General features: G+C 44.3%; 224 protein-coding genes and 3 pseudogenes (1 of these 227 only partly in view). 119 read left to right on the top strand and 108 right to left on the bottom strand.

The features are described 5' to 3' along the window. The 8 genes from ACHZA2_RS11990 to scmF form a co-directional block, all read left to right on the top strand. Nucleotides 1-1,058 carry the 3' portion of a 4Fe-4S binding protein gene (locus tag ACHZA2_RS11990; protein WP_319538592.1) on the top strand. It extends 109 nt beyond the left edge of the window, so only the last 1,058 of its 1,167 coding nucleotides appear in the window; its start codon lies off the left edge, out of view; it ends in the stop codon at nucleotides 1,056-1,058. Nucleotides 1,059-1,070: 12 nt separating this feature from the next. Continuing rightward, nucleotides 1,071-1,646, top strand: coding sequence for a CoB--CoM heterodisulfide reductase subunit C (hdrC, locus tag ACHZA2_RS11985; RefSeq protein ID WP_319538593.1), 576 nt, complete (start codon nucleotides 1,071-1,073; stop codon nucleotides 1,644-1,646). Between the two features lie 2 nt (nucleotides 1,647-1,648). Continuing rightward, nucleotides 1,649-2,539, top strand: a complete 891-nt coding sequence (hdrB, locus tag ACHZA2_RS11980) for a CoB--CoM heterodisulfide reductase subunit B (protein ID WP_319579907.1) — start codon at nucleotides 1,649-1,651, stop codon at nucleotides 2,537-2,539. A gap of 12 nt (nucleotides 2,540-2,551) precedes the next feature. Continuing rightward, on the top strand, nucleotides 2,552-4,567 hold the full coding sequence (locus ACHZA2_RS11975; RefSeq protein WP_319579906.1) for a CoB--CoM heterodisulfide reductase iron-sulfur subunit A family protein: 2,016 nt from the start codon (nucleotides 2,552-2,554) through the stop codon (nucleotides 4,565-4,567). Between the two features lie 2 nt (nucleotides 4,568-4,569). Further along, entirely contained in the window at nucleotides 4,570-4,992 is a 423-nt protein-coding gene (locus ACHZA2_RS11970) for a hydrogenase iron-sulfur subunit (RefSeq protein WP_319579905.1), read from the top strand. Nucleotides 4,993-5,297: 305 nt separating this feature from the next. Next, nucleotides 5,298-5,573 (top strand): PqqD family peptide modification chaperone, encoded by a 276-nt coding sequence (locus ACHZA2_RS11965; RefSeq protein WP_319579904.1) that lies wholly within the window; start codon nucleotides 5,298-5,300, stop codon nucleotides 5,571-5,573. An 8-nt stretch (nucleotides 5,574-5,581) separates the two neighbouring features. Further along, a complete protein-coding gene (gene scmE, locus ACHZA2_RS11960) occupies nucleotides 5,582-6,709 on the top strand; it encodes a SynChlorMet cassette radical SAM/SPASM protein ScmE (RefSeq protein ID WP_319579903.1) in 1,128 nt (375 codons plus the stop codon). Between the two features lie 98 nt (nucleotides 6,710-6,807). Next, nucleotides 6,808-7,926, top strand: a complete 1,119-nt coding sequence (scmF, locus tag ACHZA2_RS11955; protein ID WP_319579902.1) for a SynChlorMet cassette radical SAM/SPASM protein ScmF — start codon at nucleotides 6,808-6,810, stop codon at nucleotides 7,924-7,926. Between the two features lie 166 nt (nucleotides 7,927-8,092). Here the strand turns inward: scmF and ACHZA2_RS11950 are convergent, their stop codons facing one another. Both ACHZA2_RS11950 and ACHZA2_RS11945 read right to left on the bottom strand, forming a co-directional pair. Continuing rightward, on the bottom strand, nucleotides 8,093-8,305 hold the full coding sequence (locus ACHZA2_RS11950; protein WP_319579901.1) for a hypothetical protein: 213 nt from the start codon (nucleotides 8,303-8,305) through the stop codon (nucleotides 8,093-8,095). A 119-nt stretch (nucleotides 8,306-8,424) separates the two neighbouring features. Then, the gene (locus ACHZA2_RS11945) at nucleotides 8,425-9,966 is read right to left on the bottom strand and encodes a hypothetical protein (RefSeq protein ID WP_319579900.1); all 1,542 of its coding nucleotides are present in this window, start codon (nucleotides 9,964-9,966) and stop codon (nucleotides 8,425-8,427) included. Nucleotides 9,967-10,127: 161 nt separating this feature from the next. Between ACHZA2_RS11945 and ACHZA2_RS11940 the strand changes: the two genes are divergently transcribed. The 6 genes from ACHZA2_RS11940 to ACHZA2_RS11915 all read left to right on the top strand — a co-directional run bounded on the left by ACHZA2_RS11940 (nucleotide 10,128) and on the right by ACHZA2_RS11915 (nucleotide 13,912). Further along, nucleotides 10,128-10,649: an OsmC family protein gene (locus tag ACHZA2_RS11940; protein WP_319579899.1), complete on the top strand. Its 522-nt coding sequence runs from the start codon at nucleotides 10,128-10,130 to the stop codon at nucleotides 10,647-10,649. Nucleotides 10,650-10,656: 7 nt separating this feature from the next. Next, entirely contained in the window at nucleotides 10,657-11,166 is a 510-nt protein-coding gene (locus ACHZA2_RS11935) for a YeeE/YedE thiosulfate transporter family protein (protein WP_319579898.1), read from the top strand. Next, nucleotides 11,167-11,682, top strand: coding sequence for a YeeE/YedE thiosulfate transporter family protein (locus ACHZA2_RS11930; RefSeq protein ID WP_319579897.1), 516 nt, complete (start codon nucleotides 11,167-11,169; stop codon nucleotides 11,680-11,682). 1 nt (nucleotide 11,683) lies between these two features. After that, on the top strand, nucleotides 11,684-11,908 hold the full coding sequence (locus tag ACHZA2_RS11925) for a sulfurtransferase TusA family protein (protein WP_319538605.1): 225 nt from the start codon (nucleotides 11,684-11,686) through the stop codon (nucleotides 11,906-11,908). A 132-nt stretch (nucleotides 11,909-12,040) separates the two neighbouring features. After that, nucleotides 12,041-13,660 carry an IS1634 family transposase gene (locus ACHZA2_RS11920; protein WP_319578050.1) on the top strand — a complete coding sequence of 540 codons (1,620 nt, stop codon included), beginning with the start codon at nucleotides 12,041-12,043 and terminating at the stop codon, nucleotides 13,658-13,660. Nucleotides 13,661-13,693: 33 nt separating this feature from the next. Further along, the gene (locus ACHZA2_RS11915; protein WP_319579896.1) at nucleotides 13,694-13,912 is read left to right on the top strand and encodes a hypothetical protein; all 219 of its coding nucleotides are present in this window, start codon (nucleotides 13,694-13,696) and stop codon (nucleotides 13,910-13,912) included. 23 nt (nucleotides 13,913-13,935) lie between these two features. On the opposite strand, the gene ACHZA2_RS11910 is transcribed toward ACHZA2_RS11915, so the two are convergent. Then, on the bottom strand, nucleotides 13,936-14,496 hold the full coding sequence (locus tag ACHZA2_RS11910) for a hypothetical protein (protein ID WP_319579895.1): 561 nt from the start codon (nucleotides 14,494-14,496) through the stop codon (nucleotides 13,936-13,938). Between the two features lie 86 nt (nucleotides 14,497-14,582). Between ACHZA2_RS11910 and ACHZA2_RS11905 the strand changes: the two genes are divergently transcribed. The 7 genes from ACHZA2_RS11905 to ACHZA2_RS11875 all read left to right on the top strand — a co-directional run bounded on the left by ACHZA2_RS11905 (nucleotide 14,583) and on the right by ACHZA2_RS11875 (nucleotide 20,873). Beyond that, nucleotides 14,583-15,542, top strand: a complete 960-nt coding sequence (locus tag ACHZA2_RS11905) for a 4Fe-4S binding protein (RefSeq protein ID WP_319579894.1) — start codon at nucleotides 14,583-14,585, stop codon at nucleotides 15,540-15,542. A 38-nt stretch (nucleotides 15,543-15,580) separates the two neighbouring features. After that, nucleotides 15,581-15,748 carry a rubredoxin gene (locus tag ACHZA2_RS11900; RefSeq protein ID WP_319538609.1) on the top strand — a complete coding sequence of 56 codons (168 nt, stop codon included), beginning with the start codon at nucleotides 15,581-15,583 and terminating at the stop codon, nucleotides 15,746-15,748. 152 nt (nucleotides 15,749-15,900) lie between these two features. Further along, complete coding sequence (locus ACHZA2_RS11895) at nucleotides 15,901-16,029, top strand: hypothetical protein (RefSeq protein WP_319538610.1); 129 nt, start codon at nucleotides 15,901-15,903, stop codon at nucleotides 16,027-16,029. A 548-nt stretch (nucleotides 16,030-16,577) separates the two neighbouring features. Then, nucleotides 16,578-17,003: a molybdopterin dinucleotide binding domain-containing protein gene (locus tag ACHZA2_RS11890; RefSeq protein ID WP_319538611.1), complete on the top strand. Its 426-nt coding sequence runs from the start codon at nucleotides 16,578-16,580 to the stop codon at nucleotides 17,001-17,003. A 2-nt stretch (nucleotides 17,004-17,005) separates the two neighbouring features. Further along, nucleotides 17,006-18,334 carry a formylmethanofuran dehydrogenase subunit B gene (locus tag ACHZA2_RS11885; protein ID WP_319538612.1) on the top strand — a complete coding sequence of 443 codons (1,329 nt, stop codon included), beginning with the start codon at nucleotides 17,006-17,008 and terminating at the stop codon, nucleotides 18,332-18,334. Beyond that, nucleotides 18,335-20,056 carry a formylmethanofuran dehydrogenase subunit A gene (locus ACHZA2_RS11880; protein WP_319579893.1) on the top strand — a complete coding sequence of 574 codons (1,722 nt, stop codon included), beginning with the start codon at nucleotides 18,335-18,337 and terminating at the stop codon, nucleotides 20,054-20,056. A 10-nt stretch (nucleotides 20,057-20,066) separates the two neighbouring features. Beyond that, on the top strand, nucleotides 20,067-20,873 hold the full coding sequence (locus ACHZA2_RS11875) for a formylmethanofuran dehydrogenase subunit C (RefSeq protein ID WP_319538614.1): 807 nt from the start codon (nucleotides 20,067-20,069) through the stop codon (nucleotides 20,871-20,873). 54 nt (nucleotides 20,874-20,927) lie between these two features. Here the strand turns inward: ACHZA2_RS11875 and ACHZA2_RS11870 are convergent, their stop codons facing one another. The 5 genes from ACHZA2_RS11870 to ACHZA2_RS11850 all read right to left on the bottom strand — a co-directional run bounded on the left by ACHZA2_RS11870 (nucleotide 20,928) and on the right by ACHZA2_RS11850 (nucleotide 25,306). Beyond that, a complete protein-coding gene (locus ACHZA2_RS11870; protein WP_319579892.1) occupies nucleotides 20,928-22,076 on the bottom strand; it encodes a double-cubane-cluster-containing anaerobic reductase in 1,149 nt (382 codons plus the stop codon). Between the two features lie 248 nt (nucleotides 22,077-22,324). After that, a complete protein-coding gene (locus ACHZA2_RS11865) occupies nucleotides 22,325-23,155 on the bottom strand; it encodes an acyl-CoA dehydratase activase (protein ID WP_319538616.1) in 831 nt (276 codons plus the stop codon). 58 nt (nucleotides 23,156-23,213) lie between these two features. Further along, nucleotides 23,214-23,810: a methyltransferase domain-containing protein gene (locus tag ACHZA2_RS11860; RefSeq protein WP_319538617.1), complete on the bottom strand. Its 597-nt coding sequence runs from the start codon at nucleotides 23,808-23,810 to the stop codon at nucleotides 23,214-23,216. Then, complete coding sequence (locus ACHZA2_RS11855) at nucleotides 23,791-24,168, bottom strand: hypothetical protein (RefSeq protein WP_319538618.1); 378 nt, start codon at nucleotides 24,166-24,168, stop codon at nucleotides 23,791-23,793. Before ACHZA2_RS11855 ends, ACHZA2_RS11860 begins: the two co-directional genes overlap by 20 nt. Next, the gene (locus tag ACHZA2_RS11850) at nucleotides 24,140-25,306 is read right to left on the bottom strand and encodes an aminotransferase class V-fold PLP-dependent enzyme (protein ID WP_319579891.1); all 1,167 of its coding nucleotides are present in this window, start codon (nucleotides 25,304-25,306) and stop codon (nucleotides 24,140-24,142) included. Before ACHZA2_RS11850 ends, ACHZA2_RS11855 begins: the two co-directional genes overlap by 29 nt. 401 nt (nucleotides 25,307-25,707) lie before the next feature. Here ACHZA2_RS11850 and ACHZA2_RS11845 point away from each other — a divergent pair, with 401 nt between their 5' ends. From ACHZA2_RS11845 to ACHZA2_RS11815, 7 genes are all read left to right on the top strand, one after another. Then, entirely contained in the window at nucleotides 25,708-25,908 is a 201-nt protein-coding gene (locus ACHZA2_RS11845) for a hypothetical protein (protein WP_319579890.1), read from the top strand. A 32-nt stretch (nucleotides 25,909-25,940) separates the two neighbouring features. Then, nucleotides 25,941-26,354, top strand: coding sequence for a molybdopterin dinucleotide binding domain-containing protein (locus ACHZA2_RS11840; RefSeq protein WP_319538621.1), 414 nt, complete (start codon nucleotides 25,941-25,943; stop codon nucleotides 26,352-26,354). Then, entirely contained in the window at nucleotides 26,354-27,679 is a 1,326-nt protein-coding gene (locus tag ACHZA2_RS11835; protein WP_319538622.1) for a formylmethanofuran dehydrogenase subunit B, read from the top strand. The genes ACHZA2_RS11840 and ACHZA2_RS11835 overlap by 1 nt, the downstream gene beginning before the upstream one ends. Nucleotides 27,680-27,681: 2 nt before the next feature. After that, on the top strand, nucleotides 27,682-29,397 hold the full coding sequence (locus ACHZA2_RS11830) for a formylmethanofuran dehydrogenase subunit A (RefSeq protein ID WP_319579889.1): 1,716 nt from the start codon (nucleotides 27,682-27,684) through the stop codon (nucleotides 29,395-29,397). 10 nt (nucleotides 29,398-29,407) lie between these two features. Then, on the top strand, nucleotides 29,408-30,211 hold the full coding sequence (locus tag ACHZA2_RS11825) for a formylmethanofuran dehydrogenase subunit C (RefSeq protein ID WP_319579888.1): 804 nt from the start codon (nucleotides 29,408-29,410) through the stop codon (nucleotides 30,209-30,211). A 227-nt stretch (nucleotides 30,212-30,438) separates the two neighbouring features. Continuing rightward, on the top strand, nucleotides 30,439-31,467 hold the full coding sequence (locus ACHZA2_RS11820) for a class I SAM-dependent methyltransferase (protein WP_319579887.1): 1,029 nt from the start codon (nucleotides 30,439-30,441) through the stop codon (nucleotides 31,465-31,467). Next, nucleotides 31,467-31,745, top strand: coding sequence for a hypothetical protein (locus ACHZA2_RS11815; protein ID WP_319579886.1), 279 nt, complete (start codon nucleotides 31,467-31,469; stop codon nucleotides 31,743-31,745). Before ACHZA2_RS11820 ends, ACHZA2_RS11815 begins: the two co-directional genes overlap by 1 nt. A gap of 17 nt (nucleotides 31,746-31,762) precedes the next feature. Here the strand turns inward: ACHZA2_RS11815 and ACHZA2_RS11810 are convergent, their stop codons facing one another. Together ACHZA2_RS11810 and ACHZA2_RS11805 are read right to left on the bottom strand one after the other, a co-directional pair. Beyond that, entirely contained in the window at nucleotides 31,763-32,428 is a 666-nt protein-coding gene (locus ACHZA2_RS11810) for a DUF6398 domain-containing protein (protein WP_319579885.1), read from the bottom strand. Next, nucleotides 32,398-33,303, bottom strand: a complete 906-nt coding sequence (locus ACHZA2_RS11805) for a hypothetical protein (RefSeq protein WP_319579884.1) — start codon at nucleotides 33,301-33,303, stop codon at nucleotides 32,398-32,400. Before ACHZA2_RS11805 ends, ACHZA2_RS11810 begins: the two co-directional genes overlap by 31 nt. A 224-nt stretch (nucleotides 33,304-33,527) precedes the next feature. Here ACHZA2_RS11805 and fdhD point away from each other — a divergent pair, with 224 nt between their 5' ends. Then, nucleotides 33,528-34,310, top strand: coding sequence for a formate dehydrogenase accessory sulfurtransferase FdhD (gene fdhD, locus ACHZA2_RS11800; protein WP_319579883.1), 783 nt, complete (start codon nucleotides 33,528-33,530; stop codon nucleotides 34,308-34,310). Nucleotides 34,311-34,399: 89 nt separating this feature from the next. On the opposite strand, the gene modA (ACHZA2_RS11795) is transcribed toward fdhD, so the two are convergent. Further along, nucleotides 34,400-35,206, bottom strand: a complete 807-nt coding sequence (gene modA / locus ACHZA2_RS11795) for a molybdate ABC transporter substrate-binding protein (protein ID WP_319579882.1) — start codon at nucleotides 35,204-35,206, stop codon at nucleotides 34,400-34,402. A 205-nt stretch (nucleotides 35,207-35,411) separates the two neighbouring features. On the opposite strand from modA (ACHZA2_RS11795), the gene ACHZA2_RS11790 reads away from it, so the two are divergent. After that, the gene (locus ACHZA2_RS11790) at nucleotides 35,412-36,266 is read left to right on the top strand and encodes a DUF6159 family protein (protein WP_319579881.1); all 855 of its coding nucleotides are present in this window, start codon (nucleotides 35,412-35,414) and stop codon (nucleotides 36,264-36,266) included. Nucleotides 36,267-36,296: 30 nt separating this feature from the next. Here the strand turns inward: ACHZA2_RS11790 and ACHZA2_RS11785 are convergent, their stop codons facing one another. Then, nucleotides 36,297-37,166, bottom strand: a complete 870-nt coding sequence (locus ACHZA2_RS11785; protein WP_319579880.1) for a class I SAM-dependent methyltransferase — start codon at nucleotides 37,164-37,166, stop codon at nucleotides 36,297-36,299. Between the two features lie 161 nt (nucleotides 37,167-37,327). Between ACHZA2_RS11785 and ACHZA2_RS11780 the strand changes: the two genes are divergently transcribed. Together ACHZA2_RS11780 and ACHZA2_RS11775 are read left to right on the top strand one after the other, a co-directional pair. Beyond that, a complete protein-coding gene (locus ACHZA2_RS11780; RefSeq protein WP_319579879.1) occupies nucleotides 37,328-37,690 on the top strand; it encodes a hypothetical protein in 363 nt (120 codons plus the stop codon). Between the two features lie 117 nt (nucleotides 37,691-37,807). After that, nucleotides 37,808-38,848, top strand: a complete 1,041-nt coding sequence (locus tag ACHZA2_RS11775; RefSeq protein WP_319579878.1) for an ABC transporter substrate-binding protein — start codon at nucleotides 37,808-37,810, stop codon at nucleotides 38,846-38,848. Between the two features lie 67 nt (nucleotides 38,849-38,915). On the opposite strand, the gene ACHZA2_RS11770 is transcribed toward ACHZA2_RS11775, so the two are convergent. Next, nucleotides 38,916-39,125 carry a molybdopterin-binding protein gene (locus ACHZA2_RS11770; RefSeq protein ID WP_319579877.1) on the bottom strand — a complete coding sequence of 70 codons (210 nt, stop codon included), beginning with the start codon at nucleotides 39,123-39,125 and terminating at the stop codon, nucleotides 38,916-38,918. Between the two features lie 231 nt (nucleotides 39,126-39,356). Beyond that, nucleotides 39,357-39,593 (bottom strand): hypothetical protein, encoded by a 237-nt coding sequence (locus tag ACHZA2_RS11765; RefSeq protein ID WP_319538634.1) that lies wholly within the window; start codon nucleotides 39,591-39,593, stop codon nucleotides 39,357-39,359. Nucleotides 39,594-39,908: 315 nt separating this feature from the next. Here ACHZA2_RS11765 and ACHZA2_RS11760 point away from each other — a divergent pair, with 315 nt between their 5' ends. Then, a complete protein-coding gene (locus ACHZA2_RS11760) occupies nucleotides 39,909-40,217 on the top strand; it encodes a YkgJ family cysteine cluster protein (RefSeq protein ID WP_319579876.1) in 309 nt (102 codons plus the stop codon). A 61-nt stretch (nucleotides 40,218-40,278) separates the two neighbouring features. On the opposite strand, the gene ACHZA2_RS11755 is transcribed toward ACHZA2_RS11760, so the two are convergent. Further along, a complete protein-coding gene (locus ACHZA2_RS11755; RefSeq protein ID WP_319579875.1) occupies nucleotides 40,279-41,097 on the bottom strand; it encodes a class I SAM-dependent methyltransferase in 819 nt (272 codons plus the stop codon). Nucleotides 41,098-41,265: 168 nt separating this feature from the next. Between ACHZA2_RS11755 and ACHZA2_RS11750 the strand changes: the two genes are divergently transcribed. Next, nucleotides 41,266-42,207, top strand: coding sequence for an aminoglycoside phosphotransferase family protein (locus ACHZA2_RS11750; RefSeq protein ID WP_319579874.1), 942 nt, complete (start codon nucleotides 41,266-41,268; stop codon nucleotides 42,205-42,207). Nucleotides 42,208-42,932: 725 nt separating this feature from the next. Further along, a complete protein-coding gene (locus tag ACHZA2_RS11745; RefSeq protein ID WP_319538638.1) occupies nucleotides 42,933-43,142 on the top strand; it encodes a molybdopterin-binding protein in 210 nt (69 codons plus the stop codon). A gap of 62 nt (nucleotides 43,143-43,204) precedes the next feature. On the opposite strand, the gene ACHZA2_RS11740 is transcribed toward ACHZA2_RS11745, so the two are convergent. Further along, nucleotides 43,205-45,046, bottom strand: coding sequence for a PKD domain-containing protein (locus ACHZA2_RS11740; protein WP_319579873.1), 1,842 nt, complete (start codon nucleotides 45,044-45,046; stop codon nucleotides 43,205-43,207). A gap of 91 nt (nucleotides 45,047-45,137) precedes the next feature. Then, the gene (locus ACHZA2_RS11735) at nucleotides 45,138-45,485 is read right to left on the bottom strand and encodes a hypothetical protein (protein ID WP_319579872.1); all 348 of its coding nucleotides are present in this window, start codon (nucleotides 45,483-45,485) and stop codon (nucleotides 45,138-45,140) included. A 194-nt stretch (nucleotides 45,486-45,679) separates the two neighbouring features. Between ACHZA2_RS11735 and ACHZA2_RS11730 the strand changes: the two genes are divergently transcribed. Beyond that, on the top strand, nucleotides 45,680-46,885 hold the full coding sequence (locus tag ACHZA2_RS11730; RefSeq protein ID WP_319579871.1) for a class I SAM-dependent methyltransferase: 1,206 nt from the start codon (nucleotides 45,680-45,682) through the stop codon (nucleotides 46,883-46,885). 20 nt (nucleotides 46,886-46,905) lie between these two features. Here the strand turns inward: ACHZA2_RS11730 and ACHZA2_RS11725 are convergent, their stop codons facing one another. After that, a complete protein-coding gene (locus ACHZA2_RS11725; protein ID WP_319579870.1) occupies nucleotides 46,906-48,105 on the bottom strand; it encodes an aminotransferase class V-fold PLP-dependent enzyme in 1,200 nt (399 codons plus the stop codon). Between the two features lie 257 nt (nucleotides 48,106-48,362). On the opposite strand from ACHZA2_RS11725, the gene ACHZA2_RS11720 reads away from it, so the two are divergent. The 3 genes from ACHZA2_RS11720 to ACHZA2_RS11710 all read left to right on the top strand — a co-directional run bounded on the left by ACHZA2_RS11720 (nucleotide 48,363) and on the right by ACHZA2_RS11710 (nucleotide 50,532). Next, nucleotides 48,363-48,569 (top strand): hypothetical protein, encoded by a 207-nt coding sequence (locus tag ACHZA2_RS11720; protein WP_319579869.1) that lies wholly within the window; start codon nucleotides 48,363-48,365, stop codon nucleotides 48,567-48,569. 2 nt (nucleotides 48,570-48,571) lie between these two features. Then, nucleotides 48,572-49,675, top strand: coding sequence for an FIST N-terminal domain-containing protein (locus ACHZA2_RS11715; protein WP_319579868.1), 1,104 nt, complete (start codon nucleotides 48,572-48,574; stop codon nucleotides 49,673-49,675). A 233-nt stretch (nucleotides 49,676-49,908) separates the two neighbouring features. Beyond that, on the top strand, nucleotides 49,909-50,532 hold the full coding sequence (locus tag ACHZA2_RS11710) for a class I SAM-dependent methyltransferase (RefSeq protein ID WP_319579867.1): 624 nt from the start codon (nucleotides 49,909-49,911) through the stop codon (nucleotides 50,530-50,532). Nucleotides 50,533-50,540: 8 nt separating this feature from the next. On the opposite strand, the gene ACHZA2_RS11705 is transcribed toward ACHZA2_RS11710, so the two are convergent. After that, nucleotides 50,541-51,404: a Rossmann-like domain-containing protein gene (locus ACHZA2_RS11705; protein ID WP_319579866.1), complete on the bottom strand. Its 864-nt coding sequence runs from the start codon at nucleotides 51,402-51,404 to the stop codon at nucleotides 50,541-50,543. 284 nt (nucleotides 51,405-51,688) lie between these two features. Here ACHZA2_RS11705 and ACHZA2_RS11700 point away from each other — a divergent pair, with 284 nt between their 5' ends. Both ACHZA2_RS11700 and ACHZA2_RS11695 read left to right on the top strand, forming a co-directional pair. After that, on the top strand, nucleotides 51,689-52,504 hold the full coding sequence (locus ACHZA2_RS11700) for an ABC transporter permease (RefSeq protein WP_319579865.1): 816 nt from the start codon (nucleotides 51,689-51,691) through the stop codon (nucleotides 52,502-52,504). After that, entirely contained in the window at nucleotides 52,504-53,256 is a 753-nt protein-coding gene (locus ACHZA2_RS11695; RefSeq protein WP_394698565.1) for an ABC transporter ATP-binding protein, read from the top strand. Before ACHZA2_RS11700 ends, ACHZA2_RS11695 begins: the two co-directional genes overlap by 1 nt. A gap of 33 nt (nucleotides 53,257-53,289) precedes the next feature. Here the strand turns inward: ACHZA2_RS11695 and ACHZA2_RS11690 are convergent, their stop codons facing one another. From ACHZA2_RS11690 to ACHZA2_RS11665, 6 genes are all read right to left on the bottom strand, one after another. Then, a complete protein-coding gene (locus ACHZA2_RS11690) occupies nucleotides 53,290-53,772 on the bottom strand; it encodes a type IV pilin N-terminal domain-containing protein (RefSeq protein WP_394698564.1) in 483 nt (160 codons plus the stop codon). A gap of 43 nt (nucleotides 53,773-53,815) precedes the next feature. Continuing rightward, nucleotides 53,816-54,388 carry a type IV pilin N-terminal domain-containing protein gene (locus ACHZA2_RS11685; protein WP_319579863.1) on the bottom strand — a complete coding sequence of 191 codons (573 nt, stop codon included), beginning with the start codon at nucleotides 54,386-54,388 and terminating at the stop codon, nucleotides 53,816-53,818. A gap of 490 nt (nucleotides 54,389-54,878) precedes the next feature. Beyond that, on the bottom strand, nucleotides 54,879-55,427 hold the full coding sequence (locus ACHZA2_RS11680) for a hypothetical protein (protein ID WP_319579862.1): 549 nt from the start codon (nucleotides 55,425-55,427) through the stop codon (nucleotides 54,879-54,881). Next, nucleotides 55,424-55,798, bottom strand: a complete 375-nt coding sequence (locus ACHZA2_RS11675; protein WP_319579861.1) for a type IV pilin — start codon at nucleotides 55,796-55,798, stop codon at nucleotides 55,424-55,426. The genes ACHZA2_RS11680 and ACHZA2_RS11675 overlap by 4 nt, the downstream gene beginning before the upstream one ends. Continuing rightward, entirely contained in the window at nucleotides 55,798-57,684 is a 1,887-nt protein-coding gene (locus ACHZA2_RS11670; protein WP_319579860.1) for a type II secretion system F family protein, read from the bottom strand. The genes ACHZA2_RS11675 and ACHZA2_RS11670 overlap by 1 nt, the downstream gene beginning before the upstream one ends. Continuing rightward, nucleotides 57,681-60,209: a type II/IV secretion system ATPase subunit gene (locus tag ACHZA2_RS11665; protein WP_319579859.1), complete on the bottom strand. Its 2,529-nt coding sequence runs from the start codon at nucleotides 60,207-60,209 to the stop codon at nucleotides 57,681-57,683. The genes ACHZA2_RS11670 and ACHZA2_RS11665 overlap by 4 nt, the downstream gene beginning before the upstream one ends. A 212-nt stretch (nucleotides 60,210-60,421) precedes the next feature. On the opposite strand from ACHZA2_RS11665, the gene ACHZA2_RS11660 reads away from it, so the two are divergent. Beyond that, nucleotides 60,422-60,793 (top strand): response regulator, encoded by a 372-nt coding sequence (locus ACHZA2_RS11660; RefSeq protein ID WP_319579858.1) that lies wholly within the window; start codon nucleotides 60,422-60,424, stop codon nucleotides 60,791-60,793. Between the two features lie 30 nt (nucleotides 60,794-60,823). Here ACHZA2_RS11660 and ACHZA2_RS11655 read toward each other — a convergent pair whose 3' ends face one another. Both ACHZA2_RS11655 and ACHZA2_RS11650 read right to left on the bottom strand, forming a co-directional pair. Next, nucleotides 60,824-61,402 carry a hypothetical protein gene (locus ACHZA2_RS11655; protein ID WP_319579857.1) on the bottom strand — a complete coding sequence of 193 codons (579 nt, stop codon included), beginning with the start codon at nucleotides 61,400-61,402 and terminating at the stop codon, nucleotides 60,824-60,826. Nucleotides 61,403-61,789: 387 nt separating this feature from the next. Continuing rightward, nucleotides 61,790-62,281, bottom strand: a pseudogene (locus ACHZA2_RS11650) (RDD family protein); the annotation flags it as partial. A gap of 218 nt (nucleotides 62,282-62,499) precedes the next feature. Here ACHZA2_RS11650 and ACHZA2_RS11645 point away from each other — a divergent pair. Next, nucleotides 62,500-62,811 carry a hypothetical protein gene (locus ACHZA2_RS11645; RefSeq protein ID WP_319579856.1) on the top strand — a complete coding sequence of 104 codons (312 nt, stop codon included), beginning with the start codon at nucleotides 62,500-62,502 and terminating at the stop codon, nucleotides 62,809-62,811. 154 nt (nucleotides 62,812-62,965) lie between these two features. Beyond that, nucleotides 62,966-64,165 (top strand): molybdopterin molybdotransferase MoeA, encoded by a 1,200-nt coding sequence (locus ACHZA2_RS11640; RefSeq protein ID WP_319579855.1) that lies wholly within the window; start codon nucleotides 62,966-62,968, stop codon nucleotides 64,163-64,165. A gap of 4 nt (nucleotides 64,166-64,169) precedes the next feature. Here ACHZA2_RS11640 and ACHZA2_RS11635 read toward each other — a convergent pair whose 3' ends face one another. Then, nucleotides 64,170-64,778, bottom strand: a complete 609-nt coding sequence (locus ACHZA2_RS11635; RefSeq protein ID WP_319579854.1) for a ribbon-helix-helix domain-containing protein — start codon at nucleotides 64,776-64,778, stop codon at nucleotides 64,170-64,172. 201 nt (nucleotides 64,779-64,979) lie between these two features. On the opposite strand from ACHZA2_RS11635, the gene ACHZA2_RS11630 reads away from it, so the two are divergent. From ACHZA2_RS11630 to ACHZA2_RS11620, 3 genes are all read left to right on the top strand, one after another. Next, entirely contained in the window at nucleotides 64,980-65,189 is a 210-nt protein-coding gene (locus ACHZA2_RS11630; RefSeq protein ID WP_319579853.1) for a TOBE domain-containing protein, read from the top strand. 432 nt (nucleotides 65,190-65,621) lie between these two features. Next, the gene (locus tag ACHZA2_RS11625) at nucleotides 65,622-67,337 is read left to right on the top strand and encodes a histidine kinase N-terminal 7TM domain-containing protein (RefSeq protein WP_319579852.1); all 1,716 of its coding nucleotides are present in this window, start codon (nucleotides 65,622-65,624) and stop codon (nucleotides 67,335-67,337) included. Between the two features lie 181 nt (nucleotides 67,338-67,518). Then, on the top strand, nucleotides 67,519-67,917 hold the full coding sequence (locus ACHZA2_RS11620) for a hypothetical protein (RefSeq protein WP_319579851.1): 399 nt from the start codon (nucleotides 67,519-67,521) through the stop codon (nucleotides 67,915-67,917). A 265-nt stretch (nucleotides 67,918-68,182) separates the two neighbouring features. Here the strand turns inward: ACHZA2_RS11620 and ACHZA2_RS11615 are convergent, their stop codons facing one another. After that, nucleotides 68,183-68,392: a molybdopterin-binding protein gene (locus ACHZA2_RS11615; RefSeq protein ID WP_319579850.1), complete on the bottom strand. Its 210-nt coding sequence runs from the start codon at nucleotides 68,390-68,392 to the stop codon at nucleotides 68,183-68,185. Nucleotides 68,393-69,314: 922 nt separating this feature from the next. Here ACHZA2_RS11615 and ACHZA2_RS11610 point away from each other — a divergent pair. Continuing rightward, entirely contained in the window at nucleotides 69,315-69,569 is a 255-nt protein-coding gene (locus ACHZA2_RS11610; protein WP_319579849.1) for a hypothetical protein, read from the top strand. Here the strand turns inward: ACHZA2_RS11610 and ACHZA2_RS11605 are convergent. Continuing rightward, nucleotides 69,556-70,494, bottom strand: a complete 939-nt coding sequence (locus tag ACHZA2_RS11605; protein WP_394698563.1) for a DUF4013 domain-containing protein — start codon at nucleotides 70,492-70,494, stop codon at nucleotides 69,556-69,558. The two genes, ACHZA2_RS11610 and ACHZA2_RS11605, sit on opposite strands and share 14 nt — an antisense overlap. Nucleotides 70,495-70,943: 449 nt before the next feature. On the opposite strand from ACHZA2_RS11605, the gene ACHZA2_RS11600 reads away from it, so the two are divergent. Further along, nucleotides 70,944-72,764 carry an SPFH domain-containing protein gene (locus tag ACHZA2_RS11600; RefSeq protein WP_319579846.1) on the top strand — a complete coding sequence of 607 codons (1,821 nt, stop codon included), beginning with the start codon at nucleotides 70,944-70,946 and terminating at the stop codon, nucleotides 72,762-72,764. A gap of 182 nt (nucleotides 72,765-72,946) precedes the next feature. Here the strand turns inward: ACHZA2_RS11600 and ACHZA2_RS11595 are convergent, their stop codons facing one another. Continuing rightward, nucleotides 72,947-73,780, bottom strand: a complete 834-nt coding sequence (locus ACHZA2_RS11595) for an RDD family protein (RefSeq protein ID WP_394698562.1) — start codon at nucleotides 73,778-73,780, stop codon at nucleotides 72,947-72,949. Between the two features lie 570 nt (nucleotides 73,781-74,350). Between ACHZA2_RS11595 and ACHZA2_RS11590 the strand changes: the two genes are divergently transcribed. Beyond that, nucleotides 74,351-74,497 (top strand): hypothetical protein, encoded by a 147-nt coding sequence (locus ACHZA2_RS11590; protein ID WP_319579845.1) that lies wholly within the window; start codon nucleotides 74,351-74,353, stop codon nucleotides 74,495-74,497. A 1,112-nt stretch (nucleotides 74,498-75,609) separates the two neighbouring features. Further along, complete coding sequence (locus tag ACHZA2_RS11585; RefSeq protein WP_319579844.1) at nucleotides 75,610-76,434, top strand: hypothetical protein; 825 nt, start codon at nucleotides 75,610-75,612, stop codon at nucleotides 76,432-76,434. 111 nt (nucleotides 76,435-76,545) lie between these two features. Here ACHZA2_RS11585 and ACHZA2_RS11580 read toward each other — a convergent pair whose 3' ends face one another. Together ACHZA2_RS11580 and ACHZA2_RS11575 are read right to left on the bottom strand one after the other, a co-directional pair. Continuing rightward, complete coding sequence (locus ACHZA2_RS11580) at nucleotides 76,546-77,547, bottom strand: hypothetical protein (RefSeq protein ID WP_319579843.1); 1,002 nt, start codon at nucleotides 77,545-77,547, stop codon at nucleotides 76,546-76,548. Then, nucleotides 77,548-78,639 (bottom strand): hypothetical protein, encoded by a 1,092-nt coding sequence (locus ACHZA2_RS11575; protein WP_319579840.1) that lies wholly within the window; start codon nucleotides 78,637-78,639, stop codon nucleotides 77,548-77,550. A 1,053-nt stretch (nucleotides 78,640-79,692) separates the two neighbouring features. Here ACHZA2_RS11575 and ACHZA2_RS11570 point away from each other — a divergent pair. Further along, the gene (locus tag ACHZA2_RS11570) at nucleotides 79,693-80,964 is read left to right on the top strand and encodes a PQQ-binding-like beta-propeller repeat protein (protein ID WP_319579842.1); all 1,272 of its coding nucleotides are present in this window, start codon (nucleotides 79,693-79,695) and stop codon (nucleotides 80,962-80,964) included. An 89-nt stretch (nucleotides 80,965-81,053) separates the two neighbouring features. Here ACHZA2_RS11570 and ACHZA2_RS11565 read toward each other — a convergent pair whose 3' ends face one another. Together ACHZA2_RS11565 and ACHZA2_RS11560 are read right to left on the bottom strand one after the other, a co-directional pair. Further along, on the bottom strand, nucleotides 81,054-81,884 hold the full coding sequence (locus ACHZA2_RS11565; protein ID WP_319579841.1) for a hypothetical protein: 831 nt from the start codon (nucleotides 81,882-81,884) through the stop codon (nucleotides 81,054-81,056). Beyond that, nucleotides 81,885-82,976, bottom strand: a complete 1,092-nt coding sequence (locus ACHZA2_RS11560) for a hypothetical protein (protein WP_319579840.1) — start codon at nucleotides 82,974-82,976, stop codon at nucleotides 81,885-81,887. It lies immediately after the preceding gene. Nucleotides 82,977-84,021: 1,045 nt separating this feature from the next. Here ACHZA2_RS11560 and ACHZA2_RS11555 point away from each other — a divergent pair. Beyond that, complete coding sequence (locus tag ACHZA2_RS11555) at nucleotides 84,022-85,299, top strand: PQQ-binding-like beta-propeller repeat protein (protein ID WP_319579839.1); 1,278 nt, start codon at nucleotides 84,022-84,024, stop codon at nucleotides 85,297-85,299. Between the two features lie 110 nt (nucleotides 85,300-85,409). Here ACHZA2_RS11555 and ACHZA2_RS11550 read toward each other — a convergent pair whose 3' ends face one another. Next, complete coding sequence (locus ACHZA2_RS11550) at nucleotides 85,410-86,258, bottom strand: hypothetical protein (protein WP_319579838.1); 849 nt, start codon at nucleotides 86,256-86,258, stop codon at nucleotides 85,410-85,412. Then, complete coding sequence (locus ACHZA2_RS11545) at nucleotides 86,259-87,350, bottom strand: hypothetical protein (RefSeq protein ID WP_319579837.1); 1,092 nt, start codon at nucleotides 87,348-87,350, stop codon at nucleotides 86,259-86,261. A 1,375-nt stretch (nucleotides 87,351-88,725) separates the two neighbouring features. On the opposite strand from ACHZA2_RS11545, the gene ACHZA2_RS11540 reads away from it, so the two are divergent. The 4 genes from ACHZA2_RS11540 (at nucleotide 88,726) to ACHZA2_RS11525 (ending at nucleotide 93,762) form a co-directional block, all read left to right on the top strand. Beyond that, complete coding sequence (locus tag ACHZA2_RS11540) at nucleotides 88,726-89,913, top strand: ISH3 family transposase (RefSeq protein WP_319579836.1); 1,188 nt, start codon at nucleotides 88,726-88,728, stop codon at nucleotides 89,911-89,913. Between the two features lie 541 nt (nucleotides 89,914-90,454). Next, nucleotides 90,455-91,015 (top strand): hypothetical protein, encoded by a 561-nt coding sequence (locus tag ACHZA2_RS11535; RefSeq protein ID WP_319579835.1) that lies wholly within the window; start codon nucleotides 90,455-90,457, stop codon nucleotides 91,013-91,015. A 982-nt stretch (nucleotides 91,016-91,997) separates the two neighbouring features. After that, the gene (locus ACHZA2_RS11530) at nucleotides 91,998-93,059 is read left to right on the top strand and encodes a hypothetical protein (RefSeq protein WP_319579834.1); all 1,062 of its coding nucleotides are present in this window, start codon (nucleotides 91,998-92,000) and stop codon (nucleotides 93,057-93,059) included. 1 nt (nucleotide 93,060) lies between these two features. Continuing rightward, nucleotides 93,061-93,762, top strand: a complete 702-nt coding sequence (locus ACHZA2_RS11525) for a hypothetical protein (protein WP_394698561.1) — start codon at nucleotides 93,061-93,063, stop codon at nucleotides 93,760-93,762. 767 nt (nucleotides 93,763-94,529) lie between these two features. Here ACHZA2_RS11525 and ACHZA2_RS11520 read toward each other — a convergent pair. The 8 genes from ACHZA2_RS11520 to ACHZA2_RS11485 all read right to left on the bottom strand — a co-directional run bounded on the left by ACHZA2_RS11520 (nucleotide 94,530) and on the right by ACHZA2_RS11485 (nucleotide 100,539). Further along, on the bottom strand, nucleotides 94,530-94,754 hold the full coding sequence (locus ACHZA2_RS11520) for a transposase (protein ID WP_394698560.1): 225 nt from the start codon (nucleotides 94,752-94,754) through the stop codon (nucleotides 94,530-94,532). Between the two features lie 348 nt (nucleotides 94,755-95,102). Beyond that, nucleotides 95,103-95,387, bottom strand: a complete 285-nt coding sequence (locus tag ACHZA2_RS11515; RefSeq protein WP_394698559.1) for a transposase — start codon at nucleotides 95,385-95,387, stop codon at nucleotides 95,103-95,105. Between the two features lie 276 nt (nucleotides 95,388-95,663). Further along, on the bottom strand, nucleotides 95,664-95,789 hold the full coding sequence (locus tag ACHZA2_RS11510; protein ID WP_319579832.1) for a hypothetical protein: 126 nt from the start codon (nucleotides 95,787-95,789) through the stop codon (nucleotides 95,664-95,666). 343 nt (nucleotides 95,790-96,132) lie between these two features. After that, nucleotides 96,133-96,456 (bottom strand): hypothetical protein, encoded by a 324-nt coding sequence (locus ACHZA2_RS11505; protein ID WP_319579831.1) that lies wholly within the window; start codon nucleotides 96,454-96,456, stop codon nucleotides 96,133-96,135. A 245-nt stretch (nucleotides 96,457-96,701) separates the two neighbouring features. Beyond that, nucleotides 96,702-99,737 (bottom strand): hypothetical protein, encoded by a 3,036-nt coding sequence (locus tag ACHZA2_RS11500; RefSeq protein WP_319579830.1) that lies wholly within the window; start codon nucleotides 99,735-99,737, stop codon nucleotides 96,702-96,704. Between the two features lie 94 nt (nucleotides 99,738-99,831). Further along, on the bottom strand, nucleotides 99,832-100,173 hold the full coding sequence (locus ACHZA2_RS11495) for a hypothetical protein (protein WP_319579829.1): 342 nt from the start codon (nucleotides 100,171-100,173) through the stop codon (nucleotides 99,832-99,834). After that, nucleotides 100,166-100,348 carry a hypothetical protein gene (locus ACHZA2_RS11490; protein ID WP_319579828.1) on the bottom strand — a complete coding sequence of 61 codons (183 nt, stop codon included), beginning with the start codon at nucleotides 100,346-100,348 and terminating at the stop codon, nucleotides 100,166-100,168. The genes ACHZA2_RS11495 and ACHZA2_RS11490 overlap by 8 nt, the downstream gene beginning before the upstream one ends. After that, nucleotides 100,345-100,539, bottom strand: coding sequence for a hypothetical protein (locus tag ACHZA2_RS11485; protein WP_319538675.1), 195 nt, complete (start codon nucleotides 100,537-100,539; stop codon nucleotides 100,345-100,347). Before ACHZA2_RS11485 ends, ACHZA2_RS11490 begins: the two co-directional genes overlap by 4 nt. Before the next feature lie 175 nt (nucleotides 100,540-100,714). On the opposite strand from ACHZA2_RS11485, the gene ACHZA2_RS11480 reads away from it, so the two are divergent. Genes ACHZA2_RS11480 through ACHZA2_RS11470 form a run of 3 tightly spaced genes read left to right on the top strand, consistent with a single transcriptional unit; the run spans nucleotide 100,715 to nucleotide 102,040 of the window. Further along, a complete protein-coding gene (locus tag ACHZA2_RS11480) occupies nucleotides 100,715-101,224 on the top strand; it encodes a hypothetical protein (protein WP_319579827.1) in 510 nt (169 codons plus the stop codon). 28 nt (nucleotides 101,225-101,252) lie between these two features. Next, the gene (locus tag ACHZA2_RS11475; RefSeq protein ID WP_319579826.1) at nucleotides 101,253-101,801 is read left to right on the top strand and encodes a hypothetical protein; all 549 of its coding nucleotides are present in this window, start codon (nucleotides 101,253-101,255) and stop codon (nucleotides 101,799-101,801) included. Then, nucleotides 101,798-102,040: a hypothetical protein gene (locus ACHZA2_RS11470; RefSeq protein WP_319579825.1), complete on the top strand. Its 243-nt coding sequence runs from the start codon at nucleotides 101,798-101,800 to the stop codon at nucleotides 102,038-102,040. Before ACHZA2_RS11475 ends, ACHZA2_RS11470 begins: the two co-directional genes overlap by 4 nt. A gap of 271 nt (nucleotides 102,041-102,311) precedes the next feature. On the opposite strand, the pseudogene ACHZA2_RS11465 reads toward ACHZA2_RS11470, so the two are convergent. Beyond that, nucleotides 102,312-102,521: pseudogene (locus tag ACHZA2_RS11465) on the bottom strand (hypothetical protein); the annotation flags it as partial. A gap of 348 nt (nucleotides 102,522-102,869) precedes the next feature. Beyond that, nucleotides 102,870-103,859: a hypothetical protein gene (locus ACHZA2_RS11460; RefSeq protein WP_319579824.1), complete on the bottom strand. Its 990-nt coding sequence runs from the start codon at nucleotides 103,857-103,859 to the stop codon at nucleotides 102,870-102,872. 287 nt (nucleotides 103,860-104,146) lie between these two features. Here ACHZA2_RS11460 and ACHZA2_RS11455 point away from each other — a divergent pair, with 287 nt between their 5' ends. Then, nucleotides 104,147-104,572, top strand: a complete 426-nt coding sequence (locus tag ACHZA2_RS11455) for a GNAT family N-acetyltransferase (RefSeq protein WP_319579823.1) — start codon at nucleotides 104,147-104,149, stop codon at nucleotides 104,570-104,572. Between the two features lie 168 nt (nucleotides 104,573-104,740). On the opposite strand, the gene ACHZA2_RS11450 is transcribed toward ACHZA2_RS11455, so the two are convergent. Both ACHZA2_RS11450 and ACHZA2_RS11445 read right to left on the bottom strand, forming a co-directional pair. Beyond that, nucleotides 104,741-104,983: an MTH865 family protein gene (locus ACHZA2_RS11450; protein WP_319579822.1), complete on the bottom strand. Its 243-nt coding sequence runs from the start codon at nucleotides 104,981-104,983 to the stop codon at nucleotides 104,741-104,743. A gap of 7 nt (nucleotides 104,984-104,990) precedes the next feature. Beyond that, nucleotides 104,991-105,149 carry a hypothetical protein gene (locus ACHZA2_RS11445; RefSeq protein ID WP_319579821.1) on the bottom strand — a complete coding sequence of 53 codons (159 nt, stop codon included), beginning with the start codon at nucleotides 105,147-105,149 and terminating at the stop codon, nucleotides 104,991-104,993. Nucleotides 105,150-105,286: 137 nt separating this feature from the next. Here ACHZA2_RS11445 and ACHZA2_RS11440 point away from each other — a divergent pair, with 137 nt between their 5' ends. The 5 genes from ACHZA2_RS11440 (at nucleotide 105,287) to ACHZA2_RS11420 (ending at nucleotide 110,756) form a co-directional block, all read left to right on the top strand. Then, the gene (locus tag ACHZA2_RS11440; RefSeq protein WP_319579820.1) at nucleotides 105,287-105,907 is read left to right on the top strand and encodes an ArsR family transcriptional regulator; all 621 of its coding nucleotides are present in this window, start codon (nucleotides 105,287-105,289) and stop codon (nucleotides 105,905-105,907) included. A gap of 615 nt (nucleotides 105,908-106,522) precedes the next feature. Further along, nucleotides 106,523-107,977, top strand: coding sequence for an MFS transporter (locus ACHZA2_RS11435; RefSeq protein WP_319579819.1), 1,455 nt, complete (start codon nucleotides 106,523-106,525; stop codon nucleotides 107,975-107,977). Nucleotides 107,978-108,292: 315 nt separating this feature from the next. Continuing rightward, nucleotides 108,293-108,931 (top strand): GNAT family N-acetyltransferase, encoded by a 639-nt coding sequence (locus ACHZA2_RS11430; RefSeq protein ID WP_319579818.1) that lies wholly within the window; start codon nucleotides 108,293-108,295, stop codon nucleotides 108,929-108,931. 193 nt (nucleotides 108,932-109,124) lie between these two features. Further along, nucleotides 109,125-109,922, top strand: coding sequence for a DUF364 domain-containing protein (locus ACHZA2_RS11425; protein WP_319579817.1), 798 nt, complete (start codon nucleotides 109,125-109,127; stop codon nucleotides 109,920-109,922). An 18-nt stretch (nucleotides 109,923-109,940) separates the two neighbouring features. After that, entirely contained in the window at nucleotides 109,941-110,756 is an 816-nt protein-coding gene (locus ACHZA2_RS11420; protein ID WP_319579816.1) for an XdhC family protein, read from the top strand. On the opposite strand, the gene ACHZA2_RS11415 is transcribed toward ACHZA2_RS11420, so the two are convergent. Further along, nucleotides 110,751-111,344, bottom strand: coding sequence for a nucleoside-triphosphatase (locus ACHZA2_RS11415; RefSeq protein ID WP_319579815.1), 594 nt, complete (start codon nucleotides 111,342-111,344; stop codon nucleotides 110,751-110,753). The two genes, ACHZA2_RS11420 and ACHZA2_RS11415, sit on opposite strands and share 6 nt — an antisense overlap. A gap of 292 nt (nucleotides 111,345-111,636) precedes the next feature. On the opposite strand from ACHZA2_RS11415, the gene ACHZA2_RS11410 reads away from it, so the two are divergent. The 4 genes from ACHZA2_RS11410 to ACHZA2_RS11395 all read left to right on the top strand — a co-directional run bounded on the left by ACHZA2_RS11410 (nucleotide 111,637) and on the right by ACHZA2_RS11395 (nucleotide 115,689). Next, nucleotides 111,637-113,262, top strand: a complete 1,626-nt coding sequence (locus ACHZA2_RS11410) for a radical SAM protein (RefSeq protein ID WP_319579814.1) — start codon at nucleotides 111,637-111,639, stop codon at nucleotides 113,260-113,262. Nucleotides 113,263-113,302: 40 nt separating this feature from the next. Beyond that, on the top strand, nucleotides 113,303-114,046 hold the full coding sequence (locus ACHZA2_RS11405; RefSeq protein WP_319579813.1) for a class I SAM-dependent methyltransferase: 744 nt from the start codon (nucleotides 113,303-113,305) through the stop codon (nucleotides 114,044-114,046). 21 nt (nucleotides 114,047-114,067) lie between these two features. Then, nucleotides 114,068-114,799 (top strand): class I SAM-dependent methyltransferase, encoded by a 732-nt coding sequence (locus ACHZA2_RS11400; RefSeq protein ID WP_319579812.1) that lies wholly within the window; start codon nucleotides 114,068-114,070, stop codon nucleotides 114,797-114,799. Nucleotides 114,800-114,921: 122 nt separating this feature from the next. After that, nucleotides 114,922-115,689, top strand: a complete 768-nt coding sequence (locus ACHZA2_RS11395; protein ID WP_319579811.1) for a methyltransferase domain-containing protein — start codon at nucleotides 114,922-114,924, stop codon at nucleotides 115,687-115,689. Nucleotides 115,690-115,699: 10 nt separating this feature from the next. Here the strand turns inward: ACHZA2_RS11395 and ACHZA2_RS11390 are convergent, their stop codons facing one another. From ACHZA2_RS11390 to ACHZA2_RS11375, 4 genes are all read right to left on the bottom strand, one after another. Next, the gene (locus tag ACHZA2_RS11390; protein ID WP_319579810.1) at nucleotides 115,700-116,497 is read right to left on the bottom strand and encodes a class I SAM-dependent methyltransferase; all 798 of its coding nucleotides are present in this window, start codon (nucleotides 116,495-116,497) and stop codon (nucleotides 115,700-115,702) included. A 160-nt stretch (nucleotides 116,498-116,657) separates the two neighbouring features. Continuing rightward, on the bottom strand, nucleotides 116,658-117,536 hold the full coding sequence (locus ACHZA2_RS11385; RefSeq protein ID WP_319579809.1) for a methyltransferase domain-containing protein: 879 nt from the start codon (nucleotides 117,534-117,536) through the stop codon (nucleotides 116,658-116,660). A gap of 227 nt (nucleotides 117,537-117,763) precedes the next feature. Further along, nucleotides 117,764-118,141 (bottom strand): hypothetical protein, encoded by a 378-nt coding sequence (locus ACHZA2_RS11380; RefSeq protein ID WP_394698558.1) that lies wholly within the window; start codon nucleotides 118,139-118,141, stop codon nucleotides 117,764-117,766. A 71-nt stretch (nucleotides 118,142-118,212) separates the two neighbouring features. Then, complete coding sequence (locus ACHZA2_RS11375; RefSeq protein ID WP_319579807.1) at nucleotides 118,213-118,590, bottom strand: hypothetical protein; 378 nt, start codon at nucleotides 118,588-118,590, stop codon at nucleotides 118,213-118,215. Between the two features lie 300 nt (nucleotides 118,591-118,890). Here ACHZA2_RS11375 and ACHZA2_RS11370 point away from each other — a divergent pair, with 300 nt between their 5' ends. The 5 genes from ACHZA2_RS11370 to ACHZA2_RS11350 are packed head-to-tail and all read left to right on the top strand — an operon-like array spanning nucleotide 118,891 to nucleotide 124,055. After that, nucleotides 118,891-120,474: an ABC transporter substrate-binding protein gene (locus tag ACHZA2_RS11370; RefSeq protein ID WP_319579806.1), complete on the top strand. Its 1,584-nt coding sequence runs from the start codon at nucleotides 118,891-118,893 to the stop codon at nucleotides 120,472-120,474. 40 nt (nucleotides 120,475-120,514) lie between these two features. Continuing rightward, entirely contained in the window at nucleotides 120,515-121,495 is a 981-nt protein-coding gene (locus ACHZA2_RS11365; RefSeq protein ID WP_319579805.1) for an ABC transporter permease, read from the top strand. Beyond that, a complete protein-coding gene (locus tag ACHZA2_RS11360; protein WP_319579804.1) occupies nucleotides 121,488-122,306 on the top strand; it encodes an ABC transporter permease in 819 nt (272 codons plus the stop codon). Before ACHZA2_RS11365 ends, ACHZA2_RS11360 begins: the two co-directional genes overlap by 8 nt. Before the next feature lie 38 nt (nucleotides 122,307-122,344). Then, on the top strand, nucleotides 122,345-123,286 hold the full coding sequence (locus ACHZA2_RS11355) for an ABC transporter ATP-binding protein (RefSeq protein WP_319579803.1): 942 nt from the start codon (nucleotides 122,345-122,347) through the stop codon (nucleotides 123,284-123,286). Continuing rightward, nucleotides 123,273-124,055, top strand: a complete 783-nt coding sequence (locus ACHZA2_RS11350) for an ABC transporter ATP-binding protein (RefSeq protein ID WP_319579802.1) — start codon at nucleotides 123,273-123,275, stop codon at nucleotides 124,053-124,055. The genes ACHZA2_RS11355 and ACHZA2_RS11350 overlap by 14 nt, the downstream gene beginning before the upstream one ends. A 104-nt stretch (nucleotides 124,056-124,159) precedes the next feature. Here ACHZA2_RS11350 and ACHZA2_RS11345 read toward each other — a convergent pair whose 3' ends face one another. From ACHZA2_RS11345 to ACHZA2_RS11330, 4 genes are all read right to left on the bottom strand, one after another. Continuing rightward, complete coding sequence (locus tag ACHZA2_RS11345) at nucleotides 124,160-124,780, bottom strand: type IV pilin N-terminal domain-containing protein (RefSeq protein ID WP_319579801.1); 621 nt, start codon at nucleotides 124,778-124,780, stop codon at nucleotides 124,160-124,162. Continuing rightward, the gene (locus ACHZA2_RS11340) at nucleotides 124,777-125,523 is read right to left on the bottom strand and encodes a type IV pilin N-terminal domain-containing protein (protein ID WP_319579800.1); all 747 of its coding nucleotides are present in this window, start codon (nucleotides 125,521-125,523) and stop codon (nucleotides 124,777-124,779) included. The genes ACHZA2_RS11345 and ACHZA2_RS11340 overlap by 4 nt, the downstream gene beginning before the upstream one ends. Before the next feature lie 308 nt (nucleotides 125,524-125,831). Further along, entirely contained in the window at nucleotides 125,832-126,806 is a 975-nt protein-coding gene (locus ACHZA2_RS11335) for an ABC transporter substrate-binding protein (protein ID WP_319579799.1), read from the bottom strand. A 332-nt stretch (nucleotides 126,807-127,138) separates the two neighbouring features. Further along, complete coding sequence (locus tag ACHZA2_RS11330) at nucleotides 127,139-128,122, bottom strand: ABC transporter substrate-binding protein (protein WP_319579798.1); 984 nt, start codon at nucleotides 128,120-128,122, stop codon at nucleotides 127,139-127,141. Nucleotides 128,123-128,433: 311 nt separating this feature from the next. Between ACHZA2_RS11330 and ACHZA2_RS11325 the strand changes: the two genes are divergently transcribed. Both ACHZA2_RS11325 and ACHZA2_RS11320 read left to right on the top strand, forming a co-directional pair. Further along, complete coding sequence (locus tag ACHZA2_RS11325) at nucleotides 128,434-129,534, top strand: iron ABC transporter permease (protein WP_319579797.1); 1,101 nt, start codon at nucleotides 128,434-128,436, stop codon at nucleotides 129,532-129,534. Next, nucleotides 129,525-130,430: an ABC transporter ATP-binding protein gene (locus ACHZA2_RS11320; protein ID WP_319579796.1), complete on the top strand. Its 906-nt coding sequence runs from the start codon at nucleotides 129,525-129,527 to the stop codon at nucleotides 130,428-130,430. Before ACHZA2_RS11325 ends, ACHZA2_RS11320 begins: the two co-directional genes overlap by 10 nt. Nucleotides 130,431-130,512: 82 nt before the next feature. Here ACHZA2_RS11320 and ACHZA2_RS11315 read toward each other — a convergent pair whose 3' ends face one another. Next, nucleotides 130,513-131,589, bottom strand: coding sequence for an ABC transporter substrate-binding protein (locus ACHZA2_RS11315; protein WP_319579795.1), 1,077 nt, complete (start codon nucleotides 131,587-131,589; stop codon nucleotides 130,513-130,515). Nucleotides 131,590-131,789: 200 nt separating this feature from the next. Between ACHZA2_RS11315 and ACHZA2_RS11310 the strand changes: the two genes are divergently transcribed. Together ACHZA2_RS11310 and ACHZA2_RS11305 are read left to right on the top strand one after the other, a co-directional pair. Beyond that, nucleotides 131,790-132,656 (top strand): methyltransferase domain-containing protein, encoded by an 867-nt coding sequence (locus tag ACHZA2_RS11310; RefSeq protein WP_319579794.1) that lies wholly within the window; start codon nucleotides 131,790-131,792, stop codon nucleotides 132,654-132,656. Nucleotides 132,657-132,991: 335 nt separating this feature from the next. Then, nucleotides 132,992-135,817: a methyl-accepting chemotaxis protein gene (locus ACHZA2_RS11305; protein WP_319579793.1), complete on the top strand. Its 2,826-nt coding sequence runs from the start codon at nucleotides 132,992-132,994 to the stop codon at nucleotides 135,815-135,817. 8 nt (nucleotides 135,818-135,825) lie between these two features. On the opposite strand, the gene ACHZA2_RS11300 is transcribed toward ACHZA2_RS11305, so the two are convergent. Both ACHZA2_RS11300 and ACHZA2_RS11295 read right to left on the bottom strand, forming a co-directional pair. Beyond that, nucleotides 135,826-136,602 carry an HD domain-containing protein gene (locus tag ACHZA2_RS11300; RefSeq protein ID WP_319579792.1) on the bottom strand — a complete coding sequence of 259 codons (777 nt, stop codon included), beginning with the start codon at nucleotides 136,600-136,602 and terminating at the stop codon, nucleotides 135,826-135,828. Between the two features lie 28 nt (nucleotides 136,603-136,630). Then, entirely contained in the window at nucleotides 136,631-137,476 is an 846-nt protein-coding gene (locus ACHZA2_RS11295; RefSeq protein WP_319579791.1) for a DUF364 domain-containing protein, read from the bottom strand. Between the two features lie 112 nt (nucleotides 137,477-137,588). Between ACHZA2_RS11295 and ACHZA2_RS11290 the strand changes: the two genes are divergently transcribed. Beyond that, nucleotides 137,589-138,434 carry a class I SAM-dependent methyltransferase gene (locus ACHZA2_RS11290; RefSeq protein ID WP_319579790.1) on the top strand — a complete coding sequence of 282 codons (846 nt, stop codon included), beginning with the start codon at nucleotides 137,589-137,591 and terminating at the stop codon, nucleotides 138,432-138,434. A gap of 13 nt (nucleotides 138,435-138,447) precedes the next feature. On the opposite strand, the gene ACHZA2_RS11285 is transcribed toward ACHZA2_RS11290, so the two are convergent. The 3 genes from ACHZA2_RS11285 to ACHZA2_RS11275 all read right to left on the bottom strand — a co-directional run bounded on the left by ACHZA2_RS11285 (nucleotide 138,448) and on the right by ACHZA2_RS11275 (nucleotide 141,382). Next, on the bottom strand, nucleotides 138,448-138,999 hold the full coding sequence (locus ACHZA2_RS11285; RefSeq protein WP_319579789.1) for an FmdE family protein: 552 nt from the start codon (nucleotides 138,997-138,999) through the stop codon (nucleotides 138,448-138,450). 400 nt (nucleotides 139,000-139,399) lie between these two features. After that, nucleotides 139,400-139,600 (bottom strand): hypothetical protein, encoded by a 201-nt coding sequence (locus ACHZA2_RS11280; RefSeq protein ID WP_319579788.1) that lies wholly within the window; start codon nucleotides 139,598-139,600, stop codon nucleotides 139,400-139,402. Between the two features lie 81 nt (nucleotides 139,601-139,681). Further along, the gene (locus ACHZA2_RS11275) at nucleotides 139,682-141,382 is read right to left on the bottom strand and encodes a S8 family serine peptidase (protein WP_319579787.1); all 1,701 of its coding nucleotides are present in this window, start codon (nucleotides 141,380-141,382) and stop codon (nucleotides 139,682-139,684) included. A 259-nt stretch (nucleotides 141,383-141,641) separates the two neighbouring features. Here ACHZA2_RS11275 and ACHZA2_RS11270 point away from each other — a divergent pair, with 259 nt between their 5' ends. Next, nucleotides 141,642-142,517 (top strand): 4Fe-4S dicluster domain-containing protein, encoded by an 876-nt coding sequence (locus ACHZA2_RS11270; protein WP_319579786.1) that lies wholly within the window; start codon nucleotides 141,642-141,644, stop codon nucleotides 142,515-142,517. A 26-nt stretch (nucleotides 142,518-142,543) separates the two neighbouring features. Here ACHZA2_RS11270 and ACHZA2_RS11265 read toward each other — a convergent pair whose 3' ends face one another. The 5 genes from ACHZA2_RS11265 to ACHZA2_RS11245 all read right to left on the bottom strand — a co-directional run bounded on the left by ACHZA2_RS11265 (nucleotide 142,544) and on the right by ACHZA2_RS11245 (nucleotide 148,003). Then, a complete protein-coding gene (locus ACHZA2_RS11265) occupies nucleotides 142,544-143,317 on the bottom strand; it encodes a SagB/ThcOx family dehydrogenase (RefSeq protein ID WP_319579785.1) in 774 nt (257 codons plus the stop codon). Further along, entirely contained in the window at nucleotides 143,314-144,951 is a 1,638-nt protein-coding gene (locus ACHZA2_RS11260; protein ID WP_319579784.1) for a molybdopterin-binding protein, read from the bottom strand. The genes ACHZA2_RS11265 and ACHZA2_RS11260 overlap by 4 nt, the downstream gene beginning before the upstream one ends. Further along, complete coding sequence (gene glp / locus ACHZA2_RS11255; protein WP_319579783.1) at nucleotides 144,948-146,189, bottom strand: gephyrin-like molybdotransferase Glp; 1,242 nt, start codon at nucleotides 146,187-146,189, stop codon at nucleotides 144,948-144,950. Before glp (ACHZA2_RS11255) ends, ACHZA2_RS11260 begins: the two co-directional genes overlap by 4 nt. 152 nt (nucleotides 146,190-146,341) lie before the next feature. Beyond that, the gene (gene glp / locus ACHZA2_RS11250; protein WP_394698557.1) at nucleotides 146,342-147,634 is read right to left on the bottom strand and encodes a gephyrin-like molybdotransferase Glp; all 1,293 of its coding nucleotides are present in this window, start codon (nucleotides 147,632-147,634) and stop codon (nucleotides 146,342-146,344) included. Nucleotides 147,635-147,766: 132 nt separating this feature from the next. Beyond that, nucleotides 147,767-148,003, bottom strand: coding sequence for a rubredoxin (locus ACHZA2_RS11245; protein ID WP_319579781.1), 237 nt, complete (start codon nucleotides 148,001-148,003; stop codon nucleotides 147,767-147,769). 66 nt (nucleotides 148,004-148,069) lie between these two features. Here ACHZA2_RS11245 and ACHZA2_RS11240 point away from each other — a divergent pair, with 66 nt between their 5' ends. The 4 genes from ACHZA2_RS11240 (at nucleotide 148,070) to ACHZA2_RS11225 (ending at nucleotide 150,186) form a co-directional block, all read left to right on the top strand. After that, complete coding sequence (locus ACHZA2_RS11240; protein WP_319579780.1) at nucleotides 148,070-148,654, top strand: cation transporter; 585 nt, start codon at nucleotides 148,070-148,072, stop codon at nucleotides 148,652-148,654. Between the two features lie 202 nt (nucleotides 148,655-148,856). Continuing rightward, a complete protein-coding gene (locus ACHZA2_RS11235) occupies nucleotides 148,857-149,087 on the top strand; it encodes a cation transporter dimerization domain-containing protein (RefSeq protein ID WP_319579779.1) in 231 nt (76 codons plus the stop codon). Nucleotides 149,088-149,278: 191 nt separating this feature from the next. Continuing rightward, nucleotides 149,279-149,437, top strand: a complete 159-nt coding sequence (locus ACHZA2_RS11230; protein ID WP_319538739.1) for a rubredoxin — start codon at nucleotides 149,279-149,281, stop codon at nucleotides 149,435-149,437. A gap of 113 nt (nucleotides 149,438-149,550) precedes the next feature. After that, nucleotides 149,551-150,186 (top strand): FmdE family protein, encoded by a 636-nt coding sequence (locus ACHZA2_RS11225; protein WP_319579778.1) that lies wholly within the window; start codon nucleotides 149,551-149,553, stop codon nucleotides 150,184-150,186. 194 nt (nucleotides 150,187-150,380) lie between these two features. Here ACHZA2_RS11225 and ACHZA2_RS11220 read toward each other — a convergent pair whose 3' ends face one another. The 3 genes from ACHZA2_RS11220 to ACHZA2_RS11210 all read right to left on the bottom strand — a co-directional run bounded on the left by ACHZA2_RS11220 (nucleotide 150,381) and on the right by ACHZA2_RS11210 (nucleotide 154,530). After that, nucleotides 150,381-151,625 (bottom strand): Coenzyme F420 hydrogenase/dehydrogenase, beta subunit C-terminal domain, encoded by a 1,245-nt coding sequence (locus tag ACHZA2_RS11220; protein ID WP_319579777.1) that lies wholly within the window; start codon nucleotides 151,623-151,625, stop codon nucleotides 150,381-150,383. 1 nt (nucleotide 151,626) lies between these two features. Beyond that, complete coding sequence (fdhF, locus tag ACHZA2_RS11215) at nucleotides 151,627-153,684, bottom strand: formate dehydrogenase subunit alpha (RefSeq protein WP_319579776.1); 2,058 nt, start codon at nucleotides 153,682-153,684, stop codon at nucleotides 151,627-151,629. A 522-nt stretch (nucleotides 153,685-154,206) separates the two neighbouring features. After that, nucleotides 154,207-154,530, bottom strand: coding sequence for a hypothetical protein (locus ACHZA2_RS11210; RefSeq protein ID WP_319538743.1), 324 nt, complete (start codon nucleotides 154,528-154,530; stop codon nucleotides 154,207-154,209). A 385-nt stretch (nucleotides 154,531-154,915) separates the two neighbouring features. Between ACHZA2_RS11210 and ACHZA2_RS11205 the strand changes: the two genes are divergently transcribed. The 3 genes from ACHZA2_RS11205 (at nucleotide 154,916) to ACHZA2_RS11195 (ending at nucleotide 157,347) form a co-directional block, all read left to right on the top strand. Continuing rightward, a complete protein-coding gene (locus tag ACHZA2_RS11205) occupies nucleotides 154,916-155,509 on the top strand; it encodes a tetratricopeptide repeat protein (RefSeq protein WP_319579775.1) in 594 nt (197 codons plus the stop codon). Nucleotides 155,510-155,713: 204 nt separating this feature from the next. Continuing rightward, the gene (gene mobB / locus ACHZA2_RS11200) at nucleotides 155,714-156,388 is read left to right on the top strand and encodes a molybdopterin-guanine dinucleotide biosynthesis protein B (protein ID WP_319538745.1); all 675 of its coding nucleotides are present in this window, start codon (nucleotides 155,714-155,716) and stop codon (nucleotides 156,386-156,388) included. Continuing rightward, complete coding sequence (locus ACHZA2_RS11195) at nucleotides 156,385-157,347, top strand: hypothetical protein (protein ID WP_319579774.1); 963 nt, start codon at nucleotides 156,385-156,387, stop codon at nucleotides 157,345-157,347. The genes mobB and ACHZA2_RS11195 overlap by 4 nt, the downstream gene beginning before the upstream one ends. A 399-nt stretch (nucleotides 157,348-157,746) precedes the next feature. On the opposite strand, the gene ACHZA2_RS11190 is transcribed toward ACHZA2_RS11195, so the two are convergent. Together ACHZA2_RS11190 and ACHZA2_RS11185 are read right to left on the bottom strand one after the other, a co-directional pair. Beyond that, complete coding sequence (locus ACHZA2_RS11190; protein ID WP_324292170.1) at nucleotides 157,747-158,136, bottom strand: class III extradiol ring-cleavage dioxygenase; 390 nt, start codon at nucleotides 158,134-158,136, stop codon at nucleotides 157,747-157,749. Nucleotides 158,137-158,157: 21 nt separating this feature from the next. After that, entirely contained in the window at nucleotides 158,158-158,661 is a 504-nt protein-coding gene (locus ACHZA2_RS11185; protein ID WP_319579773.1) for a Holliday junction resolvase-like protein, read from the bottom strand. 883 nt (nucleotides 158,662-159,544) lie between these two features. Between ACHZA2_RS11185 and ACHZA2_RS11180 the strand changes: the two genes are divergently transcribed. Then, complete coding sequence (locus ACHZA2_RS11180; protein ID WP_319579772.1) at nucleotides 159,545-160,726, top strand: glycosyltransferase; 1,182 nt, start codon at nucleotides 159,545-159,547, stop codon at nucleotides 160,724-160,726. A 683-nt stretch (nucleotides 160,727-161,409) separates the two neighbouring features. Here the strand turns inward: ACHZA2_RS11180 and ACHZA2_RS11175 are convergent. Both ACHZA2_RS11175 and ACHZA2_RS11170 read right to left on the bottom strand, forming a co-directional pair. Next, nucleotides 161,410-161,657 (bottom strand): annotated as a pseudogene (locus tag ACHZA2_RS11175) (IS1634 family transposase); the annotation flags it as partial. Between the two features lie 6 nt (nucleotides 161,658-161,663). Then, nucleotides 161,664-161,843 (bottom strand): DUF4277 domain-containing protein, encoded by a 180-nt coding sequence (locus tag ACHZA2_RS11170; RefSeq protein ID WP_394698556.1) that lies wholly within the window; start codon nucleotides 161,841-161,843, stop codon nucleotides 161,664-161,666. A gap of 641 nt (nucleotides 161,844-162,484) precedes the next feature. On the opposite strand from ACHZA2_RS11170, the gene rfbF reads away from it, so the two are divergent. From rfbF to ACHZA2_RS11140, 6 genes are all read left to right on the top strand, one after another. Next, on the top strand, nucleotides 162,485-163,258 hold the full coding sequence (rfbF, locus tag ACHZA2_RS11165) for a glucose-1-phosphate cytidylyltransferase (protein WP_319579771.1): 774 nt from the start codon (nucleotides 162,485-162,487) through the stop codon (nucleotides 163,256-163,258). Then, on the top strand, nucleotides 163,197-164,360 hold the full coding sequence (rfbG, locus tag ACHZA2_RS11160) for a CDP-glucose 4,6-dehydratase (protein WP_319579770.1): 1,164 nt from the start codon (nucleotides 163,197-163,199) through the stop codon (nucleotides 164,358-164,360). The genes rfbF and rfbG overlap by 62 nt, the downstream gene beginning before the upstream one ends. Beyond that, the gene (gene rfbC, locus ACHZA2_RS11155) at nucleotides 164,350-164,904 is read left to right on the top strand and encodes a dTDP-4-dehydrorhamnose 3,5-epimerase (protein ID WP_319579769.1); all 555 of its coding nucleotides are present in this window, start codon (nucleotides 164,350-164,352) and stop codon (nucleotides 164,902-164,904) included. The genes rfbG and rfbC overlap by 11 nt, the downstream gene beginning before the upstream one ends. A gap of 33 nt (nucleotides 164,905-164,937) precedes the next feature. Continuing rightward, nucleotides 164,938-166,278: a lipopolysaccharide biosynthesis protein RfbH gene (gene rfbH / locus ACHZA2_RS11150; RefSeq protein WP_319579768.1), complete on the top strand. Its 1,341-nt coding sequence runs from the start codon at nucleotides 164,938-164,940 to the stop codon at nucleotides 166,276-166,278. A 28-nt stretch (nucleotides 166,279-166,306) separates the two neighbouring features. Beyond that, nucleotides 166,307-167,152: an NAD(P)-dependent oxidoreductase gene (locus ACHZA2_RS11145; protein WP_319579767.1), complete on the top strand. Its 846-nt coding sequence runs from the start codon at nucleotides 166,307-166,309 to the stop codon at nucleotides 167,150-167,152. A gap of 82 nt (nucleotides 167,153-167,234) precedes the next feature. Further along, entirely contained in the window at nucleotides 167,235-168,506 is a 1,272-nt protein-coding gene (locus tag ACHZA2_RS11140; protein ID WP_319579766.1) for a glycosyltransferase family 2 protein, read from the top strand. 33 nt (nucleotides 168,507-168,539) lie between these two features. On the opposite strand, the gene ACHZA2_RS11135 is transcribed toward ACHZA2_RS11140, so the two are convergent. The 4 genes from ACHZA2_RS11135 to ACHZA2_RS11120 form a co-directional block, all read right to left on the bottom strand. After that, the gene (locus tag ACHZA2_RS11135) at nucleotides 168,540-169,322 is read right to left on the bottom strand and encodes a glycosyltransferase (RefSeq protein WP_319579765.1); all 783 of its coding nucleotides are present in this window, start codon (nucleotides 169,320-169,322) and stop codon (nucleotides 168,540-168,542) included. Nucleotides 169,323-169,561: 239 nt separating this feature from the next. After that, nucleotides 169,562-171,340 (bottom strand): ABC transporter ATP-binding protein/permease, encoded by a 1,779-nt coding sequence (locus ACHZA2_RS11130; protein ID WP_319579764.1) that lies wholly within the window; start codon nucleotides 171,338-171,340, stop codon nucleotides 169,562-169,564. Nucleotides 171,341-171,969: 629 nt separating this feature from the next. Then, nucleotides 171,970-173,055: a glycosyltransferase gene (locus ACHZA2_RS11125; RefSeq protein ID WP_319579763.1), complete on the bottom strand. Its 1,086-nt coding sequence runs from the start codon at nucleotides 173,053-173,055 to the stop codon at nucleotides 171,970-171,972. A gap of 61 nt (nucleotides 173,056-173,116) precedes the next feature. Then, a complete protein-coding gene (locus ACHZA2_RS11120; protein WP_319579762.1) occupies nucleotides 173,117-173,893 on the bottom strand; it encodes a glycosyltransferase in 777 nt (258 codons plus the stop codon). Nucleotides 173,894-174,177: 284 nt separating this feature from the next. Here ACHZA2_RS11120 and ACHZA2_RS11115 point away from each other — a divergent pair, with 284 nt between their 5' ends. The 9 genes from ACHZA2_RS11115 to mcrA all read left to right on the top strand — a co-directional run bounded on the left by ACHZA2_RS11115 (nucleotide 174,178) and on the right by mcrA (nucleotide 184,788). Further along, a complete protein-coding gene (locus ACHZA2_RS11115; protein WP_319579761.1) occupies nucleotides 174,178-175,299 on the top strand; it encodes a glycosyltransferase family 1 protein in 1,122 nt (373 codons plus the stop codon). Between the two features lie 6 nt (nucleotides 175,300-175,305). Continuing rightward, a complete protein-coding gene (locus ACHZA2_RS11110) occupies nucleotides 175,306-176,409 on the top strand; it encodes a glycosyltransferase family 1 protein (RefSeq protein ID WP_319579760.1) in 1,104 nt (367 codons plus the stop codon). Between the two features lie 193 nt (nucleotides 176,410-176,602). After that, nucleotides 176,603-177,700 (top strand): transposase, encoded by a 1,098-nt coding sequence (locus ACHZA2_RS11105; protein WP_319578208.1) that lies wholly within the window; start codon nucleotides 176,603-176,605, stop codon nucleotides 177,698-177,700. A gap of 261 nt (nucleotides 177,701-177,961) precedes the next feature. Beyond that, the gene (gene gmd, locus ACHZA2_RS11100) at nucleotides 177,962-179,011 is read left to right on the top strand and encodes a GDP-mannose 4,6-dehydratase (RefSeq protein ID WP_319579759.1); all 1,050 of its coding nucleotides are present in this window, start codon (nucleotides 177,962-177,964) and stop codon (nucleotides 179,009-179,011) included. An 861-nt stretch (nucleotides 179,012-179,872) separates the two neighbouring features. Next, nucleotides 179,873-181,183, top strand: coding sequence for a coenzyme-B sulfoethylthiotransferase subunit beta (gene mcrB / locus ACHZA2_RS11095; RefSeq protein WP_319579758.1), 1,311 nt, complete (start codon nucleotides 179,873-179,875; stop codon nucleotides 181,181-181,183). 20 nt (nucleotides 181,184-181,203) lie between these two features. Next, nucleotides 181,204-181,674: a methyl-coenzyme M reductase operon protein D gene (gene mcrD, locus ACHZA2_RS11090; RefSeq protein WP_319538766.1), complete on the top strand. Its 471-nt coding sequence runs from the start codon at nucleotides 181,204-181,206 to the stop codon at nucleotides 181,672-181,674. Further along, nucleotides 181,674-182,309, top strand: coding sequence for a methyl-coenzyme M reductase I operon protein C (gene mcrC / locus ACHZA2_RS11085; protein ID WP_319538767.1), 636 nt, complete (start codon nucleotides 181,674-181,676; stop codon nucleotides 182,307-182,309). The genes mcrD and mcrC overlap by 1 nt, the downstream gene beginning before the upstream one ends. Before the next feature lie 3 nt (nucleotides 182,310-182,312). Continuing rightward, complete coding sequence (gene mcrG, locus ACHZA2_RS11080; protein ID WP_319538768.1) at nucleotides 182,313-183,071, top strand: coenzyme-B sulfoethylthiotransferase subunit gamma; 759 nt, start codon at nucleotides 182,313-182,315, stop codon at nucleotides 183,069-183,071. 13 nt (nucleotides 183,072-183,084) lie between these two features. Next, complete coding sequence (mcrA, locus tag ACHZA2_RS11075; RefSeq protein ID WP_319538769.1) at nucleotides 183,085-184,788, top strand: coenzyme-B sulfoethylthiotransferase subunit alpha; 1,704 nt, start codon at nucleotides 183,085-183,087, stop codon at nucleotides 184,786-184,788. Nucleotides 184,789-184,915: 127 nt separating this feature from the next. Here mcrA and ACHZA2_RS11070 read toward each other — a convergent pair whose 3' ends face one another. Together ACHZA2_RS11070 and ACHZA2_RS11065 are read right to left on the bottom strand one after the other, a co-directional pair. Then, complete coding sequence (locus ACHZA2_RS11070) at nucleotides 184,916-186,598, bottom strand: radical SAM protein (RefSeq protein WP_319579757.1); 1,683 nt, start codon at nucleotides 186,596-186,598, stop codon at nucleotides 184,916-184,918. Between the two features lie 62 nt (nucleotides 186,599-186,660). After that, nucleotides 186,661-187,305, bottom strand: a complete 645-nt coding sequence (locus ACHZA2_RS11065; RefSeq protein ID WP_319579756.1) for a class I SAM-dependent methyltransferase — start codon at nucleotides 187,303-187,305, stop codon at nucleotides 186,661-186,663. A gap of 211 nt (nucleotides 187,306-187,516) precedes the next feature. On the opposite strand from ACHZA2_RS11065, the gene modA (ACHZA2_RS11060) reads away from it, so the two are divergent. The 4 genes from modA (ACHZA2_RS11060) (at nucleotide 187,517) to tsaA (ending at nucleotide 190,973) form a co-directional block, all read left to right on the top strand. Then, nucleotides 187,517-188,377 carry a molybdate ABC transporter substrate-binding protein gene (gene modA, locus ACHZA2_RS11060; protein WP_394698555.1) on the top strand — a complete coding sequence of 287 codons (861 nt, stop codon included), beginning with the start codon at nucleotides 187,517-187,519 and terminating at the stop codon, nucleotides 188,375-188,377. Nucleotides 188,378-188,483: 106 nt separating this feature from the next. Continuing rightward, nucleotides 188,484-189,287, top strand: coding sequence for an ABC transporter permease (locus ACHZA2_RS11055; protein WP_319579754.1), 804 nt, complete (start codon nucleotides 188,484-188,486; stop codon nucleotides 189,285-189,287). After that, nucleotides 189,287-190,378, top strand: coding sequence for an ATP-binding cassette domain-containing protein (locus ACHZA2_RS11050; RefSeq protein WP_319579753.1), 1,092 nt, complete (start codon nucleotides 189,287-189,289; stop codon nucleotides 190,376-190,378). The genes ACHZA2_RS11055 and ACHZA2_RS11050 overlap by 1 nt, the downstream gene beginning before the upstream one ends. Before the next feature lie 49 nt (nucleotides 190,379-190,427). After that, nucleotides 190,428-190,973 (top strand): tRNA (N6-threonylcarbamoyladenosine(37)-N6)-methyltransferase TrmO, encoded by a 546-nt coding sequence (gene tsaA / locus ACHZA2_RS11045; protein WP_319579752.1) that lies wholly within the window; start codon nucleotides 190,428-190,430, stop codon nucleotides 190,971-190,973. Between the two features lie 46 nt (nucleotides 190,974-191,019). Here the strand turns inward: tsaA and ACHZA2_RS11040 are convergent, their stop codons facing one another. The 6 genes from ACHZA2_RS11040 to ACHZA2_RS11015 form a co-directional block, all read right to left on the bottom strand. Continuing rightward, nucleotides 191,020-191,766 (bottom strand): dipeptide/oligopeptide/nickel ABC transporter ATP-binding protein, encoded by a 747-nt coding sequence (locus ACHZA2_RS11040; protein ID WP_319579751.1) that lies wholly within the window; start codon nucleotides 191,764-191,766, stop codon nucleotides 191,020-191,022. Next, a complete protein-coding gene (locus ACHZA2_RS11035; protein ID WP_319579750.1) occupies nucleotides 191,742-192,686 on the bottom strand; it encodes an ABC transporter ATP-binding protein in 945 nt (314 codons plus the stop codon). The genes ACHZA2_RS11040 and ACHZA2_RS11035 overlap by 25 nt, the downstream gene beginning before the upstream one ends. After that, nucleotides 192,683-193,594: an ABC transporter permease gene (locus ACHZA2_RS11030; RefSeq protein ID WP_319579749.1), complete on the bottom strand. Its 912-nt coding sequence runs from the start codon at nucleotides 193,592-193,594 to the stop codon at nucleotides 192,683-192,685. Before ACHZA2_RS11030 ends, ACHZA2_RS11035 begins: the two co-directional genes overlap by 4 nt. Next, on the bottom strand, nucleotides 193,587-194,534 hold the full coding sequence (locus tag ACHZA2_RS11025; protein WP_319579748.1) for an ABC transporter permease: 948 nt from the start codon (nucleotides 194,532-194,534) through the stop codon (nucleotides 193,587-193,589). Before ACHZA2_RS11025 ends, ACHZA2_RS11030 begins: the two co-directional genes overlap by 8 nt. Before the next feature lie 54 nt (nucleotides 194,535-194,588). Next, a complete protein-coding gene (locus tag ACHZA2_RS11020; RefSeq protein ID WP_319579747.1) occupies nucleotides 194,589-196,040 on the bottom strand; it encodes an ABC transporter substrate-binding protein in 1,452 nt (483 codons plus the stop codon). A 158-nt stretch (nucleotides 196,041-196,198) separates the two neighbouring features. After that, on the bottom strand, nucleotides 196,199-196,954 hold the full coding sequence (locus ACHZA2_RS11015; protein WP_319579746.1) for a class I SAM-dependent methyltransferase: 756 nt from the start codon (nucleotides 196,952-196,954) through the stop codon (nucleotides 196,199-196,201). Between the two features lie 704 nt (nucleotides 196,955-197,658). On the opposite strand from ACHZA2_RS11015, the gene ACHZA2_RS11010 reads away from it, so the two are divergent. The 4 genes from ACHZA2_RS11010 (at nucleotide 197,659) to ACHZA2_RS10995 (ending at nucleotide 200,986) form a co-directional block, all read left to right on the top strand. Continuing rightward, the gene (locus ACHZA2_RS11010; protein WP_319538776.1) at nucleotides 197,659-198,375 is read left to right on the top strand and encodes an energy-coupling factor ABC transporter permease; all 717 of its coding nucleotides are present in this window, start codon (nucleotides 197,659-197,661) and stop codon (nucleotides 198,373-198,375) included. A gap of 2 nt (nucleotides 198,376-198,377) precedes the next feature. Beyond that, nucleotides 198,378-198,686: a cobalt transport protein CbiN gene (locus ACHZA2_RS11005; RefSeq protein ID WP_319579745.1), complete on the top strand. Its 309-nt coding sequence runs from the start codon at nucleotides 198,378-198,380 to the stop codon at nucleotides 198,684-198,686. A gap of 292 nt (nucleotides 198,687-198,978) precedes the next feature. Then, a complete protein-coding gene (locus ACHZA2_RS11000) occupies nucleotides 198,979-200,064 on the top strand; it encodes a HAMP domain-containing sensor histidine kinase (RefSeq protein WP_319579744.1) in 1,086 nt (361 codons plus the stop codon). 79 nt (nucleotides 200,065-200,143) lie between these two features. Continuing rightward, entirely contained in the window at nucleotides 200,144-200,986 is an 843-nt protein-coding gene (locus ACHZA2_RS10995) for a 4Fe-4S binding protein (RefSeq protein WP_319579743.1), read from the top strand. A gap of 103 nt (nucleotides 200,987-201,089) precedes the next feature. On the opposite strand, the gene ACHZA2_RS10990 is transcribed toward ACHZA2_RS10995, so the two are convergent. The 4 genes from ACHZA2_RS10990 to ACHZA2_RS10975 form a co-directional block, all read right to left on the bottom strand. Then, nucleotides 201,090-201,311, bottom strand: a complete 222-nt coding sequence (locus tag ACHZA2_RS10990; RefSeq protein WP_319579742.1) for a hypothetical protein — start codon at nucleotides 201,309-201,311, stop codon at nucleotides 201,090-201,092. Nucleotides 201,312-201,410: 99 nt separating this feature from the next. Further along, nucleotides 201,411-203,171 (bottom strand): PAS domain S-box protein, encoded by a 1,761-nt coding sequence (locus ACHZA2_RS10985; RefSeq protein ID WP_319579741.1) that lies wholly within the window; start codon nucleotides 203,169-203,171, stop codon nucleotides 201,411-201,413. 78 nt (nucleotides 203,172-203,249) lie between these two features. After that, the gene (locus ACHZA2_RS10980; protein WP_319579740.1) at nucleotides 203,250-204,506 is read right to left on the bottom strand and encodes a serine/threonine-protein kinase; all 1,257 of its coding nucleotides are present in this window, start codon (nucleotides 204,504-204,506) and stop codon (nucleotides 203,250-203,252) included. Between the two features lie 13 nt (nucleotides 204,507-204,519). Continuing rightward, nucleotides 204,520-205,305 (bottom strand): FHA domain-containing protein, encoded by a 786-nt coding sequence (locus ACHZA2_RS10975; protein WP_319538782.1) that lies wholly within the window; start codon nucleotides 205,303-205,305, stop codon nucleotides 204,520-204,522. A 144-nt stretch (nucleotides 205,306-205,449) separates the two neighbouring features. Between ACHZA2_RS10975 and ACHZA2_RS10970 the strand changes: the two genes are divergently transcribed. Next, complete coding sequence (locus tag ACHZA2_RS10970; protein WP_319538783.1) at nucleotides 205,450-205,680, top strand: hypothetical protein; 231 nt, start codon at nucleotides 205,450-205,452, stop codon at nucleotides 205,678-205,680. A 10-nt stretch (nucleotides 205,681-205,690) separates the two neighbouring features. Beyond that, nucleotides 205,691-206,014 carry a hypothetical protein gene (locus ACHZA2_RS10965; RefSeq protein ID WP_319579739.1) on the top strand — a complete coding sequence of 108 codons (324 nt, stop codon included), beginning with the start codon at nucleotides 205,691-205,693 and terminating at the stop codon, nucleotides 206,012-206,014. Nucleotides 206,015-206,289: 275 nt separating this feature from the next. Here ACHZA2_RS10965 and ACHZA2_RS10960 read toward each other — a convergent pair whose 3' ends face one another. Beyond that, the gene (locus ACHZA2_RS10960; RefSeq protein WP_319579738.1) at nucleotides 206,290-206,874 is read right to left on the bottom strand and encodes a tetratricopeptide repeat protein; all 585 of its coding nucleotides are present in this window, start codon (nucleotides 206,872-206,874) and stop codon (nucleotides 206,290-206,292) included. Between the two features lie 220 nt (nucleotides 206,875-207,094). Between ACHZA2_RS10960 and ACHZA2_RS10955 the strand changes: the two genes are divergently transcribed. After that, nucleotides 207,095-207,709, top strand: coding sequence for a hypothetical protein (locus ACHZA2_RS10955; protein WP_319579737.1), 615 nt, complete (start codon nucleotides 207,095-207,097; stop codon nucleotides 207,707-207,709). A 72-nt stretch (nucleotides 207,710-207,781) separates the two neighbouring features. Here ACHZA2_RS10955 and ACHZA2_RS10950 read toward each other — a convergent pair whose 3' ends face one another. The 9 genes from ACHZA2_RS10950 to ACHZA2_RS10910 all read right to left on the bottom strand — a co-directional run bounded on the left by ACHZA2_RS10950 (nucleotide 207,782) and on the right by ACHZA2_RS10910 (nucleotide 218,298). Further along, nucleotides 207,782-208,663 (bottom strand): Mrp/NBP35 family ATP-binding protein, encoded by an 882-nt coding sequence (locus ACHZA2_RS10950; RefSeq protein ID WP_319579736.1) that lies wholly within the window; start codon nucleotides 208,661-208,663, stop codon nucleotides 207,782-207,784. Nucleotides 208,664-208,844: 181 nt separating this feature from the next. Continuing rightward, the gene (modD, locus tag ACHZA2_RS10945) at nucleotides 208,845-209,699 is read right to left on the bottom strand and encodes a ModD protein (RefSeq protein WP_319579735.1); all 855 of its coding nucleotides are present in this window, start codon (nucleotides 209,697-209,699) and stop codon (nucleotides 208,845-208,847) included. 57 nt (nucleotides 209,700-209,756) lie between these two features. Then, nucleotides 209,757-210,689, bottom strand: a complete 933-nt coding sequence (locus ACHZA2_RS10940; RefSeq protein WP_319579734.1) for an MBL fold metallo-hydrolase — start codon at nucleotides 210,687-210,689, stop codon at nucleotides 209,757-209,759. After that, nucleotides 210,686-212,290 carry a methyl coenzyme M reductase system, component A2 gene (gene atwA / locus ACHZA2_RS10935; RefSeq protein WP_319579733.1) on the bottom strand — a complete coding sequence of 535 codons (1,605 nt, stop codon included), beginning with the start codon at nucleotides 212,288-212,290 and terminating at the stop codon, nucleotides 210,686-210,688. The genes ACHZA2_RS10940 and atwA overlap by 4 nt, the downstream gene beginning before the upstream one ends. A gap of 25 nt (nucleotides 212,291-212,315) precedes the next feature. Then, nucleotides 212,316-212,828: a DUF2124 family protein gene (locus ACHZA2_RS10930; RefSeq protein ID WP_319579732.1), complete on the bottom strand. Its 513-nt coding sequence runs from the start codon at nucleotides 212,826-212,828 to the stop codon at nucleotides 212,316-212,318. Between the two features lie 300 nt (nucleotides 212,829-213,128). Next, nucleotides 213,129-213,521: a NifB/NifX family molybdenum-iron cluster-binding protein gene (locus ACHZA2_RS10925; protein WP_319538792.1), complete on the bottom strand. Its 393-nt coding sequence runs from the start codon at nucleotides 213,519-213,521 to the stop codon at nucleotides 213,129-213,131. A 63-nt stretch (nucleotides 213,522-213,584) separates the two neighbouring features. Next, the gene (locus tag ACHZA2_RS10920; protein ID WP_319538793.1) at nucleotides 213,585-214,019 is read right to left on the bottom strand and encodes a DUF134 domain-containing protein; all 435 of its coding nucleotides are present in this window, start codon (nucleotides 214,017-214,019) and stop codon (nucleotides 213,585-213,587) included. Nucleotides 214,020-214,052: 33 nt separating this feature from the next. After that, nucleotides 214,053-214,196, bottom strand: a complete 144-nt coding sequence (locus ACHZA2_RS10915) for a hypothetical protein (protein ID WP_319579731.1) — start codon at nucleotides 214,194-214,196, stop codon at nucleotides 214,053-214,055. A 493-nt stretch (nucleotides 214,197-214,689) separates the two neighbouring features. Beyond that, nucleotides 214,690-218,298, bottom strand: a complete 3,609-nt coding sequence (locus ACHZA2_RS10910) for a PAS domain S-box protein (protein WP_319579730.1) — start codon at nucleotides 218,296-218,298, stop codon at nucleotides 214,690-214,692. A 497-nt stretch (nucleotides 218,299-218,795) separates the two neighbouring features. Here ACHZA2_RS10910 and ACHZA2_RS10905 point away from each other — a divergent pair, with 497 nt between their 5' ends. Beyond that, nucleotides 218,796-221,183 (top strand): right-handed parallel beta-helix repeat-containing protein, encoded by a 2,388-nt coding sequence (locus tag ACHZA2_RS10905; RefSeq protein WP_319579729.1) that lies wholly within the window; start codon nucleotides 218,796-218,798, stop codon nucleotides 221,181-221,183. A gap of 599 nt (nucleotides 221,184-221,782) precedes the next feature. On the opposite strand, the gene ACHZA2_RS10900 is transcribed toward ACHZA2_RS10905, so the two are convergent. The 6 genes from ACHZA2_RS10900 to ACHZA2_RS10875 all read right to left on the bottom strand — a co-directional run bounded on the left by ACHZA2_RS10900 (nucleotide 221,783) and on the right by ACHZA2_RS10875 (nucleotide 228,692). Then, nucleotides 221,783-222,613, bottom strand: coding sequence for an ABC transporter ATP-binding protein (locus ACHZA2_RS10900; RefSeq protein WP_319579728.1), 831 nt, complete (start codon nucleotides 222,611-222,613; stop codon nucleotides 221,783-221,785). 2 nt (nucleotides 222,614-222,615) lie between these two features. Continuing rightward, nucleotides 222,616-223,680, bottom strand: coding sequence for an iron ABC transporter permease (locus ACHZA2_RS10895; protein ID WP_319579727.1), 1,065 nt, complete (start codon nucleotides 223,678-223,680; stop codon nucleotides 222,616-222,618). Nucleotides 223,681-223,694: 14 nt separating this feature from the next. After that, complete coding sequence (locus ACHZA2_RS10890; RefSeq protein ID WP_394698639.1) at nucleotides 223,695-224,591, bottom strand: ABC transporter substrate-binding protein; 897 nt, start codon at nucleotides 224,589-224,591, stop codon at nucleotides 223,695-223,697. 327 nt (nucleotides 224,592-224,918) lie between these two features. Next, on the bottom strand, nucleotides 224,919-225,251 hold the full coding sequence (locus ACHZA2_RS10885) for a hypothetical protein (protein ID WP_319579725.1): 333 nt from the start codon (nucleotides 225,249-225,251) through the stop codon (nucleotides 224,919-224,921). Continuing rightward, nucleotides 225,252-228,272 carry a hypothetical protein gene (locus tag ACHZA2_RS10880; protein WP_319579724.1) on the bottom strand — a complete coding sequence of 1,007 codons (3,021 nt, stop codon included), beginning with the start codon at nucleotides 228,270-228,272 and terminating at the stop codon, nucleotides 225,252-225,254. A 69-nt stretch (nucleotides 228,273-228,341) separates the two neighbouring features. After that, the gene (locus ACHZA2_RS10875) at nucleotides 228,342-228,692 is read right to left on the bottom strand and encodes a hypothetical protein (RefSeq protein WP_319579723.1); all 351 of its coding nucleotides are present in this window, start codon (nucleotides 228,690-228,692) and stop codon (nucleotides 228,342-228,344) included. 555 nt (nucleotides 228,693-229,247) lie between these two features. Between ACHZA2_RS10875 and ACHZA2_RS10870 the strand changes: the two genes are divergently transcribed. Genes ACHZA2_RS10870 through ACHZA2_RS10860 form a run of 3 tightly spaced genes read left to right on the top strand, consistent with a single transcriptional unit; the run spans nucleotide 229,248 to nucleotide 230,589 of the window. Then, complete coding sequence (locus tag ACHZA2_RS10870; RefSeq protein ID WP_319579722.1) at nucleotides 229,248-229,757, top strand: hypothetical protein; 510 nt, start codon at nucleotides 229,248-229,250, stop codon at nucleotides 229,755-229,757. Between the two features lie 29 nt (nucleotides 229,758-229,786). Further along, on the top strand, nucleotides 229,787-230,350 hold the full coding sequence (locus tag ACHZA2_RS10865; RefSeq protein ID WP_319579721.1) for a hypothetical protein: 564 nt from the start codon (nucleotides 229,787-229,789) through the stop codon (nucleotides 230,348-230,350). Beyond that, on the top strand, nucleotides 230,347-230,589 hold the full coding sequence (locus tag ACHZA2_RS10860; protein WP_319538805.1) for a hypothetical protein: 243 nt from the start codon (nucleotides 230,347-230,349) through the stop codon (nucleotides 230,587-230,589). The genes ACHZA2_RS10865 and ACHZA2_RS10860 overlap by 4 nt, the downstream gene beginning before the upstream one ends. Nucleotides 230,590-230,686: the final 97 nt, after the last annotated feature.

The following is a 230,686-nucleotide window of genomic DNA, read 5'->3' as shown; positions in this document are numbered from 1 at the left end:
GCACGGGTTGCGGAATCTGTCGTGAAGTTTGTCCTGAAGAAGCAATAGCTGTTGGAGCTGTGGGAGGGGTCCAGCGTGGTCTGGTCTGTGATGCAGCAAGCGTCCACATTGATGAGACAAAATGCTCATACTGTGGTGTCTGTGTCATCATGTGCCCCTTCACATCGCTCACCCTGAAGATCAATGGAGAAGAGCGACTCCCAATTCTTGAGAAAGAGGGATTCCCAACCTATGATAAGGGCACATCCATCGATGATGAGAAGTGTGTCCGATGCAACATCTGTCAGGATGTCTGCCCACGTGATGCAATCGACCGCGATGTCCCACTCTTTGAAGGTCAGGACTGTGAAGGTCTTGCCAAGGGTCAGGGAGTCAATTTAAAGATTGACTTTGTGGTGGACACTGAGAAGTGTACCAAGTGTGGTATCTGCGGTAACCTCTGTCAGGCATTAACCGTTGAGCACAAACCCTACACTCCTGAAGTTGGAAAGGTTGAAGGCCAGGTTCTCTGGGACAATGACTACTGTGACGGATGTAATGTCTGTGCAGAAGCATGTCCAAACGATGCCATCAAAGTAACCCGGGAGATGTCAGGCAAGGTAAACCTTGGAAAGGTCAGCATCATCGATGATGACTGTTGCACCTGCCGCTGGTGTGCCATCAACTGCCCGACCGAAGCCATCACCGTCAATAAGATCTTTGAGGGAGAGATCACGTTCCATCCCGAAAAGTGTCCGGGTGGCTGCTCAACCTGTGTCGATGTCTGCCCAGCAAATGCTATTTATATGCCTACCCCGCTTCCTGCAAAGGAGATGCATGGTAAGATCGAGGCAAACATCGCAGTCAACAAGGACTTTTGTATCCTCTGTGGTGCCTGTGTAAACGCCTGTCCAGGTGAGGATATCATCTACCTCAGACGTGACTCAGTCAGAATCAAGGGCAAAGAAACTGACCTGTTCCAGAAGATCAAGGCCAAACTCTGCACTGCCAGAACCTCCATGGTCCGGGAGAAGGCATCTGGTGCAGGCTCGGTCGAACTGAAGGCGGTCGGCCAGTAAAAGAGGATAGATATGGCTGCAAAAAGTTACGACAACCCTGAACTGAACAAAAAACTTGCTGACACACGATATCATAACAGTCAGTCAAATCCTGAGTTCACAAAGGACGTTCTAAAAACAAGCCGCACCATCGCTAACATGTGTTACCAGTGCGGTACCTGTACCGGGTCATGTCCGTCTGCACCCCGCAGCACATACAGGATTCGCCTGTTCATGCGTCGGAATGTGCTCGGGCTTGAGAACGAAGCATTAATGGACCCGGATCTCTGGCTCTGTACCACCTGTTATTCATGCACCGACCGGTGCCCACGTGACATTGCTCCAACCGATGTCATCATGGCAATGCGGAACCTTGCATTCAAGAAGGACATTGTTCCACGCAACTTCCTCCAGACCGTCCAGTTGATCTACAACTCCGGTCATGGTGTTCCGAATAACGATGTCAACCGGGCAGCCAGAAAGAGGCTTGGCCTGACCGCTGACCCACCAACAACCCACATGTACCCCGAATATATCAAGGGTATCCAGAAGATCCTGGACCACTACGGACTGAAAGAGAACGCTGACCGTATCCTCAAGGGGGACTAAACGTGCACGAATACGCTTTGTTCCTTGGATGTATTGCACCAAACCGGTACCCCGGCTGTGAAGCATCCGCAATAAAGACCAGTGAAAAGGTCGGCATCAAACTTCTGCCCCTTGAGGGAGCAAGCTGCTGTCCGGCACCGGGTGCATTCGGTTCCATCGATATGACTGTCTGGTACGCCATGGCAGCCAGGAACCTTGTCCTTGCCGAGCAGATGAAGAAGGACATTGCACTTGTGTGCAACGGATGTTATAAGTCCATCTGGGAAGTCAACCACATCCTCAAGCACGACGAGGAACTCAGAAACAAGGTCAACGAGGTTCTGAAAGAGATCGACATGGAATACAAGGGAACCATCGATGTATTCCACCTTGCCGAACTCTACTACGACCCCAAGATCTGTGGTATCCAGAAGATTCGTGACTCAGTCACAACGCCGATGACCGGAACCAAGGTTGCCTGTCACTACGGCTGCCACTTAATGAAGCCACAGAAGGATCGTCACTTTGGTGACACCGAAAACCCAATGTGGTTCGAAGAACTCGTAGCAGCAGTAGGTGCAGAGCCGGTCCAGTACCGCAATAAGATGCAGTGCTGTGGTGCAGGTGGCGGTGTCCGTGGATACGACATTGTCCATGCACTCGATATCACCAACGAGAAGTTGATCAACATCTCCGAGGTCGGTGCCGATGCAATCACAGAACTCTGTCCATTCTGTCAGCTCCAGTTTGACCGTGGTCAGATCGAGATCAAAGAGAAGTTCGGCGATGTGTACAACATTCCAGTTCTCCACTTCAATGAACTGCTCGGACTTGCACAGGGTATGAGCCCACAGGACCTTGCCCTTGATCTGCACGCAATCGACTGTGCTCCATTCCTGGAGAAGGTGCTGTAAGGAGGCAATGACATGGCAGAAAATACAGAAGCAAAAATAGGTGTCTTCGTATGTCACTGTGGAACCAACATTGCCGGTTCCCTTGATGTCAAGGATGTGGCAGAATACGCCAAGACACTCCCCAATGTCGCCTATGCAGCAGACTACCAGTATATGTGCTCCACTCCAGGTCAGACAATGATTAAGGAGGCCATTGAGAAGCACAATCTTACCGGTATTGTTGTAGCAGCGTGTTCTCCGCGTCTTCACGAACCAACGTTCAGGATTGCAACCAAAGAAGGTGGCCTGAACATGTTCCGCTTCGAGATGGCAAACATCCGTGAGCAGAACTCCTGGGTTCACATGCACGGTATGCATGATGATGCAACTGCAAAGGCAAAGGATCAGGTCAGAATGGCAGTTGCCAAGGCAATGTACCTTGAAGACCTCGTTCCAAAGGCAGTTCCTGTTGAGAAAGCAGCAATGGTCGTTGGTGGTGGTGTCGGTGGTATTCAGGCAGCACTGGATCTCGCAAGTGCCGGTATCACCACATACCTGGTAGAGAAGGCTCCGAGCATTGGTGGCCGCATGTCCCAGCTCGACAAGACCTTCCCGACCCTCGACTGTTCACAGTGCATTCTCGCACCAAAGATGGTGGACGCAGGACGTCACCCGAACATCGTTCTCCTCTCCTACCACGAAGTCGAAGATGTGGAAGGGTACATCGGTAACTTCGAAGTAACCCTCCGCAAGAAGGCCCGTGGTGTTATGAACCCTGTTGAGGCAGCAGCCAAGGGTATCGTTGGAGGCGGCTGCAATGGTTGTGGAGACTGTACAGGTGTCTGTCCGGTCATCAAGCCAAATGCATTCGAGTTCGGTATGGCTCCCCGCAAAGCCATCTACATCAACCACGCCCAGGTAGTGCCATTGATCTACACCGTAGACTTTGAGTCATGTGTCAAGTGTGGTCTGTGTGTTGAGGCCTGCGGTACCAAGAAAGCCATCGACCTTGAGATGGTTGACGAGTTCCCCAAGTATAAGGTTGGAACTGTTATCCTTGCAACCGGATACGACTACATCCCAATCGAAGAGAAGAGAGAATGGGGATACAAACGGCATGAAAATGTTATCCATTCCCTTGAATTCGAGCGGCTTATCTGTGCATCAGGTCCAACCGGTGGTCATCTTGTCCGCCCAAGCGATGGAGTAACCCCGAAAGCAGTCGGGTTTGTTCTTTGTGCAGGGTCACGTGACAACACCGGTGGCGTCAGCAAAGCATACTGTTCACGGTTCTGTTGTATGTACTCGCTCAAGCACGCCCACCAGATCATGGAAAAGATCGAGGGCTGCAAGGCATACATCTTCTACATGGACATCAGATCCTTCGGTAAGGCATACGAGGAGTTTTACTATCGTATCCAGAACGAAGGAGCCAAGTTCATCCGTGGCCGTGTTGCAAACATTCTCGAGGATCCTGACACCAAGAATCTGCACGTCTTTGCAGAAGACACGCTCCTTGGCCGTCCGGTTGACATTGAATGTGACCTCGTTGTTCTTGCAGCAGCAGTCCAGCCAATCGACGGTGCAAATGTCCTCAGAAAGAAGTTCGGTGTATCAGCCTCTGCAGATGGCTGGATGCTTGAAGCTCACCCGAAACTGAACCCCTGTGGAACTACTACTGCCGGTGTATTCCTCGCTGGTGTCTGTCAGGGACCAAAGGATATTCCAGACACAGTAGCACAGGCAGAAGGTGCAGCATCAGCAGCATCTATTCCGATCCACATCGGACATGTAGAGCTTGAACCATACTTTGCCCAGTGTATGCAGGATATCTGCGCTGGCTGTGGTATGTGCATTAAGCTCTGTCCGTACAGTGCACTTGATCTGGTAGAGAAGGACGGACGGACCGTCATGCAGGTTACCGAAGCAAAGTGTAAAGGCTGCGGTACCTGTGGTGGTTTCTGTCCAGGTGGTGCAATCAAGATGCAACACTTTACTACCCCGCAGATCGTTGCACAGATTGATGCCTACCTCCTTGGAGGGGAGTAACTATGTCTGACGAGTGGAACCCAAAAATCCAGGCAATCATCTGTAACTGGTGTTCGTATGCTGGAGCAGACCTTGCTGGTGGTGCCCGTATCCAGTACCCGCCAGATGTTCGTGGTGTTCGTGTCATGTGCACGGGCCGTGTTGATATGCTCTTCATCCTGAAGGCTTTCGTTGACGGTGCAGACGGAGTTCTTGTCTCCGGATGCCACTTCGGTGACTGCCACTACCTTGAAGGAAACTTCAAGGCAGCAAAGAGGATGTTCATGATCAAGTCCCTGATGAAGAACATCGGTCTTGACGACAAGAGATTCCGTATGACCTTCGTCTCTGCATCTGAGGGTGCAAAATGGGGTAAGGTCATGGAAGATGTCAGCGCCAAGATCCGGGAACTCGGACCAAGTCCGATCAAAGAGTTCCAGAAATAAACCCATACATCATCCTTTTTTTAAGGTATGATAGTCCGGGTTTCATGGTCTGAAATGCCTTAATAATAGCCTATTACCACCAGTTCTTTGATCAAACAATGATTACTGGAGAGTATCGAGCGATGCCAGACTCTCCAGATTTACTTTTTATTACTGATTGCAGATCAGAAGATCACAGTCAGAACTTTAACTATTCTTTCATAAACATAGTTGCAACGAGTCAATAGATTTGAGAATATTCTTCTATAATACACTGAACTGAAGATATTTTGCAGATCTGTTGGAAAAATATCTCCCAAGATATCATGTCAAACAACGATTCATTACCTGAAATCCTTCCCCAGATCTCACTTCGGGAAGAGTATGATGACTGGGCGTTTCTCTATAATCCAGATACCAGGGCAACTGTGGGACTGACTCCCACCGGAGTCACAGTCTGGAAATGCCTCATCGAAAAAAAAGACCTGGCTGGCATCAAAAAGGCATTATCAGAAGAGTTCGGAGATCTGCCAGATGATCTGGAGACAGATATCAGGGCATTTCTGGATCAGGTCGTTGATCTAGGATTTGCAAAGAGATAAGTCAGACAATGACTTCAGAGATACCTGAAAACCGCCGTCTGATGAAGACACCAAAGAGTCTGGACATAGATATTACCTCCCGGTGCAATCTTCACTGTAAATACTGTTTTCACCGGACAAGCCCGGCTGATACCGGGAGTGAACTATCAACTGCCGAATGGCTCTCGTTTTTTGATGAACTTGGGACATGTGCCGTTATGGATGTCACTATCGGAGGAGGTGAGCCATTCATCAGAACCGATCTGAGAGAACTGATTGGAGGTATAATAAAAAACCGGATGCGATTCTCTATCCTCTCGAATGGGTCATTGATCACACCCGACATGGCGGAGTTCATCGCCTCAACAGGGAGATGTAACTCGGTTCAGATCTCGATTGACGGGTCCCGACCTGAAATTCATGATCGCCTTCGTGGTACTGGTTCGTTTGAGGGTGCAATCAGGGGAATAAAATATCTCCAGTCATCAGGGGTCAGCGTGACTTCACGGATCACAGTAAACCCGTATAATATTGATGATCTTGACAATATTGCCAGACTTCTTCTCGATGACATGGGAATGAATTTTATCTCTACGAACAGTGTATGCCATCTCGGGCTGGCACGTTCGCACGAAGATGAGGTGAATCTTAACCCAGAAGAGCAGTGTCGTGCAATGGATAAACTCATGACTCTTGCCCGGATTTATGAAAACCGGATTATATCAACAGCAGGCCCGCTCTCCCAGGTGAGGAGTTACCACCAGATGGAGTCTGCACGCCGAGATGGGAGGACTCTTCCAGGAAGGGGATATCTCACAGGGTGTGGATGTATGTGGAGCAAAATGACAGTCAGGCCGGATGGCATGATGGTTCCATGCGGAATGCTTTCACATATCGAGCTTGGCAGAATCAATGAAATCCCGTTGCGTGAAGTCTGGCAGTCTCATCCCGAGTTTACCAGGCTCCGTGACAGGTATAAAATTCAGCTCTCAACCTTTGATGAATGCAGGGGTTGTGAGTACAGAATGACCTGCACCGGAAACTGTCCTGCAAGTAGTTACACCAGGGTTCATGATGTCTATACACCGAGTCCGGATGGATGCTTAAAGAGGTTTCTTCGGGAGGGCGGTCGCATTATCGGGATGGATGGGTCATGATCTCATCCTGCCCGGCAATGGATCTGCTCTTTCGCACACAAATCTCATCTGATCTCTCGTAATTGTAAAATATTGCTGATTCTCCGGGATATACTATTATGGAACAACATGAATCTATCAAAACTGAAGACCGAAAGACAATACCTCCGTTAAAGACACTGTACTTTTACCTTACCGGTGACTGCAATATGGCATGCCGTCACTGCTGGATAGCTCCGACGTTTGAAAATTCAGACCGATCGCAGATGTATCTGCCATTCGACCTCTTTACAAAGGTTGTTCGTGAAGGAAAGGAGATGGGAATATCAGGAATTAAACTGACAGGTGGCGAGCCCTTCATACACCCTGATATCATCAACATCCTCCGGTTTATCCGGGATAATGAACTAACCCTAACGATCGAGTCCAACGGGGTTGCACTGACACCACATCTTGCTGATCTGATCCGTTCATGCAGACGCCCATTCATCTCAATCAGCATCGATGGTTCACGGGAGAGTCATGAATGGATGAGGGGAGTAAAAGGCTCGTTCGAACGGGTCTCACAGGGTGTCCGCTGCCTTGTTGAAACGGGTGTTCATCCCCAGGTGATAATGGCTGTTTCCAAACGAAATCAGCACGAGATCGCAGAACTTGCAAGATATGCCCAGGATCTCGGAGCCAGTTCAGTAAAGTACAACTTCGTCACCCCCACATCACGAGGAGAGACAATGGGGGAGGAGGACGGTGTTATCCCTGTCTTTGAGCAGGTATCACTTGCCCGGTGGATCAGAGATGATCTTCAGAAAGAGATGAAAATTGAACTCATGACCAATCTTCCGATGGCATTTAGTGGCCTGTCATCAATCCTTGGTCCACAGGGAAATTGCGGCCGATGTGGTATCTTCTCGATTGTCGGTATCCTTTCAGACGGGAGGTATGCCCTTTGTGGTATCGGGACAAGTATCTCTGAACTCTGCTTTGGTCATGCATCAACAGATTCCCTGAAAACTATATGGGAGGAGACCGGTGTACTGAATACAATCCGGAACAGTCTTCCTAAAGATCTGAAAGGTATCTGCTCACACTGTCTTGTCAAAAAAATCTGTCTCGGCCACTGTATAGCAAATAATTACTACGCATACAGGGATCTGATGGCCGGACATAAATTCTGTGAAGAAGCATTCAAAGAAGGTTTTTTCCCGATGACACGGTATTGTGAGGGCGGAGTACAGTAACCCAGTCTCATGAGGGTGATTGACGCGGGGGATACAGATAACCGGGTTAGTTACTCTGTCCATTATCCACCAACCAGCGGTTTCATTCTTAACCCTGAAGAAATTCGTGATTACCTAAAAAAGAAGGTAATGAGACAGAATACTGTCACATACCTTTGTATCAATGTTAATTTGAGTCGCGGTATGGGCGGGAGACCTGCGCAGAAGCCCCGTTTGTTACACAGTCATATGCAGCGCTCAGGCCAGTGCCACATCCGATATCTCCTGCACCACTTACACAGGTATCGATGTAGGTATCATTTCCAGTGAGTGAGATCGCCTTTGGTGGCATATATTTTTTGTAGTGGGGATTGATGTCTGAAACCTGTTCAAGTACCATGGTAATACCTTTGACTTGACAATATATTTAAAAATATTTATTTGAGAACCACGACCATCTGGTTTCATCACCGATGGGAAAATTCTCACAAGAGACGAAATTGATTAAACTATTTACTTTCAGTCGCCTTTCATCGGTGGAATGCCACCCAAAAAGCTGACTATGGACTTCTGTCTTCTTGAAAGCCTTGCTGGTGAGACAGATGGCTGGTATGACTTTACAATGTGTATCGGCCGGAGTTCGGTGATAAGGGATTCAAAGGTAGAAATTTCTGGAGTCTGAATCTTCTGAATCCGGTTTAAGATAAGATATTTTATAAGCATAGCCAGAAAGCAGATAAAGAAGACTCCCTTTCGTATCCGTTCTAATCTGTACCCCTTAAAGTCTCGTTCTAATTCAGAGATAAACTGGCTCATCTCTTTCTCGAACTCTCCTCGAAGATCTACGAGAGTAAAACAGTCTTCCCAGGTGAAGTTCCCCTGATATAGAACGCAACTTCGACCTAGCTTTTTTAAGGCAAGGTTCATCTCGTCCTGATCTATCCTGATCTGATACGAGCCGTTATTTTCTACAATTACGAAAAAGCGTCTGAATGGGCCTGATGCCTCATTTACTAACTCCTGAATAGTACCCGGGTAATCCCGTGTCTCCTGGATCAGATCACGGACACCCTGAAGATTCTTATGGAACGCGAGGCGATCTGCCTGTTCTTTCTTGATATCATGCAGAATGTATCCGGGGACGCTGATCTTTCCAAATTTTACTGAAAATGGGCGGATGTAACATGCTTCTCCATGGTAATACCTGATATTTGCCGGGTGATCCATCTGTTCACCCCAGGTGAGCACATGTGACGCAACCGGTCCATAGGAGGCATCAGTCCGGGTGATAAACTGGCAACTGGCATGAATCAGTCTCATCATCAGGGATGGAGAGAGATAATCCCAGTGGGGAACAATCACTCCTCCGGGAATGTTACCATAGCAGACCCGATCGATGCTATCCTCGATCACAGCACGCTGGACCTGAAAAGCCTCAAACCCGGCAAGGGTTTTTTTGATGGGATCATACTGAATCCGAACTCCAAGTTCACGCTCAAGCATCTCCTCACAATAGAGTCCGCTCCCTTTCTCCCTCATAAGTTCAGGAATGTCGTGAAGTCGCAGGGTGAAGAGAACCCGCTGATCAGAGAGGTCATTTACAGAAGAGAACATCTGCGAGAAGAGTTCTGCAACCGGGCGGTCGGATATCTTCTGCAGTAATAACATCAGGTTCTCTTCATCAAAGTCTGCTTCGGGAATAAGTTTGGATAGATATGTGCTCTCAAGCCATGTGTTGAGGTTCGCTGGCGGAGATGGATAATATAACCGGTTGATAGCAAGCAGAACAACCGACGATGCTTCATCAGGAGAACAGATAGAGAGCAGTGACTCAAGGATCTTATATTCTTTTACGGCCCAGTATGCGGGTAGATACTCACCGAAATCATAAATCTGCCCTGATTTTCCCCCCCGTTCTTTTTTAACCGGCTCCCCATCGATATTTTTACCTAGGTATTTTGTCTTCTGTCGCCATTTGCCGGTTTCTGGATCATAGTAGGGAGTAACCTCATAGAGGTATTCTTTTCCTTTTATGACCTTGGTCCTGACAAATGGCTTCATGATATGGAGATTTGGGTCATCAAGTTAGGCAGTGTATTGTTGAGATAGCCGATATTATTTGAAATTTTTTCAATTGAGGATTAATTTTTCGTGGATATGGTGACTAATATTTTTACTGAAAATATTTATCCCCCATCTTATTTATAGGTGATACGGCTATCATGACCTTGAATAATATTGATCTATCACAGATTGATGCCTATGAGGCAGAAATCAAAATAAATCGCGATGAAGCTAAGTTTACAACAAAATTGGAAGGGGCATGGTGCTTTGAAGAGGGTGGCCCTCAGTTCACAGCAAATGCAAAGGTAAAAGATGGCGTAGTATCCTTCTCTCTTTCACATCCTAATTTTGCCGGGCCCGGACCATGCCCAAGTCCGATGTCATTCGGGCTATTCTGGATTGCCGGTTGCGCAAGTGCGACATTCATGTCTTCTGCTGAGAAGAAGAATATCAAAATCTCTTCCCTGAAGACAACGATAGAGGCTGATCTCAACTATCTGCAGCAGTTCAACCTTTCTGATGAACCACTGGTGTCGGCTTATCGTATTGTATTCTCTGTACGTTCTGATGCATCAGAAGAAGAGATTGAAGAGTTACGTCTCGCAGCTCTGAATGGATGTATGGCGATGTATACCGTTCGAAATGCAGTTCCTCTCGATCTTTCTGTGAAAAAGGAGTAAGGTACCGATGAAATTATCTGGTAGTTGCCTTGAAGGCAAGAATGGCCCATTTATCCTGGGAGTTATTATCGGAGTCCTTGCAGCAGTTGTTCAGGGATTGACAATTTCTGCAGGAGGTCCAGAGGCGTATGGGTTTTGTGCTCTCTGCCACACCCGTGATCTCGTGAACGGGTTGCTCAACATCGGGTTAGGCACTAACCTTGGTCTTGCTGCGGTATCAAAAGCTGCTGTCCTTCCGGTGATGAGCATGGTAGGAGTACTTATCGGTGGATTTATCGCAGCAAAGCTGAGTAGGGAATACCGGGTCAAGTCTGCATCGATAAAGGATATTATCATCTACTTCATTGGTGGCGTTCTCCTGATGCAGTTCGGGCTTCTCCTTGGAGCATGTCCATACCGGGCAGCAATCAGATTCGCGTATGGTGATCTTGTCGCCCTGGTTGGGATTATTGGTATTGTCATAGGAGTGTGGATATCCCTGTATCTCATTCAGCGATCTTCGAGGGGAGGTATGTAAATGGCAGGATGGATCTCCAAGGAACTTGCGGTGATACTTGTTCCGATCATAACTCTCATTGCAGGGGCTATCATAGGATATCTCGCGCAAAGAACCGGGTTTTGTGCAGTCGGAGGATTCAGGGATTATATTCTCTTCAGACATACGCGGCTTCTGAAAGGATTTTTCTCAATAATTATCAGTGCATTTGTCGCGTACCTGCTCCTGCATGCTATTACTGCAGGTGCTTTTGAACACTTTCCCTGGGCATTAACGAGTGGCATCCTCTCACCAGTCCCGGGAGCCCCAGCTGATCTTTCAGCAGCTGCATATCTGATCCTTGCCCTGATTGGTGGAATTGGAATGGGAGTTATTGGAGTATATCTTGGTGGTTGCCCGCTTCGTCAGTTTGTGATGACAACCGAAGGAAATATGAAGTCACTCTGGTTTGTTGTGGGCATGGCCGTAGGGAGTGTGCTTTTTTATCTCATCACTATGGGACTTGTGAAAGGAATTCTCAAAATAGCAGGACTTTAACATGGCTGATAAAAAACTTGATATTACCGGGGTCGTGTGCCCGTTCTGTGTCTTGAAGGTGAAAAACGCCATGGAACAGATTGTATCTGGTGATACACTCACAATACTGAGTGATCATCCGCCGGCAGCAAAGGACTCAATTCCTGCTTTTGCTGAGATGAATGGATGGAAATGTTCAGTTCATGAGTCTGCTCCAGGGCTATGGGAATTGACAATAAGAAAATAGAAAATATTCTCAATCTTTTTTTATCCCGATTCCTCACACGTATGTACCCGACATTCCGCAGATCTTCGCAACTTCTTTAATTATATAAAAAGGTAAATTATTTATCTAAGTACGTCGATCACTGTATATTCAATGAATTTTGATGATATCTTCGTTTCAGGTTCAGATAGAACAATCGGTCATTTAGGATTGGTTGCTGGATGTTATGATTCTTTAAAAATCAGTGAGATCGTAGACAATCTCATCCCTAAAAATGGACAACATAAACTCACTCATGGTGATGCCCTTAAAGGAATGGTAATCAATGGCCTCGGATATATTGAACGCCGTCTTTATCTTTTTCCAGGTTTTTTTACAGACATTGCCGTTGAACGATTGTTTCACCAAGATGTGTGTGAAACCAACTTCAATGATGATGTAATTGGTCGAACTCTTGACGCAATACATGCATACGGTGAAACAGAACTCTTCAATCAGATCATTCTCCCTTCGCTGGAAAATGAAGAGTTCTCAATCCATCTTGTTAATGCCGATACAACAAATTTCAGTGTGTATGGCGAGTATGATGGAGAAAGCCAAAGTCAGGAGATCTCAATAACTCATGGTCATCCCAAGGATGGCCGTTGGGATCTGAAACGGTTTTCTCTGGGAATGGCAACAAATCAATATGGCATCCCCCTCATGCTTCAAACCTTTTCAGGGAACGAATCTGACAAGAAAGCATTACTTGAGATAATCAATAAGGTCCGTATGAATCTAAATACCGGTGACAAAGTGATTCACGTGGCGGATGCTGCATTTTATACTGAAGACAATATCCAGACATTAGGTCTTCACACATTCTGGGTAAGCAGAGTTCCAATGACGATATCTGAAGCGATAGTTCTGAGGAATACGTCGGAACTCTTCATCCCATGTAAGGATGAGCGATACTCATGGTTTACTGCAAAATCTGAATATGCAGGAATACCCCAGAACTGGACCGTATTTCATTCAAATGAACAACAAAAGAAGAAAGAACCTGATTTCGAGAAGAGAATCCTGATTGAATTTGAGAAGACAAAAAAATCGCTCAAACACTTATGTTCTCAAAGATTTGCTTGTGAACCAGATGCAAAAATGGTTGCAGAAGAATGGATACAGAACCATCCTAAAGTAATTTTCAGTTCATTCACGATTGACCAGGTCAGAGAGCGATTAGAGAAAAAACGGGGAAGACCTAAGAAAGATGAACAGCTTGTGACAAAGTTCATTGTTAACGCAGAAATATCTCTCAACCAGGTACTTATCGAACAAGAACGATCAATCCTTGGAAGGTTTATTCTTGCGACGAATGATCTGGATTTGGATCCTGATACAACTTTGAGTTATTATAAGGGACAATCACAGGTGGAGAAGGGATTCAGGTTCCTGAAAGATAAAACATTCAGGGTTTCAGACGTGTTTTTGAAGAATATTGGAAGAATTCAGGCGTTGGCAATGGTAATGGTTCTCTGCCTTTATGTCTACGCTGTTGCTGAATACAGACTGAGGAAAGGGCTGAGAGAAGCAAACGAAAGCATACCTGATCAGACGGGAAAGCCAACACAAAAACCAACGATGAGATGGATATTTTTCCTTTTCAGAAGGGTAAAAGAAATATCACTTCGAATCGAGGGAATGATAGTAACGAAAGTTTTGAATCTTAATGACATCCTCATAAAAATTATTAGGTTCTTGGGGTTGCATTGTGAAAAATATTATTCGTTATGAGATCTCTGCGGAATGTCGGATGTACGCCCTTTCATGACTAAACCCACTGATATCAGGGATGAGACCTGCACAAACCTGTCTCTCCTCCTCAACCTGCTGATCAGGAATATCAAACCAGGAGAGGAATTTCAGGTAATTACTACCCGGAGGCAGTTGGTACAGATAGAAGAGGTATTACGTCAGAATAACATTGATGTCGAGCATGAATCCCTGCCAGAGGATCTGCTTGTCACAATCTCAAGATCAGAATAGATTTTTGGAAAAAGTTTCTGGGTTTAAAGCCCCATCTCTTCCCGGACTTCATCTTTGTGGATAACTACATCCCAGGTTTTTCCAGTAAGGCAGAACCCATGTTTATCGAGAACTAAGACCGGGTAACTTGCAATATCTTCAGGAATTGGCTGAGTGTCTATCCGTTTGAAGTTTATGAGGTCTTCAGCACGTAGTCCGATAATAGCACATAACTCTTTGAGCTCTATCAGCCATCTGCGGAGATCACGAACATCAATAGTGTCCCATTTCATGATCTGGAAGAGTTTCATGTAAACATCACGTTCCTGCGCAATGTGTCGGACGCCGTCGTCCTTTTTAAAATAAAACTCAAATAAATTTTTAATATCTTTGATATCTTGTGCTAATTCGAAGAGACTATTTTGGCTGGTATTAATCGCAATTCGTAATTCACTGTCTGAAACTTTTTTGGCAACTTCCCGAAGGTTAATGCATTCCTCTTTTATTTCATCAGCATTTTCATCAAGTTCCTTCAGGCAATCTACAAACTTTTCTTCGATATTTACTCCAAAGAAAGCCTCCATATGCTCTGAAAAATCGGCCATACATATACTCAGTTCTTAGGAGATAAAAAACCTACATTTAAATAAAAAATCATGTGTTGTGCAATGAAATTTACCAAGCAAAACTGATGTTTTACCTTCTGGAAAGTATTTACCTGACAACCAGAGTACGTACTTACATCATGGACGTCGATCCCCGATTATACTCCCGAGGGGGTATCATTACTGAGCGAGATCCTGAAAAATGTATTATCCGCCTCAGAATTGCCGCTGGAATGACTACTCCAGAACAGCTCATAGGAATCGGAAAGATCGCCCGCACCTATGGTGATGGCAGGGTTCATCTGACGGTTCGCCAGACTATTGAGATCCCTGGTGTTGATCCCAAACGGATCGTCCCGATGCTGACCGCACTCAAGGATATCGGCACTCCACTCGGTTCAGAGCGGCAGGAGATCGTCAACGTAACAGCCTGCATGGGGACTGATCATTGTAAATATGCGAATATTGACTCCCTGGCCCTCGCAAAAGAGATCGATACCAAATTTTTTGGTAAGGAGATGCCTGTTAAGGTGAGGATTGCCATTTCTGCATGCCCGAACGGATGTGCAAGTGAGCGATTAAACGAGATCGGTATAACCGGAGTCAGGGAGCCATACCGGGATCACGATGCATGTACAGGCTGTGGAACCTGCGAAAAGTACTGCAGAGAGAAAGCGATCATCATCAAAAGAGGCATTGTTGATCTCGATAAAGCACGGTGCATGGAGTGTGGTATCTGTGTTCTGCCCTGTCCGTTTGAAGTATTGAAAGCGAGTGAACCGAGGTACCGGATCACCATTGGGGGAAGACGGGGTCGTCATCCAAAGATAGGGAGAGAGTTGATCACCGTATCGAGCCCGGAAAAAGTAATGGAGATCGTAGGAAAGATCATCAGGTGGATATATGAACTGGCCTCTAGCGATCAGATGCTCCCTGAACAACTTGATGAGATCGGATTTGATGAATTTAAGAGGACTATTCGGGAAGAGTACGCAGAAAAGAGGGTATGGCCTCCGGAAAATGAAGTTGAATCCGACCTCCTCTGACGAATGGGTTAATTAAATAATAGTGGAGTAATTCATTCATGCAAAAGTACCAATGCCTGGAATGTGCTTACATTTACGATCCGGAAAAAGGGGATAAGACTCAGAATATTCCTCCGGGAACATCCTTTGAAAAACTCCCAAAAACCTGGGTATGTCCTGAGTGTAAAATTTCCATCCTTAAAAAAGGTATCTGGGCTCCAAGATGACCAGTTCCTGAACCCCTTTTTTTCACAACACAATCTTTTGATACGCTTCTTTCTTAGAGAATATTCAGGCGCTTGCAAAAAAAACCTGTTCCGGTTGTCTGAATGACTCTCGTGTTCGTGTATTGACACCCTCTGCAGGGCATTCATGTTGCATGAGATCAGTAACTCTTGTGAAGAAGTTTAATGCATCTATGGATGAACCGGCTATCATCAGGGGTAAATATCAGGGAGAGATCTTCACTCCAAACAATGCCATGTATACACCTCTTTTTGCGCTTTAGGTAATTATCAATGAATTTACGATTTTTCATATTGTGCCTATTCCTCTGGGCATCATGAGGGAGGGAGGAGTTTGAGATAGCAATGGTTAGGCATAGATATTATTGAATTAATTCCATTAATTTTAGAAAAAACGGATTATTTCAATTAAAACAGATTGCGATAGGAAATTGTGCCCAATATCTTGGTTAAACAATTTCAGTATATTACTCCCACCAAAAAAAGACTGTGTGCCCAATTCAAAACTCAAACCATAACGCTTATAAGGTATATCTGAGGCATTTTCTAAAATCTCCACGGAAAAAATCCAAATCCTTTATATTACCCGAGTAGACCGTTATTCAATCGGGATAGATCTGCGTATGTACTCGTCTCCTTGATCCTGGGAACTCCGGTGATAATGCTGGGCCAGGGGTCGCAGATGAGTACATAGTTCAGAACTATACCGGCAAAACGGGATACAATTCGGGATAGTATTCCGTGTCTCTATGAATTCCCCTTCAGGAAATAGCAGTATCAGGAAGGGACACTCCCAGAATGGAGCTTCGAGATGACGAACAAGATTACCCTTAACATGATCACCTGCCGGACAATCCAGCAGGGGGTTGCAATGGAGACAGGAAAGACTTCTCAGAAGTACTTTGATGCTGCCTCTATCATCCACATGCACGAGGATGACATGAAAAAACTGGGGATCATGGCAAACACCAATGTCAAAGTCACCAGTAAGGATGGAAGTGTAGTGGTCAAGGCAGTCAGAACCCGTGAAGATCTGGTTCCAGGTCTTGCACACATTCCAATGGGACCCTGGGCAAACGCCATCGTCTCAGCATATACATACTCAACCGGAGAACCATGCTTCAAGGGATTCCCGGTCGATATTGAACCAGCACCAGAGGAGCGGATTATGGGAGCTGTCGAGATAGTTCAGACCCTCTGTTATGGACCTGATAGAAAACCACCGGTGAGGAGTTAAATATGCCAAAAGTTGTTACCGATGTTGTATGTCCATTTTGTGGGACATTATGCGATGATCTTGTAATAACGGTTACTGATGATGAAACCGATATCATTGACTGCCAGAATGCCTGTGCAATCGGTGCTGAAAAGTTCCTTCACCTCTCAAAGGCTGCAGGTCATCACAGAGTAACCCGCCCACGCAAACGCCAGCCTGACGGAACCTACAAAGAGATCACCTACGACGAGGCCATCGAATATACCGCCCAGATGCTGGCAAAGTCCAAGAAGACACTCTGGTACGGATGGGCATCGACAAGCTGCGAAGCAATGTCTATCGGACACAAGGTTGCAGAAAAGGCCGGAACAATGGTCGACAACTGTGCAACAGTCTGTCACGGCTCCTCACTTCTGGCAATTCAGGACGTCGGAGTTCCCTCCTGTACTCTCGGAGAAGTCAAGAACCGTGCAGACCGTGTCGTCTTCTGGGGTTGCAACCCGGCACACGCTCACCCACGCCACATGTCCAGGTACTCAATCTTCCCCCGTGGATTCTTCACAACCAAGGGTCACAAGGGTAGGAAGATCATCTGTGTTGACTGCCGGTACACTGACACAGCAAAGTGCGCTGATGAATTCATTCAGGTTGAGCAGTCATACGACTACGAACTTCTCGATGCATTCAGAACCGCTCTGCGTGGAGAACCAATCCCTGATGTAGTCGGTGGTGTTCCGAAAGAGAAGATCATATCAGCTGTCGAGACCCTGAAGGAAGGAAGGTTCGGCGTTATCTTCTTCGGAATGGGTATGACCCACACCCTGGGCAGAAACCACAACATCGATATCGCAATCAACTTCACCCGCGACATGAACGACTACACCAAGTTCGCCATCGTCGCTATGAGAGGACACTGGAATGTTACCGGTTCAGGACAGGTACTCTCCTGGCAGTACGGATTTCCATACTGTGTGGACCTTACCCGTCGGACCCATGCACGATACCAGCCTGGTGACACATCTTCTGTCGATCTCCTCCGCAGAAAAGAGGTTGATGCCTGTATCTGTATCGCTTCAGATATCGGAGCACACTTCCCGATTGAAGCAACCCGTCATATGGCACAGATTCCATCAGTCTGTATCGACCCGCACATCAACCTGACCACCGAGATCTCTGATGTTCACATCCCGGTCGCCCTGGTCGGTGTTGAGGTTGAAGGCTGTGCATACCGGATGGATAATGTCCCAATGGCATGCCGGAAAGTCATCAACCCACCAGAGGGGATGCTTACCGACGAAGAACTCCTTGAAAAGATCTATGTACGTCTCTGTGAAATCATGGGGGATTCATAAATGACTGAGTATCTGATTAAGAACGGTCATGTCTTTGATGTCGTCAGCGGTGTAAAGGGAGACAAGAAAGACATCGCAATAAAAGACGGAAAGATCGTCGAGAAGGTCTCTTCAAAGGCCAAGACAGTCGATGCATCCGGCAAGACCGTCATGGCCGGAGCACTTGACATTCACTCCCACGTGGCTGGTCCGAAAGTAAACCTCGGTCGCTGGTTCAGACCAGAAGACAAATGGTTCAGGGGACAGATGCGTGGCGGTATTGTCAAGGAGACCTCCCGTATGGAGCAGGGATTCTCGATTCCGTCCGTCTTCAGGACCGGATACTGCTACGGCAGAATGGGATACACCTTTGTCATGGAAGCAGCAATGCCTCCAATGTATGCACGGCACGTCCACCATGAGATCCATGAGACTCCGATCATCGATGAAGCAGCACTGCCGGTATTCGGTAACAACTGGTTTGTCATGGAGTACCTCAAGGAGAAAGAGGTAGAGAAGACTGCAGCATATATTGCCTGGCTCATGAGGGTGACCAAGGGATACGGTATCAAGGTCGTCAACCCAGGTGGCACTGAAGCATGGGGATGGGGTCTGAATTGTCTCGGCATCAACGATGAAGTTCCGTACTTCGATATTACTCCGGGAGAGATTGTATCCGGTCTGATTGAGTGCAACGAATACCTCGGCCTTCCGCACTCTGTTCACCTTCACCCGAACAGCCTTGGTGACCCGGGTAACAATCCGGTAACCCTCGACACCATGAAGCTTGCCTCAAAATACAAGGCAAACAACAAGTTCGGCCGTGAGCAGGTTCTGCATATGACTCACCTCCAGTTCCACTCCTACGGTGGTTCAGGCTGGGGAGACTTCTGCTCTGCATCCAAGGAGATCATGGATTACGTCAACAAACACCCGGAGATCACCTTTGATACCGGTAACGTAACCCTTGATGAGACCACCACGATGACTGCCGACGGTCCGTTCGAACACCACCTCTGTGCACTCAACCACCTAAAGTGGTGTAACGTGGATGTCGAACTCGAGACTGGATCAGGTGTCGTGCCGTTCATCTACAGCCCGAACGTCTTCCCCTGTGCAGTGCAGTGGGCAACCGGTCTTGAACTTGCCCTCCTCTCAAAGGATCCAATGCGGACCATGATCACCACTGATCACCCGAACGCAGGTCCGTTCACCCGGTACCCACGTGTCTTCAAGTGGCTCCTCAGCAAGAAGACCCGTGATGAGCAGATGGCAGCCTTCAAGAACAGTGGAAAGGTAGCCGACGCAACCATCCTGAACGAACTGGATCGTGAGATCACCCTCTACGAACTCTCACAGATGACCCGTGCTGCTCCGGCAAAGGCTCTTGGTCTCTCAAGTTCCCGTGGTGGTCTTGCAGTTGGTATGGATGCAGAAGTTGCAATCTATGACATAGATCCGACAAAGCTCCCAACTGATCCGGAAGAGTACGAGAGAGTATTCTCAAATGTCTCATATCTGTTCAAGAATGGGGACATGGTCATCAAAGAGGGAAGCATCATTCTTGAGAACCCAACCAAGATGACATTCTGGGTTAATGCACAGGTTCCTGATAACAAGCAGGTTACCCGTGACGTCAGGGAGAAGTTCCTCAGGTATTACACCGTTACCCAGCCAAACTACGAAGTTCCTGACTCATATGCACCCCACCCGCATGTGATTGAAACAACCGCAAATGTGTGAGGTACCAGGAATGAAGACAGTAACAATAAAGATGGTAAAGGTCCCCGAACTTTATCTCGAAGGAGATATGATCACTCCGGATCAGTTTGCGGGAAAGACAAACGAAGAGATTGCTGCCCTCCGTTGCTACGAAGGAAGAGAGACCTACAAACTTGGGGATTTCTTTGAGATCCATGGGGATGCAGTTGGTGCAACTCCGGAAGAGACCAAGGTCATTGTAACCGGTGACTGTAAGAAAGTCAAGTACATCGGCATGAACATGACAGCCGGAGAGGTTGTTGTGGAAAGCAGCTGCGATATGTACACCGGTGGATGGATGAAAGGAGGAAAACTCCACGTGAAAGGAAACGTGGACTCCTTCTCCGGTCTCGGTATGGAAGGCGGAGAATTTGTTGTCGACGGAAACGGCGGCAACTTCATCGGTGCCTCATACCGTGGCGACTGGCGTGGCATGCAGGGTGGTGTTCTCCGTGTCAAGGGCAATGTTGGTAGTGATATCGGTACCTTCATGAACGGTGGAACACTCATCGTTGAAGGGGACGCCGATGTGCACATTGGAACCCACCAGGAAGGCGGGACCATCATCGTCAAGGGTAATGTCAACCGCCGTGTCGGTGGACAGATGGTGAAAGGGACGATCTATGTCTACGGAACCATCAACTACATGATGCCCGGGTACAAGTACAACCAGGATGTTGAACTTGAGGTTGACGGGGACAAGGCTGTCTTTGCCGAGTACCTCGGTGACCTTGGAGAGCGTCACTCTAAGTCCAAGGGACAGGTTGTCTACGGTAAGATCTACCTGAAGAAGAACTAATCCTCTCTTTTTTTAGCCGGATTCTTCGGCCTTTAATCCCGAAAAATAGTATGATCAGTTCCTGATCATATCGATGAATGCTTCAATTCGGGTTCGTATCTGCTCTGTGTCAGCAGGTGAGTAATCAGTCTCGATCTGAATAACAGGAAGATCCTTCTCTTTCATAGCCTTTGAAAGAATACGTGACTCGACATTGTACGTATGACAACCGATCCAGGTTATGTCCACAATGCCATCTGCGTTGTATTCTTCTGCAACTTTAGCCAGAATGTTCATCCGTTCGGTATTCGGGCTCATACAGGAGCAGGGAATCTGGAGATATTTCTTTGCAACAGCATGGACAAGATCGGAATCAGAGGTATCAACATCATGGAGATACTGTTTCATTCCTGCACAGTTCTCGATGTAGATTACGGCTGCACCTGACTCCTCGATGATCTTCAGAACTTTTTCAGATCCTAGTCCAGTTGGAACACCGGTTACGATGATCCGTGGTGTGCCTTTTGGAAATGCTCCGGTACCGTTTGCCTTCATCTTCTTCCCTTCTTCAATAAGGGCCTTCAGATGAGTGTTGAACTCTTCAGGATCATAAGTGAAGTTACGTGCCCAGGTCACTTTCAGCATGTCCTGTCCGGACAGCACAGGCGGGTCAGCTCTGTTGAGTTCGGCAACCTCTCTGATAAGTCGGCGCTGCTCATTCATCCGGTTGATGGCTGCTTTTAGAGAATCGGTTGTTATCGTAACTCCGAGACGCTGTTCAATCTCGGTCTTGCAGCGTTGAACTTCCGAGTACCAGTAATCATCCTGTGCCTTGCCAGTAGCTCCCTGGGGAACCTGTAGAACAACGGTCGGTTTGAAGGTGTTCATCAATTCAAACATCTTCTTCTTGCCATCACAGGTTGTTTCACCTATGATAAACTCAGCATTGACAAAGAACGGACATTTGTCTGTTATGGCAAATCCATAACTGGATTTAATCAAAGGACAGAAGTTTCGTGGAAGGTCCTTCTCACCATCTGCGATCGGCTCTTCTTTTGTGGCACAAAGGGCTACCGGGAATCCACCTGCTGCAAGAACAAGTTCCTGAGGGGCAAACACACAGTAAAATCCGACGATTGGAACTTTCTTCTCTTTTATTGCGGTAATTTCTGCTGATGCTCGGGGCATCGCCTGATCAAACCATGTTAATGATTCTGCTCTCATAGTAACTCCGGTCATTGGAATTGAATCAAAAGACAGAACAGTGATAAGAGATCCTCTCCCATCGCTCTGGCAACTGGTTGAAAGATTTCAATCAGGCAGAATATTCAGTCTCCTTAGTATTCACCATTGTGAAGGATATGAACCCATATTCATCTGTTGATTAGGCAGTATTAATCGAAGAAGTTTCACAGGATTCGTAAAACTATCCCTGCAGACCTTGAAAAATGCGATAAAAGAACTCATAAGGGTTATATCATAACCCTTACCGGGACCAGCGGCCATGGATCAACTGTGCTTACAGACAGAACTGCCCCGATCGCACCGGAGAACTCGGCATGTTCAGGAACACGGATCTCCTGCTGTATCAGGACCGACATTCTTGATACGATGTCCGCATTTGCAGATACCCCACCGGTAAAGATAACCGGTGGAGCCAGAGTCATTCGTGATGCGAGAGAGAGCGTACGTCTGGCAATTGCGTCATTGATACCGGCAACTATCTCATGTACCGGACATCCGCGTGATAAGAGCCCGATGATTTCAGATTCCGCAAAGACTGTGCACATCGATGAGAGCCGGAGCGGTTCTGATTCTCTTCCAATGGAACCCATATCGCTCAGAGAGACAGATAAGGCATCTGCCATGATTGAAAGGAATCTGCCAGTACCTGCTGCACATTTATCATTCATTGCAAAATCTGATACTTTACCGGTATCTCCAAGGCTGATAACCTTCGCATCCTGACCACCGATGTCGATCACGGTCCTGCATCCGGGAACGAGGTACACTGCTCCCTTCCCATGACATCCGATCTCATTGAGAACCTTCGAGGATCCGGGAACCATCTTGCGGCCATACCCGGTTGCAACGATGGTGACAGGAGGAGAACCCATTTGGCTGCTCATGGTGTCTATCAGTCCGGTAACACCCTGTTCATACGAGACTCCTGATGAGATCTCATGCAGGATCCAGGACGAACCAGTCCAGAGTGCCCCTTTTATCCTTGTTGAACCGGCATCTATCCCGAGGATCGGCATTCCTGGCACTCCACCCGTCTCATTGGTGATTTGTTCTGTCATACAGAGGCTCCATAATTACAGTGATAATGCAGACCGAGAATACATCGCCAGAGATCGATCAGGTAACACTTCCATGAATCAGAACAAGCCCGGCTGACCGCCTGATATCAGATACATAAAATCCACTCTGTTCAAGAAGGGAACTGATCTTAGGGCATGAACGAAGAAGTGCACGGGAGAGGAACGTCGATGAAGAGTGTTTCTGTTTATACGATCTGCCAATTTCACTCTCGATATCAATCTCAACAACGATGAGTGATCCGTGAGGGTGCATACACCGCTTGACCTCATTCAATATCATCACCGGATCTGTTGTAAAGCCGATGACGGTGATGAGAAATGCCTGAATGATTGATCCGTTCCGGATCGGGATATACTCGCCGCATCCCTGAATCACTCTGACGCCCCGCTGATATGCCATCCTGACCAGAGCATGGGATGGTTCGATCCCTACAAAAATACCAAGTGCTGAAGAAAACCTGCCTGATCCACACCCGATATCCAGGGTCGCACCTTCTCCGGTTCTGACAAAAGGTCTGATCAACTCCTGCTGTTCAGAGAAGAGATCATGATTGTCATCAAACCAGTGATCATATTCTAAAGCACGTACCTCAAACGGATTTTCAGGATCTCTATCAGGAACCAGAAACACCATTCTTCCTCACATCTATGTTGTTTTTTAATGATTTTGCCATCCGGAGAAGTTTGGGTAGATCGGGTCTTCCGTCATGGTAATAATAAAAAAGGACAGACACAAAGTCCTCACAGAGATCCATCACATCCTGGCGGAACCTTATCTCCATGATATCATCCCCGACCCATCCCTTCATTGAAAAGCCATCTGGTATCTCGAACTTGAAAAAACCGGGACCCATCTCAGACAGGGTCATCACAGGTCCGAAGTTTTTCAGAAAACTGATAAAGTCTTCAGTGACCGGTGCACTCAGGACAACCTCACGCATGAATGCCCCATCCACACAGACCTTATGCCTGACTGACCTGATTATCCGCACAGCGGGCTACCTCCAGAATGGCTTCTGCTGCCTGTAAACACTCTGCATCGGTTGTAAACCAGGAGAGACTCAGTCGTACCGAACCGGTGCCTCCGTCCATCTCCTTATGAACAAGCGGAGCACAGTGGAGTCCTGATCTGGTTATGATCTGATATTTACGTGTCAGGATAAACCCAAGATCATCGTTATCGAGCCCGTCGATATTCAACGAGATGATCGGCAGATCAGGGAATTCATTCTGAATAATAATGTTGGGTGCTCCTTTAAGTCTCTGAATCATCATCCTTGTCTGTCTGATCCCCTTCTCCTCAATAGCAGACAGACCGATTGATTGTATGAACCCGACTCCGGCCTCAAGTGCTGCAAGACCCGGGAAGTTGTGGGTACCTGCTTCAAACCGTTCGGGCATTCCCCTGGGATGGGTCAGAACTGAAGAGTATGACCCGGTCCCACCGAACCTGACCGGATTTATCTCTTCTGGATTCTTGATGACAAACCCTCCGGTTCCGGGAATCCCGAACAGTGCTTTATGTCCGGTAAAAACATACGCATCGGTGTGCATGTCATTGACAGAAATGGGGATATGGCCTGCTGTCTGTGATCCATCTGTGATGAGGAATATCCCGTGTTCATGGAGATGTCTGCCGATATCATTTATCTTCTGAACAGAACCAAGCACATTACTTCCATGGGTCAGAACTGCCAGCCTGGTTTCAGGCGTTATTGACTCTTCAATTGCATCGCTATCGATATCTGATCCATCCAGGGGAAGGATAGTAAGATGTATTCTTCCTGCCTGTTGTAGTTCAGACAGGGGTCTGAGCACTGAGTTGTGCTCAAGAGCAGACGTTATCACATGAATCTTCCCCTTGTGAGCCGAACAGAAGCCCTGAATAAGGGTGTTCAGGGCATCAGTGGCGTTATGGGAGAAGATAACCCGTTCATTGTCACGAACACTGAGGAGATCTGCAATCGCACTTCTTGCAGACCAGATATAATCTTTTGAATCCCTGGTGGCACTTCTCCCCCCGCCGGTGAAAGGGGAGAGGAGAGACTGCTGAATTGCGGCGAGTACTTCCGGAGGTTTCGGCCAGCTCGTTGCTGCATTATTCAGATAGATGAAATCAGTCCCGGTCATTTGTGACATTTATCCTGAATTGTTCAGTATGTCTGTCTCTTCTTGTTCTCATAGATGATGTTTGTAGGGTTTCGCATGAGAGATACAACGTATTTCCTGTTTCACATTATGGGCACTAAAAACTTGCACACACTTTCAATTAACTCGGTGCATTCATTAAATATGTATCTCTTGCGAACATTCGTACCTGGTGCCCAAAAAAAATCGCAGAGTCAAATTATTATATTTTATTAAGTACAATAATAAAAATAAAAAAGTGTTTTTAAATAAAACGCATCACCCTATTAATTTTTGCAATGAGGCCCCAATTGGCGTTTTTTATTGCAAAAACCATTACAAAATTTATGCCTAATTTTGCAATTCGGATGTGATATATACCTACGAACTATGAATGTGATTTGTTGATCGGGGTTCCGGATATTGTGCCTAACAACGCTCTGCCATCGGGTGGCAGAGATACCTGGGTACTGATCATCCTCTGGAATAGCGATGACAGAACCGGAATCACACTAGGTGTCAGCTTTCAGTGCTCTATAAACCTGGTGTGTATCCTCAGGGTGACACCCTGGGATGCCAGAACCGGATTGCCTGATCAGAACTGAACGTGATAAGATAGGATTTTTCGGGAGATCCTATGGCCGAAAATAACACCTTAAACATGATAACCCAGCGTGCCGTCGAAGAAGGCATTGCAATGGAAATCGGGAAGACATCTCCGGAATACTTCGATGCCTGTAATCTCATCGAGATGAATGAACAGGACATGAAGAGACTGAAGATATTAAAGAACACCAACGTTCGCGTTACAAGCGAAAGTGGCCAGGTCATTGTCAAAGCAGTGGTTGCTCGCCAGACTGTATATCCGGGTCTCTGCCACATCAGGCAGGGTGTCTGGGCAAACCAGGTCGTTCCTCCCCGCACCCAGTCCACCGGTACACCCCAGTACAGCGGGTTCCCTGTAACCGTGGAGCCTGCACCGGAAGAGAAACTGAAGACTGCCCTCCAATTAGTACAGGGAGCAGTCGGCATGTGGAAGGGTGAAGAATAATGCCAAAGGTATATGAGAATGTGGGATGCCCATACTGTGGCTGCTCCTGCGATGATGTCAGAGTAACAGTCTCTGATGACGGAAAGAAGGTGCTTGAGGTCGAGAATGTCTGTGCAATCGGAACTGAGATCTTCAAGCACGGCAGCTCAGAACACCGGCATAGATTACCCCGGCTTCGCCAGCCAGATGGCTCCATGAAAGAGATCTCCTACGAGGAGGCTATTGAGTGGACCGCACAGCATCTGTACAAAGCAAAAAAGCCACTCATGTACGGGTTTGGTTCAACAAACTGTGAAGGACAGGCAGCAGCAGCCCGTGTTATGGAAACAGCAGGTGGCTGTCTTGACAACTGTGCAACCATCTGCCACGGCCCATCATTCCTCGCAATATTTGATAACGGATACCCAACCTGCACCCTTGGAGAGGTCAAGAACCGTGCAGACGTGATTGTGTACTGGGGATCTAACCCGGCACACGCACACCCACGTCACATGTCCCGGTACTCTATCTTCCCACGTGGATTTTTCACAGGAAAGGGACAGAAGAAGCGTACTGTCATCGTCATTGACCCCCGGTACACCGATACTGCAAACGTTGCAGACATGCACCTCCGTGTAAAACAGGGGCACGACTACGAACTCTTTGATGCATTCCGGATGGTCATGCACGGGCATGCAGATGATATCCCTGATGTCGTTGCAGATGTTCCAAAAGAGCAGATCCTTGAGGCTGCCGAGATCATGGGGAATGCCCGGTTCGGAACCGTCTTTTACGGAATGGGTCTGACACACTCTGATGGTCGTAACCACAACATCGACATTGCAATCTCCCTCATGCGTGACCTGAACAAGGTTGCCAAGTGGACGATCATGGCAATGCGTGGACACTACAACATCGCAGGTCCCGGTGTCGTATGGTCATGGACATTCGGATTCCCGTACTGCCTTGACCTCACCAAGAAGAACTATGCACACATGAACCCGGGTGAGACCAGTTCAGTGGACATGGCAATGCGTGATGAAACGGATATGTTCATCAACATCGGAACTGATGCAGGTGCACACTTCCCGATTCCGGCAGTCCAGCATCTGAAGAAACACCCCTGGGTCACCATCGATCCAAGCGTCTGTATGGCATCAGAGATCTCTGACCTGCACATTCCGGTCTGTATCTGTGGTGTTGACACCGGTGGAATTGTATACCGGATGGACAACGTGCCAATCCAGTTCAGACAGGTTCTCGATCCACAGGGTCTCCTCACCGATGAGGAACTGCTGAACAAGATCGCTGACCGTCTTGATGAACTCAATGCACAGGGGGCCTGAATATGTCTGAACTGATTATCAAGAACGGATACGTCTTTGATCCAATCTCCGGAATTAAGGGAGACAAGGCAGATATCGCCATCAAGGACGGCAAGATCGTAGAGAAGGTCTCTTCAAAGGCAAAGACCATCGACGCCAGCGGTAAGACCGTTATGGCCGGTGGTGTTGACATTCACACCCACGTGGTTGGACCGAAAGTCAACCTTGGTCGTGAGATGCGGCCTGAAGACAAACTCTTCCGTGGTGATTACCGTGGCGGGATTCTCAAACAGGGCAAACGGATGGAGATGGGATTCTCGATTCCAACCACCTGGAAGACCGGGTATGCATACTCCCGTCTGGGATACACCTACGTTAATGAGGCAGCAATGCCCCCGCTCATGGCACCCCACGTTCATGAAGAGATCAGGGACACGCCAATCCTCGATATCAGTGCCATGCCGGTCTTCGGGAACAACTGGTTCTGTCTTGAGTACCTCAAGAACAAGGAGATCGAGAACAACGCTGCTTACGTTGCATGGCTCCTGAAGGCAACATACGGTGTCGGTATCAAGGTCGTCAACCCAGGTGGCACAGAAGCATGGGCATGGGGAGAGAACTGCAACACCATTCACGACCCGGTTCCATACTTCGATATCACCCCTGCCGAGATCGTCAAGGGCCTTATCGAGACCAACGAGTACCTTGGTCTGCCCCACTCAATCCATCTGCACCCCAACAACCTCGGAAACCCGGGCAACTACACAGATACTTTAGACACCCTGAAGCTCGCAGAGGGATACAAGGCAAAGAACAAGTTCGGCAGAACCCAGGTCCTGCACAACACTCACCTCCAGTTCCACTCCTACAAAGGAGACAGCTGGGCAACCTTTGGATCTGCAGCAAAGGAAGTCATGGACTACGTCAACAAGACTGACAACATCACCATTGATCTCGGATGTGTCACCCTTGATGAGACGACCACCATGACAGCCGACGGACCATTCGAGCACCACCTCATGGAACTCAACCACCGCAAGTGGGCAAACTGTGATATCGAACTCGAGACTGGTTCTGGTATTGTGCCGTTTGTGTATGATAAGGACGTCGCTGTCATTGGTATCCAGTGGGCAGTCGGTCTTGAGATCGGACTCTATGCAAAGGACCTGATGCGGACCTTTATCACCACTGACCACCCGAACGGAGGACCATTCAGCCGGTACCCACGTATCATCAAGTGGCTCATGTCTAAGAAGGCCCGTGACGCAACCCTTGACTCCATGAAGCGTAAGGACAAGGTTATCGCAGCAACCGATCTCGCCTCCATGGACCGCGAACTCAACCTCTACGATATCGCTATGATGACCCGTGCAGGTCCGGCCAGGGCACTCGGTATGTCAGGCATGTATGGCAGCCTCGCTCCAGGTGCTGATGGAAACGTAGCGATCTACAACCTTGATGCTAAGAAGATCCCAACTGATCCAGAGCTGATTGAAGAGGCATTCACCAAGACTGCCTACACCATCAAGGAAGGAGTTGTTGTTGTCCAGAATGGTGAGATTGTTGCTGAGCCGAAGGGACACACCATCTGGACCAAGGTCACCATGCCTGAGAACTCCCAGGTTATGCGTGATATCAAAGAGAAGTTCACCAAGAGTTACACCGTTAACCTTGAGAACTACGCAGTGTTCGACGACCATGTGTACCGCCCACGGGCACTTGAAGTAGAAGTAGCCTGAGGTGCAAAAGATGGAAACCGTAACAATGACCCTGGTACAGCAGCCTGAGCTGTACCTCGAATGCTACAGTGTAACCCCTGACAAGTTTGCAGGGAAATCTCTGGCCGAGATCGCTGATCTTCCGGCTCATGAGGGAAAAGTTGTCTGGAAACTTGGAGACTTCTTCTCGTTTTCCGGAAAGGCTGGAGAGACCGCAGCCGACACCAAGATCATCGTCAACGGAAATGTCCGTAAGATGAAGCGGTTCGGCCAGCAGATGACCGATGGTGAGATCCTCATCAACAGCGACGCAGACATGTATGTCGGCTGCTGGATGAGAGGCGGCAAAATCACCGTCAAGGGAAATGCTGATGCATTCCTTGGAATCGGTATGGAAGGCGGAGATATCCTGATTGAAGGAGACGCTGATAACCATGTTGGCAGTGCGTACCGTGGTGACTGGCGTGGTATGAGCGGCGGTCTGATCCGGGTAAAAGGAAAAGCCGGAAATGATATTGGTACCGCTATGACCGGCGGGACCATCATCATCGAGGGCGATGTCTTTATCCATGTCCTGACCCACGCTGAAGGTGGAACCGTCATCATCAAGGGTGATGTCGAGGGCCGTGTCGGTGGTCAGTTGGTCAAGGGAGATGCATACATACTTGGAAAACTCCTCTACCCGATGCCAGGATACAAGAAGATCGGAACCGTCGAGAAGGAATGCGACGGTCAGACCTACACCTTTGATGAGTACATTGGTGACCTAGGAGAGCGGAAAGAGAAGAAGAAGGGAGAGATTGTCTGGGGTCACATATACCTCAAGGCAAACTAACTTTTTTCTTCGTGAATTAGTACATACAGATCCGGTTTTACCCCGTATTTTCATACCGGAGTTACGCAACACTAACTTCTGATTCGATTAGAAACGTTCCTAAACCCCCAACGGGGACCCGTTGGGGGCCCCAGGTAGGACCGGTGAAAAGGGCTTTTTCAAGCAAAATAAGGTATTGTAACCTGTGAGAAACGGAAAGGGAATAACCACAGTACCGAGGAATTACGATGGAAGATATAGATTTAATTAAACTGCCAGAACTACCAGTCATCGAGGTGGTCGATGATCTTATCCAGGTGTACAAGGAGTTCATGGTAATCAGGGCTGCTCTGCAGCTTAAACTCTTTGACTGGATGGCTGCACATGGACCGGCTACAATTGAAGAGGTGAGCAAGGGAACGAAGATCCCCATGGAGTACATGGCACCCCTGATCGGGATGCTTTTTTACCTGGACATTGTCCGACGATCTGGTGAGAAATACCTGGTTTCCCCATCAGCAAACCTCCACTTCGTGAGCAGCAGCAGATATTACCAGGGAGATATCATCCTGGCACTCGCCGAGCCGGAATCCCCATGGAACGATCTGCAGACCTACCTGACAAGTCCTGAAGTAAAATCCACATTCGAGCAGGAGAGCCCGCTGATGAGTATGTCCCGGGCAGAACAGGAGATCAGGGGTATGCTCAAGAACATAACGACAGTTGCAAGCCGGTGGGCAGGATTTAAGGATGCAAAGTCGTTCCTTGAGATTAGCAGCGGCCATGGTCTGTATGCCATGGCTGCCTGTCAGATTCATCCAGATCTGAAAGCTTCAGTCCTTGTGCAACCTGTCAGTTCAGAACTACTCAAGCAGAATATTGCCAGGCACGAGATGAAGGACCGGGTTACACCGGTCAGCGGAAACCTGGGAGCCCTCCCGGAAGGGAAATTTGATATCATCCTGATCTCCCATGCCCTGTACGCAGACCAGAACCAATGTGATGCAATCCTGAAGGACGTCAGTGCCCATCTGAATGATGGTGGTCTTTTCATCTCGAACCACTGGTTCATAAGAGATTCCGAAGGGACCGGAATGCAGGGGCTGTACGAACTTGAACTTGGCATCCACAACACGTATCATGCTATCAAAGACCGGGAAGGATATGAGAAGCTCTGTAATGATAACGGCCTTGTAATCTTCCAGACCGGTGTACTACGGAGTGCATATGGCGAATCTACGATTCATGTGGCAACAAAGACCGGGAGTGGAGCATAATGGCAACAGCTCCTGATAGGTTCGTCTCCACATCGTTTGACCAGTTGTCTGATGAAGAACTGAAAACAGCGATGCTGATGCATGTGAGAATGGGATTTCTGATGAAGAATCCGGGAAAGAGCAAAGAAGCTGAAGTGATTGCACAGGATATCATAGACAGACTCTCTCTTGATCAACTCAGAAAGATTCATCCTGATACCTTCTTTTCCAATAAAAAAATGGGGGAACTTCCGAAGAATCCCTATGAGGTAGCCCTCGAATTGCTGGGCGAGGGATAATCAGGCAGCCCGGTATCTTATCGGGTTACTAACCCGTTTTCATTGATACGAAGATTTTTAAAAGGATCTGAACCCATCATCCTTGAAGTTGAGAATTCTGGATCCCAATAGTTATTCATATCGATACTGTCCCTGATTAATTTCGCTTTCTGAGAAGTCGTACTCTTACTGGTGCCAAAAAAACCACAGATATCATCAGCAGACTGGTAAGGCTCAAATGAAGAGTCGAACAGGAAATTCATCTGTCCAACTGCGTATACAATACCGGCAGCCCAGATGTCACTCTTCCCCCTGCTGAATTTTGAATCTTTCTTTCGTGCTAATTTGCCCGTAACAGTCCGGCAGATAGTGGCATATTCTTCATCAAGCCGCTCTTTGCAGAAGTCATCTGTAAGAGTAGTGACAGCATCATACTTCTCCTGTTGTTCTTCTGGTATCCGCGGAGGTTTATTAGAATTATTGGCAGTAATTGATTCTTTCTTTCCTTTAGATGTAATTTTTTGAGCAAGTTGTTTTATCAGGTCTGGTTCTCCAGATTGGAGCACTTCCATGAAGATCTCTTCTGCATGCATTTCAAGATACGATGTAATTTTTGTGTCATCATCAATATCTATCCCGGAACGCAGCAGATGTTTAGCAAGTATCCCAGCCATCACTCCATCGATATCAGATGATGATGACATGACCCGTTCCTGTAACGGAAGGATGGCCTCAGCAATCTCCAATGCATTGGGTTGCAAATTTTCTTTTCCAAGAAATGTAAAAAAGGCATGAGCAATTGGGATAATGAGTTTTTAGTTTTTGGGTCCATCGGACAGGGAATTAAAGTATTCTCAATAGATTTACAGACGTCTGATACATTCCACTCATTGGGATTAGAGATCTCTTGAACCAACAATCCCACCATGGTCGAAAGAACATCAATGACATCTGTCCCAGAAACCTGATTGAGATCAGATACATAACGTGAATCAGAAAAGGGGAGTACCCATGTGGAGAGAATGGAATACAATGTATTAGTAACGTTAGGGTCAACCCCTTCCATCATACGCTCTCCGACTTTTTGAAAATATTTCAATACCTCTTCGAAATCATCGGTATCTACGCCTTCATCTTCAGCGCCGATTAATAGTGATTTACGCATACTATACAGATCAGGGTTATCCATGACCTCATAGAAATCGTTCTTCAGGGTCTCAATGCCCTTTGCAATTGCATTTGCTTTGGAAAGACGTTTTAATCGATGTAGATACCTGAAGAACTGGGTAAGTACCCCAGGAACAGAGTATATGTATTCTCCATCACGATAGAGACTTCTTGGAAAATCGACCATCAGGCAGCGTTCAACCGTATTCTTTGTCCACTCTGATGGCAGGCAATCCTGATAGTATAAGAGAAAAACGGCCAGATCAGTAACAACCTCATGGGCATACTCATTGTCTTCCTCGTCGAGTTGTTGATACTCCAGGCTTTTGGTAAAATCATCATACCATTCATCAATTAGATCAAATGCCAGCCTGGAATCCCGGGGGAATGCCGTAGGAAACTGATCATGCATAATATGTACCTCATCTCCAGGAAAGAAATTCTTTTGTTAATGTAGATACCATTCCTTGATCCCCAAAACACGAGAATCAGGCATTACATTCGAAAAAATAGAGATTCAGCAGTTTAAATTTTTTTATACATCTTACAATATTGTAATTTGCCTCATTCCCAAGCGAAATATGTATTCCCGGCAATACTCAGATACCATGGGCTGGCTGCACCTTCGGAGTTGTGATGACTGACCAATTATCGATTACCGTTCCCTGCGTAAAAGAGATAGATCACGTGTTCTCACCATCTGATCACGAGGTGGTCATCGAGTCACCGTATGCACTGTGGGTAAACGGTCGTCAGATCCTGAATGTGATGACAAGCCCCAGCCGGCTTGAGGACTTTGTTGTTGGATATCTCTATACTGAAGGTCTGATTAAGCAGGTTGATGACATTGAGTCATTGCAGATAGAAAAACAGACAATTCGTGTTCTGACATCCGGTAAAGTGGCTATCAGGGGAGGGAAGAAGACCATCCTCTCAGGATGCGGAGGCGATTCATCCTTTCTTGATATCAAAAAACTTCCCACCGTAACCTCTGGCCTTGTGATGGATCCGGCATGGCTCCATCAGGCATTGAAACTCGTCCTTGACTCTGATCTTCATGTCAGAACCGGGGGAATTCATGTTGTGGGCCTGGTCAGCAGTGATGCCATGATAACAAAGACCGAAGACATCGGACGCCACAATGCACTGGACCGGGTGATCGGATATGCTCTGCGGACAGGATGGGATCTTTCCCGGACCTGCGTATTGATTTCAGGCAGAATATCTTCTGAAATGTCAAGAAAGTGCATACTTGCAGGTATTCCAATAATTGCATCACGGGGAGCGACCACATCGCTTGCAATCGAGATGGCAGAGGCAACAGGGCTCACCATCATCGGATTCATCAGAGGTGGCAAAATGAATATCTATGCCTCACCTCACCGGGTTGCAGGTGCACAGGCTTTCCACTCAGGATAATCGTCTATAGGTCAAAAATCCTAAAAGAGAATATATTGGTTGATGAAGGAGGAGGATCTCCCCTCACGTCATCTGATTCTGAATGAACCTTATACCGGGCTGAACTTGTACTCTTTCAGTGCGGTCTTTCCGTCATCAGAGGTCAGCAGGGAAACGTACTCTTTTGCAAGGTCCTTCTCCTTTGATTCAGTAAGGACACCTGCATTGTACTTTGCAACTACGTTGAGGTTTTCAGGGATCTCGATGATCGTGATCTTATCTGCAAGTTCTTTACTCACATCAGAGTAGTAGGTGATTCCTGCATCTGCTTCGCCCAGGGAGACCTTGGTGGTTGCACCAGCAACGTTCGTCTCTTCTGATACGATGTTCTTCTTGAATGCATCAACAAATGACTGACCATAGGCGGTGTCATTGACGGTCTTGTTTAGCATCTGTTCGGTGTACTTGCGTACCGGAACATCCTTGGTCTCACTTACAATCTTTACGCCAGGCTTTGCAAGGTCTGCAAGACTGGTGATGCCGGCCGGGTTGTCAACAGGAACAATAAGTGCGAGTTTGTTTGTTGCGTAGGGTGTGACATCATCCTTGCTGATTAGTTCAGCCTTGATCAGGTTATTGATGTTTGACTCACTTGCCGGAAGGAAGAGGTCTGCAGAGGCACCCTCCTTGATCTGTGTCTCAAGGGTTGCAGAACTGTCAAAGTTCGGGGTAATTTTTACACCCGGGTGTGCAGTCTCGAATGCCTTGTCGAGATCTCCGACAACACCGGTAAGTGATGCGGCTGCAAAGATGGTAAGTTCTGTCTGATTTGTGTCAGCAGCTGATACACAACCGATCTGCACTGCCAGCAGAAGCAGTACAAGCCCGATTGTAAGATACTGTATGTTCATCTTCATAATAGCACTCCTGAATACAGGTTAGTTTTTGTTTTTATCCTAGATAAATGCGAATCATTAAATACATTCATTGTACTTTCCTGAACCTACCGTGATGCGTGCTCTGATCGTACATTTATTCCCCATTTTACGGGTTTTGGTTTCTCTGCATAATCGAGACAAAACATATAGAGGATATATATAGAAATTTGATGACATCTATTGTATGTTCGAATCGATCGGTAGAAGCATCGCTCTGATCAAAGCGAGCTGGGAAGTGCTGCGGAATGACAAAGAACTCCTGTTGTTCCCTGTTCTTTCTGGTATCGTCTGCATCATCATTACTGCCTCGTTTCTCATCCCTGCTGTCCTTATGGGAGTAGGGCTTACCGCAGAGCATCAGAATTCACCGCTGGTATACGTCGGTATCTTCCTCTTTTATCTGGTCACGTACTTCGTGGTTATCTTCTTCAACGCTGGACTTGTAGCCTGCGCCAACATCCGGCTGACTGGAGGCGATCCCACGTTCTCTGACGGTATATCAGCAGCAAAGCAGAATATCGTACAGATATTTATATGGGCGCTGATATCTGCAACTATCGGACTTGTTCTCCAGGCAATCAGGGACAATAATAACTTCGTGGCCCAGATCATCTCGTCCATGATAGGTGTTGCATGGAGCCTTTTGACCTTCTTTGTCATCCCGGTGATGATCATCGAAAAACGGGGCACCCTTGAGTCGATCAAGGAGTCTGCATCACTATTTAAACGAACATGGGGAGAGACGGTTATCGGTCAGGGCGGTGTAGCACTTATCTTTCTTCTTATTGCAATTGTTGCCCTGATCCCCGTTACTCTTCTGATGATGACCGGAGTTGGTGAGATCATGATAGCCGCTGTAAGCCTGTACGTGCTTCTTCTGATCATCCTCTTCGTAATAGCCAATGCAATGCAGGGGATCTACAATACAGCTCTCTACCTGTATGCAAAGAACGGCACAGTTCCGTCTGTGTTCTCAAAAGATCTTATCGAACATGCATTCAGGCAGAAAAATTCAACCCGCCAGGGCGGCAACATCTGACAGTTCCTGGTATCACTTTTTTTATCACCGCTATGACCGGTGATTGTCCCACCAGATTGTTGCACTGCGGTGACCTCCACCAGCCAGGATCCGTCCGTCCGGTGTCAGGCTGGCGTGTCTGGTGAAGTATGTCTGAACAATTCTGTGCTGCCACTCTTCAGTGCATTCAAGACGCTTTGCAGCACTTTTGACAGCCTGCTCGATGGATTCATAGGTAGCAGGAGGAGCAGGTTCCATCACCTCAAGGTTTGCAAAAATCCCCATCTCGTACAGAACATTCCAGAGACAGTCGGCAAGCGGGGTAGGGTAATACTCCCTCTTGTGTAGTGACGGCCAAAGATCCTGCATCATATCAGCCCAGGATGGCGGTGTGAGGAACCAGAACAGAAAGACTTTTCCTGAAGATACTCGCTGAATCATCCTGATGGCACCGGCAATATCGGTCATGGTGAGAGAGAACGAGGCTATAATCAGATCAAACGGGCCATCGAGTTCCTCACCGGTGATATCCTCCCATCGCCGGGTAATGATCCTGATTGGTGGAGCCTCTTCCAAAATTCTGTACTCTTCGAGAGCCTTGCACATGAGGGGAGCCTGTTCTACAACAGTTACCCTGCAGCCTTGTTTTGCCAGGGGAACTGCAAGGGTGCCCGGTCCAGATCCGATGTCCAGCACTGTTGCTCCCGGTGGTGTATGTATTATTCTGATCTGTTCTGCCACCACCTTTGAGTATTCTCCCCTGGTGTTCTCCAGGTACCTTCTGACATTATCCGGATCCAGCCAGAAATCACCCTCATTGTTGATTTGTACCGAACGAAGGTGTCTCTCTTTCAGGGCTGACCATCGTTCTGCCCAGGTTTCAACCGGGATGCCAGAGGCATTTTGTTGCTTGAGACACATGTAATCCACCCGAAACGCTGCAGAATTGTACAGGTATATCAGGTATATATGCCGGTTGGACGACGCATGCAGTTCTGAACTGATCTGCCGGGTTCAGGATTCAGAAAGCAAAGTCATCTGCTCCCGTAGTTTGAAGAACCCACAGGACATATGACCTATGTATGGAGATTATGTCGGTAAGAACCAGGACAGTTCTTTCTGACGGACGGATCAGACGAGAGTACCTCCTGTCGAGTCCGGTTACGAAGGAGGTATTACAGGTACTCTCACAAGGGAACTATGAATGGACTGGCTGGCAGTACCTCTCGCCAACATATCTGATCTCCAATCATGAAGGTCTCTGGATACGAGGTATCCTGAAAAGTCCGGTCATCGTTGTTGAATGTCTGCCAGAACTCTCCATTGGAATCGAGGACTATCTTCATAATTTTCTTTCTATTATACAGGATTCTGAAAAACCTGATATGTATATGGTTGTTCTTTTCCAGAGGGCGGTTCAGTTTCTGAAACAGAATCTTAAATGATATATTCTTTTTGTTAAGTTGATTAAATTTATCTAATAATTCCAAAGATCATTTTTACCATACATAAGTCCCACTAGTATGGTCAGTATGTGACCATAGGGAGTGCGATGCATGGGTATGAAATGTAATTATACAGTATTTATAGTGCTGCTGGGGCTTTTAGCAATTCCTGCAGTGTCTTTTGCTGAAAATCTGACGATAACAGATATTGCGGGAAATACGATCGAACTTCCGCAGCATGCCTCAAGAATTGTGACAATTGATCCGTTTACAAGCCAGTTCTTTTACATCATCGGGGCTGATGATAAACTGGTAGGAACCTGCATTGGACCAGCAAACAGGGATTTAGTAAACGCTACAGAGAAATCCCTGGGGGCTCTTCCATCAGCAGGATGCAAAACCAACATAAACCTTGAGCAGTTACTGTCTCTCAAGCCTGACCTCGTGATATCGGACAAGTCATACACTAAAGTTAACGAAGATATTGCCAGAGCCAATATCCCGGTAGCAGTTGTAGATATGGAAATTCCTGATAACCTCATTAAAAGTTATGAGATGATCGGCACGATCACAGGAAAGGAGAAAGAGACCTCAGAATTCATCTCATATTATAATGAAAAGGTGAATGAACTCAGGAAGAATGCAGCAGGTATTGCTGATGCTAATAAGAAGAAGGTCTACTTCGGACAGCGTGACCCATTGTCAACCCTGGGTGACGATTATTATGAGGCACAGGCTCTGACCATCGCTGGAGGAAAGAATGTGGCGGACAGTATATCAGGTGGTGATAAGCCGGTAACCATTGATCAGGTCTATACCTGGAACCCTGATGTTGTCATTCTCCTGCCATACAACTCAAAGAGTGTGAGTGATATCCTTTCAGACTCAACATGGAAGTCCCTTCCGGCAGTTGAAAATAAACAGGTCTACCGTATGCCCAAGTACCTGATGTCATGGGAGCTTCCGGTTCCTGAGACGATCCTCGGGATGATGTGGCTTCAGAACACGCTCTATCCTGACAAGGTATCCTTCAACATGACCGACGAGATCAAAGAGTTTTATGAGATGTTCTACCGGCTTACTCTCACTGATGAGGATGCGGCAGCCATTCTCCAGGATCAGACCCCGGTGATTCTGAATAAACCTTCATCTTCATAACTTTTTTATCAGACTATGGAATGCCAGATATCCAGGTATAACCGAAATAAAAGAAATTTGCAGGATTTTAATCTACAGCGATCATCACTTCGCTTGACTTGATGACAGCATACGCCTGGTTTCCTTCTTTCAGTCCCAGACTCTCAACCGCATGGGCCGTGATTACGGAGGTTACCAGGACACCATTGCCGATATCAAGAACAACTTCTGCATTGACGGGGCCCTTAATGATCGATGTAATTGTTCCTTTCATTGTGTTTCGTGCACTAATTCGCATACCTTTTCTCCTTCTTCCACTCGAATACGGAGTGAAGTAGTCTCTCTGATATGGGTTATACCTATTGTCACCTTACAGCACAGCCATATTTGTAAAAGAGTAAACAAGAATTTCGGGATAAATCGGATGGATTTCGGGAGTATCCTGATCCGATCACGACGTTTCTGGTGCGTAAGAAATGACGTGGAATTAAGGCAGAACTGCGATGTGGATATATGGATTCGCAGGTATCTACGCTTCTTTGATGTCAGTAATCTGAACGGTTATCTTCTGCTTCTGGGGAGCATTAGGCTTTTTTGACTCTCTCCAGGTATACCCGGCCACAATACACTGAACAGACTGCCCGGCAATATTCCGCTCAATCACGGTATCGCGACCAGCTTTCCGGTTGGAATTATACTGGGACACGATATCATGCCAGTCGGAAGGGAAGACCTCAATCTCATATAGTTCATTTACTTTTACCATATGTTAACCTCAAATCTCGGCACATAGATATTACTCATGAGCAAACATAAACCTTTTGAATTGACGTAATTAATTTCAAAGTATAAATAACTAAATTTAGCATTATAAATTGAAAGATATATTTTATCAAGGTCATTCTGACTAATATCCTTGATAATAGGAAAAATGAATCGGTTCCATTCTGGATACAATTACCCTGATACCTGGATTTTGTTTCAGATCTATCACTCCAAGCATTTTCAGACATACCAGTTCTATCAGAAGAAAGAAACCATACTACACTCAATATTCAGAAGGGATTAGTTCAGGAGACGAATGGCACCAGGTCAATGCAGACAATGTGGGTATTGTTGCAGTTGTATGGGAGAGGTTGTGGGTATTGTCAAACAACTGGATCAGGCAAGATTCAGGATCCAGTTCCTGATCACCGGAGTTGAACAGATAGTTACGATCGATCCTGACAAGCTGGACCTGTTTCTGAATCAGACAATACCAGGCAAAAAGTCTCTCTCATGCCCATTCCTGCGGAAGAAAGAGGATGGGTTTGTAATCTGTACAGTTTATGCCACGAGACCCGAACTCTGCAGGATGTATCTCTGTCCGAAATGCAGACCTGTATCGTAATACCTGTGAGACAGGTGACCATACCTCTGAAAAATCATGTTCAGAAGACCCGTTTCCGGCACTACTTCTTCCACCAGAAAAGGGACCACCGGACCTTCGTTTCCGGAGTCTCGTATCTGCCATCCCGTCTTCGTGTCAGATGGGTTTTTAGAAAATCCCTGGCCAAATCTGTCTCTTCAGGGGTAAGATTCAGGAGCATCTGATAACTCTGAAGGGCATGCTCATGATCGGTATAGAGTATCGGATTCCGGCACTCCAGTTGCTCAACATTGGGATGGATCTCCATCTGATGCAGAATATTGAAGACAAATACGTCGTCCGGAGTGTTGGTATACCTCCTGCCGATTGCCTCAAGGAATTCCCGGGAAAAATCCCCCTGCTCTCCGCCCCATGCAGTCACATATGCAAACTGCCTGGCTGCCTGGTTGATCTTCCTGAGTGACTCCCTGAGATCACCTGTCCGTGCAATGGCCCGGGAAGCAACAACAATATCATGGGCCTTGATGTCAGCACCTATCGCAATACTCTCCCATGTCCGGTGAAGATACCTGATGTTTCCAAGATGTCTTCTCTCGGCATCGATCTTGAGAATGTCAAGCATCTGCGCAGATATATCGAGGGCTGTGACCCGTTTAGCCCTCATCGCTGCAGCAATACTGAGGGTCCCGATCCCGCACCCGATATCAAGAACAGACCATTCCCGATCCATCTGAACACGCTGTAGGAGTTTTGATGGATATTCGTCATGCTCTGACCAGAACCGGTACCAGGATGCCATCTGATCCCACCGGCGCTGCTGTGAATCGGGGTCTGAAGAGAAACTGTGTGTCTGTTGCTTCTCTCTCCACATTCCGTCCCAGTCAATATCACCTACCTCCATCTTTTCAGACTCCGATAGACAGATGTTGGGAGGAAGAATGTATAATTATTTGGCAATGTCATTAACTGCATATCTTGTACTAAGAGTATTATTTTAATATTTCATCTCCAATATTTCTGAAATGAATATCTGTGATGGAACCTTCGAATACCTCCATATTCACTACGTATGAACCCTGATACCCGGGTATTAAACCAAATTCGTGACCTTGTTGACTTTGTAGATATCAGCCCGGTCTGTAAAGGTTATTCTTCTGATCTGAAGTACCTCCTGACCACAAAGAACGGGAGAAAGTACCTGGCACGGATCACTATGTCTGATGAGAGCAGGGTTCTCAAGTCAGGAGAGAATCAGTACAATCGTATGAAAGAACTCAGGCAGTACTCGTTGCTTGTCCCTGAACCTCATCACTTCAAGATCGCCGATGACGGCCGATCATACCTGATGATCCTTGACTACATTGACGGAGAAGATGGTGAAAAAGCACTCTGTCGGATGAGCAGTGAAGATCAGTACAGAGTCGGATACCAGGCAGGGGAAGAGCTAAAGAAACTTCATCAGCTTCCAGCTCCACCTGAAATCGCCTCTTGGAACATGCTGAAAAAACGAAAGTACGAGTGGTATTGTGCTGAATTTCTACATGACCCGGTCAAAGTAGCAGGCATTAACCTGGAAGCGATTCAACTGTATGTCAGAGAACATCTGAACCTCATGGAAGGGATCAGGCAGACTTTTCAGCATGACGATTATCACCCAGCCAACCTGATCTTCCAGAACAGGGAGTTGAAGGGGATTATTGACTTTAACAGGTCTGACTGGGGTGATCCAATCCATGATTTTTACAAAGTTGCCCTGTTCACCCGCCATGTCAGTGTCCCGTTTGCACGTGGGCAGGTTGACGGATACTGGAGCGGCTCTATCCCTTCTGATTTCTGGAGCAGGTATGCCCTCTACTGTGCCATGAGTATCGTTCCGGACCTTGTCTGGTCAGTAAGACATTCCAGACAGGCCGGATCAGATGAGCTCGATCGCTCAATCAGACGTATACAGGCCATGGTCAAGGATCATGAGGGCTTCTCCAGGATTATCCCCCGATGGTACAGCACATAACAGGAGACATACAGACGTTTGGTAAAGAGACAGGAATCGTCAATCAGGCCAGTCATCTCGAAGTTTTTCATATACTGATATGATTCTCATGCATGTCATCGATCTCTATTTCAGGCCGTCAGCCTGATAACCAGTATTGATCAACATTCACCCTGATGATCGATATATATCTATATCCGCCATCATTTGTTGTTTTTACTGCATGGCAAATTTTTAAATAAGCATCTACGCAACGAAACAATGCCATTGAAGGATGGCACCGCAGGAGGTGGGGTTGTATGAAACCAGTGGACGGGATTCTACTTCAACTCCATCGGACAATCAGGTACTGATCAATACAGGCGTTACGATTTCAATCGGAAACAGTGTGCTGATGTATTGATCCAAATTCACGGCTGAGAACACTCTGGATTTTGGAAGGGATTAACGGTATTACCGTGCTGGAGGAAGGTAGGAGGTAACTCCTATTTTCCCTTTCGTGTCCTGTCACTGATGTCATCTCTGTTTTGTTGATACCCCTGTGCTATACAGATATCCTATTCTGACTCATCATCGCAGATCAGGGATTCAGAATTCTACATGAACTACTTATGAGCGCGAAAACGTGATCAATACTGTTGTATTTCTATGACAGATATATTCAAACTGATATACGAAACGGCAAGATTATATGGTCTAAGGTTCCTCACTCTATCACTCACCCCCGGGTGATGGAGGAATCAACCATGAAAATTAGCGCAAGAAATACACTGAAGGGAACAATCAAGTCGATCACCAAGGGTCCGGTCAACGCTGAAGTGGTCATTGATATCGGCAACGGTGTTCTGGTAACCTCCATGATCACTGCTCATGCGGTTGAGAACCTTGGGCTGAAGGAAGGAAAAGAGGCATATGCAGTGGTAAAGGCAAGCGAAGTAATGGTAGCGGTTGATTAACCGCCACTTTTTTCAGTTAGAACCGGATGTATTCCGGACTCCCATGAATCCGTCCATCAGTCTTATTTGGTTTCGGGATTCCGAGTCAGGTTGATGATGCCATAACTCTTCATCTCCGGCCATTGAAGTGAGTATCGGGCAGACCAGGGCCTGTATCCATCCCTAACGATCCTGATGGTATGGGTTCCGGGAGGGACCTGGAAGAACTTCTCATTCCCGTTTGTACGCCCATAAAACGTGTTATCAATGAACAAAAATCCATTATCTGGATTTGTTCCAAAAGAGATGAAGGGTTTGTCAGATATCAGCCCGCCCGGGATCCGTATCACTCTCATCTCGGTCTGTTCTTCATCGCCTGCCTTTATGGTGAGATTTATCGGATATTTTCCGTACATATCAAAGGTGTGGGTTGCATTCTTTGTCTCGTACTCAGGGATCGTATCGTTGTTTACATCCCACTTCCATGCAGTAACCTGACCTTTGCTTGTATCAACCAGTTGTATAGAAAACGCATTGCGTCCAAACCGGGTTGAATAATCAGCAACCACCAGATTCCCTGATTTCCCAAGGAAGTAGGAGTCTGCAGCCGCATCAGGATACAGATTACTCATCATCCTGGTCCGGTTTGATAACGAATAGAGCGTGCCGGGAATCGAAATACTCTTGTCATGGTTGTCCCAATCTCCATCAGGGATCAGGAAGTTTTTTGCAACCATTGTTCCATCAGATCCGCTCTTCGCTTCTCCTTTAATAACATCAAACCAGATGATCCCTTTGATATTGGGGAATGCCGAGAGCGTTGTAGCGTTATAGAGATAGGTTACCTGATTCTCTTTGTACTGCTTTTCCTTCTCTGCAGACCCCTGCCCATCAGCCGAGGTCTCCATGAAAATGAACGGATGCTTCTTTTCTACCGAATAATAGTCATAGAATCCTTTCAGTTGAGTGAGGGATGTCGGGCCTCCCGGCCAGGGATACCAGGTCATGCCCACCCAGTCTACCGAATCTTTACTGAGTTGCTCACCGTTATCACCGGTTCCTGGCCAGTAATATAAGCGATCCTCTTTTTTCTGGGCGATGTTGCCTGCCCAGATCATCTGAACGCTTGGGTTTGCTTGTGCATAAAAAACCGAGTAAGCCGTACGAAACGCCTTTCTCCAGGCCTTTTTATTGGCATCGTCAATACTATCATTCCCACTCGGATTGACAACCCACTGGGCGTTGTACTCAAGACCAAAGCAGATCAGGATTGTTGCCGCCTTTCCAGATTTATCAGGGTATTTTTTACTCAATGCATCGCACAGACCTGCGATATCACTAAGTTTCTGGGTTCCGCTCTTTGATCCTCCGGCAGTTACTGATAGATCAAGGGTACCGTCAGATGCGGTATATGACCAGGGATACAGGACGATAACCGGAATACCGCCCTGCTGGAGGACATGTTCAGCCCAGGCAATACAGGAGGAGGAAGGCGTATATTTGATCTTGCCGTAGTCAGAATCAGGATAACTGGCGAGGTTATAGTATCGTGAGAAGAGCAGTTGTTTGTTCCCGCTTCCAGGGTGAATACTCTCTACACTTGTTCTGAAGGTGTCGATACCGGTATCAACTGCTGCAACACCATCAGATGCACGTTCTCCATATGTTCCCGGATGATCCCAGATCTGCGTCTCCCACGGGTTTGGCTGTGCTTTTTGATAGTAATTTACACATGCGACATTGTTTGAACCCTGGTTTCCACCAAGATATGCCCCGATGTAACATCCCCTGTCTGAAAGCAGTCCTTCATCAACAGTCGGGATATGATATGCAGAGACCAGGCTCCCTGACCCTGCCAGACAGATCAGCAGTATGCATGCTACCTTGAGATACCAAATTGAGTATGCCAGTCCCCCCGTGTCCATTGGTATAAATCCCCGTTCAGTAGTAGAGGATCACTTTCTGTGCTGATAAATTGATGTGATTCTTCAAGGGACTTTCAGATCGTCAAATCAGTCACGTTTCGTCAGGTTCACCTGAAAGGACTGATACGAACATGGAAAGGAGAAGCTTCTCTGAACGCTCCAGTTCATCTGCAGCATACCATACCTCGATCTTCTTCTTTCCTACAACCCCTCTCATGTTGAAGGTTGAGTTATGGATGATCGTGTATACCGGATCTGCAAGATAATCCATGATATAGACATCCCCTGCGGGTTTCATGGCGTTGACCATCTCCCGTGTTACCGGTCCCGGCAGAAGATACTCCTTTTTTATCTTGCCATCCCCGCACTGTTTGACCTTTACTTCCTGAATGGTATCAAGCATGATTGTCCTGTCTGTATTTGAATCGCTGGTATTCATTGAACGTCCGGCCAGATCTATACCTTCGTGTGCATTAGAATTTATTAAATATTAGTTTAAAGAAGTTAGCTTCCATCGAGATAATATAGGATTGCAGATTATGTATAGTGATCGTAATGACCCAATCATTTTGTTCACACCACATTTCATCTGCCCCATCCTCATATCGTCTGACCGAAGAGAGAAGTCATCGGATGAGACAGCGGGTATTCATCACAAATCCACCAACAGAACCAGATCTCCTTTTTACCACAATCAACCGGATGGCTGCAGAGGCACAGCAGTTCTACTCTCTCATTGCTGCACTGAATATCAGACTGTTTGATCATCTTGATGTACCGGTCTCACTCGATGATCTCCGCCAATTAGTTCCTCATTCTGATATGATCCCCCCGCTTCTGGGAATCCTGGTGGATTGTGGATTTATCAGTGAAGATGAGGCCATGTACCAGAATACTCAGGTGGCATCCACATACTTCACGACGCAATCACCGTATTATCAAGGGGCATACCTGGAGAAGATCAGAAAGAAGATATCAGAACTCTGGGTCAATCTCCCAGACGTCATCAGGAACGGCCCGGTTGTGTACGACAAGAAGGAGTTCTTCTGCGATATGTGTCTTCCACCGATGGCAGAGAATGCCATGACCGGCAGGCTACAGCATGTTGTCAGATCGATCGTTGCCATGCCTGAATTTTTGTCTGCCCATAAGATGCTTGACCTTGGTGGAGGACACGGGCTGTACTCGATTGCACTCGCTTCACTGAAGCGGGATCTCATCAGTATCGTGTTTGACCTGCCAGAGGTGACTGATACAACATGCGATTACATTATTGCTCATGATATGGACGAGCAGGTGAAGGTATTTCCAGGTAACTTTTTCACTGACGAACTCGGTACCGGGTATGATCTCATCCTGTCATCCTCAAATCCGAGCGGGAAGAAGACCGCCATGATATCGAAGATCTATAATGCTCTGGCCCCGGGAGGTATATTTGTCAACATTCAATCCAGTGATACAGATATCGTGGATAATCCCATCTCCCAGCTGGAACGCAAGATGTGGATGGTAGACGGAGAACCAGAGTGGAAGTCACACAAAGGGAAGCAGCCATTCCTCTCTGATTCGTATGTCTATGCCCTCCGGGAGTGTGGATTTGAGATAAAACAGGTTGAACAGATCCCTGATCTCTGTAAGGATGACTTTATGGTGACCATGATCATCTGCAAGAAGAAAGAACAGATGAGACCAGCCCCATCTCTCCGGATCACGCTCCTCTCAAGAAAACAACGGGAACAGACGGTCACCCTCACGGTTGACACACAGGATCCTGACTGGCTGAAGACACTGTCACTCATGGGCCTCTCTTCTTCAGCCGAAGAGCGGCAGAAATCCTAGGCTCACAGATGAGTCTGGTTTTACATTCCTGATGCCCGAACCTGCTTCCCCAGAGTTGCCAGGACCTCTCCTGCGTACTGGCAATCTGCCGGGTCGGTGAGGAGCGACGGGCTGAGCCTCACACATCCTTTTCCTGCAGTAATCTGGTTATGGATCAGGGGGGCGCAATGGAGTCCGGTTCTGGTGATGATACCATATGTAGTTCTGAGCACAAATCCTGCTGTGTCGGGATCCATTCCTTTAATGTTTACCGCAAAGACGGGGATATCAGGCGATGGGTGGTACCTGATCATCGAATCAGAATCCTTCAACGGTTCATAAAAAGCGTTAATGCACCTCTTCTGATGATCAACAATCCTATCGAACCCGGTTTCCTGAATATACGTGACCCCTGCTTCAAGCGAGATAATACCAGGATAGTTGGGCGTTCCTGCTTCGTACCGCTCCGGAAGCATCGCCGGTTGCCTGAGGTCGGCTGAGTTTGTGCCTGTGCCTCCCTGCATGATCGGCTGTACTGCTTCGGGATCGCGGATCCAGAACCCTCCGGTTCCCGGCATGCCAAAGAGGTACTTATGTCCGGTGAAGACAAAGGCATCAGCACCAAGTCGTGAGAGATCGATTGGGATCTGTCCGGCAGTCTGCGATCCATCAACAAGCAGGAATATACCGGTTCCTTTGAGTACTGCATGTATCTCCTGTATCTTCTGGACGGTCCCGATGACATTGCTCCCCTGGTTTATGACAAGAAGCCGGGTGTCATCCTTTATTTCATCCCGGACATCAGCAGGATGAACATATCCATCACGTGATGGGATGATCGAGAGGGTTATTCTTCGTTGATCTGCAAGAGTCGTGAGTGGACGCAGGACAGAGTTATGATCAAGGTCCGTGGTGATGGCATGAAACTGCGATCCTTGTCCAGCAGCAAACCCATGGATCAGCATATTCAGCGACTGGGTTGCCCCGGATGTAAAGATCAGGTTATCAGGGTTCTCGCAGCCGAAAAACTCCCCTACCGTCTCCCGAGCCTTCTGAACCGGATCGAGAGTGAGTTCATCGGTCGAACGCCCTGATTCTCCAGGCATGGCAAGAAGGTGATCACGCACCGCCCTGATGACTGATTCCGGCTTTGGCCATGAGGTTGCAGCATTATTGAGATAGATATCACGCGGTGGTGGATAGGATTTGTTCACAAAATAATATTGATATGTCAGTGACATTGAGGTTTTCTATTGGGGTAAAATCCATGAAGGATCTAGGTCATATCGGTAAAAAATCGGAGGCAAGAGTTCGATAACAGCGAGCGAGATCTATCTGGCGGGAAAATTTCTCCTCCGCAAAGTTTCATCCAAACATCCGGATAAACCAGATTGAGAACCAAGGAAAGTAGATGGATGATGTTCCCACCACATTCAAAGAACAATGCAGATAAGTACCTAAATTCATATACTATTTAGGCACCTTGCGAGTATGACCTATGGCCGGTAAGATAAAACTCCTCATTGATAGCCTCGTTGAGCAGCGGGCACAGGGTAATCCCAGCCTTGAGTCCACAACGAGAACAAAGCTCCTTCTCAAGGGCATCGACGGAACAAAATATAATGCCTCATCTGACGATGATCCAGCAGTCATCCAAAAGATCAGAGAGATCGCAAAAGATATGGGTGTCCAGCTCACGGGGTAAATATGGCAATTAAGGTAGCACAATCATTAAAACCCGAACCATCGGCTGTTGCGACAGAGATTGCAGGATCGTTTTCAGATCTGAAACCGGTAGCAGTTCTCTTTTTTGCTTCATCACAATATGATCCTGCTTCCATCAGCAGGATGATGAAGGAGAAATTCGCTGATGCCACCGTCATCGGGTGTTCAACAGCCGGCGAACAGGTATCAGGCAGCATGCTGAAGAACTCTGTTGTCGCCATGGCCTTTGAATCTGATGCAATATCAGGCATTGCAGCAGATGTTATCGATCTCAGTGATCGCAAGGCCCCGTCACGGGCAGTTATCGGCCTTGCGGAGAAGTTTGGATCCAAACCACTCGATCTCAATCCTGAACAGTACGTAGGCATCATCCTTATCGATGGTCTCTCCTGTGCTGAGGAGTGGCTGATGGAGAAGATCGGAGATCTGGTTGATATTCCGGTAATTGGCGGATCAGCAGGCGATGACCTTGCTTTTAAGAAGACCAGCGTATATCTGGACGGAGAGGTATACGAGAATTCAGCGGTGCTCGCATTATTGAAGCCGGCCTCCCGGTTCGAACTGGTAAAGACCCAGTCGTTCTGCGGGACCGGGAAGAAACTTGTCCCGACCGCAGTAGACGAAGCAACCCGCAAGGTCATCGAGTTCAATGGCAAACCGGCAGTTACCGCATATGCAGAGGCAGTCGGCGCCAAGGAGAGCGACATTGCCTCTCATTTCATGTCAAATCCGGTGGGGCTTATTGCCGAAGGTGAGCCGTTTGTGCGAAGTCCACAGCGGGTTGACGGGAGTTCCATCTACTTCTACTGCCAGATCAGAAACGGTGTGGATCTTGAGGTTCTCTCTTCAACAGATATCATCGCAGACACAACAGCAGCGATACAGAAGATCCAGAATAAAGATACCCCTGCCAAAGGAATAATAAATTTCAACTGCATCCTCAGAACCCTCCAACTCTACCAGGAAGGAAAGAATGAGGCATACGGTAATATCTTTAAGGATATTCCAACAGTAGGATTTTCAACCTATGGAGAGGAGTATATCGGCCATATCAACCAGACTGCAACGATGCTGGTATTCTTCTGATTGTGTGTAACAACACCGGCAATACCAGTTCTTTTTTCGATCAGTCAGATAGTTCCAGGCGATATCATGCAGTTATTATGGTAGAAACCCCAACGGTGCCCCGTTGGGTCCCCCAGGGAGGACCGATGAAAAGGACTTTTTCACGCAAATAAAAACTATTATACACATTTATTATCTCACACGATCTGTTCTGACAGAATCAGGTTCCACTATACATCACGGATAAACCCCTCATGTCCTTTGAAAATGCCGAACGATATGACCAGTTGACCAGAACAACATATGCACGGATTTATCCGGTTATTGCCAGCCAGATTCTTGAAAGAACCGGGATCTGCGAGGGTATCTGTGTAGATATTGGTTCTGGTCCTGGGCCTCTTTCTATTGCTCTGGCTCTCCAGTCTGATCTCTGGATGATTTCCCTTGATACCTCACCAAAAATGCAGAACCTTCTCTGGAAGAATATACGGCTCAGAAACCTTACTGAACGAATATGCCCAATTATCGGCGGTGTTCATACCATCCCCCTCCATGATGGATCATGTGATCTTGTTGTAAGCCGTGGTTCGTATCACTTCTGGAGTAACCTTCCAGGTGCGTTTAGAGAGATCCATCGTATCCTCAAAGAAGGGGGTATCGCTTATGTCGGGGGAGGGTATGGTTCAGCAGAGATCAGAGATGCCATCAATCTGAAGAAAAAAGAAGATAATCCGGAACGGGAATCTGTGATTACTCCGGGAATGCGGTTTCGCAAATATGGTCCTGGAGAAATTGAAGATGCAATCAGGGCCGCCATCATCGGTGATTACCGGATCATCAATGATGAATCGGGGTTCTGGATAATTTTTTCACGATAGATACGGAGTTACGGGTTCCCTACGTTATATTTTCGCTGGTGTTTACGGAGAGCAGTCTCCATATCCGGAGCATTCATAACATCATATTCGAACTTTTCAGGATCGCTGATGGCTACCGACATCGCGATGGTGATACCATTCTCAAAGAGCACATCCGGTAGTAACTGGGCACTCGACCCATAGAGCGCTCTGATTCTGGCATTCTTTGCATATCCAACAACTTCTTCAAAGGTCCCGTTCACAAGAGTAGATCCGGTGATGATGGCGACATCCGCATCGGCAAGCACTTCTCTATTTTCATCAGCAGGATGCACGGTTATCCCTGCAGGACCATAGGTGATGGTCTCACCAATTATCGTTGTCCTGAACGCTTCAACCGGGCGCTGATCGGTGACATGCAGTTCCCTGCACCTTCCGGCATAACTCTTTACAAGCCCCCCATATCCAACTATCACGAGGTTGTCATCACTCCTGACAAGGTCCTTGACCTCTATCCCTACCTTGTACCCTTTCTCCAGCAGGACTTCATCGGTGACCAGCGGCTGTGAGAGGGCGTTGAGGGCAGCAAGGCCGACGGAACGCCTGCCCAGGCATTGCTCTCCAATCGTCTCCCTGGCAACCTCAAAGAGCGGTCTGCCGATACAGGATTGGAGGTACGCAGGATCGATGCCGGTCTGTTCAGTGCCATAGAGGGGGTTGTTGTCCTGGAAACTCATCGCAACCCCAGAGCACCCATCGGTTCCGATAACAGCATTCCATCCCGGATTAAGACCGAGCTGCTTCACCCTTACATCAGGGAGATTTAGTCGTCTGTACTCGCTGAGCAGTTTCTGGTATCCTTTTTCAAGGATCGTCGCCGGTTTCAGGGTCATGATATGTTCCGTGGCATCTGATAGCGCTCTATAGATATGGATAAAAAAGTTAAAAGATTATTTCAATTATTCGATTGAGTATACCGGTTCTCATATCAGTATTATATTAAAAAGTCTTTTTCACCGGTCCTCTCTGGTGACCCCAACGGGGCACCGTTGGGGTTTTTTAAAGAGTTGTTCAATCAGAACAATTCCTGAATTGTCGGGATATGACCATACCTGATCACGGGCAGGAAGGGAATGGTTAGATACCAGATCGGATCTATATGTGACCAGAGAAAAGGATGATGAAACCTGGCACCATCAATTCTGGAAACCTGATAACCAAGATAGCACCGGTTCTATTCGGTCTGATCGTTCTCATAACTATACTCTTCTTCACGCTCCCCCTGCTCTCACTTGTGCTGCGGATAACTCCCGAAGAGTTCATCGCAGCCATTCTCAAACCAGAGGTTGAGAGTGCAATATATCTCTCGCTCATCACCGCTGCAGCCTCAACGATGATTGTTGTTCTCATCGGCACTCCGCTTGCCTACCTGAATGCACGGGTACCGTATCGCGGGAGGGATTTTGTCGAGACCCTGCTCGATCTCCCAATTGTACTGCCACCATCTGTTGCCGGTCTTGCACTGCTTGTTCTCTTCGGCAGACGGGGGCTCATCGGCTCCCACCTAAATGACATGGGGATTGCTATCATATTTACCATCTTTGCCGTGGTCCTCGCCCAGGTGTTTGTTGCAGGACCCCTATACATCAGGCAGGCAAAGACCGCTTTTGCCATGGTTGATCAGTCGTATGAGGCGGCATCACGGACACTTGGTGCCTCTCCATTAGCAACCTTCTTCAGAATAACCATCCCACTTGCCTGGACCGGTCTTATATCCGGAGTAATTCTCGGTTTTGCCAGGGCTATCGGTGAGTTTGGGGCTACTATCATGGTTGCAGGAAATCTGCCTGGAAAAACCCAGACGATGCCCCTTGCTATCTATGGTCTGATGCAGAATGATCTCGCGGCTTCGATATCCTTATCTCTTGTGCTTATCGGGATATCCTGTGTTATTCTTGTCACAATACGTGTCATTGCAGGGAGGTCTCTTTGATGCTATCCGCAAACCTGCAGAAACAACTGAGAGATTTTGAACTGAAGATACAGTTCACCGTGAACCCGGGTGAGGTTCTCATTCTTCTCGGCATAAATGGTTCGGGAAAATCAACGATTCTCAACCTCCTGGCCGGGCTTCTGAATCCTGATCAGGGTGAGATAACCCTCAACGGCAATGTAATTTTCAGTTCCGGGCAGAAGATAGCCTCCCCCCCGGAAGAGCGTAACATCGGATATGTGTTTCAGAATTACGCTCTCTTCCCCCATATGTCAGTCTTCGATAACATCGCATATGGTCTGAAGATGCGTAAAATCCCGAAAGATCAGATAACAACCCATATCCAGAAAGTCCTGGAAGATCTCGAGATCGCCCATGTCAAAAGCGAGAGGGTTACGAATCTTTCAGGAGGACAGCGGCAACGTGTGGCTCTTGCCAGGGCTCTCATCATCCAACCGGAACTCCTGCTTCTAGACGAACCGCTTACAGCTCTTGACCCTCATGCAAGGGAGAAGATCAGGCTTGAACTTCGTGAACAACTTGTTGCAAGCAATCATCCGGCGATCATGGTCACTCACTCGATAAAGGATGCACAGATCATCGGGGACAGAGTTATTGTTCTTGAGAAGGGGACAGTCATATGGGAAGGAAAGCCTGAGGAACTGGAGTCAGGGGTGAGTGCTCCGAATCTCTCTAATCTCAAGTGTGAGTGTTATGAGTACCGGGATTTTGGGGCAATAGCGATAGACTGAAAATAGGTCCGGGATTATTTTTTCAAATATTGGTTAGTTCTCTATGAGAACCTCATTTTTTGATATCATGGTGTTCTTATAATAAATCTCCATGAAGAACGTATTGCCAAGATTATTGGTGTTATTGAATAGATATTGTTCAGGGATACCATTTTGTAACTGAGAAAGATTTCCTTTGTTTGTGTTATTTCCTAATATATAGTCGATTTCCCCTGGTCGCAGTGAGGTTATACCACTGGCCCAGGAATCTGTTCCAGATAGATTTGTGATCAGCGATTTATTTACAATCGAAGTATACTGAGACGCACTTTTCCCCATTGTATCAGATGGTTTTATAACCACCTTAACTGATCCTGTTGGCAATGGATCTCCACTGATATGACGGATCTCCATCCCTGTGCCGTTTTGATAATATTTGGCCTGCAATGTTACAGAAGGAGCCTTGGTGTCAGTCTCCATAAGCCCTCCCGCATAGCTGTTCACAATCGCAGCGATGATCAGGGTCAGGGTCAGCATGAGAAGAACACCGATCACCGGAGAAACGGCCTCTTGTGTCATCTCACGTCTCCGCTGTGATCTCTTTATCTGCAATTATCGCACCACTCGGAACATGAACAAACTGGATTCTGATTGGAGTTCCTTCACTAATTCCGGAATCAGACTTGTTCCATGAATCAGACATGACAATACTCAAGCCGGTATAATTGGTGAGCAGATGCGATCCTGCAAGTAGTGTGAAGTTTCCAAAAGTTTTGGGTGTCTGATCTCCCGGATCATACCCGAATGGATACCCGGAACCTGATGGTGTGATAACAACATGGTGTGGTTGAGCTCCATTTACCTTCCATTCGGTCTGAAATTTGAGATCCTTTGATGGAATTCCTTCACTAACCGAGATGATCCTGACATCTAAAAAACTGTTTGAGGCAATGGTTGTGTCATTCACCATGGACGCTTCAAAGACCAGTTGAGGAGGTTTTGTCTGTGTCTTTGCAATTCCCCCGGCATACCCGCTGATAATTGCCGCAAGAATCAAGGTAACAGTAAGCATCAGCATAATGCCCACAACCGGTGAAACCGCTGAATCCGGATTGTATCTGCAGACTGGACCTCTGGCATGGTATCGTATCATTTAGTAGACATGGGTTTTTAGAGACTATCTAGTTTACTTATTGATTTTGTAAACTTTGATTTATTGAATATTTGTGACCTTTTTTTAGAATATAATTCTTATATGACATAATCAGACAGATTCCATCGCGTGATAATAACTGTTGGGTAATTGGTGTAATTATCTACGATGTAATTTGACTTAATTTTTAATGTGTATTCTCCTTTTGAGGAATCATCTACGTTCAACTCTGTGTTATTCATATAATTGATCTCGTTCTTGGCTTTATCGAATGACGAATTACAATTAAGAATTTGAGTATCGTAATTGAAAAATTTGAATCGGATTGTTGTTTGGTTATTTAGTCTTAATGATGTTTTATTTGACTCTTTGATCTGAATATTGATATTTCCGACTCCATTCCCACTTACAAATCGATATGATCCCGGGTTTTCAATATTCACCAGATCAATCTGTATTGACGATGTGTTATTTTGATTTGTTTCAATTTTTATTCTTGGAAAGAGCATTTCATAGTACGAACCCCGTCATCATTAGCCCTACCTGTATCAGTATCTGGATATTGTAAAAAAGTGATCCGGTTCCCTTTTGTAACATTCAGGACACCATCATTCCAAACATACCCCTGGCTAATCCAGAAATTGCCTACTGGCCGAAAAACTATTTTTGTCTGATTTATTACTGAGGTTATGTTTTCTATAGGATTGCCATTAACTTGGACCGAGATATTTGATAGTGGTTCACTTTGGAGTGTTGTGTTTACTTCAAGGTACCCTGATGACTTCAAAGGGGAAAAGATAACATCACCTCCCCCCAGTGGAAACGACTCTTTCATCGAGAGGTTCTTCCGGAACGTCAGAATTTGAAGCATATCAGGAGTAATTTTACTAAAACTCTCTTCTACCAGGTGTAAATGCTGAACTTCCGCCTGCTGCTTGAGCGAAGGAATGTAATATGCATTTAATATTGATATAAAGGAGACAATGACCATTAGAAGGAGCATAAACGCCACAATGGGGGATACTGCATCATCTCTCATTTTTTTGCAATTCCAGTAAATATCACAGAATTTTTGGTCACAATAGAGACCTTATCCCCATCGCTCATATCAGATACACCTAATGTATCACCAAGGTCAAATGTCTGATTTTTTAAAAAGATCCTTGCCGAATCTATCTTATACCCATTACGGAATATCTGGACATTTTCCTTTTTGATCCAGTCCCCACCTTTATGATAGAAGAAAAGATAACCAGTATCATTGAGAGGCCCCATCTGTATCGTGACTGTAGGAATCCGGTCTTCTGGAACCTGATTCATCAGGCTGATTGTTACTATGGGGACCAGTATTAGCACAAGAGCGATCAATAATACTTCACTGACTACAGAGGATACTCCCGGATCCTTCATCAGGCACCTGCCGTAGCGTTTGCTGCTGCAGCATGGGCTGCGGCGGTCATTAGATCAAGTTGGTACGGGATGATAAAGGTGAAAAGGATAAAACACCCAAGCACGAGGAGAATAGCATGCTTAAATCCGGCTAGTATACTGTTTGCCGATAACTGTCCCGCCATCAGCCCTGAAAAGAACCCGAGAACAAGTCCTATCCTGAACATATCGGTCAGGTTACTGGCTGTATCAAACGTGATATTGAACTGGGTAAACGAAGCGATAAACGAGACATTCAGGGAATACGCGGTGTACATATAAATCCCGACAGCCAGGTATACGATCATCACATAGGTGATCGCGATATTGAACCGGTCCGTCTTCAGCTTCAGGTAATGTTCAAAGTCGTTGATAGCAATGATAAGAACATCCTTGATGTAATCGGTCACCTCACTTGCCTTCACAAGGAGTGACATCGCACGTTTCACCGATACCAGCCCGATACGATCTTCCATCCTGACAAGAGCATTGATCGTCGTCGAACCCCTCCTGATATCCTCCGAGGTCATCACCAGTTCCTGTGAGAGCACCCCGAGTTTTGAGTTTGAGATAAGACCGATAGCGGTCTGAAGAGTCACACCAACATCCTTCATATCAACAAGCTGGCGGAGAAACTCTGGAGTATGATTCTCCACATTACTCACAAACCAACTCCTCCCTTCATACGCAAGTGAGACCGGGGTGAGTGACGCTATAATAAGCAGGCAGATAAACCCTTCAAGTGAGAGATTTGATATCCAGGTGCTGAGTAGTCCGAAGTAATACAGGGCACAGACGATGCCCCCGCAGAGAACACTGATCACAATACTATAATCGAAGTTTGAGATGTACGCACGTGCAGGATTTTTGAGCAGATTCTCGAGTTTGAACCTCTTTCTCTTCGCCTCAATCTTCTTGAGGAAATTCTGATCTACCTTTGTAAACTCACTCAGATCAATTGCAATATCTCCGAACTCAGTCTCATCGACCGGCTTTCTCGTGATATCCATCTTTATAGTAGGCAGCATCAGATACAGGATATAGATCATGCCAACAGAACCCAGGGCCAGTCCGAGAATAATCACCGGCATGTATGCGGAAAGGTCTGATTTGCCACCCAGATTCTGGGCGACGATGATGATGATCATCGTGATAGGACCAGCAACAAACGCAGTCACATAGACCTCTGCCATGATCTCAATCGTCTTGAGCACATTCTCTAATTCACGTGCTGCTGACTCTCTGAAATACGCAGATCTTGATGAGAGGAAGTTTGTCACATCTCCGCCGCTGTTTGAGAGGAGGAGGAGATCATTGAGAAACTCTTCGAGATTTTTTGATGGGGTTACAGCCTGAAGATTCCGGATGGCTGTGTAGAGATCATCTCCAAACACCTCCACATCACGGACGATAAGACCGAACTCTTTTCCTACCTCTCCAAAGAGATCGTCGGCCTCGTAGATCTTCCTGATGACGTTATAGAGAGTCATCGTCATCGAGAGTGCCTGCATATAGGTTATGGCATACGGGAGATCGAGATCGATAGAGGACTTCCTTCCGGCTGCAGTGGTGGATGGGTAGGTATAGATTACCATGGCGACCCCGGGAACCATCAGAATGAAGAGAATAGCAATGACCAGGATGTTATTATTCAGAATATTATTTGGCTGGGCTGGAACCAGTTGAAAGTTAGTAATAAGCAGGAAAGCCGCGATGGTGATGAACGCTGCCACTGAAAGGATGCAACAGGAGAGCATCATCATAAAGAACGAGTACTGGGAGTATGGGAGGTGTGATGCCCTGATAGATCTCCGCAGACCGGTTCCTTCAAGCCATTTGTCCACCTGCCTCGGTGATATGATGATCATGCACTCCTCCGAAGGTCAGTGATCATCCGCATCAGTTGCTCTGGATCAGTGCTGTACTTGTTTTTTAGCCGTTTCAAAAACGCTGCCCTGACATCGAGACGGAACTGTATCTCCTCATCACTCCAGTTGTGCATGTACTGGATCGTCTGGAGTGTCTTCGATCTCTTGTAGACCCGCCTGAATGTGTCGTTTTCCGGCGCATACTCAAACAGAGTGTTCCATTTCACCTTGTCGCCATCCCCGAGCACGATCTCATGAATGGCATCACACCTGCGGATCATCCGCCCATCCCGATAATGAAAGGTCTGAATGACCATCAGGTTGAGTGCACCAAACATAGCGGCAGGGACATTGATCGGTTCGTTGGTGAGCCGGTTCAGCGCCTCTTCAATATTCCCTGCATGGAGGGTTGATATGGTGGTGTGACCACTGTTCATCGCCTGAAAGAGAGTCTGTGCCTCACTTCCCCTGACTTCTCCAACGATGATATACTCAGGCCTCTGTCGGAGCGATGCCTTAAGAAGATCGAAAAGATCTACATTTCCCCGATCATGTGCAACATTGGTGGATCGGGTCTGGACCGGGAGCCAGTTCTTCTGAGGAATCTGAATCTCACGGGTATCCTCAAGAGAGACGATCTTGGAGTTGTGTGGGATAAAAAATGAGAATGCGTTCATCGCCGATGTCTTTCCGCTTGCTGTCCCTCCAACAACGATCATACTCTGCCGGTTCTCAAGTGCCAGCCAGATAAAGGCAAGAAGTTCATCACTGTATGTCCCGAATGACATCAGAGTTGCAGGGGTCATGGGGTCTGATCTGAACTTCCTAATGGTGAATGAACTTCCTTTTGTCGAGACGACATCAGAGTATGTGATCTGTGCTCTGGCACCATTTGGCAGTGATGCATCCAGAAGCGGAGAGGTCAAAGAGACCTGTTTGTCTGCCTTCTGGGATAGTTTAAGTACAAACTTGTTCAGTTCGTCAGACTCAAACCGTATCGAGGTTGGAATACTTCCATAATACCTGTGATGGACGTATACCGGAAGATTATGGCCATTGCATGAGATATCCTCCAGCAGTTCATCATACATCAGGGGATCGATCTTGCCGTACCCGTTCAGGTTCCGTTTGAGATAGTAGTAGAGAACACCCAGGCGGTCTTCTGTGATCTTCGGGTCGTAGGTCCTGACGATCTTCTCCACCTCTGCGTACTCAAGAAAAAGCTCACCTTTCATGACCGGTTTGTCGTATACGAGGACATCTCTCAGTGTTTCATGGGTCTCTTCAAGGATGATTCGCTCCCGTGGAGATAGTTCTGGTTCGACAACCCTGTACAACCGGTCTTTATTCTGATCCTGTATGACTGCAACATAAGAGTGGGGCTGAAAGAGCCAGTATGCTTCTTCTGCAATAGTCCCATCCTCCTGATTCTGCAGGTTCAGAACCGATGGCGGCTTTACAGTATCAGAATCTGGTTCTGTTTTGCTGTCTTCCTCCTTCTTTCTCCCTTTAGTCAGGGAAGTGAAGGATGAGAGACTCTGTTTGAGAGGATTAATTAATTTCCAGGCAAACCCGGACGCTTCTGGAGTTCCAGGGGTCAGATGGTCTGCCTCTTCAGATTTTATTTCATTACTCTTTGAGGGGATACTCTGCTCAAATATCCGGTTGACAAGATCCTCTACCTTCTGATCTCCATGGGGGGTGTCACCAGTTACGGGTCTATTGGCACCTGCTCTCTGATCATGTCCGGTATTGCTGCCCTCCCTATCCGGGATCTGCAGCTCTTTGAGACCCTTGTATTCATTCTGTGTATCAGAGGATCTTGACTTGGTGATTGCAATCCTCCATGACCAGCCGGAACTGTCCCCCTGTCTTGTAAGGCTGATGAGTATGCCATTAAATTTAATCCGGTCAGGAACCGTCTGCTGCTGCGGATCCACCCCTGCTGACCTGAGAAAGAACCTGGCAAGGTTGTCAACATGGCACCGTTTCAGGATGATGTTTGTCGGGATAGAGTCACGGTATCCTTTCCATCTGATGGATACTGGTGCTTCAGGCCCGGGACAGAGGATGCCGGTTACTTCGGGTTCTGTGATAAGCAGACGTACCCATCGCCCGGGATCATGGTGAAAGAAGAGTGATGATGCGATAATCCTCCTGCGTTCAGGAGGAATGAGCGGGTATTCTGCCTCTATGAGCGAGATGATATCTGTACGCTTTGGTAGTTTGGTATTTTTTGTTTTTCCGAGCGATCTGTACTCAGCGATCAGGTTCTGATGAATGGTATGGCAGATCCTCTTCTCATCATCACTAAGTGGCTCAAGCTGAAGAAGGAACTGGTACTTCCCATCACTGGTCTGGCTTAGTCCAATCCTGATGGTCTGATGAAAGAGACTGCGTGAGACCGGCCAGTTCTGCGTTAGGCTCCTGATCCTTGGAGCAGGTGGCCTGGTTATTATCTTCGGCTGAGCCCCAGAGGTACTCCTGACAGAAGGTTCCTTTGGAGTTGCAGCCTCGTTAGTCATGTTGCAGGTAGTATTTGCCGGTCCAGCATTCCGGTAAATGGTTTATCTCTATTAAATACTCGGGGTATTCTCTCCTGATTAACAATGAGATCCAAACTCTGCCAGATCTGTTTACCCGGAGATGATATAAATCCAAATTACTATACTTTATATGGTAGATGAAGAATTCCCTGATTTGTACATAGTTCTACATCCCTGCGCATCACGAGCAGGTGATCTGTCTGGTTGTAATACTCATAATCGATGATTCGATTCAGGATCGCGAGTTTCTCGCAGCAATTCTCACCGACGCGGGGCATGTCGTGTATGCAATGCCGGATGGAGAGTCAGGGGTGCTAGCATGCAGGAGCAAAAAGCCTGATCTGGTTCTTGTTGATATGATGATGCCAGGGATAAACGGGATGGATGTCCTCAGGGAAATAAAGGCTGAACAGCCATCCATTAAGGTAATTCTCTGCACTTCGGCAGGGAGTGAGGTGTCAGTTGCGCTTGCAATGCGGATAGGTGCTGATGGATATATCGTAAAGCCGTTTGATCAAGACAAGATCCTGATGAACATCCAGCGCTCGCTTGGCTTGAAGTGATGAAATCTGTCAGGAATATTTGATCTGGTTTCATTCCTCTTCATCCTGTGGAACAGGTGGTGTTGTCGGTGTGGTATTCGGCGTGGGATCCATTGTTCTGAGTGTATAATCAACAGATGCGAAATTCCCTTCCATTCTCATATAATAGAGTCCAGTCCGATATATCGTGAGATGCTGGCTTGTGCTTGACGGGTAGTTCCTGTTATATCCCCCGTCAGCAACCAGGTTCTCCCATGCGTCGTGGATCTGTATTGTCACCCACCCGTAAGTGGGATCTGTTACCCTGGGATGGATGGTATAATCGATTACAAATGGTCCGTTCAGAATGTTCAGAGTTCGGCTGACGGGTGTGCCGTTCAGTTCAAGATCGTGTTCTGAGTACACAGATCTCGGACTGACTTTACTCTCTGGGGGAGCAGGGTAACCGACTGATATTCGCGGTGTTGGATTGAAGTTAAAGGTACGGTTTGTCGGGTTCTGAATCACCGATGAGGTCGGTTCCGGAGTCGGGGTGGCAGTTACAATAGGGATTGGGGGGAATTCATCCTCTATTTGTGTAGAGTTGTTGGTAGATATATTATCAGTATTGTTCTGTATTCCGTTCATCATTTTGTTTATCGACTCATCTGAAATGGTGGAATTACTAGTCAGATTGTATTGTATCTGATGGTTTACAGATTCAGATCCCGCGTTAGGATCCCAGTATGTTGTTCGTGACGATTGAGAGGAAAAATTTGATATGTAATGATTTTTATCTGAAGTTAGGAGGCCGGTATGTGCTGCACTTTCTGGCATTGTTGAAAAAAGTGCTAATAATATTAGTGGTTGGATAAAGAATAGCAGAAAGAATAATAGTATAGATGCAAGAAGAACAATCCCTGCAACATGTTTACCTTTGCTCCTTTCCTCTTTCCACTTTCGTAATTCTTCCTCTGATAACTGTTCCTCATCAAATACTTTTGAATCTGCTAAAATTACGAACGTTTTGGCGAGTATATCATGAAGTCCCTGCTTGTTTTTTGTTACTGCTATAATGAGATAACCCAGACATATTAAAAGAAACGATAATATTTTCCCGAAATATCTAATTGTTGCCTGCCAAATTGAAATCCGGAAACCCTTTTCATCACAGACTACCAAGCCAAGGATCTGCTTTCCAAAAGTTCCCTGAAAACGGGAACTCTCCAGTCCTGCTGAATAAACCCATGTAATTAATAGTACACTTACTCCGAAGAGCAGTAATATCCTGATTAAAAATGATGTAAAAGTTTGTAAATAATCCCCCGTGTATAATGTAGATAAATCAGGTATGAGTAAACCCGGAAATGCAGTAAAAAGGATAAGCATCAGCACTGACAAGATTACATGTAGAATAAAGAGATCAATGATACATGCAATCAGGCGAATAAGCAACCCAGCATAAGAGAATCCTGGAATATTCTCATTGGGTTCAGATGCTTGAATATTATTAATTGAATTGCTTGTCATTAATATGTATATGTACTAATATTAATTTAGTCTAATAATAAATGGTATGCATAGCAAAGTTTCAATTTCAAAGATATTCAAATGTATCTGAATTATAAAATATTATTCAGATTTGTCAGAGAATTGTTTATTCAATCCCAGTTGTAGCGTGGTCCCAATCTTTTATCCAGATCTCCATTCATCAAATATTTAACCTATTAGTAATTATAAACAAACATATGAAACACCCAAGTCGGGTGAAGCGTTGTCCGGTGTGTAACGGACGAATGGAGTATAAGTCATTCGACCCCTGGACTACTTTTCCAAAGGATGTCTGCAGCCGGTGCGGATATTCGGGTTCATTTGCCATCGAATGGGAGGATGATGGGCTGATGGATGATTACAAGCCTGCAAACTGCAAATCCCGGAAGAAGGAGGCTTATGCCCTTGAAAAAGAAGGGTTAAGAAATATTGTCCGGTTGTATGCGATCCTGATGATACTTTCCTGGGCTCTTGCACTTTTAATGGGAATTGTGATCTATTTCAGATAGCCTGATTTTTTGAATTGATCTGTTTGAGAGGAACAAAACGGAATAATACGTATTTTTCATCTTCAATGGTTATGTATATTATTTAGATAGAACTGTTATTGATCTAACCTGTAACTTATTAATCCCAATACGATGACTTTTACTCAATCTTAAGGTGATCATAATACCCCAAATATGCATCAACTCACAACTGATATCTCTTGAAAAAGCAAAAGAAGTCGTTCTCTCATCATTTAAGACTCCTGAAACCGATACATCCATCCCTGTTCCTGATTCCTGCGGGCATGTAATCGCTCAGTCGGTATATTCACAGAGGACAATCCCTCCCTGTACTCTCGCCGGACCAGACGGGATTGCAGTACGAAGTGAAGAGACTGCTATGGCCAGCATAGACAGCCCGGTTGAGGTTGAAGTACCAAGGGTGAACACCGGAATGCCCCTTCCTGATGGATATGATGCTGTCATCGCAGTTGAGGAGATAACTCAGGTTACAGATACCAGATTCCTGATTCACAGGCCTGTATCACCATTTCAGAACACAATTTCCGAAGGGGTAGATATTAAAAAAGGCGATCTTCTCTTTGACAAAGGGCATGTAATCAGGCCCTTTGATATCGGTGCCATGCTATCATATGGGATCCTTGAGGTTACGGTCAGGACCTGGAAGGTGGGGATTGTTGCAACAGGAGATGAAATAATCTCCCCATACTCCGTTCCCCAGCCGGGGCAGATCGTAGACAGTAATTCGTACATGATTGCAGCGTTTCTGAAACAGTATCATATTATACCGGTACTGTACCCGGCTCTGCATGACGAGCCAGCAGGGATATCCCAGGTGATCGACACGATCCTTCAGGAGTGTGATATTGCCCTGATATTTGGAGGATCTTCAGCAGGTTCCAAGGATTATACCGTTGATGCAATGGAACAGAGCGGAACTCTTCTCTTTCATGGTGTTGCAATGGGGCCGGGAAAACCCGTAACCCTGGCACGAGTGAATGATAAACCGGTCTTTGGAATGCCCGGACCTTCGGTTTCGACTATGGTAGCACTCCATGAGCTCGTAGTTCCCCTTCTTGTCCAGTGTGGTGTGCCGATCCCTTCGCCACAGCATATCAGAGGAGCTCTGACCAGGCCTGTACTATCTATTGAGGGTTTTGATACATTTCGGATGGTAACAGTCAAAAAAGATAATGGAAAAATTCTGGTCACTCCAATACCCCAGGTGTTTGGACATATGATGGGGATCAGGGCCGATGGAGTTCTCCATAAAAAAGCAGGTGAAGACACCTCTGTTGAGGGGCAGGAGGTCGAAGTAAAGATGATTGTCCATGCCGACTTCGGGTACAGATAGCAGGTTACGGAGAACCCAGAAAGAATACCGGTGGTTTCTCCTTCTTTCTCATCGATATTATCCATCGTATTACTGATGAACCTTTTATTCTACACCCTTTCCTTTTCTTACCATTCGTCTCCATCTCTCCCCGTGCAACAGCCAGCGAGACGATACTCTTCCTAGTACTTGGCAAAATTGACTGATCCAGAAATTCACTCACCAATGACTGGGTGTACCACCCTTCTGGGTCTAGTGCTAATGCTGACTGCATCTCTTCATCTGGTGCATCATCATTAGGTTGAGTATTTTTTGAAGTTCGGGTAGTTGGAGTATGAGGTAGTTTCAGAGGAGTTTTTTCTTGAGATACCATTCTGCCTGACAGATCCAGGATCGGACCGGAGCCTTCTTTTGTTTCTATTTTGTGAAGTTTCGCCTCCATTGCCTCAATCCGTTCTTTGAGATTCGAGATCTCATCACCATCCGGAAAGCGCGAATCGTCACCAGAACCGGTAAGGTACTGTTCAAGAGCCTCCTCGATCAGGCTACTCCTGCTTTTGCGGGTCAGATATGCATGCCTGTTCAATTTCTCATCCATTTCTGGAGTGAGAGTGATATTATATCGTCCCTTCATATGTATATTGTGTAAATTACACAATCCTTTTTTGAAAGTTTAATATTTTCGGCATATTCAAGAATGTGCCCCTCTATTTATCAAATTATAATTGACACACATCACCTATTAAACTATCGAGATAACCAAAAGTATTAAACATGTAGGGAGTGAGGGTATATTACCTGCCTCTCACAATGGCAGCAAAAGAGGTAACAAAACATGAAGATTAGCGCTCGCAATGCACTCAAGGGAACCATCAAATCCATCACCAAGGGTCCGGTCAACGCAGAAGTTGTCATTGACATCGGTGGCAGTAAACTTGTTACTGCGATGATCACAGCACATGCAGTTGAAAACCTCGGCTTAAAGGAAGGAAAGGAAGCCTACGCGGTTGTCAAGGCAAGCGAAGTGATGGTCGCTGTCGATTAAAAATTTCAGATAACATTCGATCGATCAGTACAATCCTTTTTTTCACGATACCGGACTTACCCATCAGATATAATACTCGTCCAGATTACCTGATTATCGGCCCACATACACATAAGGCAATATATTATATTACGGGACTATGTAGATTATATTCCTATGATAGAGAGATGCCGGTAAATATTCCTTTATCTGTGAAGACAAGGAACAATGATTATTAACGCCACAATAAATATTACATGAATACCCGTTAATGAGTTCAGTAACCTCATGATTTCTCAATAATCAGAAGAAGAATTTACAAAAAGGTTAGCATAAAAATTTTAAGGAATTCCCACTTTCTTTATTATATCGGGAGTTTTTCTAAATCCTCATCAATTCCAGGATTACATGAGAGTTTATTGAACGAAACATATTCACACAAACAGGTAACTCATGCAGTTTCAAAATTATCCATTCTTTTACCTGATGTTTTTATCGGCAATAATATCAGGGATTATCTCATTTATCACCTGGAACCGCAGGGATGTTCGTGGTTCAGGAACGTTCAGTTTTTATATGTTCCTCATTGCCTGGTGGTTATTTTTCTATGCCCTCGAGGTAACTGCACTTGATCCTTCCCTTCACATCCTCTATCTTAAGATAGAATATCTTGCAATTCCATGGATACCGGCTTTTGTCATCCTCTTTGCATTGAAGTTTGGGGGATTTGATCGCTTTATTACCTGGAAGACCCGGCTGCTCATCTTCTTTATACCTGTCATCAGTTTTCTCTCATACTTTACCAATGAGTACCATCACTGGTATTATCAGGCAGTAAACGCCCTGACAATTGATGGGTTGACAATTATCTCAATAACTCCGGGTTTCATGTACGATGTTCTGAGTACATACATATTTCTCTCCATTCTCTTCTGCTTACTCATCTTCATCTATATTCTCTATTATTCACCGAGAGTATTTTTTATTCAGTCCTTTCTGTTTATCTGTGTTATAATCTCGCTCCTGGCGGGGTATGCGTATTATCATCTGATGCCCCGGTTGTATCCAGACTTTGATATTACGCCCATCGTTCTGGCATTTGCCGGAATCATCGTCCTTCTCGAGATATTTCATTACCAGTTCTTTGATCTCGTCCATTTTCCTCATCGTAAGATCTTTGAGCATCTTCATGATGGTATCATTGTCCTGGATCCGTCACACCGAATCCTTGCGATCAATCATGCAGCAGTTGCAATCCTACATCTTGAGAACGCCTCTCCTATCGGAGAAAATTTCAACAGGATTACAACATTTTTATCAGAGTCAGTTCCCAGCCTTACCGGCCCGGATCCTGTTCATACAACCATCCAGCATCAGTTTGAAAAAAGTTCTTATTTCTATGCAATCGACATGTATCCTGTTTTTGATTCCATAAAACGGCTGGAGTGCAGACTGATTGTCATGCGGGATGTCAGTGAGATAATACAGTCAAAGAATGCCTTGAGAGAAGCTGGAAAAAAACTAGGCCTGCTAACATCAATTACCCGCCATGATATCCTGAATCAGATAATGATTATATCCTTCTACATTGACGATATCGCAAAAAACTCCGGTGACCAGCCCCATTCTGTGATACCAATTGAACGGGTGAAAGAAGCCACTTCAATGATAAAACAACTCATAAATTTCACATCAGTGTACCAGGATCTCGGGATAGCCGAGCCAGGGTGGTACAAGGTTTCAGATGTTATGCAAAAGGCGTGGGTTACCAGGAACGTCCCTTCATCAGTCTCCTGCAACGTCGATGCAAACCTGGTAATTTATGCGGATATGTTGATCGAAAAGGTATTTTACAACCTTATTGACAATTCTCTGCGACATGGAAGAGACATCACCACAATTACTCTTACATCAAGGATAACCGATCAATCTGCTCTCATTATCTATGAGGATGATGGCGGGGGGATCGCCTCAGAGGAGAAAGAAAAGATATTTGCGAGAGGATTTGGTAAAAATACCGGCTATGGCCTTTTCCTTGTACGGGAGATTCTGGGAATTACTTCAATCACCATACAAGAGATCGGAACACCTGGAAAAGGAGTCCGGTTTGAGATGACTGTTCCTCATGGGGGATTTATGATTCCTCCTGAGATAAACATGAATTTATAAGAGTTCTCTTTTTCGAAACTTTAACTACAATCTTTGGGAGTGTTTGAGTTCTCTTCCTTTTCTATCGGCTTGATGCTCTGTATCAGAACCTCGAAAAATATTTATTATTAAACATTGATTGTTGCATATGGTCAAGAAGAATCAATTAAATATTAAACGTTTGGATGCCGCATTTCAGTATATGAAGACACGTTCCCGGGTTGAAAATCTCTCACTCCTGCCACTTGGAAACAACATTCTCATCTACAACAGTTCTGATAATTATAAGGTCTTTATCTCATCAAACCCGGAAGCCAGGATCATCAGGAACAATTTTGCAGAATTGCCAGAACTTGACAATGGCAGATGGATAGAGTACCTGTCACTTAATGAGAACACCGGTGAAAACGGAAAAACCTATCTTCTAGCAAAAGATGAGGTGATATCTGAGTTTGTTACTGAAAGGATCAATAAGTTCGTTGATCCGCTGTATCAACGGATGGAAGAAGAGAAGCAGTATAAGTACGATCAGATGAATGATCTGGTTGTAGAGACAAAAGCAAACTGGAAGGGGTTCATTCAGAAGACTCATAATAATTAAGTTTCTAACACACCAGCCTGATCTTTAGTTCTTTCACCCATAAATTTCACCTAATTTTCTGGAGGGTCAGTTTATCTATAGATATTCTACCTTTTCCGGTACTGATTCTATTTTTGAAACCCAGTTTACGAGAGTTTAGTTCTAATTAAAAATAGCAGAGTAGACAGATACAAGAATTTCCAAGAACAGATGAAAATTATATTGAATCAGTTTGATTCAACATAAACCATGGAAAGCTGAGTGTTGTGTTCAGGTGGCGTTCCGCTTACTCAACGGCAACCATTACTTCACTGGCCTTCACCACTGCGTATGCAGACATCCCTTCCTTTAAGGAGAGGTTTTCTACTGCATGGGCAGTGATCATGGCTGTTACGAGGACTCCCCCCCCGATATCAATGACAACCTCTGCATTTACCGGTCCCTTCGTGATAGACTTGATCGTTCCTTTCAGAGCGTTCCTTGCACTAATTTTCATTTTTTTCACCTTCATGCTACGGGGTGTAGCACACCATGAACTCTTATTGCTCATATAAAGATTTGCCAAGCGGTAACGTACGACACGAGCTGAAATAATAACCAAACACGTACTGGTCAGATCATTTGCCCTGCGCAAGGTGTGTAATTCTATTTTTCCAAGCCTTCTTGTATATTTGATAAAATCTATCGATCAAAGTATCTCAATTATTCTAGTTTTGGCGATTTTGGTGAGAAGGTATCTCATTCTTGATTTGTTAGTGCCCCTCGCCACTTAAATTAGAGAGTAATTTCTCTAGAAAATGATTATGATAATTATTGACAACAGTTAATAGGGGCATTATATCCAACATTTGCTCCTAAAGAAGCATTTAATCTTTCCAAAAGATTAGAGATCCATCACTCACCAAAATACGGTTCATAGGAAAACATTGCTGAAATTGAGTTGAATGTAATGACCATGTAATGTTTATACAGAAGAATCGGGGATCCAATTTCATTGAATAATGAAATAAAACTTTGTAGAAGAACCGAAATTAAATCAGAAGTCATTAAAATGGTAATTTAAATCAGAAGATACAAGAATTAAACTGCGTCACCTATATCCACAAATTTAAGTGGCGAGGGACACTAGTAGGTAAGAAAGACAATTTCTCAATCCAGCGGTGACTTTTACTGATTGATAACCTGAAAAAATGATCTTATTGAAGCGATGATCTTTCCAGTAATTTCTCTGAAAAATCCTGATATCTGGTCAATGAATGAGTTACTCTCCTGATGGATAGGAGAACTGCCATTTCCATGATATATCCTTGGGCCCCAATACATTACATTGCGCCAGGAGAAAGCGTTCGGTTGACGTGTAATTTCCGGTTCTTCTCCCTCTTTTGAACTCTTTGGTTGTGACCTAGATATTTTCACAGATGAAGGGATACCCAGATTCTCAGAACCCGGATTTCCTTCAGCAACCCGTGAACCAGATGAAACATGGGAGTTTGTGCCATGGAATGATGACGATATATGGAAACCACCCCTATGAAAACCACCTTTTGCTGACACTACTCCACAGATATGGAGTAATACCAATACACAGAGCATTATTTTCATCTTGGATCAGGATATCGCCTGAAGATCATATGCATCTCTTTGGTGAACCTGATGACCTTATAGGGGTGTAGTATATCCGGGACTGTTCGTATCAACCAAATTCTCTGAATTGTCATCAGCATCATATAATACCGAGAAATATCGTGCAGAGTAAACAGCGATGAGTGATTGAATGAATAATGCAATAATCATACTGATACCGATAAAAACCGGCATCGTTCCTTTGAATATGAGTCCAAAAACGAATCCGATTGCCAGGAGGATCAATGAGATAATCCCTTTAATAATCCCAAAGAAAACCATTATGATTACAAATACCATAAGAGAACCCAAATATCGTGTCCAGCCGATATTCCTGATCTTCTCGAGAACTTCTGACAGTTCAAAGGCTGAACTCATCGATCCAGTTCTACAAAACCTGATAATTCCAATAATACTGAATATCCAAAATACGATAAAGACCAAAAACGATATGAGGGATCCACCAAGAATAATACCAAAGAATTTGAATATTTCAGGTGTTGTTGCTGGATTTGTCGTTTCCCCGGATAACTGATGCATGGACGATATCTGCCCACACAATGGGAGTACCACCAGAAAACAGGCTACAAGAATTGGAATGATGAAATATACAAATGAGATGACCGTAACTTTGAGGCCATTTATGAGCATGAACCCCCAATTTTTCATCTCCGGTGCCGGTGTTATACCATGAAATACCTGATATGTATACCCGGCCAGAAATAACAATAAAATTGTCCCTGCAATGAAACATGCAACTGAGGTTTCAAGTGGGTACTGAGTAAAAAAATCCGGGTAATATGTCAATACCGGTTTAGTATTTGAAATATACTTGAGTATTACAATATTTGATGTAAATCCCCATAGCGAACCACCAAAACAGAATACTGTAAGGATTACCCAGATAATGGGTTTTTTGACAATTCCTTCCCACACATAATAGAATGGATCAGATATACGCTCTCCTATAGACATACCATCAAACCTGATTAATAATAAGCAATTATAGTCCATAAGATATTAATTCTACCTATTTGTCTTTCGATAAAAAAAGGTCTATGATCAATATTTTTGGTCTCAATCAGGAAACAGGTGGTATCAGATCGGATAAAATGTCGAATTTCAGGGATATTGAGAACAATTTTCATACAAATACTATATAGTTGGTATCTACTTAGTTTTAATAAAATTTACAAAATAAAATAGTTATTTTATTAAGGTTACATATAACCGTGAAGCGAACCGATTAAGGTTTAATGTATTGCGCACGGTGAGGAGGAATTACAGTATCAACAAAACCCTGGTAAAATACTCTACACTACTGTACTGATCTAAAAGAATTTCTGAAGAGATGAAGATAAGAGAACTCAAGACCTTCTCCCTCCATCACGGATTCAAATTAATAACCTAAAGAAGGATTAATTATGGACTTAATTTTTCTATCGCTAATAGTTATACTTGCTATCATTGTTATCTGGATTGTCGGTAAAGGACTGATCCTGATACGTGCCAATGAGGTAGGTATCATCACAAGAAGGATGTTTGGAAATAAACTTCCTCAAGGAAAAATAATTGCAACCAAAGGGGAGATTGGTGTCCAGGCCGATACCCTCATGCCCGGGTTATACTTTTATATACCGATCATCTGGAGAGTTGAACGGGTAAAGGTTATAGAAATCTCCCCAAATAATATTGGCATTGTCTCTTCGATTGAAGGAGTCCAAATCCCCCCCGGACGACTGCTCGGAGATGAAGTATTATGTAACTCATATCAGGATTCACGGTTGTTTTTAGAAAACGGGGGGTGTAAAGGTCCGCAGATCGGGATTCTGAAACCAGGTACCTACCGTATAAACACCCAAATCTTCTCAGTGCAACAGAAACCAATCGTGACTGTTCAACAGGGAAAAGTCGGGATTGTGAATGCACTTGATGGTATCCCACTTCCCTCACGATATGCTATTGCACCAGGTCCTCTCGGAGATCACAGTCACTTCCAGAATGGGCAGGTATTCATCCAGAGCAACGGATATCGAGGCACTCAACTTGAGACGCTGCAACCAGGAGATTACTATATTAACCCACTTATATTTGATGTAACTCCGGTCAGTATGACCGTAGTCCCACCAGGAAATGTTGCAGTCATTACCTCAAGCGTGGGAGAAGAACTCGAAAAGCCATCAGGCCCTGCTCCGGATTTACCTGAAAATCCTGATCTGAATCAACCTATCCACGAGAATGCGGAACACCTTCTGATCAGTGATAAGACGAAGAGAGGTATTCTCCGCAACCCGATTCCACCGGGTCAATACAATCTGAATACAGCAGCGTACCGTGGAGACATTGTTCCAACAAGTGCGGTTACGATTGACTGGGCAAGTCCAGATGGAGCAAAAGAAACCCTTCAGTTTACGCAGAAAGGAAAAATTGAAACTGCATCAGTCACTGAATTTTTTAAGTTCGGACAGTTACGGGTCACATCCCAGGATGGATTTCAGCTTGAGGTAGATGTCAGGCTTATCATCCGGATTCCTGCTGATAATGCCTCATTTGTAATTGCACGGTTCGGAAGTGTATACAACCTGATTGAACAGGTAGCCCATCCGTTGATTGATGCTTCTTTCAGGAATGAGGCTGGGAAACAACAGGCGTTGCAGTTTGTTCATGACCGGACCAAGCTTCAGCAGACCGCATTCGAGAAGGCACAGGAAGAGTTCAAGAAGTACCATCTGGAAGTTCAGGGACTGTTAATTGCCTACATCAAAGTGGATGATACACTTCTCAAGACACAGACATTAAAAGAGATAGCGGTACAACAACAGCAGCAGTACCAGCAGGAAGCAAAAGCACAGGAGGAACGAATTGCTGTTGCTGAGAAGACAGCACGTGCCGATATGCAGGGTCAGGTTATTGCAGCAAAATTATCCATTGATATCAATAAGGACAATGCACAGGCTGCTCGTGAGTCTGCATATGGTGCCCGCGATGCCACAAAAGCAAATGCTGAAGGAGCAGCATATGCAAATGAACAGGTTGGTATCGGTACGGCAAAAGCGTATATTGCTCAGAAAGAGGCTCTTGGAGCTGAAAACGTAGCCATGCTTCAGGCGATACAAAAGATTGCTGATGGGAAGATCATTGTCACCCCGAATATTCTTGTAACCGGTGAGGGTTCTCATGGAGGGAATCTTCTTACTGCTTACTTTGCAACATTACTTGATAAAACAAAAGAGAAAGAACAATAATTTTAATCTCACAATTTTTGAGAGTTATATTGTGAGGGTTTAATAAATATTTCACTCGTCATTTCTGATGAATCATAGAAATTGCATATTATCACTTGTTCAATAAGCAAATTATTAATTGATTCAATGTGTAATTTCAGAACTATGTGGAATAAATGTGTATTTGTAATATGAAGGCTTGTTTAGAAACTATCTTCAGTCTCCTTAATTACTAACGTTTTAGCGATTTTATCATGTGTAAGTTGCATATTTGTTACTTCAATATTGATTATTATAAAAATAATTAATACAGTTACAACATAGATAATATTTACAAGAAATGGTATTGTTTTCATCAATCCTCGAACGATACCCTGAATTAATGTGATTCTATTACTGTTTAGATCCACGACCTTCATTTTCAAACAAAGATTTCCTATAGTTCCCTGATAACGAGAGCTTTCTAATAATGCGAAATATAACCATGGAAACAATAATGAAAACATTACTTCATATAATTTTATTTGACAATAAAGATTTTGAAATATTATTGGATCAGTAATTTGTTTAAGAATAAAAAAGTGAAAAATCGAAATAATAGCATATAAAATTATAAAATCGATTATATATGCATAAGTTCGTTCTCGTAATGTTCCATATGAATTATTGTCAGGTAAAATTTTCCCGTTATTATCTGTAAATTCCAATCTGTTATCTTTATATGAGTCACTAATATTAGGCAATATATCAATTTGTTGACGTATTTTCCAGATTATAAATAAGAGAATCGCAATTAAAATTGATGACAATTCTATAAAGCCATTTGTAACAAATATCTGGTAATCATCATGAGCAATTATTCTATTATATATAAAGAAAAATAAACATGAGATCACTATTATTTCAAATGCATAACATAACGATAAAAAATAACAATAGAATTTCTTCAAATTATTTTCTTTAAATTTATGCCCGCAAAATGGGCAAGTATTAATATTTGTTTCAAATTCTTTATTACACGATTCACATTTATTCATTTGTATATCTTTATATTATAATTACTTTAATATGATTAGCACACAAAACCCAAACTTTTCCACCAATAGGGAATAATGTTAGATCTGGAGATTATTTTGCTCATAACGGCAAAATTCATTGGAATTCAAATTTAGATCAATCCCTAATATTGAGAGTTAATAAATTGGACAACATTGAATAAAATGGATAAAGACACCTCATCTAAAAAATTTAAGGTCTATTCCTTAATGTATTGCAAAGTTTGGGATAAAAATTGAGATTACCTAATTTCCAGATGATAGATTCAGAAATTATGCAATATTACCTATACCACAAAATGTCTAATGAAAATGAATTATTGCTGCTAATAAGACAACCTGGGCCGATATATAGGCCAGGTTATTGCAGCAAAATTATCGATTGATATCAATAAGGACAATGCACAGGCTGCTCGTGAGTCTGCATATGGTGCCCGTGATGCCACAAAAGCAAATGCTGAAGGAGCAGCATATGCAAATGAACAGGTCGGTATCGGTACGGCAAAGGCATATATTGCTCAGAAAGAAGCTCTTGGAGCAGAAAACGTAGCCATGCTCCAGGCGATACAAAAAATTGCTGATGGGAAGATCATTGTCACCCCGAATATTCTTGTAACCGGTGAGGGTTCTCATGGAGGGAATCTTCTTACTGCTTACTTTGCTACATTACTTGATAAAACAAAAGAGAAAGAACAATAATCCCGATAAATCTGAATGTAACAGAATATTTGATCAACGCTTTAATAGTAGTAATATCATAAGGGACTGTGACGATTACAACTTAAAATTATCTAATACTTGCGTTAACATTGAGCCCGTTGTGACAATAACACGATGGAATCAATCAATGAATATATTTTAAAACCAAGAATATTTCTTATAATTCCCTTCTATCAAATCTTTTTGCTATAAAATCGTTTAAATTTGAATGTTTTTTATCATCCACCTTTTTAATTAGGGTTGAATATGGCAAAATTCATTCTTTTTTTATTGTTTTAAGAGCTAAAATATTCACTGAATTCAATTCGTTTATCCTTCATATATCAGATGTCAATTAAATAATTGAAATGGAATGGATAGTCAGACATATAACCCTTAATTCTCGTTATTTCATAATGAAAATCCTAGACAAGTATACGAAAATTATTCCAAAAGATTTTATATTAAACTATAATGTAGTTAAAATCAAGTGGAGAAGACATACGGTTTGTCGTAAAATTTTGCCGAGATTGAATTGAGCGTCATTTGACACTGTGGTTAAATCGAAGAATCGGAGATTTGAATTCATTAGTGGATGAAATAGAGCGTTGACAATGAGCAGAAATGAGAATAATAAGTCCGTAAAATGGCAGTTTAGGTCCGAACATACAAGGATAAAATTACACCACCTTTACCCTCTATTTTAGGTGGCGAGAGGCACTAGTCCTCAAGTTATAATTCGGCATCCATTCAGATTTGAATAATTCTTTGATCTCCTTTGGAATTATTGAAAAAAGGTAAGAAAGTTTAGGACTAGAATTCCCTCATATATTGTCCAATATAAGGATATTTGATATAGTGACCTTAACTAATGGAAGCCCATAAATGGGCTAGCAAACTACTGAGTTCACACAACTGAAAATTTGATCGAGTTTTTAAATTTTGAGAAAATTTAGAACCTGTTTTTCCAATTTTCACTTGATTTTTAGGTATCGTCAATTTCTTTTTACCAAATAGATTAATATCTATATTAATACAAAGTAGTTCCGTTAGATTAAAATTAATGATTATGATTTGAATCTACTATAATTATATCAAGAGGAAATTCAATTATGTCACGTCAAGAATATAATGATAATCCTGATTTTGAGGATGAAGAAAGCGTATGGAATATCTCAATTCCAGTCTCTAATGTTTATTCAAGCATTTCAATTATTTACCGTGCATTAAAACTCCTTCTTCTTCAACCAAACCTCTTTTTTAACAAATTTAACTCAAAAACATTAAATCCATGGATACCGGTTGTAATTATTGGGTTATTATGCATTATAAATGGCCCATATAACTTTATCACTTATTATTCATCTTACACAATGTTAGGTGACTTTGATAAAAGTAACCCAATTTTTCCGTTTTATTTTGCCTTAATTGCATTTTATGAATTTTTGGGCCCTTTATTAGACCTGATAGAATATAGTATTTTTTTTACAGTTGCACTATATTATTTTGCAAAAATATCTATTAACCATTTCTTCAGGACATTGACCTGGATTACTTATGGTATGGTTCCCCAGTTTCTCTCATTTATTATTTTTAAGGTTTGGTTTCTAATTACGAATGATATTCGTTATTCTGCTAAAATGTATTTGATGCAGCATTATTCAACTACATTTTCTTCTTCTATAGTAACAAATAATACAATTTTTATTAAAGAATTAGTTACCCTTATCGGATTATCTGCATGTAGTTTTATAATAGGCCTAGGATTTCTCTTTTGGAGTGCAAAAATCTGGTCGGCAGGGTTGTCATCAAATGAAAATTTGAATAAAAATCAAATCAGATACATTATGTATTCTGTAATCGGAATAATAATTGCGATTGAATTATATAACTATATTTCAGATGTAGTATTACTACAATATGGCAGATTTTTTTGAGATCTTAAGTTAATTACTTTCTAAATTAATTTTAAAATAGTATGATATTAATAATTTTCAAATTGTACCTAAAAAATATTAGAGAATTTTTTTTTTTAAAAGCCATAGAATTTATAAATTTTTAAGAGTTGCTGTACAACTTGGATTACCTGAAATATAAGCAGGAAGAATAATCCCTTTTTTAGGATTACCATTTTCATCATATCCCCCACCAATATTTCTGACTCCAGTACAATTTGTCGAACTTGAAGCAATAATTGAGTAAATCCCTGAGCTTGGGACGACATATGCAAAAATCCCATTCACAGTCCCAGATCCTAAAGAATAATCATAATCAATATGATCTGATCTAGACACAGGAGACGATATTTCAGCCCATTCGACTTGAATAGATAAATCTGTTGAACTTGTTACGGGAATCATAATATCACTCGAGCACAACCAGCATATATCACATTGATATTTTGCAACTAATGCACAAAGCCCATCAGATTCTATAAATAATATTGGAACTAGATGAATCGAAGAGCAACCACTAACATTCATAGCCGTATCACCGATCACAAATTTACAATAAACGGCTTCACTATCTCCGCATTCGCTTTTTGCTACGGCGCGGATTGTATGGGGTCCAGACGCTAGTGAATTTGAGTCAAATAGTTGGTATGGTATAGTTGCAGTTACAGATGGTCCAACACTTGAAATTAGTAACCCCTCATCAAGGTATACGTCTATAGTTACTTTACAGTCTGTAATATCATACGCTGCTGCTATGAGTTTTGGGGAAAAAAGACCTGAAGAAAGCGTTTCTATTGAATCCCATCGCAAAGATACTTTAGGAATGACTGATTCAACTACCCATCCCCTATTTACTTGAAATCCATCCCCGAAAGCTGTGACTGGATGCGTTCCCGGCCCGAAGTCACATGGGCTGGGTGTATATGTAAGAGAAGAACAGTTAGTACACGATTTTACATTTTTACCATCAATAAACAAACTTATATCGATTAATGGAGGCGCATATTCTTGATTATCCCAGGTTACCGTAATTGTAGGACTGGATGATCCACATATTGTTGTCCCAGGATCCGATAGAGCCAATATTCCACACATTTAATTCACCTCCAGAAGACCTTCCAGGATCAAATACTGGGGAACTACCCACCCGTTGCAATACACGATATTTTTCTCGGTCCAGATCAGGTCTTTGTCGATAACCTTTTTCTTGATCCAGTATTTGTCCGAGTATTCTTCATACGCACAGTGACAGGACGTCAATGAATCTCCCCGCTGCCCATTTTTTATCTTCTGAAACACATTGGACAGATTCGGAGATCTCGTTATATTCCTTGAGGATGAACTTGCTCCCTGGCCTAACGGAAGTTGATAACTGATGATAGTATATTTCGAATTCACCTCACTGGTTTTGAGTTCTTCCGTATATCCAGTTCCCAGGATTACATAGTCGTAGTTTCCGGATAGAAACTCATTCCTGAAAGCGTCATACTCTGATAGATTCCAGACCATACCTGGATAGATATCCCAGTACTCTGCAGGGATAGGACCAAAAGCAAGTACCTTCTTCTCACTGTGAGGGAACTGCATACGTGGAGTTACCTGTTCTTTCAGGATCAGATCAGGATTGATAAGTGCAGGTGTAGTATCCAGATAGGGACCGTTCAGGGGGATTGGTGATTTCGAGATGATTGTTTGAACAGTTCGGTTGTGAATAATATCCCACATCGGTGAAATATCTCCTGAAAACGGGATTTCAAGGCTTTCGAATGAGTTTTGCGGATCCAGAATATGCTCTTTCCAGGAGTCTTTCAGATCATACGGAATTACTTCATTGATACTCTGAAAGAGATCCAGGTATGCAGCCCCGATCGGAGAATATGGCAAGGTAACCTCAAGGATGTACTTATCATAGCCAACTGGAACCCATGCTTCAAATGCTTCCCTGCTCTTTGCAGCCTCGATGGGAATCGAATAATGGTAACGTCCGGATTGCAATGCATTATGTGTGTCAATAAACCCATTGCACATGTACAAGATTGCAACAGAATACCCTTGGTTTCTTAACTGTTCTTCAAGGAGTAGGACCGATTTTCCCTTGAAATTTTTTGGATTTGATGTAATTACATACAGATCCTTCGTTTCAGTGGAGGTAGAGTCACTACTGGTCTTCTTTGAGTTATTTGTCATTTTTTAAGGGGGGTAAATGTGCCTGTAATAAGCAGACACCGTTTATTCATTTCTCTATACAAATGATTCATTCCAAATCATAGATGATGAGAATGCCATGGATCCTACCCTTCCACGACAGAAACTCCAGGTTTGTGGATTAACACTAGCGGAGGATTTACCTGGGTGAATGGCAACAATGACCAATGAGTATAATACGCTCAGTGATGGGCAAATTTTCATGGCAGCATTCTTGAAACGAAAAATGCGGGTTTGTTCTCATCACTACCAGAATAGCATGTATGTATAAAAGAATTTGAACAGGGGATCAAAATCATCCACGAATTATCTTTAGTATCACGATCCGGGCAAATTGATTAAACATTTTTTAAAAAAAATGATAATCGTCAAAAAAGACCTATGTCACATTCTTAAATTGTATTATTTCAATGTTGCATCATTATATTACATAAAATACGATTACTTCGATTAACTTGTCACAAAAGATACCGAAACTATTTTATTAAGATCTAATGAGTCGAATATGCAGACACTGAGGCAGAAGACCTCACTGTTCTGTGGTGATCTCTTGAATCACAAAAGAAAATTGTGCACGAATCTGATTTATTCTGGTAAAATCCGGGATAAGGAGAGAGAAGATGACTCATAATGATCCCCGCCCCTTGACTACTCATTGCCACATGTGCATCAGAGAACGGAGATCATCATCTATACTGTCTCCATTGAAAGATAACCTTTTGCCTAGTGAATGGAGGTGGAGTGTGGTATCTAACCTATATCCCCTTTTTAATTTCTTTCCTCTAAAACCCCTATGAGGCGCTGCCTCATACTTGGCGAATGAAAATCCACTATATGCAATTTGTTTCCAATTTCATATGCATTTCCATGTAAAAAGAAGAAGAGAAGAGAGGTAAAGAAGAATGAAAATTTTATTTAAAAAAATTGACTAAATAAAAAGTAATTATCATATACAATTATTAACATGAATAACTTATATCCCATATCAATATAATTTGAAGATGTAAAATGTTAGATACAATTATGAGGTGCATTATGATAACAAAACCTTTTACCCTGTTTTGCCTGTTTTTCCTCGGAGTAACACTCCTCTGTTGTGGATGTATTGATCTGGTACAGGAGAGAGGACTTGGAGTAAATAACTCAACCCAGATAAATGAGATCGCTCCTTCAAACGACATAATTTCGAATATTACTCTATATCATGGAGATGAATGGAGTTTTATTGGTGATACTTCAACAAAATCGAATCCAATCTATACCTATTCATTCTTTCAAATTGTAAACGATACCTTATTTTTTAACAATTTAGATCATAATTTGTATGCTCTTGATCTCCAAACACGTGAAATCAAGTGGAAATATTCAGGTGTTGATAATCCGGTTATTTCAAATAATCTCATATATTTTATTCACAATGGGAATGTAGTTGCTGTTGATCCAAAGGCGGGAGTAGAACGATGGAATGTTACCAACAATGCAAGTATTCTTTCGACTCTTCAGGATGGAAAAACCACTATCTATTTTGGAAGAAAAGATCCCGATTATTTGTATGCCTTAGATGCCCTAACCGGAAAAGAAAAATGGAGTTCCAAAACAGAGTCATTTGTCTCTAATTCCCCGGTAGAAGATTCTGGTATGGTCTTTTTTAGTTGCAACTATATCAATGTGTATGCCCTCAATGCCTCAACCGGAACAGAAATCTGGAGATTTAATACTGATAAACATGTTAATTCTCCCCTTCTAACTGAAAATGGGTTATTATATTTCAGTGATAATTATTCAGTTGTAAGAGCTATTGATATTTATTCGGGAAATAAAATATGGAATAGTTCTGCTAATTATGAAAAGTCGGTCATACGTGAAGGAATAATTTATTTTGGAAGCATTAACATTAAAGGTCAATTTTATGCTGTAAATTCCCAAAACGGTACACTAATATGGAAAAATAATATCCATAACAGAGTCTATCATACTCCAGTTGTAGAAGATCATATTGTATATTTTGGAGACGATGTAGGGTTCTTATCCGCATTGGATGCCCAGACAGGAGAAAAAAAGTGGATTTCCCATGTCGATTCTTTCATGGTTGGTGGATCTCCTGCAATTTCAAAAGGAATACTATATATCGGTGGAGCAGATGGTTATCTTGTAGCAGTAAACGCCTTGAATGGATCTATTTTATGGAAGTATAAAACACTAGGAGGGGGTGTTTTTTCCACTCCTCTTATATTGAATGAATGGGTGTATTATACTACGAAAGATGGATACCTCCATGCTTTGAAGGTATCTGAAGATGTGAGTTGATTTTTTATAATATAATTAATTCTTGCACTAATTAGAGGTATTATTTCAAAAAAGATATTAATCAATTATTAAAATAAAAATAATTAATACTAGGTTCCAATTGTTACATCACCCAAATTATCTATATTGAAAATGACTAATGGATTACTATACACAACATGAATATCACAATCTGTAACTGATAATGCATTAATTTTCATAATTGTAACTTTTGTATCTGTACTTCCACAACCTAATGGAATTTGATAAATTTGCTTGCCATCATCATCAGTTTCGATTTCTCCAGGTGTAATGTTTAAGTTTCCCCATTGAATAAATCTCCAATTTTGAAAATTTTCAATGCTTATAGTTGTGTCTTTTATTTCACCAACAACTGCATGACCTGGGCACCCGCAATCATTTGTTACTGAAACGTAATACAAATCTCTAGTTGGGACATTTGAGTTGATAAATGGATAATCTGGACAATTTGCATTTCTTCTCCAGCGACAATTGGTTAGTTGATTCTGCCATTGGGATAAATTTCCAGTCCTGGCTAGAAGAATTACTGCATTTTCGAAGCAAGCAGCATCCCTCCAATCGCAATCACCACATTTGTATTGGTGAATATCAAAATTAATAAACGAGCAATTATCTGACTCTTCACATCCTGGATTTTCAACTACCCATCCTTTATTTACTTGAAATGCATCCCCGGAAGCAGTGACTGGATACGTTCCCGGCCCGAAGTCACATGGGCTGGGTGTATATGTAAGAGAAGAACATTTAGTACACGATTTTACATTTTTACCATCAATAAACAAACTTATATCGATTAATTCAGGCGCATATACTTGATTATCCCAGGTTACCGAAATTGTAGGACTGGATGATCCACATATTGTTGTCCCAGGATCCGATAGAGCCAATATTCCACACATTTAATTCACCTCCAGAAGACCTTCCAGGATCAAATACTGGGGAACTACCCACCCGTTGCAATACACGATATTTTTCTCGGTCCAGATCAGGTCTTTGTCGATAACCTTTTTCTTGATCCAGTATTTGTCCGAGTATTCTTCATACGCACAGTGACAGGACGTCAATGAATCTCCCCGCTGCCCATTTTTTATCTTCTGAAACACATTGGACAGATTCGGAGATCTCGTTATATTCCTTGAGGATGAACTTGCTCCCTGGCCTAACGGAAGTTGATAACTGATGATAGTATATTTCGAATTCACCTCACTGGTTTTGAGTTCTTCCGTATATCCAGTTCCCAGGATTACATAGTCGTAGTTTCCGGATAGAAACTCATTCCTGAAAGCGTCATACTCTGATAGATTCCAGACCATACCTGGATAGATATCCCAGTACTCTGCAGGGATAGGACCAAAAGCAAGTACCTTCTTCTCACTGTGAGGGAACTGCATACGTGGAGTTACCTGTTCTTTCAGGATCAGATCAGGATTGATAAGTGCAGGTGTAGTATCCAGATAGGGACCGTTCAGGGGGATTGGTGATTTCGAGATGATTGTTTGAACAGTTCGGTTGTGAATAATATCCCACATCGGTGAAATATCTCCTGAAAACGGGATTTCAAGGCTTTCGAATGAGTTTTGCGGATCCAGAATATGCTCTTTCCAGGAGTCTTTCAGATCATACGGAATTACTTCATTGATACTCTGAAAGAGATCCAGGTATGCAGCCCCGATCGGAGAATATGGCAAGGTAACCTCAAGGATGTACTTATCATAGCCAACTGGAACCCATGCTTCAAATGCTTCCCTGCTCTTTGCAGCCTCGATGGGAATCGAATAATGGTAACGTCCGGATTGCAATGCATTATGTGTGTCAATAAACCCATTGCACATGTACAAGATTGCAACAGAATACCCTTGGTTTCTTAACTGTTCTTCAAGGAGTAGGACCGATTTTCCCTTGAAATTTTTTGGATTTGATGTAATTACATACAGATCCTTCGTTTCAGTGGAGGTAGAGTCACTACTGGTCTTCTTTGAGTTATTTGTCATTTTTTAAGGGGGGTAAATGTGCCTGTAATAAGCAGACACTGTTTATTCATTTCTCTATACAAATGATTCATTCCAAATCATAGATGATGAGAATGCCATGGATCCTACCCTTCCACGACAGAAACTCCAGGCTTGTGGATTAACACTAGCGGAGGATTTACCTGGGTGAATGGCACCAATGAGTATAATACGCTCAGTGATGGGCACATTTTCATGGCAACATTCTTCAAACGAAAAATGCAGGTTTGTTCTCATCACTATCAGAATAGCATGTATGTATAAAAGAATTTGAACGAGGGATCAAAATCATCCACGTATTATCTCTAGTATCACGATCCGGGCAAAATGATTAAACATTTTTTTAAAAAAATGATAATCGTCAAAAAGACCTATATCACATTCTTAAATTGTATTATTTCAACGTTGCATCATTGTATTACATAAAAAACGATTACTTAGATTAACTTGTCACAAAAGATACCGAAACTATTTTATTAAGATCTAATGAGTCGAATATGCAGACACTGAGGCAAAAGACCTCACTGTTCTGTGGTGATCTCTTGAATCACAAAAGAAAATTGTGCACGAATCTGATTTATTCTGGTAAAATCCGGGATAAGGAGAGAGAAGATGACTCATAATGATCCCCGCCCCTTGACTACTCATTGCCACATGTGCATCAGAGAACGGAGATCATCATCTATACTGTCTCCATTGAAAGATAACCTTTTGCCTAGTGAATGGAGGTGGAGTGTGATATCTAACCTATATCCCCTTTTTAATTTCTTTCCTCTAAAATCCATATGAGGCGCTGCCTCATGCTTGGCGAATGAAAATCCACTATATGCAATTTGTTTCCAATTTCATATGCATTTCCATGTAAAAAGAAGAAGAGAAGAGGGGTAAAGAAGAATGAAAATTTTATTTAAAATAAATGACTAAATAAAAAGTAATTATTATATACAATTATTAACATGAGTAACTTATATCCCATATCAATATAATTTGAAGATGTAAAATGTTAGATACAATTATGAGGTGCATTATGATAACAAAACCTTTTACCCTGCTTTACTTGTTTTTCCTCGGAGTAACACTCCTCTGCTGTGGATGTACAGATCTAGTCCAGGAGAAAGGATCTGAAGTGAATAATTCTACTCCGATTAGTGTGACCGCTTTTCCGAGTTATGATTTTTCGAATTTTACTCATTATCATGGAGATGAATGGAGTTTTATTGGTGAAAATCCAAGCAAACCGAATCCAATCTATACCTATTCATTCTTTCAAATTGTAAACGATACCTTATTTTTTAACAATTTAGATCATAATTTGTATGCTCTCGATCCCCAAACACGTGAAATCAAGTGGAAATATCCAAATGTTGAAAACCCGGTAATTTCGAAAAAATTTGTATATTTTATTCACAATGGAAATGTAATTTCCGTTGATCCAATGACAGGAACGAAACGATGGAATGTAACCACCAATGCAAGTATCCTTTCAACTCTTCAGGATGGAAAAAGCACGATCTATTTTGGAAGAAAAGATCCCGATTATTTGTATGCTTTAGATGCCCTAACAGGAAAAGAAAAATGGAGATCCAAAACGGAGTCATTTGTTTCGGATCCTCCTGTGGATGACGGAGATATGGTTTTTTTTAATTGTAACTTTACCAATGTGTATGCCCTCAATGCCTCAACCGGAACAGAAATCTGGAGGTTCAAATCCGGGAAATTTGTATCTTCACCTCTGATGACAGATGGGGAGAATATATATTTCTGTGATAATTACACCAACCTTTATGCCCTTGATATGTATACTGGAGAAGAAAGATGGAAATTTTTTATCCATAATCAAAACCACATAAACTCAATTCTTTCTGATGGAGTGATTTATTTTGGAACTACTGACCGTATTTTTTATTCTGTGAATGCCCAGAATGGTACGTTGATTTGGAAAAATAAAATAATGCACTCCTATATCTGGAAGTTTCCCTTTATTGAGTCTGGAATTGTATATTTCGGAGATACAGATGGATATGAATATGCATTAGATGCCCGCACAGGAGAAAAAAAGTGGATCTCCCATGTCGATCCGTACATGGTAGGTGGAACTTCTGTAATCTCAAAAGAAATACTTTATATAGGTGGAGAAGATGGTAATATTGTAGCAGTAAATGCCTTGAATGGATCTATCATATGGAACTATGAAACACTTGGAAAGGCTGTTTATTCTACTCCTCTTATATTAAATAAGTGGGTGTATTATACTACGAAAGATGGTTACCTCCACGCTTTGAAGGTATCTGGAGAAGGAGGTTGATTTTTTTAACACAATTAATTCTTGCACAAATTAGAATGATTATTTAAAAAGATATCTATCAGTAATAAAACTGAAAAAAATTGAATTATTTGATAAAAAATTTTGAATAATTAATTCAATGTTCCAATTGTTACATCACCCAAATTATCTATATTGAAAATGACGACTGGATCGCTAAATCCAATTTTGATTTTACAATCTATAACTGATAATGTATTAATTTTTGTAATTATAACTGTTGTACCAGTACTTCCACAACCTAATGGAATTTGATAGATTTGCTTACCATCATCATCAGTTTCGATTTCTCCAGGTGTAATGTTTAAATTTCCCCATTGAATAAATCTCCAGTTTGTGAAATTTTCGATACTTACAGTTTTGTCTTTTATTTCACCAACAACTGCATGACCTGGGCACCCGCAGTCATTTCTTACTGAAACATAATACAAATCCTTCTTTGGGGTTGCAGCATTAATAAAGGGATGCGAAGCATAACATTTGTTTTTTCTCCAGTAACAACTAGTTAGTTGTTCTTGCCATTGAGATAGATTACCAGTCCTAGCCAGAAGAATTATTGCGTTCTCTTTGCAGACTGCCTCATTCCATACTTGTGAACAACAACTATACTCATGAATATTAAAGCCAATATAAGGAGAACTATCAGGTTCATCACCATCAGCTGATTCAACTATCCATTCACAACAATTTCCATTGCATCCATTTTGACAAAGTTCTCCCCATTCAGTTAGGCAAAATTTATATTTGCCTGGCGGGGTGCATGGATCTGGAGTATATGTCATACTACTTCCATATTCTTCTTTTAACAATTGATGTCCAGAATATAAACGTAGATCACCTGAAAGCACATCTGAACCTTGAGGATCCCATGTTACAACAAATGTGGGAGGGAATCCAAATTTTGTCGTTCCAGGACAATTTATTACAGATGTTCCACACATCTAATTCACCTCCAGAAGACCTTCCAGGATCAAATACTGGGGAACTACCCACCCGTTGCAATACACGATATTTTTCTCGGTCCAGATCAGGTCTTTGTCGATAACCTTTTTCTTGATCCAGTATTTGTCCGAGTATTCTTCATACGCACAGTGACAGGACGTCAATGAATCTCCCCGTTGCCCATTTTTTATCTTCTGAAACACATTGGACAGATTCGGAGATCTCGTTATATTCCTTGAGGATGAACTTGCTCCCTGGCCTAACGGAAGTTGATAACTGATGATAGTATATTTCGAATTCACCTCACTGGTTTTGAGTTCTTCCGTATATCCAGTTCCCAGGATTACATAGTCGTAGTTTCCGGATAGAAACTCATTCCTGAAAATGTCATACTCTGATAGATTCCAGACCATACCTGGATAGATATCCCAGTACTCTGCAGGGATAGGACCAAAAGCAAGTACCTTCTTCTCACTGTGAGGGAACTGTATACGTGGAGTTACCTGTTCTTTCAGGATCAGATCCGGATTGATAAGTGCAGGTGTAGTATCCAGATAGGGACCGTTCAGGGGGATTGGTGATTTCGAGATGATTGTTTGAACAGTTCGGTTGTGAATAATATCCCACATCGGTGAAATATCTCCTGAAAACGGGATTTCAAGGCTTTCGAATGAGTTTTGCGGATCCAGAATATGCTCTTTCCAGGAGTCTTTCAGATCATACGGAATTACTTCATTGATACTCTGAAAGAGATCCAGGTATGCAGCCCCGATCGGAGAATATGGCAAGGTAACCTCAAGGATGTACTTATCATAGCCAACTGGAACCCATGCTTCAAATGCTTCCCTGCTCTTTGCAGCCTCGATGGGAATCGAATAATGGTAACGTCCGGATTGCAATGCATTATGAGTGTCAATAAACCCATTGCACATGTACAAGATTGCAACAGAATACCCTTGGTTTCTTAACTGTTCTTCAAGGAGTAGGACCGATTTTCCCTTGAAATTTTTTGGATTTGATGTAATTACATACAGATCCTTCGTTTCAGTGGAGGTAGAGTCACTACTGGTCTTCTTTGAGTTATTTGTCATTTTTAAAGGGGGGTAAATGTGCCTGTAATAAGCAGACACTGTTTATTCATCTCTCTGTACGAATGATTCATGCCAAATCATAGATGATGAGAATGCCATGGATCCTACCCTTCCACGACAGAAACTCCAGGCTTGTGGATTAACACTAGCGGAGGATTTACCTGGGTGAATGGCACCAATGAGTATAATACGCTCAGTGATGGGCACATTTTCATGGCAACATTCTTCAAACGAAAAATGCAGGTTTGTTCTCATCACTATCAGAATAGCATGTATGTATAAAAGAATTTGAACGAGTGATCAAAATCATCCACGTATTATCTCTAGTATCACGTTCCGGGCAAATTGATTAAACATTTTTTAAAAAAAAAGATAATCGTCAAAAAAAACCTATATCACATTCATAAACCGTATTATTTCAACGTTGCATCATTGTATTACATAAAAAACGATTACTTAGATTAACTTGTCACAAAAGATACCGAAACTATTTTATTAAGATCTAATGAGTCGAATATGCAGACACTGAGGCAAAAGACCTCACTGTTCTGTGGTGATCTCTTGAATCACAAAAGAAAATTGTGCACGAATCTGATTTATTCTGGTAAAATCCGGGATAAGGAGAGAGAAGATGACTCATAATGATCCCCGCCCCTTGACTACTCATTGCCACATGTGCATCAGAGAACGGAGATCATCATCTATACTGTCTCCATTGAAAGATAACCTTTTGCCTAGTGAATGGAGGTGGAGTGTGATATCTAACCTATATCCCCTTTTTAATTTCTTTCCTTTGAAAAATACCCTGATTACTTCTGCAACCAAAGTCCGAGTGAATCATGCTGAAATGATCCATCTTGTTTTTTGAGGATGAACGATGAATACGAGTCAAAAATATGATCGAATTGCTACTTCATCAGCTCGACGACTTCTTTTATTAGCAGGTTATCAGGTTGAAAAAACAACCGGGCCGGAAAGTCTCTTTCACCTTATTGCATGGAAAGGAACTAAGGATATTCTTTTTATAAGAATTCGAAGATCCCGTACCCCTGGTGTTTTTCAATTTACAGAGGATATCATGCATCTTTCTGAATTAGTAAAAATACAATCGATTCCCGGGGTTGTCGAGTTCTGGTTGTTATCAAATCACCAATGGCGCCGGTACATCATTTTAGGTGGTGGAGCAGTACCCCAGGATATCGGAATAATTTCATGACTTATATTTTTCTGATAGGATCTAACCCTTCGATGGGATTGAAAATCCTGTAATTAAAAGGACAAAACAAGTCATGAGACCAAATACAGTAGTTCACCAACTCAATTTTTCGACGCCGAGTGCAATTCGGCACCTTAATATAGATATGAGTTGCCCCCTGTGGCATATCAGTTTAAATCCAATCCTGCGACAAATTGCCCTTCAATTAGCGAGAAGACGTGCTTTAGAAGGGTCGTTTCTGCGCTTGACAATACTCTTCAAATCCCGATTCGAGGAAAACTGAACCAGAGAAAAGTTATTGAAACAGTCGTCGGAATGGCTTCTAATCAGGGATCAATTCATTCAACAACGAATAGTCTTGTTAATGTTCCTTGTGAAACCTCAATGCGGCACCACCTTCAGAAACTTGACTTTGACTTTCTTCAGGAAAATAATGTAGAAATACTAACCTCTGATGCAATATCCATCCTTAATCCTGGAACAGCGTATAAATTCGCAATAGATTTTACGTTGGATCCCTACTATGGTAATCAAACCCAGGAAAACTGTGATTATATTGTCCGAAGCCAGAAAAAGAAGTCTACAAACGATTTTTACGGATACGCAACTCTGTATGTCATTAACAAAAACCGTCAGCTTACTTTATCCATCCTCCCGATGCATCCGGAGTTCTCTTCAGCTTACTATGTAGCATACTTTTTGGACGTAATAAAGTCATTAAACCTGAAGATGGAGGTTTTATGTTTAGATCGTGGTTTTTATAGTAAAAAAGTTATCAAACTATTACAGATCTGCGATGTGCCTCACATTATCCCAGTAAAAAGACATGGAAAACGGATGATAGAGTTATTAGACGGAAGAGGATCAAGGTTTGACACCTATACAATGAAGGACCGAAAGTGTCCAGTTACTTTCAGATTAGCTGTTGTTACCACATACTCGAAAGGGAAAAGAGGGAAGAACAAAGCGATTAACTATGGATATGTTGTATTTGGAATAGATTGGAAGTTCAAAAAGATTTTCAACATATATCGTACTCGATTCGCAATTGAATCATCTTATAGGATGAGAAACCGGTCAAAGCCTAAAACATCGTCTAAAAGTGTAAAACTTAGGTATTTTTACGCCATAGTTTCAATGCTCTTAAAGAATATTTGGCTTGCGATAGCATGGGATTATTTTTCACCTATCCAGACAGGTCCTCGTGTAATTATTTTGCGTGCATTCAGGTTTGAATGGTTCCTTGATCTCCTTTGGAATTATACAAAAAAGTTGAGAAAGTTTAGGACTCGAATTCCCTCATACAGGGTTCCAATTGAGAGATCTCGATATAGTTACGTTAAATAATTAATATCTGTAAATGAGTTAGCGAACTACTGAAATACAGAACTATGTTCTCAACATCAATGTCCACACCTCTATTGGACATATCAGGGAAGCCGAAGACTACGAAAGTGCAAAATTGTAGACCGATACCCAGGAAGTCTAAAAAATTGTCCGGAGAACAAATTTTAAACACGATTGTAATAATGATATGATGAAAATTAAAAATTTAATCAAATCTTTTATTTTTACCATAACTGCCGGAAATGCCTGTTTTTTTCTTCCTCTTCTCTATCCTTAATACTCATCTGCAGAGTTTATTATGCCCAGTAGGGCAGGAGAGATTGATAGTGAATTATGAATATTATCTTACTAAAAATTGGGATTTAGCGTATTCTCTTTTGGATAAACTAAAAACTGAGATGGGATGGCTCTACTCCCCATTCTTACTCTTGGGCCTATTGTCTGTTTTGATATATGGCTATCGTCTGGTGAAAAATTCCATATCTGATTGGTGGTGCAGAGATCTGTGGCATCTTTTATCGAATTATAAGGATGTATTTCCATGAAAAGTATACTATCTGGTATTCTAGTAGTTGGATTTCTCGTAATCTGCGGCGTGACTATTGGGGACGTGTTATCTTCTTCAGTGATCTGTGATGGATCATATTGGATACACTCTTCAATAAGAGATTCTAATGAGACCTATGCACTAAATCTGATGACCACCAATAAAGCGGCAACTGATCGGACAGTTCATATCACAAACGGTATTGATAGTTCGATATCAACAAATAGCACAGGAGTTCTTGGGATTGATGAATATTTTAATCATTTACAAGATCTTAAGAAAATAGAATCCCCCGTATGTGTTTTTGATATCCAGGCTATACCTAATTCAAAACAAGATGAGGTCTATGTATCCGGTCTGCTAGATTCCGCAACCTATGCCTCATCGCGGTCAACTGAAACCAGTGATAAAACATCGGCAAAAACTTTCATCAACGGGTCTGGATTGATCCTCATGGATAAACAATCCTCGAATAAAAGTGTTATTCTTAATGATATGGCTTCTATTCACGGAAATATGAGTATTCTTGATTATATCGAGTTTGGGGATGAGTAACTTGGATGTTCTTGTTATAATCTCCTTTGGAATTACCGTGATGAATATGATCGGTTTATTGACAGTGTGGATGAAATATCTCCAATTGGCTAAATATTCCATCGATACAGGACAAAAGATACTCAATGAGATACAAAGATCTCTGTTTCAGAAATATTGTAGTAAGAATGAACTTGCTATTTATGAAACAGAAAATCTAATGTCCCTTCTACAAAATTTGAAGGATAGATAGTACTTATCACTAATCACTATTTTCTAATTATTGAGGATTGTGCATAACCTTCTCCTGATGGCAACGAGTTTATAAATTGCATATATACTCAAATCCAGAAATAGGGGGTTAATCGCTATCCCCTATAAAATAATAATGCACATTGAAATACTACAATTCAAGGATATGATAAGATCTTTTTTTATTATTATTATTTTTGTTAAAGAATGTTTAATCAATTAGCCTCAATCATAGTATTACCGGCAATGCAGAGATGATTTAGATCCTCTCTTCAAATTCAATTATACATACGTACTATTCTATTAGTGATGAGAACAGACCTGCATTTTTCTTTTGAAAAATGCCGCCATGAATATTTGTCCACTATTGACTGCATTGCACTTGGTGGTTTTCACCGCCGTTCACTACCGAAATCTGTGTTGGCGTTAATCCACAAACTAATTTTTTTGTCATTGAAAGGCACGATTCATGGCATTCTCATCATCTGTGATTCGGTTAAGAATCATTGGTACAGAGAGATGAATAAACAGTGTCTGCATATTACAGGCACATTTGCCCCCCTTAAATAATGACCCAGAAAACAAATCAGACTTATAGTCACTCTACCACCTCTGATACGAAGGATTTGTATGTAAGTTCATCAAATTCCAAGGGAGAATCAGTTCTAATCCCTTGAAAACAGTTGAAAACTAGGGATACTGCATAATAATCCAGGTCAACGAAATTGTATGATTATAAAAAGGTTACATTATGAATGAAATGTATGTTTTAATTTATAGTAAAAGTCCAGAAAAAAGGATTTCAGCATTTTTACTTGAAAAATATTTAAAAGTTCAAGGGAAAAAGGTTGCATGTCTTACGATTAATACAAACCGAACATTTGTTTTCCCCTACCTTAAAAATGATATTTATCACTATTCGATCCCGGTCGAAGCAGCCAAAAGCCGATCTGAATTTGAAAAGTGGGTTCCAAAAGGATTTGATGCATATATTTTCGAAGTAACGTTCCGTTATTCTCCCATTGGAGCAGCGTTTGTTGACTTGTTTGAAACTGTCAATGAAATAGTATCCTATAAACACAAGGATACGTGGGAGCAAGTTGCCCTTGATCCAACGAACTACGTTACCTTGTTTAATAAAGGAAAATCAATTCCAGATGGGCAAATTATTCCGAATCTCACCCCAATGTGGAATATTATCCATAACAGAAATGTGACCACAGTATTTACACAGTGTCCCATTCCAGTCGATGGTCCGTACATTGATATGACGACCACCCTTAATAACGGCCATATGTTATCTAAAGTGAGTATAAATCCTCAAATGGAATTTCTCAAAAGTGATAAGAAGATTATTGCAGTTGGTAATTTCCCTGCTGAATACTGGGATATTTATCCTAACCTAAAGTGGTATCAATATAATTATGCAGATTTTGTTGAGGCTTTTAAGTCCGAATCACATGACCTGGCAGTAATTGGAACATGTAATACTGATAGTCTAAAAATTCAGTTCAAGCCCAAGAATTCTAAAGCCATTTGTTATCACCCATCAGCATACACAAATCTGACAATAAAAGAGAAGGGTTCTACATCCGATGATGATTTCCATACAGTTATAAATACAATAGTAAATCAATCGATAGGGACTCAAATTAGTGAAAAGGGAAGTTTATCTGGATTTAATAATCGGTATTGGGTAGAGACGAAATATAATGTTTCAGATCCGGTATGGATAGAGGATAATATTGTATTCTGTGATGGATGGATCACTCCGCAGTATTTAATTCGCGATAACTATTTGAAGGTGGTGTAAGATGGGGAACTGCCCATATAACACACCCGATTGCAGTTATGCTCCACCTACGGTTCAGTTAAGCAATACTTGTCCCCAACTTACGTATAATGGTACTTCTCAGACTTTTACTTTAGTAGTTACTCCTAGACCTACATGTATTCTTGAGTTTTATTCAGGAACAACATTGATCGAAAGCATTCAAGTCACAAACAAATCAGGTGGTTCAACTACTTCTACAGTATGTGCTACCCCAACAATTGATTATAATCCCATCACAATAAAGGTGAAGAATGATACAGGAAATTCCTCTATATCATGTGATTGGTATGGAATTACGTTATTTGGAAATAATAATTCATACGCATATTACCGAAAAGATGCAGTTAGTGTAATATTTCTTTATGCCAATGATATTGCATTATTATATGGGATGGCACTATCAACTGCCCAGACTTGGTTTGAAGAGTACGTAATAATTAAAGGGCTTAGAATACCAAGCGGTTCAAAATCAGGTGTATTAGCATATATTTTCTTCACTCTATTAACTATACTTGGTGCGAATTGTATCACAGATTTAAATGGGAATTCAAATATAACTATTCTCAATTCAGTAATTACGGCTATTCAAAATGCCACAACAAGTCAACAATACCAATTAACTATAAACAATGATACAGTCAATTTTACCTATGATCCTTTAAACGGTGCAATTGTCATATAATCATGACGTTAAATGAAAGGAATATATATGAGCCAAAAGATATAACCTATTATTTATTATGGTACTATTCAATATTCCACAGGAAATAATAATATTATTTTTTACTCCTTCTAAATTTTTTAAAAAAAATGTTGAAGATAAAAACAAAAACCTTATTTTTTTTATTTCGATAACTTTTATTCAAGCAGCATTCATTGTTTTTTTAAAAATACCTTTATTATCTTCTCCATATTTATTATCAATAATAATTCTATTTTTTTATCAATTTTTTAAAAATATTATAGTATTAGGAATTTTAGGGGGATCTATTGCTCTTTTACTTTATAAATTTTTACACCGAATTAAACTGATGGTGATTGTATCCATATTAAATTATACATTATTACATTGGACAATATTTACATTCTACTTAACAATACTTGAAATAATATTGAATCATTACTGCTCAAATGTGTTATTCGAATTTTTTTTCATATTAATCTCTCAAACTATTGGATTGCTTATTATCTTTCATATAATTAACAAGGGTATTTCACAGAGTTTAAATGTTCCTTTGAAAATAGTGATTTTTACAACTTTAATTCCATTTCTTCTATTCAGTTTAGTATTTCTTTTCTTTTTCGGAACAATACATAACTTGATTAATTTATTATCAATCTTTCAACCAAAATAAATTAATCGGCTCTTCGTCGTTTCAAGTGGGTAAGTCATACTAAAACGCCATAATTTATTTTGCAAAGCGATCTTAATTTATCATTGGGTTTGCCCTACTGATCAAATGCCTCAGTGATACTCCCCCATAAAGATTGCACAGTGGGAAAATAACGATTATGCGCTTCAGAATATCGAGTTTCTTTCCAAACCAATTCCACTGGATTCAATTCAGGACTATATGACGGTAAAAAGAGGAGTTCAATTTTTCGTTTATTTTCTTCAAGCCACGGTATCAACCATGTTGCATGGTGATATCTGGCATTATCAATAATAAGCAAAATTTTCTTTTTCGGGGTTTATATTGAATAATATGCTTCAAATGTTCGAGGAAAGTTTCCGCATTAAAGACAGGGCTAATATCATACACAAATCGTCCATCTTGTACCATTTTGTTGGAAGTGGCATTCATTTGTACTCCAAACATCATCCTTCCCGCTCTCAATCTTTTGAATCATTTTTTTGTAGCGGGATTGTTTTGTAGATCAACTTTGGAACTAATGGGTCTCGATTTTCTTTGTCTAAGTTCCAATTTGTGAAATATTCTTTGACATTGTCTAACGTGAAAAATAATTCCATACTTAATTGAAATATGATGACTCAGGAGTTTTCCACCCCAAAGGTTCTGGTTATATCCCAATAGTTAGAGATCTTCTACGATTGTTTCGGATTTCTTTCATTAGGTCAAAAGAGAGGGACGGAGGGCATCCAGTATGGGGTTCATCCCTTAATGATTTGAAGCCACCTTCATTAAACCGATTTACCCAATTTTCAATCGTTGTGACAGTATGTCCTAAAATTTTGGCAGATTCGGAACAAGAATAGCCTAATGCAACAAGCAATACTCCATGTAATCGATTATAATATCTTGAGTCGTCATTTCTATGAGTTTCATTTTGGGGTAAGGTGACCATAGAGGGAACATTTACTACTGTCAACCTGCGCATAGTGAATTATGGGGTTCTTCAATTTATTAAAATATTATGTCGTGGAGTATAACATACAGTGGTTATTCAATTGAATGCAATAATTCAAACCGATCCATTATCGCAAATTCAGCATAGGATGGCAATTATTGGGTAGTGGCCTTGAATATAACTGGTGATGAAAATCCTTCATATTATGGTTAATTCACACAATTTTGATCCAATTTATCGGAGCAAATCCTTTCAATGAATGAATATTCATCTTCAGTTATCAAGTGGGCCACTACCAATTATTGAGACATCATATGCCTTTCTGTTGATGTTGATCATCTGACCTGATGTAATGCCAGGCGGTGTCTTCTGCACATCCAGCGGGTTCATGCTTCTCATAATAATCCATTTATTTCCAGATCGACGTGGATATGGGCCCACGATTTATTCCATTGCGGGAAAGCGGGAAATTTTCACTCACAGATAGTATGACACACATGCTCTCTCTCCTCTATACACTCTCATTCCCGCTCTCTCTATAATATAATAATAAATATTTTATTATATCTTAGTATATCCTCTGTACTCCCGCAGATTTACCGCGGTGATATCCTACCTGACCAGCCACACCACCGCATTTTCCCGCCCAACCGCTACTCATGATAATAAGAACCACGGGTGCAGGGATAGAAAAAATTTAAAAAAAGATCTGTGTTTTAAGATGCTGAAGCATCCAGAGGCTTTATCCAATGTATCGCATAACCGGAGCTTTCCGGTTATCACCGGAGAGAACTGCCCGTACTCGTGTTACCGGAGTTGTATAAAGAACCTCTCCGGTCTCAAGATAAAAACCCCTGCCACTCTCAGAAAGCCTGAAAATTCCATGGACCGGGCCTGATACCTCACCAGGTCCTAGACCGAGAATCACAGACCAGACTGCATTCATCTGAAGGCAGAACCTGCCAACCCCATCGATAAACACAATCAGCTGATCATTGTCCCTGATCATTCTCCCGCAGAGTTCATACGGATCAGCCTCTCTTACCTTCTCGACGAACCTGCTCATCTCTTCTCCCCCATCACTGGTTCAGACTGCTCGCTTTTCGGACAGAAGTACATGTTACTTGGCTGCTTGTTGATTAACGTGCAGATAAGTCGCCTCTGCTTCTTATGCGAGGGTGTTGCAGTGATATACCATTCCCATTGAAGGTGAGGGCACCGAATCACCCTACACCGTATTGTATCTGGCCTCATCATGTTAAAACCCGCAAAATACCGCCCATATCTCCCTGCCTTCCACCCGAAAGGCATTCAGGGAGGACTTGTACAGGACCTGGATCTTTCAGCAGAAACCCTCTCTACTTCACGCTGATAGCATGCATCACACAAGTGGGTCTTCGATTCTGGATCAGACCACACAGCGGGCATCAGCGAACAGAGATCGCATTTTCTGGTAGCCGTTTGAAGCCTGACCATACGGTCCGGCTCAATAACTCCGGGCAGTGCAACCATTCTTGCAGCCTCTCGTGAGATCAGCCGCTGATAACACGAACTACACAGGAGCATACCTGTTGCCGTGCCATCATGCCAGCTCTCATGAGCCCGTTCCATGTATTGTGTCTGTCTTTTCCCACATACACAGCAGGGTTCATGTGTTGGAAACTCACCGGTCTTTACAAACATTCCAGAAGAGAGAGAACTGATACAGACACCAGATTCCTGTATACAGGAACTGGGTTCCGTGGCATCATCCTTCTCAACTCTTCGTTCCGAAGTCGCAAAACAGGTATCAGTGTTCGGCTCGGTCTTCTCCGAGATTTGATCATCTTCTGTCCTCACCTCTGCACCGGGTTGAGCATCTCCGCCCCCGTCACCAGGTTGAATCTGGTCATGATCCTGTTCTTCTCGTGCAAGCCAGATCAATCCTCCCTTCATCCAGGCTTCGTACAGGCCTTCATCCCAGAGATAGGCCTTTGACCTGCGATGCGTCGTGCAACCACCATCACCCCGTGACTCGGTCCGATCAAGAAACGATATGGCAGGACACTTCTCAAGCAGACCTGAGTATGACTTGCCATATGACCGGTATCCGTGAATCAGTTTAGTAATCGTCGAATTTGTCCAACCGGTCGTTCCCTGAAGTTCAGTTACTGTAATCTCCGAACGGTTCAGAGAAGCGATGATTGATAGGAGTGACGACTCACGCTTTGTCAGTTTGTGTGCCTGTCCTCCATCTTCCCCGTTCAGCCCGACATAGAGCCGTGCTGCCTCGTAAAAATCTCTCTCTGAAGCAATCACGCAGCAGGTATCATTCAGGGTACATTTTTCACGTTGCTGCTGGCAGAGGGCAGCGTTGGTTCTGGTAAGATCAAGGAGCATATCAGGATTTCTCCGGTTCTCTGATGACTGGAACCTGATTCGTTCAGCAAATGGAATCACAACCCAGACCTGCTGTATCTCCTCCCAGATCTTTCTACAGACCAGCACATCATCAGACTCCTGCGTAGGGGACCCGGGGAACTGTCCGGCAGCAGCAAGTGTCCGGTCAAGCACTTTGTCGTCCTGCTCCTGTGTATCATCTATCCAGCAGGTGAGCATCCGGTTAAAGACCTGGTCGTCTCCGGCACCCTCAACCTTGGCGATCCACCAGACACACCGTTCAGGGATTGTACATATCTGCGGTTTGCGATCCTTGCTCACCGTCCTGTATGGGAATGGCTTTTGAAACGATGTGGTCACACCCTTGAGAATCTCCTGCATCTGATCAGAGAGGTTCACATCATCGAGAGTGATCACCGTGCCGGGAACAAGATCATCCATGTAAAAGAGGGCCTTGTCACTCATACGCCCTTCAAGCCGATATGCTGCCGGAATCAGGGACTTCATCGTCTCAATGGCATGAGACTTTCCTTTTCCTGATTCACCCGTGATAGAGACATGCAGCCCTTTGCTGTTGATGACCAGTCTGGAAGCGAGTGAATGAACCAGGCATTCACCAACACTGTGGTCCCCCTCATGAGAATGAGCAAATGTCTGAAGAATGAAGGCAAGTGGGTCTCCGGTGGTAAGTATCTCCTGAGCTCGGTGCCGAATCAGATCATTATCATCTGCATCAGCCTCTACACCAGGTTCAGAGGCCTTAGTATTCGTAGATGGTCCTGGTTTTTGGGTATCATCACTCTCATCATCAGGGTCTATTCTCCCTTCTGCAATGAGCCGGGCCCGTATTCGTGAACGACGCGTTGATGCAATCCACTCGTCAACACAACGCCCATGATCTTCGAACTTTGCCCGAAGTTCAGGCCATCTCTGTCGTCCGCTCCCGCATGAATCATGATGGCATCCGGCATATATCGCACCGTTCTCAAACTGAATTGCATATGCACCGTCCCTGTGAGCCTCAGAGAACGGGCATGAATCAAGCGAGAAGAGTATTCCTCCCTGGTACGGTTTTGACTCGTATGAGAGACCATACCTGGTAAGCCATGCCCCTAGGTCAGGAATTGATCGCCCTCCTGAACAGGTAGAGTCTGAAGACCGGAATGATGACTGCGATTTCACGCTGTGATCATGCCGGTCGTTCAGATTTTCTGATGGATTCTTCTGATCAGTTGAAGAATCTGCGATGAGGGATACGAGATCGCTGACCATAATCTCTCTCCTCTCCCCGGCACCGGAGATAATTCCTGCACGCCGATGTGGACGGTCAGGCAGATTATCACCTTTCCGGGAGGTGGTTCCATAAACTTTCCAGATCCTGGCAGCGTTGAAGTTTGCGGTATCAACCCTGCACCTCTCATCAGAAAACCGGTTATCCAACACTTCAAGCACTGATCTGACCAGGTCTCTGCTGGTCTCATCATTTGGGAGATCGAGAGCATACAGGAGATGTGCCCCATTGCCTGAGTCGGCAACGATGGGTTCTTTCCATCCCCGTTCTGCCAGAAACTGTCTGATCACTTCTGCCCGATGCAAAGCCTCCTCATGCTCTGGCTCTGACGATGAAATACCGGATCTTCGTACTGGATCGATATCTATGGGCAACCACCAGCGGTGGACAATATCAGCATCTGCAGTGGTCTGATCCTGTCGACCGATGCGATACTTGATCCTGTTCGCCCGACGAGCAAGGAGATCACTGCTGACCTCGTTCAGCGTGACATACATACCATGTCCCCTTGGATCGCGATCCTGTGCTCCGATAGCGACAGCTGCCATCTCAAAATCGTTGAAGTACCCGGATGAAACTCCATCATCACTGAGGATCCTGATCTCAATGACCTGACCCGGTGAAAAAAGGCTTTTCAGGGTCCTGAGGATCTCATCATACTGGGGATCACCAGTCATGTCTTCCCCAACCCATGGGTCTTTATGGCCGCAATACCTGGTCCTGTTGCTGATAGAAGCAGAGGCAGTACTCTGAAGAAGGTAAAAATAGGTATCATGATAGCACCTGAAGAGGGAATGCACCTCCGGGTCTGATCAGATATCGTTTCCATCCTGCCTTGCACCTGATCCAGTATTCTAGCGCTCCAGGATACCGGTGAAGCACAACAAGTCTGCAGAGGGCATGAACATCCTTCATGAAAGAGACTCTCCTGCATGATCTGGCATAAATGAAGAGAATATCACCATCTTTGTCCCAGGCTATCAGGTTAATCCCAGCTGACTCATGGGAGTGGCTCTGTGCCACCCTGATAACGGTGTACCCATATCTGGTAAGAAGATCCCTGGCGCTGTACTCAGCCGTCCGTTTGGTTCGATAATCCGGTCTTTCAGGCATCAATTCTCCTCCGGGAGGAGTTGCATGGATCGATACCATCAGGTGTTACCAAAAAATCATGCCGTAACTCACAACCAGTCCTGATAGATATGCTTAAAATTTCAGACTGTAATACCTGATTACTCCCCTCGGTGATAAGCCCCCAAGCGAATCCATCTGACGGGGAGTACATCATTCTTTATCTCCTCTTGTCATCTTCTCATCCTCCTGCCTGAGATTTTCACTCTCGTACCCAGGCAGTGAAACACTGTAATCTCCGTATCTTTCTAAATCTTTTGGATTGATTTTGTCATAAAGTAAAAAGATATAATAGAATCCACAGCCTACACCATCTACCACATCTAAAACTGATGTAATCTGCTCCATATCAAAAAATTCATATATATTGTACGATTCGAGATCATGTACATTGGGGTGCTCTTTTCCTCTGTTATTTTTTAAAACCAGGCCTTTATTTTTCGTTTTTGACTACGTCTTTCGAACCTTTTATACCCCTGCCACCTATGAGATAGTGTCGCAATACAAGCGACAAGGGGGAAAAATGGGAGATTTTACGCAGAAAAGTGTGGTGAAGTCAGCTGTTCGAAAACTTGCAACTCCGATTGCCGACTATTCCGCATTCAATGCACTTGTCCAGGATGTTCTGGACAATAATCCGTGGGGATGTACTACCTACGAGTCAGCAGGAGTCGCAAAACCAGCGGTCGAGAAGTCGAAGGAGTCATACTCTGCATCCATCGTGTATGAGAATGCGGAAGCGAAGACAGTCGGGAGCATTCCTGTCCGGGGGCCAACGATGGCAGCGGTAAACACTGCAGTGACCCAGATTACAGGTGCTGCAGCGATCACTACCGGTATGGGGACCGGTGTGACCGCTTCCCGTGATTCTTCTGAAGACTCATTCAGTTGCACCATCAAGGCTCATGCGAGTAATGGGGAACTCTACTCGGTGACATTCAAGAGGGACAGTGTCACTCTCTCCAGCTATGAGGCAGATTCTATCAGGACAGGACTTGAAGCCTGGGCTGATACGGTTGCCATCCTGGCATGATTACCCTTTTTTCATATCCGGGGGGAGTATGAACGGGGTATTTCTGGCTACCGGGATCTTCTGCCTGCTGTTTGCAGCGGTGTCAGGGGCCGGATATATTGCTACTACCATCAGTACCGATGGTTCTGCATTCCTCTCAACCTCGGGATCTGATGCAAATGGGTCGTTTACTTCCCGGGCTTTGACAGTGGATACAGCCCGACTTGCCCGGACAGTTTCAGGAGACCAGACCGGGAGTGATCTGGTGGTATCGGGAACCGGGCCGGTTCTCGTGTCAGATTTTGCATCAGCACTGATGAGAGAGCCCGAGATCAGGGAACGCTGTATGTTTCTTTCAGCCGGAGGCGACCGCTCTCTTGGAGAAGCATCGGTGTACACCTCCGGTATTCTGCATGGTGGTGAGTTTGAACTCTCACGGAAGATAGGAGCAGAACTTTCCGGAGAGACCCGGGTGAACGGGTCCGGGCTGGTTGCCCTCGGGTTTCAGGGATCTGGGAACCGGTCTCTTGTATCCAGGGGGTTTGTGTCAGGGAACATGACCGTGCAGGATCTTTTCAGGTATGGAGGAAGGGTATGATCACTGAAGCTGTTGCCGGGGTATCGCTTGGGGTCGCGATTATGAACGGCCTTGCAGCGTTTTTTCTGTACCGGCAGTATCGTCTGCTTGCTGAGGAGACGGTAGGTTTTGCAGGGAAGGTTCTGGCCCTGATACGGGATGAGGATGGAGAGATAGTGACCGATCCGGTGACCCTTGCCGGGGAGGCTATGGATCATTTGAGTCAGGTGTCCGGGATTGTGAAATGGATCAGGGGATGAATACTCATCTCCTTTCAGAATTCAGAAATCTATTACAAAGACACCGATCAAGTCTCTTCATGGATAGTAGGAATTTACTGTACACTGACAAAGATAAACTATTAGCATCATGTGAAACCTCTTTGTGAGATTCACTTGAGTTATACTGCCTCTCAACAGGATAATGCCACACTGATGGGTGCAAATGAATCACGAACCATCATATATAAACATCTCTTTTAAACGGTAGAAATAAATCCACTGCTTCAGGTAATGTTGCCTATCTCCAGTCCTAAAATTCAGATGTATTTTTGTTGTACCCTTCTATGACTTTGATCTCACTATCTTCTCCCAGGAAAAGCAGAGCAAACCATTCTCGATGTTGTCCTACGTATTGCATTGGTTCTGGAAAATCATACCATCGAAACCCCGGAATTCGTAAGATGTTACGACCATAATCGGTCCCGATTTCTTCTTTCAACTCCCTAAAAACCGCTCTTTCGAGTTTTTCTTCATTTTTTCACTCCTCCATGTGGCATCTGCAATCAAACTGTCCCGTCACGCCGTTTTGCTGCAAGAATCAATCCTTTGAGATTAAAAGACAGATTCCTACACTATGCCAATAATTAATATTTTTTTGTTGAGAATACATCATGGAAACTTAGTATCCCTCGTCATCTAAAATTCATATCAAAAAACTTAGAGAATCAATTCGAAAATAAGGTGGCGATAGACACTTGTGACATTATGAATGGAATTGTTTCAGGCGAAAAAAGTTTCAGAATTAAGACGAAATACGAATTCCAGCATATATATTCCGAGAACTAAAATCGGTGGATATGGTCTTTCCTTATTCAACTCTGGTATTTACATCATCCATTATCGGATAATAGATTGATGATGAATGTCCTTGGTGAAATTTGATAAAGTATTGCCTGGTGTCATCTTTTACCAGGGGATGCCCACAATTTAAACCAATTTCTTGAATACATTGTCTTAAAAATGCTGGATTATCATTGTTTATCTCATTCTGGGATATCTTTGCGTAAAGTCCTCCTGGAATTATAATAGTATCTAATCCAGGAGTTAGCAATCCTGAATTCAATATCTGTCCCCCAAAAAATGAATATTGAGTTCCGCTTTCATGCCATGAGGAACCGATATAATCTTGGACATATGGTTTACGGCAATCAATTGAATCAACCGTTTTCGCGTTTTGTGAAAAAAACTGATTAATAAGATCGAGACCATGAATTTTATCAGTCTTAATACCAAGAACCGTGAGAGGGGGAAGGGAAATAATTTTTATTTTTACGGAGGCATGTTGCTCATCCGGTGTTAATGGTTTTTTAATTGGTTCATCTGCGTAAAGAAGTTCCCCCTTAAGATTTATTGTATGGATTGATTCCTTACCATTCTCATAAACATAGGGGGTATCAGTATGAAATGCTCCGGTAAAATAATCCCCTGTATCATAAAACGAGCCCCCGTCATTTAATATTCGGGCATACAATCCACTGCCTGTCATTTTTAAACACGTATAATCAGGAAGACCCTCTGGAAGCTGACCCATTGACTCTACTTCATACCCAAATATGTAAGTGAAACACCCATCCTCACCGGGTCGGTATAATCCAACGTAGAATCCTGGATTACTATTCTTGATTCTTTTTTCCATAAGCGATATCGTTCCATCATGTAAGAGTGATGAAACCATTTGGTTTGGGCCATATATCGATTCAGGAGTAAAATGTCGTTTAATTCCAATTATTGTCTGATCATTACGTTCAATGATTGAACAAACCGGGTTCACTTCGGAGATTATTTTAGTATTATTCATAATGTTTCAACCGTTATATGAAATACAATGTAATCATATGTGATGGATTGTGCGCATATAATTATGATTTATATTTACATATTAGTTTAACTAAGTCAATAAGATGATTATACTGCATTGTTTACCTATTCTGCAGAATTTTATTCTTACAAAAGTAAGAACTGGTAGCATGTCAGGATATTGTAATCATTATACATTGAGATTATGTTATTGAAACAACCAACATGTTGATGAAAAGGATATTCATCGTAATGATGAATATCTGATTCAAGAAACCTGGATGATAAATGCCTGATATTTTATATAATGAGGAGAAGAAGGATCTTCCAATCGATCAATTGCATCACCTGTTCAAGTCAGCGGGCTGGATCCGGGAACCTGAAACAGAGGAGATGATTCTAAATTTTAATCTGCCTTTTATCAATTCTACACGCGTGATTTCGGCTTGGTACGAGGAACGATTAGTGGGAGTTGTCAGGGTTCTTTCTGATACAATAGTCAGATCAACTATTCACGATCTGGTTGTTGATCCTGAGTTCCAATGTAAAGGAATCGGAAGGGAATTGCTTACACGTTGTATTATGGCATATCCAGATACTGAGTGGATTGTTCAAACAAATGACGATAATGCAGAATATTATCTGAAAACCGGTTTTATCAGGTATCCAAGAGTTGTTCTCTTCAAACCGTCTGTATGGGATCCGGAATACTAAGAAATAGTGCTGATATATCATGAATTTTCGTAACTATTCAGTTATGTTCAGGTCCGCTCTCTACAAATGTAAGAGTGCAAGATAATGAATTGACCCGTTTAAAACGACGAATAGTCTAACCTTTTTTCATGGGTTTCAATGTTCAAAAAAATGAGAATCATTCTGGATTTATAACCCTGCACGATCTACGATAACATCAGCAACCTGTCTGGCACTGGTGAATGGAAAATCACTCTCCGTAAGGAGGGTTCCCGCTTCCCCTGCGGTCATTTTTAGGTCACCAACCTGGCAGGTGGTGTCAGCTCCGGCAGGAAATGCTGCGATAAGCTGCTCCGGTGTCTTGATTGGAAAGGCAGCACCTGCTAATGCTCCGGTTATCTGTGCATGGATCTCTTCTTTGACAGATGGCATGTGTATCTCACTCCTTGATCATGGAAGAAACATCGCCTACAGCCCTGGCAATTGCGCAGTCATTGCTATGAGTACTGCATCCAAAGCAGGCGTTTTTCAGATGGGCGATAGACTCTTCGGCTTTTTCTTTGCTCACTTCTGTTCCTGTGCAATTCCAGATCGGCATGTGCCTCACCATACAGAACTGTGTGTGTTATCATAATATACTTGAGCGTCATTATAATGACCGATGACTGTCCTGCTACATTTCAATGACTCTAATGGTTATCATCCAGTATCCCCAATATCTGACAAGAATACGCCATGGACCACATAGAAGAATCTGTAACCCCTGATGCACTTATGCATGAAATCCGGGAGATCAGGGGAGATCTGAAAAGATTTTTTGAACGCACAAACCAGGTCCATCTCCAGTCCCTCATATCAGATCTCAAGCACGAGTACGGTGATATTCTTTCAAAGAACCATGTCGAACGTGCCAGGGAATGTCTGTCCAGCAACATGGTACATGATTGTGAGATGCATGATACCTGTTTTCAGATCCTCCTCAATTTTCTAACCGTCACTTCAAGCCACATCAATGACGAAGAGATTACCGATGATCTTGTTCGCTCGTACCGGGCCCGTATCGATGAGATGCGAAAGAAAGGGCCATATCTACGATGTGATATCTGCTTTACTGAGGTCAGACGACTCTTTGAGAAACAACTGGACCTGATGCGTTCATTGGGAATTCTGAAGCAACAGGAGGAATCGCTGCCTGTAATGGATTATCCTGAAGAAAAGATTGTTTCAGTAATTATCGAACCGATAGCAAGTATTCCACGATTTCAGATCCTTCAGTCAGTATCAGCAGAGACAAAGACTTTTTCAGATCTCTCCCAGATCACCAAACTCAGGGGTGGAAACTTCTGTTTCACCTGAAAAAACTCCAGGAAGCAGGGATGATTATTCAGAGGCATGAACGGGGAGATTATGTTATTACAGAGAAAGGATTCAGGGTGTTATCAGCGATTCGGGAAGTATATGCTAACATCGTGAGCAAAGAATATGGTGAATAGTCCGGTTTTACCAGATGATGTATCGAAGCTATCATTCGTCCGTACTGATGGGGGATGAGGTTTTATCAGAGATCGCATCATATCCTCTAAAAATTATGAGATGAAACTGGTGGGTTTGACAGGAGCAGGATGTATGAATAATTCACGAAATGGGATGATGAACAAGGTAATGCCAACAGAGCCATGTGCCTGGTGCAGGAATTACCATGAGGTATGCCTGAAGAAGCATGTGATACGCTATGTTATGGGAGGTTATTACTGTCCTGATTATGAATGCAGATTTAAGTCACCTAAAGAACCAAAATCTGGTTTCCCGTAGAGATCCCGTATCTGTAATTGCCTTTTTGTTCTGATGTATTGCCGATTTGAGAAAATTATTTAACGTTGTACCGGTTACTCCGTAGTACTATAGATATCATATCCCACTAACATATACCATAAGTATATGATTCCTGATCATCTCCATCGTTAGGTAATTATGAATATATCACCTCCATCCCATGCAACAATCTCTGATTTTGCTTATCAACACCGGTACATCATCCTGGCTATTGTTCTAATCGACTCGATAATGGCGAGTCTTGACAGCAGTATGGTCAATATCGTTCTCCCCACCATAACCACTGTGTTTCACTCAAGCCTCGCCGATTCCCAATGGGTCATCACTGCGTACCTGATAACGATGACCAGCCTCTTTATCATCTGCGGGAAATTATCTGAGTTCTTTGGAGTATGCAGGTTATTCACACTTGGATCAGTTATCTTTACCCTGAGCTCACTTTGTTGTGGTCTTTCAGCCGACCTCAACCAGTTGATCTTTTATCGTGTTCTGCAAGGGCTGGGCTCCTCGATGGTTGCCGGAATCAGCAGCGTCATCATATTCAGAGTTTTTCCCTCACATGAGATCGGAAGAGCGCTCGGGTTCAGCGGATCTCTCTTTTCCATCTGTTCCCTCTGTGGTCCGGCTCTTGGAGGTGCAATGAATGACTGGTTTGGCTGGAGATACATCTTTTTTGTGAACGTCCCACTTGGAATAGTCCTTTTTCTCGCCAATCTGAAATATCTGAAGATACCTGAAACGATATCTCAGGATCGGTACTTCGACTGGATCGGATCCATGAGCCTTAGTTCACTGATCATTCTCTTCTTTGTAATATTCGGACAAGTACAGCAAGACATTCACAATGTCATTCAGATCAGTATACCATGCGGAGCATTCCTGGTATCTATTGGAATATTCCTGTTTCATGAAAGCCGGTGTAGTCGCCCACTCTTTGATCTGGCCATATTCAGAAATGGGAGATATATGGTGCCGGTTACAAACAGTATGCTTCTTGGGATCTCAAACTTTTCACTCATTACCCTGATGCCGTTCTATTTTGAAGGTGTTATGGGATTGAGTTCATTTGAGATAGGTATGACCCTTATAGTATCACCGGTAGTTCAGATATTTGCCTCCAGTGCAACAGGATGGATTATTGATCGGTATCACTGGAAATATCAGGCCTGCTCCGGGTTACTTATCGTCTCGCTTGCAAGCCTCCTGACCGGTTATGCACTGATTACAGTAAACCTTGGGTTCATCCTGCTTCTCATGATCGTGCGTAGCATTGGAGCCAGCCTGTTTCAGGGCCAGAAGAGTATCGATGTCATGAACGCCCTTCCAAAAGAACAGATGGCTCTCGCATCCAGTGTCTCCACAACTGCCGGATGCCTCGGAAGTACTTGTGGAGTAACGATTGCCGCACTGCTCATGACTGTTGTTCTTCATGGTGCGGGATATTTCGGACCGATACTTCAGGCTGATGCAGGGCTGCTTTCATGGGCTGGTGCAGTAGCAGTAGTGATTACTGGTGCTTTGTGCATTCCAGGAGCATATGCATCATATGCCTTGAATCGAAATTTGAATCATATCGAGAAGAGCCAGATATGAACGCTGTTATACAAGAAAATTGTAAATGGTATGTATCAACATTCTTAAAATAATGTAAACATCTATTTAATTAATTCAAACAAATATGAATAATTTCAAAAAACCTCGGAGTAAGATACAATAGAAATCATACCGTTTCAGAAAGATCACATTACACAAGCTTGTAAACTGGTCGCAGATAATTATCATGAAGAACAGCAATGGGTCCCGGAACTTCCAGTTATCTCTGACTTTTTCCTTCCAGAGGTATTTTTTAGGAACAATCTCGGGGTTGCAGCATTGGATCACGGAGATCTTTTCGGTTTTCTCTGCTGCATGGGTCCTTTTGACAATCAGTTCGGATATGTGAAGGGAATTTTTTCTCCATTACATGGGCACGGGGCAATCAGTTCTGACCGTACGAAGATATATTCCATGCTTTATGCTCAGGCAGCAAAGATATGGGTGGATAAAGGGATTTTAAGTCATGCGATATCTCTGTATGCACATGACACTGACGCATTAACAAGTTTTTTCCAAAATGGTTTTGGAATGCGTTGTATTGACGCAATGAGGTTTTCCGATCCAATACCTAAAACAGATCCCCAAGGGTACTCATATGGAGAGATCGGAAGGGAAGAATTCAGGGTACTATTGTTTTTGAATAATACCCTCATCTCACATATGCATCAAAGTCCGGTCTTTATGCCCATCGAACATAAGACCCTCGATGACTTAATTGAAGATAACAACGACGAATCGGTTCGATATTTCTGTGTTTACAAAGAAGGAGAAATCATCGGATATATGAAAATCGGTGGTTCAGGAGAGAATTTTATTTCAAAACAGAAAGGAGTGGTAAATATCTGTGGTGCATATCTTCTTCCAAGGTATCGTGGACAAGGGGGGCCACTCAGTTACTGTCTTATCTCCTCTCCCGGTTACAGCAGGATGGCTATTCTCATGTTGGGGTAGATTTTGAGAGTATAAACCCTCCAGCTCGTGAATTCTGGTTACGCTTTTTTACTCCCTATACAACTAGCCTTGTCAGAAGAATTGATGAGAGAATACTACCTGTTAACGAAAATTTGAATCTCCATGGAAGATAATTTCCAACAATTATTACATTAAAATATTTATTTAGTACAACCTCTAACCTAGTATCTCAATGACCTTCCCTGAGTACGATCATCTCATCCATGCGATCGCTGCTTCAGCAGATCATACCCAGGTGATCGAGGATATCAGAATCTATACAAACTGGGTCCTTGTAAAAACCGGGAGATGGTCGCTCTCAACGATATTTCGGGGCATGCCAGGCCTTGAGGATAAACCCGGGATGGACTCATGGATGGGTGACTGGCTCGGAAAACCTGCACTGGAATCAGCGCTCGAACTCCTTTCAAGCAGAGAGACACTTCGTCGTGCGGTCGGGATGGCCTGCCTGAAATCGCTGCTTCCGGTTCCAACCAGCGTCATGTCAGGAAATGCGGTCATGATGGTCGAGGCTGCAGCAGCCCGGGTCCCAACCTGTTTCATCGGGTACTTCAAAGAGGGTGCAGAATGGCGTGAGATGGGGCGGCCGGTGAACATCGTCGAACTCTTTCCGAGGCCCGGTGATATTCACTGGGACGATGCAAAAGAGGTCCTTGAGGAGGCTCAGATCGTCCTGATGAGTGGACTTACCGTGGTAAACGACACACTTGCAGAGGTGATACGGAGAACACCCAACGCAAAAGTCCGTGTTATGATGGGGCCGACTGTTCCGCCAAGCCCTGTACTCTTTGACTGCGGGCTTGATCTGCTGGGGGTGACTCTTGTCAGCGACTGGACCCTTATGGCACGGTATGCAGAACTTGGAGGCGGGAGTATCGCATACTCTCCATCCGGAGCTCTTGAGAAGGTCAACCTTGTCAGGGATGGGGGAAGACTCATCGAACGACTCAAAGAACTGGCAGGAGAGTAGAGAGAGGGAAGTAGTAGAATGTGGCTTACACGAATATCTGAATGGCATGCAGCAGGGGTTCCCTGTGCATTGGTGACGATCATCGAATCATCTGGTTCAACACCACGTAAGGTTGGATCCAAGATGGCAGTCAATAATACAGGGGAGATTGCCGGCTCGGTCGGGGGTGGTGGCGTTGAGTTCTCCTGTATCGGTATTGCCCAGGATGCGATAAAAAAAGAGATCTGTATCACGAAACGGTTCGTTTCCAAAGGAGACGGAGATGAGTGGAAGGCTGATGACGCTGATACCTCACTCGGAGTTTGCGGTGGATCGCTGACTGTTTTTATCGAACCGATTCTCGTCGAGCCAGAGATCGTGATCTTTGGCGGGGGCCATGTCGGACTGCACCTTGGAAAACTCTGTGAAGTACTTGCAATTCCATACCGGGTGTATGATGACCGACCCGAGTTTGCAGATACCGGGAGGTTTCCCGAAGCTAAAGAAGTTGTGTCTGCACCTTTCACAGCGATTGAGCAGAACATCAATCTGTATGGAAGAAGTTACTGTGTTATCATGACCTATGGGCATGAACATGACGAGGAGGTTCTTGAGCAACTCCTGAAGAACAAGACTCTTCCGTACATCGGGATGATAGGCAGTGTCAGCAAGGCTTCCGTCCTGATAGAAAATATCAAGAGTCGCGGAGGCGTGATAGATGACCGGCTCTATTGCCCGATTGGGATTAAAATAGGTAAAAACCTTCCCCAGGAGATTGCCCTCTCAATTCTGGCAGAAGTCGTTCTTGTTATGCGCAATGGAAAATTAGAACATATGAAACGGAACTGGTCATAAATCCGGAGAACCGGATTGCGACCGGTAGATTCTGATCTCATTCAGAATCTCTTCAGCAACTTCTTCAACATCAATAGAACCAAGCTTCAACACAACCGGTCGTATCATCGGCCACCGGGTTATCACCATCTGGACAAATTCATTCCGAACGTTCCATATCATCGGAGGATGACACTTTTTTACCAGTTGATCAATGCACCCGCCCCAGAGAGCTCCTCTGACATCAAACCGCCCCACCTCATCGATTACGATGAGATCGGTGACATCATGTCCCGGTGAGATGAGAAGAGTGCGTCTCCCGAATGCAAGTCCTTCGGGCCTGAAGTAATATCGAGCATGTTGCTCTGATCCTGGTGACGGGACGTCAGAGCAGAGTTCCATTCCGGTTCCGGTTGCAACGTCAATTACAGAGAAACCCGATCGTACACCATTCGTAAAGTAACCTGGTGCAACAATTCCCCTCACATGTATCTGATGTGTATCAAGTCTGGTGAGTACATCCATCATAAAGGTTGTTTTTCCTTCAGCCTGGGCGCCTGAAATGATGAATACCGGAGGCTGCCAACCCGAAACATCATGTTCACTCATCGAGATCACGACTCTTCGGTGCCAGAGGGTATTGCATAAAATAAGGTAATGACAGGTACTTGTTATTGCAGAACATATAACGAATCTTTATACTTATTGCATTATAACAAGATAAGAGTATAATGTAAACATTTCTGAAATATTCAGGAAGTTTATATCTGAACCCATACCTCATTTCACGACACATTGCATCAACAGAGCACCACTTTGCCACACGGAAGGACAGAATATGATATGTACATACTGTGAGAGATTGTGCGATATTCCTGACTCTGGATCAGGATACTGCACCATGTACCGGAATGAGAGTGAGGCTATCACCGAGAATTATCCTGATGCGTATCTTAATATCTACCCGGTCTCAAGCGAGTCCATTCCTATGCTTCATTTCTACCCGAACAGTACCTTCCTGCTGGTAAGCACCATCGGATGTAACTTTGCCTGTGACGGGTGTATTTCTGAATTTCAGACCACACGCAAAGGAACACTTGAGAAGGTTCTGACACCCCACACTCCGGAGGAGATCCTCTCAATAGCCAGGGAGAGTTCATGCAGGGGAATTACCTTCTGCCTGAATGAACCGACAGTCTCGCTGCCAACCTTCCTGCGGCTTGCAAAAACAGCAAAGAACGAAGGGTTTCTTGTCGGTTGCTCAAGCAACGGATACATGACCGAAGAGACACTTCGAAAGATGATCCCGTATCTTGATTTTGTCAACATCGGGCTGAAAGGATCTTCTGATGCACGATACCATGAGTGCGGGGCTGTTTCAGCAGATCCGGTCTTCAGAAACCTCCAGATTCTGCATGACGCCGGTATATTCATCGAGATCTCAACGATGTATCTCTATGGCAGGGAGGACGAGATCCAGGGGGCTGCAGAGAGGGTGAGGCAGATATCACCGTCAATTCCATTTCAGGTCATGCGGTTCTTTGCTGTCAATGAGGAGCTCTCCGGTCTTCAACCAGACAAGGCCCAGGCAGAAGTAATGTGTAATACCCTGAGGAGGATAGTGGATCATGTCTACCTCTTTAATACCCCGGCAACAACAGAACTCGATTCCCGGTGCCCAAATTGTGGAAATACGATCATTCACCGGGTCTTCTTCGGTCCGATGGCTGCCCGTGTCTTATCCCTCCAGCCAGACGGGATATGCTCCTGTGGGTATGAATTTCTTCACAAGGGAGACATCATGCCTGTGCCGACTGAAGATTCTCCGGTTCTTGGTGGATACCGCTCAATCATGGGTGCCAAGTTCATCGCCGGATTTCTGAAAGTCCTGGGCGTCACCGATGAGTCAGAGATCGATCACATCTGCAACACGGTGATCAGCAACGGGTATCTCGCTGACCTGCAGCAGCAGCATGACTCTCTTGAGACCTTCACGACCATGACCCGGTATCTTGCAGGGATCTCCAAACGAAATGAAGCAGGTGAGAGTCTCATCAGGTATGCAACCGGAATTTCAGATGAGATAGCAAAAAAGGTACAGGGTGTCCATAAGCCACGGGTGTTAGGTGTATTCTGCCATCCTCTCTCCCCTATGTATGCAACCAAACTCGGGAATACTCTTATTGAGATGGCTGGCGGATTGAGCCTGAATAAGCAGGAGAACTTCCGCGAGAGTTCTCATGCAGAGTACACGGTTGAAGAACTCAATCGGCTTAACCCTGATAGTATTCTCATATCCGGACATTTTGCACCATCAATAGATGAGTTTCTTGCAACCTGCAAAGACCTTGGCATCTCATGCAAAGCAACCACTGAAGGAGATGTGTATGCCATGGATAGTGAGTTCTCATCAGGAGATCTCGGATGGCTTGTCAGCCTGATGGATGTCGCAAATATACTTCATCCGGAGATATTCACCTATTCACTCAGGGAAGAAAAGGAAAAGATAGAGAGGCATATTGCATAAATACAGGTAAATAAAGATGGAAATAACTCCTGAATCCGATATGAAATCAGTTTTTAGTGCTGATGATTACCTCTATTTTTATTCTGACCATCTTAAGGATGAATATTCAGATGAGGAGGTAGCATTCCTTATTCGTGAACTCTCTCTGAATGAACCACGGGCGATTCTTGATCTTGCCTGCGGACATGGAAGGCATTCCACCCGGCTTGCGGGATTTGGGCATGCAGTCACTGGTATAGACCAAAGTAATGAGTTCCTGGAGATTGCAGGAAGTAATGCTGAAAAGAAAGGAGTGAATGTCAGGTACCTCTGTGCAGATTCACGGAGCTATTGTGGAGAAAAAACATACGATTGTATCATCCATCTCTTCAGCTCATTTGGGTATTTTTCAGATAAAGAGAACGAACTGGTTATCAGGAATGTGGCAGGTTCTCTCAAGGAAGGTGGATTGTTCTGCCTTGATGTCCTGAACAGGGATACCTTTCTGAAGGATTATCCGCGATTTTCTGTGCTAGAGAAGAATGCAGACCTGATGATTGATCGAAACCGGTTCGACCCGGTGTCCGGGAGGTTATATAATTCCCGTATTATCATCCGGGATGGAATACGGAAGGATACCCCGTTCTTTCTCCGATTGTATAACCTAAATGAGATTACAACGATTCTCAATTCTGAAGGCTTGTCTGTTATAAAGATCTTTGGTGATTGGAAGGGAAAGCAGTTTGATGGTGAATCAAAGCGTATGATTCTGATTGCACAAAAATCCCCTCCTGATCAAAAATAAACCATTTTTAGTATTGGGATAATGGAAACGAACCAACTAGAGCTCTGGAACCGTGCTGCAGAACGATATATCCAGGATGACTCACAACTCACAATCTTCCATCGTTCGATATATATGCCGGTTATTGAATCGATGATTGGTAATACCCGGGATAAGTATGTACTTGACCTAGGGTGCGGTATTGGAGAATTCACGAAAAAATTAGCATTAGATGGGGCATTTGCCTTTGGAATAGATGGTTCGGTTACAATGATATCCAAGGCCTATAAAGAGAAACAAGATTTATCTGCGATGTTTGCAGTTGTGGATCTTACTCATCCATTACCGATAAAAAGCCGAACCATAGATATTGTTGTAGCAAACATGGTTCTGATGGACATCCCAGATATTGAGATCTGTATCAGAGAAATCTCAAGGATTCTCAGGCATGGTGGAGTCTTTCTCTTCTCCATGACACATCCTGCATTCTTCTGTAGTGAATGGGAATGTGAAGAATCAGACCCCCGTGCGTATAAGAAAGTCAGTGATTATTTGAATGAAACATGTGAACCGGTCTTCTTCTGGGGTGAGACTGTTCATTATCACCGGCCGTTATCTACATATTTCAATATACTCGAAAAGAACGGAATGTGTGTTCTTTCATTAAAGGAACCGGTTCCTGACCTCAACGGGATGGGTGAGGACTCATCAACCAGATATCACATGAGAATTCCATCGTTTATTGTGTTGAAAACAGCATTACTTGAAAGATAGTGTATGTTTTGAGATAGAATTCTCTCGTTATGGCGACCTGAATAGAATTCGGGAGACCGGGTATTGTGTTGAGGTATCCCCCTAATAATGTTCTGGGGGGTAATTAAAAAAAAGAAGGTAGGATGTCAGGATCAGAATGGGGCCCGGATGTGATACATCTCCGGGAACAGGTTTACAGATTGATTCATTTCTCTGATACAATGTCTATCCTAGACATTGGATGTGGAACCGGTTATGATATTTTACGATTTGGGGAATGTTGTGGAGTCAATGCACAATTCATTGGTGTAGATATTTCTCATCGCTCTATCAGGAAAGCAGGAGAGAAGTATGGATCTGACACAAGGTTCAGGTTTATTCAGGGAGATATCAGTGCAGGTTTACCGTTTGATAGTGACTCTTTTGACCTTGTATATTCATGCAATCTCCTTGAATGTATTCCTGACAAACAACGATTAATCGATGAGGTTGGCAGAGTTCTAAAACCAGGTGGTCAGGTGGTTTTCTGTCACTATGATTGGGATTCTCAGATCTTCAATGGGTATGACAAGCCCCTAATCCGGAAGATCGTTGCAGAATTTAGTGACTGGAAACAGGATTGGATGGATGCAAGTGACGGCTGGATGGGAAGAAGGATGTACGGTCTGTTCAGAAACAACCCGTCATTTTCCGGAGATATAGTCCCACTTGTTCTCGTTAACACAGAATACACTCCTGATTTATACGGTTACCAGAGAATCAGAGATGCTCAGACGATGGCAGATCAGGGGATTGTCTCTCAGGAAGATGCAACTATGTTTATCCATAACATCGAGAAGACTGTATCAGAAGGGACCTTTTTTTACAGTATTACTCTTTTTGTGTATGTAGGACAAAAATCAGGCACCTGATGCAGAAACATCACATCTTTGGTCTTGTGGCAATAAGCAGTTGTACATTCAATTCTTCTACAAATACCCCACCCGGTTGTATCTCCAAGAGTCTTCTCGTCATTCGGTCCCTGAATTCAGCATTTCGTTCATTGAGCAGAACCGGATGTATATACGAGTAACTGAGTAACAGGCCGATAAGCTCTTCTATCGTATGTTCCTCATGAACATCAAATTCAATTTTTTTAATGACCGGAAACGACGAATGAGCAAAAAATTCCTCATGCTTTTTGCGATCTTTCTTTTCAAACCGTCCGAAGTAATCCCATGAATCTCCAAGCATATCCTGGATTTCAGATATCGCTGCCCTTCCCAATTGGTGGATGCTTGCTGATTGGAAGGCATCCGTCTTGTCCAGGCATACAATGCCACCATCTGGCTCAATCATGGTATCTAATGTTTTGAGTGTCTGATGGCGATCCATCCAATGAAAGCTGAGACCCATGGTACAGAGTTTCAACCGTGGAAGGTTCAGCTCGGTCAGGGTTGCATCGGATCCGCTAATCCATCTGACTGGGCAGAGGGGTTTGGATTCAGATTCACGTAGTTTTGCCTCAGTGATCATATCAGGTTCAGGATCTACAGCATAAACCGTGTACCCTCTTATGGCAAGTGGTAAAGAAGTATTCCCGGTCCCACAGCCTAGATCGAGAATAACTGATTCAGAAGAGAGATTAAACTGAGAAATAATTATATCAAATACTGCTGCAGGGTAACTTCCCCGGTACTGTGCATAGTACCGGGCTTTGCCCGTAAAATAATGGTTCATTGTAAAATCTAAATTTAGATTATATTAGTTGATAGACATCGGAAATCACATAATAACATTTAGAATCCCATGGACACAACTGATTAGATATGTGCATAATTCTTTGGAAAAATATTGACCATATTATTGAAACATAAATTAAGACCCAAAATCGGACTATTTATTCAACATTCCACCAAATATGGGCTCCGAGAGCCTGACCAGGTACTCGGTATCCATTGCTGTTTTTTACAAGAGATCCTTCACAGTATCTCCTAATAATCTCTTCCTGCTTTGGATCTGAACAGTTGAGACGTTGATAAAAATCCTTTACTGCATCATCAATTGTTTGGAAATATGCTGCTTCACAACCAGGTTCAACGGCAATGTTGGCATAGATACCCATCTCATAGAGAGCCTGCCAGAGAATTTCAGCCGTTGGTTCTCCAGGAAATTCAGTTCCATGCACAAGTGGCCAGAGTTCACTGTTAAGTCTCGATGAAAGTGGCTGGGTCAGAAACCAGAAGAGATGAATTGTGCCGGTGCAGACAGCCTGCATCTTCCGAATCGCTACGCCGATATCGGTGATCATGAGGCTGTATGATGCAATAACCACATCAAAAGGTTTTCCGAGTTCAGCAGGATCGACCTCTTCCCATGTTTTTCTGATAAGGGTAATCGGAGATGTCTGTTGCTGTTGCTGATATACAAGCAGCGCTTCACCCATCGCTTCTCCTGGTTCAACAGCTACCACATCACATCCATGTGCTGCAAGTGGTACACTTAAGTTTCCGGTGCCAGCCCCCACATCAAGGACCCGGGATCCGTCCCTGATTCCTATTGATGATATCCGTTCTTCTGCCTGTGATCTCCATCCATCAAGATTTTGTATAAAATGGTCTTTCAGTTTCTTTTTGTCGTTCCAGAATGAATGGGGAGAATCAAACTTCGGAACAGCAAGGCGGGCTAAACGCTGATTTTTCCATCGTTCAAGCCAAAAATCAGGAGGGAGATTAAGTGACTGTGGATCATAACCCGGATTATTTATTAAAGAATCCATTAAAATTATTTAATTTTTTATTATATCTTATTACCTATTTAAGAAGAGGACTTCATTATGTAATCATGAAATATTTTAGCTCTTCGCTATAGAAAAATGAAACTCAACTAACATACAGAAAACAGTGATGAACTGTCAGAACAAACAATCTCATCTTATCGCAACGCTTTAATCCCAAGAAAAATCCGAGTTTATTCTCATGAAGCTTAATACGTGTTGAAAAAAAATCATGAAAAATGAGATCCTTCAACATCAACACTACTGCCAACAAGGGTTACATCATTATCTTTAATAAGGATATTTCCAGTAACGGTAACCTTCTTTCCTATAGATGGGGGAATAACGAAGTTGTTAGGTTTTAAAGTTACATAGAGATCTCCAGATTCATCAGACATTATAAACCAGCATCCTGATCCACATTGTGATGTAATCTTCCCATCAACACAGATGGTTTTTCCTACTAAATTATCTGCTGTATTCAGAATATCACTGATGGGAATTTTAACAGTAATTAGTGACTGATTTGCTTGTTGTTCAGCAAAACAACAATTAAAACTGATACTTACTATCAATAAGAAATACAGAATAACCTGTTTATAGTACATAAAAGTCTCTTTAAGACATTGCTTTACATTACATATTTAATTTATTTGTCAATTTTATCCTATAAATAATATTAAATTTTTTTACAACAAGGTTTATTCTCACTTGCTCCTCCTGTCGATGTAAATTTAGTGATTTTCGTAGAGTTTTTTGTTTCTCTGTTTTCAGTATTACTATAATCTTTTACCTGATAATCATGGAACTGTTGACCCTCGTTTTTATTATTATTTAAATTATCAACAGATTTTTCTGATGAATTATTATTTATCGAGATTTTGTCGGTTTTTAATTGGAATGGGGGAATCACTACCATAGCGATAATACAACAAATGATAGTAATAAGTAGAATAATCGCAACAACAACAAGGATGGGATCCTTTTTTTGAGACTCCATAATAAATCTTTGAAAAGGATTGGTGAAGTATTTTGCTAAATTAATTTTATCATTCAACGATATATATTAAATAAAAGCGATATGGGGCAGACGAGAAAGAATAAAAAATGAGATTAAAATTACTATTGAACCAGATATTTGTCTTATTAGTGAACACCACTAAAAAATTTAGATATAATTTTTAACAATCATAATATAAATAATTAAAGTTTAATTTTTCATGATTAAAAACACTGTTATTAAATAATGTGACATGTCACATTTACATAGATTAGGTAAACAGGTATGAAACTGATTTCAATATTCTCAAAAAATCGAACCGATGCCATTTTTTACCTCCTACTGTGCAGTCTTTTTATGCTGTGTTTATTAACAGGATGTGTAAACAACAATGTTCCTTCGCAGCAGCCTGAAAAAAGTAATACTGGTGACCTCAAAACAGATATCATTATCCCGGTAAATTCTCCTTCTGAGCTGGTCTCATCCAATGTAATGACAAAGAAAAACGGTGTTCCTGCAGGTGGTTTAATCTATAAAGGATTATTGACGAAAAACAGGAATGGAATTTATGTTCCTGAACTTGCAGAAAGTTGGAATGTATCAGATGATGCTAAAACCTGGACATTCCATCTGGTTCATAACGCTACATGGCAGGATGGAGTTCCAGTAACAAGTGCAGACGTCAAATTCACGAATGATTATCTGAAGAAAAACAATCTGACGATGGGATTTGTTCTATCTGATGTGGAATCGGTAACCTGTCCTGATGATTATACAGTCGTATTCCATCTTAAAAATGCATATTCAGTATGGCCGGACCGTCTTGCCCAGTCACCGGGAATTGGTGTGTATCCCAAACATATCTTTGAAAAGATCCAGGACCCTAAAACCTGGCAGGATTCACAATTTATTGGTTCTGGCCCATTTAAGTTTGATAAAAGCGAACAGGGATATTTCCGTGTTGCCCGGAATGATAATTATTGGGGAGATAAACCTAAGGTATCCGGAGTAATTCTCAAATTAATAACAAATCAGGATAGCCAGGTTCTGGCATTAAAAAATGCTGATATCGATATTGTTTCTGATATTTCACCTGCTATTGCAGATAGTCTCCAAAATGAACCTGGTATTGGGATAATCACAAGACCCAGCACAACCGGTTATGAGATGGGGTATAATATGATTCAATATCCAACAAATCTCTCCTCTTTCAGACATGCATTGAGTCATGCTATCGATCGTTCCACAATCTGTAAAGTTCTTGGAAATGCACATCCCACAAACACGACCTTCCTTTTACCTGCAGTAGCAGGATCATATGTGAATCAGAATGACACTGGGCTATATGAGTATAATCTATCCAGAGCACGGGATGAACTCAAGAAGGCAGGATTCATTCAGGATAATCAGGGAACTCTAAGGGGCCCGAATGGAAATTCAGTTGAACTTATAATTCCCCTTGGTGGCAAAGCCTCATCAGGAGTAAGTGAGAAGATTGTAACCGTAATTCGAAATGACTGGGCTTCACTTGGAATCCAGGTAAAAACGACTAAATACGATGATGAGAGTCAGTATCGCAAGGCAATAGATAAAGGGCATATATTTATAGATGGTATGCCTGCTATCCTTCATGATGATCCAGATGATCTTGTGAATTTTGCTGTAACTCCTCTTCAGGAGAAGAATTACTACAACTTTAATAATACCGAATATAACGCCCTGACAGGAAAAGTACGAAACACAGTAAGCCCGGAGGAACGAAAATTGATCGGATTCCAGATGCAGGATATGTTGGCAGAATATGTTCCGACCGTTCCAATCTGCAATACTGACAGTTATGATGCATTTCGAAAAGATCGATTTTCAGGTTGGGAAAAACTTGAAAACTACACAAGTATTCAGGACCCACGAGTTCTTTCATCACTTATCCCTGTTTCCTGATTGATTAGATCAGAATCCAATATTTTGGAGTCGATAAAAGATGCAGGGATTATACCTGATAAAACGTATTGTTTTTAGTGGAATTGCTTTTTTTATTAGTATTTCAATCACCTTTTTTATCCTGCACCTCATGCCTGGTGATTATATCACAAATTATCTGCTTTCATTAGGGAATGTGTTACCTAAAGAGACCATTAATAACTTTTATCATGATTTTGGTCTTGATTTGCCTTTGTATGATCAATATTTCATATATATCCAGAATATTCTCAAAGGTCAGTGGGGGTATTCCTATCAATACTCAGTTCAGGTCATGCCTCTCATCATCAATAAGTTATTCTGGACTCTTATTCTCCTGTTTCCTGCCACAACGGCAGGCATTCTTACGGGAATATTTCTTGGTGCATATTCAGGATGGAAAGCCAGGTCCAGGTTCGATCTGACCCTTTTTAATGCTATGATCATTATTCGTGCTATTCCCACATATTGGTGGGCCATCATGGCTATTTTTGTTTTTGGGTATATCTTTGCTTTTTTCCCTATCAGCGGATATACCAGTATCTCGATATTATATTCAGGAATTAATCCGGTTGATGTCATTTACCATGCAATTCTTCCGATAGGGGTGCTTACTCTGACAATTTCTGCTGGAAATTATTATCTGATGCGAAATTCGATGGTTTCAGTTATTGGTGAGGATTACATTATAACTGCCCGAACAAAGGGACTTGATGAGAATGCAATTCTCTGGAATCATGCTCTCAAAAATGCCTGCCTTCCGATAATTACTCTTGCTACCTTGCAGTGTGCATCTATAGTTACCGGAAGTATTTTTGTAGAAACAGTTTTTTCGTGGCCTGGTATTGGGCTCTTAACTACTGAAGCACTCAAATCACGTGATTTACCATTACTTGAAGGAATTTTTCTTCTTGATACTCTTGTAGTTATTTTAGCTAATCTTATGGCAGATATTCTGTATCCCTGCATTGATCCACGTCTTAGGAACAGCATAGATGACTAAAATTCTATTTTTATTTTGTTGTATAATTCTTCTTTTCTATTGCATTATTGCTATATGTGCCCCAATTCTTGCACCATATGACCCATATGCAATACTAGATTCTCCTTTGCAACACCCTGATAGTGTTCATCCACTAGGAACGAATGCAACTGGGCAGGACATTTTAAGTCAATTAATATACGGGACAAGAATAACTCTATTGATAGGTTTTTTGGCTGCAATCATCTCATGTTGTATCAGCACTACTCTTGGTATTCAGACAGGATATTATGGAGGATTTTTCGATGAACTCGTAATGCGGGTCATAGATATATTTATGACAATACCACTCTTTCCTCTTCTTCTGGTATTAACTCTATTTTTTACACCTGGAATTTATACTACAGCTGCATTGATGGGCATCGTGGGAAGTACTCATAGCATCAGGGTGGTCAGATCTCAGGTCATGATGATCCATAATGCCACATATATTGAAGGTGCACGGAGTATCGGGGCTAAAGACCATCAGATAATGGTATGGCATATACTGCCAAATATTCTCCCTCTTGTCTCGGTCAAACTCGTATCATCAATGCAGCATTATCTGCTCATGGGTGTTGGTCTGAGTTTTCTTGGGCTTGGAGATCCCATGGTTATAGACTGGGGTCAGATGATTGAGCAGGCGTATTCATCTGGTGGGTTCGCTCTTGGGCTTTGGTGGTGGCTTCTTCCACCGGGACTTGCGGTTGTAGGAATTTCTCTGTCCCTCGCCCTTTTAGGGTACATTAGTGAAGAACAATTCAACCACAGGCTCAAGGTAAATCGGTTATAACGAGGAGAAGGGGTCCAGTTACCATTGGAGTTTAATTCATGAATGTACTTAAAATAGCCGGACTTAAGGTTACTTTTACTATGCCTGGCGGGAATATCCATGCTCTGGACTCCATAGATCTCTCCATTCAATCTGGTGAATCATGTGCAATTGTCGGAGAATCGGGCTGCGGCAAGTCAGTTCTCGGAATGGCTGTAATGCGGCTCTTGCCTCCAAATGCAATTATTGGTGGGAATATAAGGTATCGTGGCTCTGATTTGACTAGTTTAGATGAAAGTACGATGAGAAAAATCAGGGGAAATGAGATTGCGATGACGCCTCAGAATTCTGTAATGTCTTTAAACCCGGTCATGAAAATAGGCAGACAAGTAATCGAGCCTCTGATTCTCCATCAGGAAATTTCACCTCATGTAGCTAAAAGATCGGCCATTAATCTTCTTCAGAGCCTTGGCATTCATGATCCAGGTAAAGTTATGTCGCAATATCCTCATGAACTGTCAGGAGGAATGAGGGAACGGATCCTGATTGCAATGTCACTGATATGCAACCCCGAATTACTGATTGCAGATGAGCCAACTGCTGGTCTTGATATTCTTATCAGGAATCAGACAATTGATCTTTTTAAAAGGCAGTTATTCAAAAAAACACTTTTCCTCATAACTCACGATCTTGATTGTGCCGATATGCTCTGTTCACGTATTATTGTAATGTATGCTGGTGAAATTGTTGAATCTGGTCCAACAAAGGAGGTTTTGTCTAGTCCAAGACATCCATATACCCTGGGTTTGCTCGCATCTCTTCCTTCAGCAGGACTCCATCCAATACGTGGGATAAGTCCTTCCCCTGCACAAATACCCCAGGGATGCAGGTTTTATGATCGATGCCATGCTTCCAGTGATACCTGTTCACATGACCATCCCTCTCTTAAAGTGATAAACAACCTCCGCCAGGTCAGGTGCCATTGTTATGATCGAACTTAAGGGCATTTCAAAATCATTTTTTTCAGGTTATTTTTCAAAAAAAAATCATATGGCCATAAGTGATGTATCTCTTTGTATTAAAAAAGGAGAAACAATAGGTCTAGTGGGAGAAAGTGGATGTGGTAAATCCACCCTTGGAAGAATTGCAATCAGACTTATCGAACCATCTGCTGGAAAAATTTGGTTTGATGGAGTTAATCTGACTGAATTGTCGAAACCTGCATTAAGGCTTATCCGTCCAAGAATGCAAATGGTATTCCAGGATCCTGACACTGTTCTTGATCCCCGTATGACGATTGGTAAGAGTGTTGCTGAACCATTATGGATCTGGAAAGGCGGGGTTCGTCATGAAGATACAGATCTCATATTCGAAACATTAGAAACAGTAGGCCTTCATTCAGATCTGATATCCCGTTATCCGTATGAATTAAGTGGGGGACAAAAACAGAGAGCCGCTCTTGCAAGAGCATTGATTCTGGATCCTGAATTTATTGTAGCCGATGAATTATCATCTGCTCTTGATCTCTCTATTCAGGCACAAATTCTTACATTGCTTAAGGATATTCAGAAGAAACGAAATCTGACCCTTCTTTTTATCTCTCATGATCTCCAGGTAATCAGACATATGACAGACAGGGTTGCAGTCATGAAACAAGGTACTATCGTTGAAGAGCGGAGAACATCAGAGTTATTTAGGTCTCCGGAGCATCAATACACAAAACAGTTAATTAATGCTGCATATTTGAGTAAAACATCGTTTAGAGATTAAATTCAGAGCGGTGGTTAAGATTTAACCTTTTTTTTCACTGATGAATAAATCATACTGCCTCATGAACAACCTCATTGAGAGGAAAAAAATAGAAGGAGTGTTAATCACGTAGTGATTGGAACATTGGCTGTTGAAATCAGCTTACCTGTTGCCTTATCACTGACATCCATGATAAAGGTCTTACCAATGTTTGCCGGATTCTTGAAGCAAAGACCCCAGAATACAGTCTTCCCTCCAGAATAAGTGAGTCCATCAGAACTTATGGAACTTCTGTAATCGCTTGGCTTTACAATTGGTTGTAGAATATCACAGAAACAATTAGTTGAGTTTACCTGCGCAGTCTCTCCAGGGTTGAATGAGACAACCCCTAAAGTGCCGTTTGTGTACATCCAGGATTTGACATCTGAACTATCGGAAATTATGGTTCCGTTAACAACCTGAATAGTCCTCTGTTCTACATCAGGTCCGAAGAGTCGTGAGTTTCTGACTGTTATGACCATATCCTTTGTGGGAACTGCATCTCCACCATTGTGTTTAATGAAAAACCCGTCATGAACACTAAAGGTTCCGGATATTTGTGCTTGAGGAACCTTCTGCTGGCTTTGTACAAGACTTCCTGCAAATCCGGAGACTACAGCGGCTATGATAACAGTCACAACTATCATGAGCAGAATACCAATAACTGGTGAGACTGCAGATTCTGATCTTTTCCTCTCCTGCATCATACTGATCCCTCCGTCACTATGACATCTTTCTGGAATATGGTCTTTCCAGTTGGAATGTGAACAACTGTAACTGTTACCTTGTCACCCGCTCTCAATGAATTCCACTTAGTTCCAAGAACTGCCATTGTAGCATCTGTATATGTGTCTGCCCAGCCGGTTCCGGCAGTGTAAGTGTATGCAGATGATGTGTCAATACCATAACCATATGATGCACCGGCATTTCCACCAATTGCAACTCCACTGGTGTACGGAGCAGGTACAGCAGACATACTTGTCCCAGTTGTCAGCGTATAACTTCCGAATTGTTGCCCATAGACCGTGAAAGGCTTTGTTGGGTTCTGAACATAGGTGCTGTTTACTCCGACACCAAATCCATATGGGGCTACTGATGTGGTATACTCAGCATTTGTTCCCATTCCAACATAACAATCAAAGTTATAGATTCCTCCAGTTGTAGTATTGCCTCCGGAATCTCCTGAAGCAGATTTCCACTGGGTTATAAGTTTCAAGTCTTTTGTCTTGATTGGTTCACTTGTACCAGTTACTGATGCAAAGAAACCACTCCCCATGTAACTACCGGAGTTGGAAATTTTTACATCCATACTTAATGTTGGGGATTTGGCAGAATTAGCATTTGCCAGACTCCCTGCAAACCCGCTGACTACAGCGGCAATAATAATAGTTACCACCAGCATTAGCATAACTGCGATGACAGGTGATACTGCACTATCTGATTTGTTCACGAAATTCCTCCTTACATTAATATGACCTCTGGGATGGTTGCCCAACCGGAGATCGTACGATCTAAGGTATTGAAAGAAATGACTTAAAAATTGTGATATGTAATGCGATAAAATTTGATTACTTTGAGTGGACTAAATCGTAGTAATTATCATAAATCGGATAAATCGCACATAAAATGTTGAATTCTAACTTATTTTCTCATTAAAAACATATAATATATTTGCGAATATATAATTCCTTATGTTAATCGCGCATGGCACATTAAATTTATTTGCTAATTAAGTTAACACAAAATGGTTGGGTTTTTCTATGACATACCCATTAAGATCACCGGGGCACTGTCTGAAAGAATATTCAAGACCTCATCATCCGTAAGGTCTATCCGATACCACTTCTTGTAAAATTCTTTGATCTCCTTTGTAAGATCATAGGTTACCTCTCCCGGGTATAGGACATTTGCAAGCCACATGGTTGCAAGAACCGATTCAGGAACAGGCATCTCCCATGTCATCAGGAATTTGGGCATCCTGAACACCTGCTTCTTCTGAACTGCAGGAAGTGCCTGCCAAGCTGGATCAGAGAGGATATCATTTACCGACTGGGCACAGTATGGAAGAAGGATAATTACATCAGGGTTCCATGAGTAGATCTGGTCCATGGTAACGATATTATCGCCACCCTTGACTCCTTGAGCGACATTGTCACCACCTGCAATTGCTGCAATCTTGGCTTCATAATAGTTGTCCCCGAGTGTCTGGGTTGCCTTTCGCTGTCCATAATAGACCTTCTTTACCTTATCTGTGGTAACTTTTGCTAGGTCGGTCTTAACCTGATTCATCTTCTCATTATAATACGAGAGAAATTCATCAGCCTGCTTCTCTTTTCCAAACATCTTCCCAAGGATCTCGTAGCTCTTGGTGAGGTTCTCCGGAGATTCAAAGTCAAGAATCACAAATGGGATACCAAGTTGTCTGGAGACCTCATTTGCATTGATATAATCAATAGAGGAGATGACAACCTGGGGATTAAGGCGTACTAGTTCTTCCTTGTTTACATCATCTTTGTGACCTGCTGAGGGGAGGGAAGCAAGATAAGGCGTGTATTGCTTTAGTTTTTCAGCGTCTGACGGACCATGCTGTGTTGCGATCAAACGGTCATCTGCACCAATGACATGGAGATACTGGGCAGAGAAGGGATCAAGATTTACAGCCGTTGTAATGTTTGCCGGAAGAATAACCTCATTACCGGTCAGATCAACTATTGTCTGCGTGTCTTCTGCCAAACATGGAACTATTCCAGAGATTAGGCCAATCAGGGCCAAGATACGAAATAATTTAAAATACGTGTTCAACACAATCACCTAGTTTTGCCTGATAATTCAATTACTTATTTGAATAATTAATATAATAAGTCTTTATTTTTAATTTTAAAAAATAGAATTTTATGAACTCAAAAAGAAACATTACAAAATTTGGAATATCCTAATTTTCTACTAAATCAGAATTTCTTGCTGGAATAAAATTTTAAAAGGCAAATGACGAAAGTCGCATGTAACAATAAAAAGAATACAACGTATCCTAATATATAATAAAAAAAGGGTTATATTAGTTCTTTTTATGACATCCCGGTCAGAATAACCGGGGCACTATCGGAAAGAATATTTAACACCTCGTCATCTGAAAGATCAATATTATACCACTTCTTGTAAAACTCTTTGATCTCCTTGGTAAGATCATAGTTTACCTCACCCGGATACAAGATATTTGCAAGCCACATAGTCGCAAGCACCGACTCCGGAACCGGCATCTCCCAGGTCATCAGGAATTTGGGCATCCTGAACACCTGCTTCTTCTGAACTGCAGGAAGTGCCTGCCATGCTGGATCAGATAGAACATCATCAACAGACTGGGCACAGTATGGGAGAAGAATAATTACATCAGGGTTCCACGAGTAGATCTGATCCATAGTAACGATGTTATCGCCACCCTTCACTCCTTCAGCAACATTGTCTCCACCTGCTATTGCAGCTACCTTTGCCTCATAGTAATTATCACCGAGAGTCTGGGTCGCCTTTCTCTGCCCGTAATAGACTTTCTTTGTCTTATCTGTGGTTACTTTTGCTAGGTCGGTCTTAACCTGGTTCATCTTCTCCTTATAGTATGAAAGGAACTCATCAGCCTGCTTCTCCTTTCCAAACATCTTCCCTAGGATCTCATAACTCTTGGTCAGGTTCTCCGGTGACTCATAATCTAGAATAACAAAAGGAATACCAAGTTGTTTGGAGACCTCATTCGCATTAACATAATCAATAGAGGAGATGACAACCTCGGGATTGATTTTTACAAGTTCTTCCTTGTTCAAATTATCTTTGTGCCCTATTGACGGGAGAGAAGCAAGATATGGAGTGTATTTCTTGAGCTTTTCAGCATCAGAAGGTCCTGCTTGGTTAGCAATGATCCGATCCTCAGCACCGATAACATGCAGATATTGGGCCGAAAACGGATCGAGAATAGCCGCTTTTGTAATATTTGCAGGAAGAGTAACCTGGTTTCCTTTAAAGTCAACAATCGTCTGCGTGTCTTCAGCAAGACAGGGCATAACTCCTGATATCAATCCAATCAGGGCAATAATACAGAGAAATTTTAAACGAATGTTCAAATCTATCACCAACTTTTGACTAAAGTTTGATCATATGTATTGCCACAATGGTGTAATAAGCATTTATTTTTAAGGTTGTTAAAAATGAATTTTTAAGTTTTCAAATCTGGGAGAATAATTTATAACCTGATTTAATTATTCGATAGAAACAATAAACAATGTTATCGATACATTATCAAAAGAGATAATAAAGATCTTTTATATACACTCTCATCAGAATTCCTTCGCCATCACTTCGAACCGGAGCACCTATGAATAACCCTCTCGAATCGCCGCTAGTAACCAACACACCCTCTGATCTACCTGCAAATATTCAGGAAGACATCTCACGCCTGATTCAGAAGATGCATTTCACCCTGCCTCTGACCATCCTTTTTTATATTCTTCCTTTTGCGATCATCTTCTGGTCGCTCTTTATCGGAAGATATGAAGTGGATCCCGGAAATGTCCTGCGTATCCTGATATCTCCTGTTGTCCCGATGGAACATACCTGGAGTAGTGCCGAGGAGACGATCGTCATGCAGGTCCGGCTCCCGAGGATCATCGCTGCCGTCATGGTCGGTGCAGCCCTCTCAATGGCTGGTGCAGCCTATCAGGGGCTCTTCAAAAATCCGCTTGTATCTCCTGATATCCTTGGTGTCTCCCACGGGGCCGGTTTTGGTGCAGCGGTTGCGATTCTGTTATCGTCTTCCACCTGGCTGATCCAGGTCTCCGCGTTTGCAGGAGGAACGGTGGCAGTCCTCTGTACGTATCTTCTGAGCAGGCTCTATAGATCCGGCCAGATTCTGGTCCTGGTACTCTCGGGAGTCATAGTTTCAGCCTTCTTCCAGGCACTCGTATCTATCACCAAGTACCTTGCTGACCCATATGAAAAACTCCCGACCATCGTCTTCTGGCTTATGGGCAGCCTCTCATCGGTCAGGTACTCTGATCTTCTGGCAATTGCTCCAGCCATGCTTTTAGGTGGAGGGGTCCTCCTCCTGATTCGGTGGAGGATTAACCTTCTCTCACTCGGATCTGACGAAGCACAGACCCTTGGAATCGATCTCAAGCGAATTACAAAAATTATTGTCCTCTGCGCAACTCTTCTCACCGCGTCAGCGGTTTGCATCAGTGGAATCATCGGCTGGGTCGGGCTTGTAGTTCCTCACCTCGGGAGGATGGTCACCGGACCTGACTACCGCAGACTCATGCCGATGACCATCGTTATCGGAGCTTCGTATCTCCTTCTGATGGATGACCTCTCACGCACCCTCATTAGCACAGAGATTCCACTCGGAATTCTTACAGCCCTGATGGGGGCTCCGTTCTTTGCGTACCTACTCTGGAGGAGGAAGACAGGATGGTCCTGACACTGACCGCCCATCATTTGAGATTTAGTTGGGACGGAAAGCGTGACATCTTTGATGATGTCTCCTTTACCCTGAACCCGGGTGAGATCTTCTGTATCCTTGGGCCCAATGGAACTGGAAAATCAACCCTTCTGCGATGCCTCATCAATCTACTTGACATCAATGAGGGCTCGGTCTGTATCAACGGGTGTGATATCAGAAAGATGGAGAGAACTGATCTCTCCCGAAAGGTGGCATTTGTTCCTCAGGGGTATGATGTTGCGTTTCCATACACGATCCTTGAGTATGTTCTGATGGGACGGGCACCCTACATCTCCGCGTTTGCATCACCGAGCGAAGAGGACATCAGGATCGCTGTGGATGCCATCCGGGAGGTCGGCGTTTACCATCTCATTGAAAAGCCGGTCAACGAAGTGAGCGGTGGTGAACATCAACTGGCACTTATTGCCCGTGCCCTTGCCCAGCAGCCAGAGATCCTCCTCCTTGATGAGCCAACGTCACATCTGGATTTTGGCAATCAGATGCAGATCCTCTCACTGGTGGAGACTCTCCGGGCCAGGGGGATTACTATCATCATGACCTCACATTTCCCAGACCACGCATTCATCGTGTCAGATCAGGTCGGAATCATGCGTGACGGCGCTTTCACAACGATCGGATCTGCTGATACAGTAATTACCAGCGATACTCTCAGGGCTACATATCACGTAGATGTCAGGGTTGAGTACATCGAGGTGGCAGGGAGAAAGGTCTGTATCCCGATCCGGTACCGGCCAGGTTGTCTTTGTCCGGTGGAGTCAGTGCTGGATCAACTCATGAACGGGTATGTAAACTCCAGTCACCGGTGTTGCAACTGTGGTATGGTGACCGAAGAAGAGAATATTCTGGTACAGTAATAGGTATCATTTTCGTTTTTTTCCCGCTGGATACCTGACACACCGACTCAGAACAAAAACAAAAAAGTCAGAATATCCAGGGTTACCCTGTCTTTTCTGATGAGAGACCGGATCCGGTGATGATATCATTCACTTCATCATCGCTGAGGTCATAGTGGTAGAATGTACTATAGAACTCTTTGATGAGACCGCCAAGATCCATATCACTAAACTGATCAGGGTAGAAAACTTTTGCAAGCCATGGAATACCAATGATCCTGTTTACACCCGGTGGCCTGTCTATCCATCCGAATGGCTGGTTTGGAATCAGATAGACCTTCTTATTCTTAACCGCATCGATATCCTTCCAGTTCGGGTCTGTCATAACCGATTTGTAGAACCTGCTGTCTCCTGCAATGATAAGTTCCGGATTCCAGGATGCAACCTGCTCGAACGAGACAGGAGTCATACCGCCACCACCCTTCTCATTGACTTCAGCCACGTTTTTGCCTCCACAGACGGTTATCAACTGGGCATGATCTGAAATCGCAGGATCAGTCTTCAGCCCGTCAGGGCCCTCGGCATAATAGACCTTAATCTTCTTCTCATCAGGTATATCAGCAACCTTTGAGGTTACGGTTTTGTATACCTTGTCATAGAACGCGTTCAGTTCTGCTGCCTTGTCCTGCTTGTTTAACAGTTCGCCAAGGAAGGTGATACTCGGTCCATATGCAGTCGCATTTGTTGAATCAATTGTTCCCACAACCGGGATGGGATTGAGTTTCTTCTGCATATCCTCAATAGTTCCGGTTACATCGATATCGGGCCCGGATCCAAGGAGGATTATGTCAGGTTTCATGGCGAGATATGTCTCATAATTGAGAGTATTTCCCATCTGCTGACCGCCGAGATTTGGAAGGCTTTTGTACTTCTCTGGAACATACTTTGAGTTGTTTAAATCAAAGTTGAGTCCGATCAGAACATCTGGATCGAGCATGTACACCGCCTCAGTTGACGGTGGGGATGTGGCCAGAACAGTATTAATCTCTGCCGGAACCGTGACACTTCTTCCGGTCATATCTGTGATCGTCTTGGTATCTGCAGCATACACCAGGCTGGAGCTGGTTGCTGCGATAACCAGGAGGAGCACAAAAAGTCCTCGAATTAATGATTTAGTCATATCAACTCCCCATCCGGCACTTCAATCGGTGATGAAATAGTGCCAGAATGCATGAAGAGTTAATTCTGATAGTAATATATGCATTTGCGTTAATTATTATTCAATTAAAAGGATAAACAGAATAAAATAGACAATCTTTTTTATTCAGATATGAAACCTTACATCTGAATCTGCAATCAATCGCTACCTACTCATTCATCATGAAATCCTCTGAAAACTTACAAACATTGGTAGACTGTTGGAACTCATCGGTATCAGGAACAGAACCGGTTACTGACGAGAGTCAGGCAGACCGGTGGAACCGGCGTGCATCAACCTTCGGCAACGACCATGATCCTAAAAAGAGAGCTAAAAAGACAGCAGACTTTTTTTGCCTTTTGAGTGAAGCAGGTTTTTCACCAGAAGGTTCGCGGGTTTTAGACATAGGCTGTGGTCCTGGATCACTCTCACTTCCCCTGGCAGAGGCAGGTGCAGATGTCACTGCCATCGATATATCATCCAGAATGCTCGAACGTCTTGCAGATACAGCAAAAGAGAGAGGCCTTTCTATCAGAACGCTTGTATGTTCATGGTGGTCTGCAGATATCGATCTTCTGAACCTGCGTAACTCGTTCGACCTGGTTATTGCCTCAATGACACCCGGAATAAAAGATGTTGAGACGTTTGACCGGATGGTGGCATGTTCACGGGGGTACTGTTACTACAGCAGTTACATGAAGAATGGCCCCAATAAAATACCTGCAGACCTCTATCACCGTGTCATGGGGGAGTTGCCACAGTCAAGGCCTTTTTCTTCAGGTTTTTTCTATCCATTCATGTATCTCTATGCACAGGGTATTCATCCTCTTGTCAGAATGTACCGCAAGCCGGTGCGGTACGAGGAGTCCTGGGAAGAAGCAGCCGAGCGGGCTTTAAAAGATATCCAGCATGGAAGAGTTCTCTCTCAGGAATCCAAAACTGAGATTATGGAGTATTATAAAAATTCATCAGTAAATGGAAGGTATTCTTCTGAAGATGAGATGTATAATGCCATGATGGTATGGCCTATCCACAAGGAGAAGATCTAAAATTCGATTCTGGTTCAGCAGGTCAGAATCTGCCTAAACAAGAAGATATATTGGAAGGTTTTTTCCCAGTTTCCTCTCCGGCGTCTTTTTAGTGCCAGGTCTATGCGTCTTTTACCCCCTACTCCGGATCATGTCAGAGATAAACACGGCATTCGTACGACAGATATATATATGTCGATGCAGATTATCACCTAGATAAGTTACCTGTTACATGAGAATCGCTGTGGTGGGGATGTACCTTTTGGTAGCATGAACTCTATTGGAACTAATCAGGGCGGGTAATTTTCATATGATTGATACTCTGCTGCTTGATCGGCAGGGTGAGAGAGGATACCATGACCGAAATATACCAGTCAGTGATCAGAACAGCAGACGTAGAGTCACTTCAGAAGATTATCGATTCAATACCATTGGCTACTCTTATTGTTGGGCCAAAGGGGACCTTTATTGATTGTAATAACGAGACACTCCGTATCTTTGATACATCTGACAGAAACGATATCATAGGAAAAACACCGGACATCATCTCTCCACCCAAACAACGAAACGGAAGTGACAGCGGCTCTGAGGCTGATCGTTTAATTAAAATGGCAATTGACACTGGTTCATCAACATTTTACTGGGATCATATCACCCTTAAAAAGAAGGTGTTTCCTGCCAGGGTTACTCTGAAACCAATTCGGTATGGTGAAGAGCAGTGTCTCCTGACTACTGTCACTGATATGTCAAAACAGATCAGGATTGAAGAGAACAAAGCACTGATAAACCAGAACCCCTACGCTCTTCTCAAACTCAACCCGGACCTGACCATTGCTGAAGTCAACCCTGCATTCATAAAAATATCAGGATATAAATGGGAGGACTGGATTGGTAGATCCCTTACCGACTTCAAGGTTATCAGACGTGATGGCCCTACGGTCACAGATGCAATAAAAACAAAGACCGTAGTATCGGGAACGATCGTTGTTGATTTTCCAAATGGTATCAAAAACATGGAATACTCCTATGTTCCGGTTTTTGATCCTGAAGGTAACCTTATCCTGATCTATGATATCTTTGCTGATCTTACAGATCTTGTACAGAAGATCAACGAGTCTGCCGCACTTGTTGCAGACAATCCTGCCTCCATCATCACCATGGATCCGTCTGGCAAAATCCTTGCAGTAAACCCATCGTTTTTAGATCTCTGTAGAATGCCTGAAAAGCAGCTGCTCTCCATGAAGGTGCAGGAATTCAATATCACCGGGCGTGAAGGACAATCTTTCACCGATGCCCTCGCATCAAAAAAGCCTGGAAAAGGAAGACTTGTCGTTGACTTTGGATGGGCAGTAAAAACGCTCGATTTCACGTATATTCCGATCATCGATGCAAATGGTAATGTTATTCGTATGGTTGCGATGTACATCGATATCTCTGACCAGGTGGCATACGTTGAAGAGATCCAGACATTTATCCAGGAGAATCCAAATGCAATCCTCATGTTGGATACTGATCTGAATATTACAGACAGCAACCCGGCTTTCACAAAGATACTTGGATACGGCTACGAGGAGAGCCTTCGGATGAAGTTAACCGATATAAAGGTTATAGAGCGGGTTGGTCCGACCATCAGGGAGGCAATTCAGACCAAACAGTCGGCACGGGGAACCCTGGTTGCAGACTGTCCAACAGGAATCCGGCATCTCGACTATGTTTACATTCCTATCACAGACAAGAAAGGTACTGTGATCCGGCTGATTGAGATCTTCTCTGATATGACCGCTATCAGATCGCTCATCTCATACCTTGAACAATCAGTCGAGCAGGTTCAACAGAATATCAGTTCACTGGCAGAAGGGGACACGACCTTCAGTATGAAGATACTAGATGCAGATGAACATTCTGTAGCAGCTCGGGAGCAGTTTGTAAAGATTGGAGAGGCAGTAGAGATAGCACGCCAGGCGATCACCCACCTAGTTTCGGATTCTGAAGCCATAGCAAAGGCGGCAATTGCCGGGAACATTACGTTCAGATCAGATCCATCTGTTCATGAAGGCGATTACCGCACGGTTATTGAGGGGATGAATCAAACCCTTGATTCCATTACAACTCCGGTTTATGAGTCGATGAAGATCGCACAGGCGTATTCAAACTATAACTTTGCTGTGCAGTTTGATCAGAAGATAGAGGTCAAAGGCGAATGGGTACTGTTCAGGGATGCCCTGAACAACATAAGTATCAAGGTATCAGAAGCGGTCTCTCTCATCAACAAGAATGTATCTGATCTCGCATCGCGTGCAGAACAGGCAAATGCTAGTGTTGAAGAGGTCATTGCCGGTGCACAGCAGATAGCAACCAATGCAGGTAAAGTCAGTCAGAACTCTGAACAGGGAGGAGATGGGATCTCACAGGTTCTTCGGGCGATGGAGGATCTCAACGAGACCGTCGGAGCCGTATCAAGAAAGGCTGATTCTGTGTCTGTTGCTTCAAACGAAGCGAATGAACTGGCTAAAGGTGGAATTAATCTTGCTCACAGATCTGAAAAAGCCATGGGTGATATCACCATCTCAGCCGAGGAGGTTGACTCGATCGTTTCAGGGATAAATGCAGAGATGGACGAGATCGGAAAGATCGTTCGGTTGATATCAGATATCGCCAGCCAGACCAATCTTCTTGCCCTTAATGCAGCTATTGAGGCTGCCCGGGCCGGGGATGCCGGAAGGGGTTTTGCGGTTGTTGCTGCTGAAGTCAAGTCTCTCGCTCTCGATTCACGAAAATCAGCAGAGACAATAGAAGACCTGATCACAAAACTCCAGGTCAAAGCGAAGCAGGCAACACAGGCGATGGAGAAGTCCACAACCTCTGTTATGGAAGGGAGCAATGCCCTTGCGGATACATTGACTGCCTTTAACAGGATTGCAGAGACCATCGGTCAGATCAACAACAATACAGTCGAGGTAGCCTCTGCATCAGAGGAGCAGGCTGCATCAGTTGAGGAAGTTACTGCAAGTATACAGGAGGTTGCGAACCTGATTCAGAACACCTCACAGGAGGCGGGGGATGCTGTAGCAGCAACCGAGGAGGCGAGTGCTTCACTCGATGAGATCGGGCGGATCATGACCGGAGTAGTTGGCATCGTCGAGAACGTCTCCGGTGAGATGGCCAAGTTCAAAATTGCCTGATATTCAAATCAGTGATGATATGAAATCTCTTTTTTACATTCAAGGGTAACCGGAGCAAGGTTATACCGTTTCAGGATCACATTTGCACCCATACAGTCCTCTTCAAGGTGGGCTATGATCCTTCTCCTGAAGAACGGATTTTCGGGATTATGAACATGGATTGTGATCACAGGATAAGAGATGCTAACCCCGGTGATGTTCTGATGTGCCTGCCAGTGCCTTCTGCTATGTTCATTGAGCCCGTCTTCTATCAATAGAAAAACCTCTTCAGGGCACCGGTCAGTGCCGAGATCTACCGCATCTGCAACACGGAAGACTGCAGCAATCAGAGGGGTGCGAACGGATGGTGTCTCTTCCCTGATACCTCCAAGATCGGTATGAGTGTCATGATACCTGATGATAGTCCCGAGAAGAGAGAGTTCAGGTGGACTGAGAAGGCTCTGAATTGTGGGATCCCTGCCAATCATCTCGATCGAGAGTTCGACATGCATACCCCGGTCATAGATAGAGAGGGGATGAATATACCCGAGATCGTGGAGCCATGCGGCAAGATAGAGAAGAAACCTCTCAGTATATGATATCTGCAGCCCGGAAGTTGTCAGTCTGTTGATATTACTGATGAGTGTGAGCGAGTGAACTGCACCGTGTGACTGGTAGACTGGGAGCCCTCGGGGGATGAACGGGAGAAGACGGGATGCATACTGCTCTACCTTTTCGATCCGGTCAAGCAGATCAGGATATCCGGCTAATGCCTGGTATCTTCTTCTCTCGTCAGGCTGGTTCATACCATCAGGATGTTCCTCTTGAGTAGGATCAGACCTTTCTGATCAGGATCTTCTTGGCTGATTTTCCAAAGAAATGATACCCTGATCCTCCCTGCATGATGGTTGTGAGAAGACTGTCGGGATCCGTTACGATATCACCGCCGATTGCAGTGACTCCCATCTCAAAGAGAATATCCGGGATCATACTCACAGTCGGTCCACCGATGATGACCGGCACTCCTTCTGGTATTCTCGAAAGGAGAACCTCGGTTGTCCCGGTCACCATCGTTGCACCGGTCATTACAACACATCCTGCATCTGCAAGAACTGAATCCTGCTGCTCCGGTAAAACAAAGAATGGCATTTCATCCTCGCGCAGTGCGCTTTGGTTCAGTTCAAAGATCCGGTATGATGCTCCCCGTTGCTTGAGGCGGTGAATCACAGGCCAGAGTGCTCCTACGACCACCACCGGTTTATTTGGATCGATCTCATCGACCAGATCAAATGCATCCTTGTTCTCCTCGATCTGATAGGTTCCTTCAGGGCAGATATCCAGATACCAGGCAGAGAGGGCGTTAACGATGCTGATCAGCACGGCTCTCACCAGTGGAGCAGGTGAGGATATATGGGTCAGGATCTTCTCAAGTGACACTCCCTGCAGGTTCCCGCAATAGGGCATTGCACTTGCAGCCGTTGTACAGCAGACCGCCTCGGGGATGAGATCAACTGGAGTGAAACAGATCCCTCCATACCCGTTGCTCAGTTTCACTCCTGTGAAGAATACGCCGACAACAACATTCTCAAGCGTGATTGTACTCAGGGGTTCAGGCAATCCCTCCCGAAGCAATGCAATGGTATCGTTCAGGATCTGATCTGGTTCTGGTAGTTTAGTCATGGTATCGCAGGTTCTTGAAAAGTCGCACATATTTGGAATTTAACTCTTGATGTAATTACATTGGCAAAATAATCTGCATATCTTATTTAACTATTCGGATTAAAGAATTACCATGATTGATATTACAACAATAGACTGGAATGAGGCCTGGAAAAAACCTGAAGAGGGGGAGAAAGGGAAGAAATTATTCATCAGTTGTGCAGACCGCTGGTCTGAAAAAGAGAGGTGTGAGCGCTTCAACCGTTCTGCAAAAGAGAACAACTGGCAGGCTTCCCGGGCACGAATTGAAGGGATGAATATTACCCCTGATGCACGGATACTTGATATCGGCTCAGGACCTGGAACCCTTACAATTCCCCTTGCAGGCCTCGTCAGGGAGGTTACTGCAGTTGAACCATCCGCGTTTATGCGTGAATGTCTCTCCTCAAATATTACACAAGCCGGTCTGAAGAATGTGATCGTGGTTCCAAAGAAGTGGGAGGATGTGGATATTACCACTGATTTGAATGCCCCCTATGATATCGTGGTTGCTTCTTACTCGCTCGGATTTCCCGATCTCCGGGAGGGACTCCAGATGATGGATCAGGTGTCTTGCTCTTACGTGTACATCTTCTGGTTTGCAGACATGCTCTCACCCTGGCAGAAGAATTACGGAGATATCTGGGAAGACCTGTATGGGATACCGTTCAAAAAATACCAGAAACCAAACATCATCTTTAACCTGCTCCACCAGATGGGCATCTATGCAAACGTGGAGATCACCAAGGAGGTGCACCAGCAGAAGTTTGCATCGATGGACGAGGCAGTCAGCGATCAGGGGGCTGGCCTCAATCTTGAGACTCCGGAACAGTACTCCGTGCTCAGGGAGTACCTTGAGAAGAGACTACAACAGCAGGACGGCCAGTATGTGATGAGCAGCATCTCTCCAAGGGCAAAGATCTGGTGGAAAAAAGATTAACGAGAATATGGATTCAGAGGACCGTGTAATACGATCCCTGTGCACAGTTTTTGCAGACCGCCTTCCCCTCGATTATGACCTCTTTGCTGTCCATTATCTCCTCACCACAGCGACTGCAGACATCCTTGTGGGTGGGGAATCCGGGCATGTCCTCCTTCGGGATAGTGATCTTTACATTATTGATCGTGAAGATCTCTTCCTCAGGAGCATTGCAGATCATATTTGCGACCTCTTTCATATCCTTGGGCTGGTTAGGATTTTTCGGAAGCGCAGCAACACGGACCGCCTTGCCTGTTGCCGTATTAATAAAGGTTGCTGCAAACTTCCCATAGTTCATGTGCTTGAGTGAACGGTGACCGAGGGATACTCCGGTGATTGCTTGTATGGCATCTGTTGCGCACCGGTCTATCTCGACATACACGATGAGATCATGGGTCTTGGTGAGGGGATCCAGTCCCAGTTCCCGCATACCGGCCATGGTCATTCTGGTTCCCATTACAATTCCCGGACATATCTCTCCATGGAACTCCTTTGCTTTCTGTAAGAGGGTATCAATAGTGCTCATAATTTCAGTACATCTATACTCTTTCTTTAAGTTAAACTCTTATTCCCGTATATTCAGATCTCTTCACGCTCTTTCACCGGAATTCCACCACGGGGATCGTTCTACTTACACCAGGGTGATGAACAGGCTACGCCTAAGTTAATATTAATTAATTTATTAATGCCAATAATCAAAGTGTTTTTATGATATCGCAGACAACACTTCTCTGCCGGAGTCGGAAGGGCTGAATCATTCCTAGATGAATTAGTACTTCCTGACAACTGGAGAACAGGGCATTCATATGATATGAAATTCCATCCTGGGTTGCAGAACGCCATCAGGATTACATCCTGATGAGTGGTAGCACCACTCTTTCCGGGCAGGAAAGAGCTCCTTCGGCGATTAGATGAGAATCATCCCTTCAGAGATTCTTAAGACAGAACATGCCATTCCGCCTGCCTGAACCAGATATCCACTGGCAGCATCCGGGAACAACCACACAAATCCCGCAAATCAGCTGGTTCACCTCAAAATCCCTCGGGGTGGACTGGTATTCATCGATTCGATCCAGGAACATGAGGGGGAGAAGGAGCCGGATGACAGTCGTTATCCAGCGGTTCATGACCGGACTTGTCTCATCACACCCGGCTCCTCTCCATTTGCGGGATTGCTGACGCGATTAGGTCCTGTCATTTAAAAAAAGTTATTGGATGGTTATATAGCCAGTTCTCGTAAGTGTTCCGCTCTTCTTTCCTTTTATGATCTTCAATGTTACAGTGTAACTGCCTTTGTTCTGATAGATATGCCGCGGATTTTTCATTGTTGAACTACTGCCATCGCCAAAGTTCCAGTTCCACGCGGTCTCACCTGCAGATGAGGTGTCAACAAACTGGACCGGGAGAGGTGAATGACCGGATCTTGGAGAAGCAGTGAATGAGGCTACAAGATCGCCGGTTGAATTTCCAGGATCCTGATTATCCCCACCTGATGATGACTTTACCGCATTTGCAGCGTTGAGTCTTCCGTTGCTTACCACCTTCCCGTTCAGTGAACTGATTGTTTCTGCACCGGATAGAATCTTTGCCTTAACTACGGTACAGGAGAGCGAAGAGTTGGAAGCATATACAAGTGCTGCAACCCCTGATACATAAGGCGTTGCCATCGAGGTTCCAGACAAGTATGCATACCGGTTATCTGAGTATGTGCTTCTTATCATAACCCCTGGCGCAGCGATATCCACAGATTTTGAACCATAATTAGAGAATGAGGCAAGATTGTCGTTGTAATCGGTTGCTGCAACAGCGATGATGTTTGAACTGTTGTATGATGCCGGGTAGAGTGGGGTTGTGTCAATATTTTCTGCATCGTTGCCTGCAGCACAGACCACTACCGCCGAAGATGCATCAATCGCCTCCTTCAGGGAGCGGGATGATCCGGTTCCTCCCCACGAGTTTGAGATGACCTTTGCACCCATCTTGTTTGCATACAGAATTGCAGAGATTGCATCAGAGGTGTACCCGCTCCCGGATGAGTCAAGAAACTTCAGGGGCATAATTTTGGCTTCCCAGTTCACACCGGTCACACCAACCCCGTTATTACCTACAGCGGTGATGATGCCGGCACAGTGAGTCCCATGTCCGTTGTCATCCATTGGATCATTGGTAGCGCTGCAGAAGTTCCATCCCCGAACATCGTCGATGTATCCGTTCCCGTCATCATCAATACCATTCCCCGCAATCTCCCCTGAATTGGTCCAGATATTTGCAGCCAGATCTTCATGGGTGTAATCAACCCCGGTGTCCACGACTGCCACAACAACCCCGGATCCAGTCGTAGTGTTCCAGGCAATCGGAGCATCAATATCTGCTCCTGCAGTTCCATAGAAGGGTGACTGACCGGTATTATGGAGTCCCCACTGAAGTGAATAACCCGGGTCAACAGGAGTAACGGATGATGATCCCGTTGTACTGCTCTCTGAACTTCTCACTGAATCTGCAGTCTCATTTGGAGAGAGTGATATGAGATGATCCTCCTCGGCGTACAGCACCCCTGAATCCTTTGAGTATTCAGCGATAGCCTCTTCAGTTGTCAGATTGCCAGGAGGCCTGATGATCTGCATCCCCGAAATTCCCATTGGTGAGAAGTCAGCAAGGACCGATCCACCGACCTTTCTGTTCATAGTATCCATGAACGAGGTAAGGTTCTCATCAGGCCCTTTTGCATCAGGTCTGTATTTAACGATGATCCTGTCCTCTGCATGCTGGGGTAAGACCTGTAGGTTCTTCCCTGACTCTGATCCCTGCTGTCTGTAGTTTACGGTTTCCGCTGATACAGACACAATTACATTGATGAGGAGCAGGATGATTATCCCACAATATATGCTGATATTGAACATGCGGTTCATAATGATCCAACCCGCGAACCCGTAATCTCATTGAGACGTATCGGGATTGCGAAACTTTCCAGTAACCCTGTCGAGGATCACTGATAAACGAGTATTAATAAAAAGTGGAACTTGCTGGTTGAGCAATCGGGACGATGTAGATGACTGGTTAATATGAGGAGTTATGAGAACTTCATTTCATAGCCTGTTGAACAGGAGTCCCGATTGCCGAATTTTGAAGCCCGGCAGATTCATTCCTCTTCCATTCACATAGTAAAGTATGCGGAAATTTGCCCTCCACGAAAAGGGAGGGATCATCCAGGAGATGGACGGAGAACGGTATACCGTCCGTATCCGGATCCCTGCTGGAATCATCTCACCTGAGCAGATGTCTGGAATATGCAGAATTGCTGATAAGTTCAAAGTTGGCATTCACCTGACAACAAGACAGACAGCAGAACTCATCCATGTAAGGCATGAGGATCTTGAGGCAGTTGTGGAGGCACTTGAACAGAACGGCACACCCCTCGGGGCCGAGAAGTCAGAGATCGTAAATGTTACGGCATGTCCGGGGACAGACCGCTGTAAGTATGCCCAGATGGACTCAATCTCTCTCGCCCTTGCCCTTGACAAGAAGCATTTTGGCAGGGACATGCCGGTGAAGGCTCGTATTGCGATATCAGCCTGCCCGAACTCGTGCATGAGTGAGAGACTGAATGAGATAGGGATAACCGGTGTGGTCAGACCTTACCGCATACCAGGCACCTGCACCGGTTGCGGAACCTGCACCCATTACTGCAGGGAAAATGCCATCGTCATCAGAAACGGGGTAATTCACCTTGATGAGAATAAATGTGTTCACTGTGGGATGTGCATCGCTTGTTGCCCGTTCCATATCATCAAGTCAGACCCACCCGCATACCATATCACGGTAGGAGGAAAACGTGGGCGCCATCCCAAGGTCGGCAAGCATTTTGTCACGGTAAAGAGCCCGGAGACTGTGGATCTCTGTATCGAGAAGATCGCCTACTGGATTTACCGCAAGGCCTGGGGTGACCTGCTCCTTCCTGATCAGCTCGATGACATCGGGTTTGACAAGTTCAGGGAAGATGTGATCTCATCTCTGCCTGAAGAAGAGATTGTTACCGGGTATTAATTACCTTGTAACCCTGCTTTTCTGAGTTAGGAGTTCTTTACTTCTGATGGAAATTCGTCCTCTCCCTCTTCAGAGAGATCCACTTTTCCTACAGTTGCAAGGTAGAGAACGAACCGTTCGGTCCCATCGAGATTGAGCATATCATTGAGGGTCTGATCCCTGAATGCCCCGATGGCACAACAGCCGCATCCGACCGGCTGGACTGAGAGGTACAGGTTCTGACAGATGTGTCCGGCATCAAGGAAGAGATTACGGTATCCCCGCTCCCCGTACTTCCATGTCATGCGATACACATCTGCTGCCCAGATGAAAACCACCGCAGCCTGATTCACACATGGCTGATCAAAGCAGGCAATGTTGATATCCTGCTTAAGATCGGGATATGCAGGTAGCATCTCAAGGGCATGCTCCAACGCAATATATCGATACAGCCCTGGCTTTAATCCCTCAACGCGGTTTATCGCAAGGTAGGTATCGATGGCATGGCAACATCCTGCAGAAGGCACGGTCCTGAAAGCACCACCAGGAAGCGCCCATTTCACCCCGGCACTGCACCAGAGCATGTACGACAGTTCGGGAAGCGTCAGCGGTTCATCGGTATACTCACGCCGACTCTCCCGGAGTTCTATCGCCTCAGAAAGATCCAGTTCCTGAACAGTCTCACGATCAGGGTCGGGGAGGAAGATGAGATCGCCGGCTGGTTCTTCTTCAATCTCAGGCTGCTCGACCCCATTCATCTCATCGGTTATAATCTGCTCATTCCCGTACCGGGTAGCCTCGATAAACTCAATCCCCTTCATGATCGTATCCTATGGCTGTTTGCCTGTGTCTCAGTGTATTCGTGCCCTGACCCAGATATCTCTTCTTCATTGGCACCGTCACGGCCAGGGGGCCCTTCCGGCAGTTCTACCTCATTTCTCCATTTCTCTGAGAAGAGGAAGGTTGTAAGCGGTGAAATCTCACCGATGACAGGTGCTGTGTCCCTGAAGAGGAGCAAGAGCCGTTCACCATCCCTGTGCCCGACAACCACAGATCGTACCGGATCTTTACACCCAGACTGAAGAAGCCGTGATACATCCGTATCCCTGCTAATCGATTCGTGTAAGAAGATACCATGGCAGGTCCCTTTGCAGAGGGCTACTGCAGCCCCGATAGCAGAGAGGGGGCGTATGATCAGATGAGAGTTGTGAGAGATGAAGTTCGCCTGCAGACGGTCAGTGAGCGTATCTGATACTCCGGCGATAAGGATGCCCTGCTCGTCATGATGAGTTCGGGTGTGTCTGACTGTAACAACAGCCCCTTCCCTGTACCCTTCTTTTACTGCCGGGATGTGAAACACAGCATTGGATCGGACTGCCTGCATCTGGCCGGCAGCACCCCGTGGCCTGGGAAATACATAATCCTCACCAAGAACTCTCACAACGGAGACCGGGATGAACTCGTCTATTCCCCCGTCACTTGGTATCGGCTCGGCGGTAATGGCTGATGACTCGGGGTACTGCTGAAGGTCAAACTCCCAAGAATCAAGGAGAGGAACTACGACCTCACGCCATGCAGTCAGTGACGCCATCGGCTGTCCCGGAAGGCCGATCACCGGCTTATCATTGACGGTACCACAGAGGATGGTCTTTCCCGGTCGCATTGCAATCCCGTGAAAGAGTATGCTGCCAAGTTCTTCGATGACCTCGCGAGTATGGTCGCGGTTTCCTCCGGATGAGCCGGCAGAGATGAGAACGAGATCACACACCTGTACCGCAGTGCTTATCGCATCTCTGATCTGGTCAGGATCATCGGGAGTGATCGGGTACCGTACCGGTGTAATTCCTGCCTGCATAAGAGAGGCAGCAATCACAGCCGTATTGCTCTCCCTGACCTGGCCTGGCTTTGGCTCCTCATTACCTGCAACCAGTTCATCACCGGTCGGGATGAGACCTACAGCGAGAGACCTGACCTCAACATCCCTGATCCCGTATGTGATGAGTGCACCAAGGTCAGTGGGTATGATACGGTGGCCAGGATGGAGAATGAGACGCCCCTTTCTGACCTCTTCACCCGGCTCCCTGATATTCTGACCCATGCGGGCCGGACGGCGAATCTGAAAATTATTCTCACCAGCGACCCCGATCTCTTCTGATGCGATGACTGCATCATACTCAGGTGGAACCACCTGGCCGGTGCTGATACTGAAAACATCTGTGAGCTTGACCGGGCTTTGATCCCTCGAATCAAGTGTTTCACTACTCTTTACGGCAATCCCATCCATCGATGAGAGTCTTGCAGAAGGGATTGTTGCGTTGGCATACACCGGTGAGGCAAGAACCCTTCCGATGGCCTCCTCTGCTTTGATTATCACGCGGCGCTCAGGCCGGGGGAAGGCTTCAATCAGGATTCTGATGGCTTCAGTCAGGGGTATCTTACTCAGATACCTCTTCACCAGAGCATCACCTCAACCTCGTCACCGGCCTCATATCCCTCATCACCAGCCGGAATCCTGATAATTCCATCACTCCATGCAAGCGTGTTCATAAGGCCGGACTTGCCAAGCACCGGGGTTGCACAATCGCCCTCTATCCTGACCCGCAGGTAATGTTCACGCCCCTGTTCTGACTGAACACTCGTGGCCATCCTGATCTTCTGCTTGTAGGTCTTCTGGCAGGGTGAACCCTTGAGTGCCTGCAGCAGATGAATAACCACGAGGGAGAGTACCATGAACGTGGAAGCCGGATGTCCGGGAAGCCCGATGACCGGAACATTCTGTATCTTGCCGATGATCGTTGGTTTTCCCGGTGCTATCGAGATCCCATGCACATAGACCTCTCCCAGTTCTCCAATGATCCTCGCAGTGATATCATTGCGGTCCTTGGAACTTCCTCCGCTCACAACCACAGCATCGCACTCGCGGGCAGCACGGGAGAGGGTCTCGCGGAGTTCATCAGGATTGTCCCTGATGATCCCATACCGGACCGGAACTGCTCCCTGCCTGCGAGAGAAGACGGTGATCAGATACGAGTTTACCTCTCTGACCTCTCCAGGACGGGGAACTGCTTCAGCGGGAACCAGTTCGGTACCGGTTGAGATGATCCCGATGACCGGTTTCTTTCGCACTGTTATCTGGGTCTTTCCTATCGATGCCAGGACCCCGATGTCCTGGGGACGGAGGATCCAGCCGACCGGGTATATGAGATCAGACGCTTTGAAGTCCTCATCACGTCTGATGATATTCTCGCCCACGAGTGCAGGCTTTTTAATTAGGATGGTATCTCCTATCCGCTCGGTGTACTCAACCATCACAACGGCATCGGCACCTGCCGGGATCTGACCTCCGGTCGGTATATACATGCAGGTTCCGGGGGTGACAGTCAGGTCTGAAGGTGTTCCCATCCTGACCGAACCAAGGCAGGAGAGGTTCTTTGGTGAAGACTCGGATGCTGACTGAATGTCACCTGTGATGACCGCATACCCGTCACGCCAGGATCTCTCAAACCCAGGAATATCAGTGAGAGCGATAACCGGTTCGCTCAGGGTCCGGCCATCCCCGTCATCGATGGGTATCGTCTCGGTCCCGGTCTGGTGCGAGATACTCCTGACGATCCGCACCGCTTCCTCGATCGGTACTACATCAAAATAATATCCAGATGAAGCATCCGGACCTGACTCTTCTGGTTTAGACATATGTTATCGGCGCTGTGCTCCTCTGGCAGCACCAGCGATCATACCAGTCCAGGCACAGGAATTGAAAGAGGTCTGGTTCAAATGACTATACCCGAGTTCAGAGTACATATGTATTTTTTTACCTGCGTGGATATAACCAGTTCCAATTACAGTTACCAGATCATCACTTCGACCCGGTCACCAGCACAAAATCCTTTACTGCCTGCTGGAATCTTCACGATCCCATCACTCTGGGAGAGCATATGAATAAGCCCGGCCTTTCCAAAGACCGGTGTTGCCAGGTCATCGGTGATGGTGACCCTGATGTACCGGTCGCTCTCTCTGCTGGCATGCAGGTTATCGGTGAGCCTGACAAACTTGCGGTACACCTGCTGGTTCGGCGATCCTTTCATCGCCTGCAGGAGATGAATCACAACAAGCGTCAGCACCATGAAGGTTGCAGACGGGTGGCCTGGGAGCCCGATCACGAGGACAGAGTCAATCTGCCCGATGGTGGTCCGTTTTTCGGGAGCAAACGAGATCCCCTCGGTGTAGACCTTTCCCAGTTTATGGATGACCTGCGCCGTGATATCATGCTCATCCCGTGAGCTGCCCCCGCTCACGATGATGGCATCACACTCCTGCGATGCCTGCTCGATCAGGTTCGTGAGTTCTTCAGCATCATCCCTGATGATTCCGTATCGTACCGGGATGGCACCCTGCCGTTTGCAGAAAGCAGTGACAAGATACGAGTTCACCTCCCTGACCTCACCTGACTTTGGAATAGACTCAGAGGGCACCAGTTCCCTGCCGGTTGAGATGATCCCGATGACCGGCTTCTTCCTGACTTTTACGCGGATTCTTCCAATAGATGCCAGAACTGCGATATCCTGGGGTCGCAGGATCCATCCTGCCGGATACACAGGCTCTCCCTTTCTGAAATCCTCATCCCTTCTGATGATATTACTTCCAGGAGACACCGGGCGTTTTACCGTGATTCTATCTTCCTGCACATTGCAGTCATCTGCCAGTACCACTGTATCTGCACCTTCAGGCAGTTTTCCACCGGTCTGAATCGAGACTGCCTGACCATGGCAGATCATAGGGATCGTTGAGAGACCTTTGCGTACCGAACCAACGAGGGTGAGGGTGCAGGGCTGGGCCAGGGCATCAGATGTATCAGAAGAGATGATGGCAAAACCATCCATGGTCGCCCGGTCAAACCCGGGCATATCAATCAGGGCGTAGATGGACTCACTGAGAGTCCTGCCGTCGGCCTCATCTGTCGGTATCGTCTCAGTCCCGGTCTTATGAGCAATCGAGCGGACGATCCGAACCGCTTCTTCGAGAGGGACCGTGCCGGGATCCGAAGAGGTCTCCCCTGCAGCTGATTCTTCAGTTTTAGCCAGCAAAAACTGATCAGCCCAGCGGGTCTCCGTCTGATACATGGTCCATGGAATCGGCATGGCGTTGAATGATTGTTGATTTCATGGGTACATATATGCTCAACCGGAGGACTCCGTTAGCGAAATCTCTTTATTAATTCCGGGGAAGTTAAATGATTATAATATCCAGCACGAGAGAAATATTATCGCAGCCTACTGGCTGCCAATAGATCCTACCTGGCGGTTTTTTGGCCGTTCAACTTTAACAAATGCTGATTTCGGCTCCTTGCATGGAGGGCACCGCCATGTGTCAGGCAGCTTGGAGAACGGTGTTCCCGGGGGAATGTTCTGGGTAGGATCACCTAACTCCGGATAATAGTAATACCTACACGGATTGCACCGGTAGACATCCATATCCGGATTTGAGGATGAGGCCACTTTCTTCACCATGTATCTGTAAATATTCGATTTTATGCCACATATGCTTTATCAGAGCGAAAATTTCAATAACTCAATATGCCATACTACCCGGGCATGGTAAGCACTCCTGATCTCAGTATGATATTTATAGATTTTTCACCCAAAATACAGTCAACGCCACATGCAGTGACTGAGGAAGAACGGATCATTTCAGACTCTCATTCGTACCAGACCCGTGAGAAAGTAATATTTAAAAGTTTAGTCATTGACATCGTCTTCTGGATCCCTGATATCCTACTGGCAGCCATATCAGGCTCTGTAACCCTGTATGCAGATGTAATAAAACGTGGTAACGAGATACTCTCGACCTTTTTTGCCTGGCTGGCCATGAGAAAGATAACAAAAGGCGGGGGAGATGCCTATAATTACGGGATGGGGAAGTTTGAAACACTAACCGATATCATCACCGGTGCCGTGATGTTCCTCTCACTGGTTCTGGTCTTCGCAATCACAAGTTTGAAACTTCTCAACCCTTCTCTGCTCCACGAAGAAGGGACAGTTCTTGCAATCGGGATGATGGCTATCGGTGTCTGTGTAAACACCTGGCTGTGGAGAGAGAAGTCCCATATAGCAAAGAAGGAGTACTCACCAGTGATGGAGTCACAGATCAGGCTTTTTTAAAACCAAGGCTCTTACTGATCTAACCGTCCTAATTGCACTGCTCCTTGTGATGATGCTTTCAGATTATGAATAGGCAATATATATCGATCCGGTTGCTTCATTTATCGTCATTGGATCGTTCCTTTTCTCAGGGTACCGCACAATATCATCCTCCCTTCCTGATCTGCTGGATAAAACAATTGATGAAGAACTGCAACTGGAGGTGGTCAGGGCTCTGGCTGACTACTTTTACGACTACGAGGCTTTTCATGGTGTCAGGTCCCGAAGAAGTGGAAACAACATTTACATAGAGTTGCTTCTTGAATTCAACGGTGACAAGAAATTTTCAGATGTGCAGGACGTGATCAACCGGATTAAAAATACCCTTGAAAGAGAGATCCTCCGAAGTTCAGTGACCATAATACCATGCACGGGTAAGTTTGGATTAATATAATTATATATCAATTTTTACCTTAAGTAACACGTAAGCAGTCTCCACATCCGTGATCTTCTGATTTTTTCGGAATGATTTTTCTGCTGTCAACTGATCTACAGGGGAGAATTGCCAATTGAGGTCTTGGTGATTGTGGGTTTTCCTGGGCACGGTAACCGTATCGATTTATACCCGGGAGTCTATCTACTCACATGGCACTATGGGTCTGTACAAAATGTGGATATGTATACAACGAAGAGATCGGGGATCAGGATCATAACATCCCGAAGAATACACCCTTTGAGAAACTTGATCCCTCATGGGTCTGCCCGAGATGCGGGGTTGGTAAGTCGTTCTTTGTAAAACGGTGAACCGAATCTTTAGATGTAAGGATGTTCCTGGCAATCGTATTCTCATGTGATTAGGGAGGATGACCTCTTCATATTACCAAACGCTTTAGACCTCTTTTTGCTATTATCTATACATGGACCATCATGACGAGTATACGCAGGATGAACTCCTGCAAAAACTCCGGGAACTCGGGTATGATTCCAGGTTTCAGGAATATTACAAGAGTTGTATCCCGTTCCATACTTATCCTGCACCCGGCCTGCTGATCGCTATCGGCATGGTTGATTACGCATTCGAACTCCTCGGTGCAAAACCCGGTGATAAGGTGTACGCGGTCTGTGAAACCCAGAAGTGTGCTCCCGATCCCCTCCAGGTCATCGCCCATTGCACAATCGGGAATCACCGGCTTACGGTTGTCCCGGTCGGGAGGTTTGCATTCACCATGAACAGGCCGAGCGAGACCGATTCTACTGAAGGTATCAGGATCTACATGGACCCGGTAAAACTCAAGGCATGGCCAACCCTGGAGAAGTGGTTTGCAAACAGCCCCGAGTTCTCCAAGAAGAGCATGACAAAGGCACTTCTTGAAGATATCCTTGCTGCAAAACGCTCCATCCTCTCGGTGCAGAAGGTCAGAATTCCGGTCACCCAGAAGAAAAAATGGAACACAGCGATCTGCAAAACCTGTGGCGAACCAGTCCCTGAATACCTCATTGAGGGCGATCATTGTGCCGCATGCGGAAGCCTGCGGTATTATGAACTCATCTGAATTCTTTTCAGTTGCACTTTTTTTACCGCTTAATCCGCAGAGATCGAAAGAGCAAATTCTTTGCGGGAATAGCATTCTGACACCCATAACTCAGGCACAAAAGAGAGATAAGACGTACATCAGGATAGGAAAGGGGTGAACCTTTCCCGTTCCCAATTGCGATGAGTGTAACGTCGTAAACTGGTGAGGAGTGGTTACTCCTCGTCGAAGATGTTGATGTAGATAGAGTCGGTGCCGGTTGCTTCCAGACGTGCACGCTCTGCTTTCTCCTCTGCAAGTGCATGGATTGGCGGGCTCATGTCGCGTCCCGGGACGTGGCCGAACATCTTCTCGATCTCGGTCTGCTGTGAGTGCATGAACAGAGCGTTTGGAATCTCCATTGGACAGAGTTCTTCGCACTGACCACAGTTGACACAGGAGTCAGAGACGTGAGCGAACCGGATCAGGTGGAACATGAAGCTTGTTGGCAGTACACCAGGTGCAACATACCAGGGCTTCTTGGTCGAGCACTCGATACAGTAGCAGATCGGGCAGTTATCGACACAAGCGTAACACTTGACACACTTGGCAGATTCTGTCATGATCAACTTCAGCCGATCCTTACCAGTGCCGAGTCCCTCGAAGTCACGCTTTCTGCATGAGTCTCCGAGTTTGAACATTGCGTTCTCGACTTTGCCCCTGATCTCGATACCCTTCGGATTTGCAGCCTCGGTCTCAAGAGCACCCTTTGACTTGGCACTCTCGATAAGGTTTGCACCCTTCTCAGAACAGACTTCCAGGAATGTTGCCTTTCCTGCCTTGTCTCCGATGACTCCCCAGTTTCCTGCTGCGATATCAGCCTGGCGGGGGACTTTCATCTTACAGCGCTGGCAGTTAGACCGACGTCCATAGCCCTCTTCCTCAAGTTCGTCGATCTTGATACCCTTGTGGCCGCCTTCGAACTCGATGATGAACTGACCCTTGTCGATCTCTTCCTTGTGGACAGTATCAGGGTCAACCTCGAACTTCTCGGTGATCATTCTCCGTGCTGCAACCGGGCTGACTGAACCTCCACAGTTGACACCGATCATGATGATGTTGTCAAGGTTGATCTGGTTCCTCTTGGCAAGTTCGTAGAAGGCCATCGCGTCACAACCCTTGCAGGTGACTGCGTACTTCTTGTCCTTTGCCCCGTTCAGGTACTTCTTGATCAGTTTGGGGATCAGCAGAGTACCACAGTGCAGGGAACCTGCAGACTTGATGACATCATCGGCATTGGTGATCACGGTTGGGACTGCATCATACAGATCCTTGCCCTTGGTGATAGCGACCACACCGTCAACCATCTTGGTCTCAAGTGCATGCTTCAGGAGAGCAGTGACAGCTCCTCCGCACTCACCTTTCTTCTGGACCTCGGAGTCTTTTGCCCATGCGTAGATCATGTCGCCTTTTGCTACCATCTTAGTTGCCTCCGAGTTTTTCGATAGATATTGCGCAGTGCTTGAGTTCAGGCATCTTAGAGAGTGGGTCGAGTGCGGTGTTGGTCAGGTTATTGACACCATCTGCAAAGTGCATGGTCATGTAAACCACTCCGGGTGCTACATCATCAGACACCCGTGCATGAGTGATAGTCTCACCACGGCGGCTTTTCAGTTTGATCTGCTCGCCGTCCTTGATCTTGAGACGCTCTGCATCCTCAATATTGATCTGTGCATAGGACTCCGGGACCTCACGGTGCATGTCACTGCGCCCAGTCTGTGATCGGGAGTGGTAGTGGAAGATGAGACGTCCGGTCATGAGGGTGTATGGATACTCGGCGTCTGCAACTTCTGCTGGTGGCCGGTACTCAAGACCGAAGAACTGACCCTTTCCGTTCGGGGTTGCAAATTTCTCACGGTGCAGGATCGGGGTTCCCGGGTGCTCTGGGGTTGGACAGGGCCAGATGACGGACTCGGGTTTTTCCATCCGCTCGTAGAGGCAGCCGAACATGGAAGGAGTTACTGCACGCATGTCATCCCATACGGCGTTTCCAGTCGGGAGGTCGAAGTTCTTGAGACCCATACGTTTTGCAAGTTCTGCAATGATCCAGATGTCTTCCTTTGCTTCGCCCGGTGGGTTTACTGCCTTACGGACACGGTTGACACGGCGTTCTGCACTGGTAAAGGTTCCATCCTTCTCTGCAAAACAGGCTCCCGGCAGAATGACATCAGCATACTGGCATGACTCAGTGTAGAAGATATCCTGGATAACAAGGAAGTCGAGTTTCTGGAGCTGTGCTTTGACGTGGTTTGAGTCCGGGTAGGTGACAACCGGGTTCAGACCGAGGATATACATACCCTTAATCTCTTCCCCACACTGGTTGATCTGCTCAGTGAGGGTGACACCGTACCAGTCTGGCAGGTCAGTAACTCCCCAGGCCTTCTCCATCTTTGCACGATTCTCCGGAACTTCACACTTCTGGTATCCGGAATAAACGTTCGGGTATGCACCCATGTCACAGGCACCCTGCACGTTGTTCTGTCCACGAAGTGGGTTGACACCGACACCTTCGCGTCCGATGTTACCACAGAGCATCGCGAGGTTTCCGAGTGACCTGACGTTGTCGGTACCGGTGGTGAGTTCTGTGATACCAAGGCAGTAGATGATCACCGCATTCTTGACATCTGCGTATCTGAATGCGAGATCCTTGACGGTTGCCAGTGGAACACCATGGATTGCCTCGCAGTCTGCGTAGTTCTCGACGGTTTTTTGGAGTTCGTCAAAGTGTTCGGTCCGTTCTTCGACAAACTTCTTGTCATACTTACCTTCTTTGATGATCCAGTACATCATCGAGTTGATCAGGGCAATGTGTGTTGATGGATTGAACCGCACCCAGGTGTCTGCAATCCGGGCGGTCATGGTCTTACGTGGATCTACCACGATGATTGGAATGCCCTTCTTCTTTGCCTCTGCAACACGGCGTCCTGCAAGTGGGTGAGCCTCCATTGCGTTGGATCCCCACATCAGGATCAGGTCAGAGTTCAGGACATCGCGGTAACCGTTTGTTGCGGCACCGGAACCGAAGGAGAGTGAGAGACCGGCAACAGAAGGTCCGTGGCAGATACGGGCGCAGTTATCGACGTTGTTCGTCTTGAATCCACACCGGGCAAACTTCTGGAAGATGTAACAGTCTTCGTTTACGGTTCTACATGAGGTCTGGAACCCAAGACCACGGGGGCCGTTCTTGTCGCTGATCTCTTTCAGCTTCTTGGCGACCAGGTCAAGGGCCTCGTCCCAGGTTGCGGGAACGTGCTTGCCGTCCCTCTTGATCAGCGGGGTGGTGAGCCGGTCAGGGCTGTGAACATGTTCCCAACAGGTCATACCTTTTGGACAGAGTTTTCCCTCGTTCACCGGGGTTCGCTGGTATGCCTCGACACCAACAACCTTCCCGTCATTAACAACCAGGTTCAGACCACATCCCACACCACAATATGGGCAGGTAGTCGGAACATATTTCATTATTTCTGTATTTTCACTCATATTTCACCCGAGTTCAAACGGTGAAAGAAACCACGATTTAAGAAACCGGCACTGCCGGCATGTAAATTCCGCCATGTGATCAGGAATTCCCATATAGCAGACTACCCGCTAGTCTGCATGGGCTATCGTATCCTGCTCACAGTGCAGGTTAGATATTATCATTGATCCTGATATAAGTCTGACGAAACGACCTTGAAAATTGAGGATTAGTGGTGGACGTGCTTCTCCCATGCCAGAAACACTGCTTTACACGGGTTATTCTACAAGCAAGAGTTCATCCAGTAATATCGGGTTCGTCAACTAAATCTTTAATTCGAGATTACTTCTGTCCGAAAATGAATGGCACAATTAAAATTGGGGAATATTCAGTCGCCTCCCGTCTCTCCAGACTCTCTCCGAACCTGACCAGCAGGCTGACACCAGGGACCATATTCTCTAGTTATGAGGTGTATGAAGCTCTTCCACGGGGAATTGCTGTCCCATTCAGAAAGAACGATCCAGAAGAAAGAGAAGCTAGCATAATCATTTCCTTCGGCCCCTCTTTTTCCGCCCACCCGTGATATCACGGCGTGTGTGCGCTGAGTTGAAGAACCGGAGTGATTCGTTTACAATGCTCTTCACCCATGGATCTTCAGTCCCTTCAATCTCTTCAGGTATGATGTTATACCAACAGGTCCAGGAGATCAGATGCTCCTGATCATCCCGTTCCCAGCGGGTATACTCAGTCTCTCTTCGCTCTCCTTTGTTCAACGTACAGATCCCCTCCTGTGAGTCAGACACATGGACAAAAAAAGCACAGACGGAACAGGGTCTGATCTGTCGAAATTCAACTGGAGGAAGGTCCATCCTATATCATACCTTATTTGTGCTAATCCTGCTCACTCCCTGATCCCTTCCAAGTATGCCGCCGAATGTGTCGGTGACAAATTTATGAGAATACCAGTTCTGCAGAGATGTATGACATATAACCTGTCACATTTCAGACCTGGCATTACTATTTATTGAATATCTATATGACCCAGAATAATTATTCCTGTTGATTTTCATGGTTGATCCAGCCAATAGAATAGTTGATCTGCACACTCACCTATCAAAAACAGGTGCTCTTACTCTGCAATTATGCCCTGATCCAATACCGTCTCTTATAATAGTCCAGGTTTGGGCAGCAATCCTGTTCTGACCATGTAAGGGTCATAGGAATCCTTATGCTTACACCGATCAGACGTTTTGTATGAGGAATCTTCCGTGTATATTTGCTCTCCTTCTTATCAGCATCTTGATTCTACCGGCGATATCTGCTGCCGATAATGTGAGTGATGCGAAGCAGATGTGGGATGCAGGAAAAGCACAATGGGACGAGAAAAAGTACGATGAGGCTTTCGTTTCATTTACAAATGTAACCACTCTGGATCCAACAAATGTTGATGCCTGGTTTTATACAGGCCTGACACTCGCACGGTTGGGTAAGAATGAGAAGGCAATCTCTGCGTATGAGACAGTAAGCCAGTTGGATCCGGCAAATGCAGCAGCCTGGTTCAACAAGGGTACCAACCTGGCAGCCATCAACCGGACTGATGAAGCACTTGGCGCATATGAGAAGGCAATCGAACTTGATCCGGCATACGCATTCCCCTGGTATAACAAAGGAAATATTCAGGCAGATGCCGGAAACTTTGAAGACGCCCTTAAATCATACAACCATGCAATTGAGCTGGATCCGACCTTTACCATCGCATGGAAAGGAAAGGGAAGTGTCCTTGCAAAACTCGGGCGCACGGCAGAGTCAGTTGATGCCTACAACATTGCTAAACAACTTGAAGAGTAACCAGTTGACCTGCGCATACCACCAGACCAGTTCATAATCTTGAGAAGAGGACTCCATTCAGAGGGAAAAAGGAAGAGCACTACGGTAATTCCCTATCCCAGGACCAATGTACCCTTTTCCAGGAAAATTCAATATAACAGATTCAGGGAGATCGGGAGAGGGGAAATCTCCCACTAAAAAACAATAATAGACCATCAGAATCTTATGAAAGTAATTCACATTGCCGGGTGGTCCGGCTCAGGGAAAACAACATTCATCCGTGATCTAGTAGAAGCCCTGCTACCATTCGGCGCGGTCGGTACAATCAAGCATATCGGTGATCATGTCTGCGACCTGCCCGCTGGGAAGGACACATCGCTGCATTATAATGCCGGAGCATCAGTGGTTGCAGGAATCGATCGTGAGAAGACGATGATCACATGTCGTACCATATCACTCCCTGCTGCTCTTGACCAACTTTCTGATGCAGGGGTCAGATACGCCGTTATTGAAGGATTTAAGAACATTCCCTTTCAGAAGGTTGTCATTGGAGATCTCGATATACCAGCCCTTATCCGAAATCCAAAGGCAAGCGATGTGATCTCACTTATTCCCTCATTTGATAATTATTACACATCGGGGGGGCTGGCAAAGGAGATTGAAGAGATACAGGGAACTTTTACGATGACAACCGGGAATGCACCACATGAACTCTCAACAGATGCCTGTACCCATCTTGAGGATGAAGTCAGGACCTGGGACGGTGTACATGATATCAGGATCAGGGTTCAGAGGCCGATTGTTCATCAACAGGCCCGATTTTTTATCGTTGTGCAAACAGAAACTGCGATGCTCGGAAGTGCCGTTCTTACCCGGTGCATGACGACACTTGGAGTATGATCAACAAGAAATGGCCTGATAACGGGGGCATCGACCAGATGTCTCCCTCTGATTCGACCACCATTGATAAGGAACGCCTCATCTTCCTCATCAGAGAGATAGCACAGGCCGGATCCGAAGGACTTCAGCATGCTCTTCCAGAACTCATGCGCATATGCAAGAAGACTCTTCTGCACTTGCGCCGATCAGCACCACGCTTTTCTACCAGTGAATGGCCCTGGCTCTCTGGTACCGAACCTGATACCCTGACAATGCAGGACGGGAATAGGTTTCTTTTTGCTTGTATTCTGGAACTGAATGCCGGGAAGACTGATGTCTGGGCTAATACCGAGTACTTTGTCAACGAGGTTCTGGAAGAACCAGAAAACCTCTGGCATGGTATCCTCCTTCATTCCCCCCAGGGATGGGCAGATCAGTTCTGGGAATACGATCTTCATCCTGAACCTGCGTTGCATACCCGTCTTTATGATGTCGCCTCGTTAATGGTACGGTACTATCATGGTGATGCCAGGCAGATATGGTCTGATTACCTCTCAAGTCCGCAGGAAGTATTCAGACGTATCAAGGTCCTCGGTGTCCCCCGCTCAACGGCCTGTCTCATAACCGGTGCATTAAAGGACGAGCAGTACCTTGAGGGGATATTTGATATCGTCGGCGACGTGGTTGATTCACGTGTTCTTGGAAGGATTGCCTGCGGAGAAGGAAACGGCCTTACCTCATACCAGACCAGAATCCTTGGGAAAATGATCGCAGCCGAAGATCCCTGGATACTTGACCGGCCGCTCTACGTCCTTGGGATGAGTTACTGTGGCCCCGGCCCCAGGTGTCGGCGGTGCCCTGTGCATGAGCAGTGTGTGTATGCTGTTAGTGTCGATTTGGGGATTTCTGTAGGCAAGAAGATCTATGAAGGATTGTTCGGACAGAAAACTGTTCAAAAAAGCTTAAAGCGCTGGCTGTAGGGGATTTCACTATCCGAACCGTACTGATCGCATACTGATACTTCCGTGTTCAAATCCTTCGAACGGGAAGGAAACAGGTAATGAACCTCCAGATCCACAGACAACCAGAAGCGGGGCATAATGTTCAAGGGTAGGATGGCTGATCGATCCTGCCTGACTGCTGCTCCATGGATCTCCAATTTTCTGATAATTCCGGGTCAGGATCCATTCTCTTACATCCTCGTCAAACCGGTGTGCCCATTCCGGAACCGGTGCATCCCGGGATTCAAAGTCTACCCTGGAAAGATTATGAACAAGGTTTCCACTTCCGATAATGAGGACTCCTGACTGCTTAAGTGGGAACAGTAGTTCTCCGATGATGAAGAGTTCAGATAGTGGTAGGTAAACAGGAAGGTTCAGCTACAGAACCGGGATCTCAGCATCAGGATAAAAAAACCGGAGAGGAGCCCAGGTGCCATGATCTAAGCCTCTGGTTTGATCCCGATCTACGAAGTACCCTGCTGATCCGAGCAATGTGATTACTTCCTCACCAACATCGGGTGCTCCCGGAGCCGGGTATGTAATCGTATAGAGTTCTTCAGGAAATCCGTAAAAATCATGAATTGTCCCGGGATTCAAAGACATGGTGACTGCAAGTCCATGCCGCTCCCAATGGGCTGATATACAAAGTATTGCACGAGGACGAGGGAGATCTTCTGCCCACGTTTCAAGGAACTCGGAGAATTTTGTGCCGCCGAGGGCGTTCATTGGGTTTCTATGAGCCGTGAACAGGGTTGGCATAAGAGTCATAGATATCAGATGTGGAGATAATTACTGATTTATATGATGGAGAACAGTAAAATCGATGCTCCCTCTCTTTATGCACCTCTCAACCGAACGTTCACGGGGAGTGAGGGTCGGTCGTATTCCACTCTTGACTTCAACAAGAATTATTTCCTTGACCTCTCCTTCTGAAAGTCCGTCAAATACGATAAAATCAATTGGTGATCCCAGGAATCTTGCATCTGTAGGGTTCCAGGGAAATGATGGAAAAAACGGGATCAAATGCTCAGTTACCTTCCCGTGTATTACATCCTTGGATCTTTTTATGGCGTCCTGACGAATGTTTCGCTCTTCGTCAATCTTCCAGATCCTGATCTTCTCATCTACCTGTTGCTCTATCTGTGATTGAAGAAGAGAGAGATCCTGATCACGCCAGCGGTTATGCAGAGTACGTGCCCGTTCTTCAAGCGATGTTTTCAGACGATAATAGGAGAAAGAAATCCAGGCAAGGAGAATAAGAAGCGTGAAAATGACGAGAACAAAGTATTCCATATTACAATATTATGGTTCTGAACGATATCCTACCTCTTATTTCAGCAGGAGAGAGAGTCAGATATAAAATGATCCAAACCAATTGATTGATAATATTATGGTATCTCGCACTCCGGTTCAGTGTATACTCTGTGCAATAGTAATAATTATTGGAGTTATAGCATGCCCACTGGGTACGGCGGATAATATTTCCGGGGCTACGGAATATCAGAAGATTAATAATTCTCCAGCCGATTCTTTCTCTGACCCCAATCAGTCCTCACATTTCCTGGTAGAAACGTGCACTCATTCAGCCTTGATTCCCGGGAACACATAACGATGGAAAAAGGTCCGAGAGGTATACGAAGAAATTTATCTAAATGAAGATAATATTATAGAGATTAGAAAATTGCATCTAATCGTTATGTGTGCTAAAAATACATAACGAGGTTAAAAATTTTAATCCCCAATAATCAACCATTTTTAGATTCAGCAATCAATTTTAAGATTTTACTTCCTCACTCGTTACAGATTTCCGGGAATCCAGGATTCAGGGCACCAGAGTGTTATTAACCGATTTTAGGAACCAAAACCAACAGTATAAATTAAAACAGCATGAGGTTGTTCATAACTCATACCTTATTTAAGAAATCGGACAATTACTTATTGAAATGAGAAAATTTATTAAGATATTTTTTTAAAGGCCGTCTTTGTATCAGTGTTTGGAGTAATGTAACAGTCTCATAGTTGAAGAAACATGAAATTTAAGGTGGATTTCGCGAATGACCCACTAATTCACTTAAAATAAAAATGTATAAACGTACAGTAATAATTTGTGTATTAGTTCCTTACCCAACAAAGACGCCATAAAAATATGGCTAAAGTAATGAGGATAAATTAATTTATGAAGAAAATATGTTTTGTAGTTCAACGATATGGGTTGGAAGTAAATGGTGGAGCAGAATTACTTTGCAGAACAGTAGCAGAGCATCTAAAAAATGATGTTAACATAGATATAGTTACAACTTGCGCTATTGATTATCTCTCTTGGAAAAATGAGTATAATCCAGGCATATCTGAAATTAATGGGATTAGAGTATTAAGGTTTTCGGTCGATCGTCCCAGAAATATCTTAATATTTAATATGATATCAAAAGCGTTATACAACCTTCCCCATTGTAAAGCTGCTGAAATTTATTGGATGAAAAGGCAAGGCCCTGAATCAACAGAATTACTCAATTATATTAAAAATCATCACAAAGAATACGATTGCTTCGTTTTTTTTACCTATTTATATTATACGACTTTTTTTGGTCTCCCCCTTGTCAAGGATCGTTCTATATTTATTCCAAATGCCCATGATGACTTACCAATTCGGTTTTCCATTTTTTATGAAACCTTTTCCTCACCTCAAATAATTCTGTTTAATACTACCGAAGAAAAAACATTTGTACACAAAAGATTTGATATTTCACATATTGATTGGGACATTGTTGGTACCGGTATAGATCCCCCAAAAGACTTCAATATAACATCAAAACAGAAAGATAATTTTAAATATGCCATCTATGCTGGAAGAATTGATACTGATAAAGGTTGTCAAGAACTCTTTTCATTTTTTATCCGCTTTAAAAATCAACACCCTTCAGATCTAAAATTATTATTAATTGGCAAAACAGTCATGCAAATTCCAACCCATGATGATATTATTTATTTAGGATTCGTTGATGATGTGACAAAATATCAATATATAGCTAACGCAACCTTGTTGATTATGCCATCACCTTATGAGAGTTTATCCATGGTCCTTCTGGAATCTTGGCATTGTAAACGGCCAGTTTTGGTAAATGGAGGTTGTGAAGTACTAAAAGGCCAGTGTATGAGAAGTAGAGGGGGATTTTGGTATAACAACTATGAAGAATTTTCCAGTTATCTAAATCGATTAATAAATAATGAGAATGAGTGTATAAACATGGGAAATAATGGATATCAATATACAGTAGAAAACTACAGTTGGGATAATATAATTAAAAAATACCTTAAGGCTATAGATATTTGCATAATGAAAAGTCAGAGTTCAGAGTAAAAAGAGATAAGGTTCCCATTTAATGAGTTTGCATATCGGTAGATGACAAAAAATCCCCTTCCAACAAACCTTTGATAACATATTCTATATATCAAATGTTAAAAACGGGAGTTTTTTGTGATTCCCATGAAGTATATAATGGATAAATGTGGTGAATAAAGGATAGTTTCGAATAGTTATTAATTATAATATTTAAATATTATCGCATTATAATGTGGAGCAATAATCCTGTATCCGACATTCCGCAGAGATCTCATAACGAATAATATTTTTCACAATGCGGCCCCAAGAACCTAATAATTTTTATGAGGATGTCATTAAGATTCAAAACTTTCGTGACTATCATTCCCTCAATTCGAAGTGATATTTCTTTTACCCTTCTGAAAAGGATAAATATCCATCTCATCGTTGGTTTTTGTGTTGGCTTTCCCGTCTGATCAGGTATCCTTGATTCCCGGGAACACATAACGATGGAAAAAAGTCCGAGAGGTGTACGAAGAAATTTATCTAAATGAAGATAATATTATAGAGATTAGAAAATTGCACCTAATCGTTATGTGTGCTAAAAATACATAACGAGGATAAAAATTTTAATCCCCTATAATCAATCATTTTTTTAATTCTGCAATCAATTTTAAGATTTTACTTCCTCACTCGTTACAGATTTCCGGGAATCTAGGAGGTATGGCATCGTTCGCTTCTCTCAGCCCTTTCCTCAGTCTGTATTCAGCAACAGCGTAGATATAAAGGCAGAGAACCATTACCATTGCCAACGCCTGAATTCTTCCAATATTCTTCAAAAACACGTCAGAAACCCTGAATGTTTTATCTTTCAGGAACCTGAATCCCTTCTCCACCTGTGACTGTCCCATATATAACTCAAAGTTGTATTAGGATCCAAATCCAGATCATTCGTCGCAAGAATAAACCGGTAGTGTCAGGAATATGCTGTAAAAAATCCTGGAAAAAGATAAAGACGGCGTTCAATGTATCCGAGGCCATTGATTACCATTCCTTTGAGGGCATCACCATGAGTGAGTTTATGTTGTCCATTTTTAGGGATGAGATTGTCTACGATCTCACTGCTTTTTAAGGAATCATAACATCCAGCAACCAATCATAAATGACCGATTGTTCGATCTGAACCTGAAACGAAGATATCATCAAAATCCATTGAATATACAGTGATCGACGTACTAAGATAAATAATTTACCTTTTTATATAACCTATGTGGTTGTAATGATCTGCGGAATGTCGGCTGTATCGAATCAACTGATGCAATCCATTTGCTGACAGCCTATAGATATCGCTTCTTATTGATCTTGATGTGCATCAAATTGGAATGTTTTATCCCAACTTTGCCACTAATAAAAATAATTGTGTTATTAGTGATGTTTGAATCGTCCAAAATATGAAGCATATCTCAACGAAATTCATCGAAAATTGCGTTATCGGATTTGACAGTTACGATTTATTCGTGGATGAGGAATACAAAAAAGTTCATTTACTCCATTTTTGATGCCATCATCACGTTTATTTTGGACCATAAGTGGGTGGTTACATTAAGTTTTGATGGAAAAATCTTCAACTGTCAAATACAGTTTCCCGATGAAATTCGGGGAAAATTTGATCGCAATAGTGGATGAGCTTATTGAGTCTCAAAGTCAAAGTGGCAAAGTTAGGTTTTAAAAAAACTATAATGATTTATGGTTTAAGCTAGAATATATAATGCCAATTCAAATTTTTTAGGATTATATATGAAGGTTCTAATCCTTGCGGGTGGTCTGGGCACACGTCTAGCCGAGGAAACAACCATTATTCCAAAGCCAATGGTGGAGATTGGTGGATACCCAATACTCTGGCATATAATGAAGTTATATTCACATTACGGTTTCTATGAATTTATCATCCTACTGGGATATAAGGGATATCTAATAAAAGAATACTTTGCAAACTACTTCCTGCATCAAAGTAATGTTACTTTTGACCTTTCCAATAATAAAATGGAGATTCATGAACACCACTGTGAACCGTGGAAAGTGACTCTCATTGATACGGGACAAAATAGTATGACTGGAGGTAGATTACTCCGTGCAAAACCCTATGTTAAGGATGAGCCATTTATGTTAACGTATGGAGATGGGGTATCAGACATTAATATAAACGCTTTAATAAAATTTCATCAGAACCACAAGCGAAGTGCTACTGTCACAGCGGTTCAGCCAGAAGGGAGATATGGCACCATTGTATCTAATCAGGATGGCCTCATATCGAATTTTATAGAGAAACCACCCGGCGATGGAGTTTGGATAAATGCAGGCTTTTTTGTTCTTGAATCAAAAATTTTTGATTACCTGACTGAAGGAGATGCAACTGTTTTTGAGCGAACCCCATTAGAAAGCCTCGCAGAAGATAAAGAATTATATTCATATAAACATACCGGATTCTGGAAGTGTATGGATACACTCCGTGATAAACAGCAATTACAAGAGATTTGGGATCGAGACCAAGCTCCTTGGAGAGTATGGTAAATTGATCCCAGAATCAGTCTTTTCGGGGAAATCAATCCTCATTACAGGCCATACAGGATTTAAAGGATCCTGGTTAAGTATTTGGCTTTCAATATTAGGAGCTAAAGTTCATGGTTTTTCACTTCTCCCTGCTACAGAACCTAACCATTATTCTCTTGCATCAATCTCCCAGGTCCTCACATCTGAAAAGATTGGAGATATTCGAGATAAAAAATCACTTGCATCATATATTTCAGAAGTAAAGCCAGATTGCATTTTTCATTTAGCAGCCCAACCACTTGTAAGGATTTCATACTCCCAACCATTGGAAACTTTTGACGTGAATGTTATGGGGAGCATTAATCTTCTTGAATCTATTCGTATATTACCGAACCCATGTACAGTGATTATGGTTACTAGTGACAAATGTTATCATAATTACGGCCAAGTATGGGGGTATCGAGAATCAGACCCGTTAGGAGGTAATGATCCCTATAGTGCAAGTAAAGCAGCAGCTGAGATAGTTATTGCTTCATATCGAAATTCATTCTTTACACCATCTAAAATTTTAGATCATAAAGTAAAAATTGCATCAGTTAGAGCAGGGAATGTTATTGGTGGTGGAGATTGGTCACCAGATCGAATCATTCCAGATGCTGTGAAAGCCATTATCTCTAAAAAACCATTGATGATTAGAAATCCAACCGCGATCCGGCCTTGGCAAAATGTTCTTGAACCTCTTGCAGGGTATCTAACCCTTGCAGCAGAAATGATGAGATGTAATGAGCAGTATCTGCTATCAGCATGGAACTTTGGCCCACTGCCAACCGACACAGCATCAGTGGAAAAGATAATTACAAAATTTTTTAGAAAATGGGGAGAAGGGCAATTCGAATTAGATATTTCACCAAACAACCCGCCAGAAGCACCCATATTGCGGCTATCTTCAGAGAAGGCAATATCAATTCTTAATTGGAAACCAATCTGGGATTTATCAAAGTCAATCGATATCACTGTCTCCTGGTACAAAGATTATTACTCCGGATGCGAAAATATGCTCAAACGAAGCAGTGACGATATTTTACAATATATGAAAGATATGGAGGATATCAGTGCAAATTGAAGAAACCTCATTGAGAGATTGTTATATAGTTCATACAAACCCATTTGTTGATTTTCGAGGAACATGGACAAGGTTCTTCTGTAACCATGAATTATCATCAATATTGCAAAAACGCCAGATTGTAAATATTAATCATTCTGGAACTAAGTACGCAGGTACAGTGAGAGGAATGCATTATCAAAATACCCCATATGCAGAGATGAAATTAATCCGTTGCACAAAAGGGCGAATATTTGATGTTGCAATTGATATTCGTAAGGGTTCTCCAACATTTTTAAAATGGTTTGGTACCACACTATCTGCTGATTCAATGGATATGATGGTTATCCCAGAGGGTTTTGCCCATGGATTTCAGGCATTGGAAGATGATGTTGAGATGATATATCTACATACTGAATATTATTCATCTGAGTATGAGGGAGGTATTTATCATGCTGACTCTACCATTGGAATAAAATGGCCAATTCCCACAACAAACTTGTCAGAAAGAGATCTGAATCTTCCAAAAATCGCGTCTAATTTTACGGGTATTGATATAAATTAATTTTCAATATTGAAATTTTCGGAATGGTAATTCATGGTTCAAACAGAAGAGATTGCTAGGGCAGAAATTCTCCAGAAGGTTGCAGATTATTATAATAATTATCACAACCAGGAAAAGAAATTTGAAATAGGGAATCGAATCCCCTATGCAGCTAGGATTTTCGATGAAAAGGAATTATGTAATTTAGTTGATAGTGCACTTGATTTTTGGTTAACAGCAGGGAAATATTGTGATAAGTTTGAAACTCAGTTTTCAGAATACTTAAATGTAAAAAATTGTTATCTGGTCAATTCTGGTTCATCTGCAAATCTCCTTGCATTTATGGCTTTGACATCTCCGATTTTAGGAGAACGAAAGATATCTCCGGGTGACGAAGTTATAACAATCGCCGCAGGTTTTCCAACAACAGTAACCCCTATTATTCAATATGGAGCAATTCCCGTATTTGTAGATGTAACCTTTCCACAATATAATATTGATCCTAATCAAGTTTTAGAGGCAATTAGTGAGAAAACAAAAGCTATAATGGTTGCCCATACACTTGGAAATCCTTTTGAACTAGATAAGATCATTGCCATATGTAAAAAACATAATTTGTGGCTGATTGAAGACAATTGTGATGCTCTTGGTTCTCAATACTTCTTAAATGGAGAATGGGGATATACCGGCACATTTGGAGATATTGGAACATCTAGTTTCTATCCTCCTCATCATATAACAATGGGAGAAGGGGGAGCAGTATATACCAATAACCCCGTTCTTGGGAAAATTGTCAGGTCTTTACGTGATTGGGGCAGAGATTGCAGTTGCCCATCAGGTGTTGATAACAGATGCGGCCATCGGTTTGATCGACAATATGGTGGGTTGCCAATAGGATATGACCATAAATATGTTTACTCTCACTTTGGATATAACTTAAAAGCAACAGAAATGCAGGCTGCAATAGGATGTGAACAGCTTCAGAAACTCCCCCATTTTATAGAACGGAGAGTTCAAAACTGGAATCGGATATATAATGGTTTAAATGATTTATCTGAAGCGATTATCCTACCCGAACCTACAAAAAACTCAAACCCAAGCTGGTTTGGTTTCCTAATTACCATAAAAAATATTAAAAAAATAGACCGAACAACTTTTGTTAAGTACTTAGAAGAAAATGGTATTCAAACACGAATGCTTTTTGCAGGAAACTTGTTAAAACACCCTTGTTTTGATCAAATGAATCAGACAGGCAAGGGATTTCGTGTTTATAACGATCTTCCAAACACTGAAAAGATCTTATCCAACAGTTTCTGGATAGGTGTGTATCCAGGAATCGATGATAACATGATTGATTATATGATAGAAAGAATAAGATCATTTATAATCTCTTAAAATTATATTTATTCTGGTAAGAAGATTAATGAAAATCGTTGTAACAGGTGCAACCGGTTTTATCGGAAGACATGTAGTAAATTGGCTTGTTGAAAAAAACCAATATGAAATAATCGCTAGTGGAACGAGTGCAAAAAAGGCATCGACCTTCTCTTGGTACAATAAAGTAAAATTTTTACCGTGTGATTACTATGAACAAAATATTGACTATTACACATATTTTGAAAAGCCAGATTTGTTAATCCATTTAGCATGGAAAGGATTGCCAAACTATTCTGAATTGTTTCATCTGGATGAAAATCTCCCATTTGAAATGCGATTTTTAAAAAGTTTTTCAATTTCTGCCCATACTAAAATTGTAGTGGCTGGAACATGCTTTGAATATGGCCTTGTAAATGGATGCCTATCGGAGGATCTTGTTACTAATCCAGTAACAGTTTATGGAATAGCAAAAGATACATTACAGAAATATTTGGTATTATTAACAAAAAAAAATTCAAATCAATGGAATTGGATCAGGCTTTTTTTCATGTATGGCCCAGGACAGAATCCAAAATCACTATTACCTCTTCTTGATGCTGCAATTCAAAATCGTGATACCAAATTTTCCATGTCAGGTGGGGAACAATTAAGAGATTATTTACCAGTGGAAACCGTTGCTAATAATATTTGCCAAATCGCTATTCAAAATAAGATAAATGGAATTGTGAATTGCTGCTCAGGAAACCCAATCTCTGTAAGAAATCTGGTTGAAAAACACAAAAAGGAAAGACATTCTCAGATAGCATTAAATTTTGGAGAGTATCCATACCCTGAATATGAACCAATGGCATTTTGGGGGAATAATTCTAAATTATTACAGATTTTACAGTAATGTTAAGGATAATTAATATCAAACCTCATCCTTGGGGTTATACAGAAACAGAGATTGCAATAGTATTTTTTTGGAAGAAAGTATGAGTGTAATAAGTGTAGTTATTCCTACAAAAAATCGATTACCACTCTTAATATTTGCATTAGAAAGTGTCCTTAATCAAAAATATCCCTTCATGGAAATCATTATTGCCGACAATAGTGACAATGAAGAAATCCTAAATTACATTGCAAGTATTCAAGATGTTAGAATAAAATATTATAGAACTGGTTCTCTATCTCTCCAAGATAATTGGCAATATGGCATATCTAAAACAGAAGGAGAATATGTTATACTACTAAGGGATAAAGTAGCGTTAAAAAGTGATAGTATTACATTATTATCCTCAATATTAAAATCTCAAAATTTCCCAGATTGGGTATCATGGGGGTGTGATAATATAAATCCCCTAACTGGTCACTATTCATATCAAAAAAACGGTAACTATGAAATTATTAACATAAATACAAACGATATTATCAAAAGTATTGGAAATGGGAAATGGAGAGAAATTTGGGATTTTATTGCCCCTCAGGAATCTGCAATAAAAAAGGATTTATTGATAAAAATAATTGAGCATCCACCAAATAAATTATTTTTTGGGGCTGTCGGAGATATAGGATTGGCATATCAATTGCTAATAAACACGAATACCATCATCCATGTTAATGGATCCCTAATGACCGGTTTATTTCCAATGAACTCAATCGGATATGACTGTGCAACAAGATCCCCGAAATTTATTGCTTTTTTGGAGAGCGGGGGCTATGGGATCAATGATTGTATAAAGCACGTACCATTAAAATTCTTTTCTTGTCTGAATTCTACATACAATGATCTTATTGAAATAGATAGTATACGAGGAGTAAAAATAATTGAACCGATGATAAATTTAAGATCATATTACTCAATGATTTATAAAGAGATGATTGAAACTCTTTTCTTTGGCAATGTACAAAAAAAAGAAATTTTACAACTCGAATCATCCATCAAAGAATTAGATCCTTATTTATATGATGAATTGATTTTTAAATATCAAAAAATCCGTAAAATGTATCCCCTTTTCAATAGAGTGTTTTGCCCTTTGATAGCCAAGGGGTTTTTTTTCCCCTCTCAAATTATTAACAAAATAATAGACATACACCATACATTTAAATTCCTTACCAAGGATCAAAGAAAGAGTCTACTTTTAATTTTAGTTGTACTAAAAAGAGAAGAACGAATGAAAAGATTAGAATCATTTTATTCTAAAACAGCGTTGAAATATTTAAGATCTAATAATAAGATTTCAAAAATTCAAGAAAGTTTTAATTAAAATAATAGATCCTAGATTTCTTTCAATAATCAACTATTGCTTTATTTTTCTCATCTGATATTTTCGTAGTGAAATGCCACTATTTAATTCATACCATGTTAAAATAAATGATAGAAATATTTCTCTAGGTCCACCATTCAGTCCATTTAGATCAAATAAATTACGTTTTAGACATCCGTACGTATCATAGTAAATCCATTTAAACCATGCAAACCGGTGACCAGTTTTAAAACGAGCCTCCCCTTCTAATTGATAATATCGTTTTAATTTTTTCATTAATTTTAGTAGATTATCGCCATTATGATGAATTATCACGGTATCTTTATCGCCATTAATTCTGGAAATCGGGAAGTTATCTAGTGGACTCATTGGTCGATGGACCAAACAATCTAGTTGAACCCGATTTTTATTAAATAATTTTGGTACATATGATATTCCGCCCCATGCAGTCCCATTAACCGGTTTATTTAAAAATGAGTCTTGACGAGGAAGGTAGATAATAGCATCATTATTATTGATAATTTTTCTTGCAATTCTATCAGCAAGACTATATTGGAACTCTTCATCGGCATCTGCTATCAGGATCCAATCATTTTTGACTAAATACATGATATCTGGCCATGTTTGTTCAGGAATTGCAGTCCATTCATGTTGAATGACCTCTACCCCCATTTCTTCTGCGATTAATTTTGAATTATCATGTGAACCCACATCAACAACAATAACCTGATCACAAAATAAGTAACTATTTAAAGATTTTCTGATATTCTCTTCTTCATTGAAAACTACCATTATACAAGTGATTGGAAATTTCATAATTTTCTCTTTTTGTTGATGATCTTAAGACAAAATGTTAGGAATAAAACACAGCCGGGAGGTTTTTGGAAGAACCCATAAAAAAATATGATGAAAATTCATTCTATCTTTGAGACTTAAGTTGATTTTATAGATATAAATAAAAGAATTTTTCATAGTTTATGAGAATTCACTTCAATAATAACTGATAAATTACCACATCATAATCCATCACTGTTTGATCCAAATAAATAATAAAATTATTCAGTACTCCTCCATAAATCCATATACCGCCCATTCCTCCTTAATAGTTCTTCATGAGTTCCATTTTCAATTATTTGCCCTTTCTCTAAAACATATATCATATCTGCTTTTTGAATTGTTGTGAGCCGATGTGCGATAACAAGTGTTGTACACTCTTTTGCAATTTCATCAATCGCTTTTTGCACTATTAATTCCGATTCATTATCGAGTGAGCTAGTAGCTTCATCAAAAATTAATATTTCAGGTCTTCTAATCATCGCTCTTGCAATGACAATTCGCTGTTTTTCCCCACCGGACAATGTAAGTCCAAAATCTCCAATTATTGTATCATATCCATCAGGAAGTGTTACAATAAAATTATGTGCATGCGCTTGTTTAGCTGCTGCAAAAACTTCCAGATCTGAATAATCTCCTCCAAATATAATGTTTTCCCGAATCGTCTCATGAAAAACAAAAGGTTCCTGACTTACATATCCAATATTATCTCGATACGAAAACTGATCATAGTTTTTTAGATCCTCTCCATTTATTAGAACAGTTCCATTAGTAGGATCATATAATCTGAGGAGAAGACTTACAATCGTAGATTTTCCTGAACCAGAAGAACCAACTAAGGCAGTGACACACCCTTTTTTAATAAGAAAACTTACATCCTTCAATACCAGATTTTGATTGTATTTGAACGTAACATCATTAAATTGAATATTCGATTCCAAACCTGGAAACTTGGTCACCCCATTTGTTATTTGGTTATATTTAGTTTCATGAAGTGATTGGTATATAATATTTAAATGAGGCATAAAGGAATTTAACTGTAATTTATAATCTCCCATGTTCATGACTTTAGGAAGAATTTTCATCGTCCCTCCAGCAAAAGTACCTAGAACCGGAATTATAGTTATAAAATTATCAGAGTAATAGATATATGTAAGGAGTATTACTACTCCAATTGAGGCATAAAATAAAGAATTTAAGGCAATAATTGGAACTCTTTGGATAAAATTATACGATGCATATTTATTCCAATATGTATCAAGAGCCGAATTGTATGCACACCTCCAATACTCTGTTGCATTGTGAGTGGTAATAGCTTTAATACCGATTATAAATTCGTTGATTACTTTATTTTCAGACTGCCCTGATGCAATTTGAAGTAATCCCATTTTTTCCGAAACATTTGTACCAATAATATGCATAATAATAAAAAAAATAATTCCCCCAAACACCACAAGACCTAATCCAATAGGAGATATTACAAAAAGCATAATAATTACTAAAAAGGTTGCGAAAAAGTCAGCACAAAGACTTATGATTCTATCATATGTTTGTTCAACATAAATTGGACTCTGATTAAAAAGGTTAATAATATCTCCTTGCTTAATATCGGTAAAATACCTATAATCATTCGTTTCCAATTTTTTAAAAATTTGTTTTTTGATACGAATTACAATAATCTTTTTAAAATGAAATGCTATTTTCCAATAAACCAATTGAAGGAATAACGATATTCCAGTTAATAAAATAAATAATATGCCTAAATGAACAAAGGGAGATCCAATTGGAATTATGTTACTAAATATTGAAAAATAATTTTGAAATGGGATCGAATTTGCCTTAATTTGAAACCCTTCTGATAGCATAGGGTACAATAGAGAGATTCCCAAAGCATCTATTATTCCAATAATTATTGCTAAACCCAGTAAAATAAAGGCGTAATATTCATACCCAAGAATAAAATATCGAAGCTTTTTAATGTATGATTGTAATGTCACCATATTTATTCCATAATCCTAAATAAAAGTGTCTTAGTTTAATAGAGATATGAAAAATTCGGAAGTTGAGGAATTAGTGTTTCGACAAATATCATCGTGTTTCTTAGTATCAAGTGAACAATAATTTATATCTTTGGTTTTTAGAATTGAGATTTGTAATTCATAAACACTTCGGAGAATATTACAAGTGAACAATCTTTTCCTTCTTTGTTACAGTAGATTCTTATTCATAGTTATAAATACCTCCATATTGTTGGTTTTACCTTAAAGCAAATAAAAAATCTAATTTTTGAATATAAATTTAATCGATTATAGAAATTGTTTTCGTGATAAACTATTCTATTATCTATTTCTCTCCCAATTTTTATTAAATATTCCCGCATATAACTATCATTGAAATCAAACGTTTTGAGAAAATTATTGTACTCCCCAAATTGTGCATTTATTTGTAGTAATTCTTCATCAATCTCTTTTAAAAAATGGGACTGAAATTCTGAGTCGATTTTAAAAATGGTCTTTACAGACAATATCAATTCCTCTGCAATTATTGTACATTACTTTCAAGAGATATATACCGCCCACATAAATCATCCAAATTTATTATCAAATCAAAAATATTTAGATTTAATATGTTAAAATGAATGAATATCCGTGTTTGCCAATTTATTGATAGTATTAAATAGGATTTTTATGCTCTTTTTATAATCGAAGTCATCTAATCTTTCATTCTGCGTTTTAATCAGCTTATCTCTTGTATCATCATTTTTTAGAATTATATCAATAATACCTGCAATTACCGAATATTCTTTTTCGTTTATAAGCACTCCAGCATTTCCCAAGGTATATGGAATAGCAGTTGAAGCATATGCAACGATGGGGATTTTATGATACATAGCCTCCAAAAGAGGCACACAGAATCCTTCATGTTCACTCATACAAAGAAAGAGATCTGAAATGGAATAATATGCAACTAAATCTTCAGGGCTAACGGATCCTGTGATTACAACATTATTTAAATTAAGTTTTTTTATCAATCCAAGGAGATACCAATAGTATGTTTCAGATCCTTTATATCCCCCAATTAAGAATAAGCGGACTCGTGGATTAATCTTATTATACATCGCAAAAGAAAGGATTATATCTTCTTGTTTTTTATTAGGAGTGATTCTTCCAACAAAGAGGATATTTTTTGTTGAATCAGATGAGTACTTTTCAATTATTGCTTTATTAGGAGCTGGGAGATCTAAAAAATCTTTGATTATTGGAAGAACCCCGGTTTTATTAAAACCAGATTTTAATAGATCAAGTCGATTATATTCAGAGTCAGCAAATGCATAATCAATATATGGAACTAAATTAACTAATTTTTCGCGTCCATCCAATAACAATTTACTAATATCTGGGTTTGTATCAGCAAAGAATTCAGGAGAAGTTACATTATGATATAATAATATTTTAATTCCAGATAGATCCTTGTAAAAATCAGATACTGAAGAATCAATTGAATAATGGTATAATAGAACATTCTCCGGCGAATTATATTTTAAATATCGTTTATAATATTTTGATTTGATTGTTGGATCTCTATTTTCCACAAATATTTCAGATTTAAAACCCAAATTCAGAAATATTTTTTTCAATAATTGTGCTTCATTGCCAATAGCATCCCCCTGTGTTATTGTTGGGAGAAATTGATCTATTCGTTTAACACGTTTCATAGACATTGAATGCATGTTTTAATAGTAGTCCTTCTTCCTTATTTTTAAATTAAAGAATCCTTTATTCCAATTTATCATGAAAATTTTTTTGTGATTCCTGATATCTTCTTAATGAAATCCCTGCATTAAATTCATACCAGGTATGCATAAATGATAAAAATATTTCTCTTGGCCCCCCATTTATTCCATTTAAATCAAGCAGGTTATATTTTAAACATCCAAATGTATCATAATAAAGCCATTTGAACCATGAGAAACGCTGACCAGTTTTAAAGCGAGCCTCACCTTCTAACCTATAATATCGCACTACCTTTTTAAGTAATTTAAATAATTCATCACCAGGATGATGAATAATAATTATTTTGTCATCCCCATTAATCTGTGATATAGAATAATTATCCATAGGACTCACAGGTCGATGAACCAAACAATTTAATCGAACTCTATTTTTATTAAAGATTTTCGGGGAATAAGTAATTCCTCCCCATGTAGTGCCATTAACTGGTTTATTAAGAAAAAAATTCTTTCGAGGGAGCCAGATTATTGCATCTTTATTATTATTATTAATTTTTACTGAAATTTTTTCCGCCAGACAATACGGGATCTCTTCATCAGCATCTGCAATTAATATCCAATCATTTCTGGCTAAATGAATCATGTCAGGCCATACTTGTTCAGGAATTGCAGTCCATTCATGCTGAATAACTTCAGCACCCATCTCTTCTGCAATTACCATCGAATTATCATGAGAACCCACATCTACCACAATTATTTGATCACAAAATGAGTAACTACCCAATGATTTTCTGATATTATGTTCCTCATTAAGAACAACCATGATACAGGTGATAGGAAATTTCATTAGTCACACTCTTTTTAATAATCCGAAAATTTAAATGATTCTATCTTAAATATATATTTAGCACTAATAATATAGATATAAAAATTGGTCAAATAGTATTTAACTAATTTGTGATGAAAGGGATATAATAGTATGCGTTATTTATTCGGAGGGGAAATGAGATTAATAACCTCTAATTTAATTAAAGTTTCAACAGGCAAAGCTCAAAAGAGCAAATTGGTCACAATAATGAAAGTAGGGAAGGCATCAGGAATAAAAGATTGACAAGACAGATGATAAAACTAGGATTAATTACCGGTGATCTCAAACCGAATACAACAGGAATCGGGACCTATACTTACCAATTGATTGAGAACATTAGAGATGAAGCAGACATCACTCTTATTAAACATCCCTTAGGTGATGATGCACCAGGTTGTTCATCAGCAGTTTCCTCATTTCCTCAGGGTAATTTTTCCCATATTGTTTGGAGTCAGGCCCTCTCTCTGAAAAAGAAATATTTAAAAAAATTTGATATTATTCATAATCCCGCTCAATATCCAGTTTCACCAAAAATAAATCCAAATTATGTCATTACTATTCACGATTTAATCCCAATACTCTACCCAGAATATGTCGGTTTGACATTTTCTACTCAAGCGAAATTATTTTACCCCATATCAATTAGACAGGCATCAAAAATTATCACAGTCTCCCAACATACTAAAAATGATATCATGAGACTATATAAAGTCCCAGATGAAAAAATTGAAGTAATATATTCAGGAGTAGCAGACCATTTCAAACCTGCATCCATCGAAGAAATGCAGAGAATAAGAAACAAATACAACCTAATTAAACCATTTATTCTCTTTGTTGGAGCGATTGAGCCCAAAAAAAATCTGGAATTACTCCTCAAAGCCTTTCAGGTATGCCAGAAAAAAATGCCAGAGTTACACTTGGTTATTGCGGGAAAGAGAGCATGGAAATTTGAATCTATATTTACCCTTGTTGAAACACTCAACATTAAAGGAAAAACTCGATTTCTTGATTTCGTTCCTTATGAAGATCTCCCGGGCCTTTATTCAGCTGCGAAAATTTTTGTTTTTCCTTCCCGTTATGAAGGATTCGGGCTTCCTCCTTTGGAGGCTATGAAATGTGGTACACCTGTGATCACATCTAATGTCTCCTCACTTCCAGAAATCGTGGGAAAAGAGGGTTTAATGGTCAGTCCCGATGATCATATACAACTTGCAGAGTCAATTTTGAAAATCTCATCTGATCCCGAATTTCACTCGATATTTTCAGCTTACAGTTTAAAACGAGCGGAATTATTTTCTTGGAAAAAAACTGGCAGAGAGACATTAAAAGTGTACAACTCAGTAATCGATGCAGGATACTAATACACCATGCAGACCATCGGAATTGCAACGGGAAATTTAAAAAAAAATTCGACTGGAATGGGAACATATACCTTTCAGGTAATTGAAAAGATTAAAACAGAATTTGATGTCGAATTAATTAAACACCCGGACGGTGATTCAATCGAAGGATGTCGGGTCATTGATTATAACCGTATTCCCGGACCATACTGGTATTTTTCATGGAGTAAAAGTCTTGCCCTGGCAAAACGATCCTGGAAAAAATGTGATCTTTTTCATAACATTGCACAATATCCAATATCACCTTCAATTTCCAAACAATATGTCGTTACGATATATGATCTAATTCCCATCCTATATCCTTCATATGTCACCCCTTTTTATGCATGGCAATCAAGAATTTTTTTACCTAAAATTCTTCAGAAAGCGTCCCTGATACTATCAATATCACAATATACAAAAAATGATATTGTCGAGCGATACCAGATTGATCCGGAAAAGATCTGGGTCACCCATCTCGGGGTATCAGATCATTTCCATCCTGCCACCCAATTGGAAATTAAATCCCTTTGTAAACGATACCAGTTGAATAATCCATTTATTCTCTTTGTGGGGGCAATTGAACCAAAGAAGAATATTTCCTCTATAATTAGAGCATTTCATCGGGTCAGACAAAAAAATCCAGATATAGAACTCGTAATTGCCGGAAAAAAATCCTGGAAGTATCAGGACCTTTTTACTCTGATAGATTCCCTAAAATTGAATAAAAGCATCCATTTCTTGCATTTTGTTCCATATGATGATTTGCCTATACTTTACAGTTCCGCAAGTGTTTTTGTATTTCCTTCTAATTACGAAGGATTCGGTCTTCCTCCACTCGAGGCAATGAAATGTGGAACGCCTGTAATAGTATCAAATAAGTCATCGCTACCTGAAATTGTTGGATCTGGGGGTATAATGGTTGAACCTGAAGATTATGAAGGATTAGCAAAAAAAATTATAATGATACTTAATGAGGAAACTATCAGAGTGGAACAAACCGAATATAATCTTGCACGATCCAAGGATTTTACCTGGGAACAATGTGCAGATAAAACGATAAAAGCATATCAAACCATACTTGATAAGTAATGATGCGGCGATAAAATAAAAAATCGCTAATGGCTATCCTCTCTGATTATTGAAAGAATGATCGAGGCCGTCCAACGAAGGTCCTATTATATAAATAGTTCATAAAATTTCTTGACTCTCCACTCTTTTTTCATTTCGTTAATTGCCGTGGGACCGATTTCGGCACCATTATATACTATTGAAACTGGCCTCTATGCTCGTTGGCTCAAACGAAAAAAGGACATTACATGGGACTGTAAATCCAACAAATAGTGTTTCAATCAGTACATTACTTGGAAAAATGGATCTTACCCAGATTGAAATTGAATTGCACAACCATCTCAATTACAGCCAAACTCGAAAATGGTTATATTCACCAATATTATTATTCAAACTCTTGATTGTCCATTCCTTTCGAAAACAATCCTATCGAAAATTCATCAAATCACTAACACTTGAAGATTGCATTGCTCTTGGAATTCCTGAAATAGAGCCCGGAAGATATCATATTCCCTCTGCAAGTAATTTACATGATTTTGCTTACAATCGTTTGCGATTAGACGGCTTTAAGAAGATCATGTACCTAAACGGAGCCATTGCATGTCAATCTATTCAGAATGGTCACGGAATGGTTGATTCAACCCCTATTGAAGCCTCAAGATATGATAAATATGCTGAATATAATCCCCATTACGCTTGCAGGATGCACAAATATCACATATTTCATTTAAACAACTTTCCACTGTATGGAATATTTTCTGAAGGTAATGCTCATGATTCCCCATATGCAATCCCATTAGCTGAAATTGTTGGTACAATGAATCCAAGCATGATCAAAGTTCAACTTGATGGTGGCTATGATTCCTTCATGATTTATGCGAGATACTGGAAAATTTTCAGAATTCAGCCACTAATCGATCCAAGCAAGAACGCAATTTTGAACATAGAGGGGACAATTGAGAGAATTGATCATTGGGTAAATAAAATGTGGAAGAAAGGGGGAGACATTCGAGATTCTATTGAGAAAAAACTACTATTTCTCACGAATAACGGAAGGGAGAAACAGGTTGGGATGTATCTTCGCAATCAGAACTTACTTAATCCAAATTTCAGAGTTGAATACAAATCAAGGGCAGATTGTGAAAGAACTCATTCACACATGAAACGAATGTTTAATTTCAGTGTAAAATGGATTCAGAAAAGATCTAAAGAATTTTACATGACATTGAATCTCATTTCATATCAGTTTGTATTACTTGCAAATTTAGTAAAAAACCAAGGAAAGGGTCAGGATCTATCAAAATATTACTGAAAAAATAAAATACAGATATCCCATTAAGTAGCGAATGCTATCGAGTTTTTAGTTCTTTTTCGTCTTTCAACTGTAATTTTGGGTAGTTTGGATGTTGATTCCCATCCTTTGCAGTGCGTGTATCTTTCATTCTATTGTAAAAATTGGTAGTTCGACAAAAAGCGAATCATTTGATTGACAATCTGTCCAATCTACATCTTCTCATTGGACAGCCTCTGATCAGATCCCTTTTTTTCTAATAAAGATAATAAATTAGAAACAATGTCACATAAAACCGCCTTCATCACCGGGATCACCGGTCAGGACGGCTCATATCTAGCAGAATTACTACTTTCAAAAGGATATGAGGTCCATGGACTGGTTCGCCGTGCATCAACATTCAATACCCAGCGAATAGATCATATCTATGTTGATGCACACGAGCCAGATGCACGGATATTCTTCCATTATGGTGATCTCTCAGATTCTGAAATGATCTCCCACGTACTCTACAATATTAAGCCCGATGAGATTTACCACCTTGGCGCCCAGAGTCATGTCCGTGTCAGCTTTGATACACCCGAATATACCGGAAATGTTACTGCTCTTGGAACTACCCGAATCCTCGAAGCCATAAGAAGAAGTAACCCGGAAGTAAAATTTTACCAGGCATCATCTAGTGAGATGTTTGGCCATACTAATCCCCCGCAAAATGAGGATTCCTGCTTCTGGCCACGCAGCCCATACGCCTGTGCCAAACTCTATGCATACTGGATGACAAGGAACTATCGTGATGGGTATAATATGTTCGCCTGCAATGGGATACTTTTTAATCACGAATCACCACGCCGTGGAGAAATATTTGTAACCAGAAAGATTACAAGAGGTATTGCAGCAATCCTTGCAGGAAAAGAGAAATATCTCTACCTCGGTAACCTTGAAGCCAAAAGAGACTGGGGATTCACTCCTGAATATGTCGAATGCATGTGGCGGATTCTCCAACAGAATAAACCTGATGATTATGTAATCGGAACCGGAGAGACACATACAGTTCAGGAATTTGTAAATGCAGCATTTTCATATGCTGGGCTTGATGTCGAGAAACATGTAAAAATTGACCACAAATATTTCAGACCAACCGAAGTTGAAGCATTACTTGCTGATCCATCACGGGCCGAGAAGAAATTAGGGTGGAAAGCGAAGATCAAGTTTTCAGATCTTGTAAAAATTATGGTCGATTCAGACCTTAAAGCGGCGGGGGTTCAACCAATTGGCGAGGGATATGCAATACTCAATAAGGAATTCCCAAGCCGCTGGTGGATGAAGGATTAAATCCCTCCCCACCACTGATAGGTCTCTCAAGAAGACCACTTTCAAGCGAGTAACGTGGATTATATCCGGATTTTTCTTTAACACAGGAAATATCTGCGAACGAAAGCCGAACCTCTTCTTCACGAGCTTCTTTATGGATGATATCAGTATTCTCCTGGCAATTTAAATTGCTAACATAATGAGCCAGTTTTAATTAAAATGGTGAGACCTGTTCCTACATCAAATACGCCATGAATCTCTCGGTCCATTGAGAGAAGAAGAGCCTGCACTACATCCAGAACATACACGAAATCCCGGTCTATCCATCTCATAGATGACAGTGCAAGCAAAGCATGAGGAGATGAGAGCCGATAAATCCAGCCCCCCCAGTAACCAGGTATTTTTTCTTTTTTTCACACATATCCCAGTCTACCAAGATATTTCAAAAATATCTATACGCATTTTGTTCTGCTAAAGCGTCAGCCAAATCATATTATTGGTTTGTATATTATGAAATAAACTGCATAACGATATATCCAAAGGTATTCAGATCCCAAATCCCAACCTCCCATAGCGCCGCAATCAGTCTAACAAATCATCCCCCCAGTAACACCAAATTCAATCACATCAATTTTGCATAACATTGATCACCCCACACATAGATCCCATAATTAAACATGCCGCAAATAAACCGTAAAAAATAGCGTTTGCATAAAGACTTTCTCTAAAAATCAAAACGCAAACTTTTTATTGACAGATTCCCACTTATTTTCAGTCCCTTTGGGGACATGTACGAGTGATTTCAGCCACACAGTGATGACGCCTTGCTCAGTATTCAGTGAACGAATCGTACAGGTTTGAAAGGAACATCGGAGGAAACACATGGCAAAATTTTCCGACACAATTGATCTCTATGACGATCAGGGCAAACTGCTGAAAAGCGGAGTAGCCCTTGAAAAGATCAGCCCGCTCGTAAACCCGGGCATCAAGAAACTTGTGGACCTGACCAAGAGAACGGTCGCAGTCAATCTCGCAGGAGCAGAGACCGCACTGAAGACCGGAGCAATCGGTAAGGGTAACTTCATCAAGGGTCGTGAGATGAACCTTGATATCTCCGGAAACGCCGGCGCTATCAAGGAAAAAATCTTCAAGATGATCCAGGTTGAAGAAGGCGACGATACCGAGATTCGGGAATTCAATGGCGGCAAACTTCTGCTTGTCACTGTTCCAAGTGCCCGGATTCAGGCCGCAGCAACCTACGATGCAGCAATCACCTCAGTTGCAGCAGCAGCAACCTACGCAACCATCGACCAGTTCAACGTGAACATGTTCGACGGTTCCATGGTCAAGGCAGCCTTCTGGGGTACCTACCCACAGACCATGGACATGGTCGGCAGCAACTGTGCATCTATCCTTTCCATTCCCCAGAACAACGAAGGTCTCGGATACGCACTCCGTAACATCCCGGCAAACCACGCTGTGATGATGACCAGCAAGAACGCAATGCAGGGAGCAGCCCTCGCATCTGTATTCGAGCAGGCAGGAGAGTTCGAAATGGGAGCAGCAATCGGCCCATTCGAGCGTGCACAGCTCCTTCTCCTCGCATACCAGGGTCTGAATGCAAACAACCTGGTATACGACCTCGTCAAGAAGAACGGTGCATCCGGAACCGTCGGTACCGTCGTTCAGTCCCTCGTTGAGAAGGCACTCGAAGACAAGGTTATCACCCCAGGCAAGAAGGGACCCTCCGGTTACACGTTCTACGAGACCAAGGATCCAAGACTCTGGAATGCATACACCGCAGCCGGAACCCTCGCTGCAACCATGGTAAACTGTGGTGCAGGCCGTTTCGCACAGGCAGTATCTTCAACCCTGCTGTACTTCAACGACCTTCTTGAGCACGAGACCGGCCTCCCAGGCTGTGACTACGGCCGCACAATGGGTGTAGCAGTCGGATTCTCGTTCTTCAGCCACTCCATCTATGGTGGCGGCGGTCCGGGAACCTTCAACGGTAACCACGTCGTTACCAGGCACGCAGCCGGTGTAGGTATGCCATGTATCGTGGCAGCCTGTGCTCTGGATGCAGGAACTCAGATGTTCTCACCAGAGGCAACCTCCAAGATCTACGGAGAGACCTTCGGTAAGATCCCAGAGTTCAACACACCAATCCAGCACGTAGCAAACGGAGTGTAACCGCATACAGGATTGCATAAATGAGCGAGGCAGAATTCCCGCAGTGTCGGATTGTCACCGAGCGCTTTTTAAAACCTGAAACAGTGGAGAAGATCCTCAACAAGCTGGTGGTAATAGAGGGTATCCGCCGGATCGTCATAAACGGACCCAGTATTCCTCAGCTCGTCCCCTACGGCCCCGCAAGGGGGCTTCCAAACCCCCATTCCGGTCGCGTCCGAATCGTTGTGGGGGGAACCGATGTGGACCTGCGGGTGCAGGTCGGAACCATCCTTCTCGAACTTGAGACCCGGGATATCGTCCCCCGGATCGATGAGGCGTGCAGGGAGGTCTTTGTGAACTTCACCTATGGAATCAAAGAAGGAAAGTTCATGAGATCCACGCCTACTCAGACCGATTATGCAAAATACGGTCCCGGGGCAGATGAGATGATGATCGGGATCGTTGACCCGAAGAATAAGACCGGACCCACCCTTATTCAGGGAACAAAATAATGCCGATAGGACGTGTCACTCAGATAGTAGACTGCCGGGAGAGCGCCGGCATGGGCAAAGGAGGAGCTCTTGCCCAGAGGGGAACAATATCAGAGTGCCGGTATCCCGATGTGATCATCATCGGGATGTCTCCTGGCAGAAGACACGTCACAAAACCAGTATGTGATATTACATCAGCTCTCCGGACACAGGGGGTTGAATACAGCATCAGTACGATGATCCTCAATGCCGGAAGCGGCATTCCCCCTGATGCTCCGAAGAGTGCCGGTCATGTATTGGGTGCATATTTTGGTCTGAACGAGAAGGAGATTTCCCAGATAAACCGTCACAAAGTGGCGGTCCTGCACCATGGAAATGTCAGATCACACGTGGTCGCAAAGGTCAGGTCCATCCTGAAGGACTGCGACATTCCGGCCGTTGTGGTCTGTCAGGCCCCCATCGATTATGAGGATTTCGCACGTGAAGGAATAAAAACGGCGTTTGTGATGCCACAGGAACAACATATCCAGACGAAAGGAACGGTTATGGCAATTGTCAGCGGCATTACAAGGGGCCAGACCCCGTCACGCGAGAAGATCGCAGACGTCATTCATGCAGTTATGAGATTGATGAAATCATCTGATTTGGAGAGATAAACAATGGCATATACACCACAGTATGGTCCAGGTAAGTCTATTGTCGCCGAGAACCGGCGCAAGCAGATGAACCCCGGCGTAAAGCTTGAGAAGATCCGTGACGTCACGGATGAGGAGATCGTCCTGATCATGGGACACCGTGCACCAGGACAGGCATACCCATCTGCACACCCGCCACTCGCAGAGCAGGGAGAGCCAGACTGCCCAATCCGTAAGATTGTCAGCCCAACCGAGGGAGCAAAGGCTGGAGACCGTGTCAGATACATCCAGTTCGCTGACTCCATGTACAATGCACCATCCCAGCCGTACCAGAGAACCTACGTCGAGATGTACCGCTACCGTGGTATCGACCCAGGAACCCTGTCCGGCCGTCAGATCGTCGAATCACGTGAGCGTGACCTCGAAAAGATCGCATCCGACCTCGTCAACACCAACCTCTTCGACCCGGCACGTGTCGGTATTCGTGGAGCAACCGTTCACGGTCACTCACTCCGTCTTGCAGAAGATGGTATGATGTTCGACATGCTGCAGCGGTGTGTCCTCGATGGAGGAGTTGTCAAGTACGTCAAGGACCAGATTGGTGTTCCACTCGACAAGAAAGTCGCAGTCGGCAAGCCAATGGACGAAGCCTGGCTCAAGGCAAACACCACAATGTTCCACTCACTCGTCGGAACTGCATTCCGTGATGACCCAGAATACGTCGAATACGTCCAGCGCATTCACTCCCTGAGGACCAAGTACGGCTTCATGCCGGTTGAGTAAGGAGGCACCATACATGGCAAAAATTGAGAGAGCACAGAAACTTTTCCTCAAGGCTCTGAAAGAGAAATTTGAGGGAGATGTCCAGGACACCAAGACCAGCTTCTACAACTTTGATGGTTTAAACCAGTCCCCAAGAAAACGCGAGTTCATGGCAGCCTCTAAGAAGGTCGAACTCCGCCGTGGTATCTCCATGTACGACCCCAACCGCTGCCACCTCGGTGGTCTGCCAATGGGTCAGCGTCAGCTCATGACCTACGAGGTCTCCGGAACCGGAACCTTCGTAGAGGGTGACGACCTGCACTTCGTCAACAACCCGGCAATGCAGCAGATGTGGGATGATATCCGCCGGACTATCATCGTCTCAATGGACCTCGCCCACAACACCCTGCAGAAGCGTCTCGGCAAGGAAATCACTCCAGAAACCATCAACGAGTACCTCCACATCCTCAACCACGCAATGCCAGGCGCAGCAGTGGTTCAGGAACACATGGTCGAGACCCACCCATCAGTCGTAGACGACTGTTACTGTAAGGTCTTCACCGGAGACTCCGAACTTGCAGACCAGCTCGAGAAGCAGTTCGTCCTTGATGTCGACAAGCTCTTCCCGGCAAAGCAGGCAGAGGAACTCAAGGCAGCAGTCGGCAAGTCACTCTGGCAGGCAATCCACATCCCAACCATCGTTTCCCGTACTTGTGATGGTGGAACCACCAGCCGCTGGTCTGCAATGCAGATCGGTATGTCCTTCATCACCGCATACCGCATGTGTGCCGGTGAAGCAGCAGTCGCTGACCTCTCCTACGCCGCAAAGCACGCCGGTGTTATCCAGATGGGTAGCCACCTGCCAGCACGTCGTGCACGTGGTCCAAACGAGCCCGGTGGTATCCTCTTCGGTCACTTCGGTGATATGGTCCAGGCAAACCGGAAGTACCCGAACGACCCGGCAAAGGCAACCCTTGAAGTCGTCGGTGCAGGAGCAATGCTCTTCGACCAGATCTGGCTCGGATCGTACATGTCCGGTGGTGTCGGATTCACTCAGTATGCAACCGCAGCATACACCGACAACATCCTCGATGAATACACCTACTACGGTATGGACTACATCAAGGACAAGTACAAGGTTGACTTCAAGAACCCAAGCCCAGACAACAAGGTCAAGCCAACCCAGGAGATCGTCAACGACATTGCAACTGAGGTCACCCTCAACGGTATGGAACAGTACGAACAGTTCCCAACCGCAATGGAAGACCACTTCGGTGGTTCCCAGCGTGCAGCAGTCCTTGCAGCAGCATCCGGTATCTCTACCGCAATCGCAACTGCAAACTCCAACGCTGGTCTGAACGGCTGGTACCTGTCCATGCTCCTGCACAAGGAAGGATGGTCACGTCTCGGCTTCTTCGGATACGACCTGCAGGACCAGTGCGGTTCCACCAACTCACTCTCCGTCCGGCCAGACGAAGGCTGTATCGGCGAGTTCCGTGGACCAAACTACCCGAACTACGCAATGAACGTGGGTCACCAGGGAGAATACGCAGCAATCGTCGCTTCCTCACACTACGGACGTGGCGACGGATTCTGTCTCTCCCCACTGATCAAGATCACCTTCGCAGACCCATCCCTGGTCTTCGACTTCAGCGAGCCACGCAAGGAGTTCGCAAAGGGTGCAATCCGCGAGTTCGTTCCAGCCGGAGAGAGATCTCTCCTCATGCCAGCCCGTTAAACAGGCTGACATCCAATTTTTCTCTTTTTTTTCAGTATCCAGTTGCATTACACAGATCTATCCGTATATACCAACCCGGATATCTGAATGAACACAACTGACTGAATAATAACCAAAAGAAAGGCCCTTATTGGGCAGACGCCTTGATAAACGACCGGGTTGGATGAATATCACGGTATGAGACGCCATAAAACCTGCGATAGAACCGATCCGCCTCCTCCTCGATATCCCAGTCACACCGATCAGGATGAAACATCCTGGCAAGAAGCATCAGACCGAGAGCCCATCTCGGACTTCCAAAATCCCATGAAGCCGGCATCTCTATGACTGCCTCCTTTGTTACTGCAGGAACGATCAGTGAATGAGATCTACAGTACTGAAGCGATGCCTCCTTAGGAAGAGAGAAGAGTCCTGATATGCAGATCCAGTCAGGATTCAACAAGATAAACTCGTCATGTGAGATCGTTATTCCAGGCTTGCCGGTCCGTTTTATCATTCTGTTCACCGGGTCACCGCCTGCAATCTCTGTCAGATGATTCTCAAATCTCCCGCCATTCAGGGAAAAGACCGGGTATCCCATGGTATAGAGAACGCGGGGACGATCTGCCCCGGATACGGCATCAGTTACACGAGCCACCATATCCTGAAGAGTGTGTATCAGGTCCTCTCCGTTCTCAATACGGCCGGTGAGTGATGCAACCTCCCTGATAATGCCATAATAGGTGTCAACCAGTTGGATCCGGTCATGGATCTTTTCAATCCCTTCACCAGCAATAAATGACCGCCATAGCCGCGGAGCACAGAGCGGATCTTCTTCACCGAGACAGGAGACGATACCCTGTATGAACTCAAGTGCCCGGGTAGGCCGGTACCCGCCATTCATCCCGTCCTCCTCATATCTGATTGAACGGACCTGACCGGTGATCGGCAGCCGGTACCCGCAGGAGCACTGCCCATCCTCACGAAAAGTCAGCGGCCTGCATCCCATGGGACCGTACAACTCACGTTCACTGATAACCCCGCCACAGGACGGACAGACCGAGTTCATCCATGAACTGCCTGGTGAGTTGAAGAGGCATACATGAGGGGCAAACGAGTGAATGCGTTCGCAGATCTGTTCAGATTCAGGAATCGACGGTTCGTACTCCTGCCCGAGATCGCCAAATGCCATACAACGCATGATCTGGATCGGTATCGTCCTCGATATCCCGGTAACAGCACGTGCCTGTCTGATCAGATCCTCTTCTCTTTTGGCAACATGCATCAGCGCAACCTCGACGTGAACCCCGGCATCCACCAGGTGAGAGAGATTTGTCATGACAATGCTGTTGTCAGCGATACCACACGAGCGTAATGTTGCAGGATCATCCCCTTTCAACCCGACATTTACCACGTCAAGCACCGGGAGCAGCAGGTTCAGGGTATACGCCGAAAAATAACCATTCGTTGAGCATCCGACAACCATTCCTCTCTCTTTGGCAAGTCTGGCGACCCTGATGAACGATGGAAGTGAAACTGTCGGTTCATTCAGGCAGAAGTAGATCCCTTCGCAGCCTTCAGAGATGGCTTCATCGATGATGGATTTCGGCTCCCGGTGGAGAAGGCCCTTCCCCAGATTGTCAGGACTTCGAACAAGAACTTCAGAGACACACCCTGGACAGGTGAGATTGCACCCGACCGTGCTGACCTGGAGGAATTTTGCCCGTGGCCATGCATGAACAAGGGGAATCGTCTCAACAGATATCGGCGTTACAATCAGCCACTGGTCAGGAAATCGTTCAGATATTGTGCCATCTTGTGCGGTATACATCCCACATCTGCCTATTCCGCCTTCAGATATTTCGCAACTTTGATTGCAGTACTGACACCGGGTCATGACCGCACCATCCGGACCCAGTATCCGGTCTCATCGTTGATGATTGAATAATTGGTGATCCCTGCACTGTCAAGGGCTTTTTCAACCCGTTCCTGCGGCATAGAGCGGATCCGATCCTTCATCCCTTCTTCAAATCCTGGTTCCTTTTCTTTCATGGCTGCGATAATCTCTCTCTTTAAGGCTGAATTTCCAAATCCTCCACCAATATATGCAATGCCTCCAGGTCGCAGAACACGGTATGCCTCACTGAGACCCAGTGAGAGGTCTTCCCAGAAGAACCAGGACCCCCTGCTTACCACGAGGTCAAAGGAGCCACTCGGAAATGGTATCGCACTAACATCGCCGTGAACCGGAATTACACGGCCACATAGTCCCGTTTCATTGACCCTCTCACCGCAGATCCTGATCATGTCAGGTGAGATATCCATCGCCCGGATGACCAGATCTGACCTCACCGCAAGAGCAGTGGCCAGGTGACCTGGGCCGCATCCAAGATCCAACGCGGCTCCTGCACGAATGCTGCAACTGGTAAGGATCTGTTCTGCGATTACAGGGTATATCGGTGCAAAGACGGTTCCGGCGATGTTGGCAAATCCCATAGGTTTCATCGCCATGGTATGATGATTCGGTTTATTATCCATCGGTTTCACGATCCCGGGTATCTGGAACTAAGTTGAACATGGACATCACAGGTCAATCCTGACTGGCTGAATGCGACAGATGAAAAATCCATATGTTGATTCAGTCAACCAGGTGAGAGTACTGACATAGGTGACCATGCCAGCGTACTCAGTTCTCTCTGTGAATCACACCCTTTTTTATTGTAGAAGATGTAACTCTCATACGATAATAATGAGGAGTAAGGTAACCAGATCTATTTTACTGATCCTGATAAGCCTGTTGATAGCAGGAATGCTCATACCAGGAACATTAGCTGCAGACACGGCTGCTTCATCAGCAAATCAGAGCGGAAATGTCTCAATCGACGACCTGATGGCAAAAAATCCGGATGCTCTTCTCATATATGCCGGGGCAGGTCTCAAAAAGGCAGTTCAGGAGATCGGATCCGCATTCACCAATGAGACAGGGATTCCTGTTGTCTACAACTTCCAGGGCTCCGGAGCACTTCTGACTCAGATGGATATCACTCATAAGGGAGACGTGCTGATCGCCGGAGGATCTGATGCATACAAGAAAGCAGAGGATAAGGGGCTCGTAGGTGAACCCCAGTATATCGCATACCATGTCCCGATCGTTGCCATACAGAAAGGAAACCCCAAGAACATCACCTCTGTCGAGGACTTTGCTAACCCAGGCCTTAAGATCGGACTCGGTGATGTAAAGGCAACCGCAATTGGAACCACAGGGGATAAACTCTTCAAAGATCTTGGAATTTCCGAGGATGTAGAGAAGAACGTCGTTGTGAGAACCTCAACCATCAACGAACTGGTCTCTGCCATGAACGCAGGATCAGTCGATGCAGCACTCCTCACCCTGGACCAGATCAATGATAAGACCATGGACACGATTCCAGTGAAAAACGTGAATGATTACGTTCTGGTTGTGTCTGAGGGAACCACTACCTTCTCAAAGCAGCCTGAGAAAGCCCAGAAGTTTGCAGACTATGTCGCATCCGATGCAGGGAAAGCACTCTTTAAGAAGTACAAATTCCCGACCTACGGGGACTCAGAATACAAAGACGTCCAGCCCTGAGAGAGGACAAGGATTCATCACATCAAATTGGATGATACACACTCCTTTTTCAGATCTCTATCGTCAGACCTGGATCATCTGAACGTACACATAACAGGTACCGGGAATGACAGATAAAAGACAGCCGGGTAGATTTTTTTTCAAGATCGCAACTACATTAGCATTTTTATCGGGCTGTATCACCCTTCTCGTGCTCGGTGGTCTTTTCACGTTCATAAATCCGGAGAGCATTGCTCAGACACTCACCTCATCTGAGATCAGGTATGCAATTCAGCTCTCTCTCATCACCTCAATCATCTCTACCATTCTCTGTGCAGTGGTTGCAATTCCATCTGGGTATATCTTAAGCAGGGGAGGATTTCCAGGGCAGCGTCCCCTGATAATGCTGCTCATGCTCCCCCTGTCACTCCCTCCGCTTGTTGCAGGAGTTGCACTTCTGCTCTTTTTTGCCAGGACACCCATCGGAACCGGGCTTGAGGATCTGGGGGTTACCGTTGTGTACACACAACTCGGCATCATCGTGGCACAATGCTTTGTCAATCTCCCGTACCTGATCAGGGTCATGAGATCATCGTTTGCCATGATCTCCCCCAGGTATGAGCATATAGCACGGACGCTCGGGTGCTCGGATTTTCAGGCATTCTGGCATGTCACCCTGCCTTTGGCACGGGCGGGCCTGATATCGGGGCTCGTTATCACCTGGTCCAAGGCCATGGGTGAGTTCGGTGCCGTTCTGATGCTTGCCGGTGCGACACGGATGCACACCGAAACACTGCCAATCGCCCTGTTCCTGAATATGGCTACCGGAGATCTCGATATTGCCATTACCACGGCATGCATCCTCCTTGGAATCGCAGCAGTGACCATGTTCTTCTTTGAACGGTTATCAGAGGGGAGTGACCGGATTTAATGCTCCAGATTGAGAATGTGTCACTTGAACTTGGTGATTTCCAGCTCAGATCCCTCTCTCTTCACATTCAGAACCCGGAGTATTGGGTGATCATCGGTCCGTCAGGAGCAGGAAAGACGATTTTTCTTGAGATGATAGCAGGAATATACAAACCTGCCACCGGAAGGATCCTTTTAGAGAGAGACGATATCACACATTATCAACCAAAAGACAGGCATATCGCCATGGTGTACCAGGATATGATGCTCTTCCCCCACATGACCGTGAGAGAGAACATTCTGTTCAGCGTGAAGATTCGAAAGACGTACAATCAAGATATCGAAACGAAGATCTCGGACCTGGTGAGTATTCTTGGTATCAGTCATCTCATGGAGAGAAATCCTGCAACCCTCTCTGGAGGAGAGGCACAGCGGATTGCCCTGGCACGTGCCCTGATCCAAAAACCACGGCTTCTTCTTCTTGATGAACCTCTTTCAGCGCTCGACTCCATGACACGTGAGAGACTCAGAGAGGAGATTCGAAAGATACACAAGTATCTGCGAATTCCGATCATTCACATCACCCATCACTTCGAGGATGTATATGCCCTGGCTGAAAAAGTTGCCATCATGCAGGACGGAAGAATCATACAGACAGGGAGACCTGAAGATGTCTTTGCCCATCCCTGCACACCGTATGTTGCCCAGATATGCGGGACTGAGAACATCTTCAGGGGTGAAGCAGTAAAAGACGGCACAGGGTCAGTCCTGAACCTTGGCGATCTTCGCATCAGAATTACCGCACAGTATTCAGGCCCGGTCGTTGCGGTGATCAGATCAGAAGACATCATCATCTCGGTGGAGCCATTCAAGTCCAGCGCCAGGCACACGCTTCCTGCTTCAATTATCGATCTGATCCCGGCAGGTCCCTTCATACGGGTTGTCCTTGATACCGGGATCAGGATGATTGCTATGGTCACCAGGACGAGCTCTGAAGAACTTGCGCTCACTCCCGGATGCCAGGTATATGCCACGTTTAAAGAATCAGCACTTCATGTCATCCCTACTGGAGAGATGGGCCATGCGAGCCGGAATATGACCGTCCTGCTCTAGCAAATGGCCATTCCCAACACCTAATGAATAATACACAGGAGAAGAATCTATGAAATTAACAGGTGAATATGCAAAAAAATGGAGAAACGCAGATGTCATCTTCCATCCGGTCGGAGTAATCCATTCAGAACATACAGAGCATGATAATACCCCGATTCAGGGAGTGTTCAACCCATCGGTCGGATATATCGAGGTGTTTGAAGAGAATATCGATGGCCTGAAAGATATTGAGGAGTTCTCCCATCTTTACGTACTCTATTACTTTGACAGGGCAACTGCGAAGAACCTCATCCAGAAACCATTCCTGGATGGGGATAAGGAGAGGGGAATCTTTGCAATCCGGCATTTTAACAGGCCTAACCCCATCGGCCTTTCGATCATGGAACTACTCGAGGTTGATGGCAATATCCTCAAGGTCTGCGGTGTTGATGTGCTTGACGGAACACCAGTCATTGATATCAAGCCCTACGTCAGACAGTTTGATCACCGGGATGAGGTTAAGAGCGGGTGGGTTGACTCGAAACATACCGATGATATCGCAGAATGGAACTGTACACCAAAGGAACTCAGGAACCGGGATAGGACAACGAAATAAGTATAAATTATCCACTCATACTGGTGGATCTTATTTTTGACATGATTTATCCCTGAACAGCACGTAGAGAGGATACGTATTCCTCCTTTACCTGGGCAATAAATGCTGCTTTATCAAACAATATTCCTCCTCCCTTCGAGAGCCAGAATATTTGGTCACACATTGCAGAAATCACATCAGGATCATGGGATATGAAAACATAGGCCACCCCGGTCTCTTTTTGAAGATCTTTCATGAGACGCAAAACCTGAGCCTGAACCGAGACATCAAGCATCGAGGTCGGTTCATCAGCTATTATTAATTTAGGTTGTAGAGAAAAAATTCGTGCAAGAACTGCTCGTTGAACTTCTCCCCCTGAAAGCTGATGAGGGTACCGAACCAGATGTTCATTCCGAAGTCCTACCCGTTTAATGAGGGGTTGCATGGCATCCATCGCTTCATCAAAACTGATCTTCTTATGGACCAGCAGAAGTTCTGTAACGCTTTGTGCCAGAGTCATCTTAGGATTGAGCGAAACTTCTGGATGCTGAAAGATCATCTGGTAGAACTGCCTTGATTCTCTCCGTTTTCTTGATGACAAACGGGTAGGATCCAACGAATCAAGAAGAATTGTCCCGGCACTCTGTTTTTCAAGCTGCATGATACATCTGCCAAGGGTCGTCTTTCCACAGCCACTCTCACCAAAAAGACCTACTGATTCTGCTTCTGAAACGGTAAATGAGATGTCAGTAAAGACATTCCCATGACCATACGATTTTGTAAGATTTTTCAACTGGAGAACGGGTGGTGACACCGCACACCTCCATTCATTGTCCCATTTACAAATTCAGGGTGCGTTAACCTGCATATATCAGCACAATACTCACATCTATCTGCAAATGAGCACCCTGCCGGAAGATTTAACAGACTAGGACTCTGGCCAGGAATCGGGATGAGTCCGTTTTTTGGAATAGCCTGAATAAGAGCCCGGGTATATGGATGCCTTGGTTCTGCAAAAATCCTCGATACCGGACCAATCTCTACGATTTCCCCTGCATACACAACAGCAATTCGGGAACATATCTGCTCTGCGAGATCGAGATCATGGGTTATCAGGAGAAGTGAAGACTGATTCTTCTTTTGTATATCAGTCAGGACAGTAACAGTCTTCTCCCTGGCACGAAAATCAAGTCCTTTTGTTGGTTCATCAGCTATGATAAGCCGGGGATTCTCAGTAATTGCGATGCTTGTTGTCAGTCGCTGCCTCATGCCTCCAGAGAGCTGATGAGGAAATTCATCTGCAATTCTGACTGCAGGAACAAGACCCACTGATGATAAAAGGGCATGAACCCGGTTTACGATCTCATCTCTTTTTTTGTATATACCAGATACAATTTCTGATATCTGGTCGCCATTTCTGGTTACCGGATCGAGAGCCCCTGAAGGATTTTGTGGAACAAGCGATATCGAACTTCCACGCAGAGAATGCATCGCAGCATCTGATAACGTATTGAGGTTTTTACCATCAAATGATATATCCCCTGTAATCTCTGCAGTGGACGGAAGAAGACGAATAACCGCCTGACCAATTATTGATTTACCTGAACCTGTTTCACCGACGAGGCCGAGCACTTCACTGGTATTAAGTGAAAATGATACATCCCGTGAAGCATGAATAATTCCTTCTCCTGTTGGAAACCTGACATTAAGGTCCTGAACATCAAGCAGGGTCATGAGGGGAGTACCTGCCCATCATGAACATCCAGAATATCTCTCAGTCCTTCACCAAATACATTGAACACCATGACTACTACGGTGATTGCAAGCCCGGGAACAATAACATTCAGCGGAGCGGTTCTGAGAAACTCTTTTCCCGCTCCGATCATCGATCCCCATTCAGGAATCTCCGGAGGTATACCAAGACCAAGGAAACTGAGACCTGCTGTTGATAATATTACTGAACCAACTTCCAGAGTTGCAAGAATCAGAACCGGCATAATTGCATTTGGAATAAGATGACGAAGAATGATACGGCTGTTTGATAAGCCGCCGGTCTTGGCACTCTGGATATATTCGAGATTTGTAATCGAGAGGACATCTCCCCTCATAAGCCTGGCAAATACAGCCCATTGAGAGAGCGTAAGTGCGAGCACCATATTCGGAATTCCCGGACCGATAAGACCGAGCAGGGCAAGTGAGAAAATAATGCCGGGAAAGGCCAGAAACAGGTCAATACAGCGTGAAAGACTCTCATCCACAATCCCACCATAGAATGCGGCCATACACCCGATTAGAGCACCAGCAACAAACGCACATCCTACGGTTGTAAATGCAATAATCAGTGATGTCCGGGTTCCCCAGATAGTTCTGCTAAAGAGATCCCTACCAAGATAATCTGTACCCCACACATGTGACGAAGAGATCCCCAGATTTTTATTTGGAAGATCAGTTTCATTTGGGTCATATGGTGCGATTAGCGGAGCACATACGGCGATGGCAACAAGGATGAGAATACATCCAAGTGAAACCAGAAATGCGGGCCGGCGGATAATTTCTCGAACCAGTCTCTGATGTGAATCTGAAACATTATACACAGATGGACATTTTTTCACCTTTGGCACTACAACGGCTTGTTCACTCATAACGAATCCTCGGATCTACAACATGGTATAGGAGGTCAACTCCCAGATTTACAGCAAGGAAAATAGTCATAATGACGACAATACAAGAGGTAACAACCGGGATATCATGTGAAAATACAGCATCGACCAACAATTTCCCAATACCAGGCCATGCAAAAATATTCTCAATGATCACTGTTCCTGCAAGGAGATGACCAAAGTAAAGACCCAGCAGAGTAATGACCGGAATAAGTGCGTTTTTCACTGCATGATTCCAGATTATCTGCCTGAATGAGAGACCTTTGGCAATAGTATAGGTAATATACTCCTGTCCCAGTGTTTCGAGCATACTTGTTCTGACAATCCTGATGATGACTGCAGTAGGATGAAGTGCGAGAGCAACTGCAGGCAGGATAAGGTTTTGAATTGACCCATACCCGGTCACCGGGAACCATCCGAGTGTCAGGGAAAAGATAAGAACCAGAATAAGTGCAACCCAGAATGACGGAAATGAGATACTAAAAACAGTTGCGATCCGTATGACGATATCACTTGTTTTCCCCTCATGGATTGCAGAATAAATCCCAAGAGGAATTCCAAGGCAGATAACCAGAGCCATACTGGTTCCTGCCAGAATCATCGTAGGTACTATTGCCAGCGATAACAGGCTCACAACCGGTGTGTCAAAATAGATAAATGACGTTCCAAAATCTCCTTTTAGCACAACTCCACTCAGCCAGTCTCCATACTGTTTCCAGAGCGGATCAACAAGGTTATACTTTGCAGATACGTCCTTTATCATCTGCTCTGATACGTCATCTTCAAGACCTACCAGGGTATGTTTTGCAATTGTCTCAGCAGATCCTCCCGGAACGGCATGAAGGAGCAGAAATGCAAGAATCGATGCTGCAAATATTGTCAGCACAAGAAAAAACAGCCTTTTGGCGATATAATGATGCATAAAATCACCGGAAAAAAAGAAGAGAAATAATATTTGATATCAATTCCTGCTCCCTTACCCGACAGTCATGTTCGCATCCATTCTGAGGTCGTGAGCAGTAGGATCAAATACATATCCTTTTACTGAGTCCTTTTGAGCAATTGTAACACCGTAATCTGCAATCGGAATACAGATCATATCGTCATATACCATCGCTTCAAGTGCATTGAACTTAGCATACCGCTCTTTCTTGTCAATGGTCTGCTTTGCATCATCGATGAGGGCATCCAGGGTGGAATTTTTATATTTTCCGCTGTTTGAATACCCATCTGAACGGTACCAGGTCTCAATGACATAGGATGGATCAGGGATCATCGCGATATTTGCAGGAACCATAATTAGATCAAAGTTCATTGCATTCTGGCGATCAGTAGATGCTGCACTTGCCATCACTTCAACTTTGGTATCAATTCCGATCTTTCTCAGTGATGCTCCGATTGTTTCAGCCATTGGTGGAAGACCCGGGCGTTCCTGTGCTGATACGATATCAATGGTGAACGATTTTCCATCCTTTTCTACAATGCCATCCCCATTTGTATCCTCATATCCAGCCTCTTTCAGGAGAGATTTTGCTTTTTCAGGATCATAGGAAAGCACATCAAGGCTCTTGTTTGACCATTCCATCTGTGGGATAAAGATTCCTTTTGCAGGTGCACCTACCCCGTAGAGCACATTGTTGACGATATCTGTCCTGTTAATTGCTAGAGAAATTGCCTGCCTGACACGTTTGTCCTGGAAAGGAGGTCTGTTAAAGTTTATAGCCATCCGATACACTCTCGGTGTCAGATAGGTCTTTACATTGATTCCCGGGAGTTCATCAAGCCGTTTGACTTCATTCATCGGAACATCAACCGTGAAATCAACCTCACCCTTTTCAATAGAGAGAGCACGGGCGTTTGAATCTGGAATTCCGGTAATAATCATACCTGATAAGTTTACAGGCCCCTTCCAGTAGTCTTGATTCTTTTTGACGGTAAAGGTCCGTGTCTGCTTATCAAACGAATCAAAGACCATTGGGCCGGTTCCAATTGGCTTTGAAAAATTACCCTGTGCATTTAAGGAGTCAGGATGAATGATTGCCATGTTCGGATAATGCAGGGCATGTGGCAGGATCGGGTTTGGCTTGTTGGTTTCAATTTCTATAGTATGATCATCTATCACCGAGCAGGATTTGAAATCCATAAACTGCCTGTTCTGTGCACTAATATTTGCAGCCCTGTCGAGCGAGAACTTTACCTCATTAGCCGTCATCGGCTTTCCATTATGGAATTTGACACCATCTCTGATCGTAATCTGCCAGGTTGTCGGAGAAGTCTGGTTCCACGATGTCGCAAGCAAGGGAACTAACTGGAAGTCCTGAGTGGCGCCCACCAGGCTTTCAGTCACAATAGCCTTTTCTGTGATGAATACTCCGTTATTAGCCGGATCGTATCCTGTGATGAGCCAGAGTTCTCCAAATTTCAACATATTGTCTTCACTGGAACTTGAGGCATTTTGAACAGAGACACTACTTGAACTACTCTTATCAGTGTTTGTACACCCGCTCAATAAAACGCCAGCAATTAACAGAACTAGCAAAAAAGCCGAGAATATAGACTTAAAATTCATATGTTTCACCAAATTTTTTATTTTTTTGTCTGAAGGATGTAATAGCTCTTTCCGGTCGTGATCTTGCGATACCATGGCATTTGTTCCCGCTGAATATCACGAATATACATCAGATCCCGAAATGCCACCTCTGAAAAACCGGTTTTTTCCAGGTATCTGATCATTGCATCCTGTGATACCCCCCCATCGTGAGGGAGAGCATTTCTAAGGTTTTTATCATACCCTCGCCGATGTGAATTACTATTTTCAAAAATGGATGTCAAATATTCGCTCAAACACCGTTTGCATCGTGTAGAAAATCGTTTGTCATTCCATACACCATCGATAATGAGCAGTGTCCCTCCCTTCTTTAAAACCCGGTTCCATTCGTGTAATGCCACTTCGGGATGGGGAAGTGTCCAAAGCAGATGGCGGTTGACAATCAGATCAAATGATTCATCAGGATACGGAAGATTCTCTGCATCCCCTTTTTTTAGATCAATTGCAAGTTTGTCTCTTACAGCCTTCATACGTGCCTGGTTCATCATTGCTTCTGATAGATCAACTCCACTGACATCATATCCCATCTTGGCATACAGAAGACCCATCGCTCCAGTTCCACAACCGACATCAAGTATTTTTAATGGGGGCTTTGGGATTCCATGTCGTAACTCATTCATCCAGGCTTCTTCCTCGGCTTTGGTTCCGATTTGATGCCCAGGACATGAGTCGTACATTCCAGAGGTGCTATCCCAACTTTCAGTGATGGCAGCCTTTATTTCTTCATTATCCATACTTAGCACCAACTAGTAATATTATATTTTTTCATACGAATTCTTAATTCTTGTTATTTGATTTTTTGTCAGAGGGTGAATTTTTCTTCGCTGAAGTCAAAAATTCATCACCTTCAAGATATTTCTTAAGGGTTTAATGAAATATCTATAACAAAAAAATCACTCGAGAAATTAGAGATCTCGATGAGTCAGAGAAAAATTATAGAATCCTGTAATAACTAATTTTAATTTTTATTATGAAAGATACTATTACTACAAGAAATGTAATGATGACATGTGAACGAAAAATTTTAAGTCATACTAGCATGGTACTTACATCTACCCCATAAAATTGTCAGAATCTGCAGGGTTTTATTTGATCAGTCAGGGAATGTAATCCATGGAAATTTGGGCTGGATATATCTCCACCGATCCGAAGTACAAACAGATTGTCGGGAGGTAGCCCATTATAATTCAGAACAGAGATGTCGGCAGATATCTTACTTACAGAACCCGCATGCCTTATAAAAATGATATTCCTTGAACTACACCGAAACTGAGTTCTAACCACTTACTCTCTTTTCGAGTGATCAGAATGAAATGTCACCAATGAACTTTAGCGACCAAATCACAAAATTCAAAAAAATTGTTTTTGATCAAAATAAATAGCATTAGCACAAACATTCTTTGGTAAAGTTCTTAAAATTTTATTAGGAGTCTATAGTATGCATATCATGGAAGGTTTTCTACCCTGGCAATGGTGTCTGGTATGGTGGATAATTGCCATTCCGTTCCTTGTCCTCGGAGTTATTCAACTGCGTTCGATGATCAAAAAAGACAGGGACAATCTCCCGCTCCTTGGCGTATGCGGAGCATTCATCTTCATACTCTCTGCCCTCAAACTCCCGTCGGTTACCGGCAGTTGCTCACATCCGACCGGAACCGGACTCTCGACCATGTGTTTCGGGGTCTTCATCACCTCGATCATTGGTGCGATCGTGCTGCTATTCCAGTCACTCTTTCTTGCTCACGGTGGCTTGTCCACGATGGGAGCAAACATGGTCTCAATGGCCATCGGTGGTCCCATTGCCGGATATGCCCTGTACAGGATTCTAAAAGACACATCAGTCAATATCTACGTCACGGTCTTCATTGTATCAGCAGTTGCCGATCTGGTGACATATATCATCACTTCACTGGAACTTGCCCTTGCATACCCAGCAGCAGCCGGTGGGGTTGCTGCCTCATTCGGAGCATTCTTCGCGATCTTTGCAGTAACACAGATTCCTCTCTCAATCGTTGAAGGCTGCGTCCTTGCCCTGGTCTTCAAGTATATCGTATCGCTGAAACCCGATATTCTGATCAGACTAAATGTCTTCTCTGAGGAACAGATTGCACAGGCACAGAAACAGGATGCCACTTCAGTCCAGACCGGAGTGTAACCATGATCACGAACTATAAACTTGAAATAATCACCCTCATCGCCGTTCTCGGATTCATCGCGGTGTTTCTCTCGGTAAGTTCAGGCGGAGAGCATGAGTTCAGCGGATCAGATGATGTCGGATCAGAGATGATCTCTGAATTGACCGGAAATCCGGTAGAATCATACAAACCGCTGATTCCGCAGTACGAACCACCATCTGGAGAGATTGAGGCAACCCTCTTCGCACTTCAGTGTGCCTTTGGAGCACTGATTCTTGGCATCATCTTCGGGTACTGGCTCGGTCAGAGAAAAAATTCACCAATCACCTGATTGAAGACAAAATCGAACCTGATTCCATCACACGCATCTGTGTTGAGAAAGAAACGATCCAGAAATCAAATTTTTTTTTCCTGGGATCACGTATCCTCTGGTTCATCTCATCGATGATCATTCCTCCGTTCATCGGTCCCGATGACGTTCACGGTTCCTGCACTGAAAAATATCTTACTTCTTCTGTTCACCAATGCTGTGCTGATTGCCAATCATACACACCAGCCGGTTGTAGTAAGATTCTGACATAGATCACAGGATTCAAACCTTCAAGAAAAAAAGATGTACATACATGCCGGTGCAGAACGATGAATTCTGTCAGTGTTTAGTGGTAAAATCCAAAGGATATTCCCTGGCAATTTTCATAGCATTCGCTATTATTCTGGAGTTTATTGTTCACTATACACTACAGATCTCTATCGTCTACACTCACCTCTTTTATCTCATAATTATCATTGCAGCCATCTGGTTCCAGCGAAAGGCAGTATTGATAGCGATATTTTTCGGACTTCTTCACATTGGCGTTACGTATCTCGTTCTGGGATATATATCAGCGGATTCAGTCTTCAGGGCGTGTATCCTCTGTATGATAGCCTATATCGTAGGATCACTTGTCAGATGCCTGAATGAATATAGGGAAGAGGAAGTTCTTGAGAAAGAAGAACTAAAAAAGACACAGGATGCGTATCAGACCGCAAACAAGAAACTGAATATCCTCTCAAGCATTACGAGACATGATATTTTAAACCAGTTAACAGCTCTTCTCGGATATCAGGAGATTGCCAGAGAGATGTGCAATGATGCCTCTCTTCTGGAAATTATGAAGAAAGAACAACATGCAGCAGATGCTATCAGACGACAGATAGAGTTCACACGACATTATCAGGATATTGGAATTCGATCACCAGTCTGGCATAATATCAGTGAAGTCGTACAAAAGATCAGATCTACCTTTCAATACGAGAACATTTCTATCGATATTGCCGGTATTTCATCACCTCCGATAGAGATCTATGCAGATCCCCTTTTCCCGCTTATCTGTGAGAATCTGATTGATAACTCGATCAGGCATGGTGAACATGTAACAAAGATTCTCTTCTCATCTGAACAGACCGGATTTGAACTCATCCTTATCTACCAGGACAATGGAGTCGGGATCACCCCAGATGAGAAAGCGAAAATATTCAACCGTGGATTCGGTAAACACACAGGAATGGGTCTGTTCCTCACTCAGGAGATCCTGGCGATTACCGATCTTTCAATACGAGAGACTGGTGAGCAGGGAAAAGGGGTCAGGTTTGAGATATTCGTGCCTGCAGGCTCATTCCAGTTTGTGAACAGTGAAAAGAACCCAACAACAATCCCTGATCAAGGATGAACTCAGTTTCATAGGCTCGAGATAGTTCGGTTCGGTTTCCATAGGGAACAGGTTTATTCATCTCATATGAGAGAAGGAGTTGGACCAGATACTATCTACCACATTCCTTATCCCTCCCCAGGATGGATACACTATCATGGTCGTCTCCTTTATTCCACAGCAGGTCGGGCTGGCATACGCCCTTATTGCAATTCCGGTCATCATCTATCTGTACCGGTCAGGGAGATTCACCACTCCAGTGCAGATGATCCTCCTCGTCCTCTCTACCCTCTTCGGGTTCCTCGTTTTCGCCCCGGTCGCCCCGTACCAGTTTCAACAGGTCCTTCTCGGGGAAGTCCGTCAGCTTGGAATGCCTCTTTCAGCGGTACTGTTCTTCCTCATCCTGTTCATCGCGGTCACGATCCTTGCAGGAAGGGTATACTGCAGTAGTGTCTGCCCCATCGGAGCAATCCAGGAGTTATTGTCAAAGGCCCCGGTTCCTAAACTCTCTCTCCCCTACAAGCGTACAGTACTGGGTATTCACATCATCATCGGCGGAATATTTGCCGGGTATGCCCTGCTCCTTTCAGCATGCCTGTTCAAATGTATGGGAATACGATCATTCTTCTTCCTTGATCTCTCTTCTGAATGGTTCTGGTTGTTTGCAGTACTGATGGCTCTCGGACTCATCGTGTACCGCCCGTTCTGCAGATTTATCTGTCCTTACGGCCTGATTCTCACCGCAGGATCATACCTCTCATTCTACAGACTAAGCCGGACCGATGCCTGCATTGAATGTGGGAAATGCGAACAGGTATGCCCTACCCGGGAGGCATTCAGGACTAGTACCAAGTCTGAATGTTTTCTCTGCGGCCGGTGTACAACGGTGTGCCCGGTGTCCGGAGCACTTGTGTATGCAAATCACCGCAAGAGTGAGGAATAACGAAAGGATTATTCAGATCTAATTCAGGGGAAAAAGATACCAGAAGTATCAGATGGTATCAGAGATGGTTTAGTAGAATCGCACATTTCTGATGCAAGGGCAATCAACTCTGGCCCCGAAGGCGATGGTAGTTGCAATAACATTTCAGCAAGGAGAAGTACTGAACACATATCACACCGGTTGACCTCTTCTTCTGTGCCCAGGAGAGGGAGGTGTCGGAATCGGCGATGAGAACGAGACCGAACCAGAGGATACGGATGTCGAGACCACTGCCAGAGTTCCTCACCCAGAAAGCAACGAAAATGACCTTGGTCCACCGGATCATGTGATAAAAATTCAAGGACCGGGAGAAGAGAGGAACTTATCTGATGAGAGTCTGACGAATAGTCAGAAATCCAATGGTGAGGAATGAGGAGGCTCAATCCTATTTCGGAGTGATCTGATAGTGTTTCCGGATAAAATCCAGCACTTTCTCAGATTCACTCCATCTGGTATCCAGTTGGGTGATACTATCATCAATGATCTCAATCTGTTCCTGAATTTTTTTACCTGCCTCCCCATCAAAGTGGATCTCAGATAAGGCCATGATTATTGTTAGAGGATTTCGGATGTTATCATTGAGATAGGCCATCTGGGCAAGGTTCTGCTGTATCTGATCAAGCAGACTTGTCTTCTCCTTCTCCAGTTCTTTTCTCATGGTCAGATCTTCACCTGATGAGAGGGTACCGATGATCTGACCGACAGGGGTCTTAATAATTGTATTCACCCATGAGATCAGGATCCGCTTTCCTCCACGCGTGATTATCTCATTCTCTGAGGATGAGTACATCTCATCAGCCCCATCCATGAGGGAAATGAAGGTTTCACGAACGGATTCTCTCATATCAGGGGGAACAAATGAATCAAACCAATCCTGTCCGATGATATCATCGACAGATCCCCCAAGCATCTCTGCTCCTTTTCGGTTTATGAGCACGACGGTTCCATCATGGGAGAGGGCCACGATCATGACTTCTGCAATATTGAGGTACTGTTCAGCCCGGTCTCTCTCGATCCTGATGACCTCTTCGATCCGTTTCTGCTCAGAGATGTCAACAATGCTTCCGATCATCCTTGTCGGCTCTCCTGTTTCATCCCATGCAACGACCGAACCACGATCCATTACCCACTTCCATGACCCATCCGATCTCTTCAGCCGGGTCTCAACCCTCCAGTGACTGGTCTTTCCAGATATGTGCTCATTCAGGGAAGCGAGTGTTCTCTCTTTATCTGCCGGGTGTATTCGTGACTCCCAGGACTCATAGACTGGTTCAATATGATCCTCATCGAGAATACTGGCAAATGCAGGGCTGAAATACACCACCCCGGTCAGCATGTTCCAGTCCCATAACCCATCAGAGGTCGCCTCCATGGCAAGTCTGAACTTCTCTTCGCTTGCTTTGAGTTCCTCCTCCATCAGTCTCTTATCGGTGACATCGGTATAAATCGAGACGACCTCCCCGGTGGGAAGCCTGAACAGGGATGTGTCATAATATCCGACAGTTCCATCACCTCTCCTCACCTCTGCCTGATAGGAGACCGGCCTGGTGCTTTTTTGGGTATCCAAAAGCCGTGGAACCAGATTACTGTCATGAATAACCAAATGAGCATCAGTTAGTGTTCGCCCAATAACCTCTGACTTCTGCCTCTGTTCGTACCCAAGAGCCGTGCTGTTGATATCTTCTATACGATAACCAGAGTCATGCTCTCCCTTTCCGGTCACACTATATATTGTAGAACCACTTGGCATGATATCAAAGACACCACGGAAAAGTGCTTCTTTCTTCTGCAGTTGCTCCTGACCCTCTTTATTCATCTGAGAGAGGATGGTGATAACGGCGGCTATCAGAATAAAGATGAATACCCTGACCAATGCCTGCAGTAAAACCATTGAATCATGTGAATAGGAGATGATGAGAAAAAAATAGATGAACGAGAGTACAACTGAAAAGAACAGCCCTCTTCTCTGATAAAATGTACAGGCAATAAGGATAGGAAAGTAAAACAGGTTTTGAAAGACTATGGAGATACCCATCTGGAGAAAGTAGAGGCTTACTCCCAGACTGGTGAGGGTTGTAATGACCAGGGCAGCAAATGGCCATGTTTTGAGATATGAGAGACGTATGGTAGTACCAGGCTGGGTCATCAGGTCACACTCGGATTATTCAAAGATACCGTGAATAAGGATTATTTTGGTATCATTTATCTCTGACGGTATGGCAGATTACGAGCGGGATAATATGGCATTCAGATCTTCCATGAGTGCCTTTGCTGAGCGATACCGGTCATGCGGATCTGATGCAAGGCATCTCTGCAGAACCGGAAGAATATCAGCACCTTCCCGCTGCAAAAAAACCGGTTCAGTTTCTGAAGGGAACTCTGCCCTGCCAGTCAGAAGATCTGTAAAGACCATCCCAATCTGCCAGATGTCTGTACCGTATCCACAACCGGGATTTGGCAGATTCTGTTCTGGTGCTGCATACCGCGGAGAGAATCCTGATACTGACCACCTGGATGAGCCTGACCTGGCAAGCCCCCAGTCAGTCAGTCTTGGGACATTGTCCTGCGTGAGAAGGATATTGGATGGTTTGATGTCACAATGGGCCACACCCCGGTCATGGGCATAGATAAGGGCTGACACCAGGCTTGTGATGATCTGCAGAGCCTGCGGGACCGGTAACGGCTTTTCTAGATCTGCCAGTGTTCCAGGAAGGTACTCGATCTCAATATACGGGACCGGGAGGATGTTTGCTGAGAGCACCTGAGCAATATGGGGGTGCTCAAGATCTTTCCATACACTGATCTCCTGCATAAATGACATTCCTGTCTGTTCATCATCCCTTCGAGGAACCTTGACAACTACAGGAAGATCATCACTGATCCGCTCTGCGTACCATATCGTCCCGACACCCCCTTCAGTGAGCAGCCTGATATTACGGTATCGTTCTTGCGACAGGGGGAAGGTGGAGCGGGACCCGTCTTTCTCATTCTCTTCCATCGAATGTCGTTTCCGGACCAGTTCAGTCACTCCATAGACTCCCAGTAGAAACGAGAGTATCAAAGAGATGGAAACAAGTGAGGGGACCGGATAGACTGACTGTAGTAGGTTTGAATACTGACGGACAAAGAAGAAAAGACCGAGCGTCAAGGTCGAGGAGATGATCATACCAAGCCCCACAGCCATAAACAGATGCCAGGGAAGACGAGACCGGTACAGGGATGCCAGATGCACGATAATCAGCAGTGAGAAGAGGAGGTAAACCAGAGGCAGTGATACCGTCGAACCGCCCATACCTGCGTTCACTCCACCGCTCATTGGACCACCCATCCCGCCATACCGGTGGGCCGGTGATGATGCGAGGAGGAGGATCAAAACCAGGTATGATCCGGCAAGCAGGAGGTTGAGAACATGAGGAGTCAGGCTCTTTACTCCTGATCTCCGGAGCAGTTCCGGATCTGCAGGAAAAATTGTTGTCTTCATAAACAGTAGTCTATCAGGGTTTTCCGGACAGGTACAGGAAACTTGCTCCCAGTGATCCTGGTGAGAGTTCGATCAGGTCTTCATTAGTGAGGGGGACCGGCTCATGTGGGACAGGCTTTCCGTTCACGTATGTTCCCCCTTTGCTGTTCCCATCCTCGATGGTCCACACACCAGACTTCTTGCGCAGCCATGCATGGGGCCGGGACGCCCGGCTTACGGATCTATACTCATCTCCAAGGATGATAACCGGCTCGGTGACGAGAACCTCCTCTCCTTCCTCACTCCTGCCAATCCGGTACATCTCGCTCTTCAACTCATATCTGCGTCCGCTATCAGGCCCGTTGGTCAGTGAGAGTGAAGGGCCTTTTCCAGGCATTATATCTATGAGCCCCTTCTTTGCGGTCTCGATTCGATCTGATAATCCTGACAACCCTGAACCTGAAACCGAGGTGAAGAGAGCAAGGTTGCGGGTTGCCTGATCCAGGCCTCCCGGGATGAGAGAGTAGTAGAAGACCGGCTGTCCATGGTTTGATGGATCATCAGAGACACCGATCTCTTTTCGTATCAGACCAAGGGAGAGAAGCCGGGTCAGATGTTTCTTTGTATTTTCGTAACTGGTGGAGATCTCATGGGCAACCTGTCTGACTGTCCTGGGTCTGGTTCCCATAAATGACAACATCTGAAGTCTGACCGGGCTTGCCAGGACATCGAGGTATTCTGAGAGTTCAGCGATGAACTCAGGGTCTGATCCTGAAAGGATCGTCCGGTCATGAGAATTATCAGATGATATGTCATTCACCTCTGTTGTTGATTGGTCTCTTCATCATATCATCTCTACCCCTGATAACCACCAGGTTCAGAGGGTGAACAGATCCCATTTTGGGCGTTTATATTGTACCCCGTGATATGTGTGTCTATGCACCGCTAAAGCGGGTGACACAACATGAAAGCAATAGTAATAGTTCTTATTGTGGGCCTTATCGCCCTCGCAACCATCCTTCCGGCATCAGCAGCCGGACAGAATGGAAACACAAAGATGCTGCAGAACGGATCAGGATCAGCAGACACCGGGGTATGCCCGAACCCGGACTGCCCACAGACTGATTGTCCAAACAACCAGACTCCACCCCGTGACGGGACCGGGATGAAGTACGGAAGAGATCTGACTACGTGAGATCGGTGAGATGATGAACCAAAAAACCCTTACGATAGTTGGGATCAGTGTCATTGCTGTTCTGGTAATTCTGGTTGTAGCCCTTCCGGTATCAGGGGCAGGAAAAATGGGTCCGCAGGACGGAACTGGAAATCAGGTTGGCTACCACGCGTACCAGAATAATGCAGGCCAGCAGGGCGGGTCAGGGAGTGGATCCTGTATCCGTGAAGACTGTCCGAACAACGGAAATGCACCAAGGGACGGAACCGGTATGAAGTATGGCCAGTCCGGCGGAGGCAGATGCGGGAATTCGGGCTCAGGTGGGCAGGACTGCGGCCACAGGTTCAGGGGTTAAACCAAAACCCGGGGTGTGAACACCCGGGTTTGGTCTCCCACAGGCAGGATTCGGCGCTTCCTTTAGGTGAAACACTCCGGCGAATGAGGTGAATAAACCACATTTTTTCCAAAGTATCCATATCCTGGTATCTTCCATCGGGATATGGAGAGTTATTTTTTCTTCGCAGTGACGTGAAAAGAAGAGATGAAGATACGACTCTTCACCATCACAGTCTGTACGAATCCCTCCCGAAAATGTTTGGGAAAATTCCAGACAACGATCAGGAGTTATTCTCAAGTGATTGTGTCTTCCGAGTTACGGGCAAAAACAGTCCCAAATTCGTTTCCCATTTTCTGTCTCGCTTTGGCAAGGTTGTCATAGAGACTCTGCATCTGATCTGTATCTGCATATCCCGTCTCTTCTCCCATCCTGATAGCTGTCTGAAACGCCTGTTCAGCCGCCTCGTACTGCCCCAGTGCTAATGAGACCCGGCCCAGCCCTGCATATGCCGCCCAGGCAGATTCCTCACCGCCAGACAAGGAGATCGCGGTCTTGTACGAGTCAACTGCTGACTGGTACCGCTTGGATCCCTCAAGTGCATACCCCAAGCCAAGCCAGGCATCAAATGATCGGGAATTCAACCGAATCGCCTCTTCAAACTGTCGTTTAGCATCAAGGAACGACCCACCTGCAAGAAGAGTATTACCTTTGGCTATCGATGACGAAACAGTCGGGATCTCGATATCAGTTCCAGATATGTTCCGGGGATAATAGAAATCAGGGAGAATACTGGTATCAGTCCGGTCAAGCACCCAGTCCGGGGCACCGAGCCACCCCTGAGTATATCCCTCATCTGCTGATGCTAAAGGAGAAATCATAAACAAAAATACCAGGATGCAACTGAAATACAGCATTTCATCCTTCAGGAATACGGTTTTTGGGAACAAAGCATTGCTATTCATAGGCTCACCTTGGTGGCGGATGAGAAATACTTTTCACTGTCACCTATCATCAGGAGACGGTATGATTTCAGTTCAAGACCCTGTGCATAAATTAGTTATACATCTACACCAATGAGTCAGATATCGGGGGAGAACAATGACACGAAAGAAGGCGATAATATCCTCTCAAATCATCCTGAAAAATACAATTTCAGGACGGTCGTTTCTCATCGCGGTGATCATCATAGCGATGTGGACCGTCCATGCAGCAGCCCTGCCCACGGTGATGTTCCCTCTCAAACCTTCACCAGCGACCGGGCCATACCAGGATGCTGAATTTCTTGACATTGCAAATGAGACGATCTACGGTTTGTCTAACCAGACAATACCAAATGGCACAAACCTACGTGAACTTCAGACTACCCAGCAGCAACTTGCAAAGATGAATATCAGCCCAGAACTATACCAACGTGCCAGGCAGATCAATGCATATCTTTACTACACATCAAAAGCTGGTGATGAGTACTCAAATGCGATGAATCTTGCAAGTAAGCCCTATTCTCCGGTATACAAAGATAATTCGGTCCTCATTGAAGCACGCCAGTATCAGACCGCGTCACAGGTTATATGGAACCAGATCAAGGACCTCTATCCGGGTGTGACTCCATACCGGCTTGAAACAGTGACAGGAGCGTTCTCCCCTAACGAAGATCCGAATTTCAAATGGCCGTATGATCCTGTATCACCCTATGTCAGTGGGGACCTCTGGTAATACCCGGATTTTTTCCCGGCAGGCTCATTGTGAGCCTGAACATCCAGGTTCAGTGGATCGCACTCAAAAAAGTTATGTTGGTTTTTCAATCTCTGCCATCAGCCGGTCCATAACCTCGTCAATGGCTTTCCAGGTTGGTGAATCCTGTTTCTTCCCGATAAACGGATGGCCTGCATCCCCGGCTTCTCTCATCTTGATATCAAGGGGTATCTTCCCAAGGAACGGTACCTGATGCTCCTGTGCAATCCGCTCGCCTCCCCCGCTTCCAAAGAGATCGATGGTGCCATGGCAGTGAGGACAAGAAAGACCGCTCATATTCTCGATAACTCCAAGGACCGGCATCTCAAGCATCTCAGCAAAGGTGATCGCTTTTGTTGAGTCCAGGGTTGCAACATCCTGTGGTGTTGTCACAATCACAGCTCCCCTGATGTTCGGAGCAATCTGTGCAATCGTAAGAGCCTCGTCCCCGGTACCAGGCGGGAGATCCACGATCAGGTAATCAAGACTTCCCCACCTTACCTCAGACAGGAACTGCCTGATAACCCCCATCTTGATAGCTCCCCGCCAGACAACGGGATCAGATTTTTTCTGCAGCAAAAAGGCCATTGAGATGACCTGAAGAGTTCCGGTCATCCTGACCGGGACAAGCATCTCCCCATCACCCTGGAGCTGATGCTCTTCAAGTCCCAGCATTTTGGGAATATTTGGTCCGTGAATATCAAGATCCAAAAGTCCGGTCTGTTTTCCACGGGCAGCCAGAGCATATGCGAGGTTGACTGCAACGGTAGATTTGCCAACCCCACCTTTTCCTGATAGGATGAGGATTACATGTCTGACATCAATTGTTGCTTTTTCAGGAACTTTATGAGCAGAAGCCGGGTGGGAGGCTGGAGAATGATCATCAACTTCCGGTTTTTCAGAAGACTGTGTTGGTTCAGGTGAAGCATCGGTCATGTACGGACTCCGTTACGTATACTGCATGGATATCATCTTCAGGAAACCCTGGATGATGACCCATGGTCGTACCATAGTTATTACTCATACGAGTAATAATCCATTCCCTTTGAGTTCAGGATGCTCATTATAATGTTGTGGGTGAAAAATGATGGAAAGTACCTGAAGGTCTGATTCCGTTTCAGGAATCCGTTATAGGCACTATCTCAGCTTTGATATCAGCAGGCTGGGCATAATACATCCACGATGTCACGAGCACATCGGCACCGGCCTTTGCGTACGCTCCCGCATTGGTACCGTTCACGGAGCCTGCCGCGATTACGCAGATATTCGGATTGATGGCACGACACTGACCAGCATATTCAGAAAATCGGTCCAGGGGGATCTTATCCAGTTGAATAGCATCAGCCCCGGAGTTGACGACCACAAGCGCTTCCTCGATGCTATGGGCTTCGACAACAATTTTTCTCTCTTTCTGCTTCTGTCTGACCGATTTCACCACTCCGGGCAACTCAGCATACCCACCGGTAAACAATAGATGTTCACGGAAGATAAGGATGGTATCAGAAAGACCGGTGCGGTGCGGCACTCCGCCACCTACAAGTAGTGCTTTTAATGCCATCTTTTTTACAAATGGCGGGTGTTTCCGTGTCCCGGCAACTGAAGCTGACGGATTTTCAGCCTGAACAGATCTGACCAGTTCTCGTGTACGCCCGGCAATACCTGACGCAAATTCAATCATGGCACCCCCGGTCCGCCAGATCAGATGGATGGCACTTGCATCGCCAATAGCCTCAATCAGTGTGTCGCCGGGTTGCAGGCTCGTCCCCGAAGGAACGACATACCTGACATCAAGCCCGACTTTTTTGTACAGACGTTCTGCTTCTTCGGTGCAGCAGGCAATCATCTCGTTTCTGGCAGTAAGCGTAATTGAACCCTTCTTCCCGGACAGGCCCAACAATATCGTTGTCATATCCCCTGCCGGAACATCGTCCTCAATCAGTCGATCAATGTCACTTTCAGTAAAATATATCATAATAATTCTTTTAACGTTTGAATATAAGTAACCAGACAAACTCCTTTCAGAACATATTCAGAACGTGTATACACTCCCGACAGTATTGAGTACCACCTGATCAGGCATCATCTCGATAAACCGGTTTATAGCCTCCCAGCCGGTGCAGTGCAGGGGAATGACATAGCCGGGATGGATCTTCTGCATCGTTGCAACCGTTGGATCGATGATCCTGCTGAAGAACGGACCAGACAGATGGAATCCACCAATGACTGCATAGATCGTGTCAATACCGGTGATCGCTCTGGCGTACTGGACCGTATTGATGACACCTGCATGGGCACACCCGGTGATGATTACCAGACCTTTTCCTTTCAGATTGAGGATGACTGCCTGATCGTCGTGGAAGAGATCAGGAACCCAGGAGTCAGACGAATCAGACACTTCCACATAATAAACAGGATTACTCTGCTCAAACACGGTAGTGCGTGCAATCTCCCCGGTGATCAGGATCCGATCCTGCCACAGCAATGTGGGGCCGGACGTGAAGAGAAGTTCTGCACCGGCATCCATACATGCAGCCTTATCAGGAGGAGCTATATCAACAAACGGCTTATCAGAAAAACGCTTCTGTCTCCTCGAAAAGGAACCGGGATGAATGTACACCGGAACCGGCTTCTCAGATAGTTCAAGAACATCTACCAGAGAACCTACGTGATCATCATGGCCATGACTTATCACAAGGGCAGCGATATCATGCAACGATATTCCGAGAAGTGCCGCATTATACAGAAGGGCGACCTTTGAAGCACCGGCATCCATCAGAACTGATAGTGACTCGTCGCCTGACCATGCGGTGATATGAAGAGAAAGCCCGTGTTCCGCCAGCAGAACCTCCCCATTTTGTAGATCCGGCCGTGTTACAACTGACGAGGAATCAGACCGGAGCAGATCGGTGTAGTTGTCAACAAGCACCGTTATCCGGACGCGATCTATCTCCAGGAGTCTCATTCATTCGCCATCGTCTGACGCTCTTCCTCTGTCACTTCTGCAAGGACCTCTGCAGTCGGACCGATCCTGATGATCTTGCCAAACCGCATGAGAGCACACCGGTCACAGATCTCCCTGACAAACTCCATGTCATGCGACACAACGATGAAGGTATCCTCCATCTCCTCGCGTGAATGGAGGATCGAGTGCTTGACATCAACCTTTGTAATCGGGTCCATCGTTCCCGTCGGCTCATCAAGAACAACGATGGTCGGTTCTCTGATCAGAACCTGGGCAAGGGCAACCCGGTGACGTTCACCCTCGCTCAGTGTTCCCGGGAGCCGGTTCAAAATCTCCCTGCTCTTCTCGGCTGTGAACCCTGCCATCTTCAGCGTGATGATGGCCTTCTGCATGGCAAGTTCTTTGGGAAACTCAAGCCCGATAGCATCGGTCAGGTTATCAAGTACGGTCCGGTGCGGAAAGAGGTCGTACTCCTGGTGAAGAAGACCAAGGTACTGCTTTGCCCTGCCACGGTTGTCATACCCGGGCTTGGTCATATCAACCCACTCATCACCGACCCTGATATTCAGTTCACCGCTGGTCGGCTCGATGATGCCTGATATCATCTTCGAGAGTGTCGTCTTCCCGGCTCCTGATGTCCCGATGATCCCGAAGATCTCCTGGTGGTTGACTTCAAACTGGATGTTATTGACTGCACGAATAAGCCCGCGATCAAGCGAGACATACTGTTTCACGAGATCCCGGGCCTGGAGGATCGGCGTTCCGCATTCAACTGAACAGAACACTTCGTCATCATGGAACCCTTTCATAAAGGTGGCCATGACATCATGCGGAGAGCCTGATGCCTTGATCTCGCCATTCTCAAGAAGAATAGCCGTTGTCACGACCTCGTCAAGGATCTGGGTGAAATGTGAGGTGATGACCATCGGCATCCCTGATGCAGCAGCAGCCTCCTTGAGCATCTTGTGGACGAGAAAAGCGGTCTTGGGATCCAGTGTTCCGGTCGGCTCGTCTGCAAAGAGGCAGAAAGGATCCTTTGCCAGCTGCCTTGCAAGTACAACCCGCTGCTTCTCACCGCCTGACAGGTCACGGGCGATGTGCATCATCCGGTGTGAGAGTCGCACCTGGTCGATAAGATCTGCTGCCCGGGCTATTGCTTTCCCGGCAGGGTACCCGGTGTCATCAAGGGCATGGAGGACGTTGTCGATGACACGGTCATTCCCGTACAGAGCAAACGTCCGCTGGAACATGATCGCGTTGCGTGAGGTTATCCTCCGTTTCATGAGTTCCTGATCAGGACTCCAGAAGTCCACATCCATTGCTGTAAGGATGCCACCACACTTCGGGCATTTCTGCCCGGCATGACTCTGAACAGTGACATACTCACAGGACGGGCAGGCAGCGATGTGGTAGATAATTCGCCCGGAGGTCGGAGGCTGATCAATGCCACGGAGCAGATGGATAAGGATCGTCTTTCCTGCACCGCTTCTGCCGATGATGCCGAGGATCTCTCCTTCATCAAGGGTAAAAGAGACGTTTTTCAGGGCTGGCGTTTCATCGAACGCCAGAGTCAGGTTTTCTATGGTAATGAGCCGGGTCATGTATTGTCTGCAGGATACCAGGGGGTTATTCAACGGTTATATCGACGTTAAGAGTTGCATCGATCAGGAGATCAAAGGAAATTTTATCAAGCCAGCCTGATTTCTGGAACATATGCATGAAACAGATCCCTGCAGATGCGACATCAGGATATGCAGAAAGGAGTGCTTCTGCCTCCTCTATCTTCACCGGCACACCAGGCATTGCCAGCCCCCCCATGAATATGATGATCGAGGGATTGCGAATCTGGCAGGGCTCTCCAAGTTGAAACCCGAGACCCTCGGTGTAGGTCATCTCCCGTGATTCGTTCTCCCTGAGATACGGGACAAACAGAAACCTGCAGGGAAGATTCCTGACCGCATAACAGAGCAGTTCCACAAAGGGTGTGCATGTCCCGGGCACTCCGAAAAAGACGACTTCTGCACCTTCTGGAAGGTTCCACGTTTCAAGATATTCCTTAAACGGCCTGAGCATTCCAGGAATTCCCTGAAAAGTACTATTTTTCATATCTATCCTCCATTCTGCCTGATCGGGATCCACAGATTGCAGCTCCTCAATCAACCACACATCTGATTAGATCTGTTTGAAGAAGGATTATATAATTATACCCATATGAGGGATAACGAATCAGGAGACCATCATCCTGCAAAGGAAAAAAATACGCAATTCACAGCCGTGAACACCATGATCCAGAAGCTGCACCATATACTACATAAGAATGAGAGATGCTGGTTGAATTATTGGGATTACTCTTGACCGTTCATGAATGGGATTTCAATCGAGCCGGCTGGACTTACCAGCATCTCTCTGAGTGCTCAGTTTCTTCTGGATCTGTTCAGGTTAGTTCTTCTGGTGGCATGAGCAGGTGCATGATCCTGCCGAGTCGTCATCGGTTTCGGCGCATCCCGAATGAGTACAGAGAGGTGCATCATCCACGATCTTCCCTGAGAAGAAGTCACTGGCTGCCTGATCGAGTGATCCCTGTACACCAAGGATCGATGCAATGCCCTGCTCCTCAAGCATATCGCGAGCACGCTGCCCCATTCCTCCTGAAAGAATATGGGTCACACCCTGCGCAACAAGAATGGAGACAGCAGCACCATGTCCCTGACCATTTACCAGATCGCCTTCATGCCGCACGGTGCCATTCTCACCAGAGTACAGGGCAAACCCCTCACAGTGGCCAAAATGACCTGAAACGGATGAACCATCTTTTGCAATTGCTATCTTCATACCGATCGTACCTGGTACCCTGTTGAGTACCATTATTACTCATATGAGCATAAAGATAATAAACTATTCATATTCTTCGTCATCGGCGGGAGTGTGACCTCGAGGACAGATACCACCGTCATGCTTTGGACAGACTGTCATATCGCGTCTGGGACATACCCCTTCATTCCGGCGGGGACAGCCGGAGATTTCTATTGTTTTTCCGTTCACAAGAGCATCAGTAACCTTTTTTCTGGCCTCATGAAGATCTTTCCAGAGTGTCTTTCTGGAGATACCCAGTTTCTGTGCCGCTTCTTCCTGCTCCAGCCCCTCGAGATCAACCAGTCGCAATATTTCGATCTCATCAGGCCGAAGCAATACACGCAGTTTTTCGTCCCAGATATCGCATTGAGGGCCGTAACACTTGAGCGGGCCGCACCCAATCGGTCCTCTTTTTCCTCGTGGTCTCCCCCGCCGTGGGGCATTCAGCTCGTCATCAGATGGATCAACCATCATCATAAGATATGGTCACTCCCGGCTTTTTTAGTTTCATCAACCGGCAAGCAGGCAGACAAGCAGGTACACACGATCCATCAGGGTATGGATCGCATGCCAGGTGTTCTCTCCTGCCACATGTGTATTCCCCTGGGTACGGGCGGGAAAACCAATCTGTAGGCGGGAGGAATCAACCGCCATATCACATCCCGTTATTCATACCAATGAACAAGCACTGCCTGATGTTGTTGCTGGCGGGAGAACGGGATCTTCTGACATATACTAATCATCACTGTCAGACAGAGTGAACACTCTCTACATAGATCTTCCCGTCCATATCAATGAAATCTTTTAATTTATTCTTCTAACATCTTTATCTGTCCGATACAGCCGAAAAGTACGGGCGGGACCTCCCCATCGCTCACAGGAAAATCCTTCTTTCTCCCGCTGTCCCGCCCGTCATAATCGAGGTGATCGGGATAAGGTCAGATCAAATTCTGGGGGTAGTAAAAACCATCCGGATGATACCTCCTCATTTCGGATTGAACAACTCGTAGAGCAGAATCACAAGATGAAAAACAACAGGTCCGGAAAAATTATCCGTCGCTGGAATCCAGCCAAAGAGTATGAAGCGTTAGTACCGCCATGTACGCAGATCATCAGACCGCCCGGGTCCAGGAGTAAATATAGGATGTCACTCTTTTCGCTGATCTTTTTGGTCTGGCACCTCTCCTACCCGCCATTTTCCTTTCGGCACTGTTATCTCAAACCGTGCTCCCTCACCGGGTACCCCGGTCTCTGTGATGGTGATACCGGTGATATCAAGAATCTCCCGCGAGAGGTTGAGTCCAAATCCGGTATGTTTGAAGTATTCACGCTTGAAAATCTTTGACTTGAACTCGGCATCAATCCCAACCCCGTCATCAGCACAGACGATGATGTAATCTCCTTGCTTCTCTTCTCCAAAGAACTGGATCCGGGTGATCGTATCTCCATACCGCTTTGCATTCTCTACGAGGTTGTAAAAGACCTTCTCCATGAGGGGATCTGCAAAGACTTCGACTCCTGATATGGTGTTCTGCAGCTGGATCAGGCCGATATCAATCGGCTTTACAGCATGTGCAATAGTGGCACCTACATCCTGCCAGACCGGCGAGTGAACTCCGATATCCTCATAATCCCGGGTAAAGGCCAGCTGCCGTTCGATATTCTTTGCAGATACACTGGACCGTTCAATATACGTGCTAATATCAGGAGGGAGCTTCTCTTCCAGTGCCATACTGAGATATCCGAAGATCACCTGGAGCTCATTACCGATATCATGCCGTGTGATACTGGACAACAGGTTCAGTTTGTGGTTTGCCTGCCTGAGTGCCTCTTCAACCCGGTTACGCTCGGTGACATCCTGAATAATTGAATGCAGGAGTCTTTTTCCTTTCACGATGACAGGGCCGCTAAAGACTTCAACATCCCTGATCTCTCCACTCTTTTTTCTGTGTTTGAACTGAAATATTGTCCCTTTCTGCGTAATGGCATGGGAGATGTTAACCTTGATTACCTCGGGATCTGCGGTGTTGATCTCACTGATGGGCATGTCTATAAGCTCATCCCTGCTATACCCGTAATACCGTGTAGCGGCAGCATTTGCATCGACTATTTTATTAGTTTCAGAATCTATGATGAGCATTACCGCGTTGTTGATCTCAAACATGTCACGGTATCTCCTCTCGCTCTCAATCAGATTCTCCTGGGTACGTTTCCGTTCGGAGATGTCCTGGATTGTTCCTGAAATCTGAAGAGGTGATCCATCATCAAGCCATCTGGTCGTCTTCCCTCTGGCAAGTACCCATATCCACTCCCCGCGTCCATTTCTCATCCGGTGTTCAGATTCGTAAATGGAGGTTCTTCCTGACAGATAATCATCAAGGCGCTGCCTTATCAGGGGACCATCATCAGGATGGGATAATTCACCCAGATGAATGGCATGAAATCCATTCTTCTTCTGTTCAAATCCAAGGATCTCTGCTGACCGGCTATCGATATCTCCAGTCATGGAAGGGATATGAAACTCCCACATTCCTATCTCTGAACCGAAGAGTGCTAATTGAAGTCTGTTCTCACTATACGCAAGTGCCTCCGCAGCCACCTTGTAATCGGTGATGTCTTCAGCAACGCCCTCTATCCAGCCTTTTTCAAAGATCAGTCGTGCAGAGAAGCGTATCCAGACTATCGAATCATCGTTTTGTCTGATCCGTGCCTCATAATTCTGAAACTCACCGTTATCCTTTAACAGAGCAACCATCATCTCGCGGTCATGTGGATCGACATATCGATCTGCCATCGAAAATGCGGTTTTCAAGAGCAACTCCCGATCCTCAAACCCGAAAAAATGTGCCACAGCATCGTTTGCGTCTACCATGAGCCCGGAGACGATGTCTGTTCTGAACAGCCCAATCTGAGAGTTTAAGAAGATGGTTCTGTACGTCTCCTCTGCAACCCTCATCGCCTCTTCAGCTTCTCTGCGTTTGGTGATATCCTGTATCTGGACGAGGTATCCGGTTACGGACTCTGACGCACTCCCAAGCGGGGTGATGAGTGTGTCGAGCCAGATCATCCCTTCCCTAGTTGTAGGGTATGAGAAGCTGTGTCGAACTTTGTCAAAGTCAAGCGATCCCTGGTAATGGATGCTCTCTCCCTGGCGAAGCTTCTCTTTCTGCTCTTCTGACAGGTATATATCGGAAAAGAGAGAGTAATCATGAAGTTTGCCAAGATCAGAAACGCCGAAGAGGCTTATAAAAGCCTGGTTCATATGCACCAGCGTTCCTGAAGCATCATAGAGTACTATGGCGATCGGAGACTGATCATAGATTGCATGGTATCGCTCCTCACTCTCCCGAAGTTCGATCTCTCTGTGTTCACGTTCAGCGATCTGATTTTTGAGATCCTGGTTAGCCCCATATAACTGGGAGGTTCGCTCACGAACCTCTTCTTCGAGGTTTTCTAAGACCTGGTGAAGTTTTTCTTCAGCCTGTTTCCGTTCAGTGATATCATGGGCAAGCACTGCAACACCGATGATCTCATCTCCACTTCTGATCGGGTTATGGAGGACATAGAAGTACTTCCGCGACCTGAGTTCTTCTCCTGAATAAGACTCTTCTATGAGTTCTTTTCCGGTTAATGCCAGGTCAAGATTCTTTTTTGAGAGATCTCTGTCGAGCGGGACGGTCATATAATCCAGAATAGAGTGACCAAGCTCTATCTCTGCTCCGTACAGAGTTTTCATGACACTGGCATGACCCTGGTTGAAACTGGTATACCGATAGGAGCGGTCCACCGAGAAGATCAATGCATTTGCACTGTTGATGACCCCATGCAAGGTGGAGTACTGTTCGGTCAGTTTCTTTTCAGCTGTCTTTCTTCTCTCCAGTTCTCTTCTGATCGTCACTATCCAGATCGAGATGATCAGGAATACTATGAGTAAAAAGATGATAACTAGCCGATAAACCCCTTCTGCGATCTGCTCCCCGGTTTGAAACACCACTTCTGTGGGTTCCCAGGTATCGAGGACTTTTTTGTAGGTGCCATCAGCCCTGATTGTCTGCAAGGCAGTATTGATCTCATTCAAAAGTTTAGTATTCCCTTTTTTAACAGCAAAGGAAGAATTCGAGGATGAGATCGGTTCACCTGATACTTTGATGTCTCTGATCTTGTTTTGAGCAAGAACATAGGATCCTACCCGGTAATCAACCACAACGGCGTCCAGAGAACCGTCGTGTAACCGATTGAATCCTTCCGTAAAATTGGGGATTGTTTCAAGGATTACTTCAGGTTCTTTCGCCAGAACCAGTATTGGAAGGCCTTTTGCTTCAACTCCCACCCTGAGTCCGCGAAGACTTTCAATCCCTGATATGCCGAGGGTTTGTGCATGTGTGAAGATGGAGAACTGTGATTCAAGCAGGGGATCGGAAAAGTCATATATTTTCAGCCGCTCTTCAGTCGGATTTATCTGAATCAGGGCATCAGCGTCTCCTTGTGCAACACGTGACTGTGCCTCTGACCAGTTCATGGCCCTGACTTCAACCGGTTGGGAGAGATGAGGTGCCATTGCCCGGACTATGTCGACATCAACGCCTTTTGGTGTAGTTCCATCCAGAAACACCACCGGGGCAATATTCTCATTTCCAAGGAAAAGGAGAGGTGTCTCCTGAGAACTATTATCCAGGATCTGCACTGATTGAGCTGATGCTGCGACGATGATTGTGGCGGTGAGCAGAAGGGTGAAAAGCCAGATATCGATCCTCATATTGTGGTCCCTAGTGTAACCTGCGATATCTACCCTTCTCATTTTGCGAGGTATCATGCTCAAATCCGGGATGATGGCCCCGATGGCGGTATTCTCACTTGTTTCAGGCCGGGTTTCTCTCCTCGCCCGAGGTACTTATCAGACAGAATACGGGTCTACAGCCTACATATCTTCATTCTTTGGTTCAATATAAAAAACTATGGAGGGCTGATTCGGGAAGATCCGGGACTGAATACGTACCACATTTTCTTATTTCCCGATTATATTTAAGCGAAAATATAATAATCCTGAGGTTATAAGCATAGTATCTGTACCAGATCAGGGGATTTGTGGATGAAGGGAGAGATTAAGGCAAATATTTGGGTAAACCGAACTGATGCACGGGGGGCGTATAATCAGAATACCAGTTTTACTGATGGGAATTCATGGGTAAGGAGAATTCATGAATTTTCCGGACATCTGCAGAGACTATGCAGCAGATTTCGCAGGATGGTATCATGAATACCGATCCCTCCCGGTTTTCTATCTGTATGATCAGTATCTACCTTGCTCTTCTCCTGGGCGGTAGTGCATCAGGGTCTGGGATCTCTCTTGAACCAGGTCATACCGGTTCTGATTACTCCTTTTCCGGAGATTATTCCCACGGTCAGATTTCCGTAACCGGATCGGGTACATATTATCTCACCAATAATCTGACTGCTTCTTCATCAGAGTATGCAATACAGGTCAATACTTCTGATGTTACACTGGTTGGAAATGGAAAATCGGTGAATGGGACCGGAGGTAATGGGATTACCAGTACCTCTGATGGTACTAACACCACAATAACTCAGTTCAGTACGATATCCGGGTTTGATACCGCCATTTATTCACAGGGTGCCGGTGGAGAAATCTCAGAAAATACCGTATCTGGTAATGGAGGTGCAATCGTTGTCAAGGGGACTGGTACCCAGGTAACCGGGAATAATGCCAGTGGGAACTCAGAGAACGGCATCTATGTGACCGGTACAAACATCCAGATCACTGAAAATATTGTCATGGATAATACCTGGTCAGGAGTCAATACCACAGGGCAGTATAATTCCATCACCAAAAACCAGGTGAAAGATAATCAGAAGAACGGTATTGCCTGTCAGAATGATGCCCACATTACTAGAAACACAGTGACCGGTAATGGGAGAGACGGGATCCTGACCTGGGATAATGTCACGATCTCTGAAAACATTGTCAGTGACAATCAGAGATACGGCATGAAAACGATCAACAATGTAACGTTTTCGAACAATACGGTGAATAATAATCGTGAAGAGGGTATCTTTACCGGTAAATATTCGTATGTTTTTGGGAATGATATCTTCAATAACCAGGGGTATGGACTCTACGCAGGAAATTATGCCACTATTATCGACAACAACCTCTCCACCAACGAGGGATATGGCATTTATGCAGGGAATTATGCAAATGTTTCAGACAGTATTGTGAATGGAAATCAGTGGGGAGGGGTTGTTGCAGGGAATTATGCAGGAGTTATACATAATCTTATCACCGGCAACCAGGGATCTGGCATTGATGTCTCAAATAATGCACAGGTTATCAATAATACCGTCTCAGATAACCTTGGCAGCGGAGTTTTTTCCTTACATGGGGCAGAGATTCATCGAAATATGCTTACCAGCAACTACGATTGTGGTATCAACGGCTGGGGTACAGCAAATATTACTGATAATATGATACAGGATAGCAGGTATGGCCTTTTCCTGCCAGATAACAGTGTTAACGTACACGTTACAGGAAATACCATATCAGGATCCACTGACACGGGGATCTATATCGATGGTGGTGGCTGGAACGTAGGATCCGGATATATCTACAACAACAATCTCCTAAACACTGTTTCAGCCGGAGGAACAGGGTACCTGTCATATTTCACCTGGACCAATCCACAAGGTCCACAGCCAGGAACAAATGTCAGAGGAGGGCCGTATGTCGCTGGAAACTACTGGGGTAACCAGGAAGGGACCGGCTGGTCAGATCTCCAGGAACCACATGTATCAGGATATTCTTCTCTCCCATATGAGATTGTCAGAGAATCCGGAGTGTATGACACGGCACCACTCGTCAGATCACTCAACACCATCTCCTCAACCAATGATGAATGGGCGAATACGTATCCACATGGAAATATATCGTATCTGCATCTCTCGAACGCAACATATATCTCTCAGGCCAAACCGGGTGCCGATCTCCTGAATGTCTCGGTAGACAACAAACCGGTCGGACCGGTGAGCAACTGGACATTTAAGAATATCATGTCTGACCACTCCATCTCCTCATCTGGACAACCGACACCGGGACAAGTACATGCCTTCTTTGCGCTGAACACGACATGGGGATCAGCTCCGCTCACGGTAGCGTTTACCAACCAGTCACTCGGCAGTCCGAACTCGTTTTACTGGAATTTCGGCGATGGATCCACCTCAACAGTCCGGGATCCGGTTCACACATATACCATTCCGGGAGTGTATTCAGTCTCGCTCAAAGCATTGAACAACCAGACCGGGGGAGTTGTGATGCTCAATAGCGCAGTGACGGTGACTGCCGGAGTTGTTCCCTCTCCAACTCCGACACCGGTACCGGCAGAGATCACTGCTGCATTCTCGGCAGACCGGACGACAGGGGCTGCTCCCCTGCAGGTTCAATTCACCGATCACTCAACTGGTCACCCGACATCCTGGATCTGGGATCTCGGGGATGGGAACACATCGAGATTGCAGAATGTGACCCATGTTTACTCATCCAAGGGATCTTTTTCGGTCTCACTCACGGCACAGAATGATATCTCAACAGGAACCCTCATGAAAAAAGAGTATATCATCATCACCTGACCTGCACCTGATTTCTCCTACTTTTTCTCAGTATCAATTTTATCAGAAATTTACCGGAGAATTATTTACGAAGGTCTCCGGGATGATTAATCAGGCGTTACCCCGGATTTCATATGAAGGATCAGAATGATAATATCTGTTCAACCCGGCTTGACCGGTTCTTTCGGTGTTTTCTTGAATTTCTTGTACAACATGCCACAAAAGGAGACAAACGAGGGGAAAGGCATGGTAATCATACAATCTGTATGCTCTTTCACATAGGAGTTCATGCACCTGAATCAAATGGTTATCGAAGTATACCAACATTCGGGCGGGAAAATATGCGTATGAGCGGGAGAAATAAACCGCAAGATCTCACCCCAATACTAAACAAATAAACTTGCAGACCCGGATACCGGGTATAGGCGGGAGAGGGGTAATTTCTGACATACACAAGGAATCATGAATAGAACAAATGAATACTCTCTGTACAGATCTTCCCGCCCACTCACAGAAAAATCCGACGTTCTCCAGCTATGCCAATTCATCAAATATCATAGGCATGTACATCCACAAATACAGAAATGAGAATATTCCTGGTACCATCCCGGGATACAATATCATGATTCTATTGGAATCACAACAGGGAGGCCATTATGAGAGAGAATGTCAACCCTGATACCATATACATCTTCAATAATTTCACAGCAAATACTTGTGCGGTCGCATGAATGAGCAATTCTTCCGTTTTTCATAAGAACAAATCGATCTGCAAACCGAAGAGCCAGGTTGAGATCATGCATAGTCATCACGGTGGACAGATGTCTCATGTCAACAATACTACGGATAACCCGTAAAATTTCTATCTGCCTGCAGAGATCCAGGGCACTTGTTGGTTCATCGAGAAGCAAAAGAGATGGTTCCTGAACGATCGCACGGCAAAGACAGACACGCTGATATTCTCCTCCTGAAATCTCATCCACATACCGGAGTTGTAACCTCTCAAGATCAAATAACCGGATGATTGTCTCGACTCGTACATAATCATCTTCAGATACTGTCCACCTGATGTGTGGCTTTCTGCCAAGCAGAATTGAGTCATATACCGTCATCCTGGAGGTTTCATTACGCTGTGGAACATAGCCGATTTTTTTTGCAATATCATTTACATTCATATCGCAGAGATCTTTATCTTCAAGTGTAACAATTCCCGAACGAGGCTGTAAAATCCGGTTCATACATCTGAGTAGAGTTGATTTTCCAACTCCATTTGGACCCATGATAGCCAATATCTCTCCGGGATGGACGTTTACACAAATATTTTCAAGAATATCTGTAGCCTGGTATTGAAATGAAACGCCATTGACATCAAGAAGGATAGAATGGGGATCGTGAACTGGTTCCTTTCCTGAATAAGATGAAGAGATATCTGACTGAAACTTACATATCACTTTTATCTTTTCCTCCGCATGATAAGATACAAGAAAAGAGGAGCACCGAGAAAAGCAGTAATTATTGATACAGGAAGAACTCGTGGTGAGATGATCATTCGTGCAACTGTATCTGATGCAAGGAGGAGCACAGAGCCGCATACACAACTTGCAGGAATTAAAAAGCGATGATCGTCTCCAATTATCCTTCTCACCATATGAGGACAGACCAGACCCACAAATCCGATAATCCCGAGAAAAGCTACCATAACAGAACTCATAAGAGAGGCTGATATCATACCTAAAATCCGGATACGCTCTACAGGAACTCCTAAACCCTTTGCAGTTTCTTCACCAGCATCAATTGCATTGAAATCCCATCGATGTGAAATGAGGTATCCACTACATACCACTGTAATCAGAGTGATAAGTCCAAGTTCCTGCCAGTTTGATCGTGATACATCCCCAAATTGCCAGAAGACAATTGATGCAAGTCTGGTGTCATCAACAAAATATTGAACTGCCATAAGTCCGGCACTACACAGAGAGGTTATGGCTATCCCGGCAAGAATCATCGTTTCCGGAGTGGTAGAACGTAATCTGCTGATGCCAAGGATCAAGCCGGTACTTATGAGGGAAAAACTGAATGCACAGACGGTGGTGAGATAGGGGTTATTAACGACTACTGCGTCAGCCATTGTATACCCACTCGTTCCTGCATCAAAGAGGAGAATCCCTATAGCAGCTCCAAATGCTGCAGAACTGGAAAGCCCTAATGTAAACGGGGAAGCAAGCGGGTTGCGGAGAACAGATTGCATTGCAACCCCTGCAATAGCAAGACCTGCTCCGGTAACAACAGCAGTCAGAGCCTGAGGAATCCGGATATTCCAGATAATTCGTTCATATAGAGTAGAACCACCCCCATTGATGAGAGTAGTTATAATGTCAGGAATTGGGATGCATACTGCTCCCACAGAGACCGAAATAAAAAAGAGTACAATTGCAGAGACAATACCGATGAAAATTACAAGTGTTTTAAATAGAATGTAAGATCGGTAATGCCTTTTGCGATCATGAATCAGAAACATGCTGAAAAAAAGGATTAGGACTTAATTTTCTGGAAGACTAAACCCTGTTCATTCTTGTTGATCTGATCAAAAGCTGAACCTCCATCAACTTTGGTAAAGATTTCATCAGCCTTTTTCGCAGGATCAATGTCTGTAAATTGATCTGGGTAGAGAGTCTTTCCAACAAAGTAGGAGTTGGCAAGACCATTTTCATAGTTTGATCCCATGGAGTTTTCAGGTATCAACCCATAGACTTCACCCTTCTGAACAGCTGTTATCCCAGTATAGGATGGATCAGACTTTAGTTCACCTATCGCTCCACCATTGGCTGCATTCTGGGTTCCCAGGCTGACAAAGATAACCTGTGGATCCCATGCTACTATCTGCTCTTTGGCTACTGTTGCAAAGTCTTTAACCCCACTTGGAGCAACATCTTTTGCCACATTATTTGCCTTTAAAAGAATAAATGGCAAATAATTCGGATTTGTTCCATCAGTACCATGTTCACCCCTGTAAGAAACTCCGCAAATATATGCTCGTTCGTCTGAAGCTGGAACAGAGGATACCCGCTTTTGTATATCAGCATTTACAGAGTCGAAATATGCAATCAATTCCTTGCACCGTGTTTCAGTTCCGAATATTGACGAGATCATCTCAAGTGAGTTTTTCACTTTTTCTGGTTCATCTGTATAAATACCAGAATAAAATAGAACCGTGGGAATCCCGGTTTTCTCCTGGATCTCGTTTGCAGCCTGCACATTATCCGGGCTCGATCCTGCAATAAACAGAACATCAGGATTTAGTGACATGATTTTTTCTGCATCTGCCACTCCGCTTTTTGATCCCGTTGGGGCAATCTTCAGGATCTCAGGGTGTGCAATGATGTACGGGCGTGGGTCAGTGAAATATCCCGACTCTGAACTGTCTGACATGTCAACACCAACAAACCTACCTGGATCAATACCAAGGTAGGTGAAGTATCGCATCCCTCCCATACCATTTACGGCTATTCGTTCTGGATCTGCCGGAATGGTAACCTCTCTACCGAATGAATCGGTGACAGTCACCTGATTGGAAGAAGAAGCAGCATCAGATCCCATAACCGGACATATTATGCTTCCTACCGTAAGGAGAAAGAGCAATAAAACTAAGAAATATTTACTCATAAGTAACATATCCTTAGTTCAATTTTATTGGTTTTAAATCTAATTGTTTTGATTACGACGATCTAAAAATCCCTAATGACCTTTTTATTACTGTCAGACTTTTGATCGATAAACCCGGCTGACCGGTCCTTTCCGGTTTTCACCACCCATAACCGCCCTTACTCTAGCAACGGGGATCACGTACATTTCACCCCCGATATCCAGATAAAATCCTCTGCCGCTTTCAGATAACCTCGCTACTCCAGGGACAGGACCTGATAGATCGCTCTCTCCAAGCCCGGCTAATGTAGCGGTCACCTGCCCGGACGGGAGGGCAAACCTCCCAATTCCATCGATATAGATCACCAGATCCCCTTGAATCCTGATGATCCGTCCACAGAGTTCATACCCACGATCCTCACGGACTGTCTCAACAAACTCACTCATCTAGTTCACCTTACCCAGGACAGATTCCTCTCCTGATGAATCACCGGATGGGAGGTTATCTACTCCCCGTATACTGGAAGAGTGATCACCGGCTGACCGGGCTTTCTCACGCTGATAGCAGGATTCACAGAGGTGAATCCTGGATGTTGGATCTGACCATGCAGCCTCTTTTGTCTGACAGAGATCGCATCGTCCGACAGAGGCATGCAGGGGAACCATATCTTCAGGATGGATCATCCCGGGAAGAGGTACGATGGCTGCTATCTCATGGGAAACAAGCCTCTCGTAGCATGATAAGCAGAGCATCCGAACCGGCTCAGCATCACTCCCGTGAACACGATCAGGACGTGTCCGGTACTGGGTCGGCCCCCTCCCACAGACAGAACACGGTACCTTTTCAGGAAATCCTTCTATATGAGCAAAATCACGCGACTTGAGAGACCTGATCGAGCAGCCTTGTGTAGGAGCATTGCTATCGGGGATCGATCTCTCAAGTGAAGACTGCTGCTTACTGAGAGCCCCGGATGCCTTGGCGGCGACCGTCGCTTCACTTCTGCCATGATCACCAGAGGGTTGATCTGAAGAGTCATCAGGATCAGATTGATCAGGATCAGTTCCATCCCCTGCAAGCCAGACAGAACCTCCTTTCAGCCATGCATCGTACAGGTACTGATCCCACAGGTACACCCGTGTATGTCGCATGGTGGTCTGCCCCTGAACGCCTTTTGTGACCGTCCGATCAAGAAACGAGACAGCAGGACATTTCGCAAGCAGCCCTGAATACACCTTCCCGTATGACTGATAGCCATGGAGAAGTTTACAGATCGTGCTACATGTCCATCCGGTGATAGTCTGGATCTGCGAGACTGATATCTCTGCAACACCGCTTGTGGCTAACACATGCGTCAGAAGAGACTCCCTTTTTGTCAGTTTGTTTCCCTGAGCTCCGGTCTCACCATTCAATGCAACAAAGAGCCGGGCTGCCTCATCAAAATCCTTCTCTGTTGCCAGTACACAGGTAACCCCGTTCACAACCTGATTCTCCCGCTGCTGCTGATAGAGAGCGGCGTTCGTCCGGATCAGATCGAGCAGCATATCAGGATTTCTCCGGTTTTCAGCGGACTGAAACCGAATTCTTCGGGCAAACGGAATCACAACAAAGACAGAAGAGAGATCTTCCCATAACGCCCTGCACACCGAAACAGCCTCGCTTATCTCGGCAGGAGATTCGGGCATCTCTTCTGCACCTGCCAGTGCCCGGTCCAGGACCTTCTGATCCTGCTCCTCGGTGTCATCTATCCAGCAGGTCAGCATCCGATTGATGACCTGATCATCACCTGACCCTTCCACCTTTGCAATCCACCAGACACACCGCTGCGGAATCGTGCAGGTTTGGGGCTTTCTATCTTTGTTGACCGTGCGGTACGGAAACGGCTTTTGAAACGAGGTCGTAACCCCCTTGAGAATCTCTTGCATCTGATCAGAGAGGCTCACATCATCAAGGGTGATCACGGTCCCGGGAAGGAGATCCTCCATGTAAAAGAGAGCTTTGTCACTGACCCGGCCTTCAATCCTAGAGCCAGGAGGGATGAGCGTTCGCATTGTATCAATTGCATGCGACTTCCCTTTTCCAGACTCACCTGATATTGATACATGCAGGCCCTTACTGTTGATGACAGATCGGGAAACCAGCGAATGAATCATGCACTCGGCAACAGCCCTGTCCCCCTCATGATACTCAGAGAAGACATTGAGGAGGAATGAGAGGGGATCACCGGATTTCAGAATCTCATCAGCCTTCTGGTGAACCGGGTCAGATTCGGCGGGTGTGGTGCCCGTATCAGGAGATGATTCAGACATCTCCTCGTCTGGATCGATCCTGCCTTCTGCGATCAGTTTTGCCCTGGTTCGTGCTCTTCTTGCCTCCGCAAACCACTCTTCAGGATCCCGGCGTGGCGGATCAAATCGTGCACGGAGCTCTGGCCATCGCTGACGGCCTCCGCCACAGGAGTCATGATGACATCCGGCGAAGATGGCACCGTTAGGAAACTGAATAGCGAATGCTCCGTCTGTGTGATCATCAGAGAAGGGACATGAGTCAAGCACAAACAGAGTACCCCCCTGGTACGGTTTGGAGAGATACGTGAGATTAAACCGATTCAGCCATTGGGCGAGATCAAGCGCCGGCTCCCTGACTGAAGCCATCTCCTCCAGTGTCTGGCCCTTCGCTTCCGGGTTCATTCCAGGTTTCGTGGTGGGTCTCAACCCTGGCTCCAGAGCCTGGGCCGGGTACTGGTTGATCAACTGCACAAGGTCGTCTGCGGAGAGAACCCTCTCTTTAGGAGGCATTGAGAGGACTTTTGATCTCCGGTGGGGACGGTCTGGAAGATTATCCCCTTTGCGTGAGATCGTGCCATACACCTTCCATATCCGTGCAGCATTGAAGTTGGCTGTGTCAACCTTGCACCCTGCGGTGGAGAACCGGACATCAAGGATCTCGAGTACCTGTCTGACGAGCCCTTTTGACTCCTCGTTGTTTGGAAGATCGATCGGATAGAGCAGATGGGCACCATTGCCTGAGTCAGCCAGGAGGGGATCAGGCCACCCGCATGTGGCAAGAAATCCCCTGATGGTATCAGCACGTGTAAGGGCTGCTGCATGCTCATCGTCAGATGAGGATACACCTGATGGCCGTACCGGGTCGATGTCTATCGGCAGCCAGCGTCGCCTGATGATATCAGAGTCTGCTGTAGATGCATCTGCCTTTCCCATCCGGGATTGTATCCGGTTGGCCCGTCTGGCAAGCAGTGCAGGATTTACTTCGTTCAGGGTGACATAGAAGCCCGAAATAAGCGTGTCAGCCTCTCTGATGAGTATCTCTGCCACTGCCTTCTGGTAATCACTGAAGTACCCTGATGATATGGCACCACTTGAGAGAGCCCTGATCTCAATAATCTGGCCAGGATCAAAGAGGTACTCAAGGGTACTGAGTACCTCACCGGCACGATCACGTTCGATCATCGCTTCTTCTCCACAGCCGCCTGTTCAGATTCGGGGACGGATAACATCTATCTGTGACATCCACGCTGTTCATGCCCTCACCTCAGGGAGTGGAATGGCTCCTCCCGGGAGGATCTGGTACCGTTTCCAGTAGTTTCCTTCACCAACCCAGAACTGAACCTCTCCCGGATACCATACGGTCTGAAGGTTTGTTGAGAGCAGGAGTATCTCACTCCTGATCACTGGTTTACTCATCCGTGGAGAGCCTACTCTGATGAACAGAGTCCCTCTCATCCGTTCCCATGCAATGAGATGGAACAGACCCGGAACTGCACCATCGCGTCCTCCAACCCGGGCTACTTCATAGCCCAGATCCTGAAGCAGGATTCTGGCTTCATACTCGACAGTCCTACGGGTCTGGTGCTCATGAGACGGAGACATACGATCCTCCGCGGGCGCAGATGACATTGGAATCATGAAAATTTTTCTCAGGATACCAATACCAAACAACTGCCACCATGGATATTATTAAACAACTGGCGGTACCAATATGAGTAATCCCCGCGTTAATGAGCCTGCAAGCAACAATAACTGCTGGGGATTCATGTCGTTTCATACTTCTTCACCTCATTCATTCGATCACCTGCCTACCCGTTTCAGAGAATGAATCTTAAAATCGGGCAGTAAAAAACTGTAATATGGTGACCTTTCTAAATGTTTTGGTGTTATCACCGTTTTTTCCAAGTACTGTTCAAAAAGTTATATTACCACATATCGATAAGGGCGGTACGGTTTACCAAGAAGTATTACCTAAAAGCGCAAGGTAAAAAGTTTACAAAACCTTTTCTGCCCTGCATCATTACACGAGTTATGATCCTCTATCTGCTCGAAATGTAAAAATGACCCAGATAACCGCGTTATTCAGACCATGCCTGAATAAATTCATATATATACGACATACCTCATAGTGTCGCTTGTCAGGCGACAGGGGGAAAAATGGGAGATTTCACACAAAAGAGTGTTGTAAAGTCTGCGGTTCGAAAACTTTCGTCACCAATTGCTGACTATACTTCATTCAGCGCATTAGTCCAGGATGTTCTTGACAACAATCCCTGGGGATGTACTGCATACGAGTCAGCCGGGGTCGCAAAGCCCGCAGTGGAGAAGAGCAGGGAGGCGTATGCAGCCACCATCACCTACGAGAATGCTGAGGCAAAGACTGTCGGGAGTATTCCGGTCCGGGGGCCGACGATGGCAGCAGTCAACACTGCCGTCACCCAGATCACCGGCACTGCAGCAATCACTACCGGAATGGGCACCGGTGTGACAGCCTCACGCGACTCGTCTGAAGACTCGTTCAGTTGCACGGTGAAGTGTCATGCAAGTAATGGAGAACTCTATACGGTGTCCTTCAAACGTGACAGTGTGACAGTATCCAGTTATGAGGCAGATAGCATCAGGACCGGCCTTGAGGCATGGGCTGATACGGTTGCCATCCTGGCTTGATCTCTTCTTTTTTCATATCCGGGGGGAGTATGAAGAAAGAGTGTATCATTGCCGGGGCGATATGCCTCATCCTCGCAGGGCTTGCAGGGGCTGAGTATCTCTCCACTGCGATAAGCACTGACGGGTGTGTTATGCTGACTACTGCGGGATCTGATGATAACGGGTCGTTTGCATCACGGGCAATAGCACTGGATGCAGCAGATCTTCATCGAACAGTCTCGGGGGAAGTTAATACACAGTCGGATCTGGTCGTGCGGTCACAAGGACCACTCCTCTTCAGTGATTATGCATCAGCACTCTGGAAGAGTCCTGATCTGAAGAGTATGTGTTCACTGATCTTAACACCTGATAATCAGGAACATCAGGAGGCCTCAACTTTCTCATCAGGAATCGTGAGACAGGGCGAGTATATCACATCAAGGGCGATAAGAGAGGGTCTTTTTGGTGAGACCTCCCTGAACGGCACCGGTCTGCTGCTCTTCGGATCACAGGGAAAAGGAGAGGGAGAGGGGAATCGCTCGGTATCAGGACATGGGTTTGTGTCTGGCAACATGTCTGTCAGGGATCTGGTCAGGTATGGAGGGAGAGTATGATCGCTGAACTGATGGCAGGAATCGGGTTTGGTCTTGCAGTTCTGAACGGCGGGGCTGTGTATCTCCTGTTCAGGCAGTACCTCTCGCTGGCAGAGGAGTCCTATGAATTTGCCGGGATCATTCTCGGGTCGATGACCGAGGAGGACGGGAAGGTTCAGGCGGACCCGATGGCTCTGGCAGGGATATCGATGGATCATCTGAGCCGTATGAGTGGTTTGATGAGATGGGTCCGGGGATAGAGAGGGGAACCTCTCTCTTTTACGGCAACCGGCTTTCAGGTTATTTGTATTGAAAGTCTTATCGATGATATTACTTCATCCGAATGTTGAGGTGACC

Source organism: uncultured Methanospirillum sp. (assembly GCF_963668415.2).
Taxonomy (GTDB): Archaea; Halobacteriota; Methanomicrobia; order Methanomicrobiales; family Methanospirillaceae; genus Methanospirillum.
This window is presented reverse-complemented; position numbering and strand designations above follow the sequence as displayed.

What these genes read in the sequence shown, in the direction of transcription:
- scmF (WP_319579902.1), top strand. Translation starts at nt 6,808, where the DNA reads ATGGAACAACATGAATCTATCAAAACTGAAGACCGAAAGACAATACCT.
- ACHZA2_RS11645 (WP_319579856.1), top strand. Translation starts at nt 62,500, where the DNA reads ATGAAACACCCAAGTCGGGTGAAGCGTTGTCCGGTGTGTAACGGACGA.
- ACHZA2_RS11965 (WP_319579904.1), top strand. Translation starts at nt 5,298, where the DNA reads ATGTCAAACAACGATTCATTACCTGAAATCCTTCCCCAGATCTCACTT.
- ACHZA2_RS11350 (WP_319579802.1), top strand. Translation starts at nt 123,273, where the DNA reads ATGATCGAACTTAAGGGCATTTCAAAATCATTTTTTTCAGGTTATTTT.
- ACHZA2_RS11920 (WP_319578050.1), top strand. Translation starts at nt 12,041, where the DNA reads ATGAATTTTGATGATATCTTCGTTTCAGGTTCAGATAGAACAATCGGT.
- ACHZA2_RS11110 (WP_319579760.1), top strand. Translation starts at nt 175,306, where the DNA reads ATGCAGACCATCGGAATTGCAACGGGAAATTTAAAAAAAAATTCGACT.
- ACHZA2_RS11495 (WP_319579829.1), bottom strand. Translation starts at nt 100,173, where the DNA reads ATGCCTGAAAGACCGGATTATCGAACCAAACGGACGGCTGAGTACAGC.
- ACHZA2_RS11410 (WP_319579814.1), top strand. Translation starts at nt 111,637, where the DNA reads ATGTACCGGAATGAGAGTGAGGCTATCACCGAGAATTATCCTGATGCG.
- ACHZA2_RS11935 (WP_319579898.1), top strand. Translation starts at nt 10,657, where the DNA reads ATGAAATTATCTGGTAGTTGCCTTGAAGGCAAGAATGGCCCATTTATC.
- ACHZA2_RS10970 (WP_319538783.1), top strand. Translation starts at nt 205,450, where the DNA reads ATGAAAGCAATAGTAATAGTTCTTATTGTGGGCCTTATCGCCCTCGCA.
- ACHZA2_RS11760 (WP_319579876.1), top strand. Translation starts at nt 39,909, where the DNA reads ATGGCACCAGGTCAATGCAGACAATGTGGGTATTGTTGCAGTTGTATG.
- ACHZA2_RS11770 (WP_319579877.1), bottom strand. Translation starts at nt 39,125, where the DNA reads ATGCGAATTAGTGCACGAAACACAATGAAAGGAACAATTACATCGATC.
- ACHZA2_RS11600 (WP_319579846.1), top strand. Translation starts at nt 70,944, where the DNA reads ATGGACTTAATTTTTCTATCGCTAATAGTTATACTTGCTATCATTGTT.
- ACHZA2_RS10985 (WP_319579741.1), bottom strand. Translation starts at nt 203,171, where the DNA reads ATGACCCAGCCTGGTACTACCATACGTCTCTCATATCTCAAAACATGG.
- ACHZA2_RS11455 (WP_319579823.1), top strand. Translation starts at nt 104,147, where the DNA reads ATGCCTGATATTTTATATAATGAGGAGAAGAAGGATCTTCCAATCGAT.
- ACHZA2_RS11580 (WP_319579843.1), bottom strand. Translation starts at nt 77,547, where the DNA reads ATGTGTGGAATATTGGCTCTATCGGATCCTGGGACAACAATATGTGGA.
- ACHZA2_RS11330 (WP_319579798.1), bottom strand. Translation starts at nt 128,122, where the DNA reads ATGCCCTGTCTTGCTGAAGACACGCAGACGATTGTTGACTTTAAAGGA.
- ACHZA2_RS10990 (WP_319579742.1), bottom strand. Translation starts at nt 201,311, where the DNA reads ATGATCCGGTGGACCAAGGTCATTTTCGTTGCTTTCTGGGTGAGGAAC.
- ACHZA2_RS11510 (WP_319579832.1), bottom strand. Translation starts at nt 95,789, where the DNA reads ATGAGAAGCATGAACCCGCTGGATGTGCAGAAGACACCGCCTGGCATT.
- ACHZA2_RS10885 (WP_319579725.1), bottom strand. Translation starts at nt 225,251, where the DNA reads ATGAGTGAGTTTGTTGAGACAGTCCGTGAGGATCGTGGGTATGAACTC.
- ACHZA2_RS11500 (WP_319579830.1), bottom strand. Translation starts at nt 99,737, where the DNA reads ATGACTGGTGATCCCCAGTATGATGAGATCCTCAGGACCCTGAAAAGC.
- ACHZA2_RS11825 (WP_319579888.1), top strand. Translation starts at nt 29,408, where the DNA reads ATGGAAACCGTAACAATGACCCTGGTACAGCAGCCTGAGCTGTACCTC.
- ACHZA2_RS11525 (WP_394698561.1), top strand. Translation starts at nt 93,061, where the DNA reads ATGGGGAACTGCCCATATAACACACCCGATTGCAGTTATGCTCCACCT.
- ACHZA2_RS11610 (WP_319579849.1), top strand. Translation starts at nt 69,315, where the DNA reads ATGAAGGGATACCCAGATTCTCAGAACCCGGATTTCCTTCAGCAACCC.
- ACHZA2_RS11030 (WP_319579749.1), bottom strand. Translation starts at nt 193,594, where the DNA reads ATGAGTGAACAAGCCGTTGTAGTGCCAAAGGTGAAAAAATGTCCATCT.
- ACHZA2_RS11515 (WP_394698559.1), bottom strand. Translation starts at nt 95,387, where the DNA reads ATGGTCACCTTACCCCAAAATGAAACTCATAGAAATGACGACTCAAGA.
- ACHZA2_RS11240 (WP_319579780.1), top strand. Translation starts at nt 148,070, where the DNA reads ATGCCATACTACCCGGGCATGGTAAGCACTCCTGATCTCAGTATGATA.
- ACHZA2_RS11315 (WP_319579795.1), bottom strand. Translation starts at nt 131,589, where the DNA reads ATGACTAAATCATTAATTCGAGGACTTTTTGTGCTCCTCCTGGTTATC.
- ACHZA2_RS11575 (WP_319579840.1), bottom strand. Translation starts at nt 78,639, where the DNA reads ATGACAAATAACTCAAAGAAGACCAGTAGTGACTCTACCTCCACTGAA.
- modA (WP_319579882.1), bottom strand. Translation starts at nt 35,206, where the DNA reads ATGAAGATGAACATACAGTATCTTACAATCGGGCTTGTACTGCTTCTG.
- ACHZA2_RS11405 (WP_319579813.1), top strand. Translation starts at nt 113,303, where the DNA reads ATGAAATCAGTTTTTAGTGCTGATGATTACCTCTATTTTTATTCTGAC.
- fdhF (WP_319579776.1), bottom strand. Translation starts at nt 153,684, where the DNA reads ATGAGTGAAAATACAGAAATAATGAAATATGTTCCGACTACCTGCCCA.
- ACHZA2_RS11595 (WP_394698562.1), bottom strand. Translation starts at nt 73,780, where the DNA reads ATGAATAAATGTGAATCGTGTAATAAAGAATTTGAAACAAATATTAAT.
- ACHZA2_RS10910 (WP_319579730.1), bottom strand. Translation starts at nt 218,298, where the DNA reads ATGAGGATCGATATCTGGCTTTTCACCCTTCTGCTCACCGCCACAATC.
- ACHZA2_RS11190 (WP_324292170.1), bottom strand. Translation starts at nt 158,136, where the DNA reads ATGACTCTTATGCCAACCCTGTTCACGGCTCATAGAAACCCAATGAAC.
- ACHZA2_RS11480 (WP_319579827.1), top strand. Translation starts at nt 100,715, where the DNA reads ATGGGAGATTTTACGCAGAAAAGTGTGGTGAAGTCAGCTGTTCGAAAA.
- ACHZA2_RS11925 (WP_319538605.1), top strand. Translation starts at nt 11,684, where the DNA reads ATGGCTGATAAAAAACTTGATATTACCGGGGTCGTGTGCCCGTTCTGT.
- ACHZA2_RS11245 (WP_319579781.1), bottom strand. Translation starts at nt 148,003, where the DNA reads ATGGTGAAGAAAGTGGCCTCATCCTCAAATCCGGATATGGATGTCTAC.
- ACHZA2_RS10960 (WP_319579738.1), bottom strand. Translation starts at nt 206,874, where the DNA reads ATGATTTCTCCTTTAGCATCAGCAGATGAGGGATATACTCAGGGGTGG.
- ACHZA2_RS11005 (WP_319579745.1), top strand. Translation starts at nt 198,378, where the DNA reads ATGATCACGAACTATAAACTTGAAATAATCACCCTCATCGCCGTTCTC.
- ACHZA2_RS11605 (WP_394698563.1), bottom strand. Translation starts at nt 70,494, where the DNA reads ATGTCTATAGGAGAGCGTATATCTGATCCATTCTATTATGTGTGGGAA.
- ACHZA2_RS10955 (WP_319579737.1), top strand. Translation starts at nt 207,095, where the DNA reads ATGACACGAAAGAAGGCGATAATATCCTCTCAAATCATCCTGAAAAAT.
- ACHZA2_RS11705 (WP_319579866.1), bottom strand. Translation starts at nt 51,404, where the DNA reads ATGACCCTGAAACCGGCGACGATCCTTGAAAAAGGATACCAGAAACTG.
- ACHZA2_RS11905 (WP_319579894.1), top strand. Translation starts at nt 14,583, where the DNA reads ATGTTTTACCTTCTGGAAAGTATTTACCTGACAACCAGAGTACGTACT.
- ACHZA2_RS11550 (WP_319579838.1), bottom strand. Translation starts at nt 86,258, where the DNA reads ATGTGTGGAACATCTGTAATAAATTGTCCTGGAACGACAAAATTTGGA.
- ACHZA2_RS11715 (WP_319579868.1), top strand. Translation starts at nt 48,572, where the DNA reads ATGGCAATTAAGGTAGCACAATCATTAAAACCCGAACCATCGGCTGTT.
- ACHZA2_RS11670 (WP_319579860.1), bottom strand. Translation starts at nt 57,684, where the DNA reads ATGATCATCATATCACCGAGGCAGGTGGACAAATGGCTTGAAGGAACC.
- ACHZA2_RS11970 (WP_319579905.1), top strand. Translation starts at nt 4,570, where the DNA reads ATGTCTGACGAGTGGAACCCAAAAATCCAGGCAATCATCTGTAACTGG.
- ACHZA2_RS11975 (WP_319579906.1), top strand. Translation starts at nt 2,552, where the DNA reads ATGGCAGAAAATACAGAAGCAAAAATAGGTGTCTTCGTATGTCACTGT.
- ACHZA2_RS11320 (WP_319579796.1), top strand. Translation starts at nt 129,525, where the DNA reads ATGGTCCTGACACTGACCGCCCATCATTTGAGATTTAGTTGGGACGGA.
- ACHZA2_RS11470 (WP_319579825.1), top strand. Translation starts at nt 101,798, where the DNA reads ATGATCACTGAAGCTGTTGCCGGGGTATCGCTTGGGGTCGCGATTATG.
- ACHZA2_RS10920 (WP_319538793.1), bottom strand. Translation starts at nt 214,019, where the DNA reads ATGATGATGGTTGATCCATCTGATGACGAGCTGAATGCCCCACGGCGG.
- ACHZA2_RS11535 (WP_319579835.1), top strand. Translation starts at nt 90,455, where the DNA reads ATGAAAAGTATACTATCTGGTATTCTAGTAGTTGGATTTCTCGTAATC.
- ACHZA2_RS11360 (WP_319579804.1), top strand. Translation starts at nt 121,488, where the DNA reads ATGACTAAAATTCTATTTTTATTTTGTTGTATAATTCTTCTTTTCTAT.
- ACHZA2_RS11295 (WP_319579791.1), bottom strand. Translation starts at nt 137,476, where the DNA reads ATGACTAAACTACCAGAACCAGATCAGATCCTGAACGATACCATTGCA.
- ACHZA2_RS11210 (WP_319538743.1), bottom strand. Translation starts at nt 154,530, where the DNA reads ATGGACCTTCCTCCAGTTGAATTTCGACAGATCAGACCCTGTTCCGTC.
- ACHZA2_RS11840 (WP_319538621.1), top strand. Translation starts at nt 25,941, where the DNA reads ATGGCCGAAAATAACACCTTAAACATGATAACCCAGCGTGCCGTCGAA.
- tsaA (WP_319579752.1), top strand. Translation starts at nt 190,428, where the DNA reads ATGAAATTAACAGGTGAATATGCAAAAAAATGGAGAAACGCAGATGTC.
- ACHZA2_RS11625 (WP_319579852.1), top strand. Translation starts at nt 65,622, where the DNA reads ATGCAGTTTCAAAATTATCCATTCTTTTACCTGATGTTTTTATCGGCA.
- ACHZA2_RS11485 (WP_319538675.1), bottom strand. Translation starts at nt 100,539, where the DNA reads ATGGAGCAGATTACATCAGTTTTAGATGTGGTAGATGGTGTAGGCTGT.
- ACHZA2_RS11895 (WP_319538610.1), top strand. Translation starts at nt 15,901, where the DNA reads ATGAGATCAGTAACTCTTGTGAAGAAGTTTAATGCATCTATGGATGAA.
- ACHZA2_RS11545 (WP_319579837.1), bottom strand. Translation starts at nt 87,350, where the DNA reads ATGACAAATAACTCAAAGAAGACCAGTAGTGACTCTACCTCCACTGAA.
- ACHZA2_RS11380 (WP_394698558.1), bottom strand. Translation starts at nt 118,141, where the DNA reads ATGTACTATAAACAGGTTATTCTGTATTTCTTATTGATAGTAAGTATC.
- ACHZA2_RS11880 (WP_319579893.1), top strand. Translation starts at nt 18,335, where the DNA reads ATGACTGAGTATCTGATTAAGAACGGTCATGTCTTTGATGTCGTCAGC.
- ACHZA2_RS11435 (WP_319579819.1), top strand. Translation starts at nt 106,523, where the DNA reads ATGAATATATCACCTCCATCCCATGCAACAATCTCTGATTTTGCTTAT.
- ACHZA2_RS10890 (WP_394698639.1), bottom strand. Translation starts at nt 224,591, where the DNA reads ATGTCAGACAGTTCAGAGTCGGGATATTTCACTGACCCACGCCCGTAC.
- ACHZA2_RS11290 (WP_319579790.1), top strand. Translation starts at nt 137,589, where the DNA reads ATGATTGATATTACAACAATAGACTGGAATGAGGCCTGGAAAAAACCT.
- ACHZA2_RS11460 (WP_319579824.1), bottom strand. Translation starts at nt 103,859, where the DNA reads ATGAATAATACTAAAATAATCTCCGAAGTGAACCCGGTTTGTTCAATC.
- fdhD (WP_319579883.1), top strand. Translation starts at nt 33,528, where the DNA reads ATGACTGACCAATTATCGATTACCGTTCCCTGCGTAAAAGAGATAGAT.
- ACHZA2_RS11000 (WP_319579744.1), top strand. Translation starts at nt 198,979, where the DNA reads ATGCCGGTGCAGAACGATGAATTCTGTCAGTGTTTAGTGGTAAAATCC.
- ACHZA2_RS11105 (WP_319578208.1), top strand. Translation starts at nt 176,603, where the DNA reads ATGCTCGTTGGCTCAAACGAAAAAAGGACATTACATGGGACTGTAAAT.
- ACHZA2_RS10880 (WP_319579724.1), bottom strand. Translation starts at nt 228,272, where the DNA reads ATGATCGAACGTGATCGTGCCGGTGAGGTACTCAGTACCCTTGAGTAC.
- ACHZA2_RS11730 (WP_319579871.1), top strand. Translation starts at nt 45,680, where the DNA reads ATGAGACAGCGGGTATTCATCACAAATCCACCAACAGAACCAGATCTC.
- ACHZA2_RS11035 (WP_319579750.1), bottom strand. Translation starts at nt 192,686, where the DNA reads ATGACCCTGCTTGATGTTCAGGACCTTAATGTCAGGTTTCCAACAGGA.
- ACHZA2_RS11020 (WP_319579747.1), bottom strand. Translation starts at nt 196,040, where the DNA reads ATGTTGAAATTTGGAGAACTCTGGCTCATCACAGGATACGATCCGGCT.
- ACHZA2_RS11815 (WP_319579886.1), top strand. Translation starts at nt 31,467, where the DNA reads ATGGCAACAGCTCCTGATAGGTTCGTCTCCACATCGTTTGACCAGTTG.
- ACHZA2_RS11185 (WP_319579773.1), bottom strand. Translation starts at nt 158,661, where the DNA reads ATGGAATACTTTGTTCTCGTCATTTTCACGCTTCTTATTCTCCTTGCC.
- ACHZA2_RS11585 (WP_319579844.1), top strand. Translation starts at nt 75,610, where the DNA reads ATGTCACGTCAAGAATATAATGATAATCCTGATTTTGAGGATGAAGAA.
- ACHZA2_RS11120 (WP_319579762.1), bottom strand. Translation starts at nt 173,893, where the DNA reads ATGGTTGTTCTTAATGAGGAACATAATATCAGAAAATCATTGGGTAGT.
- ACHZA2_RS11750 (WP_319579874.1), top strand. Translation starts at nt 41,266, where the DNA reads ATGAACCCTGATACCCGGGTATTAAACCAAATTCGTGACCTTGTTGAC.
- ACHZA2_RS10870 (WP_319579722.1), top strand. Translation starts at nt 229,248, where the DNA reads ATGGGAGATTTCACACAAAAGAGTGTTGTAAAGTCTGCGGTTCGAAAA.
- ACHZA2_RS11900 (WP_319538609.1), top strand. Translation starts at nt 15,581, where the DNA reads ATGCAAAAGTACCAATGCCTGGAATGTGCTTACATTTACGATCCGGAA.
- ACHZA2_RS11445 (WP_319579821.1), bottom strand. Translation starts at nt 105,149, where the DNA reads ATGCCGATCTGGAATTGCACAGGAACAGAAGTGAGCAAAGAAAAAGCC.
- ACHZA2_RS11390 (WP_319579810.1), bottom strand. Translation starts at nt 116,497, where the DNA reads ATGAACCATTATTTTACGGGCAAAGCCCGGTACTATGCACAGTACCGG.
- ACHZA2_RS11830 (WP_319579889.1), top strand. Translation starts at nt 27,682, where the DNA reads ATGTCTGAACTGATTATCAAGAACGGATACGTCTTTGATCCAATCTCC.
- ACHZA2_RS11205 (WP_319579775.1), top strand. Translation starts at nt 154,916, where the DNA reads ATGAGGAATCTTCCGTGTATATTTGCTCTCCTTCTTATCAGCATCTTG.
- ACHZA2_RS11850 (WP_319579891.1), bottom strand. Translation starts at nt 25,306, where the DNA reads ATGACCGGGACTGATTTCATCTATCTGAATAATGCAGCAACGAGCTGG.
- ACHZA2_RS11225 (WP_319579778.1), top strand. Translation starts at nt 149,551, where the DNA reads ATGGACCATCATGACGAGTATACGCAGGATGAACTCCTGCAAAAACTC.
- mcrG (WP_319538768.1), top strand. Translation starts at nt 182,313, where the DNA reads ATGGCATATACACCACAGTATGGTCCAGGTAAGTCTATTGTCGCCGAG.
- ACHZA2_RS11385 (WP_319579809.1), bottom strand. Translation starts at nt 117,536, where the DNA reads ATGGATTCTTTAATAAATAATCCGGGTTATGATCCACAGTCACTTAAT.
- glp (WP_319579783.1), bottom strand. Translation starts at nt 146,189, where the DNA reads ATGTCTAAACCAGAAGAGTCAGGTCCGGATGCTTCATCTGGATATTAT.
- mcrD (WP_319538766.1), top strand. Translation starts at nt 181,204, where the DNA reads ATGAGCGAGGCAGAATTCCCGCAGTGTCGGATTGTCACCGAGCGCTTT.
- mobB (WP_319538745.1), top strand. Translation starts at nt 155,714, where the DNA reads ATGAAAGTAATTCACATTGCCGGGTGGTCCGGCTCAGGGAAAACAACA.
- gmd (WP_319579759.1), top strand. Translation starts at nt 177,962, where the DNA reads ATGTCACATAAAACCGCCTTCATCACCGGGATCACCGGTCAGGACGGC.
- ACHZA2_RS11135 (WP_319579765.1), bottom strand. Translation starts at nt 169,322, where the DNA reads ATGAAATTTCCAATCACTTGTATAATGGTAGTTTTCAATGAAGAAGAG.
- ACHZA2_RS11940 (WP_319579899.1), top strand. Translation starts at nt 10,128, where the DNA reads ATGACCTTGAATAATATTGATCTATCACAGATTGATGCCTATGAGGCA.
- ACHZA2_RS11130 (WP_319579764.1), bottom strand. Translation starts at nt 171,340, where the DNA reads ATGGTGACATTACAATCATACATTAAAAAGCTTCGATATTTTATTCTT.
- ACHZA2_RS10865 (WP_319579721.1), top strand. Translation starts at nt 229,787, where the DNA reads ATGAAGAAAGAGTGTATCATTGCCGGGGCGATATGCCTCATCCTCGCA.
- glp (WP_394698557.1), bottom strand. Translation starts at nt 147,634, where the DNA reads ATGCCGATTCCATGGACCATGTATCAGACGGAGACCCGCTGGGCTGAT.
- ACHZA2_RS11930 (WP_319579897.1), top strand. Translation starts at nt 11,167, where the DNA reads ATGGCAGGATGGATCTCCAAGGAACTTGCGGTGATACTTGTTCCGATC.
- ACHZA2_RS11590 (WP_319579845.1), top strand. Translation starts at nt 74,351, where the DNA reads ATGCTCCAGGCGATACAAAAAATTGCTGATGGGAAGATCATTGTCACC.
- ACHZA2_RS11945 (WP_319579900.1), bottom strand. Translation starts at nt 9,966, where the DNA reads ATGAAGCCATTTGTCAGGACCAAGGTCATAAAAGGAAAAGAATACCTC.
- ACHZA2_RS11420 (WP_319579816.1), top strand. Translation starts at nt 109,941, where the DNA reads ATGTGGCTTACACGAATATCTGAATGGCATGCAGCAGGGGTTCCCTGT.
- ACHZA2_RS11345 (WP_319579801.1), bottom strand. Translation starts at nt 124,780, where the DNA reads ATGATGCAGGAGAGGAAAAGATCAGAATCTGCAGTCTCACCAGTTATT.
- ACHZA2_RS11570 (WP_319579842.1), top strand. Translation starts at nt 79,693, where the DNA reads ATGATAACAAAACCTTTTACCCTGTTTTGCCTGTTTTTCCTCGGAGTA.
- ACHZA2_RS11395 (WP_319579811.1), top strand. Translation starts at nt 114,922, where the DNA reads ATGTCAGGATCAGAATGGGGCCCGGATGTGATACATCTCCGGGAACAG.
- ACHZA2_RS11820 (WP_319579887.1), top strand. Translation starts at nt 30,439, where the DNA reads ATGGAAGATATAGATTTAATTAAACTGCCAGAACTACCAGTCATCGAG.
- ACHZA2_RS11675 (WP_319579861.1), bottom strand. Translation starts at nt 55,798, where the DNA reads ATGAAGGATCCGGGAGTATCCTCTGTAGTCAGTGAAGTATTATTGATC.
- ACHZA2_RS11860 (WP_319538617.1), bottom strand. Translation starts at nt 23,810, where the DNA reads ATGGTGTTTCTGGTTCCTGATAGAGATCCTGAAAATCCGTTTGAGGTA.
- mcrC (WP_319538767.1), top strand. Translation starts at nt 181,674, where the DNA reads ATGCCGATAGGACGTGTCACTCAGATAGTAGACTGCCGGGAGAGCGCC.
- ACHZA2_RS11050 (WP_319579753.1), top strand. Translation starts at nt 189,287, where the DNA reads ATGCTCCAGATTGAGAATGTGTCACTTGAACTTGGTGATTTCCAGCTC.
- ACHZA2_RS10915 (WP_319579731.1), bottom strand. Translation starts at nt 214,196, where the DNA reads ATGGCGGTTGATTCCTCCCGCCTACAGATTGGTTTTCCCGCCCGTACC.
- ACHZA2_RS11280 (WP_319579788.1), bottom strand. Translation starts at nt 139,600, where the DNA reads ATGAACCGCTGGATAACGACTGTCATCCGGCTCCTTCTCCCCCTCATG.
- ACHZA2_RS11865 (WP_319538616.1), bottom strand. Translation starts at nt 23,155, where the DNA reads ATGACAGAACAAATCACCAATGAGACGGGTGGAGTGCCAGGAATGCCG.
- ACHZA2_RS11805 (WP_319579884.1), bottom strand. Translation starts at nt 33,303, where the DNA reads ATGCATGATCAGTTTCCTACGGCATTCCCCCGGGATTCCAGGCTGGCA.
- ACHZA2_RS10860 (WP_319538805.1), top strand. Translation starts at nt 230,347, where the DNA reads ATGATCGCTGAACTGATGGCAGGAATCGGGTTTGGTCTTGCAGTTCTG.
- ACHZA2_RS11300 (WP_319579792.1), bottom strand. Translation starts at nt 136,602, where the DNA reads ATGAACCAGCCTGACGAGAGAAGAAGATACCAGGCATTAGCCGGATAT.
- ACHZA2_RS11195 (WP_319579774.1), top strand. Translation starts at nt 156,385, where the DNA reads ATGATCAACAAGAAATGGCCTGATAACGGGGGCATCGACCAGATGTCT.
- ACHZA2_RS11950 (WP_319579901.1), bottom strand. Translation starts at nt 8,305, where the DNA reads ATGGTACTTGAACAGGTTTCAGACATCAATCCCCACTACAAAAAATAT.
- ACHZA2_RS11700 (WP_319579865.1), top strand. Translation starts at nt 51,689, where the DNA reads ATGATGAAACCTGGCACCATCAATTCTGGAAACCTGATAACCAAGATA.
- ACHZA2_RS11665 (WP_319579859.1), bottom strand. Translation starts at nt 60,209, where the DNA reads ATGACTAACGAGGCTGCAACTCCAAAGGAACCTTCTGTCAGGAGTACC.
- ACHZA2_RS11680 (WP_319579862.1), bottom strand. Translation starts at nt 55,427, where the DNA reads ATGAGAGATGATGCAGTATCCCCCATTGTGGCGTTTATGCTCCTTCTA.
- ACHZA2_RS10950 (WP_319579736.1), bottom strand. Translation starts at nt 208,663, where the DNA reads ATGACCGATGCTTCACCTGAACCAACACAGTCTTCTGAAAAACCGGAA.
- ACHZA2_RS10925 (WP_319538792.1), bottom strand. Translation starts at nt 213,521, where the DNA reads ATGAAGATAGCAATTGCAAAAGATGGTTCATCCGTTTCAGGTCATTTT.
- ACHZA2_RS11655 (WP_319579857.1), bottom strand. Translation starts at nt 61,402, where the DNA reads ATGATGAACGGAATACAGAACAATACTGATAATATATCTACCAACAAC.
- ACHZA2_RS11400 (WP_319579812.1), top strand. Translation starts at nt 114,068, where the DNA reads ATGGAAACGAACCAACTAGAGCTCTGGAACCGTGCTGCAGAACGATAT.
- ACHZA2_RS11720 (WP_319579869.1), top strand. Translation starts at nt 48,363, where the DNA reads ATGGCCGGTAAGATAAAACTCCTCATTGATAGCCTCGTTGAGCAGCGG.
- ACHZA2_RS11890 (WP_319538611.1), top strand. Translation starts at nt 16,578, where the DNA reads ATGACGAACAAGATTACCCTTAACATGATCACCTGCCGGACAATCCAG.
- ACHZA2_RS11690 (WP_394698564.1), bottom strand. Translation starts at nt 53,772, where the DNA reads ATGCTGACCCTGACCCTGATCATCGCTGCGATTGTGAACAGCTATGCG.
- ACHZA2_RS11685 (WP_319579863.1), bottom strand. Translation starts at nt 54,388, where the DNA reads ATGATACGATACCATGCCAGAGGTCCAGTCTGCAGATACAATCCGGAT.
- ACHZA2_RS11785 (WP_319579880.1), bottom strand. Translation starts at nt 37,166, where the DNA reads ATGTGTCTCAAGCAACAAAATGCCTCTGGCATCCCGGTTGAAACCTGG.
- ACHZA2_RS11755 (WP_319579875.1), bottom strand. Translation starts at nt 41,097, where the DNA reads ATGGAGGTAGGTGATATTGACTGGGACGGAATGTGGAGAGAGAAGCAA.
- ACHZA2_RS11370 (WP_319579806.1), top strand. Translation starts at nt 118,891, where the DNA reads ATGCTGTGTTTATTAACAGGATGTGTAAACAACAATGTTCCTTCGCAG.
- ACHZA2_RS11560 (WP_319579840.1), bottom strand. Translation starts at nt 82,976, where the DNA reads ATGACAAATAACTCAAAGAAGACCAGTAGTGACTCTACCTCCACTGAA.
- ACHZA2_RS11365 (WP_319579805.1), top strand. Translation starts at nt 120,515, where the DNA reads ATGCAGGGATTATACCTGATAAAACGTATTGTTTTTAGTGGAATTGCT.
- mcrA (WP_319538769.1), top strand. Translation starts at nt 183,085, where the DNA reads ATGGCAAAAATTGAGAGAGCACAGAAACTTTTCCTCAAGGCTCTGAAA.
- ACHZA2_RS10980 (WP_319579740.1), bottom strand. Translation starts at nt 204,506, where the DNA reads ATGAAGACAACAATTTTTCCTGCAGATCCGGAACTGCTCCGGAGATCA.
- modA (WP_394698555.1), top strand. Translation starts at nt 187,517, where the DNA reads ATGAGGAGTAAGGTAACCAGATCTATTTTACTGATCCTGATAAGCCTG.
- ACHZA2_RS10905 (WP_319579729.1), top strand. Translation starts at nt 218,796, where the DNA reads ATGAATACCGATCCCTCCCGGTTTTCTATCTGTATGATCAGTATCTAC.
- ACHZA2_RS10895 (WP_319579727.1), bottom strand. Translation starts at nt 223,680, where the DNA reads ATGTTTCTGATTCATGATCGCAAAAGGCATTACCGATCTTACATTCTA.
- ACHZA2_RS11285 (WP_319579789.1), bottom strand. Translation starts at nt 138,999, where the DNA reads ATGAGCACTATTGATACCCTCTTACAGAAAGCAAAGGAGTTCCATGGA.
- ACHZA2_RS10875 (WP_319579723.1), bottom strand. Translation starts at nt 228,692, where the DNA reads ATGTCTCCGTCTCATGAGCACCAGACCCGTAGGACTGTCGAGTATGAA.
- scmE (WP_319579903.1), top strand. Translation starts at nt 5,582, where the DNA reads ATGACTTCAGAGATACCTGAAAACCGCCGTCTGATGAAGACACCAAAG.
- ACHZA2_RS11310 (WP_319579794.1), top strand. Translation starts at nt 131,790, where the DNA reads ATGAAATCCTCTGAAAACTTACAAACATTGGTAGACTGTTGGAACTCA.
- ACHZA2_RS11180 (WP_319579772.1), top strand. Translation starts at nt 159,545, where the DNA reads ATGAAGAAAATATGTTTTGTAGTTCAACGATATGGGTTGGAAGTAAAT.
- ACHZA2_RS11270 (WP_319579786.1), top strand. Translation starts at nt 141,642, where the DNA reads ATGCGGAAATTTGCCCTCCACGAAAAGGGAGGGATCATCCAGGAGATG.
- ACHZA2_RS11885 (WP_319538612.1), top strand. Translation starts at nt 17,006, where the DNA reads ATGCCAAAAGTTGTTACCGATGTTGTATGTCCATTTTGTGGGACATTA.
- ACHZA2_RS11725 (WP_319579870.1), bottom strand. Translation starts at nt 48,105, where the DNA reads ATGTCACTGACATATCAATATTATTTTGTGAACAAATCCTATCCACCA.
- ACHZA2_RS11415 (WP_319579815.1), bottom strand. Translation starts at nt 111,344, where the DNA reads ATGAGTGAACATGATGTTTCGGGTTGGCAGCCTCCGGTATTCATCATT.
- modD (WP_319579735.1), bottom strand. Translation starts at nt 209,699, where the DNA reads ATGATATATTTTACTGAAAGTGACATTGATCGACTGATTGAGGACGAT.
- ACHZA2_RS11430 (WP_319579818.1), top strand. Translation starts at nt 108,293, where the DNA reads ATGGGTCCTTTTGACAATCAGTTCGGATATGTGAAGGGAATTTTTTCT.
- ACHZA2_RS11695 (WP_394698565.1), top strand. Translation starts at nt 52,504, where the DNA reads ATGCTATCCGCAAACCTGCAGAAACAACTGAGAGATTTTGAACTGAAG.
- ACHZA2_RS11450 (WP_319579822.1), bottom strand. Translation starts at nt 104,983, where the DNA reads ATGCCATCTGTCAAAGAAGAGATCCATGCACAGATAACCGGAGCATTA.
- hdrC (WP_319538593.1), top strand. Translation starts at nt 1,071, where the DNA reads ATGGCTGCAAAAAGTTACGACAACCCTGAACTGAACAAAAAACTTGCT.
- ACHZA2_RS11620 (WP_319579851.1), top strand. Translation starts at nt 67,519, where the DNA reads ATGAAGACACGTTCCCGGGTTGAAAATCTCTCACTCCTGCCACTTGGA.
- ACHZA2_RS11915 (WP_319579896.1), top strand. Translation starts at nt 13,694, where the DNA reads ATGACTAAACCCACTGATATCAGGGATGAGACCTGCACAAACCTGTCT.
- mcrB (WP_319579758.1), top strand. Translation starts at nt 179,873, where the DNA reads ATGGCAAAATTTTCCGACACAATTGATCTCTATGACGATCAGGGCAAA.
- ACHZA2_RS11875 (WP_319538614.1), top strand. Translation starts at nt 20,067, where the DNA reads ATGAAGACAGTAACAATAAAGATGGTAAAGGTCCCCGAACTTTATCTC.
- ACHZA2_RS11070 (WP_319579757.1), bottom strand. Translation starts at nt 186,598, where the DNA reads ATGTATACCGCACAAGATGGCACAATATCTGAACGATTTCCTGACCAG.
- ACHZA2_RS11555 (WP_319579839.1), top strand. Translation starts at nt 84,022, where the DNA reads ATGATAACAAAACCTTTTACCCTGCTTTACTTGTTTTTCCTCGGAGTA.
- ACHZA2_RS11230 (WP_319538739.1), top strand. Translation starts at nt 149,279, where the DNA reads ATGGCACTATGGGTCTGTACAAAATGTGGATATGTATACAACGAAGAG.
- atwA (WP_319579733.1), bottom strand. Translation starts at nt 212,290, where the DNA reads ATGACCCGGCTCATTACCATAGAAAACCTGACTCTGGCGTTCGATGAA.
- rfbH (WP_319579768.1), top strand. Translation starts at nt 164,938, where the DNA reads ATGGTTCAAACAGAAGAGATTGCTAGGGCAGAAATTCTCCAGAAGGTT.
- ACHZA2_RS11740 (WP_319579873.1), bottom strand. Translation starts at nt 45,046, where the DNA reads ATGGACACGGGGGGACTGGCATACTCAATTTGGTATCTCAAGGTAGCA.
- ACHZA2_RS11710 (WP_319579867.1), top strand. Translation starts at nt 49,909, where the DNA reads ATGTCCTTTGAAAATGCCGAACGATATGACCAGTTGACCAGAACAACA.
- ACHZA2_RS11835 (WP_319538622.1), top strand. Translation starts at nt 26,354, where the DNA reads ATGCCAAAGGTATATGAGAATGTGGGATGCCCATACTGTGGCTGCTCC.
- ACHZA2_RS11275 (WP_319579787.1), bottom strand. Translation starts at nt 141,382, where the DNA reads ATGAACCGCATGTTCAATATCAGCATATATTGTGGGATAATCATCCTG.
- ACHZA2_RS11810 (WP_319579885.1), bottom strand. Translation starts at nt 32,428, where the DNA reads ATGTCATCATCATCTGATATCGATGGAGTGATGGCTGGGATACTTGCT.
- ACHZA2_RS11565 (WP_319579841.1), bottom strand. Translation starts at nt 81,884, where the DNA reads ATGTGTGGAATATTGGCTCTATCGGATCCTGGGACAACAATATGTGGA.
- ACHZA2_RS11765 (WP_319538634.1), bottom strand. Translation starts at nt 39,593, where the DNA reads ATGGTAAAAGTAAATGAACTATATGAGATTGAGGTCTTCCCTTCCGAC.
- ACHZA2_RS11870 (WP_319579892.1), bottom strand. Translation starts at nt 22,076, where the DNA reads ATGAGAGCAGAATCATTAACATGGTTTGATCAGGCGATGCCCCGAGCA.
- ACHZA2_RS11145 (WP_319579767.1), top strand. Translation starts at nt 166,307, where the DNA reads ATGAAAATCGTTGTAACAGGTGCAACCGGTTTTATCGGAAGACATGTA.
- ACHZA2_RS10965 (WP_319579739.1), top strand. Translation starts at nt 205,691, where the DNA reads ATGATGAACCAAAAAACCCTTACGATAGTTGGGATCAGTGTCATTGCT.
- ACHZA2_RS11355 (WP_319579803.1), top strand. Translation starts at nt 122,345, where the DNA reads ATGAATGTACTTAAAATAGCCGGACTTAAGGTTACTTTTACTATGCCT.
- ACHZA2_RS11425 (WP_319579817.1), top strand. Translation starts at nt 109,125, where the DNA reads ATGACCTTCCCTGAGTACGATCATCTCATCCATGCGATCGCTGCTTCA.
- ACHZA2_RS11265 (WP_319579785.1), bottom strand. Translation starts at nt 143,317, where the DNA reads ATGAAGGGGATTGAGTTTATCGAGGCTACCCGGTACGGGAATGAGCAG.
- ACHZA2_RS11780 (WP_319579879.1), top strand. Translation starts at nt 37,328, where the DNA reads ATGGAGATTATGTCGGTAAGAACCAGGACAGTTCTTTCTGACGGACGG.
- ACHZA2_RS11910 (WP_319579895.1), bottom strand. Translation starts at nt 14,496, where the DNA reads ATGGCCGATTTTTCAGAGCATATGGAGGCTTTCTTTGGAGTAAATATC.
- ACHZA2_RS11735 (WP_319579872.1), bottom strand. Translation starts at nt 45,485, where the DNA reads ATGAATACCAGCGATTCAAATACAGACAGGACAATCATGCTTGATACC.
- ACHZA2_RS11440 (WP_319579820.1), top strand. Translation starts at nt 105,287, where the DNA reads ATGGACCACATAGAAGAATCTGTAACCCCTGATGCACTTATGCATGAA.
- ACHZA2_RS11790 (WP_319579881.1), top strand. Translation starts at nt 35,412, where the DNA reads ATGTTCGAATCGATCGGTAGAAGCATCGCTCTGATCAAAGCGAGCTGG.
- ACHZA2_RS11010 (WP_319538776.1), top strand. Translation starts at nt 197,659, where the DNA reads ATGCATATCATGGAAGGTTTTCTACCCTGGCAATGGTGTCTGGTATGG.
- ACHZA2_RS10940 (WP_319579734.1), bottom strand. Translation starts at nt 210,689, where the DNA reads ATGAGACTCCTGGAGATAGATCGCGTCCGGATAACGGTGCTTGTTGAC.
- ACHZA2_RS11490 (WP_319579828.1), bottom strand. Translation starts at nt 100,348, where the DNA reads ATGATGTACTCCCCGTCAGATGGATTCGCTTGGGGGCTTATCACCGAG.
- ACHZA2_RS11745 (WP_319538638.1), top strand. Translation starts at nt 42,933, where the DNA reads ATGAAAATTAGCGCAAGAAATACACTGAAGGGAACAATCAAGTCGATC.
- ACHZA2_RS11140 (WP_319579766.1), top strand. Translation starts at nt 167,235, where the DNA reads ATGAGTGTAATAAGTGTAGTTATTCCTACAAAAAATCGATTACCACTC.
- ACHZA2_RS11125 (WP_319579763.1), bottom strand. Translation starts at nt 173,055, where the DNA reads ATGAAACGTGTTAAACGAATAGATCAATTTCTCCCAACAATAACACAG.
- rfbF (WP_319579771.1), top strand. Translation starts at nt 162,485, where the DNA reads ATGAAGGTTCTAATCCTTGCGGGTGGTCTGGGCACACGTCTAGCCGAG.
- ACHZA2_RS11055 (WP_319579754.1), top strand. Translation starts at nt 188,484, where the DNA reads ATGACAGATAAAAGACAGCCGGGTAGATTTTTTTTCAAGATCGCAACT.
- ACHZA2_RS11630 (WP_319579853.1), top strand. Translation starts at nt 64,980, where the DNA reads ATGAAGATTAGCGCTCGCAATGCACTCAAGGGAACCATCAAATCCATC.
- ACHZA2_RS11530 (WP_319579834.1), top strand. Translation starts at nt 91,998, where the DNA reads ATGAATGAAATGTATGTTTTAATTTATAGTAAAAGTCCAGAAAAAAGG.
- ACHZA2_RS11025 (WP_319579748.1), bottom strand. Translation starts at nt 194,534, where the DNA reads ATGCATCATTATATCGCCAAAAGGCTGTTTTTTCTTGTGCTGACAATA.
- ACHZA2_RS11220 (WP_319579777.1), bottom strand. Translation starts at nt 151,625, where the DNA reads ATGGTAGCAAAAGGCGACATGATCTACGCATGGGCAAAAGACTCCGAG.
- ACHZA2_RS11775 (WP_319579878.1), top strand. Translation starts at nt 37,808, where the DNA reads ATGAAATGTAATTATACAGTATTTATAGTGCTGCTGGGGCTTTTAGCA.
- ACHZA2_RS11325 (WP_319579797.1), top strand. Translation starts at nt 128,434, where the DNA reads ATGAATAACCCTCTCGAATCGCCGCTAGTAACCAACACACCCTCTGAT.
- ACHZA2_RS11015 (WP_319579746.1), bottom strand. Translation starts at nt 196,954, where the DNA reads ATGGATAATGAAGAAATAAAGGCTGCCATCACTGAAAGTTGGGATAGC.
- ACHZA2_RS11475 (WP_319579826.1), top strand. Translation starts at nt 101,253, where the DNA reads ATGAACGGGGTATTTCTGGCTACCGGGATCTTCTGCCTGCTGTTTGCA.
- ACHZA2_RS11635 (WP_319579854.1), bottom strand. Translation starts at nt 64,778, where the DNA reads ATGAAGGGACGATATAATATCACTCTCACTCCAGAAATGGATGAGAAA.
- ACHZA2_RS11505 (WP_319579831.1), bottom strand. Translation starts at nt 96,456, where the DNA reads ATGAGCAGGTTCGTCGAGAAGGTAAGAGAGGCTGATCCGTATGAACTC.
- ACHZA2_RS11305 (WP_319579793.1), top strand. Translation starts at nt 132,992, where the DNA reads ATGACCGAAATATACCAGTCAGTGATCAGAACAGCAGACGTAGAGTCA.
- ACHZA2_RS11615 (WP_319579850.1), bottom strand. Translation starts at nt 68,392, where the DNA reads ATGAAAATTAGTGCAAGGAACGCTCTGAAAGGAACGATCAAGTCTATC.
- ACHZA2_RS11065 (WP_319579756.1), bottom strand. Translation starts at nt 187,305, where the DNA reads ATGGATAATAAACCGAATCATCATACCATGGCGATGAAACCTATGGGA.